The sequence below is a fragment of the Hydrogenophaga sp. ANAO-22 genome (assembly GCF_042466645.1).
Taxonomy (GTDB): Bacteria; Pseudomonadota; Gammaproteobacteria; order Burkholderiales; family Burkholderiaceae_C; genus Hydrogenophaga.
Genome location: NZ_CP159956.1, coordinates 2,624,248 through 2,844,225, shown reverse-complemented (window position 1 = coordinate 2,844,225; position 219,978 = coordinate 2,624,248). Strand labels below are relative to the sequence as shown.

General features: G+C 68.5%; 210 protein-coding genes, 3 pseudogenes and 1 riboswitch (2 of these 214 cut by a window edge). Of the genes and pseudogenes, 86 read left to right on the top strand and 127 right to left on the bottom strand.

The annotated features are described in order from the left end of the window. Positions 1–1,760, top strand: partial view of an ATP-binding protein gene (locus tag ABSY19_RS13690; RefSeq protein WP_382163520.1) — the 3' portion only. The gene continues 115 nt to the left of window position 1, outside the view; only the last 1,760 of its 1,875 coding nucleotides appear in the window; the start codon falls outside the window, past its left edge; the stop codon is at positions 1,758–1,760. 21 nt (positions 1,761–1,781) lie between these two features. On the opposite strand, the gene ABSY19_RS13685 is transcribed toward ABSY19_RS13690, so the two are convergent. Next, positions 1,782–3,206 carry an FAD-binding oxidoreductase gene (locus tag ABSY19_RS13685; RefSeq protein ID WP_382163518.1) on the bottom strand — a complete coding sequence of 475 codons (1,425 nt, stop codon included), beginning with the start codon at positions 3,204–3,206 and terminating at the stop codon, positions 1,782–1,784. An 85-nt stretch (positions 3,207–3,291) separates the two neighbouring features. Continuing rightward, positions 3,292–3,519, bottom strand: a complete 228-nt coding sequence (locus ABSY19_RS13680) for a hypothetical protein (RefSeq protein WP_382163517.1) — start codon at positions 3,517–3,519, stop codon at positions 3,292–3,294. 201 nt (positions 3,520–3,720) lie between these two features. Between ABSY19_RS13680 and ABSY19_RS13675 the strand changes: the two genes are divergently transcribed. Both ABSY19_RS13675 and ABSY19_RS13670 read left to right on the top strand, forming a co-directional pair. Further along, entirely contained in the window at positions 3,721–4,287 is a 567-nt protein-coding gene (locus tag ABSY19_RS13675; RefSeq protein WP_291119221.1) for a cob(I)yrinic acid a,c-diamide adenosyltransferase, read from the top strand. Then, positions 4,284–4,643 (top strand): hypothetical protein, encoded by a 360-nt coding sequence (locus tag ABSY19_RS13670; RefSeq protein WP_382163515.1) that lies wholly within the window; start codon positions 4,284–4,286, stop codon positions 4,641–4,643. The genes ABSY19_RS13675 and ABSY19_RS13670 overlap by 4 nt, the downstream gene beginning before the upstream one ends. 12 nt (positions 4,644–4,655) lie before the next feature. On the opposite strand, the gene ABSY19_RS13665 is transcribed toward ABSY19_RS13670, so the two are convergent. Beyond that, positions 4,656–5,078 carry a hotdog fold thioesterase gene (locus tag ABSY19_RS13665; protein ID WP_382163513.1) on the bottom strand — a complete coding sequence of 141 codons (423 nt, stop codon included), beginning with the start codon at positions 5,076–5,078 and terminating at the stop codon, positions 4,656–4,658. 125 nt (positions 5,079–5,203) lie between these two features. On the opposite strand from ABSY19_RS13665, the gene ABSY19_RS13660 reads away from it, so the two are divergent. Then, complete coding sequence (locus ABSY19_RS13660; RefSeq protein WP_382163512.1) at positions 5,204–6,601, top strand: hypothetical protein; 1,398 nt, start codon at positions 5,204–5,206, stop codon at positions 6,599–6,601. Here the strand turns inward: ABSY19_RS13660 and ABSY19_RS13655 are convergent. Next, positions 6,490–7,791 carry a solute carrier family 23 protein gene (locus ABSY19_RS13655; protein ID WP_382163510.1) on the bottom strand — a complete coding sequence of 434 codons (1,302 nt, stop codon included), beginning with the start codon at positions 7,789–7,791 and terminating at the stop codon, positions 6,490–6,492. The two genes, ABSY19_RS13660 and ABSY19_RS13655, sit on opposite strands and share 112 nt — an antisense overlap. A 211-nt stretch (positions 7,792–8,002) precedes the next feature. On the opposite strand from ABSY19_RS13655, the gene ABSY19_RS13650 reads away from it, so the two are divergent. After that, positions 8,003–8,692 (top strand): TerC family protein, encoded by a 690-nt coding sequence (locus tag ABSY19_RS13650; RefSeq protein WP_382163508.1) that lies wholly within the window; start codon positions 8,003–8,005, stop codon positions 8,690–8,692. Between the two features lie 34 nt (positions 8,693–8,726). Here the strand turns inward: ABSY19_RS13650 and fahA are convergent, their stop codons facing one another. From fahA to ABSY19_RS13610, 8 genes and pseudogenes are all read right to left on the bottom strand, one after another. Beyond that, entirely contained in the window at positions 8,727–10,049 is a 1,323-nt protein-coding gene (gene fahA / locus ABSY19_RS13645; RefSeq protein WP_382163796.1) for a fumarylacetoacetase, read from the bottom strand. A 2-nt stretch (positions 10,050–10,051) separates the two neighbouring features. Beyond that, a complete protein-coding gene (locus ABSY19_RS13640) occupies positions 10,052–10,861 on the bottom strand; it encodes a cyclase family protein (RefSeq protein ID WP_382163506.1) in 810 nt (269 codons plus the stop codon). Positions 10,862–10,890: 29 nt separating this feature from the next. Further along, positions 10,891–11,676 (bottom strand): ABC transporter permease, encoded by a 786-nt coding sequence (locus ABSY19_RS13635; protein ID WP_382163504.1) that lies wholly within the window; start codon positions 11,674–11,676, stop codon positions 10,891–10,893. A 61-nt stretch (positions 11,677–11,737) separates the two neighbouring features. Then, positions 11,738–12,487 carry an ABC transporter permease gene (locus tag ABSY19_RS13630; protein WP_382163502.1) on the bottom strand — a complete coding sequence of 250 codons (750 nt, stop codon included), beginning with the start codon at positions 12,485–12,487 and terminating at the stop codon, positions 11,738–11,740. Positions 12,488–12,490: 3 nt separating this feature from the next. Further along, a complete protein-coding gene (locus ABSY19_RS13625) occupies positions 12,491–13,258 on the bottom strand; it encodes an ABC transporter ATP-binding protein (RefSeq protein ID WP_382163500.1) in 768 nt (255 codons plus the stop codon). Positions 13,259–13,293: 35 nt separating this feature from the next. Beyond that, a complete protein-coding gene (locus tag ABSY19_RS13620) occupies positions 13,294–14,238 on the bottom strand; it encodes an ABC transporter substrate-binding protein (RefSeq protein ID WP_382163794.1) in 945 nt (314 codons plus the stop codon). 132 nt (positions 14,239–14,370) lie between these two features. After that, positions 14,371–14,952: pseudogene (locus ABSY19_RS13615) on the bottom strand (TetR family transcriptional regulator); the annotation flags it as partial. Between the two features lie 83 nt (positions 14,953–15,035). Next, the gene (locus ABSY19_RS13610; RefSeq protein WP_382163498.1) at positions 15,036–16,076 is read right to left on the bottom strand and encodes an SMP-30/gluconolactonase/LRE family protein; all 1,041 of its coding nucleotides are present in this window, start codon (positions 16,074–16,076) and stop codon (positions 15,036–15,038) included. Positions 16,077–16,206: 130 nt separating this feature from the next. Here ABSY19_RS13610 and ABSY19_RS13605 point away from each other — a divergent pair, with 130 nt between their 5' ends. Together ABSY19_RS13605 and ABSY19_RS13600 are read left to right on the top strand one after the other, a co-directional pair. Further along, entirely contained in the window at positions 16,207–17,865 is a 1,659-nt protein-coding gene (locus ABSY19_RS13605; protein WP_382163496.1) for an acetoacetate--CoA ligase, read from the top strand. Further along, positions 17,862–18,284, top strand: a complete 423-nt coding sequence (locus tag ABSY19_RS13600) for a hypothetical protein (protein ID WP_382163495.1) — start codon at positions 17,862–17,864, stop codon at positions 18,282–18,284. The genes ABSY19_RS13605 and ABSY19_RS13600 overlap by 4 nt, the downstream gene beginning before the upstream one ends. Before the next feature lie 307 nt (positions 18,285–18,591). On the opposite strand, the gene ABSY19_RS13595 is transcribed toward ABSY19_RS13600, so the two are convergent. Beyond that, positions 18,592–19,236: an NAD(P)-dependent oxidoreductase gene (locus ABSY19_RS13595; RefSeq protein WP_382163493.1), complete on the bottom strand. Its 645-nt coding sequence runs from the start codon at positions 19,234–19,236 to the stop codon at positions 18,592–18,594. Between the two features lie 101 nt (positions 19,237–19,337). Here ABSY19_RS13595 and ABSY19_RS13590 point away from each other — a divergent pair, with 101 nt between their 5' ends. Next, entirely contained in the window at positions 19,338–20,255 is a 918-nt protein-coding gene (locus ABSY19_RS13590; protein ID WP_382163491.1) for a LysR family transcriptional regulator, read from the top strand. 7 nt (positions 20,256–20,262) lie between these two features. On the opposite strand, the gene ABSY19_RS13585 is transcribed toward ABSY19_RS13590, so the two are convergent. The 5 genes from ABSY19_RS13585 to ABSY19_RS13565 all read right to left on the bottom strand — a co-directional run bounded on the left by ABSY19_RS13585 (position 20,263) and on the right by ABSY19_RS13565 (position 26,378). After that, complete coding sequence (locus tag ABSY19_RS13585; RefSeq protein ID WP_382163489.1) at positions 20,263–20,685, bottom strand: hypothetical protein; 423 nt, start codon at positions 20,683–20,685, stop codon at positions 20,263–20,265. Between the two features lie 135 nt (positions 20,686–20,820). Then, positions 20,821–24,327 carry a hypothetical protein gene (locus ABSY19_RS13580; protein WP_382163487.1) on the bottom strand — a complete coding sequence of 1,169 codons (3,507 nt, stop codon included), beginning with the start codon at positions 24,325–24,327 and terminating at the stop codon, positions 20,821–20,823. 132 nt (positions 24,328–24,459) lie between these two features. Beyond that, entirely contained in the window at positions 24,460–25,365 is a 906-nt protein-coding gene (locus tag ABSY19_RS13575; RefSeq protein ID WP_382163485.1) for a DMT family transporter, read from the bottom strand. 57 nt (positions 25,366–25,422) lie between these two features. Continuing rightward, complete coding sequence (locus tag ABSY19_RS13570) at positions 25,423–25,851, bottom strand: MarR family winged helix-turn-helix transcriptional regulator (protein WP_382163483.1); 429 nt, start codon at positions 25,849–25,851, stop codon at positions 25,423–25,425. A 5-nt stretch (positions 25,852–25,856) separates the two neighbouring features. Next, positions 25,857–26,378, bottom strand: a complete 522-nt coding sequence (locus tag ABSY19_RS13565) for a flavin reductase family protein (RefSeq protein WP_382163481.1) — start codon at positions 26,376–26,378, stop codon at positions 25,857–25,859. A gap of 86 nt (positions 26,379–26,464) precedes the next feature. On the opposite strand from ABSY19_RS13565, the gene ABSY19_RS13560 reads away from it, so the two are divergent. Genes ABSY19_RS13560 through ABSY19_RS13540 form a run of 5 tightly spaced genes read left to right on the top strand, consistent with a single transcriptional unit; the run spans position 26,465 to position 31,785 of the window. After that, positions 26,465–27,517, top strand: a complete 1,053-nt coding sequence (locus ABSY19_RS13560; protein ID WP_382163479.1) for a peptidase M29 — start codon at positions 26,465–26,467, stop codon at positions 27,515–27,517. Continuing rightward, positions 27,514–28,308 carry an alpha/beta fold hydrolase gene (locus ABSY19_RS13555; RefSeq protein WP_382163477.1) on the top strand — a complete coding sequence of 265 codons (795 nt, stop codon included), beginning with the start codon at positions 27,514–27,516 and terminating at the stop codon, positions 28,306–28,308. Before ABSY19_RS13560 ends, ABSY19_RS13555 begins: the two co-directional genes overlap by 4 nt. A gap of 21 nt (positions 28,309–28,329) precedes the next feature. Then, positions 28,330–29,571: a serine hydrolase domain-containing protein gene (locus tag ABSY19_RS13550; protein ID WP_382163475.1), complete on the top strand. Its 1,242-nt coding sequence runs from the start codon at positions 28,330–28,332 to the stop codon at positions 29,569–29,571. A 34-nt stretch (positions 29,572–29,605) separates the two neighbouring features. Further along, the gene (locus ABSY19_RS13545; RefSeq protein ID WP_382163474.1) at positions 29,606–30,862 is read left to right on the top strand and encodes an acyl-CoA dehydrogenase family protein; all 1,257 of its coding nucleotides are present in this window, start codon (positions 29,606–29,608) and stop codon (positions 30,860–30,862) included. A 41-nt stretch (positions 30,863–30,903) separates the two neighbouring features. Next, positions 30,904–31,785, top strand: a complete 882-nt coding sequence (locus ABSY19_RS13540) for a M14 family murein peptide amidase A (protein WP_382163472.1) — start codon at positions 30,904–30,906, stop codon at positions 31,783–31,785. Positions 31,786–31,789: 4 nt separating this feature from the next. Here the strand turns inward: ABSY19_RS13540 and ABSY19_RS13535 are convergent, their stop codons facing one another. Continuing rightward, complete coding sequence (locus ABSY19_RS13535; RefSeq protein ID WP_382163470.1) at positions 31,790–32,737, bottom strand: LysR family transcriptional regulator; 948 nt, start codon at positions 32,735–32,737, stop codon at positions 31,790–31,792. Positions 32,738–32,839: 102 nt separating this feature from the next. Here ABSY19_RS13535 and ABSY19_RS13530 point away from each other — a divergent pair, with 102 nt between their 5' ends. After that, complete coding sequence (locus ABSY19_RS13530) at positions 32,840–34,006, top strand: mandelate racemase/muconate lactonizing enzyme family protein (RefSeq protein ID WP_382163468.1); 1,167 nt, start codon at positions 32,840–32,842, stop codon at positions 34,004–34,006. Here the strand turns inward: ABSY19_RS13530 and ABSY19_RS13525 are convergent. From ABSY19_RS13525 to ABSY19_RS13515, 3 genes and pseudogenes are all read right to left on the bottom strand, one after another. Then, positions 33,975–34,337, bottom strand: a complete 363-nt coding sequence (locus ABSY19_RS13525; protein ID WP_382163466.1) for a hypothetical protein — start codon at positions 34,335–34,337, stop codon at positions 33,975–33,977. The two genes, ABSY19_RS13530 and ABSY19_RS13525, sit on opposite strands and share 32 nt — an antisense overlap. A 19-nt stretch (positions 34,338–34,356) precedes the next feature. Next, positions 34,357–35,693: pseudogene (locus tag ABSY19_RS13520) on the bottom strand (hemagglutinin). Positions 35,694–36,393: 700 nt separating this feature from the next. Beyond that, positions 36,394–37,746: a D-amino acid dehydrogenase gene (locus tag ABSY19_RS13515; protein ID WP_382163464.1), complete on the bottom strand. Its 1,353-nt coding sequence runs from the start codon at positions 37,744–37,746 to the stop codon at positions 36,394–36,396. 151 nt (positions 37,747–37,897) lie between these two features. On the opposite strand from ABSY19_RS13515, the gene ABSY19_RS13510 reads away from it, so the two are divergent. Further along, positions 37,898–38,827, top strand: a complete 930-nt coding sequence (locus ABSY19_RS13510) for a LysR family transcriptional regulator ArgP (RefSeq protein ID WP_382163462.1) — start codon at positions 37,898–37,900, stop codon at positions 38,825–38,827. Positions 38,828–38,926: 99 nt separating this feature from the next. Next, positions 38,927–39,574, top strand: coding sequence for a TetR/AcrR family transcriptional regulator (locus ABSY19_RS13505; protein ID WP_382163460.1), 648 nt, complete (start codon positions 38,927–38,929; stop codon positions 39,572–39,574). A gap of 68 nt (positions 39,575–39,642) precedes the next feature. On the opposite strand, the gene ABSY19_RS13500 is transcribed toward ABSY19_RS13505, so the two are convergent. The 3 genes from ABSY19_RS13500 to ABSY19_RS13490 form a co-directional block, all read right to left on the bottom strand. Continuing rightward, positions 39,643–40,065, bottom strand: a complete 423-nt coding sequence (locus tag ABSY19_RS13500; protein WP_291120438.1) for a universal stress protein — start codon at positions 40,063–40,065, stop codon at positions 39,643–39,645. A 69-nt stretch (positions 40,066–40,134) separates the two neighbouring features. Beyond that, the gene (locus tag ABSY19_RS13495; RefSeq protein WP_382163458.1) at positions 40,135–40,932 is read right to left on the bottom strand and encodes a metallophosphoesterase; all 798 of its coding nucleotides are present in this window, start codon (positions 40,930–40,932) and stop codon (positions 40,135–40,137) included. A gap of 23 nt (positions 40,933–40,955) precedes the next feature. Then, the gene (locus ABSY19_RS13490) at positions 40,956–41,903 is read right to left on the bottom strand and encodes a LysR family transcriptional regulator (protein ID WP_382163456.1); all 948 of its coding nucleotides are present in this window, start codon (positions 41,901–41,903) and stop codon (positions 40,956–40,958) included. A 165-nt stretch (positions 41,904–42,068) separates the two neighbouring features. On the opposite strand from ABSY19_RS13490, the gene ABSY19_RS13485 reads away from it, so the two are divergent. Continuing rightward, positions 42,069–42,644: a hypothetical protein gene (locus ABSY19_RS13485; RefSeq protein ID WP_382163454.1), complete on the top strand. Its 576-nt coding sequence runs from the start codon at positions 42,069–42,071 to the stop codon at positions 42,642–42,644. Positions 42,645–42,771: 127 nt separating this feature from the next. Here ABSY19_RS13485 and ABSY19_RS13480 read toward each other — a convergent pair whose 3' ends face one another. After that, on the bottom strand, positions 42,772–44,631 hold the full coding sequence (locus tag ABSY19_RS13480; protein ID WP_382163452.1) for a phosphoenolpyruvate carboxykinase (GTP): 1,860 nt from the start codon (positions 44,629–44,631) through the stop codon (positions 42,772–42,774). A gap of 369 nt (positions 44,632–45,000) precedes the next feature. Then, complete coding sequence (locus ABSY19_RS13475; RefSeq protein ID WP_382163450.1) at positions 45,001–45,144, bottom strand: hypothetical protein; 144 nt, start codon at positions 45,142–45,144, stop codon at positions 45,001–45,003. 171 nt (positions 45,145–45,315) lie between these two features. Here ABSY19_RS13475 and ABSY19_RS13470 point away from each other — a divergent pair, with 171 nt between their 5' ends. Continuing rightward, the gene (locus tag ABSY19_RS13470) at positions 45,316–45,903 is read left to right on the top strand and encodes a GNAT family N-acetyltransferase (protein ID WP_382163448.1); all 588 of its coding nucleotides are present in this window, start codon (positions 45,316–45,318) and stop codon (positions 45,901–45,903) included. Between the two features lie 19 nt (positions 45,904–45,922). Here ABSY19_RS13470 and ABSY19_RS13465 read toward each other — a convergent pair whose 3' ends face one another. The 3 genes from ABSY19_RS13465 to ABSY19_RS13455 all read right to left on the bottom strand — a co-directional run bounded on the left by ABSY19_RS13465 (position 45,923) and on the right by ABSY19_RS13455 (position 49,098). Continuing rightward, entirely contained in the window at positions 45,923–46,351 is a 429-nt protein-coding gene (locus tag ABSY19_RS13465) for a PaaI family thioesterase (RefSeq protein WP_382163446.1), read from the bottom strand. Between the two features lie 4 nt (positions 46,352–46,355). Continuing rightward, complete coding sequence (locus tag ABSY19_RS13460) at positions 46,356–47,816, bottom strand: mechanosensitive ion channel (protein WP_382163444.1); 1,461 nt, start codon at positions 47,814–47,816, stop codon at positions 46,356–46,358. Positions 47,817–47,898: 82 nt separating this feature from the next. Then, entirely contained in the window at positions 47,899–49,098 is a 1,200-nt protein-coding gene (locus ABSY19_RS13455) for a threonine ammonia-lyase (protein WP_382163442.1), read from the bottom strand. Positions 49,099–49,406: 308 nt separating this feature from the next. Between ABSY19_RS13455 and ABSY19_RS13450 the strand changes: the two genes are divergently transcribed. After that, the gene (locus ABSY19_RS13450; RefSeq protein ID WP_382163792.1) at positions 49,407–51,674 is read left to right on the top strand and encodes an ATP-binding protein; all 2,268 of its coding nucleotides are present in this window, start codon (positions 49,407–49,409) and stop codon (positions 51,672–51,674) included. 122 nt (positions 51,675–51,796) lie between these two features. Here ABSY19_RS13450 and ABSY19_RS13445 read toward each other — a convergent pair whose 3' ends face one another. The 3 genes from ABSY19_RS13445 to ABSY19_RS13435 form a co-directional block, all read right to left on the bottom strand. Next, complete coding sequence (locus ABSY19_RS13445; RefSeq protein WP_382163440.1) at positions 51,797–52,078, bottom strand: hypothetical protein; 282 nt, start codon at positions 52,076–52,078, stop codon at positions 51,797–51,799. Positions 52,079–52,327: 249 nt separating this feature from the next. After that, complete coding sequence (recQ, locus tag ABSY19_RS13440; protein WP_382163438.1) at positions 52,328–54,238, bottom strand: DNA helicase RecQ; 1,911 nt, start codon at positions 54,236–54,238, stop codon at positions 52,328–52,330. Positions 54,239–54,243: 5 nt separating this feature from the next. Then, the gene (locus ABSY19_RS13435) at positions 54,244–54,663 is read right to left on the bottom strand and encodes a rhodanese-like domain-containing protein (protein ID WP_382163436.1); all 420 of its coding nucleotides are present in this window, start codon (positions 54,661–54,663) and stop codon (positions 54,244–54,246) included. Positions 54,664–54,744: 81 nt separating this feature from the next. Here ABSY19_RS13435 and ABSY19_RS13430 point away from each other — a divergent pair, with 81 nt between their 5' ends. Further along, complete coding sequence (locus ABSY19_RS13430; RefSeq protein ID WP_382163434.1) at positions 54,745–55,791, top strand: homocysteine S-methyltransferase family protein; 1,047 nt, start codon at positions 54,745–54,747, stop codon at positions 55,789–55,791. Positions 55,792–56,007: 216 nt separating this feature from the next. Continuing rightward, positions 56,008–56,955 (top strand): TerC family protein, encoded by a 948-nt coding sequence (locus ABSY19_RS13425; RefSeq protein WP_382163432.1) that lies wholly within the window; start codon positions 56,008–56,010, stop codon positions 56,953–56,955. A 4-nt stretch (positions 56,956–56,959) separates the two neighbouring features. Here the strand turns inward: ABSY19_RS13425 and ABSY19_RS13420 are convergent, their stop codons facing one another. Beyond that, complete coding sequence (locus ABSY19_RS13420) at positions 56,960–57,556, bottom strand: cyclic nucleotide-binding domain-containing protein (protein WP_382163430.1); 597 nt, start codon at positions 57,554–57,556, stop codon at positions 56,960–56,962. 97 nt (positions 57,557–57,653) lie between these two features. On the opposite strand from ABSY19_RS13420, the gene ABSY19_RS13415 reads away from it, so the two are divergent. The 7 genes and pseudogenes from ABSY19_RS13415 (at position 57,654) to ABSY19_RS13385 (ending at position 63,883) form a co-directional block, all read left to right on the top strand. Then, positions 57,654–58,871, top strand: coding sequence for a PAS domain S-box protein (locus ABSY19_RS13415; protein WP_382163428.1), 1,218 nt, complete (start codon positions 57,654–57,656; stop codon positions 58,869–58,871). Then, a complete protein-coding gene (locus ABSY19_RS13410; RefSeq protein ID WP_382163426.1) occupies positions 58,868–59,551 on the top strand; it encodes a response regulator in 684 nt (227 codons plus the stop codon). The genes ABSY19_RS13415 and ABSY19_RS13410 overlap by 4 nt, the downstream gene beginning before the upstream one ends. Positions 59,552–59,696: 145 nt before the next feature. Then, positions 59,697–61,114: pseudogene (locus ABSY19_RS13405) on the top strand (CmpA/NrtA family ABC transporter substrate-binding protein). A 2-nt stretch (positions 61,115–61,116) separates the two neighbouring features. Continuing rightward, positions 61,117–61,980: a nitrate ABC transporter permease gene (ntrB, locus tag ABSY19_RS13400; RefSeq protein ID WP_382163424.1), complete on the top strand. Its 864-nt coding sequence runs from the start codon at positions 61,117–61,119 to the stop codon at positions 61,978–61,980. After that, on the top strand, positions 61,970–62,842 hold the full coding sequence (locus ABSY19_RS13395) for an ABC transporter ATP-binding protein (protein WP_382163422.1): 873 nt from the start codon (positions 61,970–61,972) through the stop codon (positions 62,840–62,842). Before ntrB ends, ABSY19_RS13395 begins: the two co-directional genes overlap by 11 nt. 130 nt (positions 62,843–62,972) lie before the next feature. After that, positions 62,973–63,416, top strand: a complete 444-nt coding sequence (cynS, locus tag ABSY19_RS13390) for a cyanase (protein ID WP_382163420.1) — start codon at positions 62,973–62,975, stop codon at positions 63,414–63,416. Then, entirely contained in the window at positions 63,416–63,883 is a 468-nt protein-coding gene (locus tag ABSY19_RS13385; RefSeq protein WP_382163418.1) for a DUF1348 family protein, read from the top strand. The genes cynS and ABSY19_RS13385 overlap by 1 nt, the downstream gene beginning before the upstream one ends. Before the next feature lie 9 nt (positions 63,884–63,892). On the opposite strand, the gene ABSY19_RS13380 is transcribed toward ABSY19_RS13385, so the two are convergent. Further along, positions 63,893–64,765: a LysR family transcriptional regulator gene (locus ABSY19_RS13380; protein ID WP_382163417.1), complete on the bottom strand. Its 873-nt coding sequence runs from the start codon at positions 64,763–64,765 to the stop codon at positions 63,893–63,895. Positions 64,766–64,868: 103 nt separating this feature from the next. Here ABSY19_RS13380 and bla point away from each other — a divergent pair, with 103 nt between their 5' ends. Continuing rightward, on the top strand, positions 64,869–65,735 hold the full coding sequence (bla, locus tag ABSY19_RS13375) for a class A beta-lactamase (RefSeq protein ID WP_382163415.1): 867 nt from the start codon (positions 64,869–64,871) through the stop codon (positions 65,733–65,735). Positions 65,736–65,788: 53 nt separating this feature from the next. Here bla and ABSY19_RS13370 read toward each other — a convergent pair whose 3' ends face one another. The 4 genes from ABSY19_RS13370 to ABSY19_RS13355 all read right to left on the bottom strand — a co-directional run bounded on the left by ABSY19_RS13370 (position 65,789) and on the right by ABSY19_RS13355 (position 67,904). Then, complete coding sequence (locus tag ABSY19_RS13370; RefSeq protein WP_382163413.1) at positions 65,789–66,001, bottom strand: AbrB/MazE/SpoVT family DNA-binding domain-containing protein; 213 nt, start codon at positions 65,999–66,001, stop codon at positions 65,789–65,791. Between the two features lie 30 nt (positions 66,002–66,031). After that, positions 66,032–66,439 carry a pirin family protein gene (locus ABSY19_RS13365; protein ID WP_382163412.1) on the bottom strand — a complete coding sequence of 136 codons (408 nt, stop codon included), beginning with the start codon at positions 66,437–66,439 and terminating at the stop codon, positions 66,032–66,034. Further along, on the bottom strand, positions 66,430–66,900 hold the full coding sequence (locus ABSY19_RS13360; RefSeq protein ID WP_382163410.1) for a pirin family protein: 471 nt from the start codon (positions 66,898–66,900) through the stop codon (positions 66,430–66,432). The genes ABSY19_RS13365 and ABSY19_RS13360 overlap by 10 nt, the downstream gene beginning before the upstream one ends. A gap of 128 nt (positions 66,901–67,028) precedes the next feature. Further along, entirely contained in the window at positions 67,029–67,904 is an 876-nt protein-coding gene (locus ABSY19_RS13355) for a pirin family protein (RefSeq protein ID WP_382163408.1), read from the bottom strand. Positions 67,905–67,991: 87 nt separating this feature from the next. Between ABSY19_RS13355 and ABSY19_RS13350 the strand changes: the two genes are divergently transcribed. After that, positions 67,992–68,897 (top strand): LysR family transcriptional regulator, encoded by a 906-nt coding sequence (locus ABSY19_RS13350; protein ID WP_382163407.1) that lies wholly within the window; start codon positions 67,992–67,994, stop codon positions 68,895–68,897. A gap of 24 nt (positions 68,898–68,921) precedes the next feature. Continuing rightward, positions 68,922–69,968 carry an RNA methyltransferase gene (locus tag ABSY19_RS13345; RefSeq protein WP_382163405.1) on the top strand — a complete coding sequence of 349 codons (1,047 nt, stop codon included), beginning with the start codon at positions 68,922–68,924 and terminating at the stop codon, positions 69,966–69,968. Between the two features lie 6 nt (positions 69,969–69,974). Here the strand turns inward: ABSY19_RS13345 and ABSY19_RS13340 are convergent, their stop codons facing one another. After that, positions 69,975–70,745 carry a hypothetical protein gene (locus tag ABSY19_RS13340; protein ID WP_382163404.1) on the bottom strand — a complete coding sequence of 257 codons (771 nt, stop codon included), beginning with the start codon at positions 70,743–70,745 and terminating at the stop codon, positions 69,975–69,977. A 102-nt stretch (positions 70,746–70,847) separates the two neighbouring features. Here ABSY19_RS13340 and ABSY19_RS13335 point away from each other — a divergent pair, with 102 nt between their 5' ends. After that, on the top strand, positions 70,848–71,249 hold the full coding sequence (locus ABSY19_RS13335) for a transcriptional regulator (protein ID WP_291115161.1): 402 nt from the start codon (positions 70,848–70,850) through the stop codon (positions 71,247–71,249). Positions 71,250–71,267: 18 nt separating this feature from the next. Here the strand turns inward: ABSY19_RS13335 and ABSY19_RS13330 are convergent, their stop codons facing one another. The 5 genes from ABSY19_RS13330 to ABSY19_RS13310 form a co-directional block, all read right to left on the bottom strand. Continuing rightward, positions 71,268–72,533, bottom strand: coding sequence for an FAD-dependent oxidoreductase (locus tag ABSY19_RS13330; RefSeq protein WP_382163402.1), 1,266 nt, complete (start codon positions 72,531–72,533; stop codon positions 71,268–71,270). Next, positions 72,530–73,681, bottom strand: a complete 1,152-nt coding sequence (locus tag ABSY19_RS13325; protein ID WP_382163400.1) for an acyl-CoA dehydrogenase family protein — start codon at positions 73,679–73,681, stop codon at positions 72,530–72,532. The genes ABSY19_RS13330 and ABSY19_RS13325 overlap by 4 nt, the downstream gene beginning before the upstream one ends. Before the next feature lie 45 nt (positions 73,682–73,726). Further along, positions 73,727–74,299 carry an OsmC family protein gene (locus ABSY19_RS13320; RefSeq protein ID WP_382163398.1) on the bottom strand — a complete coding sequence of 191 codons (573 nt, stop codon included), beginning with the start codon at positions 74,297–74,299 and terminating at the stop codon, positions 73,727–73,729. 37 nt (positions 74,300–74,336) lie between these two features. Beyond that, complete coding sequence (locus ABSY19_RS13315; RefSeq protein WP_382163396.1) at positions 74,337–75,227, bottom strand: sulfurtransferase; 891 nt, start codon at positions 75,225–75,227, stop codon at positions 74,337–74,339. 241 nt (positions 75,228–75,468) lie between these two features. Next, a complete protein-coding gene (locus ABSY19_RS13310) occupies positions 75,469–77,091 on the bottom strand; it encodes a sigma-54 interaction domain-containing protein (protein ID WP_382163394.1) in 1,623 nt (540 codons plus the stop codon). A 67-nt stretch (positions 77,092–77,158) separates the two neighbouring features. Beyond that, a riboswitch (S-adenosyl-L-homocysteine riboswitch) is annotated at positions 77,159–77,255 on the top strand. Positions 77,256–77,336: 81 nt separating this feature from the next. Between ABSY19_RS13310 and metH the strand changes: the two genes are divergently transcribed. From metH to ABSY19_RS13295, 3 genes are all read left to right on the top strand, one after another. Beyond that, positions 77,337–80,033 carry a methionine synthase gene (gene metH, locus ABSY19_RS13305; protein ID WP_382163790.1) on the top strand — a complete coding sequence of 899 codons (2,697 nt, stop codon included), beginning with the start codon at positions 77,337–77,339 and terminating at the stop codon, positions 80,031–80,033. A gap of 12 nt (positions 80,034–80,045) precedes the next feature. Then, positions 80,046–80,270, top strand: a complete 225-nt coding sequence (locus ABSY19_RS13300; protein WP_291120089.1) for a hypothetical protein — start codon at positions 80,046–80,048, stop codon at positions 80,268–80,270. A gap of 116 nt (positions 80,271–80,386) precedes the next feature. Further along, positions 80,387–80,785, top strand: a complete 399-nt coding sequence (locus ABSY19_RS13295) for a DoxX family protein (RefSeq protein ID WP_382163393.1) — start codon at positions 80,387–80,389, stop codon at positions 80,783–80,785. 23 nt (positions 80,786–80,808) lie between these two features. On the opposite strand, the gene ABSY19_RS13290 is transcribed toward ABSY19_RS13295, so the two are convergent. Next, positions 80,809–81,216, bottom strand: a complete 408-nt coding sequence (locus ABSY19_RS13290) for a hypothetical protein (protein ID WP_382163392.1) — start codon at positions 81,214–81,216, stop codon at positions 80,809–80,811. 195 nt (positions 81,217–81,411) lie between these two features. Here ABSY19_RS13290 and ABSY19_RS13285 point away from each other — a divergent pair, with 195 nt between their 5' ends. After that, complete coding sequence (locus ABSY19_RS13285; protein WP_382163390.1) at positions 81,412–81,615, top strand: helix-turn-helix domain-containing protein; 204 nt, start codon at positions 81,412–81,414, stop codon at positions 81,613–81,615. A gap of 17 nt (positions 81,616–81,632) precedes the next feature. Here the strand turns inward: ABSY19_RS13285 and ABSY19_RS13280 are convergent, their stop codons facing one another. Then, on the bottom strand, positions 81,633–83,072 hold the full coding sequence (locus ABSY19_RS13280) for an NAD-dependent succinate-semialdehyde dehydrogenase (RefSeq protein ID WP_382163388.1): 1,440 nt from the start codon (positions 83,070–83,072) through the stop codon (positions 81,633–81,635). Positions 83,073–83,231: 159 nt separating this feature from the next. On the opposite strand from ABSY19_RS13280, the gene ABSY19_RS13275 reads away from it, so the two are divergent. After that, a complete protein-coding gene (locus ABSY19_RS13275; RefSeq protein WP_382163386.1) occupies positions 83,232–84,143 on the top strand; it encodes a LysR family transcriptional regulator in 912 nt (303 codons plus the stop codon). A gap of 15 nt (positions 84,144–84,158) precedes the next feature. On the opposite strand, the gene ABSY19_RS13270 is transcribed toward ABSY19_RS13275, so the two are convergent. From ABSY19_RS13270 to pobA, 6 genes are all read right to left on the bottom strand, one after another. Next, the gene (locus ABSY19_RS13270) at positions 84,159–85,232 is read right to left on the bottom strand and encodes a porin (RefSeq protein ID WP_382163384.1); all 1,074 of its coding nucleotides are present in this window, start codon (positions 85,230–85,232) and stop codon (positions 84,159–84,161) included. A gap of 65 nt (positions 85,233–85,297) precedes the next feature. Further along, positions 85,298–88,513 (bottom strand): 4Fe-4S dicluster domain-containing protein, encoded by a 3,216-nt coding sequence (locus tag ABSY19_RS13265; RefSeq protein ID WP_382163382.1) that lies wholly within the window; start codon positions 88,511–88,513, stop codon positions 85,298–85,300. Positions 88,514–88,519: 6 nt separating this feature from the next. After that, entirely contained in the window at positions 88,520–89,530 is a 1,011-nt protein-coding gene (locus ABSY19_RS13260; RefSeq protein ID WP_382163381.1) for a Bug family tripartite tricarboxylate transporter substrate binding protein, read from the bottom strand. 50 nt (positions 89,531–89,580) lie between these two features. Next, a complete protein-coding gene (locus tag ABSY19_RS13255; protein WP_382163379.1) occupies positions 89,581–90,444 on the bottom strand; it encodes a class III extradiol dioxygenase subunit beta in 864 nt (287 codons plus the stop codon). Beyond that, the gene (gene ligA, locus ABSY19_RS13250) at positions 90,437–90,850 is read right to left on the bottom strand and encodes a protocatechuate 4,5-dioxygenase subunit alpha (RefSeq protein WP_382163377.1); all 414 of its coding nucleotides are present in this window, start codon (positions 90,848–90,850) and stop codon (positions 90,437–90,439) included. The genes ABSY19_RS13255 and ligA overlap by 8 nt, the downstream gene beginning before the upstream one ends. Then, positions 90,850–92,028, bottom strand: coding sequence for a 4-hydroxybenzoate 3-monooxygenase (pobA, locus tag ABSY19_RS13245; RefSeq protein WP_382163375.1), 1,179 nt, complete (start codon positions 92,026–92,028; stop codon positions 90,850–90,852). The genes ligA and pobA overlap by 1 nt, the downstream gene beginning before the upstream one ends. Positions 92,029–92,163: 135 nt before the next feature. Here pobA and ABSY19_RS13240 point away from each other — a divergent pair, with 135 nt between their 5' ends. From ABSY19_RS13240 to ABSY19_RS13230, 3 genes are all read left to right on the top strand, one after another. Further along, positions 92,164–92,466, top strand: coding sequence for a hypothetical protein (locus ABSY19_RS13240; protein ID WP_382163373.1), 303 nt, complete (start codon positions 92,164–92,166; stop codon positions 92,464–92,466). Positions 92,467–92,603: 137 nt separating this feature from the next. Continuing rightward, positions 92,604–93,608, top strand: coding sequence for a dihydrodipicolinate synthase family protein (locus ABSY19_RS13235; RefSeq protein ID WP_382163372.1), 1,005 nt, complete (start codon positions 92,604–92,606; stop codon positions 93,606–93,608). A gap of 16 nt (positions 93,609–93,624) precedes the next feature. Beyond that, positions 93,625–94,602, top strand: coding sequence for a Bug family tripartite tricarboxylate transporter substrate binding protein (locus tag ABSY19_RS13230; RefSeq protein ID WP_382163370.1), 978 nt, complete (start codon positions 93,625–93,627; stop codon positions 94,600–94,602). Here the strand turns inward: ABSY19_RS13230 and ABSY19_RS13225 are convergent. Then, positions 94,599–96,161: a YifB family Mg chelatase-like AAA ATPase gene (locus tag ABSY19_RS13225; protein ID WP_382163369.1), complete on the bottom strand. Its 1,563-nt coding sequence runs from the start codon at positions 96,159–96,161 to the stop codon at positions 94,599–94,601. The two genes, ABSY19_RS13230 and ABSY19_RS13225, sit on opposite strands and share 4 nt — an antisense overlap. 333 nt (positions 96,162–96,494) lie before the next feature. Between ABSY19_RS13225 and ABSY19_RS13220 the strand changes: the two genes are divergently transcribed. Together ABSY19_RS13220 and amt are read left to right on the top strand one after the other, a co-directional pair. Next, complete coding sequence (locus ABSY19_RS13220; protein ID WP_291124926.1) at positions 96,495–96,833, top strand: P-II family nitrogen regulator; 339 nt, start codon at positions 96,495–96,497, stop codon at positions 96,831–96,833. Between the two features lie 32 nt (positions 96,834–96,865). After that, positions 96,866–98,281 (top strand): ammonium transporter, encoded by a 1,416-nt coding sequence (gene amt / locus ABSY19_RS13215; protein ID WP_382163367.1) that lies wholly within the window; start codon positions 96,866–96,868, stop codon positions 98,279–98,281. 69 nt (positions 98,282–98,350) lie between these two features. Here the strand turns inward: amt and ABSY19_RS13210 are convergent, their stop codons facing one another. Beyond that, complete coding sequence (locus tag ABSY19_RS13210) at positions 98,351–98,992, bottom strand: TetR/AcrR family transcriptional regulator (protein ID WP_382163366.1); 642 nt, start codon at positions 98,990–98,992, stop codon at positions 98,351–98,353. A 58-nt stretch (positions 98,993–99,050) separates the two neighbouring features. Between ABSY19_RS13210 and ABSY19_RS13205 the strand changes: the two genes are divergently transcribed. Further along, the gene (locus ABSY19_RS13205; protein WP_382163364.1) at positions 99,051–99,572 is read left to right on the top strand and encodes a DinB family protein; all 522 of its coding nucleotides are present in this window, start codon (positions 99,051–99,053) and stop codon (positions 99,570–99,572) included. Here ABSY19_RS13205 and ABSY19_RS13200 read toward each other — a convergent pair. Further along, a complete protein-coding gene (locus tag ABSY19_RS13200; RefSeq protein ID WP_382163362.1) occupies positions 99,569–100,528 on the bottom strand; it encodes a Bug family tripartite tricarboxylate transporter substrate binding protein in 960 nt (319 codons plus the stop codon). The two genes, ABSY19_RS13205 and ABSY19_RS13200, sit on opposite strands and share 4 nt — an antisense overlap. Positions 100,529–100,563: 35 nt before the next feature. Then, positions 100,564–101,988 carry an FAD-dependent oxidoreductase gene (locus ABSY19_RS13195; RefSeq protein WP_382163360.1) on the bottom strand — a complete coding sequence of 475 codons (1,425 nt, stop codon included), beginning with the start codon at positions 101,986–101,988 and terminating at the stop codon, positions 100,564–100,566. 115 nt (positions 101,989–102,103) lie between these two features. Here ABSY19_RS13195 and ABSY19_RS13190 point away from each other — a divergent pair, with 115 nt between their 5' ends. The 4 genes from ABSY19_RS13190 to glcF all read left to right on the top strand — a co-directional run bounded on the left by ABSY19_RS13190 (position 102,104) and on the right by glcF (position 105,599). Then, positions 102,104–102,916: an IclR family transcriptional regulator gene (locus ABSY19_RS13190; RefSeq protein ID WP_382163358.1), complete on the top strand. Its 813-nt coding sequence runs from the start codon at positions 102,104–102,106 to the stop codon at positions 102,914–102,916. A 34-nt stretch (positions 102,917–102,950) separates the two neighbouring features. Then, the gene (locus ABSY19_RS13185; RefSeq protein ID WP_382163356.1) at positions 102,951–103,175 is read left to right on the top strand and encodes a hypothetical protein; all 225 of its coding nucleotides are present in this window, start codon (positions 102,951–102,953) and stop codon (positions 103,173–103,175) included. Positions 103,176–103,249: 74 nt separating this feature from the next. Further along, entirely contained in the window at positions 103,250–104,350 is a 1,101-nt protein-coding gene (gene glcE, locus ABSY19_RS13180; RefSeq protein ID WP_382163354.1) for a glycolate oxidase subunit GlcE, read from the top strand. A gap of 16 nt (positions 104,351–104,366) precedes the next feature. Continuing rightward, on the top strand, positions 104,367–105,599 hold the full coding sequence (gene glcF / locus ABSY19_RS13175; RefSeq protein ID WP_382163352.1) for a glycolate oxidase subunit GlcF: 1,233 nt from the start codon (positions 104,367–104,369) through the stop codon (positions 105,597–105,599). A 403-nt stretch (positions 105,600–106,002) separates the two neighbouring features. Here the strand turns inward: glcF and ABSY19_RS13170 are convergent, their stop codons facing one another. Next, positions 106,003–106,866, bottom strand: a complete 864-nt coding sequence (locus ABSY19_RS13170) for a LytTR family DNA-binding domain-containing protein (RefSeq protein ID WP_382163350.1) — start codon at positions 106,864–106,866, stop codon at positions 106,003–106,005. A 150-nt stretch (positions 106,867–107,016) separates the two neighbouring features. Between ABSY19_RS13170 and ABSY19_RS13165 the strand changes: the two genes are divergently transcribed. After that, positions 107,017–108,210: an acyltransferase gene (locus ABSY19_RS13165; RefSeq protein ID WP_382163349.1), complete on the top strand. Its 1,194-nt coding sequence runs from the start codon at positions 107,017–107,019 to the stop codon at positions 108,208–108,210. Here the strand turns inward: ABSY19_RS13165 and ABSY19_RS13160 are convergent. After that, positions 108,140–108,625: a glutathione peroxidase gene (locus ABSY19_RS13160; RefSeq protein WP_382163347.1), complete on the bottom strand. Its 486-nt coding sequence runs from the start codon at positions 108,623–108,625 to the stop codon at positions 108,140–108,142. The genes ABSY19_RS13165 and ABSY19_RS13160 overlap by 71 nt on opposite strands. A 171-nt stretch (positions 108,626–108,796) precedes the next feature. Here ABSY19_RS13160 and ABSY19_RS13155 point away from each other — a divergent pair, with 171 nt between their 5' ends. Next, positions 108,797–109,993 (top strand): hypothetical protein, encoded by a 1,197-nt coding sequence (locus ABSY19_RS13155; RefSeq protein ID WP_382163345.1) that lies wholly within the window; start codon positions 108,797–108,799, stop codon positions 109,991–109,993. Between the two features lie 109 nt (positions 109,994–110,102). Here the strand turns inward: ABSY19_RS13155 and lplT are convergent, their stop codons facing one another. Then, positions 110,103–111,374 (bottom strand): lysophospholipid transporter LplT, encoded by a 1,272-nt coding sequence (gene lplT / locus ABSY19_RS13150; RefSeq protein WP_382163344.1) that lies wholly within the window; start codon positions 111,372–111,374, stop codon positions 110,103–110,105. A 212-nt stretch (positions 111,375–111,586) separates the two neighbouring features. On the opposite strand from lplT, the gene alr reads away from it, so the two are divergent. Next, on the top strand, positions 111,587–112,702 hold the full coding sequence (gene alr, locus ABSY19_RS13145) for an alanine racemase (protein ID WP_382163342.1): 1,116 nt from the start codon (positions 111,587–111,589) through the stop codon (positions 112,700–112,702). 108 nt (positions 112,703–112,810) lie between these two features. Here the strand turns inward: alr and ABSY19_RS13140 are convergent, their stop codons facing one another. From ABSY19_RS13140 to ABSY19_RS13120, 5 genes are all read right to left on the bottom strand, one after another. Beyond that, the gene (locus ABSY19_RS13140; RefSeq protein WP_382163340.1) at positions 112,811–114,376 is read right to left on the bottom strand and encodes an ArnT family glycosyltransferase; all 1,566 of its coding nucleotides are present in this window, start codon (positions 114,374–114,376) and stop codon (positions 112,811–112,813) included. Then, positions 114,369–114,731: an SMR family transporter gene (locus ABSY19_RS13135; protein WP_382163338.1), complete on the bottom strand. Its 363-nt coding sequence runs from the start codon at positions 114,729–114,731 to the stop codon at positions 114,369–114,371. Before ABSY19_RS13135 ends, ABSY19_RS13140 begins: the two co-directional genes overlap by 8 nt. A gap of 19 nt (positions 114,732–114,750) precedes the next feature. Further along, positions 114,751–116,223, bottom strand: a complete 1,473-nt coding sequence (locus ABSY19_RS13130) for a UbiA family prenyltransferase (protein WP_382163336.1) — start codon at positions 116,221–116,223, stop codon at positions 114,751–114,753. A 132-nt stretch (positions 116,224–116,355) separates the two neighbouring features. Next, a complete protein-coding gene (locus ABSY19_RS13125) occupies positions 116,356–116,748 on the bottom strand; it encodes a hypothetical protein (protein WP_382163334.1) in 393 nt (130 codons plus the stop codon). Continuing rightward, positions 116,745–117,173, bottom strand: coding sequence for a TerB family tellurite resistance protein (locus tag ABSY19_RS13120; protein ID WP_382163332.1), 429 nt, complete (start codon positions 117,171–117,173; stop codon positions 116,745–116,747). Before ABSY19_RS13120 ends, ABSY19_RS13125 begins: the two co-directional genes overlap by 4 nt. A 101-nt stretch (positions 117,174–117,274) precedes the next feature. Here ABSY19_RS13120 and ABSY19_RS13115 point away from each other — a divergent pair, with 101 nt between their 5' ends. Beyond that, the gene (locus tag ABSY19_RS13115) at positions 117,275–118,162 is read left to right on the top strand and encodes a LysR family transcriptional regulator (protein ID WP_382163330.1); all 888 of its coding nucleotides are present in this window, start codon (positions 117,275–117,277) and stop codon (positions 118,160–118,162) included. On the opposite strand, the gene ABSY19_RS13110 is transcribed toward ABSY19_RS13115, so the two are convergent. From ABSY19_RS13110 to ABSY19_RS13100, 3 genes are read right to left on the bottom strand one after another with little or no spacing between them, the layout of a single operon-like run. Continuing rightward, positions 118,143–118,784, bottom strand: coding sequence for a Pr6Pr family membrane protein (locus ABSY19_RS13110; RefSeq protein ID WP_382163328.1), 642 nt, complete (start codon positions 118,782–118,784; stop codon positions 118,143–118,145). The genes ABSY19_RS13115 and ABSY19_RS13110 overlap by 20 nt on opposite strands. A 1-nt stretch (position 118,785) precedes the next feature. Then, positions 118,786–118,995 carry a hypothetical protein gene (locus tag ABSY19_RS13105; RefSeq protein ID WP_382163326.1) on the bottom strand — a complete coding sequence of 70 codons (210 nt, stop codon included), beginning with the start codon at positions 118,993–118,995 and terminating at the stop codon, positions 118,786–118,788. Between the two features lie 11 nt (positions 118,996–119,006). Next, positions 119,007–120,152, bottom strand: a complete 1,146-nt coding sequence (locus ABSY19_RS13100) for an AI-2E family transporter (RefSeq protein WP_382163788.1) — start codon at positions 120,150–120,152, stop codon at positions 119,007–119,009. Between the two features lie 152 nt (positions 120,153–120,304). Here ABSY19_RS13100 and ABSY19_RS13095 point away from each other — a divergent pair, with 152 nt between their 5' ends. Next, positions 120,305–120,952 carry a hypothetical protein gene (locus ABSY19_RS13095; RefSeq protein ID WP_382163324.1) on the top strand — a complete coding sequence of 216 codons (648 nt, stop codon included), beginning with the start codon at positions 120,305–120,307 and terminating at the stop codon, positions 120,950–120,952. 58 nt (positions 120,953–121,010) lie between these two features. Here ABSY19_RS13095 and ABSY19_RS13090 read toward each other — a convergent pair whose 3' ends face one another. Next, on the bottom strand, positions 121,011–121,751 hold the full coding sequence (locus tag ABSY19_RS13090; RefSeq protein ID WP_382163322.1) for a sulfite exporter TauE/SafE family protein: 741 nt from the start codon (positions 121,749–121,751) through the stop codon (positions 121,011–121,013). Between the two features lie 83 nt (positions 121,752–121,834). Between ABSY19_RS13090 and ABSY19_RS13085 the strand changes: the two genes are divergently transcribed. From ABSY19_RS13085 to ABSY19_RS13070, 4 genes are all read left to right on the top strand, one after another. After that, on the top strand, positions 121,835–122,752 hold the full coding sequence (locus ABSY19_RS13085) for a LysR family transcriptional regulator (RefSeq protein WP_382163321.1): 918 nt from the start codon (positions 121,835–121,837) through the stop codon (positions 122,750–122,752). 511 nt (positions 122,753–123,263) lie between these two features. Then, on the top strand, positions 123,264–131,675 hold the full coding sequence (locus ABSY19_RS13080) for an SdrD B-like domain-containing protein (protein WP_382163319.1): 8,412 nt from the start codon (positions 123,264–123,266) through the stop codon (positions 131,673–131,675). A 14-nt stretch (positions 131,676–131,689) separates the two neighbouring features. After that, positions 131,690–134,797 carry a hypothetical protein gene (locus tag ABSY19_RS13075; protein ID WP_382163317.1) on the top strand — a complete coding sequence of 1,036 codons (3,108 nt, stop codon included), beginning with the start codon at positions 131,690–131,692 and terminating at the stop codon, positions 134,795–134,797. Between the two features lie 20 nt (positions 134,798–134,817). Next, positions 134,818–135,882, top strand: coding sequence for an OmpA family protein (locus tag ABSY19_RS13070; protein ID WP_382163315.1), 1,065 nt, complete (start codon positions 134,818–134,820; stop codon positions 135,880–135,882). A gap of 55 nt (positions 135,883–135,937) precedes the next feature. Here the strand turns inward: ABSY19_RS13070 and ABSY19_RS13065 are convergent, their stop codons facing one another. From ABSY19_RS13065 to ABSY19_RS13045, 5 genes are read right to left on the bottom strand one after another with little or no spacing between them, the layout of a single operon-like run. Further along, positions 135,938–136,207 (bottom strand): hypothetical protein, encoded by a 270-nt coding sequence (locus tag ABSY19_RS13065; protein ID WP_382163313.1) that lies wholly within the window; start codon positions 136,205–136,207, stop codon positions 135,938–135,940. Beyond that, positions 136,204–136,752, bottom strand: a complete 549-nt coding sequence (locus ABSY19_RS13060) for a hypothetical protein (protein WP_382163311.1) — start codon at positions 136,750–136,752, stop codon at positions 136,204–136,206. Before ABSY19_RS13060 ends, ABSY19_RS13065 begins: the two co-directional genes overlap by 4 nt. A gap of 4 nt (positions 136,753–136,756) precedes the next feature. Beyond that, positions 136,757–137,416 (bottom strand): PAAR domain-containing protein, encoded by a 660-nt coding sequence (locus tag ABSY19_RS13055; RefSeq protein ID WP_382163309.1) that lies wholly within the window; start codon positions 137,414–137,416, stop codon positions 136,757–136,759. Positions 137,417–137,424: 8 nt separating this feature from the next. Further along, entirely contained in the window at positions 137,425–137,598 is a 174-nt protein-coding gene (locus ABSY19_RS13050) for a hypothetical protein (protein WP_382163307.1), read from the bottom strand. 19 nt (positions 137,599–137,617) lie between these two features. Further along, positions 137,618–138,568 (bottom strand): LysR family transcriptional regulator, encoded by a 951-nt coding sequence (locus ABSY19_RS13045; protein WP_382163306.1) that lies wholly within the window; start codon positions 138,566–138,568, stop codon positions 137,618–137,620. 112 nt (positions 138,569–138,680) lie between these two features. Between ABSY19_RS13045 and ABSY19_RS13040 the strand changes: the two genes are divergently transcribed. Both ABSY19_RS13040 and ABSY19_RS13035 read left to right on the top strand, forming a co-directional pair. Further along, positions 138,681–140,198, top strand: a complete 1,518-nt coding sequence (locus ABSY19_RS13040) for a CoA-acylating methylmalonate-semialdehyde dehydrogenase (protein WP_382163304.1) — start codon at positions 138,681–138,683, stop codon at positions 140,196–140,198. A 130-nt stretch (positions 140,199–140,328) separates the two neighbouring features. Further along, positions 140,329–141,987 carry a GMC family oxidoreductase gene (locus ABSY19_RS13035; RefSeq protein WP_382163303.1) on the top strand — a complete coding sequence of 553 codons (1,659 nt, stop codon included), beginning with the start codon at positions 140,329–140,331 and terminating at the stop codon, positions 141,985–141,987. Between the two features lie 90 nt (positions 141,988–142,077). On the opposite strand, the gene ABSY19_RS13030 is transcribed toward ABSY19_RS13035, so the two are convergent. Together ABSY19_RS13030 and ABSY19_RS13025 are read right to left on the bottom strand one after the other, a co-directional pair. Continuing rightward, positions 142,078–142,383: a hypothetical protein gene (locus tag ABSY19_RS13030; protein WP_382163301.1), complete on the bottom strand. Its 306-nt coding sequence runs from the start codon at positions 142,381–142,383 to the stop codon at positions 142,078–142,080. A 17-nt stretch (positions 142,384–142,400) separates the two neighbouring features. After that, positions 142,401–143,765 carry an ammonium transporter gene (locus ABSY19_RS13025; protein WP_382163299.1) on the bottom strand — a complete coding sequence of 455 codons (1,365 nt, stop codon included), beginning with the start codon at positions 143,763–143,765 and terminating at the stop codon, positions 142,401–142,403. 277 nt (positions 143,766–144,042) lie between these two features. Here ABSY19_RS13025 and ABSY19_RS13020 point away from each other — a divergent pair, with 277 nt between their 5' ends. After that, complete coding sequence (locus ABSY19_RS13020) at positions 144,043–144,804, top strand: sulfite exporter TauE/SafE family protein (RefSeq protein ID WP_382163297.1); 762 nt, start codon at positions 144,043–144,045, stop codon at positions 144,802–144,804. Between the two features lie 23 nt (positions 144,805–144,827). After that, entirely contained in the window at positions 144,828–145,322 is a 495-nt protein-coding gene (locus tag ABSY19_RS13015; RefSeq protein WP_382163295.1) for a TspO/MBR family protein, read from the top strand. 9 nt (positions 145,323–145,331) lie between these two features. Here ABSY19_RS13015 and mrdA read toward each other — a convergent pair whose 3' ends face one another. The 4 genes from mrdA to ABSY19_RS12995 all read right to left on the bottom strand — a co-directional run bounded on the left by mrdA (position 145,332) and on the right by ABSY19_RS12995 (position 150,003). Then, positions 145,332–147,293, bottom strand: a complete 1,962-nt coding sequence (gene mrdA / locus ABSY19_RS13010; protein ID WP_382163293.1) for a penicillin-binding protein 2 — start codon at positions 147,291–147,293, stop codon at positions 145,332–145,334. Positions 147,294–147,427: 134 nt separating this feature from the next. Further along, positions 147,428–147,958, bottom strand: coding sequence for a rod shape-determining protein MreD (mreD, locus tag ABSY19_RS13005; protein ID WP_291118056.1), 531 nt, complete (start codon positions 147,956–147,958; stop codon positions 147,428–147,430). Further along, positions 147,955–148,899 carry a rod shape-determining protein MreC gene (mreC, locus tag ABSY19_RS13000; protein ID WP_382163292.1) on the bottom strand — a complete coding sequence of 315 codons (945 nt, stop codon included), beginning with the start codon at positions 148,897–148,899 and terminating at the stop codon, positions 147,955–147,957. The genes mreD and mreC overlap by 4 nt, the downstream gene beginning before the upstream one ends. A 60-nt stretch (positions 148,900–148,959) precedes the next feature. Beyond that, a complete protein-coding gene (locus ABSY19_RS12995; protein ID WP_066269288.1) occupies positions 148,960–150,003 on the bottom strand; it encodes a rod shape-determining protein in 1,044 nt (347 codons plus the stop codon). 269 nt (positions 150,004–150,272) lie between these two features. On the opposite strand from ABSY19_RS12995, the gene gatC reads away from it, so the two are divergent. Genes gatC through gatB form a run of 3 tightly spaced genes read left to right on the top strand, consistent with a single transcriptional unit; the run spans position 150,273 to position 153,515 of the window. Continuing rightward, on the top strand, positions 150,273–150,572 hold the full coding sequence (gatC, locus tag ABSY19_RS12990) for an Asp-tRNA(Asn)/Glu-tRNA(Gln) amidotransferase subunit GatC (RefSeq protein ID WP_382163291.1): 300 nt from the start codon (positions 150,273–150,275) through the stop codon (positions 150,570–150,572). After that, positions 150,569–152,059, top strand: coding sequence for an Asp-tRNA(Asn)/Glu-tRNA(Gln) amidotransferase subunit GatA (gene gatA / locus ABSY19_RS12985; RefSeq protein ID WP_382163289.1), 1,491 nt, complete (start codon positions 150,569–150,571; stop codon positions 152,057–152,059). Before gatC ends, gatA begins: the two co-directional genes overlap by 4 nt. A gap of 1 nt (position 152,060) precedes the next feature. Next, positions 152,061–153,515, top strand: a complete 1,455-nt coding sequence (gene gatB / locus ABSY19_RS12980) for an Asp-tRNA(Asn)/Glu-tRNA(Gln) amidotransferase subunit GatB (RefSeq protein WP_382163287.1) — start codon at positions 152,061–152,063, stop codon at positions 153,513–153,515. Between the two features lie 3 nt (positions 153,516–153,518). Here gatB and ABSY19_RS12975 read toward each other — a convergent pair whose 3' ends face one another. Continuing rightward, positions 153,519–154,109: a DUF4124 domain-containing protein gene (locus ABSY19_RS12975; RefSeq protein WP_382163285.1), complete on the bottom strand. Its 591-nt coding sequence runs from the start codon at positions 154,107–154,109 to the stop codon at positions 153,519–153,521. A gap of 123 nt (positions 154,110–154,232) precedes the next feature. Then, positions 154,233–154,949, bottom strand: coding sequence for an orotate phosphoribosyltransferase (gene pyrE, locus ABSY19_RS12970; protein WP_382163284.1), 717 nt, complete (start codon positions 154,947–154,949; stop codon positions 154,233–154,235). A gap of 10 nt (positions 154,950–154,959) precedes the next feature. On the opposite strand from pyrE, the gene ABSY19_RS12965 reads away from it, so the two are divergent. Together ABSY19_RS12965 and ABSY19_RS12960 are read left to right on the top strand one after the other, a co-directional pair. Next, entirely contained in the window at positions 154,960–155,751 is a 792-nt protein-coding gene (locus ABSY19_RS12965) for an exodeoxyribonuclease III (protein WP_382163282.1), read from the top strand. A gap of 15 nt (positions 155,752–155,766) precedes the next feature. Beyond that, positions 155,767–156,402, top strand: a complete 636-nt coding sequence (locus tag ABSY19_RS12960; RefSeq protein ID WP_382163280.1) for a LysE family translocator — start codon at positions 155,767–155,769, stop codon at positions 156,400–156,402. Between the two features lie 21 nt (positions 156,403–156,423). Here ABSY19_RS12960 and ABSY19_RS12955 read toward each other — a convergent pair whose 3' ends face one another. Continuing rightward, a complete protein-coding gene (locus ABSY19_RS12955; RefSeq protein ID WP_382163278.1) occupies positions 156,424–156,909 on the bottom strand; it encodes a DM13 domain-containing protein in 486 nt (161 codons plus the stop codon). Positions 156,910–156,949: 40 nt separating this feature from the next. On the opposite strand from ABSY19_RS12955, the gene ABSY19_RS12950 reads away from it, so the two are divergent. Beyond that, positions 156,950–157,588: an MBL fold metallo-hydrolase gene (locus ABSY19_RS12950; RefSeq protein WP_382163276.1), complete on the top strand. Its 639-nt coding sequence runs from the start codon at positions 156,950–156,952 to the stop codon at positions 157,586–157,588. Between the two features lie 2 nt (positions 157,589–157,590). Here ABSY19_RS12950 and ABSY19_RS12945 read toward each other — a convergent pair whose 3' ends face one another. Then, a complete protein-coding gene (locus ABSY19_RS12945) occupies positions 157,591–158,457 on the bottom strand; it encodes a M48 family metallopeptidase (protein ID WP_382163274.1) in 867 nt (288 codons plus the stop codon). A gap of 62 nt (positions 158,458–158,519) precedes the next feature. Here ABSY19_RS12945 and ABSY19_RS12940 point away from each other — a divergent pair, with 62 nt between their 5' ends. Beyond that, on the top strand, positions 158,520–159,902 hold the full coding sequence (locus tag ABSY19_RS12940) for an AmpG family muropeptide MFS transporter (RefSeq protein ID WP_382163272.1): 1,383 nt from the start codon (positions 158,520–158,522) through the stop codon (positions 159,900–159,902). Positions 159,903–159,905: 3 nt separating this feature from the next. Here the strand turns inward: ABSY19_RS12940 and ABSY19_RS12935 are convergent, their stop codons facing one another. Further along, positions 159,906–161,435 (bottom strand): class I adenylate-forming enzyme family protein, encoded by a 1,530-nt coding sequence (locus ABSY19_RS12935; RefSeq protein ID WP_382163270.1) that lies wholly within the window; start codon positions 161,433–161,435, stop codon positions 159,906–159,908. Between the two features lie 87 nt (positions 161,436–161,522). Between ABSY19_RS12935 and ABSY19_RS12930 the strand changes: the two genes are divergently transcribed. Both ABSY19_RS12930 and ABSY19_RS12925 read left to right on the top strand, forming a co-directional pair. Next, complete coding sequence (locus tag ABSY19_RS12930; protein ID WP_382163268.1) at positions 161,523–162,242, top strand: response regulator transcription factor; 720 nt, start codon at positions 161,523–161,525, stop codon at positions 162,240–162,242. Next, complete coding sequence (locus ABSY19_RS12925) at positions 162,239–163,492, top strand: ATP-binding protein (protein ID WP_382163266.1); 1,254 nt, start codon at positions 162,239–162,241, stop codon at positions 163,490–163,492. Before ABSY19_RS12930 ends, ABSY19_RS12925 begins: the two co-directional genes overlap by 4 nt. Before the next feature lie 316 nt (positions 163,493–163,808). Here ABSY19_RS12925 and ABSY19_RS12920 read toward each other — a convergent pair whose 3' ends face one another. The 36 genes from ABSY19_RS12920 to radA all read right to left on the bottom strand — a co-directional run bounded on the left by ABSY19_RS12920 (position 163,809) and on the right by radA (position 200,419). Then, positions 163,809–165,722, bottom strand: coding sequence for a polysaccharide biosynthesis protein (locus ABSY19_RS12920; protein ID WP_382163263.1), 1,914 nt, complete (start codon positions 165,720–165,722; stop codon positions 163,809–163,811). Between the two features lie 52 nt (positions 165,723–165,774). Next, the gene (locus ABSY19_RS12915; protein ID WP_382163261.1) at positions 165,775–166,335 is read right to left on the bottom strand and encodes a sugar transferase; all 561 of its coding nucleotides are present in this window, start codon (positions 166,333–166,335) and stop codon (positions 165,775–165,777) included. After that, positions 166,332–167,282 carry a UDP-glucose 4-epimerase family protein gene (locus ABSY19_RS12910; protein WP_382163259.1) on the bottom strand — a complete coding sequence of 317 codons (951 nt, stop codon included), beginning with the start codon at positions 167,280–167,282 and terminating at the stop codon, positions 166,332–166,334. Before ABSY19_RS12910 ends, ABSY19_RS12915 begins: the two co-directional genes overlap by 4 nt. Beyond that, positions 167,279–168,505 (bottom strand): glycosyltransferase family 4 protein, encoded by a 1,227-nt coding sequence (locus ABSY19_RS12905; RefSeq protein WP_382163258.1) that lies wholly within the window; start codon positions 168,503–168,505, stop codon positions 167,279–167,281. The genes ABSY19_RS12910 and ABSY19_RS12905 overlap by 4 nt, the downstream gene beginning before the upstream one ends. A gap of 24 nt (positions 168,506–168,529) precedes the next feature. Further along, positions 168,530–169,660 carry a non-hydrolyzing UDP-N-acetylglucosamine 2-epimerase gene (gene wecB / locus ABSY19_RS12900; RefSeq protein ID WP_382163256.1) on the bottom strand — a complete coding sequence of 377 codons (1,131 nt, stop codon included), beginning with the start codon at positions 169,658–169,660 and terminating at the stop codon, positions 168,530–168,532. 10 nt (positions 169,661–169,670) lie between these two features. After that, positions 169,671–170,801 carry a capsular polysaccharide biosynthesis protein CapF gene (locus tag ABSY19_RS12895; RefSeq protein ID WP_382163254.1) on the bottom strand — a complete coding sequence of 377 codons (1,131 nt, stop codon included), beginning with the start codon at positions 170,799–170,801 and terminating at the stop codon, positions 169,671–169,673. A 7-nt stretch (positions 170,802–170,808) separates the two neighbouring features. Further along, complete coding sequence (locus tag ABSY19_RS12890; protein WP_382163786.1) at positions 170,809–171,852, bottom strand: polysaccharide biosynthesis protein; 1,044 nt, start codon at positions 171,850–171,852, stop codon at positions 170,809–170,811. Positions 171,853–171,885: 33 nt separating this feature from the next. After that, a complete protein-coding gene (locus ABSY19_RS12885; RefSeq protein ID WP_382163252.1) occupies positions 171,886–172,671 on the bottom strand; it encodes an AglZ/HisF2 family acetamidino modification protein in 786 nt (261 codons plus the stop codon). A 4-nt stretch (positions 172,672–172,675) separates the two neighbouring features. Continuing rightward, positions 172,676–173,290 carry an imidazole glycerol phosphate synthase subunit HisH gene (gene hisH / locus ABSY19_RS12880; RefSeq protein WP_382163250.1) on the bottom strand — a complete coding sequence of 205 codons (615 nt, stop codon included), beginning with the start codon at positions 173,288–173,290 and terminating at the stop codon, positions 172,676–172,678. Further along, positions 173,287–174,390 (bottom strand): N-acetyl sugar amidotransferase, encoded by a 1,104-nt coding sequence (locus ABSY19_RS12875; RefSeq protein ID WP_382163248.1) that lies wholly within the window; start codon positions 174,388–174,390, stop codon positions 173,287–173,289. Before ABSY19_RS12875 ends, hisH begins: the two co-directional genes overlap by 4 nt. A gap of 35 nt (positions 174,391–174,425) precedes the next feature. Further along, the gene (locus ABSY19_RS12870) at positions 174,426–175,799 is read right to left on the bottom strand and encodes a hypothetical protein (protein ID WP_382163246.1); all 1,374 of its coding nucleotides are present in this window, start codon (positions 175,797–175,799) and stop codon (positions 174,426–174,428) included. Then, entirely contained in the window at positions 175,796–176,950 is a 1,155-nt protein-coding gene (locus tag ABSY19_RS12865) for a glycosyltransferase family 4 protein (RefSeq protein WP_382163244.1), read from the bottom strand. The genes ABSY19_RS12870 and ABSY19_RS12865 overlap by 4 nt, the downstream gene beginning before the upstream one ends. Further along, positions 176,947–177,558: a CatB-related O-acetyltransferase gene (locus ABSY19_RS12860; RefSeq protein ID WP_382163242.1), complete on the bottom strand. Its 612-nt coding sequence runs from the start codon at positions 177,556–177,558 to the stop codon at positions 176,947–176,949. The genes ABSY19_RS12865 and ABSY19_RS12860 overlap by 4 nt, the downstream gene beginning before the upstream one ends. A gap of 27 nt (positions 177,559–177,585) precedes the next feature. Beyond that, the gene (locus ABSY19_RS12855; RefSeq protein WP_382163240.1) at positions 177,586–178,929 is read right to left on the bottom strand and encodes a lipopolysaccharide biosynthesis protein; all 1,344 of its coding nucleotides are present in this window, start codon (positions 178,927–178,929) and stop codon (positions 177,586–177,588) included. Continuing rightward, positions 178,926–180,017 (bottom strand): DegT/DnrJ/EryC1/StrS family aminotransferase, encoded by a 1,092-nt coding sequence (locus ABSY19_RS12850; protein ID WP_382163238.1) that lies wholly within the window; start codon positions 180,015–180,017, stop codon positions 178,926–178,928. The genes ABSY19_RS12855 and ABSY19_RS12850 overlap by 4 nt, the downstream gene beginning before the upstream one ends. 19 nt (positions 180,018–180,036) lie before the next feature. Beyond that, a complete protein-coding gene (locus tag ABSY19_RS12845; protein WP_382163236.1) occupies positions 180,037–180,615 on the bottom strand; it encodes an acyltransferase in 579 nt (192 codons plus the stop codon). Next, entirely contained in the window at positions 180,612–182,414 is a 1,803-nt protein-coding gene (locus ABSY19_RS12840; protein WP_382163234.1) for an acyltransferase family protein, read from the bottom strand. The genes ABSY19_RS12845 and ABSY19_RS12840 overlap by 4 nt, the downstream gene beginning before the upstream one ends. Positions 182,415–182,497: 83 nt before the next feature. Then, positions 182,498–183,436 carry a Gfo/Idh/MocA family protein gene (locus ABSY19_RS12835; RefSeq protein ID WP_382163232.1) on the bottom strand — a complete coding sequence of 313 codons (939 nt, stop codon included), beginning with the start codon at positions 183,434–183,436 and terminating at the stop codon, positions 182,498–182,500. Between the two features lie 12 nt (positions 183,437–183,448). Beyond that, the gene (locus ABSY19_RS12830) at positions 183,449–184,747 is read right to left on the bottom strand and encodes a nucleotide sugar dehydrogenase (RefSeq protein ID WP_382163230.1); all 1,299 of its coding nucleotides are present in this window, start codon (positions 184,745–184,747) and stop codon (positions 183,449–183,451) included. A 24-nt stretch (positions 184,748–184,771) separates the two neighbouring features. After that, entirely contained in the window at positions 184,772–185,311 is a 540-nt protein-coding gene (gene rfbC / locus ABSY19_RS12825) for a dTDP-4-dehydrorhamnose 3,5-epimerase (protein WP_382163228.1), read from the bottom strand. Next, positions 185,308–186,195, bottom strand: a complete 888-nt coding sequence (rfbA, locus tag ABSY19_RS12820) for a glucose-1-phosphate thymidylyltransferase RfbA (RefSeq protein WP_382163226.1) — start codon at positions 186,193–186,195, stop codon at positions 185,308–185,310. The genes rfbC and rfbA overlap by 4 nt, the downstream gene beginning before the upstream one ends. Beyond that, the gene (gene rfbD / locus ABSY19_RS12815; RefSeq protein ID WP_382163224.1) at positions 186,192–187,115 is read right to left on the bottom strand and encodes a dTDP-4-dehydrorhamnose reductase; all 924 of its coding nucleotides are present in this window, start codon (positions 187,113–187,115) and stop codon (positions 186,192–186,194) included. The genes rfbA and rfbD overlap by 4 nt, the downstream gene beginning before the upstream one ends. Before the next feature lie 27 nt (positions 187,116–187,142). Next, positions 187,143–188,024 carry a Wzz/FepE/Etk N-terminal domain-containing protein gene (locus ABSY19_RS12810; RefSeq protein ID WP_382163222.1) on the bottom strand — a complete coding sequence of 294 codons (882 nt, stop codon included), beginning with the start codon at positions 188,022–188,024 and terminating at the stop codon, positions 187,143–187,145. A 63-nt stretch (positions 188,025–188,087) separates the two neighbouring features. Further along, the gene (gene rfbB, locus ABSY19_RS12805) at positions 188,088–189,149 is read right to left on the bottom strand and encodes a dTDP-glucose 4,6-dehydratase (protein WP_382163220.1); all 1,062 of its coding nucleotides are present in this window, start codon (positions 189,147–189,149) and stop codon (positions 188,088–188,090) included. Positions 189,150–189,284: 135 nt separating this feature from the next. Next, entirely contained in the window at positions 189,285–189,620 is a 336-nt protein-coding gene (locus ABSY19_RS12800) for a hypothetical protein (protein WP_382163218.1), read from the bottom strand. Beyond that, entirely contained in the window at positions 189,607–190,002 is a 396-nt protein-coding gene (locus ABSY19_RS12795) for a hypothetical protein (RefSeq protein WP_382163216.1), read from the bottom strand. Before ABSY19_RS12795 ends, ABSY19_RS12800 begins: the two co-directional genes overlap by 14 nt. A gap of 2 nt (positions 190,003–190,004) precedes the next feature. After that, a complete protein-coding gene (locus ABSY19_RS12790; protein WP_382163214.1) occupies positions 190,005–190,742 on the bottom strand; it encodes a class I SAM-dependent methyltransferase in 738 nt (245 codons plus the stop codon). A gap of 1 nt (position 190,743) precedes the next feature. Continuing rightward, positions 190,744–191,664 carry a class I SAM-dependent methyltransferase gene (locus ABSY19_RS12785; protein ID WP_382163212.1) on the bottom strand — a complete coding sequence of 307 codons (921 nt, stop codon included), beginning with the start codon at positions 191,662–191,664 and terminating at the stop codon, positions 190,744–190,746. Next, on the bottom strand, positions 191,661–193,625 hold the full coding sequence (locus ABSY19_RS12780) for an NAD-dependent epimerase/dehydratase family protein (protein WP_382163210.1): 1,965 nt from the start codon (positions 193,623–193,625) through the stop codon (positions 191,661–191,663). Before ABSY19_RS12780 ends, ABSY19_RS12785 begins: the two co-directional genes overlap by 4 nt. Next, entirely contained in the window at positions 193,622–194,512 is an 891-nt protein-coding gene (locus tag ABSY19_RS12775) for a transketolase family protein (RefSeq protein ID WP_382163208.1), read from the bottom strand. The genes ABSY19_RS12780 and ABSY19_RS12775 overlap by 4 nt, the downstream gene beginning before the upstream one ends. Next, positions 194,509–195,297 carry a transketolase gene (locus tag ABSY19_RS12770; RefSeq protein ID WP_382163206.1) on the bottom strand — a complete coding sequence of 263 codons (789 nt, stop codon included), beginning with the start codon at positions 195,295–195,297 and terminating at the stop codon, positions 194,509–194,511. Before ABSY19_RS12770 ends, ABSY19_RS12775 begins: the two co-directional genes overlap by 4 nt. A 248-nt stretch (positions 195,298–195,545) precedes the next feature. Beyond that, the gene (locus ABSY19_RS12765; protein ID WP_382163205.1) at positions 195,546–197,222 is read right to left on the bottom strand and encodes a hypothetical protein; all 1,677 of its coding nucleotides are present in this window, start codon (positions 197,220–197,222) and stop codon (positions 195,546–195,548) included. A gap of 105 nt (positions 197,223–197,327) precedes the next feature. Beyond that, on the bottom strand, positions 197,328–197,534 hold the full coding sequence (locus ABSY19_RS12760; protein WP_382163203.1) for a zinc-finger domain-containing protein: 207 nt from the start codon (positions 197,532–197,534) through the stop codon (positions 197,328–197,330). Positions 197,535–197,544: 10 nt separating this feature from the next. Next, on the bottom strand, positions 197,545–198,495 hold the full coding sequence (locus ABSY19_RS12755; RefSeq protein ID WP_291116073.1) for a branched-chain amino acid transaminase: 951 nt from the start codon (positions 198,493–198,495) through the stop codon (positions 197,545–197,547). Between the two features lie 52 nt (positions 198,496–198,547). Beyond that, positions 198,548–198,982 carry a glycerate kinase gene (locus ABSY19_RS12750; protein WP_382163201.1) on the bottom strand — a complete coding sequence of 145 codons (435 nt, stop codon included), beginning with the start codon at positions 198,980–198,982 and terminating at the stop codon, positions 198,548–198,550. Between the two features lie 60 nt (positions 198,983–199,042). After that, the gene (gene radA / locus ABSY19_RS12745) at positions 199,043–200,419 is read right to left on the bottom strand and encodes a DNA repair protein RadA (RefSeq protein WP_382163199.1); all 1,377 of its coding nucleotides are present in this window, start codon (positions 200,417–200,419) and stop codon (positions 199,043–199,045) included. A gap of 29 nt (positions 200,420–200,448) precedes the next feature. On the opposite strand from radA, the gene ABSY19_RS12740 reads away from it, so the two are divergent. Continuing rightward, complete coding sequence (locus ABSY19_RS12740; protein ID WP_382163197.1) at positions 200,449–201,528, top strand: hypothetical protein; 1,080 nt, start codon at positions 200,449–200,451, stop codon at positions 201,526–201,528. On the opposite strand, the gene ABSY19_RS12735 is transcribed toward ABSY19_RS12740, so the two are convergent. Then, positions 201,503–202,564, bottom strand: coding sequence for an NAD(P)H-dependent flavin oxidoreductase (locus tag ABSY19_RS12735; RefSeq protein WP_382163195.1), 1,062 nt, complete (start codon positions 202,562–202,564; stop codon positions 201,503–201,505). The two genes, ABSY19_RS12740 and ABSY19_RS12735, sit on opposite strands and share 26 nt — an antisense overlap. 78 nt (positions 202,565–202,642) lie before the next feature. Between ABSY19_RS12735 and hpaR the strand changes: the two genes are divergently transcribed. The 10 genes from hpaR to ABSY19_RS12685 all read left to right on the top strand — a co-directional run bounded on the left by hpaR (position 202,643) and on the right by ABSY19_RS12685 (position 211,123). Beyond that, on the top strand, positions 202,643–203,134 hold the full coding sequence (gene hpaR, locus ABSY19_RS12730) for a homoprotocatechuate degradation operon regulator HpaR (protein WP_382163194.1): 492 nt from the start codon (positions 202,643–202,645) through the stop codon (positions 203,132–203,134). Further along, the gene (locus ABSY19_RS12725) at positions 203,131–203,781 is read left to right on the top strand and encodes a fumarylacetoacetate hydrolase family protein (RefSeq protein ID WP_382163192.1); all 651 of its coding nucleotides are present in this window, start codon (positions 203,131–203,133) and stop codon (positions 203,779–203,781) included. The genes hpaR and ABSY19_RS12725 overlap by 4 nt, the downstream gene beginning before the upstream one ends. Beyond that, complete coding sequence (locus ABSY19_RS12720) at positions 203,778–204,551, top strand: fumarylacetoacetate hydrolase family protein (protein WP_382163190.1); 774 nt, start codon at positions 203,778–203,780, stop codon at positions 204,549–204,551. The genes ABSY19_RS12725 and ABSY19_RS12720 overlap by 4 nt, the downstream gene beginning before the upstream one ends. Positions 204,552–204,559: 8 nt before the next feature. Beyond that, positions 204,560–206,035 (top strand): 5-carboxymethyl-2-hydroxymuconate semialdehyde dehydrogenase, encoded by a 1,476-nt coding sequence (hpaE, locus tag ABSY19_RS12715; protein ID WP_382163188.1) that lies wholly within the window; start codon positions 204,560–204,562, stop codon positions 206,033–206,035. A gap of 219 nt (positions 206,036–206,254) precedes the next feature. After that, positions 206,255–207,178 carry a 3,4-dihydroxyphenylacetate 2,3-dioxygenase gene (gene hpaD, locus ABSY19_RS12710; RefSeq protein WP_382163186.1) on the top strand — a complete coding sequence of 308 codons (924 nt, stop codon included), beginning with the start codon at positions 206,255–206,257 and terminating at the stop codon, positions 207,176–207,178. 11 nt (positions 207,179–207,189) lie between these two features. Beyond that, on the top strand, positions 207,190–207,636 hold the full coding sequence (locus ABSY19_RS12705) for a 5-carboxymethyl-2-hydroxymuconate isomerase (protein WP_382163184.1): 447 nt from the start codon (positions 207,190–207,192) through the stop codon (positions 207,634–207,636). A gap of 4 nt (positions 207,637–207,640) precedes the next feature. Beyond that, positions 207,641–208,468 (top strand): 2-oxo-hept-4-ene-1,7-dioate hydratase, encoded by an 828-nt coding sequence (gene hpaH / locus ABSY19_RS12700; RefSeq protein ID WP_382163182.1) that lies wholly within the window; start codon positions 207,641–207,643, stop codon positions 208,466–208,468. A gap of 17 nt (positions 208,469–208,485) precedes the next feature. Continuing rightward, on the top strand, positions 208,486–209,304 hold the full coding sequence (locus tag ABSY19_RS12695; protein ID WP_382163180.1) for an aldolase/citrate lyase family protein: 819 nt from the start codon (positions 208,486–208,488) through the stop codon (positions 209,302–209,304). Between the two features lie 12 nt (positions 209,305–209,316). Then, positions 209,317–210,111 (top strand): class II aldolase/adducin family protein, encoded by a 795-nt coding sequence (locus ABSY19_RS12690; RefSeq protein ID WP_382163178.1) that lies wholly within the window; start codon positions 209,317–209,319, stop codon positions 210,109–210,111. A 4-nt stretch (positions 210,112–210,115) separates the two neighbouring features. Next, positions 210,116–211,123 (top strand): 2-dehydropantoate 2-reductase, encoded by a 1,008-nt coding sequence (locus ABSY19_RS12685; RefSeq protein ID WP_382163176.1) that lies wholly within the window; start codon positions 210,116–210,118, stop codon positions 211,121–211,123. Here ABSY19_RS12685 and ABSY19_RS12680 read toward each other — a convergent pair. The 3 genes from ABSY19_RS12680 to ABSY19_RS12670 all read right to left on the bottom strand — a co-directional run bounded on the left by ABSY19_RS12680 (position 211,112) and on the right by ABSY19_RS12670 (position 213,095). Then, on the bottom strand, positions 211,112–211,732 hold the full coding sequence (locus ABSY19_RS12680) for a MarC family protein (protein ID WP_382163174.1): 621 nt from the start codon (positions 211,730–211,732) through the stop codon (positions 211,112–211,114). The two genes, ABSY19_RS12685 and ABSY19_RS12680, sit on opposite strands and share 12 nt — an antisense overlap. A 126-nt stretch (positions 211,733–211,858) precedes the next feature. Continuing rightward, entirely contained in the window at positions 211,859–212,344 is a 486-nt protein-coding gene (locus ABSY19_RS12675; protein ID WP_382163172.1) for a MaoC family dehydratase, read from the bottom strand. A gap of 1 nt (position 212,345) precedes the next feature. Beyond that, positions 212,346–213,095 carry an SDR family oxidoreductase gene (locus tag ABSY19_RS12670; RefSeq protein WP_382163784.1) on the bottom strand — a complete coding sequence of 250 codons (750 nt, stop codon included), beginning with the start codon at positions 213,093–213,095 and terminating at the stop codon, positions 212,346–212,348. A 96-nt stretch (positions 213,096–213,191) separates the two neighbouring features. Here ABSY19_RS12670 and ABSY19_RS12665 point away from each other — a divergent pair, with 96 nt between their 5' ends. The 4 genes from ABSY19_RS12665 to ABSY19_RS12650 are packed head-to-tail and all read left to right on the top strand — an operon-like array spanning position 213,192 to position 216,071. After that, positions 213,192–213,791, top strand: coding sequence for a 2-hydroxychromene-2-carboxylate isomerase (locus ABSY19_RS12665; protein WP_382163170.1), 600 nt, complete (start codon positions 213,192–213,194; stop codon positions 213,789–213,791). A 30-nt stretch (positions 213,792–213,821) separates the two neighbouring features. Next, positions 213,822–214,505, top strand: a complete 684-nt coding sequence (locus tag ABSY19_RS12660; protein WP_382163168.1) for a dienelactone hydrolase family protein — start codon at positions 213,822–213,824, stop codon at positions 214,503–214,505. Between the two features lie 4 nt (positions 214,506–214,509). Further along, positions 214,510–215,415, top strand: a complete 906-nt coding sequence (locus ABSY19_RS12655) for an amidohydrolase (RefSeq protein WP_382163166.1) — start codon at positions 214,510–214,512, stop codon at positions 215,413–215,415. Between the two features lie 5 nt (positions 215,416–215,420). Continuing rightward, a complete protein-coding gene (locus ABSY19_RS12650; protein ID WP_382163165.1) occupies positions 215,421–216,071 on the top strand; it encodes a glutathione S-transferase family protein in 651 nt (216 codons plus the stop codon). 3 nt (positions 216,072–216,074) lie between these two features. Here ABSY19_RS12650 and ABSY19_RS12645 read toward each other — a convergent pair whose 3' ends face one another. Continuing rightward, positions 216,075–217,184: a magnesium transporter CorA family protein gene (locus ABSY19_RS12645; RefSeq protein WP_382163163.1), complete on the bottom strand. Its 1,110-nt coding sequence runs from the start codon at positions 217,182–217,184 to the stop codon at positions 216,075–216,077. A gap of 20 nt (positions 217,185–217,204) precedes the next feature. After that, positions 217,205–218,206: a porphobilinogen synthase gene (gene hemB / locus ABSY19_RS12640; protein ID WP_382163161.1), complete on the bottom strand. Its 1,002-nt coding sequence runs from the start codon at positions 218,204–218,206 to the stop codon at positions 217,205–217,207. Positions 218,207–218,452: 246 nt separating this feature from the next. On the opposite strand from hemB, the gene ABSY19_RS12635 reads away from it, so the two are divergent. Together ABSY19_RS12635 and ABSY19_RS12630 are read left to right on the top strand one after the other, a co-directional pair. Continuing rightward, positions 218,453–219,577, top strand: a complete 1,125-nt coding sequence (locus ABSY19_RS12635; RefSeq protein ID WP_382163159.1) for a hypothetical protein — start codon at positions 218,453–218,455, stop codon at positions 219,575–219,577. Between the two features lie 267 nt (positions 219,578–219,844). Next, positions 219,845–219,978 carry the beginning of a CopD family protein gene (locus tag ABSY19_RS12630; RefSeq protein WP_382163157.1) on the top strand. 295 nt of this gene lie beyond the right edge of the window, so 134 of the gene's 429 nt are visible here — the first part of the coding sequence; the start codon lies at positions 219,845–219,847; the stop codon falls past the right edge of the window.

Genomic DNA, 219,978 nt, shown 5'->3' with positions numbered 1-219,978 from the left:
TGCAGGCCGTGGCCGACCCCCAGGGCGAATACGGTCCCGAGCAGATCGCTGCACGGGTCGCATCGGGTCAGGCGGCCCGCCTGCCGCACGCCAACCACGCCTTTGGCCAGGGCCTGCCTTACCCCTACTGGGCGCAGCTCACCCTGAACAACCCCGACGCCAAGCCCCGATCCTGGGTGCTTACCTACGAGCTGCCGACCCAGGATGAGGTGCGGCTGTGGCTGCAGGACGATCGCGGGCAGTGGGTGGAGCATGCGCAACTGGAGCGTCTTCGTCCCCTCGCCATCTCCTCCGGCCTGCTCTACCCAGCCTGGCGGCTTCACTTGCAGGGTCGGCAGGAGGTGCGCCTGGTGCTGCGGCTCGATGGCTACAACCTCATGCGCTTTCCTCTGTTTGCGATGCAGGACGACGCCTTCGTGCTGACGCAGGGAAAGCTGCACCTGGGCATCGGCATGATGCTGGCCGTGCCCCTGGTGGTGGTGCTGTACGTGCTGACGCTGATCCCGGTGGCGGCGGACCGCTCACTGCCTCTGTTCCTGGCCATGGCAGCCTGCGAGATGCTGGGAGCCACGTGGGTTTCCGGCGCGATGCACCATTTGCTGCCGTGGCTGGATCGCTGGCAGACCGGGTGGCTGGGCTGGGCCGGCTACGTCGGCCTGCTCGGACTGAGCGCCTTGCACGCCCGGGTGTTCCTGGACACGCGTGCCGAGGACCCCATGGCGGACCGTCTGCTGCGCCTGGGCGCCTGGCTCTGGCTGATGGTCGTGCCGCTGGTGGCGTGCCTCTGGCCCTCCACCTCCCGTCGGATGCTGGTGATGGGCGGCACTGTCTACGCCTTCGCCATGATGATCCTGGCCTTGCGCCACGCCATCCGGCGCGCGGAGATGCACCGCTTGCTGTTTCTGGCCGTGTGGGGGGTCTACGCGTTCTCGGGCCTGCTGTACGTGCTCTATCGGCTGATGGAACTGCCCATCCATGTCACCCTGATCTCCAACTTCGTGCAGGGCGCCCTGGTGGCGGCCTTGCTGGGTTGTGCGGTCAGTGCGCAGATTCTGCGCAGGCGCAACCTGCTGCGCGCCAGCGTCTCGCGGGCGCAAGACCGCAGCCTGCTTTACGCCGCCGCGCAGCACGACCTTCTGCAACCACTGCAGAGCGTGAACCTGTACGTGCAAGCTTTGCGGGATGCACCCCTGCGCAAACAGGAGGGGCTTCTGCAAGGCATTGACGAAGCCATGAGAACCGTCAACGACTTCATGGTCAGCATGCGCCAGATGAGCACGAACGAGCAACCCGTGCTGGACCTCAAGGTGGTCAGCCTGCACGCCGTGCTCGAACCCGTGGTGCAGGAGTTTCGCCAGTGGACGCGGGCACACCACATCACCCTGCGCTACCTGCCGGTGCACCGGCTTGTTCGCACCGACGTGTTGATGCTGCAGCGCATCGCCCGCAATCTGCTGTCCAACGCCTTGCGCTACACGGACGAAGGCGGCCGCATCCTCATCGGCTGCCGCCGCCGGCGGGGGCGCCTGTGGCTCATGGTGATCGACACCGGCATCGGCATGAGCGAGGCCGATGCGGCCCGGTGCTTCGAGGCATTCCAGCGCGGCGGCGAGCTGGAGCGCGTGCCCGAGGGCATGGGAATTGGCTTGTACAGCGTCAAGCGCATGGCGACCTTGCTGGGGCAGTCGACCAAGCTCGCTAGCGTGCGCGGCAAAGGAACTTCGGTGGGCGTGTCCGTGACGGAATGCGCCTCCATGTGAGAGGCATGCAGCTGGAGGACCTCAAAGCGCGAAGATCTTCCCCGGGTTCATGATGTTGTCCGGGTCGAGCGCGCGCTTGATGGTGCGCATCATGTCGACCGCGCCGGTGCCGGCTTCGGTCACCAGGAAGTCCATCTTGTGCAGGCCCACGCCGTGTTCGCCGGTGCAGGTGCCTTCCAGGCTCAGCGCGCGCGCCACCAGCTTGTGGTTGAGTTCCTCGGCCAGCGTGTGCTCTTCGGGCTTGTTGGGGTCGATCAGGTAGCCGAAGTGGAAGTTGCCGTCGCCCACGTGGCCGACGAGGAAGTAGGGCAGGCCGGCCGCGTCGGCCTCGCTCACCGAGTCCAGCAGGCAGTCGGCCAGGCGGCTGATGGGCACGCAGGTGTCGGTAGAGATCGCGCGGCACCCGGGCTTGCTCTGGATCGCGGCGAAGTAGGCGTTGTGCCGCGCCGTCCACAGGCGCGTGCGCTCCTCGGGCGTGTCGGCCCATTCGAAGGCGTTGCCACCGAACTCGCTGGCGATCTCCTGCACCGTCTCGGCCTGTTCCTTCACGCTCGCGGGCGAGCCGTGGAACTCCATCAGCAGCATGTTCTCTTCGCGCAGGCCGAGCTTGCTGTGCGTGTTGACCATGCGCACGGTGTTGTGGTCGATGAGTTCGCAGCGCGCGATCGGCACGCCGAGCTGGATCACCTGGATCACGGTGCGCACCGCGGCTTCGATGGTGGGGAAGGAGCAGGTCGCGGCCGAGATGGCTTCGGGCAGCGGGTAGAGCTTGAGCGTGATCTCGGTCATCACACCCAGCGTGCCTTCGCTGCCCACCATGAGGCGCGTGAGGTCGTAGCCGGCGCTGCTCTTTCTGGCGCGTGTGCCGGTGCGGATGACCTCGCCGCGCGCGGTGACGACTTCGAGTGCCAGCACGTTCTCGCGCATGGTGCCGTAGCGCACCGCGTTCGTGCCCGAGGCGCGCGTGGCCGACATGCCACCGATGGAGGCGTCGGCGCCCGGGTCGATCGGGAAGAACAGGCCTTCGCTTTTGACCGCCTCGTTGAGCGCCTTGCGCGTCACGCCGGGCTGCACGGTCACGGTCAGGTCTTCGGCGTTGATGGACAGCACGCTGTTCATGCGGCTCACGTCGATGCTGATGCCGCCCTGTACGGCCAGCAGGTGGCCTTCGAGCGAGGAGCCCACACCGAAGGGGATCACCGGCACGCGGTGCTGGGCGGCCAGCTTCACGGCATCGGCCACGTCCTGCGTGCTCTCGGCGAACACCACGGCGACCGGCGGCGGCACCTCGTACACCGACTCGTCGCGCCCGTGCTGTTCGCGCACCACCAGGGCGGTGGAACATTGCGCGCCGAATCGCGCCTGCAGGGCCGTGAGGAACTCGGCCGGGACGGCGCGCTGGTGGACTTCGGGGGTGAGGTGGCTCAGGGCGGTGGGGGCGTTCATGGGGCTTGTCTCCGGCAGCAGTGGGGTGTGCAGCCGGTCAGTTTAAGCCTTGGGGGCCGCCTTGTGCGGCCCGGGCGCCCCGCCCTCAGCGGCGGGCGGGCAAGAGGGCGGTGTGGGGGTTCAGGCGCACGGGACGCGGGGTGTCGGCCTGGCGCGAGGACGGGGTGAAGGCGGAGAGGGCGTGGCGCGTGGGCGGTGCGACCTGCACGCTGGAGAGACCGGCCAGCCCCAGGGCGCAGGCGGCCATCAGCTGCACGCTGCGTTTCTCGAAATCCGAGATGGAGAGCGGGGACTGGAGACGAAAGCGGGACATCGGTGTGACTCCTTTGAAACAGGGAACGAAGCCGCATTACGCCCGTATCACCGGCCCGGGCCAAGCGCTTTTGCCTGCCGTTGCGCTCTGCTAAACACCTTTGCCTCAGACACATTTCCCCTCATCCGGTTACGGGTTCCGGCCGGATGCCCGACCTCGGGGACAATCGCTGTCTCACCATCGGCCAACAAGAGGCATTTCATGGGCAACCGACTCACCCAGATCGCCACCCGCACCGGCGACGCCGGCACCACCGGGCTGGGCGACAACACCCGCGTTTCCAAGGACAGCCTGCGCGTGCACGCCATGGGCGACGTGGACGAGCTCAACTCGCACATCGGCGTGCTGCTGTGCGAGGAGATGCCCGAGGGCGTGCGCCAGCTGCTGGTGGAGATCCAGCACCAGTTGTTCAACCTGGGCGGTGAGCTTTCCATCCCGGGCTTCGAGCTGCTCAAGCCCGAGGCCGTGCTCGCGCTCGACGAGGCGCTGGCCACGCACAACGAGGCCCTGCCGCGCCTGCAGGAGTTCATCCTGCCCGCCGGCAACCGCGCGGCCAGCCAAGCCCACGTGTGCCGCACGGTGGCGCGCCGCGCCGAACGCGCCGTGGTCGCATTGGGTCAAGCCGAAGAGCTGAAGGAAACGCCGCGCCAGTACCTCAACCGCCTGAGCGACCTGATGTTCGTGCTCGCGCGCGTGCTCAACCGCATGAACGGCGGTGACGACGTCTATTGGAAGAGCGAGCGTCTGGCCAAGGCCGACGCACCATGAGGGTCGCCGTCGCCGCCTGGCTGGTGTTGGGCCTGGCCACCGGGGTGGTGGGGCCTGCCGCCGCGCAAGGCAAGGGCAAGAAGGCCGACACGGCGAGTGAGGTGACGCTGGTGTGCGAGGCGGCCTACCAGCCCGCGCGCACCACGTGGACGCGCAGCGTGCGCATCGGCTACGACAAGAAGCGCGTGCGCTCGGTGCACATCGACGGCGTGCCGGTCTACACCTTCACGGTGCGGGAGACCGTGATCCTCACCGCGGTCGACAACGAGCGCATCCAGATCGACACCGCCGCCCAGACCTGGACCAGCGACTTCCGGGGCCAGGCCACGGCGCAGGGGCGCTGCGAACGCGGCTGAGCCGCCGACCGGTCAGCGCGGCCCCAGCACCGCCATCGTGATGCGCGAGACGCAGGTGAGTTCGCCCGCCTCGTTCGTCAGGTCGATCTGCCAGACCTGCGTGGTGCGGCCGATGTGCACCGGCCGCGTGACGCCGGTCACCCAGCCGCTGGTGGCGCCCTTGAGGTGGTTGGCGTTGATGTCCAGGCCCACCGCGCGGTGGCCTTCGGGGCAGCTGTAGGCCGCACCGCACGAGCCCAGCGTCTCCGCCAGCACCACGCTCACGCCGCCGTGCAGCAGGCCATACGGTTGTTTGGTGCGGGTGTCCACCGGCACGCGGGCGCGGATGAAGTCGTCGCCGACCTCCAGGAACTCCACGCCGAGGTGTTGCACGGCGGTGTCCTTGTGGATGGCGGTGAGTTCGGCGACGGAGATGGGTTTTTTCCAGATGGGCAAGGTCGGGCTCCTGTGATGGTGGCGCCACTATAGGAGACGGCCGGTTTCCCGCGCCGAAGGCGGCGAATGCCTACAGACAGCGGCGGCGCGCGCCCGCACCATCCAGGTTGGAGCAACCCCCTTTCATGACACTCGCACGCCGCTGGGCCCTGGCCGCAGCCGCCCTGGTGGCGCTGTTGGTGTTCGCCTGCCTGGCCGTGTGGGCGTGGCTGCCCAGCGATGACGAGCTGGCGCGGCGGGTGGAGGCCGAATTCGAGGCCCGCCTGGGCCAGAAGCTCGTGGTGGGCGTGGTGCGCTGGCGCGTGCTCGGCGTGCCGGAAGTCGAGGTGCTGGACGCCCGCACCGAACAAGCCGAAGCCATCGAGGTGCGGCGCATCGCGATCCGCCCCCAGCTCATGCCCTTGTGGCGCAAGCAACTGGTCATCGACCGCCTGGAGGTGGATGGCGCCGTGGTGCCGCGCAAGGCGCTGGCCGCCTACCGGGGCAAGACCACGGACAGCCAGGCGGGCGCGCTGGTCCTGCGCTCGATCGTGTTCACCGACGTGACCTACATCTCCTACAGCGAGGTGCCGGTGGTGTACGAGGGCGAGATCGAGCTGGACGAGGACCGTCGGCCGGGCCGCCTGCAGATCCGCCGGCCGGACGCGAATCCATCGGTCTCGCTGGACGCCACGCGCGACGGCCGAGCCGAAGGCGGCGCGGACCTCTACCAACTGCGTGTGCAGGCGGGTGGCGGATCGGCGAACGGCCAGGCACGGCTGGCCACCTCGGCCGACGGCCGCATGTTGCTCCAAGGGGAACTCGCGCCACGGCGTGTGGACGTGGCTGCGCTGATGGACGCCTTTCACCGGCGCTCGTTCGTCGGTGGCCTTGCCTCGGGTCGGACGGAGCTGAGCGCCGAAGGCGACACGGCGGTCGAGCTGTTCCGCTCGCTGCGCACGCGCAGCGTGCTCGACGTGGAGCGCGCCCGCATGCTGCGCATCGACCTGGACAAGGCCATCAAGTCCCTGGGCGAGGACCGCGCCGGCCAGACGCCGCTGGACAGCCTCAGCGGCGTCATGGCCACGCGCAACACCGAACAGGGCATGCGGACGGAGTTCACCGAGGTGAAGGCGGTGGCAGGCAGCTACAGCGCCACGGGCAAGGCCACGTTGCACCGCCAGCAGATCGACGCGCAAGGGGAGCTGGCGATCGGCGGCGGCATCGTGAGCGTGCCCTTCGCCGCGAAGGGGCCCACGCGCGAGCCGGCGGTGGAGATTTCCTGGGGCGCCCTGGCCGGGGCGGCGGTCGGCACGGCGATCCTGCCGGGCATCGGCACCGCCATCGGATCCCGGATCGGTGGCGCGGTCAGCGGGCCGCCGAAGGTGGGGGCGGACAAGGCCGCCCCGAGCGCACGCGCCGGTGAAGAGGCTCAGGCCTTGGGCGTGGCCCGGCCGCGGTTGAGCAATGCGTACAGGATGATCGCGCCGAAGGTGGCCGTTCCGATGCCCCCCAGCGCGAAGCCGCCGAACTTCAGCGTGTAGTCGCCCGTGCCCAGGATCAGCGTGATCGCGGCCACCAGCAGGTTCTTGTTGTCGGAGAAATCGACCTTGTTGTCGACCCAGATCTTGGCGCCGGCGATGGCGATCAGGCCGAACACCACGATGGACACGCCGCCCATGACGGCCAGCGGAATGGCCTGGATCAGCGCGCCGAACTTGGGGCTGAAGCCCAGCAGCACGGCCATGAGGCCGGCCACCAGGAAGATCGCGGTGGAGTAGATCTTGGTCGCGGCCATCACGCCGATGTTCTCGGCGTAGGTCGTCACGCCGGTGCCGCCCGCGCTGCCGGCCACCATGGTGGCCACGCCGTCGCCGATGAAGGCGCGGCCCATGTACTGGTCCAGGTTGCGGCCGGTCATGGCGGTCACGGCCTTGATGTGGCCCAGGTTCTCCGCCACCAGGATGATGGCCACCGGCGCGATCAGCAGCATGGCGTTCATCTGGAACACCGGCGCGCTGAAGCTGGGCATGCCGAACCAGGCGGCGTTGGCGATGCCGGAAAGGTCCAGCGGCTTGCCCATGCCCAGCCCGTTGGTGAGCACGGCGTAGAGGATGCTGGCGATGATCAGGCCCATGAGGATCAGCAGGCGCTGGACCATGCCGCTGGTGAACACGGCCACCAGCGCCACGCAAACGAATGTGATGCCCTGCATCCAGGCATCGAAGCCGGTGGGCGCCATGTTCTTGATGGGGATGCCGGCCAGGTTCAGGCCGATCACCGCGACCACCGCGCCGGTGACCACCGGCGGCATGAAGCGCTCGATCCAGCCCGTGCCCACGGCCTGCACGATGGCGCCGATGAGGGTGTAGACCAGGCCGCAGGCGATGATGCCGCCCAGCGCCACGCCGATGTTGGCGTTGGGGCCCGGGCCCGCGTAGCCGCTGGCGGCGATCACCACGCCGATGAAGGCGAAGCTCGAACCCAGGTAGCTGGGCACCTTGCCGCCGGTGATGAGGAAGAAGATCAGCGTGCCGATGCCGCTCATGAGGATGGCGACGTTGGGGTCGAAGCCCATCAGGATGGGGGCGAGCACCGTGGCGCCGAACATGGCGATCAGGTGCTGCACGCCCATCACCGCCGTCTGTGGCCAGGGCAGGCGCTCATCGGGCGCGATCACGCCGCCTTGGTTGAGCGTGGAAGCCGATTTCTCCGTCCAATTGAACATGCCCATGGCACGGTCTCCTCGTTGTCGTGTTGTGAAAAAAGGCGCCCCTCGCGCCGCAGGCATTGTGCCCGCAAAGCCTCTGAGCCGCAGCAGACTTAACACGCTTAAGTTTCGGCCCCAAGGCGCGCAAAGTTTACGCAGAACCCCGCATGAGGGAGGCCGTTTTTCGCTCCTAAAGTGCGCCTTCACCCTTCAAACCCGAAACGCTGGAGACACCATGGAATTCCTCAGCACCGCCGACTTCTGGGTCGGTCTGGTGAAGATCATCTGGATCAACATCATCCTGTCGGGCGACAACGCCGTCGTCATCGCCCTGGCGGCGCGCTCGCTGCCGGCCGAGCAGCAACGCAAAGCCATCCTGTTCGGCTCGGGCGCGGCCGTGGTGCTGCGCATCGTGCTCACGGTGGTGGCGGCCAAGCTGCTGGAGCTGTCGTTCCTGCAGGTCATCGGCGGCGTGCTGCTGCTGTGGATCGGCTACCAGCTGCTCAGCGGCGACGAAGACGGTGAGGACGGGCACCACAAGGGCACGGGCACGATGATGGCCGCCATCCGCACCATCCTGATCGCCGACCTGGTGATGAGCCTGGACAACGTGATCGCCGTGGCCGCGACGGCGCAGGGCAACATGGTGCTGCTGGTCCTGGGCCTGGCGATCAGCATTCCGCTGGTGGTCTTCGGCTCCACGCTGATGATCAAGCTCATGGGGCGCTTCCCGGTCATCGTGACCCTGGGCGCCGCCCTGATCGGCTGGGTCGGCGGCGAAACCGTCGTCAACGACCACCTGATGCAGGGCTACACCATGGCCCACCCCTGGCTGCACTACGTCGCGGCGGCCACGGGTGCGCTGCTGGTGGTGGGGCTGGGCAAGTTCATGCAGGCCCGCGCCACGAGCAAGGCCGAGGCCTGAGCCGGGGCGCCAGCGCCCTGGCCCAGTCCGTCTCTCAACCGATCGCGGGCAGCACCTCGCCCCGGCTCTCGCCGAAGCCGATGCGCGCCGCGCCCGGCTTCTCGCACCAGCCGCGCAGGATCACCGTGTCGCCGTCTTCCAGGAAGCGGCGCTGCGTGCCGATGCCCGGCAGCGGCACGTCCTTCGTGCCGCCCACGCTGAGTTCCACGATGGCGCCGGCCTCGGCGTGCGTGGGGCCCGAGATGGTGCCGGTGCCCAGCAGGTCGCCGGGCTGCAGGTTGCAGCCGCCCACGCTGTGCTGCGCAACCATCTGCGCGATGGTCCAGTACTGGTGGCGAAAGCTCGTGGCCGAGAGGCGGTCGGGCGCGATGCCGCGATCGCGGTGCTCGCGCGACTCCAGCCGCACTTCGAGCTGCACGTCCACGCCGCCGCGCTCGCTGTTGGCCGCGCTGTCCAGGTAGGCCAGCGGCTGCGGCTCGTCGGCCGGGTGCGCGAAGGGCACGCGGTAGGGGGCGAGCGCTTCCAGCGTCACGATCCAGGGCGAGACCGTGGTGCAGAAGTTCTTGCCGAGGAAGGGGCCGAGCGGCGCCATTTCCCAGAACTGGTGGTCGCGCGCCGACCAGTCGTTGAGCAGGCACATGCCGAAGATGTGCTGCTCGGCCTCGGCCAGCGGAATCGGCTGGCCCATGGCGTTGCCCGGGCCGATGTAGAAGCCCATCTCCAGCTCGTAGTCGAGCCGGCGGCAGGGGCCGTAGACCGGCGCGGCGGCGCCCGGTGCCATGGCCTGGCCCATGGGGCGGCGAAACGCCGTGCCGCTGACCACCACGCTGGAGGCGCGGCCGTGGTACGCGATCGGCAGCCACTGGAAGTTGGGCGTGAGCGGGTCGTCCGGGCGCATCACGCGGCCCACGTTGCGCGCGTGGTGGATCGAGGTGTAGAAGTCGGTGTAGTCGCCGATGCGCGTGGGCACGCGCATCTCCACCTCGGCCTGCGGCACCAGGCTGGCGCGCAGCGCGTTCACGCCGGGGCCGTTGGCGCCGGTCTTGAGCAGGTCGAACAGCGCGTGGCGCAGCGCGCGCCAGGCGGTCGGGCCCAGGGCCAGGAAGTCGTTGAGCGCGTCGCCGGTGCAGGCGTTGACGGCCTGCGCGGCCGGGCCCGAGACCGCGTTGTCGCGCGCGATCGCGGCCAGGTCGATCACCTGGTCGCCGATCGCCACGCCACCGCGGAAGGCCTCGCTGGAACCCTTGCGGCGGAAGACGCCGAAGGGCAGGTTCTGGATCGGGAAATCGATGCCCGGGGCGTTGGCCGATTCGAGCCAGCTGCGGGTGTTCGCGTCGTGGGTGTGGTTGAGTTCCATGGTCATGCGGCGGTGGCTTGGAGGGCGTCGTCGAAGATGGCCACGGCACGGGTCCAACCCGCCGAGGCGCCTCGGATCTTGTGGGGGAAGCAGGAGATGAAGAACCCGTCGGCCGGCAAGGCCTCGAGGTTGTGCATCTTCTCGATGTGGCAGTAGCCGATGTCGCGCCCGGCCTTGTGGCCTTCCCAGATCAGCGAGGCGTCTTTCGTCTCGCCGTACTTCTGCGCGGTGTGCACGAAGGGCGCGTCCCAGCTCCAGGCGTCGGTGCCGGTCAGGCGCACGCCGCGTTCCAGCAAATACATGGTGGCTTCATAGCCCATGCCGCAGCCGGCCGAGACGAAGTCGTTGTGGCCGTAGCGCGAACCGGCGCGCGTATTCACCACCACGATCTCCAGCGGCTTGAGGGTGTGGTTGATGCGCTTCAACTCGGCTTCCACGTCGGCGGCCGTGACCACGTAGCCGTCGGCGAAGTGGCGGAAGTCCAGCTTCACGCCGGGCTGGAAGCACCATTCCAGCGGCACGTCGTGGATGGCGATCGCGGGCTTCTTCTCGCCCAGCGCCTTGTCCATGGTGGAGTGGAAGTGGTAGGGCGCATCGAGGTGCGTGCCGTTGTGCGTGGAGAGCTGCACCAGCTCCACCGCCCAGCCTTCACCGTCGGGCAGGTCTTCCTTCTTCAGCCCGGGGAAGAAGGGCTCGATCTGCTCGAAGGTGTTGTCGTGCGTGAAGTACTGGATCTTGGGGGCGAACGCGGGCGGGTCGCTCACCACGTCGTTCTCCAGGTAGATGGACAGGTCGATGAATTTGCGGGGCATGGTTGTTCTCCGAGGGAGCGAGGTGGGATTCAGGGGCGCTGCCAGCGCAGCAGCGAGCGTTCGGCCACGGCGAGCAGCACGTTGCTCGCAAAGCCCATGGCGCCGAGCAGCACGATGCCGGCGAAGAGTTCGCTGGCCTGGAACGAGCGCGCGGCCAGCAGGATGGCCTGGCCCAGGCCGGGTTGCGAGGCGATCATCTCGCCCACCACCGAGACGATGAGCGAGACCGTCATCGACAGCCGCATGCCGGCCAGGATGTCGGGCATGGCGTTGGGCAGGCCGATCTTGAGCACGAAGGCCAGGTGGCTGAGTTCCAGCGAGCGCGAGACCTCGCGCAACTGCTTGTGCACGTTGGCCAGGCCGTGCAGCGTGGCCAGCAGCACCGGCCACATGGCACCGAAGGCGACCACGGCCAGCACCATGCCGCCGGAGAGGCCGAACAGCGCGATGGCCAGCGGCATCACGGCCGAAGCCGGCAGCGGGCGGATGAACTCCAGGGTCGGGCCGATCCATTCGCTGGCGCGCTGCGAGCTGCCGATCAGCGCGCCCAGGGCGATGCCCAGCGCGCTGGCCAGCACCCAGCCGCTGAACATGCGGCTGAGCGTGGCCCAGGTGTAGGCCGCCAGGTCGCCGCCGGCCAGGCCTTGCACCAGGCTTTGCAGCGTGGCCTGCGGCGTGGGCAGGAAGGCGCGGTTGACCCAGCCACTGGTGCTGGCGGCCCACCACAGGGCGATGAAGGCGGCCAGCACGAGCACGGAGCCCGAGGCGCTGCCGAGCACGCTCAAGGTGCGGTTGGTTTTGTGTGCGGCGCTCATTCGAAATCCTTCGTGCTTCGCACTGCGGTGCGAGCTTGCTTGGGACGGCCCTGCGCGGCGCTCATGCGGTCTGCTCCCCCATGGCGCGCGCCACGCGGCGCTGCAGCGCGAGCGCGCCGACGTTGATGACGTAACCCACCACACCGATCCAGGCCAGCCAGGCCAGCATCAGCGCCGGGTCCAGGCTTTGCTGCGCGATCATCATCGCGTAGCCCATGCCGTGCGGGTTGGCCGCGATCTCCACCGTGACGGCGACCACCAGGGCGATCGCCACCCCCAGGCGCAGCGCGACGAACAGGCGCGGCACGATGGCTGGGCCGATGATCCAGGCGAAGCGCTGCCGCGGCGTGAGTTCCAGCGCGCGCGCCACCTCCAGCAGGCGGGGCTCGACCTGTTGCACCGCGGCCTGCGTGAGCACCAGCATGGGCCACAGGCAGGCGAAGGCGACCACGCTGAGTTCCATGCGCAGGCCGAAGCCGAACACCAGCATGGCCAGCGGGATCAGCGCCACCGACGGAATGGGGCGCGCGACTTCCACGCTCAGGAAACCGAGCTGCGCGGCGCGCCGCGACAGGCCCAACAAGGTGCCCAGCAGCAGGCCGCCGAGCGCGCCGATCAGCAGGCCGAGCGCGGCCGTGCCGAGCGTGAAGGCCGTGGCCTCCAGCAGCGAGCCGTCGGTGACCGCGCCGCCGAAGGCGCGCAGCGCGGCGCTGGGCGGGGCGATGGCATCGCTGCCCTGGCCCGTGGTGCGGGCCCAGATTTCCAGCGCGCCCAGCAGCAGGGCCGGGAACGCAAGGGACTTCAGCTTCATCGTTCAGTGCCCGAGGTAGTGGTAGAGCTCGCGGCGCAGGCGCAGGAACTCCGGGTGTTCCTTGGTGCTGAGCTGGTCGCGCGGCTGCGGCAGCGGCACGTCGATCAGCGCGGCCAGGCTGGGCAGTTCGGGCGTGGGGTTGCTGCGCAGGGCGATCACGCGATCGCCCAGGTACAGCGCTTCCTCCAGGTCGTGGGTGACGAACATCACCGTCAGACCCTCTTCACGCACCAGGCGGGCGAGCTCGTCCTGCAGGGTCTCGCGCGTCATGGCGTCGAGCGCGCCGAAGGGCTCGTCCATCAGCATCACGTCGGGCCGCTGGGCCAGGCAGCGCGCGATCTGCACGCGCTGCTGCATGCCGCCCGAGAGCTGCGCCGGGAACTTGTGCCCGTGCGCGGCCAGGCCCACGGTTTTCAGCACATGTTCGATGCGCGCGGGCCGTTCGGCCGCCGGCACGTTCGCCGCCTCCAGCGCCAGGCTCACGTTGGCCTGCACCGTGCGCCAGGGCAGCAGGGCGCGCCCGTAGTCCTGGAACACGAACGCCACCTCGCGGCTCGGGCCGGTGATGGGCGCGCCCTGGCGCCGCACGCTGCCCTGGCTGGGCGTGACGAAGCCGGCGGCGGCGCGCAGCAGCGTGGTCTTGCCGCAGCCCGAGGGGCCGATCACGCACACGAACTCGCCGCGCTTCACCGTCAGTTCGGTGGGTGAGAGGATTTGCCGGCCACCGAGTTCGATGGCGACGCGGTCGAAATGCAGAACGGTATCGGTCATGGTCGAAGCGGCGCTGGCGTGGGGCGTGGCGTGCCTCACTTGGCGATCAGGCGCGCCACGTCGGGCACCGTCTTGAGCATGCCCTGGTCCTTCATGAGGTCGACCCAGTAGCTGAGCTGCTTCTCGGTCACCACCGCCATGGGGGGCGAGATCTGCACCTTGGCGATCACCTCGGGCGGCAGCTTGATGTACTTGCCGATGGCCGCGCGCACGGCAGCGTCGTTCTTCGGCTGGTTCATGAAGGCCGCGGCCTCCTGCACGGCCTCGCGGAAGCCGCGCGCGGCCGCCGGGTTCTTGGCCACCCAGTCGCGGCGCGCGACGTGGATGATGGTGGGCTGGTTCTCGGGCAGGAAGGTCGAGTAGTACGAGGCCACGTAACCCACGCCGGAGTCGGTGATGCGGCTCATGAAGGGGTCGGCGCTCACCACGGCGTCCACCGAACCGCCGCGCAGCAGGTCGCCGTGCTGTGGGAACGAGGCTTCGACGAAGTTCACCTTGGTGTAGTCCACGCCCTGGCTCTTGAGCCAGGCGCGGAAGGTCACGTGCAGGAAGGCGCCCAGGCCGGGCACGCCGATCTTCTTGCCCACGCAGTCCTGGGCCTTGCGGATGCCGCTGCCGGCCTTGGCCACCAGGCCGAAACCGGTGATGGTCTTGGAGGTCACGCCGGCACCGGCGACCACCACGTGGTCCAGGCCGCCGTCCACCGACTGCAGGTACACGCTGGGCGTGGGGCCGCCGATCTGCAGCGAGTCGGCCTGCACCGCGGCCGGGATGGTGGAGTTGATCGGGATGAACTTGAGCTCCACGTCGAGCAGGCGCTTCTTGAAGTAGCCGTTCTCGGCCGCGACGAACACCGAGGCGAAGTCGGTCACGGCGGTGTAGCCGAACACGATCTTGGTGGGGCTCTGCGCGAAAGCCGGCAGGCTCACGGCGGCGGCGGGAACAGAGGCCAGGGCGGCCAGGGCGGTGCGACGTTTCATGGGGGTCTCCTGTGGTTGGTTTTGCTCGGGGGGCGGGGCGAAAGCGGGGGCGGGGGCACAGCGCGGCGCGCAGCCCCCCACGATGAAGCGCACCAGCCGCTCGGCGGCCGCCGGGTCGTTGGCGCGGTTGATGTTGAGCGAGAGGCGCTCCACGCGCACATCCACCAGGTGGTGCAGCAGGGCGCCGAGCGCGAACTGGTAGCCCCAGGCGGCCTCGGCGCGGCTGGCGCGCGGCAGGGCGTGGTGCAGCGCGTCGATGAAGCGGTGCGCCAGCGGGTCGAAGAACTCGCGCAGCACGCGATCGGACTCCTCGCCGTGGTAGGCCAGTTCGCGGCCGACCAGCTGGGCGTAGAACTGCCCCTCGGGGCTGGAGCGCATGCGGATCACCGGCGCCACGAAGGCCTCGACGATGCGCGGCAGGGTCTGCGGGTCGTCGGGGTCCTGGGAGGCGGCGTCCAGCGCGGCCAGTCGCTCCTCGATGGTGTGGCTCCAGTGCGCGAACACCGCGTGGAACAGGTCCTGCTTGGGGCCGTGGTAGTAGGCCACCAGCGCCAGCGGCACGCCGGCCTCTTCGGCGATCTGCCGGATCGTCACCGCGTGGTAGCCGCGCTGAGCGAACAGCTTCTCGGCCGCGAGCAGGATGGCTTGCTGGCGGTCGGGGCGGGGCGCGGCACTCTTCTGGCGGCGGGCAGGCTCAGGCTTGCGGGACGGCATGGCGGTATTGAACATGTGTTCAAAAATGTTGTACACCCGTACAAACCCTGGGCCGGGTCGTGCGGAAGGCGGGCGCTGGTGTGTTACCAGTGCACCATGGGCAGGCCGGGCACGGGCGAGGTGAAGAAAGGGATGGTGGTGCCCATGAGGCTGCCGATGTAGACCGTTCGCAGGTCGGGCCCGCCGAAGGTGACGCTGGCCATCCAGGGCGCCAGCGTGCCGCGCGCGCGCAGCATGTCCTCGGTGGTGAGCGTGCCGTCGTTCATGTGGTCCAGCAGCACCTTCGAGGCCTCGGGGTTGCCGTCGTCGAGCAGCAGGCGCCGCTCGCCCTGCGGCGTGAGCGCGATCAGCTGGTCCGTCATCACCAGCGTGCACCAGAGGTTGCCGAAGGCGTCGAACGCGATGCCGTCGGGGAAGCCGCCCAGGTGGGAGGGCCCGAACACCTCGCGGTCGGCCAGGGCGACGCCCTGGGCCGACTCCACCACGCGCATGCGGCTGATGTGCGGACCGGTGGTCTCGACGATGTAGAGCCATTCCTCGTTCGCGTCGAAACGGATCTCGTTGGTGAAGTGAAAGCCGTCGGCCACCACGCGCAGGCCGCGTTCGTCCACCACCGCGATGTAGCCGTCGCGCACGCGGCTGCTGGCCGCCACGGTCCAGGGGTTCACGCGCGTGGAGACGGTGAGCCAGATGCGGTTCTTCGAATCGCGCAGCACGAAGTTGACCTTGCCGATCGCCTGGCCGTCGATGGTGTCGTGCAGCGTGCGCGTCTGGCCGTCGCGCGCCATCACCTCCAGCCGGTCGGTGCCGAAGTTGGCGATCAGCACGTCGCCATTGGCCGCAAAGGCCAGGCCGTTGGGCAAGGTGCCCTGCGTGTACTTGGCCTCCACGTCGTGGAGCGAAGCCTGCGCGGCGCTGGCGAAGCGCTGGTCGGCGCGCTGGCCGATGAAGCGCTGCTGCCCGTCGGCGCCGATGCGCGTGACGCCGCCGCGCGCGTCGGCCGCCCACAGCGTGCCGTCGCGCTCGGCCAGGATGCACTCGGGCCGTTGCAGGTCCTGGCCGATGGTGCGGATGGCGGCGCGGTCGACCTGGAAGCCGTCCAGCGGGTTGTTTGTCGAAGGCATGGTGGGTTCCCCGATGAGGCGGGCCGCGGGCTGCGGCCGGCGAAGGGGGCATTGAACGGTTGGCGCCGATTCTTGTACAACCGTACAAACCCTAGTCGTGCCGGGTGCGGGCCCGGTCTAAGCTCGGCGCATGACCGCGCCCCACGTGCCCCAGATCCGCCTCTACCAGCAATGGCTCGCCGAGCACCGCGGCCTGCGTTTCGACGACTACGGCGCGCTCTGGCGCTGGTCCATCACCGACCTCGACGGCTTCTGGCAAAGCATCTGGGACTACTTCGAGCTGCAGTCGCCCACACCGCACACGGCCGTGCTGGCCAAGAACGTGATGCCCGGCGCGCCCTGGTTTCCCGGCGCGCGCATGAACTACGCGCAGCAGGTGTTCCGCCACGTGCGGCCGGCGCACGAGGCGGGTTTTGCCGCCGTGGTGAGCCGCAACGAAAAGGGCCGGCACGTGGAGCTGAGCTGGCCCGAGCTGCGGCGCCAGGTCGCCTCGCTCGCGCAGCACCTGCAGGCCCAGGGCGTGCAGCCGGGCGACCGCGTGGCGGCCTACCTGCCCAACATTCCCGAGGCCATGGTGGCTTTTCTCGCCACCGTGTCCATCGGCGGCGTGTGGAGCATCTGCGCGCCCGACATGGGCACCAACGCCGTGCTCGACCGCTTCCGCCAGATCGAGCCGGTGGTGCTGATCGCCTGCGACGGCGTGAGTTACGCCGGCCGCGACCACGACCGCCTGGCGGTGGTGGCCGAGCTGCGCGCGGCCCTGCCCACGGTGCGCCACGTGGTGCTGCACACCAACCTGGCCGAAGGCGAGGCGGCGCAGGCCGAGGCGCTGCAGGCCGCATCGCCCTGTGCCAGCTTCGCGGCCGCCACCGCGCGCGACGATGCCGCCACCGCCGCCTTCGAACCCTTGTGGCTGCCGTTCGATCACCCGCTGTGGATCGTCTATTCCAGCGGCACCACCGGCCTGCCCAAGCCCATCGTGCACGGCCATGGCGGCACGGTGATCGTGGGCATGGCGCTCAAGATCCTGCACAACGACGTGGGCTGCAGCTACCACCCCAACAGCTGGGGCGAACGTTTCCACTGGTACAGCTCCACCGGCTGGGTGATGTGGAACGCGCAGACCAGCGGCCTGCTCAACGGCACCACCTGCGTGATCTACGACGGCAACCCCGGCGGCAGCAAGGACAAGCCCGACTGGACCACGCTCTGGCGCTTCGCCGCCGAGCTGGGCGTGACCTTCTTCGGCGCGGGCGCGGCCTTCTTCGCCAACTGCATCAAGGCCGGCGTCGACCTGGCCGCGTGTGGCGACCTGTCCGCCGTGCGCGCGCTCGGCACCACCGGTTCGCCGCTCTCGGAAGACGCGCAGCGCTGGGGCACCGAGCAGTTCCGCCGCATCGCGAAGAGCGGGGCGCAGCAGGACATCTGGTGGTGCAACATTTCGGGCGGCACCGACTTCGCGGGCGCCTTCATCGGCGGCAACCGCGAGCTGCCGCAGACGCCCGGGCGCATGCAGTGCCGGCTGCTGGGCTGCGCGGTCGAAGCGTGGAACGAGCAGGGTCAGCCGGTGATCGACGAGGTGGGCGAGCTGGTGTGCGCGCAACCGATCCCGTCGATGCCGCTGTACTTCGTGGGCGACGTGGACCACCAGCGCCTGATCGGCAGTTATTTCGACACCTACCCGCCGGGCCAAGGCCGCAAGCCCGGGGGGGTGACCTCGGCCCCGAGGCCGGCGCGGTCTGGCGGCACGGCGACTGGCTGCGCATCGGCGCGGACGGCTCCTGCGTGATCTACGGCCGCTCGGACGCCACCATCAACCGCCATGGCCTGCGCATGGGCACGAGCGAGCTCTACAGCGCGGTCGAGGCCCTGCCCGAGGTGATGGACTCGATGGTGGTGGATCTCGAGTACCTGGGGCGCGAGAGTTACATGCCGCTGTTCGTGGTGTTGCGCGAAGGCACCGTGCTCGACGATGCGCTCAAGGCGCGCATCAACGACAGCATCAAGACCGCGCTGTCGCCGCGCTTCGTGCCCAACGGCGTGTTTCAGGTGGCCGAGATTCCGCGCACGCTCTCGGGCAAGAAGCAGGAACTGCCGATCAAGAAACTGCTGCTCGGCCAGCCGCTGGAGAAGGTCATCAACCGCGAGGCGATGGCCAACCCGGGTTGTCTGGACTGGTATGTGAAGTTTGCGGTTTCGCGGGCGTAGCTGCTCTGCCAGGTTTTCAGGCCTGCACCTCGTGGGCCCGCGAGTGCCGGGCGCTCTGCTCCGCGGGTGTCCCCCGGCGGCTGGTGCCGCCTCCTCCTTGACCCCGCTGCGCAGAGCGCCCGGCACTCGCGAGCCGCAGCGTGCTGAGGGTGGGCGGGGGTGTTCGACCGTCCGCGTGCCACAGAGGGGGAGGTCACCGGGTGTCCGGCGCAGCGGCGTAAAGGAGGAGGGGCGGCGAAGCCGCCCCGGGGGACAGCCGCGGAGCCGGGCACCCGGTGACCTCCCCCGTTCGTGCCGGCGTGAGCCCTCAGTTTGCCACCGTGAAGCGCTGGCGCGTGTGTTTGGGCGTCTCGATTTCGTCCACGATCGCCACCGCCAGATCAGCCACCGAGATGCCGGCAGGCGCTTCGCCCTGGCCGGGCAACAACTGGTCACCACCCGTGCGGTACTGGCCCGTGCGCTCACCCGGCGCCAGTGCGATGGGGGGAGAGATGAAGCTCCATTCCAGTTCCTTCTCACCCCGCAGGCGCGTGAGCAGGTCGCGCGCGGCCAGTGCACCCTGTTTCCATTCGGCCGGGAACTCGGGCGTGTCCACCAGCTGCAGGCCAGGCGCCACTTCCAGGCTGCCGGCACCGCCGACCGCCAGCACCCGCAGTACGCCGGCCTGCTTCGCACCGGCGAGGATGCCGTCGTAACCCAGGCCGAACAGGCGGTAGATCTCAGGCTCGCTCCAGCCCGGGTTGTAGGCGCTCACGATGGCATCGTGTCCGGCCACGGCCCGAGCCACCTGCGCGGCGTCGGTCACGTCGGTCTTCACCACCTGCAGCCGGGGCTGGGCGGCCAGCTTGTCGGGGTGGCGGGCGAGGGCGGTCACGCTGTGGCCGCGTGAAAGCAGTTCGGTGAGCACGGCGCTGCCGACGAAACCGGTGGCACCGATGAGGGCGATCTTCATGGCGAGACTCCTGAAAAGGTTGGGATGGATCTAGTGTCCTGGCTACACGAAAAACGCGGTAGGCGGCAAAATACGCTTTCTTCTTGTAGAAAATCTAATCAATGAGCAGCGAAACCACCGCCTGGACCGACAAGCTCAAACGCATGGCGCTGTTCGCGGAGATCGTGGACAGCGGCTCGCTGAGCGCCGCCGCTCGCCGCCTGGGCAGCACACCCTCGGCCGTGAGCCAGCAGCTGCGCCTGCTCGAAGAGGCCCTGGGCCTGGTGCTGCTGCACCGCTCCACCCGCCGCCTCACGCTCACCGAGGCCGGTGAGCGTTATTACCCCGCCTGCGCCGCCATGGTCGCCCAGGCCCGCAGCGCCGACCAGGCGCTGGAGCGCCTGCGCGACGAACCCGAGGGCGAGCTGCGCCTGGCCGCGCCGATCGGCTTCGGCGAGCTGCTGGCCAGCGCGCTCGAACCGCTGCGCCGCCACCCCCGCTTGCGGCTGCACTTGCTGCTGGACGACACGCCCATCGACCTCATCGGCGAGCGGGTGGACCTCGCGCTGCGCGTGGGCCGCTTCACCGATTCTTCCCTGGTCGCGCGCCGCCTGGGGGAACTCCAGCGCCAGCTCTGCGCCGCGCCGCGTTACCTGGCCGAGCGCGGCTGGCCGCGCCACCCAGGCGAACTCGCCGGGCACGACTGGCTGGGCCTGCCGCCGCGCGGCACGGCGGTGGACACGCTGAGCTTCCAGGGCCCGCAAGGCGAGCGCGAAGAGGTGCGCGTCGAAGCGCGCCTGCTGGCCTCGCAGGTGACTGCGCTGCAGGCCATGGCGCTGGCGGGATGGGGTCTGTACGTGGGCATGGCCGACGACGTGCGCCAAGCCCTGGCCGAAGGGCGGCTTGCGCCCGTGCTGCCGGACTGGCGGCTGGAGCCGGCGGCGGTGTTTGCGGTCACGCCCCGGCGCGGTGAACAACCGGCCAAGGTGCGCCATGCGCTGCAGGCCCTGCAGCAGCACTTCGCGGCCCGGCCGGGCTGAGCGCTTCTTACAGCGCGGCGAGCTTCGCCATGCCCCAGGCGACCACGCCCACCTGCACCAGGTTGAGCAGGATGCCCGCCATGTGCAGGCGCCGGAAACTCGGGATGGCGGAGGCGTCTCCGCCCGCGATCCGTTCCCGCAGCGCGTCCATGCGCGGGACGACCCAGCGGCGCACCGCGAAGACAAAGGCCGCCACACCGCCCATGGCCAGCCCCACCGCGACGCGGCCCACCGCCAGCTGGCCCAGGGCCCCGAGGCTGGCGGCGACCACCACCACCGAGTAGTAGTAGTTGAACAAGCCCCGGACGAAACGCGCGTCCTGCGGCGTGTCGTGTTTCAGGATGAGCAGTGGTGGCGATGCGAAGGTGAAGAACACCATGGGAAAGATCAGCGCGACCAGCGACAGCAGCACAACAGCCTTGGACAGCATGGGGTTCTCCTTGCCGCGGTGGTCTCGGCTGGGGCGCCGCGGGCCATGGGGGTCGCCTGATGCTCATCCGCCAAACTGACGAATGACTTACATCGCACGGCCACCCGTCCGCTGCGGTGCTTGCCGCCACTGGCCTCAGAGCGGTGCGTCGCTGGAAGGGGCCTTCGTGCTGTGGGTGAGGCCCATGTGGATCCCGCTGCCGGCATGGGACCACAGCCGCTTCGCCAGTTCTTTCGAGTGCTGTTGGGCCGCTCGGTCCTTCAGGGCCGACAGCGCCGTCAACAGGTCGAGGGGCCCTTTTTGGGCGGCCTCCTTCAGCCCATCCTGCCAGTCGCTCGGCAGCGGCACGCCACGGGACCTGAAGTGGACTTGAATCCACTGGCGGGCTTTTTCCGTGTCTCGGTGGATGGCCTGGCGCAGGGCGGCCACACCCATGCGGCTCAAGGCCTGAAGCGCCTTCACCAGGCCCTTGTACGAGCCTGCCGGGATCTCTGGATGGAGCGCCCGCATTTTCTGCAGTTCGGCGGCGCCCGCGATCTTTTGCGACCGCAGGAACTTGGCCGACCAGAAGGGATTGCCCGTGGCGTGACCCCTTTGCAGCTGGTCGAGCTCGGTCTGGATCGCCTGGATGTTCTTGGCGCGGGCGGTCTTGTTGGGCCACGCCAGCGCGGCGCGGTAGAAGTCGAGCCGGTTCGGGTCCAGCGGGTGGCCCAGCCTCGGTGTCGACGTCGCCACGCCGTGTTGTTGGGCGAGCTTCTCCAGGCGAAAGAACGCCTGCAGATGGGTGACGCAGCCGGATGCGTCGGGCGCGGCTTCCGCGCGCTCCCTGGCGGTGTGCAGCTGCGCCTCGAGGCAGGCCAGGGCGGTCTTGCGCTGGCGAGGGTCGCGGCTCTGGAGTGCCTTCTCCAGGGCCCCAGGGGCGCTGTACAGCGCGGCCTGGTGCGCGGGGTCCGCCGACGCCAGCGACAACTTCCCAAGCGCGGTGGAGGACAGGTTCAAAGGGGAGAGGGGGCTGCCCAGGCAACGCTCGAACAGGTACCGGATGAACGCGCCTTCATCGTTCAGGCGGTAGCCCTTAAAACCGAACACACCACCGCCTTCGCCGGCACCGATCGTCCAGGTGTGCAGTTTCTGCCTCGACAGTTGTCGGGCCATCGCCAGCGCGTGCTGGACGTCCGGGTCCTCCACGGAGCGGCCCGCCGTTTCGCAGCGCAGGCGGAGCTCGCGCAAGGCCGCGAGGCGGCACAGGTCCTGGGGAAAGCCGCCACCCGTGGGGTAGGCATGCAGTGAGGCCACCACCTTGGACAGGGTCTGGCCCCGCAGTTTTTCGGACACGGACAGGAATTGCTGCAGCACCCGCAGCACGGCATCCACGTTGCGTGCATCCATGTCGTGGAGGGAGGTGATGCCCAGCGCGGCATAGAACGCCTCGCCTTCTGAAGGCATGCCCTTGACGGTGGCCTCCACGAGCGCCTGCACCTGCGGCACGAGCTGCCGTTTGCCGGCCGCATCGCTGGCCTGGCAGATGGACCTGAACGACGCCAGCGTGTCGGTCTGCAAGGGCGCGGTCCGAGCGTGCCCTTGCAGGACGGTCAGAAAGCCGCCCGCGTCCCGCGGCGAGATGCCGTAGCCGTTCTGAAGGACCTGCTGGTACTTGACGTTGGCGAAGTCGTGGTCGTCGCGCAGGCAGGTTTCGATGTTGCGCCACTGGCCGCCGGCGATCCAGCCGGCGACGGTGGCGCGCGCCTGCACCTCCTGTTTCGCCTCGTGGCGGCGGGTCTGCAGCAGGTCCCAGGCGTCTTGCGGCGTGTTCATCACCTCGTGGGTGTGCACACACAGGCGGCGCAGGAACGGCTGGAAGCCCTCATCGTTCCAGTGCCGGTGGATGAGCCGCGGGGTCAGGGACGATTGGCGAAGGTCCCCCATGCCGATGCCCGGCGCGAGGTGCCGGGTCCAGCGCGGTTGGACCGGCTCGGCCGGGCGGGCGATGTCCCTCGGCACGTGGCCAAGGGCTTGCCACCGGTCCAGGGCCATCAGCTGGTCCCAGGCGGAAACGTCCGAACGCGCATGGAAGCGCCGCAGCGCCTCGGCCTCCGACGGGGAGCTGGCCTGCGAGCCCAGCTGCACGATGAGCCGGGTGAGCGGCTCGCGGTCGCCATGGGTGGCCGCGTCGATCACCGAGGGCGAGAGGCCCAGGGCGATCAGCATCTGCCGGGTGCGGTGTTGTGTGGTTGGCGCCAGAAGCCGATCGACCAGGCTGCGCGCGATGGCCTGGATCGGGCGACCCTGGTCAGGGTCGGCCAGGCCCGGCATCGCGCCGGTCTTGCGGTCGTGGTGGGCCGCCACCGCGCGGCAGGCCTTGTCGTGGCGTTTCTGCTCAGCGGCTCTGACCTTGGCGCGAATCCCGTACCACAGCATGTAGCCACCCGCGAGGAGGATGCCCACCAGGCCGGGGATGCCCATGGTGGCGGCGCCGAACAAGGCGCCGCCACCCAGCGCGGTCAGCGCTATGGCGGCCACGGCGCCCCCCAGGCTGGTGCCGCCGTAGATGCCGCGGATCCAGCCGTGCAGGTCCAGCAGGTTGGCGTCCAGCCGTTTCAACTCCCGCCATTGGTGGCGGTGCTCCATCAGCTCCAGCAACTCGGGGCAATCCGCGCCGTGGGCTTCGAAGACGTTCTTGTCGAACTGCTCGGCCAACAGCAGCGTCTTGCGCTCCCGGCGGGCATCCATGCCCTCGCAGACGGCCTGCAGGATGTGGAGGACGCCTGTCACCATGTTCATGGAGCCGGAGAGGTAGGGCAGGGCGACGGCGATGTCCTTGGCCGCGCCGGTCAGCGGCCCGCTGGTCGACAGGCCGCTGACCACGGCCGACGGGGCGGTCTTGAGCAGGGAGAGCGAGCCGAAACCGACGTCACGCACCCCGGCCAGCAGGCAGCGGGGGATGAGATGGCCCGGCTCCAGGCACTGCTTGAACGCCGCGGCGTGGGTGTCCGCCAGCGCCCGCAGTCTGGCCTGAGCTTCCTTGAGCAAGGCCAGGTCGTGCGGGTTCTGCGCGCCTGGAGCCCGTCGCAGGAGCTCCGCCTCCAGGCCTGCCAGGGCCTGGAGGCCGGACGCCGCGTTCAGGTAGACGCGGCACGCTTCCAGTTCCTGCTCGCGGCCCGCCAGCGCGCCGCGGATGCCGTCCCAGGTGATCTTGGTGTCGCCCGCCTGTCCCAGGCCGACGACCATCGCCGGCAGGTTGTGCAGCCCCGAATTCGGGTGCTCGGCGCCCGTCTGGAAATCGATGCCCGTCCCGAAGCCCGCGCCGACGGTGGCGTACAGCAGGACGCACCACACGGGGTAATAGTGTTGGGCGGAAACGAGGGGGTCGAGGTCGTCCTTCAGGGGGGTGAAAGCCACGCTCTGGAGGATGTCGGCCACCCGCTGCTGGACGTCGAGGGAGGGGCCCTCGGCCTGCAAGAAGGACGGCCGCAAGAGACCGAGGGGAATCTGGCTGGCCTCCCAGGCGGAGTCGGAGGGCGACGATCCGTCGGCCGGGGAGTGGGCGTCTTCGATGAGCGTCCTCTCATCGGAGTCCACCGTCTTGTCGCCGAAGGGCAGAGGGAATGAATAGACCGGCAAGCAGGCGCTGATGGTGCTCAAAATGTCCTCCCTGTTTCAGTTTCGCGGGTGAAAGAACTGAAACAGGGAAGTGATCCGAATCTCCCGGGGGGTTCGGTCCGGCCACCCCGGGATTTCCCAGGGGAGGCGCCCCGGGCCGCCGAAAGGCCTCGTTCAGCGCCGCCGGCTCACCAGCACGATGCCCAGCGCCACGCCCACCAGCGCCACCACCAGCTGCGGCGTGAGCGGCTCGTTGAGCAGCACCACGCCGAACACCAGCGCGAACACCGGGGTGAGAAAGGTGAAGGTCGACATCTGCGTGGCGGGGTAGTGCCGCAGCAGCCACATCCAGGTGAGGTAGCTCGCGAAGGCGCCGACCACGGTCTGGATGCCCAGCGAACCCCAGGCGCGCGCCGAGTAGTCGAGCGACCACACCTCGCCCAGCGCGAGCGAGATGAAAGGCGCGACCACCGCCGTCACCGCCACCTGGTAGAACAGGGTTTTCTCCGCGCTCGCGCCCGAGAGCTTCGTGGCGCGGATGGTGAGCGTGGTCAGGCCCCAGAGCGTGCCGGCGGCCAGCGCCATCGCGTCGCCCAGCCACGCGCCGGCCACCGGCGAGCCGTGCATGAAACCTTCGCTGAAAGCCAGCGCCACGGCGGCGAAGGCGATCACCAGGCCCACCCACTGGATGCGCCGCAGCCGCTCGCCTGGCACCACGCGCGGCAGCAGCAGCGCCACCACGAAGGGGCTGGTGTAGAGGAACACCGTGAGGCGCGAAGCGCTGGTGTGCAGCAGCCCGAGGTAGATGAAGGCGAACTCGCCGGCGAACAGCGAACCCGCGAGCAGGCCGGCCTTGAGCGTGCCGTCGCGCGCGAACAGCGGCACACCGCGCGCCTGGCACCAGGCCCAGATGAGCACGGCCGCGCCCCAGAAGCGCAGCGAGGCCTGCCACAGCGGCGGCACCTCGGCCACGGTGTCCTTGATCAGGATCTGCTGGAAACCCCAGAAGGCGCAGCACACCACGAGCAGGGTGATGGCGAGGGAGTCGAGGTGGGTCTTGCGGTCGGCCGGTGAAGTCATGCCGGCGATTGTCGGCGCGCGCCGATGTCCCGGCTGTCGCGTGGGCTTCGTGCGGGGTCAGCCGGGCTGCGCGAGCCGGCGCAACTGGTCCTTGAGCCGGCGCACCTCGGCCGCGCTGAGGGTGCCGAGCACCGCCGCCTCGTGCTCGCGCGCCTGCGCGATCAGCGGCGTCACCTTCTTCTGGCCGGCGGGGGTGATGTTCACCAGCGTGCGGCGCTGGTCGGCCGGGTCGTCGCGCAGCGCCACCCAGCCCTGAGCGGCCAGGCGCTGCACGAGCTTGGTCACGGTGGGTTGCTGGCTCAACACCTCGAACGCCAGCTGGCCCACCGGCATGGGTGGACGGCCGGTGAGCGTGGCCAGCACGCGCCATTCGATGCTGCTCAGGCCGGCCTCGCGCACCACGGCGTCGAAGTCCTTGAACAGCGCATGGTTGGCCTGCCCGAGCAGGTAGCCCAGGTAATCATCCGTGAAGCGCTCCGCCGTCATCGCCTTCAGAGCGGGTGCTCGGTGTAGAAGCGACCGCCGTGGAACAGCAGCGGCGAGGCCTCGGGCCGATGCCGGCAGCGCTCCACCTCGCCCACGAAGATCACGTGGTCGCCTTCGGCGTACTGGCTGCGGTTGAAGCACTCGAAGCTCGCGGCGGCGCCGTCGAGCAGCGGCGCGCCGCTGGCCCCGCTGGTGAAACCCACGCCGGCCCAGCGGTCGGTGTCGCGCGAGGCAAAGCGCTCGGCCAGCGACTGCTGGTCGGCCGCGAGCACGTTGATGGCGTAGTGCCGGCCATTGGAGAACGCGGCCATGGAGCCCGCCACGCGCGCCAGGCTCCAGAGCACCAGCGGCGGCGACAGCGAGACCGAGTTGAAGGAGTTGGCCGTCAGGCCCACGAGATCGCCGCTGTCGGTGCGCGCGGTCACGATGGTCACCCCGGTGGCGAACATGCCCAGCGAGGCGCGGAACTCGTGCGCCGAAAAGTCAGGGGGCCGGGCCTGGTGGCCGGCGGAGCGGGCTGGGGACATGGTTGGAATTTATATGAAAATTCATGAATAATGGCAATGCCGGCTGCAAGACCCTGACGCGGTCCGGCCCAAGACAAGGAAAGCCCATGCTGCAGGAGCGGACCGAACCCGCCTGGATCGATGCCTTCGAAACCGTGCTGCGCCGCTGCGCGGTGCAAACCGGCGATACGGTGGCCATTCTCGGCGAAAGCCAGAGCCGGCCCGTGCTGATGGAACTGGCGCGGCTCGCGGCGGCCCGCCTGGGGGCGCGCAGCTTCACGCTCACGCTGCCCTCGGTGTTCAGCACCGGCGAGCCGGTCTCGCGCTCCACCGGCGCCAGCCCAGCCCTGCAGCAACTCGCGCCGGTGATCGCCGCGCTGTCGGGTTGCACGCTGGTGGTGGACTGCACGGTCGAGGGCCTGATGCACGCGCCCGAGTTGCCCGCCATCCTGAAAGGCAATGGCTTCACCCAGCCGCGCGTCGTCTACGTGAGCAACGAACACCCCGAGGCGCTGGTGCGGCTGCTGCCCGACGACGCGACCGAGGCTCGCGTGAAGGACCACGTGAAACGGGTGCGCGGCGCCCAGGCCTTGCGCGTGAGCTCCGCCGCGGGCACCGACCTCACCATCTCGCTGCAGGGGGCGGTGGTGGGTGGCAACTGGGGCAGCACCACACGCGCCGGCACGCTCACGCACTGGCCCGGTGGCATGGTGCTGGCCTTTCCGGCGGCCGGCAGCGTCCACGGCACGCTGGTGCTGGCCGAGGGCGACGTGAACCTCACCTTCAAGCGCTACATCGAGCGCGCCATCACAATGACCATCGAGAACGACCACGTGACGCGCATCGACGGCAGCGGTGTGGACGCCGAGCTGCTGCGCAGCCACTACGCGGCCTGGAACGAGAAGGAGGCCTACGCGGTGAGCCATATCGGATACGGCCTCAACGAAGCCGCGCGTTGGGACAGCATGGCGCTTTACGACAAGCGCGATTTCAACGGCACCGAATTGCGCGCCTTCGCGGGCAACTTCCTCTACAGCACCGGCGCCAACGAAGTGGCCGGGCGCCACACGCGCGGTCACTTCGACTTCCCCCTGCGCGGCTGCACGGTGGCGCTGGATGGCAGCGTGGTGGTCGATGCCGGCCGGGTGGTGGCCGCATGATCCCGCGCTTCACGACCCTGGGCAGCGGACCCACCGTGCTGATGCTGCACGGCATCGGCGGCGGCCATGTCGCGTTCGCGCCGCAGGTGGAAACGCTGGCCGCCGCGGGTTACCGCGCGGTGGCCTGGGACATGCCGGGCTACGGCCACAGCGCGCCCATCGAGCCCTACACCTTCAAGGGCCTGGCGCAGAGCTGCATCGACCTGATCGACGCGCTGCAATGCGAGCACGTGGTGCTGCTGGGCCACAGCATGGGCGGCATGGTGGCGCAGGAGGTGGTGGCGCGCCGGCCCGAGCGCGTGAGCCGGCTGGTGCTCTGCGGCACCTCGGCCGCCTTCGGCAAGCGCACCGACGGCCGCAGCGCCGATGCCTGGGCGCAGCAGTTCATCGCGCAGCGCACCGCGCCGCTGGACGCGGGCCAGAGCATGGCCGAGGTGGCGCAGCGGCTGGTGCCGCAGATGGTCGGCCCGGGCTCCCTGCCCGAGGGCCTGCGCCTGGCCGAGCACTGCATGGCCGGCGTGCCCGCCGCCACCTACCGCCGCGCGCTGGACTGCCTGGTCACCTTCGACCGCCAGGCCGCGCTGGGCGACATTCGCGTGCCCACGCTGCTGATCGGCGGCGAGTTCGACCGCGTGGCCGCGCCCGCCGTGATGAAGCAGATGGCCGAGGCCATTCCCGACGCGCGCTATGCCGAACTCAAGGGCATCGGCCACCTGATGAACCTGGAGGCGCCCGACGACTTCGACGCGCTGCTGCTCGACTTCCTGGCGCAGACGCGCGTGCTGCACTGAGCGGCACATCCAAGGCGGTCCATGCGGCGAATCCACCTTGCTCTGGCCACCGCTCTGGTGCTGGCCGCGCTGGGGGCCGGGGCCGAGCCCGACGAGGCGCTGCTGGGCAAGGCCCAGGGGTATCCGGTGGGCAACGCCACCACCTGGGGCAACAACCCCTACCGCGTCGGTTCCTGGTCGGCGCTGGACCGCGTGCCGGGCGTGCACGTGGCCCGGGTGGCGCCGGCATCGCACGCGCGGCCGCTGCCCGCCATGGCCGCGCCGCCCGCCGTGCACTACCGCCACCGCGAGCACAGCTACTCGCTGGACGACTACCTGGAGCACCAGCGCGCCACCGGCCTGCTCATCCTCAAGGACGGGCAGATCGTGGCGGAGCGCTACCGCTACGGCCGCGAACCCGGCGCGCGCTTCCTGTCCTTCTCCATGGCCAAGAGCGTGACCTCGCTGCTGGTGGGCATCGCCCAGGCCAAGGGCCTCATCGCCTCGCTGGACGACCCGGCGGAGAAATACGCCCCCGCGCTGGCGGGCACGCCCTACGGCGCCACGCACCTGCGGCACCTGCTCACCATGACCTCGGGCCTGCAGTTCAGCGAGCGCTACGACGGCAACGACGACGTGACGCGCCTGGCCGTGGCCTTCATGCAGTCGCCCCGCGGAGCCATGGAGGTGTTGCAGACCATCACGCAGCGCAACGCGCCGCCCGGCGAGCATTTCGCCTACGCCAGCGGCGAAACCGAGGTGCTGGGCTACGTGTTGCGCGGCGCCACCGGCCAAGGCCTGGCCGCGCTGACCCAGGCCTGGCTGTGGCAGCCCATGGGTGCCGAGCACGAGGCGTTCTGGCGCACCGGCGGCGACGGACAGGAAGGCGCCTTCGCCTTCTTCAACGCCTCGCTGCGCGACTGGGGCCGCCTGGGCGTGCTGCTGGCCGACAACGGCCGCGTGGGTGAGCACCAGGTGGTGCCGCGCGACTACCTGATGGACGCCACCGACGAGTACCGGCAGAGCCACGCGCTGCGGCCCGGCCGCAGCATCCCCTATTACGGCTACGGCTACCAGTTCTGGCTGCTGCCCTTCAAGGAGCGCACCTTCCTCATGCGCGGCGTGCACGGGCAGCACCTGTTCGTGCAACCCGCCAGCGGACTGGTGATGGTCGTCACCTCGGCCTGGGAGCACCCCGGCGGTGGCGGGGACGACAACGCCCGGGCCGAAACCGACGCGCTCTGGCGCGGCGTGCTGGCCTCGCTCGGCGGGCGCATCGACTGATCCTTCTTCCCCCTCGTTTTCAAGGGACACACCCATGGACGCCTTCCCCTCCCTGAGCTTCACCCCCGCCGTGGGCGACCTGCCCTTCACCCCGCTGCAACGCGAGATGCTGCAGCGCGCCCACACGCTCGGCCGCGACCGCTTCGCCGCGCGCGCGCCGCAATGGGACCGCGAGGCGAGCTTCCCGTTCGCCAACTACGACGACCTGCGCGAGGCCGGCTTCCTCCGACTGTGCGTGCCCACCGCGCACGGCGGCCTGGGCGCCGACTACGCCACCTACATGATGGTGGCCGCCGAGATCGGCCGCTTCTGCGGCGCCACCGCGCTCACCTGGAACATGCACATCTGCAGCACCATGTGGACTGGTGTGCTGGCCGACGGCATCGCCATGACCGAGGCGCAGCGCGCCGAACACCTGGCGCGGCGCGAGCTGCACTTCCAGCGCATCGTGAACGAGGGCGCGGTGTATGCGCAGCCCTTCAGCGAAGGCAGCGCCGCCGCCGCCGGCCGCGCGCCCTTCGGCACCACCGCGAAGAAGGTCGAGGGCGGTTGGCTGGTCAACGGCCGCAAGATCTTCGCCAGTCTCTCGGGCGCGGCCGACTACTACGGCATCCTCTGCACCGAAGACAAGGGCGACGACCACCCCGACGCGCGCGACACGCTCTACATCAGCGTGCCCGCCACCAGCGCGGGTTTTTCCATCAGCGGCGAATGGGACCCGCTGGGCATGCGCGGCACCGTCAGCCGCAACCTCGCGTTCAAGGACGTGTTCGTGAGCGACGCCGAACAGCTCATGCCGCGCGGCATCTACTTCAAGGGCGCGCAGACCTGGCCCGCCATGTTCTTCACGCTCTCGCCCACCTACCTGGGCATCGCCACCGCGGCCTACGACTTCACGGTGAAGTACCTGCGCGGCGAGGTCGAGGGCGAGCCGCCGGTGAAGCGCCGCCAGTACCCCACCAAACAGATCGCGGTGGCGCAGATGCGCATCCAGCTCGAAAGCATGAAGAGCCTCTTCCAACGCGCCATCACCGAGGCCAAGCCCAACCCCACGAAGGACGAGAAGCTGCGCCTGTACGCCGCCCACTACAGCGTGATGGAAGGCGCCAACGACATCGCGCGCCTGGCCATCCGCACCTGCGGCGGCCAGAGCATGATGAAACACCTGCCGCTGGAGCGCCTGTACCGCGACAGCCGCTGCGGCGCGCTCATGCTGCCCTGGACCGCCGAACTCATCCTCGACCGCATGGGGCGCGAGACGCTGTACGAGGCCGGCGAGCGCGACGAATGAAACAGGAACGAATGGCGGGGCCGGGCTCCTAGAATGCCGGGATGTTCCAAGCCCGCCGGTTCCCTTCCGTTCTGCCGCTGTGCCTGGCGCTGCTGGGCCTGTTGACCACCCCCGCCCAGGCCGCGCCGGCCCACCCCTGCGAGGCCCTGGTCGCGCGCCTGCCCAATCTCAAGCGGGCGCTGTGCGACGCGGCCGAACTCAAGGCCACGCCCGGCCGCTCGGTGCAGGGCCGCACGATCTACGCGCGCGACGTGAGCGCGCCCGACGCGAAGCTGCGCGTGCTGGTGGTCGGCGCGATGCACGGCGACGAACTCTCGTCCGCCGCCGTGGCCCTGCACTGGATCCAGCATGCGGTGCAGATGCCGGCCAACGCGCACTGGCGCTTCATCCCCGCGCTCAACCCCGACGGCCTGCTGGCCCGCCCCGCGCGGCGCACCAACGCCAACGGCGTGGACCTCAACCGCAACTTCCCCACGCCCAACTGGCAACGCGAAGCCAAGGTGTACTGGGAGCAGCGCACCCGCAAGGACCCGCGCCGCTGGCCGGGCTCGAGCCCGCTGTCCGAGCCCGAATCGCGCTTCCTGCACGACGAGATGGCGCGCTTCCAGCCCCACCTCATCGTCAGCATCCACGCGCCCTATGGCGTGCTCGACTTCGATGGCCCGGGCGTGCCGCCGCCCAAGCTCGGGCGCCTGTACCTCGACCAGGTCGGCATCTTCCCCGGCAGCCTGGGCAACTACGGCGGCGTGCACCAGGGCATGCCGGTGGTCACGGTCGAACTGCCCAGCGCGCTGCGCACGCCGCTGGACGCCGAGATGCGCCAGATGTGGATGGACATGCAGCGCTGGATGGGCGAGCGCCTGCGCCCCGAGGACGCCGCCCCGATCGTGCTGCCGGTGAAGACCGCCCGCAAGACCGGCTGAAGGGTCAGGGCGCGGGGGTGGCCGCGTTGCCGCGCACCAGCGACCACAGCGCTTCGGCCGACTCGGTCATCTCCATCGGCTGGCGGTACAGGCGGATCTGCATCGCCAGCGCCCATTCCTCCCCACCGGCGACCACGAGCTGACCGCTCGCCACCTCGGCCGCCACCAGGCTGCGCGGCAGCCACGCAATGCCCCGGCCTTCCAGCGCCATCGCCTTGAGCACCACCGCGTGGTGCGCGGCGAACACCGTGTGGTGGGGCACCTCACCACCGAGCAGCGGGCGCAGGCAGGCCTGCAGCATGCGGCCCAGGCCCGACGAGGCGTGGTACGCGAGGATGGGCAGGGGCTCCTGCGCGGGCGTGGGTTCGCCCAGGCGGAAGGCGGGCGTGCCATCGGGCCGCGCGGCCGCGACGGGCAGCAGCGTCTCTTCACCGATGGGGTGCATGGGGTGGCCCGAAGCCTCCAGCCGGCCCGGCACCTCGGGGTGCCCATAACAGAGCAGGAACTGCACACTGCGCTGCAGCATCAGGTCTTCGCAGGCCTCCAGGTTGTTGGAATGCATCTGCACCGTGCGCGGGCCCAGCGTCTGCTCCACGCGCGAGAACCACGGAGGAAAGAACGCCAGCGACAACAGGTGCGTGGCCGCGAAACGCAGGCCGGCGGCGGCCTCGTCATGCGCCGCGCGCGCCAGGCTGCGCGCCGACTCCAGCCGGCCCAGCAGGTCTTCGAGCAGCGGTTTGAAACGCTGGCCGGCCGGCGTGAGCACGGCGGGGTGCGCGCTGCGGTCGAACAGCGGCACGCCCGCCCACTCTTCGAGCGACTTGATGTGGCGGCTGAACGCCGGCTGTGCGATGTGGCGCGCCTGCGCCGCGCGCGAGAAATTGCCGCTCTCGGCCAGCGCGAGGAAATCCTCCAGCCAGTCGAGGTCAAGGGGTCGGTTGCCGGGGCCCATGGGCGAAGAGATAGTTGTATGCGATTCGGGTATTGGACGCTGCGCGGCCCGCCGGGAATGATGCCACCCATTCCTTCCTTCTCCACCCCTATCAGCCGCACCATGAAAATCGTCGACATCGCCGAATCCACCCGCCCCATCAAGTCGGACATCCGCAACGCCTACATCGACTTCTCCAAGATGACCCTGAGCCTGGTGGCCGTGGTCACCGACGTGATCCGCGACGGCAAACCCGTGATCGGCTACGGCTTCAACTCCAACGGCCGCTACGGCCAGGGCGGCCTGATCCGCGACCGCTTCCGCCCGCGCGTGCTCGAAGCCGACCCGGCCAGCCTGCTCGACGCCACCGGCGACAACCTCGACCCGCACAAGGTCTGGGCGCAGATGATGATCAACGAAAAACCCGGCGGCCACGGCGAACGCTCGGTGGCCGTGGGCACCATCGACATGGCCGTGTGGGACGCCGTGGCCAAGATCGCCAACCAGCCGCTGTACCAGCTGCTCGCCGAGCGCCACGGCCGCGGCACACCCAACCCGCGCGTGTTCGTCTACGCCGCCGGCGGCTACTACCACCCCGGCAAGGGCCTCGATGGCCTGCGCAAGGAAATGGAAAGTTACCTGGAGCGTGGCTACTCGGTGGTGAAGATGAAGATCGGCGGTGCTTCGCTTGCCGACGACTGCGAGCGCATCGAATCCGTGCTCAAGATCCTCGGCCCCGGCCAGCAGCTCGCGGTGGACGCGAACGGCCGCTTCGACCTGAAGACCGCGATCGACTACGGCAAGGCGATGTCGCAGTACCCGCTGTTCTGGTACGAAGAAGCCGGCGACCCGCTGGACTTCGAACTGCAGGCCGAACTCGGCAAGGTATATGCCGGCCCCATGGCCACGGGCGAGAACCTGTTCTCCATGCACGATGCGCGCAACCTGATCCGCCACGGCGGCATGCGCCCGGACCGCGACTGGCTGCAGTTCGACTGCGCGCTCAGCTACGGCCTGGTGGAGTACCTGCGTACGCTGGAGATGCTCAAGCAACACGGCTGGTCACCCAGCCGCTGCATCCCCCACGGCGGCCACCAGATGTCGCTCGCCATCGCGGCCGGCCTGGGGCTGGGCGGCAACGAGAGCTACCCGGATCTGTTCCAGCCTTACGGTGGCTTCCCTGATGGGGTGAGGGTGGAGCAGGGTTACGTGACCCTGCCCCCGCTGCCGGGGATCGGCTTCGAGGGCAAGTCGGATCTTATTTCGGAGATGCGGGCGCTGGCTTCGTGAGGTGGGGTGTGAAGTCCAGCACCTTGAGTGAAGGACGTCGCGCTGTTGACGGCGTCGCTTCGTGGACCACTTGCCCTTTGACCTTCACGACCTGGTTTTGATGGTTTTCGGCCTCGGAACGGTGCAAGCCCAGAAGCTCCCACTGTTCCTTGTCGGAAACCACAACCACGGCTTGCACGAAGGGTTCGTTCCCTTTCAACACCAGCGTGCCTTCGATTTCGGTCGTGCCGGCGTTCGCCACACCGCCTTGACAGGCAACGGCCAGTGGCAAGCTGGCTGTGACCGCGAGAGAGGCCAGCCACCGGCGCATCGACGGGATGTTCTTCAGCATCGCTGGCGCTCCAGGGCTTTCAGTGAATGACCACGGAGAGGGATGCACCCGGAGGAACTCTCACCGAATCGATGTAGGTGCCGGTGACGCGTTGCCGCACGACAGGCAAGGTGGCAAGCGACTTGATCTGTGTGGGGGCTGACGAAGGCAGAACCCGCTGGCTCTTGAAGGCGAACGCATTGATGGCGGGAACACTGAAACCGCTTTCCGATCGCGCCGGGAATCCGTAGCCGGTCGGCGCACTGGCCGCTGGCAGCACGCCTGCCGCGCTCACGGTGAAGCGCCGGAACTGCTGCGCCAGCGAGGACGTGGGTGCCGCCACCTTGATCGCGGCGTCCAGCGCAAGGAGGGAGTTGGCCTGGGACTGCGTCAGCAGGTTTTTGAAGAATCCCACGCCCAGTTGCCGCACGAGGAACCCGCCGAACGATCCCGACACGGAGTAGCTGTCGCAACTGCCCGAATAGGGTGTCCACGTCGTCAACGGGCATTGGAAGGACGAATACCCCAGACCATTGCCGCCGAGGTACTGGGGCAGGCGCAGGTCCCGGATGGGGTTGAAGGTGGTCAATTGATTGGCCACCAGATCTTCCATGGCCACGGCGCTCATTTCATTCAGCCAGGTGTCAAAAGCATGGCTGAAACTCATTCCGATGCCACGTCGATAGAAGTTGCTCATGTGCATCAACTCATGGGCCAGGGTGAGGATGCCGCTTTGCAGACCCGTGCTGCCGTCGCGGTACAGGGTCTCGGTGTCCAGGTAGATCGAAAGAGACTCGTTGCTTGTAGTTATCGCACTCTTGAGGAAGTTGTTAATGGCGTAGAAATAACCGACGGTGCCATAGGCGTTGCCGTTGTTGTCAAGTTGAGCAAGACGATGTCCAGCGGGCGGTTGGTGTTGTCGATCAGTTCGCTGTAATTGTGTGCGCCCCACAACGGCCCTCCCACCGAAAGCAGGCTGTCGTACACGCCATTGGCCTGCGTGAGCTTGGTGGCCAAGGTGTCCAGGATGGCGTCGGTGATTTTGGGTGTGGCGTATTCCGAGGTTTCCACCCAGAAATTGACCTGTCGGCCGTCGGACGCCACCACTTGCTTGATCAAGGTGGTGGCTCGGTTGGTGGTATCGGTGTGCCTGAACGGCTGCGTGTCGCCCACGACGTGGACCGTTGAAGCTTGCGGGCCGCTGATCAGCGAGCGAGCGCGACCTTGTGCATCAAGGATCGCCTGATGCCACCCGGCGCGATTGAACTCCGCAATGCTTGCTTTCGTCGGATCTTCCAGTTGCGACGCAGATGCGGTGAACAGATCGCTGGCGGAGAAGTTGGGGATGGAGCCCGACGGGAGCGGCACGGCGGCCATGCTTTCGTTGGTCAGGATCAGCTGCACGTCCTGTCCGGCCAGGCCCGAGATCGAGATGGGAATGTCCTTGGCGGCGCTGCCCGAGTTGGTGGTCTGCCAGATGCCCGTCCCGCTGCCCGCGTACGTCGTGGCGCTGGTGGCGGCACAGGACTGACAGGCAGGCTCAACGGCGCTGATTGGGCTGCTCGGAGAAACCGGAGAAGAATTGCCGCCTCCACTCGGAGAGGCGCTGTCTCCACCACCACCGCCACAACCGGCGATGTGCAGTGAAATCAGGAGGGCAGACAGAAGTGCAATGCGTTGCTGAGATATGGATAGATTGACCATAAAAGTACGTGCGAATTCAAACTACTGTCTTGTGAACAGTGGTTGATTTTGAGAATGTGGAGTGTCCGTAGACGTTGACTTCAACCCCGATGCATGAGCGAGGTTGAGGCACGGCGATATGCAGCCATGCAATGCAGTGCGGTTGAATTAAATCAAGCGTTGATGTTTCCTCCCTCCCTGCGCAATCGCGAGTGACATCGACCCTTTTGGTCGGTCATGCACGCGTTTTGTGAAGTTGTTTGCGCGACGGCAAATTGCCTTCAGGCAGTTTGCCGGGAGTGAGTCGTCGCCAGTGCAGGCGGGGACGAAGAATCGCTATGAAGGAACAAGGCGTCCCTGCGAAGGAAGCAATGGCAAAAAGGCGGAAGCGGGCTCAGCCCCGCGAAGTCGCCTGCAACCGCCGCACGCCAGCCGGCGCGGTCGCCTTCGTGCGGGTTCCCATGCCCTGGAACCCGAAGTTCATCGCCGGTTGTTCACCGTGGATGAGTTCGGCAATCGCTTTGCCCGAGCCCGCGCCATGCGTCCAGCCCAGCGTGCCGTGGCCGGCGTTGATCCACAGCTTGCGCAGCTTGGTGCGGCCGATCAAGGGGATGTTCGTCGGCGTGGCGGGGCGCAGGCCGCACCAGAACTGCGGGTCACCGCCTTCGTCGGCTGTGCGGGTGTCGGCCACACCGGGGAACACTTGCTCGATGCGGCGCACCAGCATGTCGCAGCGCTTGCGCGCCAGCGGCGTGTCGAGCGAGAGATCGAAGCCGCCGAGTTCGATGGTGCCGGCCACACGCAGCTGGTTGCCCAGCCGCGAGACAGCGCATTTCATCTGGTCGTCGAGCAGGCTCACCGAGGGCGCGCGCTCGGGGTGCAACAAGGGCAGGGTGGCGCTGTAGCCTTTGCCGGGGTAGATCGGCACGTTCACACCCACCGAGGCGAGCAGCGGCGTGGAGTACGAGCCACAGGCCACGACGAAGGCGTCGGCCTTGAGCACGCTGGCCAGGCCGGTGATGCGGTCGCGCACGCGCACCTGGCGCACTTCGCGGCCGTCGCTTTCCAACTGCTCGATGTCGTGGCCGAACAGCAGCCGTGCGCCGCGCTGGCCGCACAGGGCCGCGAGTTGCTGCGTGAACACGCGCGCGTCGCCCGATTCGTCGCTCTGGGTGTAGGTGCCACCGACGATGCGATCGCCAAAGGCCTGGAGCGCTGGTTCGATGGCGAGCAACTCTTCGCGAGTGACCACGCGGCGCTGCACACCGAAGCGCTGCATCACCGCGGCCGCGTCGGCCGCGCCATCGAAGGATTTCTGGTCGGTGTAGTAGTGCGCGATGCCGCGTTCGAGGCGGTTGTATTCGATGCCGGTCTCGGCCACCACGTCCTTCAGGGCCGCATGGCTGTAGGCGCCCAGCGCCACCAGTTGCGCCACGTTGCGCACGAAGGCCTTGTCGTTGCACTGGGCCAGGAACTGCAGGCCCCAGCGCCATTGCGCCCAGTCGAGCTGCGGGCGGAACAGCAGCGGCGATTCGTCGGAGAACATCCACTTCAGGGTCTTCAGTGGCGCGTCCTTGTTGGCCCAGGGTTCGCAATAGCTCACCGAGATCTGCGCCGCGTTGGCGAAGCTGGTCTCCAGCGCGGCGTCCGGCTGCCGGTCGACCAGGGTGACCTCGTGGCCTCGCTGCAGCAGGTGCCACGCCGTGCTGACGCCGATGATGCCCGCGCCCAATACCGTGACTTGCATGATCCGCTCCACAAAAAGGGATGGTGAATGCGCCGCAGTATGGAAAATATCGGGTGCTTGGTGAAGTGAAATTAAACTAAAATCGCATTCATCAGAACGACTTATGTGCAGGCCACAAGCCGCGCACGCCGCTCTCTGCCGGAGGTTTCCCATGAGCACCTTTGATCCAGACGCCCTTGAATGCCTGGCCGCCATCATCGAAGAGGGCGGTTTCGAGCGCGCCGCGCAGCGCCTCTCGATCACGCAATCCGCCGTCTCGCAGCGCCTGCGCGCGCTGGAGGCGCAGGTCGGCACGGTGCTGATCGTGCGCAGCCGCCCGCTCAAACCCACGGGGGCAGGGCAGCTCATGCTCAAGCACGCCAAGATGATGCGGCTGCTGCGGGCCGATCTGGAGAAGGACCTCAAGGAGCTCGCGCCCAGTTCCACCGGCAACGGGCGCGACGACGAGCGCATCTCGGTGGCGATCAACGCCGACAGCATCGCCACCTGGGCCTTGCCCGCGCTCGACGCCCTGGCGCAGGGCGGCCTGCCGATCGAGATCATCACCGACGACCAGGAGTTCACCCACGAGTGGCTGCGCGAAGGCCAGGTGCTGGGCTGCGTGACCTCGCTGGGGCAGGCCTTGCGGGGCTGCAAGATGGAAGCCCTTGGCACCATGGACTATGTGGTGGTGGCGCAAGCCGCCTACGCCGCCGAGCATTTGCCCAAGGGCCTGAACGCGCACAACTTCCACAAGGTGCCCTTCGTGGCCTTCAACCGCAAGGACAACCTGCAGCACGGCTTCGTGTCCAAGGCCTTCGGTCTTTCGCGCGTGATGCTCAAGCAGTTGTTCGTGCCGTCCAGCGAAGGCCAGGTGCGCGCGGTGATGGCGGGCTGGGGCGTGAGTGTGTTGCCCGAACTGCGCGTGCGCGACCTGTTGGCCCGCGGCGAGCTGGTGAACCTCGCGCCGCGCCATCGGCTGGGCGTGGCCCTGCATTGGCATTGCTGGAACCTCAATTCCGACGTGCTCGATGCGCTGAGCACGGCCCTGCGCCGCGCCGCCGCCCACAACCTTCGAGGCGTCGAGGCGGTGGCGGCCTGAGGTCGGAAAACCCGTTCGGCCGAATGGTGACTCGCCGGTCATGATGTCGACGCATGCGTCGATCTGATGCAGAATCCGGGACCAGTTACAAGGGCTTCCATGGTCAGCGCCGTCGCCAAATCCCCCGTTCTTCCGGTTCCCAAGCGCAGTTTCCGCGCGCAGATGCACCTGGCGCGCGAGGACGCGATCATCACGGCGGTGAACCGCCTGCTGGCCGAAAAGGGCTTCGAGGCCATGACCCTGGACGAGGTGGCGATCGAGGTCGGCATCGCCAAGGCCAGTCTTTACAAGCATTTCTCCAGCAAGGAAGACCTCGCGGCGGCGGCCATGGTGCGGGTGATGGAGCGTGCCCTGGCGTTTCTTGACAAGCTGCAGGGCGAGTCCACCGGCGCGCGACCGATCGACCAGCTCAAGGCCGTGGCGCGCTGGACGATGGAAGTGCAGTTGGCCGGTGAAATGCCGTCGCTGCCGAGCGAGAACTCCAGCCTGCGCGCCGCGCTGACCACCAACAAGGCCTATGTGGATGGCCTCATGGAGGTGAGCGAGCGCCTGGGCGCCTGGATCACGGCGGCGCAGGCCGACGGCAGCCTGAACCCGGCCCTGCCGCCCATTGCCGTGCTCTACACCTTGTACGCACGTGCCTGCGACCCGGTGCTTGGTTTCCTCAAGGGCAGCGAGCAGTACGACAACGAGCAGATCATCCAGATGGTGCTGAGCACCTGTTTCGACGGGCTGCGGGCGCGCTGACGGCGCTGGCCGCACGACCATGAAAAAGGGCCGCGGATGCGGCCCTTTCTGCGTGAGCGCGGGGGATGTCAGCGCACCAGCAGCACCGGCACGCCACAGTGGGCCAGCACCTGCGTGGCGACCGAACCCATCACCAGGTTGCCCAGGGCGCTGTGGCCGTGCGAACCCATCACCAGCAGGTCGAACTTGCCGCCGTCGGCCGCCTTGGAAATCTGTTCGCCGGGCGAGCCGACCTTGTGGATCGCCTTGGCATCGATGCCATGGCGCTTGAGGAACTTGGCCACCGTGCCGGTGACCTTGGCGGATTCTTCCTCGTAGTACTCGTTGGCCGCCGCGGCGCCCACGGCCGCGCGTGCGCGGGGAGGCAGCGGGGCTTGCACGGTGATCATCGAGAAGCTGTTGTTCGAGCCGAACATCTCGCCGTGCGTGGCCAGGTAGGCCAGCATCTTCTTGGTGTAGGCGCTGCCATCGACAGCCAGCAGAATCTTCATAGGTTCTCTCCTTCTAGGTTGAATCAGTGCGCAGTGTATGTCCTTGGCGCATAAGGACCTTGCGCTGGCTCAAACCGCGGCAAGGCCCGGCCGCGCCGGCACGTCGATCAGCTGGTCCGGCAGAAAACCGTCCTGTTCGTTCTTCACCGCGTAGCCCAGCGGGTTGGCCACGATGCGGCAACGCCCGACCTGCACGTCCGTGGGGCAATGCAGGTGCCCGTGCAGCCAGAGGTCGGCCTGCGGCAGCCAGGCGTCCAGCCCGTTGCAGAAGCCGGCCGTGCCCGGGCTCAGGCCGTAGCGCGGGTCGGCGCTGTGCAGGGTGGGCGCGAAGTGGGTGACGACGACGGTGGGGCCGTCGAACGGTTCGGCCAGGGCGCCGCGCAGCCAGTGCTGACACTCCAGGGCGAGGGCGCGCATGGCTTCGGCGTCGAACAGTTGCCCGTCGCGCTGGCCGGCCATCTTGACGAGGTAGTGGTTGGCGGCGCGGTAGGCCTTCTCGCGCTCGCCGAGCACGTCGTAGTCGCTCCACAGCGTGGTGCCCACGAAGCGCACGCCCTGCATCACGCGCGTCTCGCGCTCCAGCCAGATCAGGCCCAGGCGCTCGCAGGTCTCGCGCAGGCGGTCGTGGGCGTCGTCCACATCGAGCGCGTCGTATTCGTGGTTGCCCGGCACGAACAGCACCGGCACCGGCCAGTCGGCAAAACGGCCCAGGCCCCAGTCGGCTTCGTTCATGGCGCTGCCGTCGCGGCGCAGCTGGTACGAGCCGACATCCCCGGCCAGCACCAGCAGGTCGGCGCCCGGTGCCGGCATGGGCACAAAGTCGGGGTTGGCTTCGAGGTGCAGGTCGCTGAGCAGCTGGAGTTTCATGCGCGCATTGTGGTCCAGGGCGCTCAAGCCTTGGGCTTGCGGGGGCGTTGCGGCGGTGGTGCGTTGGTGGGTGGGGCAGGGCGAAAACCGATGTTGGCGGCGCGCGCCACCGTCTCCCGCAGCCAGCGGTGCGCGGTGTTCTGCGTGGCTTGGCGGTGCCACAGCGAGTCCACGTGCACGGGGGGCACCTGCAGGGGCAGGTCGCACAGGGCCAGTTCGTGCTCCATCCCGGTGGCGCCGACGAAGTGGCGCGGCAGCACCGTGAGCAGGTCGGTCGTGGCCACCACCCGGCCGGCGGTGAAGAACTGGTTGACGGTGATCACGACGCGGCGCTGGCGCGAGACGGCCGCGAGCGCCTCGTCCACGAAACCGAAAGGGCGGCCCGAGAAGCTCACCAGCATGTGGCGCGCATCGCAATAGCTGTCCAGGCTCAGGGGCTGGCCGGCCAGCGGGTGCCCGCGCCGCATGACCACCACGTACTCGCCGTCGTACAGGCGCTGGTGGTGAAAGTGCGGGTCGTTTTCCTGCAGGTGCATGGCGCCCAGTTCGGCCAGCACGCCGGGAAAGTGCCCGATCGCCAGGTCCACCGTGCCCGACTCCAGCAGACCGCGCGGGTCGCGCGTGGTCAGCGGCAGCACGCGCAGGTTCACGCCGGGCGCCTCGCTTTCCAGCAGGTCCATCAGCCCGGGGATGAGCTTGGCGGCGGTGGCGTCGGCCATGGCGAGCACGAAGGCGTTGCGCGCGCTCGCCGGGTCGAAGGCGCCCGGGGCGAGCGACTCGCGCAGCATGTGCAGGGCATCGCGCACCGTGGGCCACAGGGCCAGCGCCACCGGCGTGGGCTCCACGCCGTAACCCGAGCGGCGCACCAGCTCGTCGCCCATCACCTCGCGCAGGCGGCGCAGCGCATTGCTCACCGCCGGCTGCGTCATGGCCAGGTTGTGGGCCGCGCGGGTGAGGCTGCGCTCGGTCATCACCTCGTCGAAGACGCGCAGAAGGTTCAGGTCGAGGGTGCGGAAATTCAGGCCATTTATCACCCGGGTGAATATAAGACATCACAAAGATAAAGTGGCTAAATACTAGTGCAAACCCTAATATTCGCTTGTCCAAAAGACATTTTTCTATTTCTGGAGTTCGCCATGAGCACATACGCATCCCTTCCTTCTGCCCCGCTGGGCCTGCGCCCGGCATCCACGCCCGCGCACAAGGGTGTCGACGGCATTCAGCGCCGCAACGACAGTGCGCGTGGTCTTTCCGTCATGCTGCTGGCCGCCGTCGTGGCCGCCATGGTCGTGGTCGCCGATCGCCTGATCAGCACCTGGGCCGACGGCCAGCTGTTCCTGGCCTGGGTCTTCCTGTGGGTCGTGGTCTTCGCCGGCATGGCCCTGTTCGCCGACACGGCCCGCTCGCTGGCCCGCCGCGCGGTGGTTTCGCTGGACGGCTGGTCGCAAGCCCTCGCCGAAGCGCGCGCCGAAACCCGTCTCTGGGAAATGGCCCGCATGGACCACCGTCTGATGAACGAGCTGATGGCCGCCCGCGCCCGCGCTGCGGACGAGAGCGAAGTCGAGGCCCCGGTGGCGCAGGCGACGTCCTTCACCGAAGCCTTGGAGCCACTGGGTCTGCCCGAAGCCACCCAGGCCGCTGAACCGCAGGTGGGCTACTGGGAACGCCTGGGCACCGCCCGCGCGCGCAACCGCCTGATGTACTACATCTGAGCGTTCCACGCGTCCACAAAAAAGCCACCGGGTCCGGTGGCTTTTTTTTGCCCTGGCCGGTGGGTCCGGGGCGCGCCGGTGGGCCGCAGATCGTGCGGACCACCGGTGTGATCGGGTGCGGCCTGTCTCAGGCCGCCAGGCGCTTCTCGATCTGCGCTTTGGTCTCCTCGAGTTCCCGGGGCAAGTGGTAGGCCAGCTGGGTGAACAACTCGGCGTGCAGCTCGAGTTCCTGGGCCCAGGCGGCGCGGTCGATGTGGGTCACGGTGCGGTACTGGTCGGCGGAGAAGTCCAGGCCGTTCCAGTGGATGTCTTCGAAGCGCGGGCTCACGCCGAAGGCGTGTTCGGTGCCGGCGCCGGCCTGGCCTTCGAGGCGGTCGATCATCCACTTGAGCACGCGCATGTTCTCGCCGAAGCCGGGCCAGACGAACTTGCCGGCCTCGTCCTTGCGGAACCAGTTCACGCAGTAGATCGCCGGCAGCTTGGCGCCCTGGCTGGCCAGCTTGCCGCCCACGTCGAGCCAGTGCTGGAAATAGTCGCTCATGTTGTAGCCCGTGAAGGGCAGCATGGCGAACGGGTCGCGGCGCACCACGCCTTGCGCGCCAAAGGCGGCGGCGGTGGTTTCCGAACCCATGGTGGCGGCCATGTAGACGCCTTCGGTCCAGTTGCGGGCCTCGGTCACCAGCGGCACGGTGGTCGAGCGGCGGCCGCCGAAGATGAAGGCGTCGATCGCCACGCCCTTGGGGTCGTCCCAGGCCGGGTCGAGTGCGGGGTTGTTGGTCGCGGCCACGGTGAAGCGCGCGTTCGGGTGGGCGGCCTTGGCGCCGGTTTCCTTGGCGATCTGGGGCGTCCAGTCCTTGCCTTGCCAGTCGATGGCGTGGGCCGGGGCTTCGCTCATGCCTTCCCACCACACGTCGCCGTCGTCGGTCAGCGCGACGTTGGTGAAGATCACGTCGCGGTCCAGGCTGGCCATGCAGTTCGGGTTGGTCGCCGTGTTGGTGCCCGGCGCCACGCCGAAGTAACCGGCTTCGGGGTTGATGGCGTACAGGCGGCCGTCCTTGCCGGGCTTGATCCAGGCGATGTCGTCGCCGATGGTCGTCACGCTCCAGCCCTCGAAGCCCTTGGGCGGGATCAGCATGGCGAAGTTGGTCTTGCCGCAGGCGCTGGGGAAGGCGGCGGCCACGTGGTACTTCTTGCCCTGGGGGTTGGTCACGCCCAGGATCAGCATGTGCTCGGCCAGCCAGCCCTGCTGGCGGCCCATGTTGGACGCGATGCGCAGCGCAAAGCACTTCTTGCCCAGCAGGGCGTTGCCGCCGTAGCCCGAGCCGTAGCTCCAGATCTCGCGCGTCTCGGGGTAGTGCACGATGTACTTGGTGGTCGGGTTGCAGGGCCAGGCGGTCTGATCGGTTTCGCCTTCGGCCAGCGGTGCGCCCACGGTGTGCACGCAGGGCACGAACTCGCCGTCGGCGCCGAGCACGTCGAACACGGCCTTGCCCATGCGGGTCATGAGCTTCATGTTGACCGCCACGTAGGCGCTGTCGGAGAGCTCGATGCCGATGTGGGCGATCGGGCTGCCCAGCGGGCCCATGCTGAACGGCACCACGTACATGGTGCGGCCGCGCATGCAGCCGTCAAACAGCGGCTGCAGGGTCGCGCGCATCTCGGCGGGCGCCTTCCAGTTGTTGGTCGGGCCGGCGTCTTCCTGCTTTTGCGAGCAGATGAAGGTGCGGTCTTCCACGCGCGCCACGTCCGACGGGTCGGAGCAGGCGAGGAAGCTGTTGGGGCGCTTGACCGGGTCGAGCCTCTTGAGCGTGCCGGCGTCGACCAGCTGCTGGCACAGGCGGGCGTACTCCTCCTCGCTGCCATCGCACCAGTAGATGCTGTCGGGCTTGCACAGGGCGGCCATGTCGGCCACCCAGGCGATCAGCCGGGCGTTCTTGACATAGGAGGGGGTGTTGAGGGCCAGGCCCTGCATCACGGGTGAGTTCATGGAGTCGCTCCAGAAGTTTGTAAACCGGCATGCCTCAGAGACACCGACAGCCGCGGGCGTCATGCAGATGACGGGGCGGCTGTCCAAGGGGTCCCTTTGGCGAAAAAGGGCGGTCGGCGCGTGGGGGGCTGCGGTGCGGATGGCGGGGCAGCAGGGGGAGATGAAACCCGGGTCGGTGGATCCGGGCTTGATCAGCGTGTCGGCCAATGCCCCGATTTTAAGAAAGCGACCGCTCCGTTACGAGGTGGTTACATGCTAAACCCGCATAACGTGATGCATTAAACGGTTGGGCCGGGTGTCGGGCCGGGCGCCCAAAAAGAAAGGCCGAAGGCCCCGGCGGGCGTTCGGCCTGGCGGAACCCGGGTGGGTTCAGGCCATGTAGATCGCGATGAAAGCGAGCAGGAACATCAGCACGCCACCGGCGACCGGCAGCACGACGGGCATGTAGGGGACGATGGATTCCACCATGTCCTGGGGCTGGTCGTGGGGGGTGTGCTGCTGGTGCTGGGCCATGTGACGCTCCGTCGAAGGTTCAAAACTCCCGGGATTTTACGGGATGCGGCCGGCCGCGGCCGCAAGGCGGCGCCATGCCCCCGAACCGTCTTGTCGCTTCACGGCACTTCAGGGGGTTTCGGCGCACGTCCTTCCTGTTGGGGACCTGCTCGTCTTTGAACGGGATCTTTCATGACCATTTCCATGCCCTTCCTCCGCACCGGCGGTTGCTCCAGCTGGGACGAGGTTGCAGACCACACGCCTCACCCGCTGGAATGGCATGCCGGCGCCGATCTCACGGTGTCGGTCGAGACCGAGCTGCGGGCGTTCTTCTTGTGCGCCGTTGACAGGGACTCGTGGAATCAGCGCTACGCGCTCCGCCACTCCGAGGAGGGCGTCGACAAGCTGCTGGGCTCCCTGCGGTCGAAGGGCTGTCACCTTCTTCTGGCGCGCGATGCCAAGGGCGTCTGCATCGGTGTGTTGGACCTCCATGTCCAGGACGACGAGGCGGAGGTCGGCTTGATCTTGGCTTCCCACCAGCAGCGCCGCGGTCATGGCACGCGCATGGCCCGGGAGGCCGAGGCCTTCGCCCGCTCGCAGGGCCTGCAGCGCCTGCTGGCTCTTCCCCAAGGCATGGGCGTGCCCGCTTTCCTGGCCAAGCTGGGTTTTTCGCCCTGGCCCCGAGAAGACGGCCGCCACGAACGGCTGGTGACGCCGGCGCCGTCAACCGGTGAAGAACTCGGCCTGACCGAGCGGGATCTGGGGTGCATCGTCTTCTGACGATTCGTCGCGGCTTTGTTCAGAGCAGGGCGTACGTCGTGCTCGCGCGGCACACGCTTTTGCCGTCGCTGGCCCCGGTGATGTCGATCTCGCCGAACACCAGGTTCTTGCCCGCGCGCACCACGCGCGCGGTGATGCGCGCGTCCTGACCGGAGAGCGGCTTGAGGAAGCTGGTGTTGAGCTGCACCGTGGTCATGGGCCGGCGGGTGCCGAGCTGGGTGACGATGGCCAGCACCATGGCGGTGTCGGCGCCCGCCATCATGGCCTGGCCGCACAGCATGCCGCCCACGCGCGAGAGCTGGTCGCTCTGCGGCAGGCGCAGGGTGACTTCACCGTCGGCGAAGGACTCGACCCGCAGGCCCATGGCCTGGATCCAGGGCGCGAACCAATCGGCCAGCAGGCCTTGAAGCAAGTCAACGGTGACGGGGGTCTCGGGGTTCTGCGTCATGCGCTCAGTCCTCGCGGCGGAATTTGGAGAGCCAGTGGTCCATCAGCTTGCCGGCGGCTTCGCGCCCACCCAGGCCGAAGGACAGCGCCACGGCCACGGCCACCGCGCCCAGCGTGAGGCCGAAGGCCAGGTTGACGATGTCGTCGGCGATGCCCATGGCGCGCAGGCCCATGGCGATCACCAGCGCCAGGATGGCGTAGCGCCCGATGCGCGCCAGGCCCTTGGTGCCGGGGCCGCTCGCGCGGTCGATGGCGTCGTAGGCCAGGTTGGCCAGCCAGAAGCCGATCACCAGGATGGCCGAGCCCAGCAGGATGTCGCCGCCGAAGCGGATGAAGCTGGCCACGATGTTGCTGACCTGCCCGAAACCGAGCTGCGCGGCCGCCTCCACGGTGGCGAACAGCATGGCGAAGAACAGCACCACCCGGCCCACGGCGGTGGAGGCGCTGGTCTTTTCGAACGCGTGGGCCATGTTCACGCGCGCGGGCAGGGTGTCGAAGCCCAGCGTGGCCAGCAAGGTGGCCAGCAGCTTGCTGGCAAACGAAGCCACCAGCCAAGTGACGACCAGGATCAGCGCGGCGGCGATCAGGTTGGGCACGGCCTGCAGCAAGGTGTTGAGCATGTCGGTGGCCGGGCGCGAGATGGCTTCGATCTTCAGCGCGTCGAGCGCGGCGATCAGGGACGGCAGGAACACCGCCACGAACACCAGCATGCCGATCACCCGCGAGAGCTGCACCGTGTCGGCCAGCCCGGCGCGGCTGCCGAGCTGGTCGACACCCGCCGTGCGGCTCAGGTGGGTGGTGAGGTTGCGCAGCACCGTGGCCACGATCCAGCCCACGCCGCCGATCACGAACGCGGCCACCGCGTTGGGCAGCATGTCCAGGGTCTTGGTGACCATGGCGCGCAGGGGGTCGAGCAGGCCGTCCATCTGCAGCGCGCCCAGGATGGCCGGCACGAACAGCAGGATCACCAGCCAGAACAGCGCGCCCGCCAGACTGTCGCTGATGGGCGCCATGTCGGCGTGTTCCGAGAGCTTTTCGTCGAGCGTGGTCTTGTCCAGCAGCTTCTGTGAGAGCGCGCGCACCACGCCGGCCACCAGCCAGGCCACCAGCGCGAGCAACAGGCCGCCCAGCAGGCGCGGCGCATATTCAAAGAGCTGGGTGGTGAAGACCGAGAACGGGCCGGAAACGATGGCGAGGTTCAGTGAGTTGAACACCGCCACCAGGGTGAGCAGGATCACGATCCAGAACAGCGCGAGAGCGACCGCGCCCTCGATGTCCACGCGCGTGTTGGTGAGTTTGCCGAAGCGGTGGTTGACGCCCACGAAGCCCAGGCTCTTGCGCGTCGCGGCGCGCACCAGCACCGCGATGAGCCAGCCCAGGATGAAGATGGCGAGCGCGCCGAGCAGTTGCGGGATGTGGGTGCCCAGCGTGCTTTGCAGCGAGTTCCACAGCGTGTTGGTGTCCATGCCCTACCTCCTGTCGCGTTGGCCGTTGATCGGCCGATGATGCCGGAGGCCTTGCCGCAGCGTCAACCGGTGGGCGCGCGGGTCAGAGCAGGGTGGTGTCGAAGCCCGCTTCGCGCAGGCGCTCGATGACCTGTTCGATGTGCTCGCGCCCACGCGTCTGCAGCACGAGTTCGATCGCCACGTTCTGCGCTGCCAGCAGCGTGAAGGCGCGCTGGTGGTGCACTTCGTCGATGTTGGCGCCGGCCTCGGCCACGGTGGCCGTGATGCGCGCCAGGTTGCCGGGCACGTCGCGCGCGTTGACCTGGATGCGCGCCAGGCGGCCCGCGCGGACCATGCCGCGCTCGATGATGGAGGCCAGCAGCATCGGGTCGATGTTGCCGCCGCTCAGCACCAGGCCCACGCGCTTGCCCGCGAAGCGCTGCGGGTGCTTGATGAGCGCGGCCAGGCCGGCGGCGCCCGCGCCTTCCACCAGCGTCTTCTCGATCTCCAGCAGCATCACGATGGCCTGCTCGATGTCGCCCTCGTCGACCAGCAGCAGGTCGTCCACCCGCTGGCGGACGATGGCCTCGGTGACCACGCCCGGCGTGCCCACCGCGATGCCCTCGGCGATCGTGCTCGTGCCCTGCGGCAGGTTCGTGCCCTTGATGGCGTTGACCATGGCGGCAAAGCGCTCGGTCTGCACGCCCACGATCTCGATGTCGGGCCGGATCGCCTTGGCCGCCGTGGCGATGCCGGCGATCAGGCCGCCGCCGCCGATGGCGATCACCAGCGTGTCCAGATCGGGCTGCTCGCGCAGCATTTCCAGCGCCACCGTGCCCTGGCCGGCGACGATCGCTTCGTCGTCGTACGGGTGCACGAACACCAGGCTCTGCTGCTGCGCCAGCTCACGGGCGTGCGCGCGAGCCGCATCCAGCGTGTCGCCGTGCAGCAGCACCTCGGCGCCGAAGCCGCGCGTGCGCTCCACCTTCACGCCCGGCGTGAAGCGCGGCATGACGATCACCGCGCGCACGCCCAGCCGGTGCGCGTGGTAGGCCACGCCCTGGGCGTGGTTGCCCGCGCTCATGGCCACCACGCCGCGCGAACGCTCCTCGGGCGTGAGCTGCGCCAGCTTGTTGCAGGCGCCTCGTTCCTTGAAAGAGGCGGTGTACTGCAGGTTCTCGAATTTCAGGAACACCTGACAGCCGGTGAGCTGGGAGATGGTGCGCGATTCGACGAAGGGCGTGTCCAGCACCTGGCCGGCGAGGCGACCGGCGGCGGTCTGGATGTCGTGTAGTTGCAGCATGGCGCGATTGTGTACCGGCCATGACGGTGTGGTGCGAGGGCAAAGCCCGACAAATTGCTCAAACCGTTCGTATCACTCTCTTCCATGATTCATCAAGCTGGGTTATGGTCCGCTGAAATGTCGGCTCCCCTGGCATGGCGTCACGGGAAGGCATTTCTGGAGGTGTCTGGATGACCAAGCGCTCGCTGCAGTCCGCTGCATCGGCGGCCCGCACCGTACTCGATGCACGCGAAGGCCGTGCCCCTCTCGCGGGCGAGGGGCGCGTTTTCGTGCCCCATGGCCTGCGCCAGGCGCCCGTGCTCGACCTCATGTGCTCGCATTTCGTGCTCACGCTGGCCGCGCGCCAGGGCCCGCGCTTCAACGTGCGGCGCGACCTCAACACCCTGCTCTCGCTCGCCGGCCGCCACCTGGTGTGGCCCCACACCGTGCTGCTGCGCCTGCGCGAGTTCCTGCAGCGCCGCTGCAAGGACAACGAACTCTGGAGCGGCCACGACGGCCTGACCACCAACGCCTTCATGGAGCGCTACGGCGTGTGGCGCGGTCCGTACGAAGAAGGTACGCTGTTCTTCTACCTGGACGAGTACGCCAAGGAGTCGCCCAAGGACCTGCTGTCGGTGCTGGCCGTCACCGGCGACTGGCTCAGCCACTCGCTCAAGAAACAGTCCACGCTGGTGGAGAAGAACATCGACGCGCTGGCCAGCCTGCTGCAGCTCAACCGCGCCGAGCGCGCGCTGCTGCTGTACGGCACGCTCGCGCGCTACCAGCGCGACCTGCGCTCCATCCTGGTCGAGTTCAAGGTCAACAACGCGCCCGAGGCCTACGCGGCCATCGCCGACGTGGCCGGCGTGAAGGCCAGCGAGGTGGGCGAGGCGCTGCGCGCGGGCTCGCGCCTGGAGCGCATCGGCATGGTGGAGAACCTGATCTCCGAACACAACATCACCGATCTGGCCGACCTCATGAAAGTGAGCGAGAAGCTGCCGCCGGTGCTGATGCGCGAGTACCGCACGCAAAGCGAGCTCATGGCCGTGTTCACCCGGCCGGCCGCGCGCTCGGCGCTGACCGCGAAAGACTTCGACTATGTGGGCGAAGACGTGCGCCTGCTCTGCGGCCTGCTGCGCGAGGCCGTGGCGCGCAAGGAGCCGGGTGTGAACGTGCTGATGTACGGTCCGCCCGGCACCGGCAAGACCGAACTCGCGCGCGTGGTGGCGCAGGCCGCCGGCCTGGAACTCTTCGAGGTGGAGTACGCCGACCGCGACGGCAACGCGCTCTCGGGCCGCGACCGCTACCGCTCGCTGCAGATCGCGCAGGTGTTCCTCAAGGGCACGGCGCACTCGGCGCTGCTGTTCGACGAGGTGGAAGACGTGTTCCCGCCAATCTCCAGCGAGGCGGCGCAGATCATGGCGCGCGCCGAACACGTGGCGGCCGCGCACACCGGCAGCGTCAGCGGCAAGGCCTGGGTCAACCAGATCCTGGAGACCAACGCCGTGCCCACGCTGTGGGTGACCAACCGCATCGAGCAGATCGATCCGGCCTTCCGCCGCCGCTTCGCCTACCACCTCGAACTCAAGAGCCCGCCGCCCGGCGCGCGCGAGCAGCTGGTGCGCAAGACGCTGGAAGGCGCGCCGGTGTCCGATGGCCTGGTGGCGCGACTGACCGAACGCAAGGGCCTCACGCCCGCGCAGATCCGCACCGCGCTGCGCTTCGCGCAGCTGGCGGGCCAGCCCGCGCCCAAGCGCGGCAGCAAGGCGCGGGCGGCCGAGGCGGCCGCGCCCGTGCTCGACGAACTGATCGAGCGCCAGCTCAAAAACGCCGACCTGGCTCTGGGCCGCAAGCCCGACCTGGTGCAGCGGCCCAGCGCCACGCAGTACAGCCTGGACATGCTCAACGTCGAATCGCGCTACGAACTGCCGCGCGTGATCGCCGCGCTCAAGGCGCGCGGCCATGGCTGCCTGTGTTTCCACGGCGCGCCCGGCACCGGCAAGACCGCGCTGGCCGAGCACATGGCCCAGCAGCTGGACCGCCCGCTGATGATCCGCCGCGCGAGCGACCTGGTGAGCAAGTTCGTGGGCGAGACCGAGCAGCAGATGGCGGCCATGTTCCGTGAGGCCGAGGCCGAGAAGGCGGTGCTGCTGCTCGACGAGGCCGACAGCTTCCTGCAGGACCGGCGCGGCGCGCAGCGCACCTACGAGGTGACCGAGGTCAACGAGATGCTGCAGGGCATGGAGCGCTTCGCCGGCATCTTCATCTGCACCACCAACCTGATGGACAGCATCGATCAGGCGGCACTGCGGCGCTTCACCTTCAAGATCCGCTTCAAGCCGCTCACGGCGAGGCAGCGCGAGACCATGTTCGTGGTGGAGGCCCTGGAGGGCGATGCCACGCGCCTGGACGCGGGCTTGGCCGCCCGGCTGGCCAAGCTGGAGCAGCTATGCCCGGGCGATTTCGCGGCTGTGAAGCGCCAGGTGGAGATCCTGGCCGAAGCGCTGGCCCCCGAGGAGTTCATGGCCCAGCTGGAGGCCGAGCACCGCATCAAGCCCGAGGTGCGCGAGGCCAGGGGCATCGGCTTCGTGCACTGATCGAACGAGGCAAAAGAAAAGGCCACCCGAAGGTGGCCTTTTCTTATCCAGTGGCAGCGCGGAACCGGCTTTGCCGGGTCGCTGCTGCCGCCCCTTGGGGGGTGACGCCGCAGGCGGGATGGTCAGTGCAACAAGGCCATCGGGCCGCTGGGCAGGTCGTCCGCCGAGTACTCGGGGTGGTTGGAGACGAAGAAGCGCAGCTTCTGGTCGAGCCGGGCGACGCGGCTGTTGGCCACGCTTTCGCAGTGGTGCTTGGAGATCAGGCTGAACAGCTTGCTGCGCAGGAACCAGAGATCCTTGGGCGTCTGGCAGGACATCAGCGCGGCGTGCACGCGCTGGCGCACCGGGTCCTTGATGTCGGCCATGGCTTCATGGAACTCGTCAACCAGAAAATCCAGTTCCAACACCTGGGTGTCGTGGTACTGCGGCTGTACCTGCCGGGATTTGCCAAACCATGGCAACCTGAAAAACATGACGCGCTCCGTTTCGTGGGTCTCAGGCCGAGGGGACAAGAAGTCCTCCGGCTACATCTGAAACATCGGCGCGGCAGGCGCAAGCTTGAGCGGCAGCGGGGCCCGACAGACGGTGCGCCGACAGGCGGTTGAGGGCCTAGAACCTAGGTAATCAAAGGTCGGAAAAGATCCCGGCTGTCATCAGACGAAAGCACTCACGACCCGAAGCACGTCCGAGCCGTAGGCTTCGCGTTTTTTCTGGCCGATGCCGGCAATGCCGTCCAGATCGGCCAGGGTTTCGGGTTTTCGGCCGGCGATCGCGCGCAGGGTCGCGTCGTGAAAGATCACGAAGGCTGGCAGGTTGTGCTCGCGCGCCACGCCCGCGCGCCAGGCCTTGAGGGCCTCCAGGCATTCGCGTTCGGACAGGCTGAGCGGCACGCCATCGTCCTTGGCGGTGGCGCGCGAAGCGCGTTGCCGGCCGCTGCGCGTCGAGCTGGTGGCCTTGTCCGCCAGCGACTTGAGCCACACCGGGCTCTGGCCCTTGAGGATGTCGCGCGCCGCGTCGGCCAGGTGCAGGGTGTTGTAGGGCGCGTCGTGCACCTGCACCGCCTCGCGCGCGATCAGCTGGCGCAGCAGCGCGCGCCACTGGGTTTCGGAGAGGTCGGCGCCGATGCCGAAGGTGGACAGCTTCTCGTGGCCGTACTGTTTGACCTTGTCGGTGGCCTTGCCGCGCAGGATGTCCATGATGTGGCCGGCACCGAAGGCGGTGCCGCTGGCCTGCTGCACGCGGTAGATGCACGAGAGCAGCTTGCGCGCCGATTCGGTGGCGTCGTGCAGCTCGGGCGGCGTGAGGCAGTTGTCGCAGTTGCCGCAAGGCTGGCTGGCTTCGCCGAAGTACGACAGCAGGCGCACGCGCCGGCAGTCGCTGGCTTCGGCCAGCGTGAGCAGCGCGTCGAGCTTGCCGCGCAGCACCTGCTTGAACTCGTCCGCCGCCGGGCTTTCGTCGATCATGCGGCGCTGGTTCACCACGTCCTGCAGGCCGTAGGCCATCCAGGCGTTGGCGGGCTCGCCGTCGCGGCCCGCGCGGCCGGTCTCCTGGTAGTAGCCCTCGATGTTCTTGGGCATGTCCAGGTGCGCGACGAAGCGCACGTCGGGCTTGTCGATGCCCATGCCGAAGGCGATCGTGGCCACCATGATCAGGCCCTCTTCGCGCAGGAAGCGGTCCTGGTGGCGCTGGCGCACGGCCGCGTCCAGGCCCGCGTGGTAGGGCAGCGCGTTGAAGCCGGCCTCGCACAGCATCGTGGCCACTTCCTCGACCCGGCGGCGCGACTGGCAGTAGACGATGCCGGCGTCGTGGCCGTCGGCACCGGTGTGCTCGTCGCGGATGAAGCGCTGCAGCTGGGTCGTGGCGTCCTTCTTCTCCACCAGCTGGTAGCGGATGTTGGGCCGGTCGAAGCTGCTGATGAAGGTGCGCGCTTCCTGCAGCTGCAGGCGCTCGACGATGTCGGCGCGCGTGAGGTCGTCGGCGGTGGCCGTCAGGGCCACGCGCGGCACGCCGGCGTAGCGCTCGTGCAGCACCACCAGGGCGCGGTACTCGGGGCGGAAGTCGTGGCCCCACTGGCTCACGCAATGCGCTTCGTCGATGGCGAACAGGCTGAGCTTGCTGCGCTCGTGCAGCGAGTCGAGCAGCGCCAGGAAACGCGGCGTGGTCAGGCGCTCGGGCGCCGCGTAGAGCAGGGTCAGCTCGCCGCGCAGCATCTGCTTCTCGACCTGCTGCGCGTCTTCCAGCGACAGGCTGGAGTTGAGAAAGGCCGCGGCCACGCCAGCCTCGATCAGCGCGCCCACCTGGTCGTGCATCAGCGCGATCAGCGGCGAGACCACCACGGTCAGGCCCTGGCCGGCGCGCTCGCGCACGATGGCCGGCACCTGGTAACACAGCGACTTGCCGCCGCCCGTGGGCATGAGCACCAGCGCGTCGCCACCGGCGCCCACGTGCGAGACGATGTCGGCCTGCGGGCCCCGGAAGGCGCCGTAGCCGAACACCTCGTGCAACACGCCGAGGCTGGTTTCCAGGATTTCGCTGCCGGGGGCGATGTCGATGGCTTCGGTCATCCGTTTTACATCTGCTCCCAGGGCAGGCCGTCGTGGCGCCAGCCGTTGAGGCTGGAGCGCTTGAAGTCGTCGTTGAGTTCGCCCTCGAAGCCGTGCAGCACGTGCGCCACGTCGCTGAAGCCGGCGGCCTCCAGGGCCTGGCCCGCGTCCAGCGTGCGTTTGCCGCTGCGGCAGATCAGCAGGATCGGCCGGTGCTTGCCGCCGGCCTCCTGTTCGACCGACGACGCAAAGCGCGCCGGGTCGGGCGTGAGGTCGGGGTATTCGTACCAGGGAATGTTCTCCACGCCGGGCGGGCGGCCCACGTAGAGCGACTCGATCTCCATGCGCACGTCGACAAACAGCGGGGGCTCTTCGCCACGGGCCGCGCGCTGCTCGCGTTCGGCCTGCAGCCAGGCCCAGGCCTGCTGGGGCGTGAGGTGTTTCATGGCGGGTATTGTCGGGGAATTCGCAGGGCCGCCCGGATGACCGCGGGCCCTGGGCCTGGGAGCCTACCTACAATCCAGGGCATGAACGCCCCTGCCTACACCCGCGCCCAGGCGCTGCCCGAGATCCTGAAGCACCGCATCGCCATCCTCGACGGCGCCATGGGCACCATGATCCAGCGCTTCAAGCTGGGTGAGGTCGAGTACCGGGGCGAGCGTTTCAAGGACTTCCACAAGGACGTCAAGGGCAACAACGAGCTGCTCAGCCTCACGCGCCCGGACGTGATCCGCGACATCCACGAGGGTTACCTCGCCGCCGGCGCCGACCTGATCGAGACCAACACCTTCGGCGCCACCACCATCGCGCAGGACGACTACGAGATGGGCCACCTCGCGCGCGAGATGAACCTGGCCTCGGCCCGCCTGGCCCGCGAGGCCTGCGACAAGTTCAGCACGCCCGACAAGCCGCGCTTCGTGGCCGGCGCCCTGGGCCCCACGCCCAAGACCGCGAGCATCAGCCCCGACGTGAACGACGCCGGCGCGCGCAACGTCACCTTCGAGCAGCTGCGCGCGGCCTACCTGGAGCAGATCGAGGCCCTGGTCGAAGGCGGGGCCGACGTGCTGCTGGTCGAGACCATCTTCGACACGCTCAACGCCAAGGCCGCGCTGTTCGCGGTGGACGAGTTCTTCGAACAGTCGGGCCAGCGCCTGCCGCTGATCATCAGCGGCACCGTGACCGACGCCTCCGGCCGCATCCTCAGCGGCCAGACCGTGACCGCCTTCTGGGCCAGCGTGCGCCACCTGCAGCCGCTGGCCGTGGGCCTGAACTGCGCGCTGGGCGCGGCGCTGATGCGCCCCTACATCCAGGAACTGGCCAAGGCCGCGGGCGACACCTTCATCAGCTGCTACCCCAACGCCGGCCTGCCCAACCCCATGAGCGACACCGGCTTCGACGAGACGCCGGGCGACACCAGCCGCCTGCTGCGCGAGTTCGCGGCCGAAGGTCTGGTCAACATCGTGGGCGGCTGCTGCGGCACCACGCCGCAGCACATCGAGGCGATCCGCCTGAGCGTGGAGCCCATGGCGCCGCGCAGCGTGCGGCGCGACTTCTTCTACAAGGAAGCGGCCTGAAGCCCCACGGCGGCGCGGGGTTGGAAGGACCTCGTGCATAATCGCCGTTCCCTTCAAGGGGAGTAGTCAGTCCACCACCCGGCGTCCAGCCGGGCCTCGGTGGGCGGGGTTTCCGTCATTACGTGGCCTGCGGGCCACCGGGAATCCAGAGCCGCGCCACGCGCGGTGGTGACAAGACCTTGGGGTGTTTGTTCAACACCAACCTGAGGTTTTTCAATGGAAAGCATTGCCCCGCTGTGGCTGTGGGTCGTCTTCGTCGTGTTCGTCGTGGCGGCTCTGTTCGTGGATTTCGTCGTGCTCAAGAAGCAGGGCTCGCACGCCGTGGGCGTGAAGGAGGCGCTGAACTGGTCGTTCGCCTGGGTGGCGCTCAGCCTGCTCTTCAACGGCCTGTTCTGGTGGGCCGTGAAAGACAGCACCGGTTCGAGCGCGATCGCGACCGAGAAGTCGCTCGAATTCCTCACCGGCTACCTGATCGAGAAGAGCCTGGCGGTCGACAACATCTTCGTCTTCCTGCTGATCTTCAGCTACTTCGCCGTGCCGGCGGCGTTCCAGAAACGCGTGCTCATGATCGGCATCCTGGGCGCGATCGTGCTGCGCACCGTGATGATCCTGGTGGGCGGCTGGCTGCTGGCGCAGTTCCACTGGATCCTCTACGTGTTCGGCGCCTTCCTGGTGCTCACGGGCGTGAAGATGTGGTGGGCCGCCGGCCAGGAGCCCAGCCTGGACGAGAACCCCGCGCTGAAGCTGCTGCGCCGCGTGCTGCCCGTGAGCAAGGGTTTTGACGGCGAGAAGTTCTTCACCGTGGAGAACGGCAAGCGCATCGCCACGCCGCTGCTCATGGTGATCTGCCTGGTCGGCTTCACCGACGTGATCTTCGCGGTCGACTCCATCCCGGCCATCTTCGCGGTCACGCGCGACCCGTTCATCGTGCTGACCAGCAACGTGTTCGCCATCCTGGGCCTGCGCGCCATGTTCTTCCTGCTGCAGGCCGCGGCGAGCCGCTTTCACCTGCTCAACTACGGGCTGGCGCTGATCCTGGTCTTCATCGGCACCAAGATGCTGCTGATCGACATCTACAAGATCCCGGTCGCGGTGGCGCTGGGCGTGGTGCTGTCCATCCTGGCCGTCACCATGCTCTGGAGCGCGCGCACCGCGAAGGCCTGACGCGTCAGTCCAGGTCGGGCACCAGCCGGTCGATCTCCTGCTGCATGGAGAACACCAGCTGGCTGTAGAGCTGCAGCTTGCTGTCGGCCTCGCGCAGGCGCCGGCTCAGGCGCAGCGCCACGGCGCTGAGCAGCTTGGCGGCGGTGGCGGGCTCTTCGGCGATCAGCGCCTCCAGCGCATCGCGCGTGAGCACCGCGCAGCGCACCTCGGTGCTGGCGGTGCAGGTGGCCGAGCGCGCCGCGCCGTCCATCAGCGACATCTCGCCCATCAGGTGGCCGGGGCCGAGCACGTTGACGGTCTGGGCGTCGACGCGGCTCACGTTGAGCGCCTCGACCGTGACCTCGCCTTCCACCACCAGCGCCATGAAGCCGTCGTCACCGCTGCCCCCGCTGTCGCCCTGGCGGATGATGGCCTCGCCCTCGGCGCAGCGCCGCACCTCCATGTAGGCCACCACCGTGAGCGCCTCGCGCTCGCTGAGCTGGATCAGCGCGTTGGCCGAGCGCAGCAGCTCCGCCGCGCGCCGGGCCGTGCCCGAAGCGCTCGCGCGGGCGCGGCGCTCGTTGGCGGGGCGCGCGCCGAACAGGGTGTTGAACAAGGCCATGGCGGGTGACGGGTGGGCGGGGTGGGCAAACCAAGCGATTGTCGTGCCTTCTGGCGCCATGCACCGCTTTGGCACATCGATTGCTTGGGTAAGGCCCATGCACCTGGACGCCAACCACCTCGTCAGCCGGCCCGAAGCGCCCGCCACCACCGGCGCCTGGCGCGACCCGCTCGCGCTGCTGCTGGCCTCCACCGGGGAGGGGGTGTTCGGCGTGGACCTCGACGGCCTGTGCGTGTTCATCAACCACGCCGGGGCCCGCATGATCGGCTTCGAGCCGGCCGAGCTGCTGGGCTCCAACATGCACGACCTCACCCACCACTCGCACGCCGATGGTGCGCACTACCCGGTGGAGGACTGCCCGATCTTCAACGCCTTCCGCCAGGGCCTGCCCTGCCGCATCGACAGCGAGGTGTTCTGGCGCCGCGACGGCAGCAGCTTCCCGGTGGAGTACTCCAGCCACCCCATCGTGGACGGCGGCGAGGTGCGCGGCGCGGTCGTCACCTTCGTCGACATCACCGAGCGCAAGCGCGCCGCCGACGCCCTGCGGCGCGCCAAGGACCAGCTGGAAGAGCGAGTGGGTGAGCGCACGCTCGCGCTGGCTACCGCATTGAAACAGGTGCGTGAACTGGCCGCCCGCTCGGAAACCGTGCGCGAGGACGAGCGCACCCGCATCGCGCGCGAGGTGCACGACGAGCTCGGCAGCCTGCTGGTGGCGCTCAAGATGGACGTGAACTGGATGGACAAGCGCCTGTCCGAGCAGGAGCAGCGCAGCGCCGACGCCGCGCACGACATGCGCGAGCGCATGCGCTGCAAGTGCCAGAACATGAGCCGGCTGATCGAGACCGCGGTGGACAACGTCGGCCGCATCATCACCGACCTGCGCCCCAGCATCCTGGACCACCAGGGCCTGTGGGCCGCGCTGGAGTGGCAGGCGCAGGAATTCGTGCAGTCGGCCGAGCTGGCGCTGGACTGGCACCTGGCCGTGGCCGAGGCCCCCGAGCCGCCCGAACCCCTGGCCATGGCGGTGTTCCGCATCTTCCAGGAGATGCTCAGCAACGTCGGGCGCCACGCGCACGCCGACCGCCTGGGTGTCCACATCGTCGTGCGGGGGACTGCCTTGCAGCTGACCGTGCAAGACAATGGCGTGGGTGCGCCGCCGCAGGCCTTCGAGGCCGCGAATGCCTATGGCGTGATGGGCATGCGCGAGCGGGCGCGCCATTTCGGTGGCGATATTCAAATAGAGAGCGCACTAGGCCAGGGCACCCGCATGTGCCTGACGGTGACACTGCTCCCGGAGACACAGGCACAGACATGAACACCTCTTTCGACCTGCTGGCCGAGACCATCCGCGTGCTGATCGGCGACGACCACCGCATCGTGCGCGAAGGGCTCAAGCAGATCCTGGCCGATGCGCCCGACGTGCAGGTGGTGGCCGAGGCCCAGACCGGGCCGGACGTGCTGGCGCAGGTGCGCGAGCTCGGCGGCAGCCTGGGGCTGGACCTGGTGCTGCTCGACATCGCCATGCCCGGGCTCGACGGGCTGGACGTGCTGCAGGCCATCAAGCGCGAGCACCCGCGCCTGCCGGTGCTCATGCTCAGCACCTACCCCGAGAAGCAGTACGCGGTGCGCTGCATCCGCCTGGGTGCCTGCGGCTACCTGAACAAGAGCGCCGACCCCGACGACATGCTTGCCGCCGTGCGCAAGGCCGCCGGCGGCGCGGTGTTCGTGAGCCAGGCCACGGCCGAGGCGCTGGCCGCCGCCGTGGGCAGCGCGGGCGCGCAGGGCGGGCCCGAGGCACTCTCGCACCGCGAGTACCAGGTCTACCGCCTGCTCACCCAGGGCCGCACCGTGAGCGAAATTGGTGCACAGCTCGGCCTGGCGCCCAACACCGTGAGCACTTACCGTGCGCGCGTGCTCGAGAAGACCGGCGCGAAGAACGACGTGGAACTCGCGCTCTACGCCGAACGCCACGCGCGCGCGCCCAAAAGCGCCTGAGATCGCCTGAAAGGCCGCGTTTTGTAGGGCTGGCCCTACACCGCGTCGGTCGGCGCGGCACGACTTGCGCCACGCAGCGCGCGGCACCCGGCTTCTGGCCCGGTGCTTGCAAAGAGCCCCTCGTCTTCAACACACGAGGTGCGCCATGTCCGACTTCTTCGATCCCTACAACGCCGATCGTCCGCTCATGATGAAGTGCAGCTGCGGGCGCGAGCACACCGTGGCCGACCACCACGCCGAGGTGGCCGCCGACAGCGCCGCCATCGAGCTGCGCCGGCGCAGCGAGACCGCCGAGTTCGAGGCCTACAGCAACGAGTTCATCGAGGCCACCCTGGTCAAGGCGCTGTTCCCGCAGGACGAGGTGCGCCGCCGCTTCCTGCGCGCGGTGGGCAAGGGCACGGCCATGGCCGCCATCGCCAGCGTGCTGCCGGTGACCAGCCTGCAAGCCCTGGCGCAGGAGGCCGGCACCAAGAAAGGCACGCTGGAGAAGACCAACCTCAAGGTCGGCTTCATCCCCATCACCTGCGCCACGCCGCTGATCATGGCCCACCCGCTGGGCTTCTACAGCAAGCAGGGCCTCAACGTCGAAGTCACCAAGACGGCGGGCTGGGCCCTGGTGCGCGACAAGATGATCAACAAGGAGTACGACGCCTCGCACTTCCTCTCGCCCATGCCGCTGGCCATCTCGCTCGGCCTGGGCAGCAACGCCACGCCCATGAACGTGGCCACGGTGCAGAACATCAACGGCCAGGCCATCACGCTCGCGCTCAAGCACAAGGACAACCGCGATCCGAAGAACTGGAAGGGCTTCAAGTTCGGCATCCCGTTCGACTACTCGATGCACAACTTCCTGCTGCGCTACTACCTGGCCGAAAACGGTCTGAACCCGGACACCGACGTGCAATTGCGCGTGATCCCGCCGGCCGAGATGGTGGCCAACCTGCGCGCGGGCAACATCGACGGCTTCCTCGGCCCCGACCCTTCAACCAGCGCGCGGTGTTCGACGAGGTCGGCTTCATCCATGTGCTGACCAAGGACCTCTGGAACGGCCACCCCTGCTGCGCCTTCGGCACCAGCACCGAGTTCATCCAGAAGAACCCCAACACCTTCGCCGCGCTCTACCGCGCGGTGCTCACCTCGGCCGCCATGGCGCGCGACCCGAAGAACCGCGAACTCATCGCCAAGGTGATCGCGCCCAGCCAGTACCTCAACCAGCCCGAGGCCGTGCTCACGCAGGTGCTTACCGGCCGCTTCGCCGACGGCCTGGGCAAGATCCAGACCGTGCCCGACCGCGCCGACTTCGACCCCATGCCCTGGCAGAGCATGGCGGTGTGGATGCTCACGCAGATGCAGCGCTGGGGCTACATCAAGGGCGAGGTGAACTACCAGCAGATCGCCGAGAAGGTATTCCTCATCACCGACGCGCGCAAGCACATGAAGGAACTCGGCCAGCCCTTCGCGGCCGGCCCGGGTTATGCCAAGCACACCATCATGGGCAAGGTGTTCGACCCGGCCAAACCCGCCGAGTACCTGAAGAGCTTCGCGATCCAGAAGGCGGCCTGAATATGAAAGTCGCCAGTCTCAACCTGCGCGCCGCGCTGGTCTCCCTGCTGCTGTTCGCCGTTTTCATCGGCGCCTGGCAGCTCTCCACCAGCGGGCCCAGCATCGGCGGTTCCTCGGCCGGCATGACGGCCGAGGAAATCGAATACGCCAAGATGATGGGCAAGGACCCCGGCGCGGCCAAGAGCACCGGCTTCCCGCCGCCGATCGAGGTGGCGAAGGCGAGCTGGGCCCAACTGGCCGACCCGTTCTACGACAAGGGCCCGAACGACAAGGGCATCGGCATCCAGCTCGCGCACTCGCTGGCGCGCGTGGGCCTGGGCTTCGTGCTGGCCATGGCCGTGGCCATCCCGCTGGGCTTTCTCATCGGCATGTCGCCGCTGATGCGCAAGGCCTTCGACCCCTTCGTGCAGGTGCTCAAACCCATCAGCCCGCTGGCCTGGATGCCGCTGGCGCTCTACACGCTCAAGGACTCGGACGTCAGCGGCATCTTCGTCATCTTCATCTGCTCGGTCTGGCCCATGCTGATCAACACCGCCTTCGGTGTGGCCTCGGTCAAGCGCGAGTGGCTCAACGTGGCCAGCACGCTGGAGGTCAACCCGATCCGCAAGGCCTTCCAGGTGATCCTGCCGGCGGCCGCGCCCACCATCCTCACCGGCATGCGCATCAGCATGGGCATCGCCTGGCTGGTCATCGTGGCCGCCGAGATGCTGGTCGGCGGCACCGGCGTGGGCTACTTCGTGTGGAACGAGTGGAACAACCTCTCGCTCACCAACGTGATCTTCGCCGTGCTGCTCATCGGCGTGGTCGGCATGCTGCTCGACCTGATGTTCGCCCAGCTCCAGAAGGCGGTGACCTATGTGGAGTGAGTCCAGCGTGCGCGAAGGCGCGGTGGCCGCCCAGCCCGCCGCACCGGCCCCAACGAAAGCCCCCAAGATGACCGGTTTCCTCCAGGTTGAAAACCTCGCCAAGGCCTACCAGGCCGACAAGCCGGTGTTCGCCGATGTCTCCTTCGCCATCGACAAGGGCGAGTTCGTCTGCATCATCGGCCACAGCGGCTGCGGCAAGACCACCATCCTCAACGTGCTCGCGGGCCTGGACACCGCGAGCTCGGGCCACTGCTTCATGGACGGCCGCGAGATCGCCGGCCCCAGCCTGGAGCGCGGCGTGGTGTTCCAGAGCCACGCGCTCATGCCCTGGCTCACGGTGCGGCAGAACATCGCGTTCGCGGTGAAGTCGCGCTGGCCTGATATGCCGCGCGCCGACCTCAACGCCCACGTCGAAAAGTTCGTCGCGCTCGTGGGCCTGAGCCCGGCCATCGACAAGAAGCCCAGCCAGCTCTCGGGCGGCATGAAGCAGCGCGTGGGCATCGCGCGCGCCTTCGCCATCCAGCCCAAGATGCTGCTGCTCGACGAGCCCTTCGGCGCGCTGGACGCGCTCACGCGCGGCACCATCCAGGACGAGCTCATGGGCATCGTGCGCGAAACGCGGCAGACCGTCTTCATGATCACGCACGACGTGGACGAGGCCATCCTGCTGGCCGACCGCATCCTGCTCATGAGCAACGGCAGCGAAGGCGCCAACGGCTACGTGCCCGGCGGCATGGCCGAGGTGGTGGTCAACCCGCTGCCGCGCAGCCGCACGCGCGCGCAGCTGCACCACCTCGACGGTTACTACGACCTGCGCAACCACATCGTGGACTTCTTGGTCTCGCGTGCGCGAGCCCATTGAACCCCCCGCGTCGCCTTCGGCGCCTCCCCCCTCAGAGAGGGGGGCGACACCTGGGGCCGGCGGAGCCGGACCCGCGGTGTCCCTGGATTGAACCCTTTCACTCAACCGTTTCATCAACAAGAGGCAACCCATGAACCGACTCGACGTCACCGAAAAGATCATTTCCACCAAGGTGTCCAAAGGCATCAGCTGGGCCGACGTGGCCAAGAAGGTGGGCCAGTCCAAGGAATGGACCACGGCGCTGTGCCTGGGCCAGATGACCGCCTCGCCCGCCCAGGCCAAGGTGGTGGGCAAGATCTTCGGGCTCTCGATGGAAGAGCAGAAGTGGCTGCAGGTCGTGCCCTACAAGGGCTCGCTGCCCACGCCCGTGCCGACCGATCCGCTGATCTACCGCTGGTACGAGATCGTCAGTGTCTATGGCACCACCATCAAGGAGCTGATCCACGAAGAGTTCGGCGACGGCATCATGAGCGCGATCGACTTCAGCATGGACATCGAGCGCCAGGCCGATCCGAAAGGCGACCGCGTCAACGTCGTCCTCTCGGGCAAGTTCCTGCCCTACAAGCAGTACTGATGGAGCCGCGCCCACCGCTGCCGCCGTTCACGCGCGAGTCGGCCACCGAGAAGGTGCGCCTGGCCGAGGACGCGTGGAATTCGCGCGACCCCGACCGCGTCGTGAAGGTCTACACCGAGGACACGCGCTGGCGCAACCGCGCCGAGTTCCCGGTGGGCCGCGACGCGGTGCACGCCTTCCTGACGCGCAAGTGGGCGAAGGAGCTGGACTACCGGCTCATCAAGGAGCTGTGGGCCTTCGAGGCGAACCGCATCGCGGTGCGCTTCGTCTACGAATGGCGCGACGACTCGGGCCACTGGTTCCGCTCGCACGGCAACGAGAACTGGCAGTTCACCGCCGAAGGCTACATGGAGCAGCGCCACGCCAGCATCAACGACCGGCCGATCCACGAGAGCGAGCGGCTGTTCCACTGGCCGCTCGGCCGACGGCCCGACGACCACCCGGGGCTGAGCGCGCTCGGGCTGTGAGCGCGGCCCTCAGGCCGCGGGTGTTCCGGGGGCCTGCAGCTCCAGCCAGTCCTGGAACGCTTTCATGGCCGCGCTCTTGCGCCGCGTCTTCAGGCGCGTGAGCCAGTAGCCGCCCACGTCCACCTCGGCCTCGAACAGGCGCACCAGCCGCCCGCTCTGCAGGTCGCGGCTGAACAGCGACACCGGCAGCAGGGCCACGCCCGCGCCCTGGGCGGCGGCATCGGCCAGCACCAGCGAAGAGTCGAACATCGGCCCGGTGAGCAGGGGCGCGCGCCCGCCCACCGCCTCGAACCACTGCGCCCACTCGTCCGAGCGATAGGAGCGCAGCAGCGTCTCGCGCCCCAGGTCGGCCACCGCGCGGATGCGGTGCGCCAGGGCCGGCGCGCCCACCGGTGCCAGCGGCGCGGCCAGCAGGTGCCGCGTCTGCAGGCCGGGCCACTGGCCGTCGCCGTAGCGGATCGCGCAGTCCAGGCCCTCGGCCGCGAGGTCGATGCGGTTGTTGTGCGTGAACAGCCGCAGCTCCACGAAGGGGTGGCGCGTCTGGAAGTCGCGCAGGCGCGGCAGCAGCCAGCCCACCGCGAAGGTGCCCACCGCACCCACCGACAGCACCTCGCGCTTGTGCGCGCCCTTGAAGCTCTCCAGCGTGGCCGAGACGCGCGCGAACGCGTCCACCAGCGTGGGCAGCAGGGCCAGGCCCTCGTCGGTCAGCGCCAGGCCGCGCGGCACGCGCCGGAACAGCGGCTTGCCCAGGCGCTGCTCCAGGTTTTTCACATGCTGGCTCACGGCGGTCTGCGTGAGGTTGAGTTCCTGCGCGGCGCGCGTGAAACTCAGGTGGCGCGCCGACACCTCGAAGGCGCGCAGGGCGTTGAGTGGCAGGTCCATCGCTTTAATCCCCAAGTTTTTCCGTGGTGTGGCCTCGATTATTCCCGTTTGAACGGGATGGCCGTCCTGCCTACGATGCAGGCCTGATTCAAGAGGAACCACCATGACCGACCGACGCACCTTCTGCCTGGCCTCCGGCGCCACCCTGCTGGGCCTGATCCACGGAAATACTTGGGCCGACACCGGCGCGCTGCAGGACGCCCTGCGCGACATCGAGGCCACCGCCCGGGGCCGCCTGGGCGTGCACCTCATCGACACCGCCACCGGGCGCGAACACGGCTGGCGCGCGGACGAGCGCTTTCTGATGCTCAGTTCGTTCAAGCTGCTGGCCAGCGCGCTGGTGCTGGACCGGGCGGACCGGGGCGAGGAATCGCTGGAGCGGCGCATCCGTTACCGCCGGCAGGACCTCGTGTCGTGGTCACCCGTGACCGAACGCCACGTGGGTGGCGAGGGCCTGAGCCTGGCGCAGCTGTGCGAAGCCACCATCACCACCAGCGACAACACCGCCGCCAACCTCATCCTGGCCAGCTACGGCGGTCCGGGCGCGCTCACCGCCTACGCGCGCCGCCTCGGCGACCGCGTGACCCGGCTGGACCGCACCGAGCCCGAGCTGAATCGCCGCGCCGCGAGTGGAGAGCCCTGGGACACCACCACGCCGCGCGCCATGGCGCACACGCTGCGCGCGCTGCTGGTGGGCGACGCGCTGGCGCCGGCCTCGCGCGCGCGGCTGCTGCAATGGCTGCTGGCCAACACCACCGGCGGCAAGCGCCTGCGGGCCGGGCTGCCGGCGGGCTGGCGCATCGGTGAGAAGACCGGCACCGCCGGCGACGACGCCAACGACATCGGCATCGCCTTCCCGCCGCAGCGCGCGCCGGTGATCGTGACCGCCTACCTCGCCGAGAGCGCCACCGACGGCGCGACGCGGGAGGCGGCGCTGGCGAGTGTGGGGCGGTTGCTGGCGCGGCTGTGACGGCGCCTCATTGATTCATGCTGAGTTGTTGCCAACCCGCAGTACTCCCGCCATCAGTACCGGTCCTTGCGATCGCGGTAGCCTTCGGTGTCAGCGCCCCCGGCGATGTCAGCGAGCTCCTGAAGCTTCGGCGCGGGCATGACCATCAGGCCTTTGCCCTTGGGGATAAGCACCAATTCCTGACCAGCTTCCCAGCGCAACTGTTCGAGAACGGCCCTGGGGATGGAGATCTGGATCTCTCTGGAAAGAGGGTTGAAGACAGGCATGTAGGGGCTCGGCTACATCACTTGACCTGGCTACCCCGGCAGCGGGATCCATTCCTGGTTGTCCTCCGGCGGCAGCGGGATGCGACCCGCCGCCCAGTCGGCTTTGGCCTGCTCGATGCGCTCCTTGCGCGAGGACACGAAGTTCCAGAAGATGTGGCGCTCGCCCAGGGGCTCACCACCGAAGATCATCAGCGTGCTCTTGGTGTGCGCGGTGATCACGGCGTCGGTGTCGTCGCCGAACACCAGCAGCTGGCCCGTCACGTAGGTCTGGCCGCCGTATTCCACTTCACCACGCGCCACATAGGCCGCCTGTTCGCGGTGGCCGCCCGGCAGGGCCAGGCGCGCACCCGGTTGCCACTCGGTGTGCAGGTAGAACAGCGGCGAGTGCGTGCGCACCGGGCTCTTCATGCCGTAGGCCTCGCCCGCGATCAGGCGCATCCACACCCCCCTTCGTCGCGCACCGGCAGGCCGGCGGCGGGGTAGTGGGTGAAGGCCGGTTCCGTCTCCTCATCGGCCTCGGGCAGCGCCACCCACAGCTGCATGAGCTCGAGCCCGCCACCGGCGAAGGAGTCCGGGTGCTTGAAGCGCTCGGAGTGCGAGATGCCGCGCCCGGCCGTCATCCAGTTCACGTCGCCCGGGTTGATGAGCTGGTGCACGCCCAGGCTGTCCTGGTGCGAGACCTGGCCGCTGAGCAGGTAGCTCACGGTGGACAGGCCGATGTGCGGGTGCGGCCGCACATCGGCCGCGCGCGTGTCCTCGGCCGCCAGCGTCACCGGCCCGGCGTGGTCCACGAAGATCCACGGGCCGACCATGCGGCGCTTCGCGTAGGGCAGCACGCGCCGCACTTTCAGGCCGTGGCCCAGGTCGGCCTCGCGGGCGGTGATCACCATCTCAAGCATGTTGTTCTCCAAAACACCCCCGCGGCGCTTCGCGCCACCCCCTCAAGGGGGCGACACCAGCCGTCCTGCGAAGCCGGCCCGGCGGTGTCTCTGGGATGAGGTTGCTTCATTCAGCGTTTGCGTCGTTCTCAGGCCGTGACACCCGCAATCCGCCCCATTTTTCCAGACTGGAAGTCGGCGAAGGCCTGGTGGATCTCGGCCTCGCTGTTCATCACGAACGGACCATACCCCACGATGGGCTCGTCGATCGGTTCGCCGGCCAGCCAGAGCACGGTGGCGTCTTCCAGCACCTCGAAGCTCACGTCCTGCCCGTCGCGCGAATGCACGGCCATCTGCGCGGCGCTCACTTCCTTGCCGTCGGCCAGGCGCAGCCGGCCGCGCAGCACGAAGGGCGCGGTGGTGTGGCCTTCGGCGGCCGGCAGCGTCACGGTGTGGCCGGCTTTCAGCCGCAGGTCCCAGACCTGCATGGGCGTGAAGGTGCGGGCCGGGCCTTGCGTGCCCAGCAGTTCGCCCGCGATCACGCGCGCCGTGCCGGCCCCATCGGGCAGGTCGATCTGCGGAATCTGATCGCGCGTGATGCCCTGGTAACCCGGCGCGGCCATCTTGTCGCGCGCGGGCAGGTTCACCCAGAGCTGCACCATCTCGAACGGGCCGCCCTGTTTCGCGAAGTGCTCGCCGTGGTACTCCTCGTGCACGATGCCCGAGGCGGCCGTCATCCACTGCACCTCGCCGGGGCCGATGGTGCCGCCGCCGCCGCTGGAGTCGCTGTGCGAGACCTCGCCGTCGTAGACGATGGTCACGGTCTCGAAGCCGCGGTGCGGGTGCTGGCCCACGCCCCGGCGCTTCGTGGTGGGCTCGAATTTCGTGGGGCCGCCGTAGTCCAGCAGCAGGAAGGGCGAGAAGCGCTCCGCCGCGCCGTTGTACGAAAAGATGCTGCGCACCGGAAAGCCGTCGCCGACCCAGTGGCCGCCGGCGCTGCGTTGGATGAAAGAAACGGTTTTCATGGGGGTGTTCTCCTGTATGAAGGAGCACTGTACCGGGCTGGCGTTCCCTTGATAAGCCGGTAAGATCGCAAATCATTTTTCAATGAGATGAACAATCAGCACCCCGACCTGAACGACACCCTGGTGTTCGTGCGCGTGGCCCAGGCCGGCGGTTTCAGCGCCGCCGCGCGGCTCATGGGCATGCCCACGTCCACGCTGAGCGTGCGCGTGTCGCGGCTGGAACAGCGCCTGGGCGTCACGCTGCTGCAGCGCACCACGCGCCGGCTGCGCCTGACCGAGGCCGGCCAGGCCTACCTGCGCCAGGCCTCGCGTGGGCTGGACGAGATCCTGCAGGCCGAGGCCCAGCTCGACGCCGGCAAACACGAGGCCCAGGGCCTGCTGCGCATCACGCTGCCGATCGACATGGGCGACGAGCAGCTGCTGGGCATCCTGAGCGGCTACCGCGCGCGCCACCCCGGGGTGGCGGTGGAGCTGGTGTTTTCCGACGCCCGACTCGACCTGGTGGAGCAGGGTCTGGACCTGGCGCTGCGCGCGGGCGAGCTGGCCGATTCGAGTCTGGTGGCGCGCCGGATCGGTGAAGCGCGCTGGGCGCCCTTTGCGCACCCGGACTACCTGGCGCGCGCGCCCGCGCTGCGCACACCGAAAGACCTCGCGCAGCACGCTGCCCTGTGTTTCAGCCCGCTCGGGCGCGACAGCTGGACGCTTTCACGCGGCAAGGCCCGGGTGCAGGTGCCGCTGCGCAGCGCCTTCGCCGCCAACGACATGCGGCTGATCCGCCGCCTCGCGCTCGACGCCCAGGGCGTGGCCTTGCTGCCCGACTACGTGTGCCGGCGCGAGGTCGATCACGGCCAGCTGGTGCCGCTGCTGCCGGGCTGGCACGCGCGCACCGACCCCATTCACCTTGTCTACCCGAGCCAGCGCTTCGTGCCGGCCAAGCTGCGCCACTTCATCGACGAGGTCGGGCCCCAGCTCGCGGCCCTGTTCGAGCGCTGAGCCCGGCGCTAAGCTACTCGTCCCATGCGCATCGAAGACCTCCGCCAACGCCTGCGCGCGCTCGGCGCCAACCCCCGCCACGAGCAGCGCGTGCTGCGCCTGTGGTCGCAGGCCCTGCCGCAGGACGCGGGCCGGCGCCAGGTCGGGCATTTCCTGCCCGCCACGCTGGTGGCGGCCTTGCCGGCGCTGGCCGAGGAGCTCTCGGGCCTGGCGGTGCTGCGCTCCGAACACCCGGGCGAGGACGGTTCGGCGCGCCTGCTGGTGGCGCTGGCCGACGGCCAGACCGTGGAGAGCGTGCTGCTGCCGCGCGACGGCCTGTGCGTGTCGACCCAGGTGGGTTGCGCGGTGGGCTGCGTGTTCTGCATGACGGGCCAGGGCGGCCTGGTGCGCCAGGTCGGCAGCGCCGAGATCGTGGCGCAGGTGGCGCTGGCGCGCACGCGCCGCGTGGTGAAGAAGGTGGTGTTCATGGGCATGGGCGAGCCCGCGCACAACCTGGACAACGTGCTCGAAGCCATCGACCTGCTGGGCACCGTGGGCAACATCGGCCACAAGAACCTGGTGTTCTCCACCGTGGGCGACCCGCGCGTGTTCGAGGCCTTGCCGCAGGGCCGGGTGAAGCCCGCGCTGGCGCTCTCGCTGCACACCACCAAGGCCGATCTGCGCGAGCAGCTGCTGCCGCGCGCGCCTCGCCTTGCGCCCGAGGCACTGGTGGACGCGGGCGAGCGCTACGCGCGCGCCACCGGCTACCCCATTCAATACCAGTGGACGCTGCTCGAAGGCATCAACGACGGCGACGACGAGATCGAGGGCATCGTGCGGCTGTTGCACGGCAAGTACGCCATCCTCAACATGATCCCGTACAACACGGTGGACGACCTGCCGTACCGGCGCCCGAGCTGGGCCCAGGCGGCCGAGATCGCGCGCCGCCTGCACCGGCGCGGCATCCTCACCAAGCTGCGGCAGTCGGCCGGGCAGGATGTGGAAGGCGGCTGCGGCCAGCTGCGCGCGCGGGCAGAAAAACCCGCGCGCCGCACGATCCCGCTGCGCGCGCAAGGCACCCCCAGCGCCTGAGAGCGGTCAGGGCTGTCCGGGGCCGTGCCCCGGCGGCGGCGTGAACACCACCTGCACGCCAAAACCGCGCCGCGCGGTGGCGAAGCGGCGCACGTGGTGGCGCCAGGCCAGGCCGTGCCGATCCTCTTCGCTGTGCTCCAGGTAGGGCGGTCGGGTGTCGTCGTCGAACAGCATGGCATGGGGCAGGCGCGCCAGGCATTCCAGCGCTTCCAGGCGGCCGTCGGTGAGGGCGATCACCCCGCCGCCATCGAACTGGTGAAAGAGCGGGGCGCCGTGGCACGCGCTGGCGCGCACGAAGGCGTGGACCTCCTCGTGGCGGGCGGTGGGGATGAGCAACGGGCTCAGCCGCACCAGATCGCTCGTGCCGAAGTCGCGCTGGCCGCGGCCGCCCGGCCGGGGCCGGCCGAAGAACACCTGGCGCAGCCGTTCGCGGGCGGGGTCGTGCGCGGCCACGGCGATGAAGTGGTGCGTGAAACGCGCGTCGTCGGTGCCTGCCGCCAGCGCGTCGTTGCGGTTCAGCAGCTGCCAGACCAGCAGTGCCAGCAGCACCTCGATCTGCTGCTCTCCCTGGGTCAATGCCAGGCGGTGCACGGGCCGCTCCAGCCGCAGCGAGTGCGGGTCCATCGCTTCGTGCGCCATGAGGGTGTCCTGGATCGCCCGGCGCTGCCGGTCATGAAAGGCCTGCCCGCCGCGCAGGCAGATCGCTTCCTGGCCAAACCACCAGCGCAGCAGGGCCGTGGTGGTGGGGGTGAGGCGGGGTGCCACAGCCTGGGTCATCTTTGTCCTCCTTGAGACAATGTGAACAAATCAATCAAGATATGAGTTCAAGACTCAAATGGATATTAATCGCGCGCACGGCCGAAAACTAGCGTTCGGTGCATGAATCAGAAGCTCGAATTCGCTCAACGGCTGCGCGAAGCCATGCTGGCGGTGGGTCTGCAGCCCCGGCCCGGCGTCCTGCACAACCTGTTCAATGCCCGCTATTGGGGGACCTCGGTCTCCTTTCAGGCGGTGTCGTGCTGGCTCAAGGGCCAAGCCATCCCCGCGCAGGACAAGCTGCAGCTGCTGGCCGAGATCCTGAAGGTGGAGCCCGAGGTGTTGCGCTACGGCCCGGATGTGCGCCGCCGCGTGCAGGAGAAGCGCAAGCGCTGGGACGAGGCCCTGAGCTTCGAGGAGCGCGAGATGTTCGACGCCTACCTCAACCTGCCGGTGGGGCAGCGCAAGGTGGTGCGCGAGGTGATCCTCGCCTTCGCGCTGGCGCACGAGAAGACCCAGGGCTGAGCGCCCGCGCCGCTCAACTCAGTGCAGCGTGAGCGGGTGCGAGGTGGTCTTGACCCGCACCACCGCCGCGCGCGGTGCGTATGGCGCGGGGGCCGCGCCGCAGAGCTTGGCCGCGATGGCCCGGGCCTGGCGCGCGATCGGTTCGATGAAGCGGCTCGGCTGCCCGTTCACCGCGATGCAGTCGCCCAGGGCGTGGATGCGGTCGTCGCTGGTGCGCAGCGTGGCGGCGTCCACCGCGATGCCCTGGTCCCACGCGAGCCCGGCGCTGCGCGCCAGCCGGGTCGGCGTCTGCAGGCCGGCGGCGGCAATCACCTGGTCGGCCGCGAAGCGCTGGCCGCAGGCGGTGGTGAGCCGGTAGCGGCCGGCCACCGGCTCCAGCCGCGCCACCTGCACGCCCCCCACGAAACGGATGGCCAGGTCTTTCCAGGCATCGAGCAGCGGCGCGCCAGCCTGCTCGGCGGGCCAGCGCGCCAGCGGTGCGGCCTGCACGTCCAGCAGGGTGATGCGGTGGCCGCCGAGCGCGAGGTCGTTGGCGAGTTCGCTGCCGATCAGGCCGGCGCCGACGATGGCCACGTCCTTCGTTGAATTCCCCAGCGCGGCGCGCAGCCGCTGGTAGGCGTCGAGGTGGTTGATGCGCCAGCACAGCGCGGCGGGCAGGGCCGGCGGCAGCGCGGCCTGGGCGCCATGCGCCAGCACGAGGTGGTCGTAGCGGAGCACGCCGCGCGTGGTGCGCAGCGTGCGCGTGTCGGGGCAGATGCGCACGGCCTGGGTGTGGGCGAGCAGGCGCAGGTTCAGGCGCGCGGCCGCCGCGGGGCCGCTTTCCTTGGCGAGGGTGTCGGGCGCGAGCCCGCGCGCCAGCGAGACGGACAGCAGCGGCTTGTCGTACAGGTCGCCCGCGCACTGGCTCACCAGGGTGATCGGCCGCTTCGCGTCGAGCGCGCGCAGCGCCTCGGCCATCTGCCAGCCGGCGCGGCCCGCGCCCACGATCACCACGCCGGCCGCGCCACCGCGCGCGGCCACCGGCGCGCTGCGGGGCAGGGCGGCGCGCAAGGTTTCCAGAGAGGGCGGCGTGTAAGGCCGGAAGTCGGCCTTGGTCACGCCGCACAGCGGGCAGGCCCAGTCGTCGGGGATGTCGGCGTAGCGCGTGCCGGGTGGCAGGCCGCCGTCGGGGTCGCCGTCGGCTTCGTTGTAGAGGTAGCCGCAGGCGTCGCAGAGGTAGGTCTGGTAGGGCGCGAGCGCCTGCACGGCCGCCGCGACCGGGGACAAGGAGGGGGCGGTGTTCATGACGGCATCACCTCGGCGGACAGGCGCGCGATTTCCTTGCGCAGGTGCTTGATGGCGGGCGTGACGATGGCCACGAAGTGCGATTCGCGCACGCGGCGCTGCACGTCCGAGCTCATGAGGTAGCCGCGCGCGCCCTGGTGCAGCAGGGCCGACTGCGCGGCGCGCAGGCTCAGCTCGGCGCCGTGGGCGCGCGCGTCGAGCACGTCGATGAAGAAGTCCACGCTGTCGTTGAACGGCGTGTCGGCGAGTGCCATCACGCGCGCCGTCAGCGCGTCCAGCTCGGCCTGCAAGGCGTCGGGCCGGTCTTCGAGAAACTGGTTCACGTGGCCCAGCTGCGCCTCCACCGCCCACATGCTGTCGATCGCGCCCTGCGCCACGCCCACCGCCATGCCGCACTGGAGCAGCACGAAGGCCGCGCGGATGCGCGCGATGAAGGGTTTGGCCGGTTCGGCCATGCGCTCGTTCGCGCCGATGAACACGTCCTTCAGGCGCAGCGCGTAGGTGCCGGTGCCTTCCATGGCCGAGAAGCTCGGGCATTCGCGCAGCTCCACGCCGGGCGCGTCGCAGCGCAGCAGGAACATCAGCTCGCGGCCCAGTGGCTCGCCCTGCGCGTCCACCACCGCCGCGAGGGCGCCGCAGGCGTGGCCCGGGCCGAGGTTGCTGACCCAGGGCAGGGTGCCGCTGACCAGGTGGCCCCCCTCGACCGGCGTGGCCTTGAGCAGCAGGCTCTCGATCTGCGCGTAACTTTTCATGGGATTGGACATGGCGGTGCCGCCCAGGGCCTCGCCGCTGGCCAGCGCCCGCAGCGCCGCGCCGCCCAGCGCCGGGTTGCCGCTGGCCTGCATGTACAGGCCGCAGACCAGCTGGCACCACACCATGAAGCCGGTGGCACCGCAGACGCGCGAGACCTCGGCCATGGCGCGGATCGCCAGGCCGTAGTCGGCGCGCCCGGCCGGTGCGTCCAGGTGGGCCCCCAGCGCGCCGAGCGCGCCCAGCTGCTGCAGCACCTCGCGCGGGTAGTGGCCTTCGCGGTCGATGGCTTCCACCACCGCGGCCAGCGGGCCTTGCGCCACGGTGCGCACCGCGGCCAGCAGCGCGTCGGCCGTTGTTTCGTGGGTCAGTTCGCGGGGCAGGTCGTTCGGGTTCATGCGCGGTCCAGGAGGTTGAAGGGGCAGGCAGGCAGGCGGCGGCGCTCAGGCCAGGTCGACCGTCATCGGGACCGGGTTGCGCAGGGTGTTGGCCACGGGCGAGTAGAAGTTGGCGTGCCGCACGATCTCGTCGAGCACCTCGCGCGGGGCGTCGCCCTCCACCAGCACCTTCACGCGGATCGCCTGGAAGCCCATCTCGGGCGGCGTTTTCTCCAGCGCGCCACCGGCGCCCCAGGCGGCGGGGTTGCCGATGTCGCCCTCGAGGAAGACCTCGAGCTTGCTGAGCTTCACGCCCTTCCAGGTCGCCACCGCCGTGATGCCCACGGCCAGGCAGCCGCCCAGGCCCGAGAGCACGATCTCGCCCGGGGCGGGGGCGGTGTCCTGACCGAACAGGTGCAGCGGCTCGTCCACCACCACCGGCGCGTGCTGGCCCACGGTGGAGAGCGAGCGGTACTGGCCCTCCATCACGGTGTGGACCTTGTTGGTGCCGCGGCTGGCCGGGTTGGCCTTGCCCTTGGCGGCGAAGGCGGCGAGGCCGGCGCCGTCGATCGGGCGCAGCCACGCCTTCACGGTGGTGCTGGCGGGGGCGGTGGGTTCAAGGGTGTCGGTGGCGGACATGGGGTCTCCAGGGTTGAAAAAACGGGAAGGGTTGAGATCAGGCGGCGAGCGCCAGGCTGGGCTTCTTGCTCGACTTCGCCAACGGCAGGCCGGTCTCGATCGGCAGGCTCTCGTCGCGCGACCACTCGTTCCACGAGCCGAAGTACATGCGCACGTCGCTGAAGCCGGCCTGTTTGAGGGCGAGGAAGGTGTTGGACGCGCGCGCGCCCTTGAAGCAGTAGAGGTAGACGGTGTCGTCGGGCGCGATGCCGGCGGTGGCGCACTCGGCCTTCACCTCGTCGGGCGTCTTGAACACCGGGCCCTGGGCGGACGGTTTCATGAAGCGGTACCACTCGACCCACTTGGCGCCGGGCAGGCGGCCCTTGCGCGGCGCGAAGTCCTTGCCGTAGGGCGAGGAGCTGTCGCCGATCCACTCGTCCACGTCGCGCACGTCGAGCAGCACGGTGTCGGTGCCCAGCGCGGCCTGCACGTCGGCCTGGGTCAGCATCACATCGCTGCCGGCGAGTTCGGGGAAGGTGGCGGGCGTGGGAGCGGCTGCCTCGGTGGAGACGGGCAGGCCGGCGGCCTTCCAGGCGCTGAAGCCGCCGTTGAGCACCTTGATCTTCGGGTAGCCCAGCCAGGTCAGCAGGTAGTAGCCCCGGCAGGACTGGCCGTAGCCGCTGTTCATCGCGTCCTCGTAGAACACGGCGGTCTCTTCGCCCGAGAGGCCGGCGCCGCCCAGTGCGGCAGCAAACGTGGCCTTGAGGGCTTGGAGGCCTTCGGGCGTGGAGGTGGCGAGGTAAGTGAAGACCTCGCGCAGGTTCACCGCACCGGGGATGTGGCCGGCGGCGTAGGTCTCGGCGTCGCGGGTGTCGATGACCACCACGGGTTCGGACGACTGCAGGGCCTGCAACTGGGCGGGGGCGATCAGGATGGCGTCGATGCTCATGGAAACCTCACGAAAAAAGCGGCCGGCGGGATTGCCTGCGGTGCCTTTTCGCAACCCGCGTGCCAGCCTCGTGAAGTTGCCTGGAATGGCTTTCAAGTCATTGTTTTCATTGAGTTTGATGCTCTTGAAAATAGAGCGATGCCATCCGTGACCAGATCCTTGTCGCTTCAATGTGTCGACACAATGTCGACGCATTGGGAGGTGCAAACCAGAGACACCGGGGAGCCGGCTTCGCCGGGTCTCAGGTGTCGTCCCCCCTTCGGGGGGAAGGCGCCGAAGGCGACGCAGGAGGGAGCTTCTTCATCCTGTAGGCGAACTGGCGCAGGGTGAGGCCCAGGCTTTGCGCCGCGCGCGATTGGTTGCCCTGGTGCCGGGCCAGCGCCTCGCGCAGGGCCTGGGCGCTGTGCGACTGCGCGCTCTGGTAGTCGCGCACCAGCGGTTCGGTCTCCCCGGTGGGGGCCGCCGCGTTCTGGGCCTGGGCCTGGGCCTGGGGCATGAAGCGCTCCAGCGTGGCGGCCGTCACCAGGGTGTGGTCGGCCAGCAGCACCAGGCGCTCGATCAGGTTGCCCAGCTCGCGGATGTTGCCCGGCCAGTCGTGCGCCTCCAGCCGCGCCAGCGCGTCGGGCGCGAGGTTCACGTTGCGCTGGTGCGCCTGGTTGGCGCGGTTCACGAAGTGCAGGGCCAGCGCGCGCACGTCCTCGCCACGCTCCCGCAGGCTGGGCAGGCGGATCGGGATCACGTTGAGCCGGTAATACAGGTCCTGCCGGAAGCGCCCGGCCTGCACCTCGCGCGCGAGTTCGCGGTTGGTGGCCGCCACCAGGCGCACGTTCACCTTGAGTTCGCGCGTGCCGCCCAGGCGCACCAGCGTGCCTTCCTGCAGCGTGCGCAGCAGCTTGGACTGCATGGCCAGCGGCAGCTCGCCGATCTCGTCCAGGAAGATGGTGCCGCCGTGGGCCTGCTCGAACCAGCCCGCGCGCGCGGTGTTCGCGCCGGTGAAGGCGCCGCGCTCGTAACCGAACAGCTCGGACTCGAACAGCGTTTCGGGAATCGCCGAGCAGTTGACCTTGATGAAGGGCTGGTCGTGCCGGCCGCTGGCCAGGTGCACCGCGCGCGCGAACAGCTCCTTGCCGGTGCCCGACTCGCCCAGCAGCAGCACCGTGGCCTGCGACTGCGACACGCGCTCGAGCTCGCCCAGCGCCTGCAGCAGCGCGGGCGAGCGGCCGATCAGGCCGTAGCGGGCGCTGGCGCTGTCCAGCGCGCGGGCCAGGGCCGCGTTGCGCGCCAGCAGCTGGCGCGTCTGCTCGGCCACCAGCTGTTCCAGCCGCAGCAGCTGCCCGGCCAGCGTGGCCAGGATGCGCAACACGGCCAGGTCGTCGTTCAGGTGGCGCTGGCGGCTGCGGATGCGGTGGCAGGCCAGCACGCCGATGGTGGCGCCGTTGACCTCGATCGGCAACGCGATGAAGGCCACGGTCTGCGGCGGCAGGCGCTCGCGCGGCACCGTGCGGAACAGGAACAGCGGTTCGGCGTCCACGTCCTGCACGATCGCGGGCAGGCCGGTGGCCAGCACGCGCCCGGTGATGCCCTCGCCCCAGCGGAACACGCCGCGCTGCACCTCCTCGGCCGTGAGGCCGTAGGCGTGGCGCACCGAGGCCGTGCGCTCTTCGCCCGGCGCGGGCTCGCCGGCCAGCACCATGCGGCCCCGGTTCAGGCCCAGCAGTTCGCTCATCAGGTGCAGCATCTCGCGCAGCACGAAGGCCGGCGCCAGGCTGCGGCCCACCAGCTTCATCACCTCGCGCATGAGCAGCAGCTCCTGGGCGTGCCAGTCGGTGAGGGGGCTGTCGGGGTCGCTGGGGCTGGAAGGCATGGGCGCGGGGCAAGCAAACATCGCACCAATGGCGGGCGAGGCCCTCCCTGGCGAGCTAAAATCGCCGCTTCTCAAGGAGCGTTGCAGCGCCGGCGGGCTTTTCAGCCCCCACCGTGCGTCAGGCTTGAGTGGGCGCGAACAGGCCCAAACGGCGCTCACCGGTCTGTTTTTCGCAAACTGCCTTGGTGAGCCTCATGTCCTCCGAATCCGCTTCCCCGTCGTCGTCGTCCACCCCCGTGCCGCCCATGCTGCTCTCCGGCCTGGAGCCGCTGCGCATCGAGCCGGGCAGCCTGTTCGTCAACGTGGGCGAGCGCACCAACGTCACCGGCTCCAAGGCCTTCGCCCGCATGATCCTCGAAGGCCGCTTCGAAGACGCGCTGGCCGTGGCGCGCCAGCAGGTGGAGAACGGCGCCCAGATCATCGACGTCAACATGGACGAGGCCATGCTCGACAGCAAGGCCGCGATGGTGCGTTTCCTGAACCTCATTGCCGGCGAGCCCGACATCGCGCGCGTGCCGGTGATGGTGGACTCCTCCAAGTGGGAGGTGATCGAGGCTGGCCTGCGCTGCGTGCAGGGCAAGGGCGTCGTCAACTCCATCTCCATGAAGGAAGGCCTGGACGAGTTCAAGCGCCAGGCGCGCCTGGTCAAGCGCTACGGCGCGGCCGCCGTGGTCATGGCCTTCGACGAAAAGGGCCAGGCCGACACCTACGAACGCAAGGTCGAGATCTGCGAACGCGCCTACCGCGTGCTGGTCGATGAGGTGGGCTTCCCGCCCGAAGACATCATCTTCGACCCCAACATCTTCGCCATCGCCACCGGCATCGAGGAACACAACAACTACGCGGTGGACTTCATCAACGCCACGCGCTGGATCAAGCAGCACCTGCCGGGCGCCAAGGTCAGCGGCGGCGTGTCCAACGTGTCGTTCAGCTTCCGCGGCAACGACCCGGTGCGCGAGGCCATCCACACCGTGTTCCTGTACCACGCGATCCAGGCCGGCATGGACATGGGCATCGTCAACGCCGGCATGGTGGGCGTGTACGACGAGCTCGAGCCCGATCTGCGCGAGCGCGTGGAAGACGTGGTGCTCAACCGCCGGCCCGATGCGGGCGAACGCCTGGTGGAAGTGGCCGAGAGCGCCAAGGGCTCGGCCAAGGACGACAGCAAGAAGAACGAATGGCGCGCCCTGCCGATCCGCGAGCGGCTGAGCCACGCGCTGGTGCGCGGCATCAACGACTTCATCACCGAAGACACCGAAGAGATGTGGCGCGAGATCGAGGCCGGCGGTGGCCGCCCGCTCAACGTGATCGAAGGCCCGCTGATGGACGGCATGAACGTGGTCGGCGACCTGTTCGGCCAGGGCAAGATGTTCCTGCCGCAGGTGGTCAAGAGCGCGCGCGTGATGAAACAGGCCGTGGCGCACCTGCTGCCTTACATCGAGGCCGAGAAGCTGGCGCTGCAGGCCGCCGGCGGCGACGTGAAGCCCAAGGGCAAGATCGTGATCGCCACCGTCAAGGGCGACGTGCACGACATCGGCAAGAACATCGTCACCGTCGTGCTCCAGTGCAACAACTACGAGGTCGTGAACATGGGCGTGATGGTGCCCTGCCACGAGATCCTGGCCATGGCCAAGGCCGAGGGCGCCGACATCGTGGGCCTCTCGGGCCTGATCACGCCCAGCCTGGAAGAGATGCAGTACGTGGCCGGCGAGATGCAGAAGGACGAACACTTCCGCGGCCGGGGCATCCCGCTGCTGATCGGTGGCGCCACCACCAGCCGCGTGCACACCGCGGTGAAGATCGCGCCGCACTACGACGGGCCGGTGGTCTACGTGCCCGACGCCTCGCGCAGCGTGAGCGTGGCGCAGGGCCTGCTGTCCGACCAGGCCGCGGCCTACATCGCCGAGGTCAATGCCGACTACGAGCGCGTGCGCACCCAGCATGCCAACAAGAAACAGGTGCCGCTGTGGCCGCTGGAGCGCGCGCGCCTGAACAAGACGCCGATCGACTGGAAGGCCTACACGCCGCAGAAGCCCAAGTTCATCGGCAAGCGCGTGTTCAAGAACTTCGACCTGCACGAGATCGCCAAGTACATCGACTGGGCCCCGTTCTTCCAGACCTGGGACCTCGCCGGCCCCTTCCCCGAGATCCTGAAGGACGAGGTGGTGGGCGAAGAAGCGCGGCGCGTGTTCAGCGACGGCAAGCGCATGCTGCAGCGCCTCATTGAAGGCCGCTGGCTCAGCGCCAGCGCGGTGGTGGGCCTGTATCCGGCCAACAGCGTGCACGACGACGACATTCAGCTCTACACCGACGAGAGCCGCCGCGAAGTCGCGTTGACCTGGCACGGCCTGCGCCAACAGGCCGAGAAGCACGAGATCGACGGCGTGATGCGCCCCAGCCGCTGCCTGGCCGATTTCGTCGCGCCCCAGGGCGAGGCCAACGACTACGTGGGCATGTTCGCCGTGACCGCCGGCCTGGGGGTGGAGAAGAAGGAAAAGCAGTTCCTCGACGACCTCGACGACTACTCCGCCATCATGCTCAAGGCCCTGGCCGACCGCATGGCCGAGGCGCTGGCCGAGTGCATGCACCACCGCGTGCGAACCGACCTCTGGGGCTACGCGGCCGACGAGGCGCTGAGCAACGAAGAGCTGATCAAGGAAAAGTACCAGGGCATCCGGCCGGCGCCGGGGTATCCGGCCTGCCCGGACCACTCCGTCAAGCGCGCGATGTTCGAGGTGCTGCAGTGCGAGGACATCGGCATGGGCCTGACCGAAAGCCTGGCCATGACCCCGGCGGCCAGCGTGAGCGGCTTCTACCTCGCCCACCCGCAGAGCACCTACTTCAACGTCGGCAAGATCGGCGACGACCAGGTGGACGACCTGGCCGAGCGCAGCGCGGTGGCGCGCAACGAGCTGCAGCGCTGGCTCGCGCCGAACCTGTGAGGACGGAGAACGATGACGTCGAAGAACCCACGGCCCAACGACGATCTGCTTTGGAAAGGCGTGTTGCTCGCCGCCATTGGCCTGATCGTGCTGATCGCACCCCACCGCCTCCAGTCGCCGGCGCTGCGGGACATCGTCGCGGGCTCGGCGGGCCTGGGCTGGCTGGCGCTGGTGTTGGGCGCCGGGTGCCTGGCGGTGTGGGGATGGCGCGGGTACAGGCACTGGAAGCGCCAGTAGGTCACCGACCCTGTCACGGGGCGCCATGGCGGCGCGCCGGGAACCTCTTCATGCGGCGGCGGCTCTGCCTTCCGTACATCCCCTTTTTGATGTTGGCTTCTTAAAACCTTTTCACCATGAACCTGCTCAACAACCTCTTCAACCACCCCCGGCTCGGCGTCATCCTGTTGCGCTGGACGCTCGCGCTCCTGATGGTGCTGCACGGCTGGGCCAAGATCACCGGCGGCGTGGGCGGCATCGAAGGCATGCTGGTCGCCAAGGGCCTGCCCGGCTTCCTCGCCTATGGCGTGTACCTGGGCGAGTTCGTGGCGCCGCTGTTCCTGCTCGCGGGCGTGTGGGTGGTGCCGGCGGCCCTGGTCATCGCGATCAACATGGCCTTCGCCGTGGGCCTGGCGCACATGGGCCACTGGTTCGATCTCACCAGCACCGGCGGCTGGCGCCTGGAACTGCAGGCCTTCTTCTTCGTGACCGCGCTGGTGGTGGCCTTCACGCACCGCATCGGCCCGAACAAGTGAGGTTGGCGGGGCGCCAAGCCCCATCACAGGTCTGACGAGATCCGCTGCTGTGCGTTGAACTGCAGGATCAGTTCCTGGGCAGTTTGCAGCAGCGCTTCCTCTTCCAGGGAGAGGGCGCACAGCGAGCCCTCATCGCTCGCCGCCAGCAGCATCCTGGTCAATGCCACGGCGCAGAGAATGCGCATTGCCTGAGGCGATTCCTTGCGCATGAACGCCATGACCAGCACAGTGGTCGTCAGGGCCCAGCCCTGGAGGCGCCCATCGGACAATCCCGGCAGGTCGTTGAATGCGAGTTCAACGACCTGCCGGGCCAGGGTCGCTGGGCGACCCAGAGAGACACCCATGTTGCGGCACAGTTCAAACTGCGTTTGAATGGCCGCTTCGGCCTTGCGCCTTCGGAACACTTCCGGCGCTCCTGAAAAAAAGCCCATACACATCTCCTTGCGGCTGCACGCGAGTTCTTCTGGAATTCGCGTGCAGCGACTGACATTGCGGTATGCGCATCATAATGTGACTTAAAGGAGGCTGACTCAAACACGTCACAGCCAGAGACTTGGGCGATGTCTCGTTCATCGGCCAGCGCTCCCCCAACCCTCATTTCAGCCCGAGAGGCCCTGGCCCTGAACATGATCCGGCTGCGCGCCGAGCGGGGCTGGTCCCAGGAAGACCTGGCCCATGAGGCCGGGTTGCACCGCACGTTCATCGGCCACGTGGAACGGCAGGCGCGCAACATTTCACTGGACAACGTGGAGCGCATTGCCCACGTGTTCGGCCTGCAGGCGCATCAGTTGCTGGCGCCGGTGGCCAGGCCCAGGAACCCGGGTTCCTAGGCCTTCGCATCGAGCGATCAGACGTTCATGATCGCCACGGCGCGCGAGTTCAGGTAGGCCTCCATGGCCTCCGGACCGCCTTCGGAGCCGTAGCCCGAATCCTTGATGCCGCCGAACGGCATTTCCGCCGAGGGCATCGCGGGCATGTTGACCCACAGCATGCCCACCTCGACCCGGCGCGCGAGCAGGTCGGCGTTTTTCAGCGAGCGCGTGAAGGCGTAGCCGGCCAGGCCGTAGGGCAGGCGGTTGGCTTCGGCGATGGCTTCGTCCAGGGTGTTGAAGCTGCGCACGGCGGCCATGGGGCCGAAGGGCTCGTCGTTGAACACGCGGGCTTCGAGCGGCACGTCGGTGAGGATGGTGGGCCGCCAGAAGTTGCCTTCGTCGCCGATGCGTTCACCACCGGTGGCCAGCGTGGCGCCGCGTTCCACGGCGTCCTTGGTGAACTCGGCCATGGCCGTGACGCGGCGCGGGTTGGCCAGCGGGCCCATCTGCGTGCCCTCGGCCGTGCCGTCGCCCACCGCGAGGCCGGCCGCGTGCTTGACCAGCGCGGCCGAGAACTCCTTGGCGATGCTCTCGTGCACCAGGAAACGCGTGGGCGAGATGCAGACCTGGCCCGCGTTGCGGAACTTGGCGCCGCCCGCAGTCTTCACGGCCAGGGCCACGTCGGCGTCTTCCGCCACGATCACCGGCGCGTGCCCGCCCAGCTCCATGGTCACGCGCTTCATGTGCTGGCCGGCCATGGCCGCGAGTTGTTTGCCCACCGGCGTGGAGCCGGTGAAGGTGATCTTGCGGATGACCGGGTGCGCGATCAGGTAGCTGGAGATCTCGGCCGGCGTGCCGTAGACCAGGCCGAGCACGCCCGCGGGCAGGCCGGCGTCGGCAAAGGCGCGCACCAGCTCGGCCGGTGCGGCCGGGGTTTCTTCGGGCGCCTTGATGATCATGGAGCAGCCCGTGGCCAGCGCCGCCGCGAGCTTGCGCACGACCTGGTTGATGGGGAAGTTCCAGGGCGTGAAGGCGGCCACCGGGCCCACCGGGTCCTTGAGCACCATCTGGCGCAGGGCCAGGTTGCCGCGCGAGGGCACGATGCGGCCGTAGACGCGCAGGCCTTCGTCGGCGAACCATTCGAGGATGTCGGCGGAGGCCATGGCCTCGCCCTTGGCCTCGGCCAGCGGCTTGCCCTGCTCCTGCGTGAGCAGGCGGGCGATGGCGCCGGCGCGCTCGCGCATCAGGCCGGCGGCCGCGCGCATCACCTTGGCGCGCTCGATGGCCGGCGTGTCGCGCCAGGTCTCGAAGCCCTTTTGCGCGGCCGCCAGGGCCAGGTCCAGATCGGCCTGGCGCGCGTGCGCCACGCGCCCGATTTCCTTGCCGGTCGCCGGGTTGAACACGGCCAGCGTCTCGCCCGCTTGGGCATCGCGCCATTGGCCTTGAATGAAGAGTTGGGTGTTGGGGTACGTCAAGGAAGTCTCCTGAAGCGGTGAAGGCGGGGAGGGGGAAAGGCGGAACCTTAACAGCAGTCGAATGGCCGCGCGGGCGCGGTGGCATGCGGGAAATCTCGAGCGCCGCCGCGCGCGCTTGTCCCCGATAATTTCAACGCCGCTTCCTGCGGCGATCACGACATGACACTTCAGCAGCTGCGAACTTTCCTGGCCATTGTCGAGTTTGGCAGCTTTCGCAGAGCCGCGCGAGAGCTCGATGTGTCCCAGGCGGGCTTGACCACCAGCATCCAGGCGCTTGAAAACGAGCTGAAGCTGAGGCTGATCGTGCGATCGACCCATGGGATCACCTTGACGGCGGAAGGCCGGCAGATCTACGAGCGCGCGCAGATCGTCGATCGCGAGTCGCGCCAGATCCTCAGCGACGCCGATCGCCTGCGTGGCAAGAGCGGCGGTCACCTCAGCATTGGCCTGGGCCCCACGCCGACCGCGACCCTGTTGCACCACGTGGTGCCGGACTTCCACAAGCGTTTTCCCGACGTGCGGCTGAACCTGACCAGCGGGGTGTACGAGCACCTGGAGTCCGCCTTGCAACAGGGCAAAGTGGAACTCGCGATCACGGCGGTGCCTGGCGAAGGCGTGTCACCGAACCTGACGAGCGTGGAGCTGTTCCGCAGCGATCTGGCCGTGATCGCCCGGGAAGACCACCCGCTGGCGGGCGCCGATTCCATCCGCGAGCTGCTCGAGACCGAATGGGTGCTGCTGGGCTCGCCGGGCGGCCCGGGTGGCACGGTGACGCAGTACCACATCGAGCACGGATTGCCGGCGCCCCTCATCGCGGCCACGTGCGAGTCCTTGACCCAGCTGGCGGCCCTGGTGCGCGGCACCGACTGGATGGCCGTCATCCCGGCCGTGATGATCGACCGCGGTCTCATGGGCGACGGACTCGCGACCCTCGAGCTGCAGGAGGCGGTGCCGCGCTATGTCAACAGCGTGGTCTACCGCCGCGAGCCCCCGCTCTCGCCAGCGGCCCAGGCCTTCGTCGCCATGTGCCGCTCGTGCGCGCGCGCGCTGGCCCTGGGCGTCAGGCCCTGAGCCTTTCCGCCCGGGTCAGAAGACGTGGCGCATGCCGATCTGGACCCCTCGGACGTCCGCGCCCGCGGCCGGGCTACCGCCCGCGTCGGCGCGGCTGGGCCACAGGCCGAACGCGGCCGCGCCGTCGTTGCGCTGGTGGGCGATGCTCACGTACACCGAGGTGCGCCGGGACAGGGGTTGCAGGTACTGCACCGCCCACAGGCGCGCGTCCGAGCCGGCGGCGTCGTCGACGTTGCGCACCTGGTAGGTGGCGTTGATTTCGCCCGGCCCCACCGGCACCTTGACGCCGACGGAGCCGCCGCGCATGCCGAACGAGCCATCGACATCGGACTTGATCAGGTAGCCGTACAGCTTCGCCACCCGGAAGTCGTAGCTCGCGCCCAGGCTGACCGTGTCGGTGGAGACCGAGGCCCGCCCGGGCTGGCCCGCCGAGGCGCCGGTGGTGTTCAGGCGGTCGTAGACGGCGCCGACGTACAGCGCACCCTGGGCGTATTCCAGGGCATAGCTGGCGGGATGGCCAAACGGTGAGGCGCCCTCGTTGGTCGCCACCATCACGCGGCCCACGAAGCCGCCGACGGTGGGCGAGGTGTACTGGATCGCGTTGTTGTATTGAACCGGATAGCCCAGGTTGCCCGCCGCACCCCCGCGCTGGAACAGCGTCTGCATGGCACCCATGCTCGAGCGCTGGAACGGGTCGATGCGCAGCGACATCGCGATGCTGGGCGTGAACTGGCTGCCCAGGGCCAGGCTGCCCAGCGTGGCGTGGCGCAGGCCCACCACGGTTTCGCGGTTGAAGGCCTGCGTGGGGCTGGACAAGGTGCCGGTGTCGGCGTTGAAGCCCTGCTCCAGCTTGAAGAAGGCCTGATGCCCGCCCCCCAGGTCTTCCGTGCCGCGCACGCCCCAGCGCGAGGTGTCGCTGGAGAGCAGCGTGTGGCTGCGGGGGGCCGCCAAGGCCGTGCCGGACATGCGCACGGCGTTGACGGACGCGTCCAGGCGCCCATACAGCTGGACCGATGACGTGCCGCCCGGGGCCTGGGCGAACGCGAGGGGCGGCACGAGCAGGCACGCGCCGATCACACCATTCTTCATGTTGTCTCCTTCTGTGGGAAGCGCTCGGGGCGAGCGCGGATGGCAGCGCCTCGCGGCGCCGCCGGTTACAGATCCAGCACGACCTCCGCATCCGCCTCGGCGGCGCGGGAGCAGCACAGCACCATCCTGGTTTTCCGTTGTTCCTTGCTCAGCACGAAGTCGCGGTGGTCCACCTCGCCTTCGATGTAGGGAACGGCGCACACACCGCACAGGCCGTCGCTGCACTTGACGTCCACCTGCAGCCCGCAGGCGGCGAGCGCCTGCACCGCCGATTGCTCGGCGGTCACGGGAATGGTCCTGGCGGAGCGCGCCAGGCGCAGCACGAAGGGGTGGCGCTCGCGCGCGGGGGCCTCGGGGACCGAGAAGTACTCCCGGTGCAGGCTTTCCTCGGGCCAGCCGAATCCGCTGGCGGTGTCGAACACCGCGTCCATGAAGGCCGAGGGGCCGCAGGTGTACAGGTGGCTGTCCGGCACCGGATCGCGCAGGACGTCCGCGATGTCGAGCCGGCGTTCGTCGCTGAAGTGGAAGTGCACCCGGCTGGCCCAGGGCATGGCCTCGAGTTCCGGAATGAACGCGGCCTGGGCCCGTGTCCTGGACTTGTAGTAGAGGTCGAAGTCGGCGCCCATCGCGTGCAGCTCGTGCGCCATCGCGATCAGCGGGGTGACGCCGATGCCGCCGGCCATGAGCACGTGCCGCCGGGCCGACGGCACGATGGGGAAGTGGTTGCGCGGCCGCGAGATCACCACCGGCGTGTCCTGCCGCAGCATCTGGTGGATCTTGAGAGAGCCCCCCCGGCCCTGGTCCTCGCGCAGGATGCCCAGCAGGTAGTGCCCGCGCTCGGCGGGGTTGCCCGCCAGGCTGAACTGCCGGATGTACTCCGGCGTGACGGTGACGTCGACATGGGCGCCGGCCGCCCAGGCGGGCAGGGGCTGGCCGTCTTTCGACACGATCTCGAACAGGTCGATCTTGCCGTCGGCCGAGCTCTGCCAGCGGCGGCCGATGCGCGCGACGATCACGGGCGGCGCCTCGACCAGCGGGCGCAGGGGCGGAACGACGTTGTCGGTGTCGCCGTCCTTGATGCGCTGCTGGTGTTGCTGGGGGCTGAGCAGCTGCCGGTACGCCTCGATGCCGGCCTCGCGGTCCAGGGGACTGGGCATCGGCAGGGGCAGGGGGGCCAGCGGCGCGGGGTAGGCCGCCAGCGTCTGGTCTTCGTGCTTCAACCGGATGTGCTTGTTCAGGCCGCGCGTGTTGACCTCCTGGGCCTGCACGATCCGGCCGGTGCCATCGTTCGTGATGTCCCACCACCACTTTTTCCTGGCGTTGATGCCACCCCGTCCGAGGGCATCGTCCAGCCGCGCGAGCCATTGGGCCGCGACCGGCATGTGGATGGCCGCCCAGCGGAAGGGCTTCTCCTGCACCAGCCCGGGCAGGTTCCAGGGGCAGGCCTTCATGCAGCGGCCGCACATGGCGCCGCCCAGGTTGGTCATCCGGTAGCGCGTGCATTTCTCGACGTCGGCTTTCCAGATCTCGTAGCCGTTGAACATCACCTTCGGACCCGCCGAGATCGCGCCCGATGGGCACTCGCGCGCGCACTTGTTGCAGGAGTCGCAGAAGTTCTGCAGGCCGAAGTCGATGGGTTTGTCGGGCTGGACCGGAAAGTCCGTGGTCATGACGCCGGTCTTGCTGCGTGGGCCCAGGAACGGGTTGAGGATCGTCTCGCCGATCCGGCTGACCTCGCCCAGGCCGGCCAGCAGCACCAGCGGGGTCTGGATGACGTCGCTGTCGGCCGCCGAATGCGCCGTGGCGCTGAAGCCGAGGTTGCGCAGGTGGTCGCCGAGGACCCCGCACACCAGGCCCGCGCGCATGTAGGTGCGCATCGATTGGGCGCTGGAGATCCAGTCGTCGCCCGAGGCGCCTTCCATGGTTTCGTAGCCCTGGTCGATCATCACGGTGGCCGCGAAGGGGTGGGCCACCGGCATTTCGGTGCCGTCCTGCCGGTGCGAGTACCAGACCCACGCCGGCGCGCGGGAAATGCCGGCCAGGTCCGCGCCGAGGAAGTGCAGCGTCGCCTTCACCAGGTCCGCGTTGTGCGCCGGATCGCTGTAGGGGGCCTGCTCGGCCGCCGGCTCGCCCCGCTGCAGCACCGAGTACACGTTCAGCGCCAGGCGCAGCGCGGCGGCCAGGGGCGCCTTGGCGACCGAATAACCGTCCTTGGACATGTCCTGCGTGGTCTTGCCGAGGTCGCCGAACGCGGCCCGCAGGAAGAACTCGCTGCTCTTGGGCACGCGCGGGATGCGGGCTTCGTCGATGTAGGTGGTGGTCTCGTCGACCCGCTTGAGCGTCTCGACCGGGTAGCGGCTGTCCCGGTAGTGGCGGCCCTGGAAGTCGATCGCATTGGAGGCGTTCTTCGGGCTCGCCGAGCCGATCCACCAGCTCGGGCCCTGGGCGTGGAAGCGTTCGGCGAGCGAGGGTGGCGCCAGGGCCTGGTCGGGCTCGAGCGCCAGGTTGGTGGTGACCACGGCCAGGCCGAAACGGTCGCCGATGAAGGGGTTGACGACGGTGTCGCCTTCCCGCCGCGCCAGCCCGCTGGACACCGCCAGGCGCAGGAGGTTCACGTTGGTCGTGGTGGCGGTGTGGCTGCGCGCTTCGTAGCCGAGGATGCGCAGGTAGTTGGCCAGGACCGCCGCCGTCTCGGCCGCGCGCAGCGCGGCGCGCCAGGCCTGCATGCCGACGATCCAGTCCGAACCGGGCTCGTCCTTCGAGGGGTCGCGGGGGTGTTCCACCATCAGGACCAGCGCGTGCGTGTGCTGCTCGATGCCCGACTCGCACAAGGCCATCGAACGCTTCATCTGGCGCAGCACGGCGTTGGGGTTGAAGCGCAGCCGCAGCTTGGTTTCCGACTGCTCGTAGGTCGCGGTGCGGAAGTCCGGGTGTTCCACCGGTTGCGCCAGCAGATCACCCGCGTCCAGACGGCACACGCCCGCGATCGAGGTGTCCAGAAAGTAGGCGGCGGACTTGAGGTGTTCGGCCCGCTCGCGGGGGCTCGAGGGGATCTCCGCCTCGGTCGGGTTGCGGTCGCCTTCGCGCACCTGGTCGAGCGCGCACATGAAGCGGCTGATGGAGGACGCAAGCGTGGAACGGGGCCCGGGTTCGCGCGGCGGGCGCAGCACGCCGGTCTCGCGAATGTGGTCCAGGTCGGGCGCGGCGGCCCGGCGGCTCAGCCGCTCGCTGGGGTAGGCGCCCAGGTGCACGGGCCGTTCGTCATGGGAGAAGAGGCGCATGGCGGTTTACTCTTTGATGCCGCGGGCTTTGACGATGGCGCCGTAGCGCTCGCTGTCGCGCCGGATCTGCGCCCCGAAGTCCGCGGGGGTCATGGGCGTGGCTTCCGCGCCCAGGGCGCGGATCTGTTGCGCCACCGCTGCCGAGGCCAGCAGCTTGTTGATCTCGGCGTTCATCCGGGCCACGATCGCCGCGGAGGTGCCGGCGGGGGCGTAGACGCCGTGCGTGGTGCCCGCGTCGAAGCCCGCCAGGCCCTGCTCCTGGATGGTGGGCGTGGCCGGGAACAGCGGTGAGCGTTTGGTGGTGCCGACCGCCAGCAGGTGAAGCCGGCCCGCGCGGATGTGTTCGAGCGCGATGCCGGGGTCGAAGGCGAACTGCACGACACCGCCCAGCAGGTCCTGCAGCGCGGGCGACGAGCCCCGGTAGGGCACGTGCTCGGCCCGGATGCCGGCCTGCTCCTTGAGCATCTCGGCCGCCACGTGCGGCGCGCTGCCGTTGCCCGGGGTCGCGTAGGACAGCTTGCCGGGGTGGGCCTTGGCGTAGGCCAGGAAGCCCTGGAAGTCGTTGAAGCCCAGGCGCGCATCCGACACCAGGAACAGTTCGATCCGGGCCGCCGCGGCCACCGGCATCAGGTCCTTGTCTGGCTGGATCGGCAGGCGTGGCAGGGTGTGCACGGAAATCGACATCGCGCTGCCGGAGGTGACCAGGAAGGTGTAGCCGTCGTTGGGCGCGCGCGCGACGGCCTCGGCGGCGATCATGCCGGTCACGCCCGATTTGTTCTCCACCACCACGGGTTGGCGCAGCGCCTCCGTCAGCCCCGGCACCAGGGCCCGCGCGATCACGTCCGGGGAACTGCCGGGCGGAAAGCCGACGATCAGGCGGATCGGTTTGCTTGGCCAGTCGGCGGGCGTGTTGGCGCTGGCGACATGGGCGCCCGGGAGCAGCGCGGCGCAGACCGCCAGGCGGCCGATCCAGGTCGAGAGTCGAGAGCGGTGTGGCCGTGGGGATGTCGTTGTCATGTTGTCTCCTGGTGGGGTGAGGGGGCGCGATCCGATGCGTTGCCGGATCGTCAGGTGGTGGTGTGAAGCGGGGGGGCCACGTCCTCGAGCACGAGCAGCCCGTAGGCCGTGTTCGACGCCGGGACGTGATAGAAGCGGTGCACCACGTCGACCTCGGCTTGCAGGGCCCCGCGCATGACGAGCCACATCACGCACTCCAGCCCTTCCGAGCCGGCTTCGCGCAGGAGTTCGAGGTGGTCCTTTTGAGCGACCTGCTCGGGCGCGGCGACAAAATCGTCGAGCCAGGCGTTGTCGAATTCGGCGTTGATCAGGCCGGCCCGTTCGCCCTGCAGCTGGTGCGAGAGGCCGCCGGTGCCGATCACGGCCACGCGCACGTCGGCGGGGTAGGCCTCGATGGCTTTGCGGATCGCCTGGCCCAGCTTCAGGCAGCGCCGGCCCGTGGGGGGCGGGTACTGGATGACGTTCACGCACAGCGGGATCACCTGGCAGGGCCAGGACGTCGGCTGGCCGAACAGCACGGAGAGCGGCACCGTCAGGCCGTGGTCCACCGTCATCTCGGAAACCACCGTGATGTCGAACTCGTCCAGGATCAGCGACTCGGCCAGGTGCCAGGACAGTTCGGGCGCACCCTGGACCACCGGCACCGGACGGGGGCCGTAGCCCTCGTCGTGCGGCTGGTAGCGCTCGGCCACCCCCAGCGCGAACGTGGGCGTGAGCGCCAGGGAAAAGCAGGACGCGTGGTCGTTGTAGACGACGATGCAGACGTCCGGCTTCGTGCGCGCGATCCAGTCCCTGGCCGCCTGCATACCGTCGAACACCGGCTTCCAGTACGGCTCCTGCGTCTTGCCGCCATCGACCGCGGCGCCGATCGCCGGCACGTGCGAGGTGCCCACGCCACCAATCACCTTAGCCATGGGCCGCCTCCCGGTTCTGTTGCCGGCTGCGAAGGCCCGCGACCGCGCGGCCGCCGCCCACCATCATTCGCCGGAAGTCCTCGACCGTCGTCGGCGTGGCCGACATGGCGGCCCCGACGTGCTGCATGCTCAGGCCGTCGAAGATGGCCAGCTTGAAGGTGTAGTAGATGTTGCCGCCCAGGCGCAGCAGGGCCAGCCAGTCGCGCTGGAGCACGGCCTCGCGCTGGGCCTCTGTCATCGGGTAGCGGGCCAGGCAGCCCTGCGGGTCGGCGCGGAAGGCGTCGCGGTGGTCCGCGATGTCCAGCGATTTGCAGAACATGTTGAGCCCGTAGCCCATGCGCTGATGGGTGCCGTCGAACACGTAGGTGCCCGGGATGTCGTGGTAGTCGCGTGTCTGGGGTGTCATCAGGTGTGTTCCAAAGGGAGGCCGGCGTACTGTTCGGCAAGGGCCACTTGCGCGCTGGGAGAGGACTTCAGGAAGTCCAGCTCGTACTCCTGCGCGCGCTGGTCGAAGGCGGTCGAGGAGGGGAAGCGGTGCAGCAGGTTGGTCAGGTACCAGGAGGTGCGCACGGAGTGCCACACGCGCCGCAGCGCCGTCTCGCTGTAGCTGGCCAGCAGGTCCGGGCTGCCGGTGCGGTAGCGGTGATCGAGCGCGCGGCTCAGGTAGTGCACGTCCGAGAAGGCGAGGTTGAGGCCCTTGGCGCCCGTGGGCGGCACGATGTGCGCCGCGTCGCCGGCGAGGAAGAGCCGGCCGTAACTCATGGGTTCGGCCACGTAGCTGCGCAGCGGCGCGATGGACTTTTCGATCGAAGGCCCCTCCACGATCGAGGCGGCCATGCCGGCCGGAAAACGCGCCTTGAGTTCGGACCAGAAGCGCGCGTCCGGCCAGTCCTCGATGTTGGTGTCCAGCGGCACCTGGATGTAGTAGCGGCTCAGCGTCGGGCTGCGCATGGACGCGAGCGCGAAACCGCGCGGGTGGTTGGCGTACACGATGTCCGGCAACGGGGGTTGCGGCGTGAGGATGCCCAGCCAGCCGAACGGGTAGATCTTCTCGAACTCCTTCAGCACGTCGGCCGGGATCGCGCGGCGGGACACGCCATGGAAGCCATCGCAGCCGGCGATGTAGTCGCACTCGATGGTGACGCGGCGGCCATCGAGCTCCAGGCTGACGCTGGGCGCATCGGTGTCGACACCGTGCAGCGCGACCTCGCCGGCGTTGAAGATCACGCGGGCGTTGCGCCGGTCGGCCGCCGCGAACAGGTCTTCCTGGATGCTGGTCTGGCCGTAGGCGACGAAGCGCTTGCCCACATGCTTGTGCACGTCGATGAAGAACTCGCTGCGGCCGGCCCACACGATCTTCATGCCGTCGTGCGCATGGCCTTCCTGGTCCATGCGCGCCGAGAGGCCGTACTGGCGCAGCATGTCCACGGTGGTCTGCTCCAGCACGCCGGCGCGGATGCGCGCCTGGACGTAGTCGCGGCTCTGGCGTTCCACGACGACGCTGTCGATGCCGTGGTGGTGAAGGATTTCCGAAAGCAGCATGCCCGCCGGGCCTGCCCCGACGATGGCGACTTGGGTTTTCATGGTGATGTGCAAAAAGGCGCTGGTTGAGTGGGGCGGATCGTAGGAAGACCCCCCGCCCGCAACAAGTCAGCGCGGTGCTATAGCGATCGCTTCGAGCGATCACCTGAAAGGCGCACGCGGAACCACAATGCCGGCATGAGCAGAAGCAGAGCGGCCGTGCGGGCCATGAAGCAACAGGCCGCGTGCGCCGGGGCGAATCCACAGCGCGCGCAGGAGGCCCTGATGGCGCTGCTGGAGCGCAGCATCCGCTTTCGCCATCGGAGGCTGGCGGTGCTGCGTCTGTGCGATGCCATGGAGTCCGGTGCGCCGGTGCCCGAGGCGCAGTGGCGCTACTGCCTCGAGGCCATGCCGTGGGACGACCTCGCGTTGCGGGCGCGGCTGGAACGGGCCGCCCGCCGCCGGACGGCCGACCCCTCCTGGATTGTTCAATCTTCCTGATGAGTTGTTCAAAATCTTCCGCTTGATGCAGGGACGGGCTGGGGCTGTAATTCCCGCTCGGAACCGTTCTTGGCATGGGTCGGGCAAGAGATCTCGTGCGTGGACACCGCCATTTCAATGCCCTCAGGAGACCTCACATGCCCATGTCCGACGACGACCGGAAAAAACTGTCCCACCGCCTCTACACCGCCATGGTCCTTCCGTTGAAGGACGACGAGATCGACGAGCCCGGGCTGCGCCGGCTGGTGCGCTACTACGCGGACCACCGCTTCGCCCAGGTCGGCGGCCTGATCGCGAACCCCGAAGCGGGCGAGGTCTCGTACCTGAGCCGCGAGGAGAAGCGCCGCGTGCTGGAGATCGTGATGGAGGAAGCCGGCGGCCGGCTGCCGGTGCTGGCCGGCACCTTCGGCTGGACGACCAAGGACGCCGTGCAGGCGGCGCAGGACGCCAAGGAATTCGGCGTGGACGGCATCTTCGTCATCCCGCCCGCCGGTTCCATGGACGTGTCGGTGGCCTGGGACGCGGCCCGCTACCCCGAGGTGTGGCTGGACCAGATCCGCCTGCAGCAGGAGGCGGTGGACCTGCCCATCTTCGCGCACCCGATCTCCAACGCCACACCGCAGTGGGGGCTGGGCCTGCCGCTGGAGGCCACGCTGGCGATCTGCCGCGCCGTGCCCAATGTGATGGGCTGGAAGATGACCTATTCGCCCCAGGGCGCCCGGGTGATCGCCCGCGCGCTGCGCGAGCACCTGCCCAACGTGGCGGTCCTGCCGTCCAGCGCCCACCTCTTCCACGACTACCTGGCCTCCGGTTGGCAGTTCGACGGCGCCATCAGCGGCTCCTTCAACTACGCGATGGAGCCCATGCTGGCGCACATCGAGGCCTTCGAGCGGCTCGATCTGAAGGCCGCGCGCGAGATCTGGAACGGCGGCATGGCGCAGCTGCACGAATACGTGTATTCGGAGCCGGGCCGATTGCACGTGCGCTACAAGATCGCCACCTGGTTGCGCGGCCTGATCGATTCGCCCCTGATGCGCGCGCCCATGCCGCGCCCCCGCCCGGAAGAGATTCGCACGCTGGCCCGGCTGATGTCCGCCTGCGGCCTGGACGTGGTGCGCAGCGAAGCCGAACAATCCATCTGACCCGAGGGCCCTCACCATGAACCCCAACCGTCGCACCGTGTTGATCTCCGCGGCCGGCATGGCCGCCGCGCTGGCCATGCCCGCGCACGCGCAGGCGCCTTTCCCGAATAGGCCCATCCGCCTGGTCGTGCCTTTCCCGCCGGGGGGCTCGACCGACGTCGCGGCCCGCACGATCGCCGAGCGCATGGCGCAGGACCTGGGGCAACCCGTCATCGTCGACAACCGCCCCGGCGCCGGCACCACCATCGGGGCGGCCAACGTCGCGGCCGCCGCGCCCGATGGCCACACGCTCTACATCACCGGCACCATCAGCCACGCGTCGGCCGCCGCGCTGTACAACAAGCTGAGCTACGACCCGGTGAAGTCGTTCACGGCGGTGGGCTTCGTCACCGAGTCGCCCTTCATCCTGGCCGTCAACAGCGCGGCGCGCGAACACACGGTGCAGGAGCTGATCCAGGCCGCCCGCGCCCAGCCCGGGGAGATCACGTACGCCTCCAGCGGCAACGGCGCGGCGCCCCACCTCTCGGCCGAGCTGCTGGCCCGTTCGGCCGGCGTCAAATTCCTGCACGTGCCCTACAAGGGCGTGGGCCCGGCCCTCACCGCCTTGCTGTCCAACGAAGTGCGCTTCACCGTGGCCGACGCCGGCGCCGTGCCGCACATCGCCGGTGGCCGCCTGCGCGCGCTGTCGGTGCTCAGCGCCAACCCCTCCCCCATGCTGCCCGGTGTGCCCGGGCTGGCCTCGTCGGGCATCAAGGACGTGGACATCTCCAGCAACCTCGGCCTGCTTGCGCCGGCCGGCACGCCCACCGACGTGCTGGACAAGCTCCACGCCAGCCTGAACCGCTCGCTCGCCCAGGAGGGCATCAAGGCCAAGCTGGCCGGCCTGGGGCAGCTGGTCGCCCCGCGTTCGCGCGATGAGTTCATGCGCACGCTGGTGAACGACGTGCAGCGCTACGCCAGCGTGGTGAAGGAAGCGGGCATCCGGATCGACTAACCGCCGGCGCCGGACTGGCGCAGCACGCGCCGGTACTGCACCGCCTCCGCCACGTGCGCGGTGACCACCGCGTCCGCGCCCGAGAGGTCGGCGATGGTGCGCGCCACGCGCAGGGCGCGGTGCGTGCTGCGCGCGCTCCAGCCCAGGCGCGCGGCGGCGGTGTGCAGGAACTTCAGCGCGGCCGGTTCGGCGTTCACGTGCGCGTCCAGCGCCTGCCCGGCCAGTGTCTGGTTGGTGCTGCCCTGGCGGGCCTGGGCGCGCTGGCGCGCGAGGTGCACGCGCTCGCGCACGGCGGCGCTGGGCTCGCCGGCCGCGCCGTGCAGCAGGTCGTCCGGCGGCAGCGCGGGCACCTCCACATGCAGGTCGATGCGGTCGAGCAGCGGGCCGCTGAGCTTGCCCTGGTAACGCGCGATCTGGTCGGGCGTGTCGCGGCAGGCGCGCGTGGGGTGGCCCAGAAAACCGCAGGGGCAGGGGTTCATCGCGCCGATGAGCTGGAAGCGTGCCGGGAACTCGCTCTGCATGGCCGCGCGCGAGATGCGGATGTGGCCGTTCTCCAGCGGCTCGCGCAGGGCCTCCAGCGCCGAGCGTGGAAATTCCGGCAACTCGTCGAGGAACAGCACGCCCTGGTGCGCCATGGAGATCTCGCCCGGCCGAGGCGGCGAGCCGCCCCCCACCAGGGCCACGGCGCTGGCGCTGTGGTGGGGCGCGCAGGTCGGGCGCTGGCCCCAGCGCTCCAGGCTGAAGCGCCCGGCCAGCGAGGCCACGGCGGCGGACTCCAGCGCCTCCAGCGTGCCCATGGGCGGCAGCAGGCCGGCGAAACGCTGGGCCAGCATGGACTTGCCCGAGCCCGGCGGGCCGACCAGCAACAGGCTGTGGCCGCCGGCCGCCGCGATCTCCAGCGCGCGCTTGGCGGCCACCTGGCCCTTGACGTCGATCAGGTCGGGGTAACGGGGCAGGGCGGCGCGCGCGGTGGGCGCCAGGCGGGCCCAGCCGGCCTCATCGGGTGGCGGCGGTGGCGCCGTGTCGGACTCGCGCTCGGGCAGGAAGCGCGCGACCACATCGAGCAGGTGGCGCGCGCGGTAGACCTGCGCCTGCGGCACCAGCGCCGCTTCCTCGGCGCTGCCCGGCGGCAGCACCAGGCGGGTCGGGCGCGCGGTGTCCTGCCGGTGCACGGCCAGGCTCATGGCCAGCGCGCCGCGCACCGGCCGCAGTTCACCACCGAGCGAGAGCTCGCCCGCGAACTCCCAGCCGGCCAGCCGCGCCGCGTCGATCTGCCCGCTGGCGGCGAGGATGCCCAGGGCGATCGGCAGGTCGAAGCGGCCGGAGTCCTTGGGCAGGTCGGCCGGCGCCAGGTTCACGGTGATGCGCTTGTTCGACGGGAACTCCAGCCCCGCGTTGGCGATGGCCGAGCGCACGCGCTCGCGCGCTTCCTTCACGCCGGTGTCGGCCAGGCCGACCAGCGTGAAACTGGGCAGGCCGTTGGCGAGGTGGACCTCGACGCAGACCGGGCGCGCTTCCAGGCCGAGCAGCGCGCGGCTGTGCACCAATGACAGACTCATGTGTGGTTTCTCCCTGTTTCGGTGCGCGCCCAGGCCACCCGCTGGGGCAAAAGGCGCCCCCTGGGCCGCACCCAATTGGTGCGCACAGCTTTGGTGTGGCCGTGGGCGATCGGGGCGGCGGTGGCGCCTGAAAAATCCGGGCGCGCGGCCCAACTGTAGGTGGCCGCCAGGACCCGAACCCGGGGGGGTACGCGGGCGGGGGTCGTTGGCACGGTCCATGCTTGGGGGTGTAAGCGATTGAATCCGGGCCGTGGAGTTCCATGGTCCCTCCGCAAACCGCGGTGTCGGCCCTCCGGTCTGAGCACCCTTCCGTTCTAGAAGAGGAATCACAGCATGAAAATGGTTTCAGCCATCATCAAGCCGTTCAAGCTGGACGAAGTGCGCGAAGCACTTTCCGGCATGGGCGTGCAAGGCATCACCGTCACCGAAGTCAAGGGCTTCGGCCGCCAGAAGGGCCACACCGAGCTGTACCGCGGCGCGGAGTACGTGGTCGACTTTCTGCCCAAGGTCAAGATCGAGGCCGCCGTGTCCGACGAGCTCGTCGAGCGCGTGATCGAAGCCATCGAAGGTGCCGCGCGCACCGGCAAGATCGGCGACGGCAAGATTTTCGTCACTTCCCTGGAACAGGTGGTGCGCATCCGGACCGGCGAGACCGGCAAGGAAGCGCTCTGATCGCCGCCCCCTGAACAAGAAAGATCACGGACATGAAAAAACTCATCGCAACCCTGTTCCTGGGCATGGGCCTGGCCTTCGGTGGCCTGAACGCCATGGCGCAGACCGCCGCGCCCGCGGAGGCCCCTGCGGCCGCCGCCCCTGCCGAAGCCGCGCCGGCCGCGGCCCCCGCTGCGGCTGAAGCAGCCCCCGCTGCCGCCGCCGAAGCCGCGCCGGCCGCCGCCGCGCCCGCGCTGGACACCGGCGACACCGCCTGGATGCTGACCTCCACCATGCTGGTCATCCTGATGACCATCCCGGGCCTGGCCCTGTTCTACGGCGGTCTGGCCCGTTCGAAGAACATGCTGTCGGTGCTGATGCACGTGTTCGTCATCTTCTCGCTGATCACCATCCTCTGGTGCGTCTACGGCTACAGCCTGACCTTCGTGGGCGAAGGCAAGTTCGTGGGCGGCTTCGACAAGGTCTTCCTCAAGGGCATCACGGCCGACACGCTCTCGGGCCTGCTGCCGACGATCCCCGAGTTCGTCTTCGTGGCCTTCCAGTCGACCTTCGCGGCCATCACCTGCGCGCTGATCGTGGGCTCGTTCGCCGAGCGCATCAAGTTCTCGGCCGTGCTGCTGTTCTCCGTGATCTGGTTCACCTTCAGCTACATCCCGATGGCCCACATGGTCTGGGGCGGTGGTCTGCTGGGCGCCGACGGCGCGCTGGACTTCGCTGGCGGCACCGTGGTGCACATCAACGCCGGTATCGCCGGTCTGGTGGGTGCCTACGTGGTGGGCAAGCGCATCGGCTACGGCAAGGAAGCGCTCACCCCGCACAGCCTGACGCTGACCATGGTCGGTGCCTCGCTGCTGTGGGTCGGCTGGTTCGGCTTCAACGCCGGCTCGGCGGGTGCCGCCAACGGCGTGGCCGGTCTGGCCTTCATCAACACCATCCTCGCCACCGGCGCGGCCACGCTGTCCTGGATCGCGGGTGAAGCGCTGCACAAGGGCAAGGGCTCCATGCTGGGTGCCGCATCGGGTGCCGTCGCCGGTCTGGTGGCGGTCACGCCGGCCGCTGGCTTCATCGGCCCGATGGGCTCCATCGCCCTGGGCCTGATCGCCGGTCTGGTCTGCCTGTGGGGCGTGGGTGGCCTCAAGAAGATGCTGGGTGCCGACGACGCGTTCGACGTGTTCGGCGTGCACGGTGTCGGCGGCATCGTCGGCGCCATCCTGACGGCGGTGTTCGCCGCCTCCAGCCTGGGCGGCGTCAAGGCCGACGACTACGCCATCGGCGCCCAGCTGTGGGTGCAGATCAAGAGCGTGCTTGTGACCATCGTCTGGTCGGGCGTGGTCTCGTTCGTGGCCTACAAGATCGTGGACATGATGGTCGGCCTGCGCGTCAGCGAAGAAGCCGAGCGCGAAGGCCTGGACATCACCTCGCACGGCGAGACGGCCTACAACCGCTGAGTTCTCCTGGGATCGATCTCCCCCTGGTGGGAGGTCCAGCCCGCGAGCCGACAGGCCCGCGGGCTTTTTTCATGCCGGGGCTCGGCGGCGGGCGACGTCCCTCAGGTACAGCAGCAGCAGGCGCACCAGTTCCGAGCGGACCGCCGTCGACGCCAGCTCGCCGCGGCGGATGGCGTTGTGGATGACACCATCCAGCGCGTCGGACACGAGGGTGCCCGCGAGCGCGTCCGCGGCCGCCGCGGTCGCCTGGCCGCGGTAGTGGGCGACGGCGCTGGCGTGGCAGCCCAGGTAGGTTTTCTCGAAGGCGCTGTGCGGGTCGCGCAGGCCTTCGGCGGCCAGGACCTCGTCGAGCAGGACCTGGTGCAGGCCAGGGTTCCCGGCGTGCACCGCGATCATGTCGTCGACGAGTGCTTCGACGTACCGCCTCAGGCTTTTCCCGGTAGTCGGCTTTTGCACCGCCGACAGGCAATCGTCCAGGTGCTGGCGGCGGATCGCGTCGATCAGCGCGTGCTTGTCGGGAAAGTACTGGTAGAGCGATCCGATGCTCACGCCGGCGGCCTCCGCGACCGCGTTGGTCGTGAACCCCGCCCAGCCGCGCTGGCCCAGAATGCGAGCCCCCGCCTGGACGATCGCGTCCACCGTCGTGCGCGAGCGGGCCTGGCGAGGTTGTTTGCGCATGGGCGCGGACACGGCGGGAATGCGAGTAGACATGCGGCCTCCCAGGTCAGAGGATGTGAGCCATTGACTCACATTCTGAAGGAGATGGACCATGAGCTCTCTGGCATCGCTGCAAAGCCTGTTCCGCTACCAGGCCTGGGCGCACGGCGAACTCGTCGACGCCCTCCAAGGGCTCGATGCCGGGGGCCACGCCCCGGCGCGGCACGACGCGCTGCGGCTGCTCAACCACGTCCTGACCGTCAACCGGATCTTCATGGCCCACCTGACCCACCAGCCGCACGGCTTCACGGCGGACCACGCGCCGGACACGCCGACGCTCGAGGCCCTGAAGCATGACCTGCACAGCTCGGACCGCTGGTACCTGGACCACCTGCGCGGCCTGAGCCCCGAGGCGCTGGCCGAGCCCTGGCCTTTCGCCTTCACCGATGGAGACCGAGGGTGCATGACGCGCGAGGAAATGCTGCTGCACGTGATCGTGCATGGCAGCTACCACCGGGGCGAGGTGGGGCGCCTGCTTCGTCAGGCCGGCGCGCCACTGCCCTGGGACACCTTCGCGGTCCACCTGCATGGCCGCGAGCCTCAGCGGCGGGCCGCACCGGCGGGGGTTCTCTAGTCGAGCCGGATGCCGGCCTGCCGGACCACCTTGCCCCACTTGTCGTACTCGCTGCGCACGAAGCGCGACAGCTCCTCGGGCGTGCTGCCGGCGGGCTCGGCGCCCAGCGCGCTCAGGCGCTGCAGCAGGGCCGGGTCTTTCAGCGCGCTCACCACCTCGGCCTGCAGCCGCTGCACGATGGCCGGCGGCGTGCCGGCCGGCGCGAACAGGCCGTACCAGGCGCTGACCTCGTAGCCGGGCACGCCGGACTCGGCGATGGTGGGCACCTCGGGGAAGGCGGACGAACGCCGCGCGTTGGCCACCGCGATCGGGCGCAGCTTGCCGGCGCGGATGTGCGGCTCCACCGTGGCCAGGTCGAAGGTCATGTTCACCTGACCGGCCACCACGTCGGTGACGCCCTGCACCACGCCCTTGTAGGGCACGTGCACGATGTCCACGTTCGCCATCGTCTTGAGCAGCTCGCCCGCGAGGTGCTGCGAGGCCCCCGCGCCGCCGGAGGCGTAGGTCAGCTTGCCGGGGTTGGCGCGCGCATAGGCCAGCAGCGAGCGCATGTCGGTGGCCGGCACGGCCGGGTTGGTCACCAGCATCAGCGTGCCGCTGGCCACCAGGCTGATGGGCGTGAAGTCCTTGAGCGTGTCGTAGGGCATGCGCGAGAACAGGTGGGCGTTCACCGCGTTGGTGCCGATCGAGCCCATCAGCAGCGTCAGGCCGTCGGGCTTGCTTTTGGCCACGGTGTCGGCGCCGATGTTGCCGCTGGCCCCGGGCTTGTTCTCCACCACGAAGGGCTGGCCCAGGCGCGAGCTGGCGTGCTGCGCGATCGCGCGCGCCAGGATGTCGGTCAGGCCGCCGGCCTGGAACGGCACCACGATGCGCACGGGAGCGCTGGGGTAGTCGCTCGCGCCGTGCGCGGTGAGGCCGCAGGCGGCCAGCAGCAGGGCGGTGATGGTTTTTTTCATGGTGTGTCTCCTCATTGTGGTGGGGGAAATCGGGATCAGTGCGTGCCGTCCAGGATGGCGCCGTCGGCCTGCAGGCGCGAGCGCAGCGCCTGCACGGGCAGGGTGGCGAAGTCGGCAACACCGGCGCCGCTGTCGAGCAGCAGGGCCGCGGCGGTGCCCGCGGCCTGGCCCATGGCCAGGCAGGGGCCCATCACGCGCGCCGAGCCGTTGGCGCCGCGGTCCGAGGAAAAGATGCGCCCGGCCGCCACCACGTTGCGCACGCCCTGCGGCAGCAGGCAGCCCCAGGGGATGTCGTAGGAACCCCCATCGCGCACCGGAATGCGGATCTGCCCGGTGCCCGACTGGTGGATGTCCACGTGGTGCGAGCCCTTGGCGATGCCGTCGCCGCGCTTGCGCGCGCTCAGCACGTCGTCTTCCGACAGGCTGTCGTGGCCGACGATGCGGCGCGTCTCGCGCACGCCCACGCGGGTGGCGATGCCGCTGAAACCGGCCTGCTCGAAGCCCGGCACATGGCGCTGCATGAACGTGCTGCATTGCCAGACCTGGTCGGACAGCGTGGCCAGCGTGGCGCTGAGGGCCTGCGTGCGCGTGCCGTCGATGCCGCCCACGCGCGTGCTGTTGAGGCAGACCTCGCCGCGCTGGCGCGAGGTGGGCTGGACCATGATGAGCGCCGTGGGGTAGAGCTCGCCGCGCTCGATCGCGCCCGCCACCAGCGGGCCATCGCCCTTGAGGAACACCGTGGGCTCGCCCTGGGCCTGCGCGGCCCGGGCCAGGGCCTGGTCGGTGCGGCCCTGGCGGATCGCCTCGCTCTCGCCCAGCGCGAAGTGCTCGGGGTGCGCGTGCAGGAACTCGAGCAGCGGCGCGGTGCGCACGCCGGCCATGCGGAACATCATGGAGACCGGCTGCATCTCGCCCTGGCTGCCGCCGTGCAGCGCCTGGCCGCCCGCGGCGCGCACGATGTCGGCGTCGCCCGAGCAGTCGATGAACAGCGGCGCGCGGATCTCGGTCAGGCCCTCCTTGTTGCGCACCTGCAGCGCGTGCACCGTGTCGCCGTCGCGCACCACGCCGGTGGCGGTGGTGTGCAGCAGCAGCTGCACCCCGGCGCGCGCCAGGCAGCGCGCCACCGCGAGCTTCATCACCTCCGGGTCCAGGCACACGTACCAGATCAGCCGCCAGTCGTTGAGCGGCCCGATGTAGCCGCCCAGGCGCTCGCACTCGGCCAGCAGTTCGCGGCCCGTGCCGCCCAGGATCCATTCGCCGCGCGCGTTGAGCGCGCCGTCGATCGCCATGCCGCTGACCAGCTCGCCGCCGGGCAGGGCGCCGGCCTCCACCAGCGTGACGCGCGCGCCGCCGCGCGCCGCGGCCAGGGCCGCCGTCACGCCCGCCGCGCCGGCGCCCAGCACCACCACATCGCTGTCCATCGCCTGGCGCGTGGCCGCGAAATCCTCGAATGTCTGCATCGTGTCCCACTTTCCGTTGGTGTGCCGATCCCGTGATCGGCCGTGGGGAAATTATTCCGAGCGCGGTCGATGGCAGGGGCATGGGGGCGCCCGGTTTTTCCGTATAGTGGACAAAATGTCTTCCACCGTTTCTTCGCCCGATGGGGCCCGCAGCCTGCACCGCGCCATCGGCCTGCTGCGCCTGCTGTCCATGCGCACCGCCACCGGCTGGCGGCTGAGCGACCTCGCGCAGGAGGCCGGGCTGGAGCATTCGACCGTGCACCGCATGCTGGCCTGCCTGCTCGACGAGGGGCTGGCCGTGCGGGTGCCGGGCACGCGGCGCTACTCGCTGGGGCCGCTGGCCCACGAGTTCGGCGTGGCCGCCGCGCCGCACTTCGCGATCGAACGCCTGGCCGCGCCCGGGCTCGCGCGGCTGGCCGCCGAAACGCGCGACATCGTGTTCCTGAACGTGCGCAGCGGCGCCGAGTCGGTGTGCGTGGCGCGCTTCGAGGGCCGCAAGGCACTCAAGGCCTACACCGTGGACGTGGGCACGCGCCGCCCATTGAGCCTCTCGGCCGGTGGGGTCGCCATGCTGATCGCGCTGCCCCGCGCCGAGCAGGCGCGGCTGGAAGCGCTGAACCTGCAGGCCATCGTGCGCCGGGGCGAAGCGCGCCAGACAGCGGTGCGGCGCATGGTGCAGCGCTCGCGCCGGCTCGGTTATGGCTTCAACCAGGAGGACATCATCCCGGGCATCGCCGCCCTGGGCGTGGCGATCCGCAGCCCGTCGGGGGCGCCGGTGGCCTCGCTGAGCCTGGCCGCGACCGGGGCCGACCTGGCGGCCCGCCAGCCGCGCCTGCTGACCTTGCTGCGTGCCGAGGCCGAGCGCATCGCCGCGCAGCTGGCGCCGCTGCGATACCCCCCTGATATCGCCTGCCGGCCGCGCCTATGATGCGCGCCCGACACCCACATTCAGGAGGAGTCCCATGTTCCGTGCACCACCGCGCCTTGTCGCCCTCGTTCTGTTCGCCAGCCTGGGCCTGAGCAGCCTGCCGGGGCAGGCCGCCAGCGGCGGTCAGCGAAAAGCGCCGTCCAAGGTCACGTTCCACAAGGCGCCGTCGGAAGAAGCGCCGGCCGCGCGCGACAAGCGCCTCAAGCGCGAGTGCCAGGGCCGGCCCAACGCCGGCATGTGCATGGGCTACACCCGGTAGAGCACGCCGCGATTGCATCGCGGCGTGCAGAAAATTCAAAGCCGGAAAGAGGTCGGGCGACTACCATCGTCGCCATGTCTTTCCCGCCCCACGAGACCCCCGGCGAACTGATCGACCGGGTCCGCGCCGCCGCGGCCGCGCACGCACCCCTGCACATCGCCGGAGGCCGCACCAAGGCCTTCTACGGCGAGGCCGTCGCGGGCGACACCCTGTCCACCACCGGCTGGTCGGGCATCGTCAGCTACGAGCCGACCGAGCTGGTGGTCACGGTGCGCGCGGGCACGCCACTGGCCGAACTGGAGGCGGTGCTGGCCGAGCGCGGCCAGTGTTTCCCGTTCGAGCCACCGCACTTCGGCCCTGGCGGCACCGTGGGCGGCATGGTCGCCGCGGGCCTGGCCGGCCCGGCGCGCGCCAGCGCCGGCGCGGTGCGCGACTACGTGCTCGGCGCGCGCTTCATCAACGGGCGCGGCGAGCTGCTCACCTTCGGTGGCCAGGTCATGAAGAACGTGGCCGGCTACGACGTGAGCCGCGTGCTCGCCGGCTCCCTGGGCACGCTGGGCGTGATCACCGAGGTCAGCCTCAAGGTGCTGCCGGTGGCGCCGGCCGAGGCCACGCTCGTGTTTGCACTCGGCCAGCACGAGGCGCTGGAGCAAGTGCACCGCTGGGGCGGCCAGCCGCTGCCGGTCAACGCCAGCCGCTGGGCCGCGGACCGCCTCACCGTGCGCCTGCGCGGTGCCGTCGCGGCGGTGGAGGCCGCCTGCGAGCGCCTGGCGCGCGAGGCCGGCGGCACCCGCCTGGACCCCGCGCAGGCCGGCCGCGACTGGGCTGACGCCCGCGACCAGCGCCTGCCGTTCTTCGAGGCACCGGCGGCCGACCTGGGCCTGTGGCGCCTGTCGGTACCGCAGACCGCGCCGGTGCTGGACCTGCCCTGGGCCCCGCTGATCGAATGGCAGGGCGCGCAGCGCTGGCTGTGGGCGCCCGCAGGCGCGGCCGGCCAGATCCGCGCGGCCACCGCGGCCGTGAACGGCCACGCCACGCTGTTCCGCGCGGGGGCCGACGGCGCGCCCGGCGTGCCGCGCTTCCACCCGGCGGCCATCGCCATCCAGACCATCACGCAACGCCTGCGCGCCGAGTTCGACCCGGCGGGCATCTTCACCCCGGGCCGCATGGGCTGACCGGAACCGAGCGACCATGCAAACCCAGCTCTCTCCCGAATACCAGCAGCGCGCCGACGGCCGCGCGGCCGAGGCCATCCTGCGCAAGTGCGTGCACTGCGGCTTCTGCACCGCCACCTGCCCCACCTACCAGCTGCTCGGCGACGAACTCGACGGCCCACGCGGGCGCATCTACCTGATGAAGCAGGTGCTCGAAGGCGCCGAGCCCACGCGCAAGACCCAGCTGCACCTGGACCGCTGCCTCACCTGCCGCAACTGCGAAAGCACCTGCCCGAGTGGGGTGGACTACGGCCACCTGGTCGACATCGGCCGCCAGATCGTGGACGAAAAAGTGCCGCGCCCGATGGGTGAAAAGGCCGTGCGCTGGCTGCTCAAGGAGGGGCTGACCTCGCCGCTGTTCGCGCCGGCCATGAAGCTCGGCCAGATGGTGCGACCGCTGTTGCCGGGCCTGCTCAAGGACAAGGTGCCCGCGCCGCGCGCGGCCGGCGCCTTGCCCACGCGCACGCACGCGCGCCGCGTGCTCTTGCTCGCGGGCTGCGTGCAGCCGGCGATGATGCCCAGCATCCACGCCGCCACGGTGCGCGTGCTCGATGCGGCCGGCATCCAGGGGGTGCTCGCACCCGAGGCCGGGTGCTGTGGCGCGGTGAAGTTCCACCTGAACGACCAGGACGGCGGGCGCACCCAGATGCGCGCCAACATCGACGCGTGGTGGCCGCTGATCGAAAGCGGCGTCGAGGCCATCGTGATGAACGCCTCGGGCTGTGGTGTGACGGTGAAGGCGTACGGGCACATCCTTCAGGACGACCCGGCCTATGCGGCCAAGGCCGCGCGCGTGAGCGAACTCACGCGCGACCTGAGCGAGCTGCTGCCCGCGCTGGTGCCGGTGCTGCGGCCCTTGTTGAAGCAGGCGCCGGACGCGGCGCGCGTGGTGGCCTTCCACCCGCCCTGCACGCTGCAGCACGGCCAGCAGCTCAAGGGCGGTGTGGAGCAGCACCTGGGCGCCTTGGGTTTCACGGTGCAGGTGGCGAACAACGAGGCGCACCTGTGCTGCGGTTCGGCCGGCACCTACTCGGTGCTCAACCCCGAGATCGCGCACACCCTGCGAGATCGCAAGCTCGGCCACCTGGATGAGCTGCGGCCGGCGGTGATCGCCAGCGCCAACATCGGCTGCATCACGCACCTGCAGAGCGGCACGGCCACGCCGGTGCGGCATTGGGTCGAGGTGCTAGACGAGGCTTTGGGCTTCTGAGTTTTCGCTCCACCGGGGTTGGCACGGTCGGGTGGTCCGGGCAGGCTGGCGCCGGCCGCTCGCGGGCGTCTGCCCGGGTCCACCACCACCCTTTCGTCAACACCGCGTGGGCGCGCAAGCTTTTGAGGCAACCGCGAATGGGGCCAGCGCCCTCCTGCCCGGACCACCCGCCCCACGACGAAGGCTGGCGTGCCAAACTGGGTGTGCCCACGCTTCTTGCAGGGCAGTGGCGGCGTCCGAATGCGCAGGCCCCCATTCGCGGTTGCCACAGAGGGTGCGCGCCAACCGTGGTGTTGATGAAGTGACGTTTGCGCGCCCGGGCAGACGCCCGCGAGCAGGGCCGGAGCAGTCGGATCCCGCCACTGTCCTGACGCGAGGTCTCCCGCGAACCTCCCCAAGGCCTTCAGCGGCGGCCGATCGCATCCCGATGGCGGCGGCTGCAAGGCACCGTGGAGCCATCGCGCATGGTCAAGCGCGCATCGCCGCTGTCCAGCGGCTCGATCTCGGCGACATGGTCGAGGTTCACCGCGTGGCTGCGGTGCACGCGCACGAAACGCTCCGGGTCCAGCTGCTGCAGGAACTCGGTGAACGTCGAGCGCAGCAGGTAGTCGTGCCCGTTGACGTGCAACCCCACGTAATTGCCCTGGGCCTGCACCCACTCGATGTCCGACGCGGCCACCAGGAACTCGCGGCGCAGCTTGCGCACCAGAAAACGCGCCGGACGCGGCGCGGGCAAGGGCGCCGCGTCGGCGCCGCCAGGGGCCGGCTCGGGGGCATCGAGCAGCTTCGCCTCGCCGGTGAGCCGCAGCATCAGAAAGCGGTAGCTCATCAGCGCCGCGACGATCAGGGCGTAGCTGCGCACGTCCTTCAGGTACTCGTAAGCCAGCTGCAGCGGCCAATCGCCGAAGCCATAGCGCGCGCCCACGAGCGCGTAGGCGGCCTGGCGCAGCAACACCATGCCCGCCACATGCAGGACGCAGAACACCAGGCTGGCCACCAGATGCAGCGGCAGGGCGGTGCGCAGCGTCTCCCAGCGCAGCGGCACGCGGCGCTCGAACACCACGATCGCCGGGATCAGCAGGCCGGTGGCCAGGGCGCTGGAGACCTCCCACACCACCGGCTGCCACGCGGCGACCCGCGGCAGGTCCACCCAGGCCACCAGGGTGTTGAAGGCCGCCTGCAGCGCCAGCACCCCCACCCAGAACGCCACTTCGACCCGGCGGCGGATCGCCGGGTAGCGCGCAAACCAGTCGGGTGCATAGGCCATGGCCGCCAGTCTAGGCCCGAGGGGCCGCCCCGCCCATCCCTGCGGTGCGCTACCCGTCACAGCCGGCCCACGGGTCGTCCCAAAGCGCTGCGTGGGAGCGCGCGCCGGGCCAAGAATCGGCGCCTTTCCCGTCCGACCGAGGGGCCCTTCATGAACCGCCGACACGACATCGATGCCCTGCGCGCCCTGGCCTTCGGCCTGGTCATCCTGTACCACGTGGCCATGTACTACGTCGCCGACTGGCATTGGCACCTGAAGAGCCCGCATGCCGCCGAATGGCTGCAGTGGCCGATGCGCGCGCTCAACCTCTGGCGCATGGACCTGGTGTTCCTGATCTCCGGCGTGGCCTTCGGGTTCCTGCGGCAGGGCCACGCGCCGCTGCGGCTGATCGGGCGGCGCAGCCTGCGCCTGGGGGTGCCGCTGGCGTTCGGCATGGCCGTGGTCGTGCCCTACCAAGCCTACGTGCAGGCGCTGGGCAATGGCAGCATCGGGCCAGGCTTCCTGGCCTTTCTGGCCCGCTACTACACCGGCGGCCCCTGGCCGCGCGGCGCCTTCGACGGCTGGGAGGCCGGCGTCACCTGGAACCACCTCTGGTACCTCGCCTACCTGTGGGTGTACACGGGGGTGCTGGCGCTGCTCACGCCGCTGCTGGACTCGGCCGCGGGCCAGCGCCTGCGCCAGGCGTTCACCCGGCTGCGCGGCCTGGCGCTGCTGCTGTTGCCTATGGGGCCGCTGGCCCTGTACTCGCTGACCCTCTGGCCGCGCTTTCCACCCACCCACGACCTGATCCACGACGCCTGGCTGCACGCGGTGTACTTCACGCTGTTCGTGTACGGGTACTGGATCGGGGTGGACGCGGGGCTCTGGGCCGCGCTGCGCCGCCTGCGCTGGATCGCCCTGGCGCTGGCCCTGGGCTGGTTCGCGCTGCACCTGGGCCTGCGCACCGTGGCGGTGGGCGGGGCGCCCGGCTGGCGCCTGGCGGCGCGGCTCGCGGCCGACGCCTACCTGTGGACCACCCTGGTGGCGGTGCTGGGCTGGGCCCACCACCGGCTCAACCGGCCCTGGCCCTGGCTGGGGTGGGCCAACGAATCGGTGTACCCCTGGTACGTGCTGCACCAGACGCTGATCCTGGCGCTGGCCGTGCTGCTGGCGCCGTTGGCGCTCGGGCCGGTGGCGGAGCCGGCCGTGCTGCTGCTGGGCACGGTGCTGGGCTGCTGGGTGCTCACCGATGGCCTGGTGCGCCGCTCGGCGTGGCTGCGCCCGCTGTTCGGCCTCAGCCCGCGAGCGCGGCCTCGATGTCCTTCGCCAGCTTCTCCGGCGCGTCCTGCGGCGCGTAGCGCTTGAGCACGCGGCCGTCCTTGCCCACGAGGAACTTGGTGAAGTTCCACTTGATGGCCTTGCTGCCCAGCAGGCCCGGGGCCTCGGCCGTGAGCCACTGGTAGAGCGGGTGCGCGTTCGCGCCGTTGACGTCGATCTTGCCCATCATGGGAAAACTCACGCCGTAGTTGAGCTGGCAGAAGCTGGCGATCTCGTCGTTGCTGCCCGGGTCCTGGCCGCCGAACTGGTTGCTCGGAAAACCCAGCACCACCAGGCCGCGCGCGCCGTACGCCTGGTGCAGCTTCTCCAGCCCGCCGAACTGGGGCGTGAAACCGCAGGCGCTCGCGGTGTTGACGATCAGCAAAGGCTTGCCCTCGAACTGCCGCAAAGGCACGGGCTTGCCGTCGATGGACTGGGCCTCGAAGTCGTAGATGCTGCTCATGCGGGCTCCTGGGGACGGGGGTGGGTGCAGTGTGACGGATTGTGCGCCGCAGCGGGGATGTACGACGAAAGGTGCATTCGCGGGCGCTGGCGTAACGCTTCCCCCTTCCCCCGGCCTGGGCGGTGCGGGCATACTGACCCGCAACATCCAATAACGAATCTGGGGCTGGAGATGGTGGCTGCATACACGGTGGCGCTGGTGGGGTTCTCCCAGACCGAGTCGTCCACATTCGAATCGTTCTTCCGCCTAGCCTCGCGCCGGCCGCCGGGCTACCTGGTGCAGGACGAGGTCATGGACGCGCAGATCCTGATCGTCAACGCCGACAACGTGCAGGCCGTGGTGCTGGTGCGCGACGCCGAGCTGCCCGGCCGGGTGATGCTGGTGGGCAGCTCCGACGGCGGCACCGGCTGGCCCCTGCAGCGCAAGCCCGTCAAGCTGGTGGCCATGCTGGCCGCGCTGGACGAGATCGTGGGCGCCACCCGGCCCCCGCCCGCGCGGCGCCGCGCGCCCGATGCCGCGAACGGCGGCGAGCCCTTCCAGCCGTCCCAGTTCCAGGGCCTGGACGCCAGCATGCAGCTGGCCAGCGGGCGCGCGATGCCCACCCCCCAGCACCCGCCCCAGGTCGCGCCCGGCGCGGGGGCCGACCGGGGTTTTGCCCTGACCCAGCCCTATGGGGCCTTGCTGCCGCTGCCCGCCGTGGCGCCGGCCGCGCGCGTCGGCCGGCGCCGCTCGCCCGACACCGAGTTTCCGCCCACGCGGCCGCTGGTGCGCGGCGAGGTGGTTGCGGCTGCTCCCGCGCGCGGCAGCGCCGTGCCAGCGCCCGCGCCGGCCGCACGCCCTGGCGTGATGCGCATGACCGACTTCGGCAGCCTCGAAGACCTGCCCGCGCCGGCCGCGCCCCGCACCCGCTCACCCAAGTCCCGCCTCAGCGCCGACAAGGCCGCGCCCGCGCCCGACGTGCCGCGCGGCGACATGCTGCTGGTCGCCGAGAGCCTGGTGGAAGGGCGCATCCTGCTCAAGCGCTTCAAGAAGTACGGCCTGACGGTGGACTGGTCGCGCGAAGGCGCGCAGGCGCTGGTGATGCTCAAGGCCCATGCCTACCGCGTGGTGGCGATCGACCGCCTCAAGGGTGAGCCCGACGCCAACCACATCTGCCGCGCCGCCAAGCAGACCAAGGGCCCCAAGGGCGCACCGGTGGTGATCATGTTCGCGCCCACCGCGGGCAGCATGGACCGCATGAAAGCCGGTCTGGCCGGCAGCGACGCCTACCTCTCACGCTCCGTGGGCGAGGCCGAGCTCTACAAGGTGCTGGCCCAGCACCGCCTGGTGAGCCTCAACGGCTTCGCGCCCACCAACGTCGGGTTTTAGGAAGCACCCCGCCGCGCTTCGCGCGACCCCCTCCAGGGGGCAACACCAGCGGCCCGGCAAAGCCGGTTCCGCGGTGTTTCTGGACGGGCGTCACTTCGCGCGTTGCGCCTCAACCGTGCAGGTCGTCGCGGCGGGCGATTTCCAGCAGGCGTTCCAGCTCGTGCGGGTGCGTGCGCTGGTTGTGGCGGTGCCACAGCGCGATCAGCGCCATGCAGCCGGCCACCAGCACGCCGAAGGCCGTGATGGCCGCGAACGCCGACCAGCCCATGCCGGTGGAGAAGCTGTAAAGCGCGCCCAGGCTCAGGATGCAGGCCTGCTCGTTGAAGTTCTGCACCGCGATCGAGCGGCCCGCGCCCATCAGGTTGTGGCCCCGGTGCTGCAGCAGCGCGTTCATCGGCACCACCAGGAAACCGCCCAGGCCGCCCAGCAGCACCAGGAAGGGCGCGGCCACCCAGACGTTGTCGATGAAGTTCATCAGGATCACCAGCACCCCCATGGCGATGCCCAACGGCATCACGCGCGTGGCCTGGTCCAGCCGCATGCGCATCGACGCGACCACCGCGCCCACGGCGGTACCCAGCGCCACCACGCCCACCAGCGACGAGGCCTGGGTGGTGCCATAGCCCAGCGCGGCGCCGGCCCAGGCCAGCACGATGTAGCGCAGGTTGCCCGAGACGCCCCAGAACAGCGTGGTGGTGGCCAGCGAGATCTGGCCCAGGCGGTCGCGCCACAGGCGGCTGTTGCAGCGCCAGAAATCGGGCAGCAGGGCCAGCGGGTTCTTCGGCATGGGCCGCGGCGTCACGCCGGTGAGCGGAATGCGCGTGTTGAACCAGGCCGCCAGCGCGTACACCACCACGAGCGCGGCCACCGCCGCTTCGGCCGCATGGTGGATGCCCGGCAGGTCGAGGGCCAGCAGCCGGGCCGAGATCCAGGGGCTCACCAGCTGGCCGCCGAGCAGCACGCCCAGGATGATGGAGGCGATCGTGAGGCCCTCGATCCAGCCGTTGGCCTTGACCAGCTGCGAGGGCGGCAGCAGCTCGGTGAGGATGCCGTACTTGGCCGGCGAGTAGGCCGCCGCGCCCAGGCCCACCAGGGTGTAGGCCAGCAGCGGGTGCACGCCCGCGAGCATCAGCAGACAGCCCGCGACCTTGATGGCGTTGCTGATGAACATGACCTGGCCCTTGGGCCTGGCGTCCGCGAAGGCGCCGACGAAGGGCGCGAGCACCACGTAGAACAGGGCGAAGAGCGGCACCAGGGCGGCGCTCTGCCACTCGGGTGCGCCGCGCGTGCGGAGCAGTTCGATCGCGGCCACGAACAGCGCGTTGTCCGCCAGCGAACTGAAGAACTGCGCCGTCATGATGGTGTAGAAGCCGCGCTTCATGGAGATGATTTTGTGTGCCGGGGCGCTTCAGCCAGGGGGAGCTGAGCCGATGCACCGGCCTTTTTTGTGCGACAGTTGACGGGTCTCCAGACGATGCCGGGTTATAGCACGCCACCCTGAAAATACCGGGGCGGGTTCCACCGGGTTTTCACCCGGCAGTCCAACCCGCGACTTCCCGCACGCTCCCTCGACGAAGACCGCACCCTGCCGCCATGCCCCGTCCCATCCTTGCCACCGTCCATGCCGACGCCCTGCAGCACAACCTGGCGCGCGCGCGCCACTTCGCGCCCGATGCGCGCGTGTGGGCCGTGGTCAAGGCCAATGCCTACGGCCATGGCATCGAGCGCTGCTTCGACGCGCTGCGCAGCGCCGACGGTTTTGCCCTGCTGGACCTGGCCGAGGCCGAGCGCCTGCGCGCGCTCGACTGGCGTGGCCCCATCCATTTGCTCGAAGGCGTGTTCGAGCCGCGCGACCTCGAGCTGTGCTCGCGCCTGCACCTGTGGCACACGGTGCACTGCACCGAGCAGATCGACTGGCTGGCCGCGCACAAGACGCAGGTGCCGCACCGCATTTTTCTCAAGCTCAACAGCGGCATGAACCGCCTGGGGTTCACGCCCGCGGCCTTCCGCAGCGCCTGGGCGCGGCTCAACGCGCTGCCGCAGGTGGACGAGATCTCGCTCATGACGCACTTCAGCGACGCCGACGGCGCGCGCGGCATCGCGCACCAGGTGGCCGCGTTCGAGGCCGCCACCGCCGACCTGCCCGGCGAGCGCACGCTGTGCAACAGCGCGGCCATCCTGCGCCACGCGAAGCTGGCGCTGCGCGGGGCGCAAAGCCTGTCGGCCGACTGGGTGCGAGAGGGCATCGCGCTGTACGGCAGCGCGCCCGATTTCCCCGAAAAGCGGGTGAGCGATTGGGACCTGCAACCGGCCATGACGCTGTCCAGCCGGGTGATCGGCACGCAGACGCTGCAGGCCGGCGATACCGTGGGCTACGGCTCGACGTTCACGGCCGAGGGGCCGATGCGCATCGGGGTGGTGGCTTGTGGTTATGCGGATGGTTATCCGCGGCACGCGCCCACGGGCACGCCGGTGCTGGTGGATGGGGTGCGCACACGGCTGATCGGGCGGGTGAGCATGGACATGATCACGGTGGATCTTTCTTCCGTTCCGTCCGCGGGGATCGGGGCGGAGGTGGTGTTGTGGGGGCGGGCCTCGTCGTCTTCCGGCGAGGTGCTGCCGATCGATGAGGTGGCTTCTTCCGCGGGCACCATCAGCTATGAGTTGATGTGTGCGGTGGCGCCTCGGGTTCCCTTTTCCTCTACTTGATGTGACGCTTTTTCTTTCGTGGCGAGCCGGGTCTCGGCCCGGCCACGCGGCACAGGCGGGATCGGATTCGGGATCGGGGGCGGGCTCCCCCTCATTCGTTCTGTTGCTTCAGCGACCCGGCGAGCAGTGCTTGAACCCGTAGCGCTCGCAGAAGGGGCTGCCGAGGATGGGCAGCCATGTCGGGATGTCGTGGAATTCGCGCGCGACTTCGGCGAGCACGGTGTCGTGGAAGGGCTGGTATTTGAAGCCTTGGCCATCGACGGCGTAGAAGGCGACGCCGTCCACCTCGAAACGTTTGGTGCTCACGCGCTCGAAGTAGGGTTCGAAGTCCGCCAGCTGGGGTTCGTCGTAGAGGAACACGCGGATGGGCTGGCCGTCGTAGCGGCGGAAGTCGATGATCTGGTCGTCCTGCCGCGCATGGTGTTTGCCCACGCCGAAGACAGGCACGTATTGCTTGTGGTGGAAGGCGAGCATGGCCGCCGGGTTGTAGGTGCGGCCCATGAGGGTGGCGCCCGCCGGCAGGTCTTTCTCCAGCGCGGCGACCACGGCGGCGGTTTCGCGCAGGAAGACCGCGCGGTCGTAGATCTTGAAGGGCTGCCACCAGGCGAGCGGCGCCCAGGCGATGGCGGCGACCACGAGCAGGTGCGGCACCGAGAGCGCCACGGTCCAGGTCAGGCAACGGCGCAGCGCGCGCGGATCCAGCCGCAGGCCGGCCCAGACCACGAACAGCGGCACGAAGCCCAGCACCCAGTGCAGGCCGATGGTGCGGCGCGTGCTCAGCAGCGCGAACAGGATCAGCGGGAACAGCCACAGCACGGCCAGCGTGCGGCTCGTGGTGGGCGAGACGCCGGAGGCCGCACCGCGCGCGGTCAGCGCGCGCCAGAGCAGCCAGGGCGTGAGCAGGTAGAGCGCCATCGCGAGGTACACGCCGAAGGTCTCGAACGACCAGGCCGAGCCCTCGTTGCGGTTGAACACGTTGAACATCACGTTGCTCCAGCCGTGCGTGGCGTTGAAGGCGATGTTGAGCGCGATCGAGGGCAGGGCGAGCACGAAGATGAGGAACGGGGCCCACCAGCGTTCGCGCCGCCAGCCGAAGCAGTGCGCCGCGTAGGCGAAGCCCAGCAGCGCCGCGAAGTACTTGGAGAGGAAGGCCAGGCCGAGGAAGGCGCCGGCCAGCGCGTACCAGGGCACGCTGGCGCGCTGCGCGCTGGTGTCGGCGCGCAGGTAGCACCAGGCCGAGAGCACCATGAAGAAGATCAGCGGCGTGTCGGTGGTCACCAGCACGAACATCCACGACCAGGGCATCGCCAGGTAGACCGCGCCCGCCAGCCAGGCGCTGGCCTCGCGGTCTTCGGGCAGGAAGCGGCGCAGCAGGTCCACCACGCCGAGCGCGATGAGGCTGGTGAGCAGCAGCGTGAAGCTGCGCAGCGCCAGCGGGTGGTCGCTGATCTGGCGCAGCGCCGCGATCAGCCAGCCCACCATGGGCGGGTGGTCGGAGTAGCCCCAGGACAGGAACACGCCCCACTGGTAGAAGAAGGCCTCGTCGCCGGTGATGGGGAAGCCGGCGGCGATGACCAGCTTGAGCAGCAGCGTGGCAGCGAACGCGACCCAGAAAATCTGGCGCGAGGTGTGGGCGGAAAACTCGGAAGCGTGCATGGTCAGGGGGTCAGGCATCCAGGGCGAGCAGGCTCACGCCCACCACGATCAGCGTGCAGCCGGCCACGCGCAGCCACGAGAAGGGTTCGCCGAGCCAGAGCACGCCCAGCGCGAGCGTGACCACGAAGCCCAGGCTCACCAGCGGGTAGGCCACGCTCACGTCCAGCCGCGAGAGCACCCACAGCCAGAGCACGGCGCTGGCGCCATAGAGCATCAGGCCGACCCACACCAGCGGGCTGCTGAGCGCCTGCAGGTAGGTGCCGCCGACGTCGGCGGCGGCGCTGGGCGCGCCCATGCCGCGCTTCATGGCGATTTGCGCGGCCGAAGACAGCAGCACGCAGAACAGGGCCAGGCCCAGGGCGATGGATTTCATGGGAGGGGGTGTCCTGGGTTCAGAAACCGACGGTGGCCACGAAGCCGATGCCGCCCATCACGAGCAGCGTGGCCCAGCTGAACGGGTCTTTCAGCGCGAACTGCAGCGGGTCCTCGCCGTGCAGCTCGCGCCGCCCGGTCTTGAGCCAGATGCGCATGACCCACAGCAGCAGCACGGGCGCGGCGGCCCACAGCCAGTCGGCGTGGGCGTAGAGCTTCTGGCTGTTCTGGCTGTCGATGTAGAGCGTGAGCACCAGCACCGCCATGAAGCCGCTGGACATGCCCATGGCGCGCAGCGAGGCCAGGTCGCGCGGCTGGTAACCCCGGCCGGGCGCGAGCGTGCTGCGGTCGTCCGCCAGCTCTTCGAGCTCGGCGCAGCGCTTGACCAGCGCCAGACTCAGGAACAGGAAGATCGAGATCGCCAGCAGCCAGTTGGACAGGTCCACCCCCGAGGCCACCGCGCCCGCGCCGATGCGCAGCGTGTACAGGCCCGAGAGCACCAGCACGTCGATCAGCGCCAGCCGCTTGAGGTACATCGAGTAGGCGAGCGTGGTCACGGTGTAGGCCAGCAGCATCACGGCAAAGCCGATCGAGACCGCGAAGGCCAGCACGAAGGCCAGCACCAGCATGGCCGCGCCCAGCCCCACGGCGGTGGTGATGCCGATGGCCCCCGAGGCCAGCGGGCGGTTGCGCTTGATGCGGTGCGCGCGGTCGTTGGGCAGGTCCAGCAGGTCGTTGACCAGGTAGGTGGCCGAGGCGCACAGGCCGAAGGCGATGAAGGCGAGGAAGACCGCGCCCCAGAGCGCCGGGTCCAGCGAGTGCGCCGCCAGCAGCGGGATGAACAGCAGGCCGTTCTTGGACCATTGCTTGAGCCGGATCGCGCGCAGCACGGTCTTGAGGCTCAGCGGCTCGCGTTCGAACACCCGCGCCTGCGGGTGCGTGCGCTGCAGCGAGGCGACCACGCCGCTCGGGGCGTTCACCGCCACCGCCTCGGCGCTGCCGGCCCACACGTCGAGGTCGTCGCGGCTGTTGCCGGCGTAGGCCCAGCTGCCGTGCCCCTGGGCGCGGGCGTGGGCGTCGATCGCCGTGCGCTTGTTGCCGCGGCTGAGGTTGATGCCGTCGGCCTGCGCGTTGGTGCCCAGGCTGTCGTCGAACACGGCCAGGTGCGAGGCCACGTCCTGCACGATGCGCGCGTCGGCCGCGCTGGCGAGCACCAGGGGCCGGCCGCGCGCGTGTTCGTCGCGCAGGTACTGAACGAAGGGCTCGTTGTAGGGCAGGCGCGCGGGGTCGGGCCGCACCGCGCTGGCCAGCCGCTGCTTGAAGCCGGCCTTGCCCAGCGGGAGCCAGGTGAGCATGCGCAGCAGGTTCAGCGGGTTGGCGCGCACGAACAGCATGGCCGATTCGTGCAAGGTGTCGCTGCGCGTGAGCGTGCCGTCCAGGTCCACATAGAGCGGGCAGGCATCGGTCGGCGCGGGGGTGGTGTTGGGCGTCAAGGTGTGCGTCCAGGGAAGTGTGGGCCGATTTTAGGGGTCGGTCCTCACTTCCCTCGTGACGCGCCGGCCCGTTTCTCCCCGGTCCGTGCATTGCGCACGCTGCTGTGGTTTCGGCGCGCCGCGCCCGGGGGCTCAGCCCCTGGCGGGTCGCGGCGGCAGCTTCAGGCGGCCGGCCAGCCAGTGCAGCGCGATCGCCGGCACCAGCAGGCACAACAGGCCCAGCGCCCAGGCGATCCACACCAGGGGCGTGACCCAGGCCATCAGGCCGCTGCCCGAGGGCAGAACCTGGCCCAGCCACTGCACCAGGCCCAGCCACGCGCCCTGCATGGTTTTCACCCAGGCCGGATCGACCCACAGGGCCAGCCAGTCGGGCACCGGCCATTGGCCCGCGGCGGTGGCCAGGTCGGTCGCCTGGCCCGTGCCCACCAGGGTCAGCAGCCATTCGGTGATCTGCACCGAGGCCGCGGCCAGGCCGGTCCAGCACAGGGCCAGCAGGCCGAACACCCCCCAGATGAGCGGCTTCATGACAGGGCTCCCACCGACCAGGCGACCCGGCGGGCCGCCGGTGGCTGCCGCCAGGCCCGGGTGAAGGTGTCCAGCAGGGCGGCTTCGCCATCGGCCTCGTGGCCGTCGGCCTGCACGATGGCTTGGCACAGGTCCACCACTAGCGTGCGCAGGGCGGGGTCGCGCACCTCGTCCAGCAGCTGCTGGCGCAGGGCGTCGTCCATGTCGGCCGAGCCGCTCCAGCGGCCCTGGGCGGCGGCCAGCAGGTCTTCGCAGAAGTGGTCGAGCACGGTCTTGAGGGCTCTGGCGCTCAGGCCCAGCCGGCGCGAGGCGCGGATGCGGTCGAGCGCGCGGATTTCGGTCAACGAGTAGTTGCCGTCGGCCACCAGGGCCATGGCCAGCAGGCGCGCGGCCGCCTGCGGGCTGTTGGTGGGATAGGTGCGCATGGGCGTCGATGTCCTTGGAGGGGGAAAACCTCGACGATACGCAGTTTTGAACTTCGCAAAAAGCAGCAAATCAGAGAACCAATATCCTAAAAATACGAAGCATGGACCCGGAACTCAACTACAAGCACCTGTATTACTTTTGGGTCACGGCCAAGGAGGGCGGCATGTCGCACGCGGCGGCCCGCCTGGGCATGGCGGTGCAGACCGTGAGCGCGCAGGTGCGCCAGCTGGAGCAGTCGCTCGGCCACGCGCTGTTCAAGCCGGCCGGGCGCGGCCTGGCGCTCACCGAGGCCGGGCAGACCGCGCTGGCGCTGGCCGAGCAGATCTTCTCGCTCGGCGAACAGCTGCGCGGCGCGGTGAGCGATGCCGCCAGCCAGCAGCGGGTGCGCCTGGTGGTGGGCATCTCCGACGGCCTGCCCAAACTGGCGGTGCGCGAGCTGCTCGCGCCGGTGCTGACCGAAGCGAACCTGCGCCTGCTCTGCCACGAGGACAGCTTCGACGACCTGCTGGCCGCGCTCGCGCTGCACCGGCTCGACGTGGTGCTGTCCGACCGGCCCGCGCCGGCCAACCCCAACCTCAAGCTGTACAGCCACGCGCTGGGCGCCTCGCCCCTGGGCTGGTACGCGCCCCCGGCCCTGCTGGCCCAGGCGCAGAGCGACTTTCCGCGCGGCCTGTCGCAGGTGCCGGTGCTGCTGCCCACGGCGCAGTCCTCGGTGCGCCTGCGCATCGACCAGTGGTTCGAGCGCCAGCGGGTGGCGCCGCGCGTGGTGGGCGAGTTCGAGGACAGTGCCCTGTTGGCCACCTTCGGCGCCTCGGGCATGGGCGTGCTGCCGGCCGCCGAGCGCATGCGCGAGCAGCTCGCGCAGGCCTATGGCCTGGCCTGGGTCGCGCCCTGCGACGGGGTGCAGGAGCACTTCTATGCGATCGGCACCGCGCGCAAGGTGCAGCACCCGCTGGTGCAGCGCCTGCTCAGCGCGGCGATCGCCTGAGCCGACCGCGGCCGACCGCCACGAAGGCCAGACCCACCAGCAGGAACACCACCAGCAGGCCCAGCGCGTTCAGCAGGGTGCGTGGGTAGCCCAGCGTGGCCACGTCGATGAACGGGTAGGGGTAGGTGCCGAGCCAGAGGCCGCGCAGCAGGGCGTAGCCCAGGTAGGCCAGCGGCCAGGCGGCCCAGGCCAGCGGCGCGCGCCAGGCCATGCGCGCGGGCGGCACCGCCAGCCACCAGTGCAGCACGCCCAGCAGCGGCACGGCGTAGTGCAGGGTGATGTCGGCCAGCTTCTGCAGGCCCTGCGGATCCCACACGTGGCGCAGCAGCAGGTGGTAGGTGAGGCCCACCAGCGCGATGTTCACGGCCACCGCCGTGGCGACCCCGGGCCGCCGGAACCAGCGCCCGGCGGCGCTGCCCGACCGCCAAAGCGCCAGGCTCAGGCTCACGGCCACCAGCAGGTTGGTGAGCACCGTGAAATAACCGAGGTAGACCACCAGCCCGCCCAGGGGCGTGCCACCTTGCGCGACGACCAGCCGCAGCGAGAGCAGCAGCTGCAGGCCCAGGCCGAACCAGGCGAGCACGGCCACCAGAAGGGTCAGGCGCGGGTGGCGCCAGGGCATGTCAGCGCGCGGCCGGGGCCGTGTTGGCGGCGCAGACGAAGACGCATCCCGGCGGTGTGCGGCCGACGAAGCGGCCGTCGGGGCACTGCAGCACATCCTGCGTGCACATGATGGGTGAGCGCTCGCTCGCGGGCGGTGTGGGCGTGGTGCTGGAGCAGGCGGCCAGCCACGGCAGCAGCGTGGCGATGCAGAGCGCGAGTTTTTTGTTCATGGGCTGCATGGTCAGCGCGGTTCGCTGCCGGTGTCAATGGGCGGGGTGGGCGGCGCGATGGCGGGTGGGGCGGCGGGCTCCGTGGTGTCGATGCCGAAGGCGGCCGCGCGCGCGCGCACCCGGGTCGCGGTCTGGATGTCCCAGACCGCCACGAACATCGCGGCGATCACCGGACCGATCACGAAACCGTTGATGCCCATGACCGCGATGCCGCCCACCGTGCTGATCAGCACCAGGTAGTCCGGCATGCCGGTGTCCTTGCCGACCAGCAGCGGGCGCAGCACGTTGTCGACCAGGCCGATCACCAGCACGCCGTACAGCGCCAGGCCCACGGCCTGCCAGACCTCGCCGGTGGCGAACAGCCAGATCGCCACCGGGCCCCAGACCAGGCCCGCGCCCACCGCCGGCAGCAGCGAAAGCACCGCCATCAGCACCGCCCACAGCAGCGCGGCGTTCACGCCCAGCACCCAGAACGCCAGGCCGCCCAGCGCGCCCTGCACCAGCGCGACCACGAGGTTGCCTTTCACGGTGGCGCGCAGCACGGTGCCGAACTGCTCCAGCAGCTCCTGCTTGTCGTCGGGCGGCAGGGGGATCGCCAGGCGGATCGAGCGCACGAGGGAGCCGCCGTCGCGCACCAGGAAGAAGGCCAGGTAGAGCGCGATGAACAGGCCGATCACCAGGCCCAGCATGTCCTGCCCCAGGTTGAAGGTCTGCGTGGCGATGAACTGGCTGCCCTGCGTGAGCGCCTGCGTGAGCTTGCGCTGGATCAGGTCGAAATTGCCCAGGCCGAAGCGCGCGAGCAGGTCGGTGAGCCAGTCGGGCAGGGCATTGAACACGCCGCGCAGCCACAGCGCGGGCTTGATCTCGCCCGACTCGATGCGGGCGTAGAGCTGGCTGGCCTCGCGCGTCAGCGAGGCGGCCACCAGCACCGTGGGCAGCACCACGATCACCACGGCGGCCAGCATGGTGGTCAGCGCCGCGAGGTTGCGGCGCTGGCCCATGCGCGGCAGCAGCCAGCGGTTCAGCGGGGCGAACAGCAGCGCGATGATCGCGCCCCAGAGGATGGTGCCGTAGAACGGCAGCAGGATCCAGATGAAGGCGACCGTCACCGCCCCCAGCAGCACGCGCAGCATGAGCGAACCGGAGACCGGGGCCATGCTCGGCGCGCTGGGGCGGGCTTCGGCGGGAGGCGGGGGCGCGGGGCTGTCGTCGGTGGTCATGGGAACAAGGGAAAGTGGACGGCATTCGCAGTATGAGGCCGCCCGGCTACCATCGCCCGACCTTGTTGTCATGCGCCCGGAGGGCCCGAATGAACGAATCCGCATCGGCCTGGGCGCGCGCGCTGGCGGCCCGCTTCGACGGCACCGTGCTGCGCGTCGAGCCGGCCCAGGCCATCGAGGCATCCTCCGCGCCTGCGGCTGCCATGCGGCAGGCCGCCGAGACCGCCCTGGCGGCCTGGTGTTTTTCGGGGACGCGCTTCGCCGTGGCCACGCTGGTGCAGGGGCCGGTGGCCGAGCGGGCCGGGCTGGTCGAGGCCTTCTCGCGCCGGCTCGACGGCAGCGACCAGCTCGCGGCGGCCGGTGGCGCGCTCGCGGGCCTGTGGCTGCGCCTGCGCGTCAAGGGCCAGGACGCGATGTGGTGGCGAGCGCGCCAGCCCTCGGACCCCTGGGACGCCGGTTACCTGACCGGCGAACCGTCGGCCTGGCGGGCGTTCCGGCCGCGCCGCGCCACGCTGGTGGTGGCCGAACCGGGGCTGGATGGTGCCGCGTTGGCCGAGGCCGTGCAGATCCTGGCCTCGAACAGCAGCCGTTTTCATCAGCCGGTGCGGCTGCTGGTGCTGGGCCGCAGCATCGACGCCCGGGCCTGGTCCAGCACGCCGAGCAGTTCCGTGGCCATCACCGAGATCACCTGGCTTTCCGGGGCCGCGAGCGCCTCCACCGCCAGCGCCAGCCGGTAGGCCCGCTCCAGGGCCTCGGCCAGGGCCAGCGCGTCGGGGTCGGGCGGCATGGCGGCCCCTAGAGCGCTCGCGCGAGCATCAGCGCACCCAGGGCGATGAACACGCTGTAGAGCGCGCGCTGGAACACCGGCAGCGGCAGGCGCCGGCGCAGCACCGAGCCGAGCCAGAGCCCGGTGCAGGCCGCCCCCAGCGCGATGGCGTGGCCCGCCAGCGGCACCGCCGCGCCGCTGAGCACGGCCAGCGGCCCGAGCCGCACCGCCAGGGCCAGCGTGGCCACCAGGAAACTCAGGCCCAGGGCCTGGATCATCACGTCCTTGTCCAGCCGCAGCGACTGCAGGTACGGCACCATGGGCATCACGAACACCCCGGTGGCGGCGGTGAGCAGACCCGAGAGCGCGCCCGCCACACCGCCCAGCGGGCGCGCGAAGCGGCCTGGATCGGGCAGGGCCGCCCTGGCCAGGCCCCACAGGCCGTAGGCCACCAGCACCGTGCCCAGGGTGAGGCGCGCGCCCGCGCCGGCGCTGCCCAGATCGGGCAGCGGGCTGAACACCGTGGCCGCCGCCAGCATCAGCCACATGGGCCACAGGCGGCGCGCCAGGGCACGGGCGTGCGGCCCGACGCATTGGGCGATGTTCGTCAACAGCGAAGGCAGCAGCATCAGCGTGGCCGCGGTGGCGGCGGGCATGAACAGGCCGAGCAGCGCGACGGAGAAGGTCGGCAGGCCCATGCCGGAAATGCCCTTGACCGCGCCAGCGGCCAGAAAAACGATGGCGATCAGCCCGAGCAGCAAGAGGTCCATGGGGCGGCATGGTGGGGTCCGGGGCTCGGTCTGTCCATCGCGCATCGCCAGAGGTATCCTTCGCCGATTCCGGAGGATCGCCCATGACCGCCCCCCGCGCCGCGCCCACCTACCGCGTCGACCCGTTCGACCTGCGCCTGTTCGCCGCCGTCGTGGAGCACGGCTCCATCACCGCCGGGGCGCGCCACATCCACCTCTCGCTGGCCGCGGCGAGCACGCGGCTGCAGCAGCTGGAGCACGCGCTCGGCGCCACCCTGCTGCGGCGCTCCAAACAAGGCGTGCGCACCACCGACGCCGGCCGCACCCTGCTGTTGCACGCGGCGCGCCTGCAGCGCGGCATGGAAGCGCTGCACGCCGACATGGCGGCCCATGCCCACGGCGTGCGCAGCACGGTGCGCGTGATCTGCAACACCGCCGCCATGACCGAGCACCTGCCGGGGCTGCTCGGCCGCTTCCTGGTCGAGCACCCGGACATCGACGTCGACCTGCGCGAACTCAGCAGCCTCGACGCGCTGCTCGGCATGCGCCAGGAGCAGGCCGACATCGGCATCGTGTCCGACCACGTGGGCACCGAAGGCCTGGCCACCCGGGTCTTCCGCGAAGACCGGCTGGTGGCGGTGCTGCCCCGGCAGGGCGCGCGCGCCACGCGCCGGCCGCTGCCTTTCGTGGACTTGCTGGACCGCCCCTTCGTCGGGCTGCCGGTGGAGAGCGGCCTGAGCCGCCTGCTGCACGACCAGGCCTTGCAGCATGGCCGGGGCCTGCACCACCGGGTGCGGGTGCGCGGGCTGGACGCGGTGATGCAGCTGGTGGGCGAGGGCGTGGGCGTGGCGGTGGTGCCGCAGGCCACGGCGCTGCGCCTGGCGAACGAGCGCGTGGTGGTGCGCCCGCTCGGCGATGCCTGGGCCACGCGGCGCCTGCTGCTCTGCACGGCGGGCGATGCGCCGCCCGGCGCGGGGGCGGCGGCCCTGCACGCCTTCCTCGCCCGGCACAGCGAGGCCTAGGGCCGGCCGCCGCGCCGAGGCCCACGCCAGTGGGTGGCCGCGCCGAGGCGCCGTGAGGGTCTCTCGGCGCTTTTTTCATGGCGACACGCCGTGCAACCCCTCCCAACCGTTCGTCGGATTGATTTTTAACAATCTTTTAACTAATTGTTGGCTAATATAAGTGAGTGAGTGCTCGCGGCTGCTATCGAATATAGAGCTGAAAAATTGTCCAAAATTTGAATGGTATTTCAAAAAATAGAATAAAAACAACAATCTATTAACGATTGAATTCATGCCAGGGCATGTTTTTTCCTACAGCACTTTTTCAAACTCATGACTTTTAACGCACTAATTAAGTCGTGAATTTGTAACAAGCTGCATGCCCCGATACAGTGCGCACCTGTAACCAAATGCATTGAAGTGCCCGGGCCCCGGTCCGTGTGCCGCCGTGCGATGGCGTTTCAGGTCCACCGGGCCGGGCGCCCCAAGGGACACGCGACGGTCGTTCGCGTGCCACTCAGAGGGAAAAAACATGCTTCGATTTTTTGCACGTGGCCAGGCCACGGGTGAGGGCACGCCTGCGCGTTCGCCAGCCTTCCTGCGCGCGCTCGGCCTGTGGGCGGCGGCCACGGTGTTCTCGGTGGGCGCGGCCCAGGCCACCCTGGTGGTGAGCCAGGCGGTGAGCGCCAGCACGATCGCGGTGGGCGACCGCACGCGACTGACCATCACCATCAGCAACAGCGACACGCAGGAAGACAACGCCGCGCTGACCAACACCCTGCCGCCGCAGCTGCGGTTCTATCCCGCCGGCCACCCGGGCTACGTGGCCCCCACGAGCACCTGCGTCGGCGCGTCGATCAACCTCGGCGCGGGCCCCGGCGGCGTCCACCGGCTCCAGGTCAGCGGCTTCACCATCCCGCCCCACGTCGGCGGCGTGGACGGCAGCTGCACGATCTCGGTGGACCTCACCTCCTACGACGGCGGAGACATCTGGGACAACGTCATCAACCCCGGCGACCTCTCGCCCGCGGCGGTCTCGGCGGCGACGCAAAGCGTGTCGGTCACCGAACTCAGGAGCCCCACGGTGTCCAAGAACCTGGGCGGCGCCACGCTCACCCAGGGCCTCTCGCGCACCGCGACCATCACGCTGAGCAATCCCAACAGCGCGTACAACATCCCGCTGACCAGCTTCACCGACAACCTGCCTTCCAACCTGCAGGTCACCGGCGTGGTCTCCAACACCTGCGGCAGCACGGCGGGTTTCACGGCCAGCAGCGTCACCCTCACCGGCGGCGCGATTCCCGCCGGTTCGCCCGGCACCTGCCAGCTGCAATTCACCGTGCGCGGCGTGCTGCCGGCCGCCACCGCCTCGCAGGCCGGCACCAACAGCCTGCCCGCCGGCGCCGTGGGCAACACGCGTGGCCTGACCTCGCCCGCGGACACCACCAACATCACCGTCAACAGCCCGATCACGGTGGCCAAGGGCTTCTCGGTCACGCCGCTGACGGCGGGCGCCGACTCGCTGATGACCGTGCGCATCGGCAACAACAGCGCCGCCGCGCTCACCGGCGTCGGCCTGAGCGACACCACCGTGGGCGCGCGCTGGCCGGCCGCGCTGACCAACTCGGGCGCCATCGGCGCGGCCCAGCTCAGCGGCTGCGGCGCGGGCGCGAGCCTGGTCGCCGGGCCCGGGGGCCAGGGCTTCGTGCTCGCGGGCGCCGAGATCGCCGCCGGCGGCGAATGCCGCGTCCAGTTCAACGTCACCTCGACCACCACCGGCACCCACACCAACGCGCTGCCCAGCGGCGCGGTGAGCAACACCCAGGGCTTCACCTCGCCCGCGAGCTCGGCGCCGATCGAGGTGCGCGACAACGCGCTCACGGTCGCCAAGGCGATCACCCCGACCACCGTGGCGCCCGGCGACGTGGCGCTCTTCTCGGTGGCGGTCACCTCGTTCAGCCTCACGCCGCAGACCAGCGTGAACTTCACCGACACCCTGCCGGCGGGCATGGTCTACGTGGACGCCACCGCCGGCGGCATCACGCCCGTCATCAGTGGCGGCTGCAGCTTCGCCGCCGGCGTGCCCATGCCCACGCCGCTGGCCACCGCGCCGGGCTTCAGCTTCAACTTCCCCGGCGCCGCACCGGGCGGCACCACCTGCGTGGTGAGCTTCACCGCGCGCGTGCCGGCCAACGCCGTGCCGGGCGCCACGCTCACCAACGGCAGCTTCAGCGCCGGCAACGGCACGGTCACGGGCAGCTCGGGCGCGGTGAGCCTCACGGCGGTCAACCCGCTGGTGGTCACCAAGACCTTCGACGGCGTGACCGCGCGCCAGCGTTTCCAGGGCGCGCCCTCGGTGGCGCAGATCGAGCTGACGAACAACAACTTTTCGGCGCTCGCCGGCCTCGCCTTCAGCGACAGCCTGCCCGCCGGTCTGCGCGTGGCCGACCCGGCCAACGCCACCACCACCTGCGGCGGCAGCGTCAGCGCCAACCCGGGCGACACGTCCTTCTCGCTCAGCGGCGGCAGCCTGCCGGCGCGCGCGGGCACCAGCCCCTTCTCGCCCGGCCAGTGCAGCGTGCGCGTGAACGTGGTCGGCGGCACGATCGGCGTGCACACCAACAGCATCCCGGCCTACAACGGCAGCAACGCGGCCGCCACCGTCAGCGCCACCGGCACGGTGGCGAACGTGCCCGGCACCACGGTGCGCAACCTCAACGCCACCTCCGCCACGCTGGAGTACCTGCCCGCGCTGACCGTGGCCAAGACCTTCCTGACCAACCCGGTGCAGGTGGGTGGCACCAGCCGCGTGCGCATCACGCTGGGCAACACCGGCAACGGCCAGCTCACCGGCGTGCGCGCCACCGACCCGCTGGCCGGCACCGGCCTCACGCTCGCCACCCCGGCCAAGGCCAGCACGACCTGCGCCGGTCCCGTGGTGCTCAACGCGCCCGACGGCGGCAGCACCGCCTCGATCAGCGGCGCCACCATCGCGGGCGGCACCAGCTGCGACTTCCTGTTCGACGTGCTGAGCACCAGCGCCACGCCCTCGGTCAACACGCTCGCGCCCGGCGCCGTCTCGGCCGACGGCGGCGTGGCCAGCACCGGCACCACCACGGCCACGCTCAACAAGGTCACCAGCCGCGTGAACCTGACCAAGAGCTTCGCGCCCACCTCCATCGCCGGGCCCGGCAGCGTCTCGCGCCTGACCATCGTCATCGACAACACCACCGCCACCGCGCTGACCGAGCTCGCGGTGGCCGACAACATGCCCGTCGGCATGGTGGTCGGCGTGGTGCCCAACGCCAGCACCACCTGCCCGGGTGGCCAGGTGGCGGCAGAGACCGGCACCCGCCTGGTGCGCCTGAGCGGCGGGACGCTCGCCGGCAACGCCAACTGCACGGTCTCGGTGGACGTCACCTCCAGCGTCGTCGGCACGCTCAACAACACCCTGCCGGCCGGCGCGGTCACCAACACCCAGGGCGTGACCAACGCCAGCCCCTTCACCGCCAACCTCGGCGCGCTCGCGGGCATGGGCGTGGAGAAACACTTCGAGCCCTCCGCCGTGGCGGCCGGACAGCCCGCGCGCCTGGTGATCCAGGTGCGCAACTCGCTGCCGCAGGCGCTCACCAACATCTCCACCACCGACCACCTGCCCGCCGGCATGGTCGTGGCCAGCCCGGCCAATGTCAGCACCACCTGCGCGGGCGCGGTGATCACCGCCGTCGGTGACAAGGTCTCGTTCCGGGGCGCGCAGCTGCCCGTCGGCCCCAGCGTTTGCGAGGTGCGCGTCAACGTGGTCGTGCCGGTCGCGGGCGCCTACGTCAACACCATGCCGGGCGGCACCGTGATCGCCAACGACGGCGCGGTGACCAACCCGCAGCCCGGCCCCAGCGCCACGCTGCACGTGCTGCAGCCACCCACCATCGCCAAGGCGTTCGCGCAGGGCACCGTCGCGCCCGGCGTGGCCAACCGCCTCACGGTGACCATCAGCAACCCCAACGCCGCCCAGGCCCTGACCGGTGTCGTGCTGCGCGATCCGCTGCCCACCGGCCTGTTCGTGGCCCAGGTGCCCAACGCCTCGACCACCTGCGCGGGGGGCACGGTGAGCGCCGTCGCCTCGGCCGACAGCGCCCAGATCGCCGGCGCCACCGTGCCGGCCGGGGGCTCGTGCAGCTTCGCCTTCGACACCGTCTCCAACGTGCCGGGCCTGTACACCAACACCATCCCCGCCGGGGCGATCACCAGCAACGAGGGGGTCAGCAACCCCGACCCGGCGAGCGCGCCGGTGCGCGTGCTGGAGCCGCCCATGGTGGTGAAGGCCTTCGTGCCGCCGAGCATCTCGCCCAACGGCGTGTCCCGCCTGACCATCACGCTGGGCAACGCCAACCCGGCGGCCCAGACGCTGGCGCAGGCGCTGGACGACACGCTGCCGGCTGGCGTGCTGGTCGCACCCACGCCCGCCATCGGCGGCACCTGCAGCACCGGCTCGGTCACGGCCGCGGCCGGCACGGCGCTGGTGCGCTACGCCAGCGGCGCGAGCATCCCGCCCGGCGGCTGCACGATCTCGGTGAACGTCACGGCCAGCGTGGCCGGCACCTACCCCAACCGCATCCTGGCCGGCGCGCTGCGCACCGACGCGGGCAGCAACCCCACGCCGGCCGAGGCCCCGCTGGTGGTCAGCCCGCTGGGTTCGATCTCCGGCCGCGTCTACCTCGATGCCAACAACGACGGCGTCTTCACCGCCGGTGAAGCGCCGCTGGCCGGCCAGGCCGTGAGCCTGCTGCGCGCCAGCGACGGCCAGGTGCTGCAGAAGACCACCACCGACGCGGGCGGCTTCTACGTCTTCAGCGGCCTGGTGGATTCCGCCACCCTGGGCTCGGCCTACACCGTGCGCTACCTGCGCTCGGGCAGCGACTCGGTGGGCGGCAGCGCGCTCGCGCCGTCGAGCGCGCTCAACGCCTCGAGCCGCAGCTACCAGGCCCGCGTGAGCGCCGCGACCGCGGCCGAAGCCAGCCTGGTGGGCGGCACCGGCCAGGTGGCCACGCCCAGCGTGGACGGCACGAACGCGGTCTCGCTGCGCAGCGGCATCCGGCTCGACGCGGCCGGCGGCAACGTGGCCAGCTCGGTGGGCAACCACTTCGGTGAACTGCGCGCCTCCGAGATCGCTGGCCAGGTCTACCGCGACGACAACCACAACGGCGTGCCCAACGGCACCGAGCCCGGCCTGCCGGGCGTGCAGATCACGCTGGTGGGCGTGGACGACCGGGGCAACCCGGTCTCGCTGACCACCACCACCGATGCCAGCGGCCGCTACCGCTTCACCGACCTGCGGCCCAGCTGCAGCCCGCTGGCGGCCCCGACCTGCCCGGGCTACGTGGTCACGCAGGGCGCGCAGCCCGCCGGCACGGTCAACGGCATTCCCACGGCCGGCACGGTCAACGACCTGGGCTCGGGCGGCGCCACCGGCACCGCCGGCACGGCCTCGAACAACGCGCCCGCCATCAGCCACGGCGCACCGGCCTACAGCATCCCGGCCGGCACCAGCCGCATCGCCGGCATCGTGCTGCCGCCCAACGCGCGCTCGGCCGGCAACAACTTCGGCGAGATCGGCAACGACCGCAGCATCAGCGGCCGCATCTTCACCGACGGCAACGGCGACGGCGCCTTCAACGGCAGCGATGCCGGCGTGGGCAGCGGCGCGGGCGGCGCGAACAACGTGCCGCAGACGCTGATGCTCACCGGCAACGACCTCAACGGCAACCCGGTGTCGATCACCACCACCACCGACGCCAGCGGCCAATACAACTTCACCGGCGTGCCGCCGGGCACCAGCTACACGGTCACCTGCACCACCTGCGCGCCCCCGGCCGGCTTCCTCAACAGCACCGCGCCGCTGGCCTGGCCGGGCAGCACCGGCGGCACGGCCGGCGGCACCCAGGCCGTCCCCGCGATCACCGGCATCGACCTCAGCGGCGTGAAGACCGCCTCGGTGGACAACCACTTCACCAAGACCCTGCCGGGCAGCCAGATTTCGGGCGTCGTCTACTTCGACCCCGACAACAGCGGCGGCGTGTTCACGCCCGACGACCAGCCGGTGCCGGGCCGCACCCTGGAGCTGCGCGACCAGGCGAGCAACGCGCTGATCGCCACCACCACCACCGACGCCAGCGGCGCCTACAGCTTCAGCGGCCTGCCGGTGGGCAACTACCGCGTGCTCATGCCGGCGCTGCCGACGGGCACCACCCACGGCATCACCAGCGCCGGCACGCTGGCGGGCGCGCCCAACGGCACGCCCAGCGCACCGGGCGCCGCGCCCGCGTCCATCGCCAACATCGCCGTGGCCGCGAACCAGAGCACGGCGCACCACAACTTCCCGCTGGTCGCCAACATCCAGATCGCCGGCCGCGTCTACGAAGACCGCGACTTCGACGGCCAGTTCGGTGGCACCGACGTGGGCCTGCCCGGCGGCACCCTGGGCCTGGTCGGCACCGACGCGTTCGGCAACGCCATCACGCGCTACACCACCACCAACGCCAGCGGCCAGTACAGCTTCACCGGCCTGGCGCCGGGCAACTACACCGTGCGCCAGACCCAGCCGCTGGGCTACACCAGCGTGGCCAACTCGCCCGGCCCCGTGACCGGTGGCAGCGCCGGCACCGTGGGTCCGCTCGGTGGCGCCGTGGAGACCATCGCGCTGCGCTTCGTCGCCACGCCCGGCGCGGCGCTGCAGGTGAACTTCGGTGAAACGCAGGGCGAGGGCGTGCGCGGCTACAAGTCCGCCCGCATCGTCTCGCCGGCCGCCGCCCTGGGCGTCTCGCCCGGTGCCGAGGTGGTCTGGCAGGTGATCTACCAGAACGACAGCGCCTACCCGGTCACGGTGGACGTGCGCGACACGCTGCCCGACTTCATGACCCGCGCCGGCGCGCCCGCCATCACCCATGGCGGCGGCAACGGCGGCGTGTTCACGCCCAACGCCGGCTTCACCGGCACCGCGGGCGGTGACCTGCTGGGCTCGGCGAACCTGCCCGCGGGCGCCTGGGTGTCGGTCGACATTCCGGTGATCGTCACGGCCGGCGCCACCACCACGCGCTTCAACCAGGCCACGGCCGGCCCCACCGGCATCCGCACCGACGCGGTGGACAACGGCACGCCCACCGGCGGGCCGGGCCAGCCGCCCTCGGGCGTGATCCCACCGGGCAGCGTGCCGCAGACGCCGTACCAGACCCCGGGCCTGGACGCCACCGGCGTGCCGCTGTCCTCGCTGCCCGCCGCGCTCTCGGGCTTCGTCTGGCGCGACAACAACGGCGACCGCCGCCGCGACGGCAATGACACGCCCATCCCCGACTGGGCGGTGGAAGTGGTCGGCAGCGACGGCCAGGCCGTGGCCTGCCGCCTGGTGCCGTCCAACAGCGCGCAGGGCTGCGTGAGCATGCCCGACGGCCGCAGCCTGTTCCGCACCGGGGCCGACGGTGCCTACGGCGTGATCGGCCTGGTGCCCGGCGACTACAAGGTGTACTTCCGCGACCCGGCCAACAACGTCATCTACGGCACGCCGCAGAACAGCGGCGCCGACACGAACTCGCGCCTGGCCCGCGAGCGCGACCACCTGGCCGTCTCGCTGCAGCCGGGCGCCAACCTGCAGCAGCAGGACCTGCCGCTCGACCCCTCGGGCGTGGTCTACGACGCCAACACCCGCGCGCCGGTCGACGCCTCGCTGGTGCGCTTCTGCGGCCCGGCCGGCTTCAACCCGGCCACCATGCTGGTGGGTGGCGCGAGCTACGTGGCCGTGGGCAACTGCGCGCAGATGACCACCGGGCCGCTGGGCTTCTACCAGTTCCTGCTGGCCCCGGGCGCGCCCACCGGCGAGTACACGCTGAGCGCCTCGGCGCCCAACTACGCGCCCACGCCGATCGCCTCGATCCCGCCGGCCCCTGGCGTGTTCACGCCCTCGGGCGCCTCGCCCTACCTGGTGCAGGCCCAGGCCGGCCCGCCGCCGATCGGCCAGCCCACCACCTACTACCTGCGCCTGAACCTGGCGCCGGGCATGCCCGACCTGATCCACAACCACATCCCGCTGGAGCCCTTCAACGGCGCCGGCCTGTTCCTGCAGAAGCAGGTGCTGCGCGACGTGGTCGAGATCGGTGACTCGGTGCAGTACACGCTGCGCGTGCAGAGCCCCAACGGCGCGGCGAGCAACGTGGTCATCACCGACAGCCTGCCGGCCGGCCTGCGCCTGATCCCGGGCACGGTGGCGCAGGACGGCGTGGTCGTGGCCGACCCGGCCGGCTCGCCCGGCCCGGTGCTGAACTTCGCGCTGGGCAACTTCGCCGCCAACACGCCGGTCACCGTGACCTACCGCGTGCGCGTCGGTGTCGGCGCCCAGCAGGGCGACGGCATCAACCGCGCCCAGGCCGCGGGTGTGGTGGGGGGCGTGCCCGTCACCTCCAACCGCGCGCAGGCCCGCATCCGCATCACCGGCGGCGTGTTCTTCCAGGAAGCCTGCGTGATGGGCAAGGTGTTCATGGACTGCAACCGCAACCGCATCCAGGACGCCGAGGAAGTCGGCATCCCCGGCGTGCGCCTGTACCTGCAGGACGGCACGCACCTGGTCTCCGACAGCGAAGGCAAGTACAGCATCTGCGGCCTGCCCGCGCGCACCTCGGTGCTGCGCGTGGACCCGACCACGCTGCCCGCCGGCAGCCAGCTCGTGACCAGCAGCAACCGCAACGCGCTGGACGCCGGCAGCCTGTTCCTCGACCTCAAGTTCGGCGAGCTGCACCGCGCCGACTTCATCGAAGGCAGCTGCTCGCCCGCCGTGCTCGAGCAGGTGGAAAACCGCCGTCGCCTCGGCCAGATCGTCGCCCCGCTGGTCGACCCACCGACACCCACCCCGCGCGTCTTCCGCTCCGGCCCGCCGGCCCGCGTGGGAGGTGCGAAATGAAAGCCCGTCTTCCCATGCGATCCGCTCTGACCTCGGCCGTGCTGCTCCTGCCCCTGGGCCTGGCGCTCGCGCAGACCACCGCGCCCCTGGCCCCGCGTTTCACGCCCCTGGCCCCGGGCAGCGACCCGGCCCGCGGCCCGGGTGAGACCGCGCTGCCCGCGCCCACCACCGCGCTGCCGCTGGCCGCGAACTGGCGCGCCACCAGCCTGGCCGACCACGGCCAGCTGGTGCTCGAGGCCGCGCAGGACCAGGTCGCCGCCGACGGCCGCTCGGTCGTGCTGCTCACCCTGCGCCTGTTCGACCGCGACGGCCAGAAAGTCACCACGCCCACCGACGTGACCGTGGCCACCACCCGGGGGCGCGTGCGCCTGCCCGATGCCGCCGTGGACGAACCGCCGCGCCAGAACCTGCGCCTCACGGTGCGCGGGGGCGAGGCCGTGGTCGAACTCGTCGCGTCCTATGAGCCGGGCGATGCCAAGCTGCAGGTGCAGTCCGGCAACGTGGTGGTGCACGGGCGCGTGGGCATGGTGACCGAGCGCCGGCCCATGATCGCCGTCGGCGTCATCGAAGGCACGCTCGACCTCAGCCGCCTCAAGGCCTCGCAGGTCAGCCCGGCGCGCGAGAACGACGGCTTCGAGCTCGAGATCCAGCGCCACGCCAACGGCTTCGACAACGGCAAGGGCTCGCTCGGCGCGCGCACCGCGTTCTTCCTCAAGGGCGTGGTGAAAGGCGAGACCCTGCTCACCCTGGCCTATGACTCCGAGAAGGAAAGCCGGGGCCGGCTGTTCCGCGACATCCAGCCCGACCAGTACTACCCGATCTACGGCGACTCCTCGCTGCGCGGCTTCGACGCGCAGTCGCGCCAGCGCCTGTACGTGCGGGTCGACCAGGGCCGCTCCTTCGTGCTGTTCGGCGACTTCAACACCGGCACCGGCGGGCCCGCGCGCGAGCTCAGCCGCCTCAACCGCTCGGTCTCCGGCCTGCAGCTGCACCACGAGGGCGAGACCTTCGAGGCCAACGCCTGGGTGGTGCGCGACAACGTCGCGCAGGTGGTGGACGAACAGCCCGCGCGCGGCGTCTCCGGTCCCTACCGGCTCTCCAGCAGCGAGGGCATCTCGGGTTCCGAGAAGGTCGAGATCCTCACGCGCGACCGCAACCAGCCCTCCATCATCCTGCGCGCCGAGCCCATGGTGCGCTTCGTGGACTACGAGTTCGAGCCCTTCGCCGGCAGCGTGGTGTTCCGCGCGCCCGTGCCCTCGGTGGACGCGAACATGAACCCGATGTCGGTGCGCATCACCTACGAGGTGGAGCAGGGCGGGCCCAAGTACTGGCTCGGTGGCGTGGACGGCTCGTGGCGCATCACGCCCGCGCTCGAAATCGGCGCCAGCCACGTGGAATCGCAGGACCCGTCCGACCCCTACACGCTCAGCGGCGTGAACGCCACGCTGCGCCTGGGCGAGCAGAGCTGGGCGCTGGTGGAGCTGGCGCGCTCCGACCGCGAGGCCCTGGGCGAGCGGGGCAAGGGCGACGGCGCGCGCGTGGAAGTGCGCCACCAGGGCGAGCGGCTCGACGCGCGCCTGTGGGCCGGCGAGACCGACCGCGAGTTCTCCAACCTCTCGTCCTCGTACAACGGCGGGCGCGCCGAGGCCGGCGCGGTGGCGAGCTACCAGATCAACGAGGACTGGTCGCTGCGCGTGGACGCCATGCGCTCCGAAGACAAGGCGGTGGAAGCGGTGCGCGAGACGGCCTACGCCGGCGTGCAGTACCGCCTCACGCCCAAGTGGACCGTGGGCGTGGGCCTGCGCCATGGCCGCGACGAAGGCGGCGTGCCCAACGCGGCCTCCGCCTGGGGCGTGAACATCCCGCAGACCTCGGGCTTCACGCCGTTCCAGATCAACGCGCCGCTGTTCTCCGCCGCGCCGGGCCAGACGCGCAGCTTCACCGCGCTCTCGCTGAGCGCGCAAGGCCAGCTGAGCGACCGCCTCACCGTGCTCGGCGAGCTCGAGCAGGACGTGGAGAACGCGCGCGGCCAGCGCATCACGCTCGGCGCCGACTACCGGCTGAGCGAGCAGTTCCGCGCCTACGGCCGCGCCGAGGTGTCCAAGGGCCTGGGCGGCGTCAACGGCCTGGCCACCGACGGGCGCGAGACCGCGCTCGTGGCGGGCCTCTCCAGCGAGACCTTCCGCGACGGCGAAGTCTTCAACGAGTACCGCCTGCGCGACGCGATCTCGGGCGAGGACGCGGTCAACGCCATCGGCCTGCGCCAGACCTTCCGCGTGGCCGAGGGCGTGCGCTACAGCGCCAGCGTCGAACACCAGAAGGCGATCGCGGGCGATGCCTCGTCCGCCACCGCGCTCACCGGTGGCATCGACCTAGCCTACGACCCGACCTGGCGCGCCACCGGCCGCCTGGAGTGGCGCCGCGACCGCAACCACGACGCCTGGCTCTCCACCCTGGGCACCACGGTGAAGATCGACCGCGACTGGTCTTTGCTCGCGCGCAACACGCTCTCGCTGCAGAACGCGCGCCACGCGGGCGCCTACGACCAGTGGCAGGACCGCTTCCAGATCGGCGCGGCCTACCGCCAGACCGACCTCAACCGCGTCAACGCGCTCGGCCTGTACGAGCTGCGCGCCGAGAACGACGAGAACCCCGGCGTGGACTACCGCCGCACCTCGCACGCGGTCTCGCTGCACGCCGACTACCACCCCAGCCGACCCTGGTGGCTCACCGGGCGCCTGGCCGGCAAGCGCGTGTCCGAGCGTTTCCTCGGCGGCATGCGCTCGAACTACACCGCCTGGCTGGTCGGTGGCCGCATCACCTGGGACCTGTCCGAGCGCTGGGACGTGGGCCTGCAGCACCACCTGATGTGGAGCCCGCAGGGCAACACACGCCAGGACTCCTTCGGCGTCGAAGCGGGTTACCTCGTCAAGGCCAACCTCTGGCTGTCCTTCGGCGTGAACCTGCGCGGCTTCCGCGACGACGAGCTGACCGGCGCGGCCTACACCCGCAAGGGCGTGTACCTGCGGCTGCGCTTCAAGTTCGACGAGACCCTGTTCCGGGGCAGCGATCCCGCCACCAACCGCGCCCTGAGCCCGCTGGCTTCGGCCGCCCGTCCCTGATCTGTTGAGAGGCCCTTGCCATGACTTCCAAATCCTTTCTTCTGTCCCTGCTGGCGCTGGCGGCCCTGAGCGGCTGCGCCGTGACCGACCCGCGCGCCACCGACCGCGCGCCCGGCGCCGTGCCGCCCTTCGCCGAAGCCACGCGCTTCACCGACGAGGCGCAGCGCGCCGACCACCGCACCCTGCAATCGGTGCAGGACCGCCTGGCCGCGCTGCAGAAAGACGGCCGCGTGCCCCAGACCAGCTACCCCTGGGCCAAGGCGCAGTGCTGGCTCGACATGGCGCGCCAGAACTACCACGAGAACGACCGCGGCCCGGTGATCGGTGAGGCGCTGGCCGAATCCGTCAAGCTGGTGGAGGCGCTGGAGAAGGGCACCACGCCGGCGGTCACCAACCCCCTGATCGGCGGCGCCGTGCGCCTGCGCGAAGACCTGTGGGCGCGCGCCGAACGCGGACGCACCGGCGCGGGTGCGGCCTGCGTGGCGGCCCAGGCCGCGTGCCTGGACGTGCAGCTGGTGTGGATGGGCCACGAGTACGCCGAAGGCGGCTGGCGCCATGCCAACCCCTACATCGGCATGGCCGAAACCATGGCCGCGCGCCTGGAGACCGAGCAGGCGGCCTGCGCCGGCCCGGCCGTGGCCGCCGCGCCCGCGCCGGTGGTGGTCGAGCGGATCATCGAACGCCTGGTGCTGGCCACCGACGCGGTGTTCGAGTTCGACCGCTCGGGCCTGAACGACATCGGCGCGGCCGGCCGCGCCCGCCTGGACGTGCTGGCCGATCGCGCCAAGGGCCTGCAAGGCATCGAACGCATCGTGCTGATCGGCCACACCGACCGCCTGGGCAGCGACGCGCACAACCAGCCGCTCTCGCTGCAGCGCGCTACCGCCGTGCGCGACCACCTCGTGGCGCGTGGGCTCGATGCCGCGCTGTTCACGGTGGAAGGCAAGGGCAGCGCCGAGCCGGTGAAGACCTGCAGCGACGGCCTGGCGCGCAGCGCGCTCATCGCCTGCCTGCGCGACAACCGGCGCGTGGAGGTGGAGATCCGCGGGCGGGTGCCGCCGGTGTCGGCTGTGCCTCGACGCTGATTCACATCCACGGGCTTCTGAATATGTCTGCGGATATGAGGGCGCAGTGGTTTGCTCAGTCCATCTTCCTGAAGGGGTATCCCCCTTCGTAGGCGATCCATCCCGTGCCCTGGTTGCACGCGATTTCCCTGTACATGAAAGACTTCACCACCCGCTCCCCGCCCAGCTCACAGATGGCCCCTTTTTCGACGATGAACTTCAACTCATCGGCTTCATCTGCCTCCTTGAAAACCCTGACATCTTCAAGCGCTTCCCACTTTCCCTCGGGTTTTTTGCAGCTTGGCAGAAGGGTCATGCAGAGAAGGGTGAGGAGAATGGCTTTCATCTCTTCGGATAGTCGATGATCCTGACGACCCGCTTCGACTTCTTGATGGTGGTCAGCAACTCTTTGGGAGCCACACCAGCTGTCGACGCGGGGGCAAAGAAAAATCTGGGGTCGTGAGCCAGTATGCCAATGCTTTCGAGAACATCGGCGACATTGGTCGAACAGCTGTTTGATATCAGGTTGTAACCTTGGCCCAGGTTCTTCCTTCGCTCAAATTCACGGCGCATCTTTTCGCGCTCTGCCGGCGAAACGCGCAACACCACGCCAATCGAGTCGCGATACGAATTTCTGACGATGTAAACATCTTTGGGCCGCCGGTCATACCCATCGTGTGACATGCCGTAAACCATGCCATCGATCTCCATGGCAACGTGGCCCCATTGCGAACCCCGGCTGACGATCCGACCGTCGCTGACGATGATCTCCACAGTCGTTGAATCGGTTGCGATTGGCTTGATGGAGGTATCACCGTGTGGCGTGCTTTTGACCCTTGCAATCAAACGCAGGACTTCTCCGTCCGGGCTCTGAATGACTTCTTCAGGCATTCGATCACCCCGCGATGTAAAAATTCATCTCCCTGGCTTGTTCGCCGGTGAGATGAAGTTGGGTGCGTCCGGCTTCGTCTGTCGTGTGGAATTCGATGGGACCGTTTCCCTTTCGCACGCCGTAGTAGGTATTGCTCATGGCATTGCCCAGGGCATCTCTGAGTACGTAGAGATCATCAAATCCGGTTTTGTTGTTCAGATGCAATGCCTCTTGCATCAGGCTGATCGGGGCACTTTCTGCAATCAGCACCGCACCGCAGGTGGTTGAGTGCCCCTCGGTTGACATGGGCAGAGCCGCATTCGTGTCTGTGCATTGGTCCAGTCCTTCTGCAACCACAAAGAAGTGGGGCTTGCATTTCGGGCAATAGACCTTGTCGCCCTTGCGGACAACAGGAATGTTGTGCCATGAGTTGGTCGCGCTCCCAGAAATGACGACTCCTCCGTGGCTGGTTTTGTCGCCCAGCACACATTGGGATTTGCCGTGCAGATTCATTCTTTGAGCCATATAGTCCCATTTCTTGGATGATTCGGAAGAAATGCAGTATAAAAGTTTTAAATTACGACATGTCCAAACATCCATGTCACTGTCTTGTGTGGCCGCGTGAAGGAGGATTGGCATCGCGTTTTCCCCTGCCGCAAGGCTTTCGCTGATCCAGTGCCGCATTGGCCGACTCAAGGCATCTTCTTGCGGATGGCCGCCTGCAGGGTCTGCAGTTCCAGCAAGACCTCGCGCACCACTTGGCTGCCCCAGGCGTCCTGCATCTGGCGCTCGTTGCGCACCATCACCAGCCGGCTCGGGCAGCTCGGGCCTTTGAGCCGGCGCAGCACCACCTGGCGCGGTGCCATCAGCGCGCACGAGGCCGGCTCAAGCCCGCGCGTCGAAGCCTTCGGCCAAGGCCCCGCGCAGCCACGCCACGAAGGCCGACACCGCGCGCGGCACGTGGCTGGCGTAGGGCCGGATCGCGTAGATCTGCGGGCTGAAGCTGCCCACCGAGGCCCAGTCCTCCAGCACCTCCACCAGCTGGCCCGAGCGCAGCGCCGCCTGCGCGCTGAAGTCCGGCACCAGTGCGATGCCCAGGCCCGCGATGGCGGCGTCGCGCAGGGCCTCGCTGTTGTTGGCGCAGAACGGGCCCGACACCGGCACCGTGATCCGCTGGCGCGGGGCCTTGCGCCGGCCTTCGGGCGGCAGAAAATGCCAGGCCGGCGTGTCCTGCGCGCGCGGGTAGTGCAGGCAGGCGTGTTGCGCGAGGTCGGGCGGCGCGGCCGGGTGCCCGTGGCGCCGCAGGTAGTCGCGGCTGGCCACCAGCACCGAGCGCGTGGCGCACAGCGGCCAGGCCACGTGCGTGTCCGGCGGCGCGGCGGTGTGGCGGATCGCGAGGTCGAAGCCCTCGGTGGCCAGCGAACTCAGGCGGTCCGACAGGTCCAGCTCCAGCCGCACCTTGGGGTGCTCGCGCGCGAAGGCCGCGATGCGGGGCACCAGCTGCTGGCGCGCGAACGCCACCGGCGCCGTGACCCGCACCAGGCCGGCCGGCTCATCGGCCAGGTCGCGCACGCTGGAAAAACTCTGCGCGATGCGCTCGAACGGGTCGCGCAGGCCGTCCACCAGGCGCTGGCCGGCCTCGGTCAGGCGCACGCTGCGCGTGGTGCGCTGCACCAGGGGAAGGCCGGCGGCGCGCTCCAGCTCGCTGATGCGCTGGCTCATGGCGGCCTTGCTCACGCCCAGGCGCTGCGCCGAGGCGGTGTAGCTGCCCTGCTGCGCCAGCACCGTGAGCCAGTGCAGGTGCATCCAGAGGTCTTCCACTTTTTTGTCATTCATGGCCCTATTGTTCACCATGGCAAACAATCAATTCAGGTCCGGCCACTAGGCGAGGGGTTTTCCGCTGCCTAAACTGGGCCTCATTCCTTCGACACCCTCCCGCGAGACCGCCATGGCCACCACCCCCCATTCCATCGACCACTTCATCCACGGCGCCGTGAACGCCGGCAGCTCGCCGCGCCGCCAGGACGTGTACAACCCCGCCACCGGCGCGGTGAGTGGCAAGGTCGCGCTGGCGAACGCGGCCGACGTGGGCGCGGCCGTGGCCGCCGCGCAGGCCGCGTTTCCCGCCTGGGCCGACACGCCGCCGATCCGCCGCGCGCGCGTGATGTTCAAGTTCCTCGAACTGGTGAACCTGCACAAGGACGACCTGGCCCGCCTGATCACCGCCGAGCACGGCAAGGTGTTCACCGACGCGCAGGGCGAGGTCTCGCGCGGCATCGACATCATCGAGTTCGCCTGCGGCATCCCGCAGCTGCTCAAGGGCGACTTCACCGACCAGGTGTCGACCGGCATGGACAACTGGACCCTGCGCCAGCCGCTGGGCGTGGTCGCCGGCATCACGCCGTTCAACTTCCCGGTGATGGTGCCCATGTGGATGTTCCCGGTGGCGATCGCCGCGGGCAACACCTTCATCCTCAAGCCCAGCCCGATCGACCCCTCGGCCTCGCTGTTCATGGCCGAGCTGCTCAAGCAGGCCGGCCTGCCCGATGGCGTGTTCAACGTGGTGCAGGGCGACAAGGAGGCGGTGGACGCGCTGCTGGTGCACCCGGACGTGAAGGCCATCAGCTTCGTCGGCTCCACGCCGATCGCCAACTACATCTACGAGACCGGCGCGCACCACGGCAAGCGCGTGCAGGCCCTGGGCGGCGCGAAGAACCACATGGTGGTGATGCCCGACGCCGACCTGGACCAGGCGGTGGACGCGCTGATCGGCTCGGCCTATGGCTCGGCCGGCGAGCGCTGCATGGCCATCAGCGTGGCGGTGCTGGTGGGCGACGTGGCCGAGCGCATCATGCCCAAGCTGGTCGAGCGCACCCAGGCGCTCAAGGTGCTCAACGGCACCAACCTCGCGGCCGAGATGGGGCCCATCGTCACGGCGGCCGCGCACACGCGCATCGCGGGCTACATCGAGGCCGGCGCGAAAGAGGGCGCCACCCTGCGGGTGGACGGCCGGGGCTTCCAGGGCGGCGACGCGGGCGAGGGCTGCGACCACGGCTTCTGGATGGGCGGCACGCTGTTCGACCACGTGACCACCGACATGAAGATCTACAAGGAAGAGATCTTCGGCCCGGTGCTCAGCTGCGTGCGCGTGCCCGACTTCGCCAACGCCGTGCAGATCATCAACGACCACGAGTTCGGCAACGGGGTGAGCTGCTTCACGCGCGATGGCCACGTGGCGCGCGAGTTCGCGCGGCGCATCCAGGTCGGCATGGTCGGCATCAACGTGCCGATCCCGGTGCCCATGGCCTGGCACGGCTTCGGCGGCTGGAAGAAGAGCCTGTTCGGCGACATGCACGCCTACGGCGAGGAGGGCGTGCGCTTCTACACCAAGCAGAAGTCCATCATGCAGCGCTGGCCTGAAAGTATCGGGAAAGGTGCCGAGTTCATCATGCCCACGGCAAAGTAGGAATCCCCCTGCGCGCCTTCGGCGCTTCCCCCCGGTGGGGGGACGCTGTCTTGGGCCGGCGGAGCCGGACCCTTGACAGCCCTGGTATCTTCGCCGGCGACATCACAACGACAACAACATTGGGACAAGCATGAGTGAGACGACCTTCGACTACATCGTGATCGGCGGCGGCACCGCCGGTTGCCTGATGGCCAACCGGCTGTCCGCCGACCGGAGCAAGCGCGTGCTGCTGATCGAGGCCGGCCGCAAGGACGACTACCACTGGATCCACATTCCCGTGGGTTACCTGTACTGCATCGGCAACCCGCGCACCGACTGGCTCTACCAGACCGAGGCCGAGGCCGGGCTCAACGGCCGTGCGCTGCGCTACCCGCGCGGCAAGACGCTGGGCGGCAGCTCCAGCATCAACGGCATGATCTACATGCGCGGCCAGTCGCGCGACTACGACCAGTGGGCCGCGCTCACCGGCGACGACGCCTGGCGCTGGGAGAACGCGCTGCCCGATTTCAAGCGCCACGAGAACCACTACCTGGGCGACGAGCAGAACGCCGCCCAGCGCGACCCGAACTTCCGCGCGTACCACGGCCACGGCGGCGAATGGCGGGTGGAGAAGCAGCGCCTGCGCTGGGACGTGCTCGACGCGTTCGCCGAAGCCGCGCAGCAGGCCGGCATCCCGCACAGCATCGACTTCAACCGCGGCGACAACGAAGGCGTGGGCTATTTCCAGGTGAACCAGAAGGAGGGCCTGCGCTGGAACACCGCGCGCGCCTTCCTGCGCCCGACCTGTTATGGCCGACCCAACTTCGAGCTGTGGAACAGCGCGCAGGTCACGCGCCTGGTGACGCAGCGCGGCGCCGACGGCGAGCTGCGCTGCACCGGGGTGGAGGTGTGGGACGGCGTGGCGCACGTGACCGCCGAGGCCACCGGCGAGGTGGTGCTCTGCGCCGGCGCCATCGGCTCGCCGCAGATCCTGCAGCTCTCGGGCATCGGCCCGGCCGCGCTGCTGCGCCAGCACGGCATCGACGTGGTGGTGGACCTGCCCGGCGTGGGCGCCAACCTGCAGGACCACCTGCAGATCCGCTCGGTCTACACCGTCAACGGCGCGCCCACGCTCAACGTGCTGTCCTCCTCGTGGATGGGCAAGGCGCGCATCGGGCTGGAATACCTGTTCAAGCGCAGCGGGCCGATGAGCATGGCGCCGTCGCAGCTGGGCGCCTTCACGCGCAGCGACCCGGCCCAGCCCTACGCCAACCTCGAATACCACGTGCAACCGCTCTCGCTCGATGCCTTCGGCGAGCCGCTGCACAGCTTCCCGGCGTTCACCGCCAGCGTGTGCAACCTCAACCCCACGAGCCGGGGCACGGTCAACATCCGCAGCGCGAATTTCGAGGACGCGCCACTGATCGCGCCGAACTACCTGAGCACGGCCGAAGACCGGCAGGTCGCGGCCGACAGCCTGCGCGTGACGCGCAGGATCGTCGCGCAGCCGGCGCTGGCCAAGTACCAGCCCGAGGAGTTCAAGCCCGGCCTGCAGTACCAGACCGACGAGGAGCTCGCGCGCCTGGCCGGCGACATCGCCACCACCATCTTCCACCCGGTGGGCACCACCAAAATGGGCCGCGCCGACGACCCCATGGCCGTCGTCGACAGCCACCTGCGCGTGCGCGGCGTGGCCGGGCTGCGCGTGGTGGACGCGGGCGTGATGCCCACCATCACCAGCGGCAACACCAACAGCCCCACGCTCATGATCGCGGAGAAGGCCGCGACCTGGATCGTGGCAGGAGAGTGACCCCCCTGCGCCGCTGACGCGGCTTCCCCCTGAGAGGGAGGACGACCCCTGGGGCCGGCGGAGCCGGACCCTCGGTGTCTCTGGATGCGACTACCTCAACCGGCCGACGTACTGGTTTCCGTCACCTTTGCCGCGCAGCGCCTCGGTGGCGACGTCGAGCAGGGTCTTGCGCGGCGGCACGCCCATGGCGGGAATGGCGGCCTCCAGCTTCTCGGCCCAGGGCAGCAGCTCCTCGTGCCCGTCGCTCGCGGCTTTTTCGCGCGCATGGCGCACGATCTCGCGCGCGTAGTCGGCGTTGGTCGCCATCCACTCCGTGTCCGTCACCCGGCCGGTCTTGCGCCGCAGCAGCACGTGCAGGTGGGCGGCGATGGCGAAGGGGTCGGGCGCGGTGCTCATGGGGGTGGTGCCGCTGTTCAGTGGCCGAGCTGTTCGTTGTGCAGGGACACATCCAGCCCGGCGCGCTCCACGCCCTCGCGCACGCGCAAGGTGGTGAAGCGCGAGGTGATCCACAGCACGACCGCCGTCATCACCAGGCTGTAGGCCAGCACCGCCACGCAGGCGATCAGCTGCGCCAGCAGGCTGGCCTGCACGCCTGAAATGGCCGGGTCGGCCAGCACGCCGGTGAGCAGCGCGCCCACCAGGCCGCCCACGCCGTGCACGCCGAACACATCGAGCGAGTCGTCCGCGCGCAGCTGGCGCTTGAGCGCGGTCGCGCCCCAGTAGCAGGCCACGCCGGCCACCAGGCCGATGAGGAGCGCGCCGCGCGGCGTGACGAAACCGGCCGCCGGCGTGATGGCCACCAGCCCGGCGACCACGCCCGAACACAGGCCCAGCAGCGAGGCGCGCTTGCGCGCCAGCCACTCGGCGGCCATCCAGGCGAGCGCGCCCGAGGCGGCCGCCACGTGCGTGACCAGCAGGGCCAGGCCCGCGCGGCCGTCGGCGGCCAGGGCCGAGCCGGCGTTGAAACCGAACCAGCCCACCCACAGCAGGCCGGTGCCGGCCATGGTCAGGCCCAGGTTGAACGGCACGAAGGGCTCCTGCCCGTAGCCCGAGCGTGGGCCCAGGGCGTAAGCGCAGACCAGGGCGGCCGCGCCGGCGTTGATGTGCACCACCGCGCCACCGGCGAAATCCAGCGCACCCAGCTGCGCGAGCCAGCCGCCCGGTTCCCACACCCAGTGCGCGACCGGCGCGTACACCAGCAGCAGCCACAGGCCGGCGAACAGCAGCAGCGCGCCGAAATGCATGCGCTCGACCAGCGCGCCCACCACCAGCGCGCAGGTGATGATGGCGAAGGTGAGCTGGAACATCGCGAACACCGATTCCGGCACGTGCTGCGCGATGTGGCTCACCGCCACCTGGCCGGTGGTCCCCAGGTAGTCCATGCCCGAGAAGCCCATGCGGCCGAGACCGCCGATGAAGCCGCCCAGCGCGCCGCCGGGGGTGAAGGCCAGCGAATAGGCCAGCGCGAACCACAGCACGCTGACCACGGCGGCGATGCCGACCACGCTCGCCATGGTGTTGATCACGTTCAGGCGGCGCACCATGCCGCCATAAAACAGGGCGATGCCCGGCAGCGTCATGAGCAGCACCAGCGCGGTGCTGACCATGAGCCAGGCCGTGTCGGCCCCCTGGATGGCGCTGGCCGCGACCAGGCTTGGCGCATCGAGCGTGACTTTTGTCACGGCTTCTGTGGTTTCGCCTTGCGAGGCGGCCAAAAGTGGCCAGAGCAAGGTGGGCAGGAGCAGGCCCCGCCGAACGAAATAGCGGTATTGGTGCATGAATGGCTCTCTTCCAACGACGAACAGACCGTTGCATTTCCTGTGCCAAACCGCCAAAAAGCAAGGGAAAGCCCGGATGCACAGCCCTGGTGCGGGCCGCTACAGTGCATGCACTCGCCAACAGCGCCCAGCGCTGGTGACCGCGGGGGACCGAGGAGACAACCCAGTCCAATTCGAACAACGGTTTCAGCGTCCTCCAGAGATGCCAGATTCCTCGAGCCGACCCCACAAGGGTCGGCTTTTTTTTTGCCCGGGGCTGCCCGGCGACAATCCTGGGATGGAACTGCTTCTGGTCTCGCTGGCGTCGCTGTTCGCCGGTTTTGTCGATTCGATCGTGGGCGGCGGCGGCCTCATCCTGGTGCCGGCGCTGTTCGCGATGTTTCCCACCACCCATCCGGCCACGCTGTTCGGTGTGAACAAGGGCGCCTCGGTCTGGGGCACGGCGGCGGCCACGCTGCAGTACGCGCGCCGGGTCGAGATGCCCTGGCACGCGCTGCTGCCGGCGGCGGCGGTGGGTTTTGTCGGCTCCATGGCGGGGGCCTGGACGGTCACCGTGATCTCGCCCGATTTCCTGCGCCGCGCCCTGCCGCTGGTGTTGCTGCTGGTGCTGGGCTACACCCTGGCGCGCAAAGAGCTGGGTCGGCACCACACGCCGCGCTTCAGCGGCCGCCAGGAAATGCTGGCCGCCAGCCTGCTCGGTGCCGTCATCGGCTTCTATGACGGCTTCTTCGGCCCTGGAACGGGCAGCTTCTTCGTCTTTCTGTTCGTGCGCTGGCTGGGTTACGACTTCCTGCACGCCAGCGCCAGCGCCAAGCTGCTCAACACCGCCACGAACCTGGCCGCGCTGGCGCTGTTCGCCTGGAAGGGCCATGTGTGGTGGCATTTCGTGCTCGCCATGGCCATCGCCAACGTGGTCGGCAGCCTGTTGGGCACGCGGCTTGCCCTGAAACACGGCAGCGGCTTCGTGCGCGTCGTGTTCATCTTCGTGGTGAGCGCGCTGATCCTCAAGACCACGTACGACGCCTGGATCCGAAGCTGACACCCACTTCCAAGGAGGCCCGCATGCCGTCTCGCTCCATCCGTGCACAGACACTGGGTTTTATGGGCTGGCTGGCGCTGGTGCTGCTGGCCGGGGGGTTGGGTGCCCTGGCGTCGGTGGAGGCCGCGTCGTTCTATGCGCAGCTGGACCGGCCCGGCTGGGCGCCACCGGCGGGCGTGTTCGGACCGGTGTGGTCGCTGCTGTATGGGCTGATGGCGGCGGCCGCGTGGCTGGTCTGGCGCGAGCCGGCCCAGCCGTCGCGGGCACCGGCTTTGGTCGTCTTCGTGTTGCAACTGGCGGTCAACGCGCTGTGGTCGTGGCTGTTCTTTGCCTGGCACCGGGGGGCCTGGGCGTTGGCCGATGTGCTGCTGTTGCTGGTGCTGATCGCCACGGCGATCGCGCTGTTCCGGCGCGTGCGCCCGCTGGCCGCGTGGCTGCTGTGGCCCTACCTGGCCTGGGTGGCTTTCGCGAGCGCGCTCACCTGGGCGGTGTGGCGGGCCAACCCGGGCGTGCTGTAGCGCGGGCCCTCAGGGCGCGACCGGGGCGTCGGGCGGCCAGGGCAGGCTGCTGGCCTTGAGCGGCGTGCCGATGGGGGCGCTGGCCTGGCCCACGCGCACGGCGGCCAGGTCCTGCGGGTTGGGGTACTGGTCCATCAGCAGGTAGTCGAACACGCGGCGCGCGATCGGGGCGGCGTGTGCCGCGCCGAAGCCGGCGTTCTCCACGATCACCGCCAGCGCCACGCGCGGCTGGTCCACCGGCGCGAAGGCCAGGTACAGCGAGTGGTCGCGCTGGTGCTCCTCCAGCCGGCGCGCGTCGTAGCGCTCCTTCTGCCCGATGGTCACGGCCTGCGCCGTGCCGGTCTTGCCGCCGCTGGCGTAGCCCGCGCCGGCGAACACGCGGGTGGAGGTGCCTTCGGTGGTCACGGCCTGCATGGCGTTGAGCACGATGCGCACGTTTTCAGGCTTGAAGCCGAGGTTTTCGGGCGGCGGGCCGGGCAGCGGCACGCGCTCGCGCGTGATCACGTTCTCGGTCGCCATGGTCAGGTGCGGCTTGTACTTGATGCCGCCGTTGGCCAGCGTCGCCATGGCGTGCGCGATCTGCAGCATGGTGAAGTTGTTGTAGCCCTGGCCGATGCCCAGCGAGATGGTCTCGCCCGCGTACCAGCGCTGCTGCTCGGGCCGCTTGTAGGTGTTGCGCTTCCAGGCCTGGCTGGGCAGCACGCCGCGCACCTCGCCCTTGAGGTCGATGCCGGTGATCTGGCCGAAGCCCAGCGGCTTCATGAAGTCGTGCATGGTGTCCACGCCCATGTCGTTGGCCAGCGAATAGAAATACGTGTTGCTGGACTTGACGATGGCGCGGTGCATGTCGACCGCGCCCAGGCCGTCGCCGTGGCTGCGGAAGCGGTGGCCGCCGAACATCCAGTAGCCGGGGTCGTTCATCACCAGGCTCGCGCTGCGCGAGCCGGTTTCGAGCGCGGCCAGCGCCATGAAGGGCTTGTAGGTGGAGCCGGGCGGGTAGGTGCCGCGCAGGGCCCGGTTCAGCAAAGGCTTGTCCATCGACTCGTTGAGCGCGCGCCAGTTCTCCACGTCGATGCCCTCGACGAACAGGTTGGGGTCGAAGGTGGGCTTGCTCACGAAGGCCAGCACCTCGCCCGAGCGCGGGTCGATCGCCACCAGCGCGCCGCGCCGCTCGCCGAACATGTCCTCCACCAGCTTCTGCAGCTGGATGTCGATCGACAGCACCACGGCGTTGCCCGGCGTGGCCGGCGTGTTGGCCAGCGAGCGCACGGCGCGCCCGCCTGCCGAGGTCTCCACGCGCTGGAAGCCGGTGATGCCGTGCAGCTCGCGCTCGTAGCTCTGCTCCGCGCCGAGCTTGCCGATGTACTCGGTGCCGCGGTAGTTGGCCTGGTCCTCTTCCGGCCAGTCGGCGATGAGCTCGGTCTCGCGCTGGTTGATGCGCCCGATGTAGCCGATCACGTGGCTCGCCACCTCGCCGTTGGGGTACTGGCGCAGCAAGCGCGCGCGCACGTCCACGCCGGGGAAGCGGTAGCGCTGTGCCGTGAAGCGCGCGACCTCCACGTCGGTCAGGCGGGTGCGCAGCGGCAGCGAGTCGAAGCGGTGCGACTCCTCCAGCAGCTTGCGAAAGCGGCGCTGGTCGCGCGGCGTGACCTCCACCAGCTCGCTCAGGCCGGCGATGGTGGCGTCCATGTCCTCCACGCGCGAGGGCGTGATCTCCAGCGTATAGGCCGAGTAGTTGGTGGCCAGGATGCGGCCCTTGCGGTCCAGGATCTGTCCGCGGTTGGGCACCACCGGCAGCACGGCCGTGCGGTTGCTCTCGGCCTGCGCCGCCAGGTCCTCGTGGCGGATCACCTGCAGGTAGACCATGCGAGAGGCGATCAGCCCGAACGCGAACACCACCGCGAGGCCGATCAGCAGCGCCCGGGTGCGGAACTGCGCCAGATCGGCTTCGACGTTGCGGATTTCCGTCATGACCGTGTTTTATCCGAGATGGCGAAGACCGCGTGAGTTTGCCGACCCGCGGCCAGTGCCAGTGCGGAACCGGCTTTGCCGGGCCGCAGCTGGCGCCCCTTGGGGGGTGACGCCGAAGGCGGCGCGGGGGGTGCTCATAGAGGCCTGTTGTCGTCGGGGTTGGGCGCGCGGCGCTGCGGCGCCAGCAGCAGCACGCTCACCACCGGCCAGAGCGCGGCCTCGATCACCGGGGCCAGCAGGTAGAACACGCCGGGGAAGCTGCCGCCGGCGGCCATGCGCACCAGCAGTTCGAGCACGTGCGCGGCCACGAACAGCGGCAGCACCTGCACCGACTGGTTGGGCACGCTGAACCAGAGCAGGCGCCGGTGCATGGAAATGCCGAGGAAGCCGAGCGCGGTGTAGGCCAGCGCGTGCTGCCCGAGCAGGGCGCCCTGGTGCACGTCCATGGCCAGGCCAAAGGCAAAGGCCACGCCCACGCCGATGCGCAGCGGCTGGTGCACGCTCCAGAACACCAGCACCACGGCCAGCAGGTCGGGCACCCAGGCGGCGCGGCCGAACAGGCCCATGTTCATCAGCATGTTGAACACCAGCGCGGCCAGCAGGCTGAACCAGATGAAGCCGGGGTTGGCGGGCAGCAGCAGCTGCTGGCCGGGACGCATGATCATGGCGCGGTGCTCCGGACACCCGGGCGGTTCGCGCGCGCCGGGCGGGGGGTGTCGGCGGCTTCGGCCAGCGGCGAGGGCGGAACCGAGGCCGCGATGGAGCCCAGCACCAGCACGTGCAGCGTGCCCTGCACGCGGGCCAGAGGCTCGCACTGGATGCGCGCGAAGGACGACTCGGCCTGGCGCTCGACCAGGGTCACGCGCGCCACCGGCAGGCCGGCGGGGTAGACGCCGTCCACGCCGCTGGTGGAGAGCAGGTCGCCTTCGGCGATGTCGGCGCTGGCCAGGGTGTAGCGCAGCTCCAGGCCGTCGCCGCTGGTGGACGGCTGGCCGTAGGCCACGCTGCGCACGCCGGTGCGCGTGTTGAGCACGGGAATGGCCTGGTCGCGATCGATCAGCAGCGTGACCTCGGCCACCAGCGGGTAGACCCGCGTGACCTGGCCCAGCACGCCGCTTTCATCGACCACCGGGGAACCGGCCTCGATGCCGTGCGTCTGGCCGCGGTCGATCACGATCTTGCGCGAGTAGGGGTCGGCCGCGTCGTACAGCACCTGGGCGCCGATGGCCTGGGTGCCGATGCGCTCGCGCATGGCCAGCAGTTCACGCAGGCGCTGGTTTTCCAGGGTGATCTGCTCCAGCTGCAGGCTGCGCTCGGCCTGCGCCGCCAGGCGCTGCAGCGCCTCGCCTTCGCTCTTCTGCGCGGCGTGCAGCGAGGTGAAGTAACCGCCCGCCATGGAGGCCAGCTGCACCGGCTGCAGCACCGCCCATTGCACGGGGTAGAGCACCACGGCCATGGCGGTGCGGATCGGCTCGGTGAGCCGAAAGCGCAGGTCGGCCACCATCAGGAACAGCGCCAGGGCGCTGAACACCACCAGCTTGGACAGGGCCGACGGACCCTGCTTGAAGAACGGGGGCGGGGTGCGGTCCAGGGTGCCCAGTGGCATGGCGCTCGGAGGGGTCTGGTCGGTGGTGGGGAGGCGCGGCCGCCGGGCGGCGGCCGGGGTTTATTCGCTGGTGAAGATCGTGCCCAGGCGCTCCATGCGCTCCAGGGCCATGCCGCAACCGCGCACCACGCAGGTGAGCGGCTCTTCGGCCACCAGCACCGGCAGGCCGGTTTCTTCGGCCAGCAGGCGGTCGAGGTCGCGCAGCAGCGCGCCGCCGCCGGTGAGCATCATGCCGCGCTCGGCGATGTCAGCGCCCAGCTCGGGCGGCGTGTGCTCCAGCGCCATCTTCACGGCCGTGACGATGTTGTTGAGCGGGTCGGTCAGGGCTTCGAGGATCTCGTTGCTGGAGATGGTGAAGCTGCGCGGCACGCCCTCGGAAAGGTTGCGGCCCTTGACTTCCATTTCCTTGACTTCGCTGCCGGGGAAGGCTGAGCCGATCTGCTTCTTGATCGCTTCGGCCGTGGGCTCGCCGATCAGCATGCCGTAGTTGCGGCGGATGTAGGCAATGATGGCGTCGTCGAAGCGGTCACCGCCCACGCGCACGCTGCCCTTGTAGACCATGCCGCCCAGGCTGATGACGCCCACCTCGGTGGTGCCGCCGCCGATGTCGACCACCATGGAGCCGGAGGCGTCCGACACCGGCAGGCCGGCGCCGATGGCCGCGGCCATGGGTTCCTCGATCAGGTAGACCTCGGACGCGCCCGCGCCCAGGGCCGATTCGCGGATGGCGCGGCGCTCGACCTGGGTGGAACCGCAGGGCACGCAGATGATGATGCGGGGGCTCGGCTTGAACATCGAGCGCGGATGCACCATCTTGATGAACTGCTTGAGCATCTGCTCGGTGACGGTGAAGTCGGCGATCACACCGTCCTTCATGGGGCGGATGGCCTCGATGTTGCCGGGCACCTTGCCCAGCATGGCCTTGGCCTCGTGGCCGACCGCCTGGATGGTCTTTTTGCCCTGGGGGCCGCCTTCGTGGCGGATGGACACGACGGAGGGCTCGTCGAGCACGATGCCCTTGTTGCGAACGTAGATGAGGGTGTTGGCGGTGCCGAGGTCGATGGCCAGGTCGGTCGAAAATTGCCGACGGAAAGCTTCAAACATGGTGCATGGGTCCTGTGGGGCACGGGCGCGGCTGTGCGCGCTCGTCGCCGGGTATGGGGCCGGGTCGTTGGCCGGGCATCGGTGCTAAGTGGTTGATTCCAAGGCGAAAACCGCAACGGCACGGGCGCTGCCGTTAAACCTTGGATAATACCGTATCCCCTGTGTACAACTGCGCGCAAACAGGGTGCATTTTGTCCAGTTACAAGCCGTTTCAGGGCGGAAAACCCGCAGACGGTGCGTCTCTTCCCCATCCGGAACCCTCTTTTGCCATGTCCCTGACCCCGTCCGACATCGGGCGCATCGCCAACCTCGCGCGCCTGGAGCTCTCCGGCGCGCAGAGCGAGATCATGCGCACCCAGCTCAATGGCTTCTTCGACATCGTCGAGCAGATGAACGCGGTGGACACCACCGGCGTGGAGCCCCTGGCCCATCCCACGGCGGTGATCGACCACGTCTCGCTGCGCCTGCGCCCGGACGTGGCGAGCGAGCCCAACGACCGCGAAGCCAACCAGAAGAGCGCCCCGGCGGTCGAGCGCGGCCTGTTCCTCGTGCCCAAGGTGATCGAATGAACGATCTGCACACCCTGGGCGTGAGCGAGCTGACCGCCGCCATTGCCGACAAGAAAACCAGCAGCGTCGAGGCCGCCCAGCACCTGCTGGCGCGCGCGAAGCAGCACAGCGCGCTCGGCGCCTACCTTTCCTTCAATGAAGAGGCCACGCTGGCCCAGGCGCGCGCGGCCGACGCGCGCATCGCCGCCGGCGAACGCACGCCGCTGCTGGGCGTGCCGCTGGCGCACAAGGACATCTTCGTCACCAAGGACTTCGCCACCACCGCCGGCTCGAAGATGTTGGCGGGCTACCAGAGTCCGTTCGACGCGACCGTGGTGCAGCGCCTCGCCGCGCAGGGCGCGGTGACGCTGGGCAAGCTCAACTGCGACGAGTTCGCCATGGGCGGCAGCAACGAGAACTCGGCCTTTGGCGCGGTGCACAACCCCTGGGACACCACGCGCGTGCCGGGCGGCTCCTCGGGCGGCTCCGCCGTGGCCGTGGCCGCGCGCCTGGCGCCCGCCGTCACCGGCACCGACACCGGCGGCTCGATCCGCCAGCCGGCCAGCTTCTGCGGCATCACCGGCATCAAGCCCACCTACGGCCGCTGCTCGCGCTACGGCATGGTGGCCTTCGCCTCCAGCCTGGACCAGGCCGGCCCGATGGCGCGCAGCGCCGCCGACTGCGCGGTGCTGCTCAGCGCCATGGCCGGCCCCGACATCGACCGCGATTCCACCAGCCTGGACCACCCGGCCGAGGACTACACCGCGCTGCTCGGCCAGCCGCGCGAAGGCGCCACCGCCGCTCAGCCGCTCAAGGGCCTGCGCATCGGTCTGCCCAAGGAATTCTTCGGCGAAGGCTGCGCGCCCGACGTGCTCGCCACCGTGCGCGCCGCGCTGGCGGAGTATGAAAAGCTCGGCGCCACGCTGGTCGAGGTCTCGCTGCCGCGCACCGAGCTCTCCATCCCGGTCTACTACATCATTGCGCCGGCCGAGGCCAGCTCCAACCTCAGCCGTTTCGACGGTGTGAAGTTCGGCCACCGCGCCGCGCAGTACGGGGACCTGACCGACATGTACAAGAAGTCGCGCAGCGAAGGCTTCGGGCCCGAGGTGCAGCGCCGCATCATGATCGGCACCTACGTGCTCAGCCACGGCTACTACGACGCCTACTACCTGCAGGCGCAGAAGATCCGCCGCCTGATCGCGCAGGACTTCCAGGCCGCGTTCGCGCAGTGCGACCTGATCGCCGGCCCGGTGGCGCCCACCGTGGCCTGGAAGCTCGGCGAAAAGAGCAACGACCCGGTGGCCAACTACCTGGCCGACATCTACACGCTCTCCACCAGCCTCGCCGGCCTGCCCGGCATGAGCGTGCCCGCCGGCTTCGGCGCGGGCGGCCTGCCGGTGGGCCTGCAGCTTGTGGGCAACCATTTCCAGGAAGGCCCGCTGCTGCAGGCCGCGCACGCCTTCCAGCTGGCCACCGACTGGCACACCCGCGTTCCGCAAGGCTACTGACATGAGTTCCAGCAAATCCCTTCTGGTCGGCGGCTACGAGGTGGTGATCGGTTTCGAGACCCACGCCCAGCTCGCCACGCAATCCAAGATCTTCAGCCGCGCGCCCACGGCCTTCGGCGCCGAGCCCAACACGCAGGCCTGCGCGGTGGACCTGGCCCTGCCCGGCACGCTGCCGGTCATGAACCGCGCGGCCGTCGAACTCGCGATCCGCCTCGGGCTCGCGCTCGGTTCGCACATCGCCGAGCAGAGCGTGTTCGCGCGCAAGAACTACTTCTACCCCGACCTGCCCAAGGGCTACCAGATCAGCCAGTTCGAAATCCCGGTGGTGCAGGGCGGCGAGGTCTCGTTCTTCCTCGGTGACGAGAAGAAGACCGTGCGCCTGGTGCGCGCGCACCTGGAAGAAGACGCGGGCAAGAGCCTGCACGAGGACTTCATCGGCCAGAGCGGCATCGACCTCAACCGCGCCGGCACGCCGCTGCTGGAGATCGTGACCGAACCCGACATCCGCTCCAGCGCCGAGGCCGTGGCCTACGCGAAGGAGCTGCACAAGATCGTCACCTGGATCGGCATCTGCGACGGCAACATGCAGGAAGGCTCGTTCCGCTGCGACGCCAACGTCTCGGTGCGCAAGCCCGGCGCGCCGCTGGGCACGCGCCGCGAGATCAAGAACCTGAACAGCTTCAAGTTCATGCAGCAGGCCATCGACTACGAGGTGCGCTGGCAGATCGAGCAGATCGAGGACGGCCACGCGATCCAGCAGGCCACGGTGCTGTTCGATCCCGACACCGGCGAGACGCGCGCCATGCGCACCAAGGAAGACGCGGCCGATTACCGCTACTTCCCCGACCCGGACCTGCCGCCGCTGGTGATCGCGCGCGACTGGGTGGACCAGGTGAAGGCCGCCATGCCCGAGCTGCCGCGCGCGATGGCCGAACGCCTGGTGCGCGACTACGGCCTGCCCGAGTACGACGCCACCACGCTCACGCAAAGCCCGGCGATGGCCGCCTACTTCGAGACGGCGGCCCAGGCCAGCGGCCAGGCCAAGCTGGTCAGCAACTGGATCATGGGCGAGGTCTCGCGCCGGCTCAACGCCGAGGAACGCGACATCGCCGGCGTGCCGGTGAGCGCGGCGCAACTGGCGGCCGTGATCGGGCGCATCGCCGACGGCACGGTGTCGAACAACGCCGCCAAGCAGGTCTTCGACGCCCTGTGGACCGGCGAGGGCCGCGAGGTCGACGCCGTCATCGAGGCCAAGGGCCTCAAGCAGATGAACGACAGCGGCGCGCTGGAGAAGATCATCGACGAGGTGATGGCCGCCAACGCCGAGATGGTCGAGCAGTTCCGCGCCGGCAAGGACAAGGCCTTCAACGCCCTGGTCGGCCAGGCCATGAAAGCGAGCAAGGGCAAGGCCAACCCGCAACAGGTCAACGACCTGCTGCGCCAGAAACTCGGTTGAGGGTCAGCGCCCGGCGGATGCCGGGCTGCCGACGCCGGTGCGGTTGCCGCCCGCGGCCGTCCAGAGCTGGCGCAGCTTGGCCAGCTCTTCGTCGAAGCGGGCGTTGATGCGCTGTTTTTCCTGGACCTGCTCGTCCAGGAAGCGCTTCTGCACCACCATCTGCTTCTCGTTGTCTTCGATCTTGCGCTTGAGCCAGTTGGGCGCCTTGCTGACGTCGTTCTGGTAGAACTCCAGCTCGACGTTGATGTCCTTGCGTTGCGCCACCAGCGCCAGCTCGCGCTTGTTCACCGCGCCGATGACCTCGTCGATCTGCGCCAGGGCGTCGGCCCGCTCCTTGTCGTGCACCCCCTGATTGGGGTAGCGGATCATCAGGGCGCGTTCGCGGCGCTTTTCTTCCTGCAGGCGGCTGCGCTGTTCCTCTTCCTGTTTGCGCTGGGCGTCGAGCCTGGCGCGCTCGTCGGCGGTGTAGCTCGGCGGCAGCGTCTTGCGCACGGTGCCGCTGTTGCCCAGCTGCTGCTGCTCACGGTCCAGGCATTCGACGATGGGGCGGTCTCGAACGATGGTGTTGCCCTTGGCATCCTTGCAGGTGTACATGCCCGCCTGCGCGTGTGCCGTGTCCCACAGGCCCCCGCCGAGCAACAGCGCGCCACCGGCCAGCCACAGGCGGCGGGAGAGAACGGAGAACAGGGGTGGTGCAGGGTCATCGTGGAAGAAGGGTCAGGACACGCCGTAGCGTTGCCGGTAAGCCAGCACCCGTTCGCGGTGCGAATCGAACTCGCCGCCAGAGCGGGCGGTCAAATAGTGCAGCAAATCGGCCAGCCTCGCAATCGTGCAGACCTGCATGCCCAGCTCGCGCTGGACATATTGCACGGCGCTGTGGTCCACGTCGCGCACCTGGCCGTCGGCGCCGACCTCGGTGGCCTTCTCCTGGCGGTCCAGTGCGATCGCGATGGCGTGCGGCGTGGCGCCGGCGGCGCGGATCAGCGCGATGGATTCGCGCGCCGCCGTGCCGGCGGACATCACGTCGTCGACGATCAGCACGCGGCCCTTGAGCGGCGCGCCGACCAGGGTGCCGCCTTCGCCATGGTCCTTGGCTTCCTTGCGGTTGTAGGCGAAGGGCACATTGCGGCCCAGCCGCGCGAGCTCGATGGACACCGCCGCGCCCAGCGGAATGCCCTTGTAGGCCGGGCCGAAGATCATGTCGAACTCGATGCCGCTGGCGACCAGGGCTTTTGCATAGAATTGTGCGAGCCGGCCCAGCTTGGCGCCGTCGTCGAACAGACCGGCGTTGAAGAAATACGGGCTCATGCGCCCGGCCTTGGTCTTGAATTCACCAAAGCGCAACACGCCGGCATCGACGCAAAACTGCACGAATTCCTGCGCGAGCGCAGCATCGGGCGCGCCGGCCTTCGCCGCGCCTGTATCCAACACCATGGAGACATCCTTGTTCAAACTGACCAGCCTCAACCTCAACGGCATCCGTTCCGCCACCACCAAGGGGCTGGAGAAATGGCTCGCCGCGCACCGGCCCGATTGTATTTGTGTGCAGGAGGTCAAGGCCCAGGCCGCCGATGTGAGCGGCCGCTTTGAAGAAATCGCCGGCCTCAAGGGGCACTTCCACTACGCCCAGAAAAAAGGTTACTCGGGCACGGCGGTGTACACCCGCCACGAGCCGAGCGACGTGATCATCGGCTACGGCTCCACCGAGTTCGACGCCGAGGGCCGCTTCACCGAGCTGCGCTTCGACACGCCCCAGCGCAAGCTCTCCATCCTGAGCGTCTATTTCCCCAGCGGCTCCTCGGGCCCCGAGCGGCAGGAAGCCAAGTACCGCTTTCTCGATGGCTTCTACCCCCACCTGCAGGCGCTCAAGGGCGGGCGCGAGTTCATCCTGTGCGGCGACGTGAACATCGCCCACCAGCAGAAGGACCTGAAGAACTGGCGCAGCAACCAGAAGAACAGCGGCTTCCTGCCCGAGGAGCGCGCCTGGATGACCAAGCTGCTCGACGAGGCCGGGCTGGTGGACGTCTACCGCCGGCTGCAGCCCGACACCACCGACACCTGCTACACATGGTGGAGCAACCGGGGCCAGGCCTACGCGAACAACGTGGGGTGGCGGCTGGACTACCACCTCGCCACGCCGGCCATGGCAGCGCTCGCGCGCAGCGAGTCCATCTACAAGGGCGAGAAGTTTTCCGACCACGCGCCGCTGACGATCGAATACGACTTCCAACACTGAGCGAAGGAGCGGCCCATGTTCCCGACGGAGATCCTGCTGGCCTACGTGGCCGCCTGCACCCTGGTGGTGGTGTCGCCCGGGCCCGACAACATCCTGGCCATCGGCCGGGGCCTGAGCCAGGGCCCACTGGCCGCCGCGCTCTCGGCCTTCGGCGCGGGACTGGGCATCCTGTTCCACACGCTCGCGGCCACCTTCGGCCTGTCGCTCGTCATCCAGGGCTCGCCCGAGGCGTTCTGGGCCGTGAAGGTGGTGGGCGCGCTGTACCTGCTGTGGCTGGGCTACAAGGCGCTGGTCGCCGGTGACCTGATCTCGTTCCAGCCCTCGGCGCGCGTGCCGCTGCGCAAGGTGCTGCTCACGGGCGTGTTGTCCAACGTGCTCAACCCCAAACCCGGCCTGTTCGTGCTGGCCTTCCTGCCGCAGTTCGTGAGCGCGGGGCGCGGCCCGGTGGTGGTGCAGATGCTGGTCTACGGCGCGATCTTCGCGCTGATGACGGCGGTGATCTTCGCGCTCATGGGCGGCTTCGCGTCCCGCCTGGCGGGCTGGCTGCAGGCGCGGCCGCGCATGGTGCGCGGCGTGAATGTGGGCGCGGGCCTGACCTTCATCGCCGCCGGCCTGTCAGTGCTGTCGCTCAAGCAGCGCAGCGCGTTGTAGGCGCGGTTGGTCGGCCAGGTTTCAGCGGTACTGAGCCGCCGAGATGAACTCGCTGAAGGTCTCGCACCAGACCACCACCGTGTTGTAGGCGGTCAGGTCCACGCCGGGCGGCAGCGTGACGATGAAGTTGTCGAAGGTCTTCACATCGCCCACGCGCAAGGCCTGGGCCTTGACGCGCAGGAACTGAGCCTCGTCCTGCACGAAAGCCGGTGCGAGGTACAGCTTGTAGTCGGGTCCCGGCGCGAGCCGGCCCATGAGCGCCACCGCCGCCGGCCCCACCGATACCGTGCCCTCGCCCCAGTGAAGGGCATCGCTGCCTGCGAGATCGCGCCGGAACTGGCCGCTGAACGGTGCCTGTGCGGCGAGCGCACCGACTTCCGAGGCCACTGGCGCGGGCGGCGCGATGAGGATGGGCAGGACGTAGACGCCGCCAGCAAAGCCCATGAGCGCCACCATGGTGTGGGTCGCCAGCAGGAGCAGCGCCTTCTTCATGGTGCCGTTGTACATCAGATCAGGCGACCTAGAATCGATTTTTTTCCCGATCGCCATGCTCCGCTACCACACCGTCCCCGTCACAGCCTTCGCGCAGAACTGCTCCCTCGTCTGGTGCGACGACACCATGGACGCGGCGGTCATCGATCCCGGCGGTGACCTGGAGCGCCTGTTGGCCGAGGTGCAGCGGCTGGGCCTGAAGCTCAAGGCCATCTGGCAGACCCATGCGCACATCGACCACGCGGGTGGCACGGCCGAACTCGCGCGCCGCCTGAACCTGCCCATCATCGGTCCGCACCCGGGCGACCAGTTCTGGATCTCGGGCCTGCCACAGCAAGGCGCGATGTTCGGCTTTCCGCCGGCCGAGGCCTTCACGCCCACGCGCTGGCTGGACGATGGCGACACGGTGCAGATTGGCCGCTGCACGCTGAACGTGCGGCACTGCCCGGGCCACACACCGGGCCACGTGGTGTTCCACTCGCCGGAGGCCAAGCGCGCCTTCGTGGGCGATGTGCTGTTCGCCGGCAGCATCGGCCGCACCGATTTCCCGCAGGGCAATCACCAGCAGCTGATCGACAGCATCACCGAACGCCTCTGGCCCATGGGAGACGACACGGTGTTCATTCCCGGCCATGGGCCGGAGAGCACCTTCGGCCGGGAGCGCCAGAGCAACCCGTACGTGCGCGGGACCTGAGCTCAGCCCTTGCGGGCCTGTTCGTAGAGGCCCTGCACCTTGGGCACGTTGGCTTCCAGTTCGCGGATGCGATCGGGGCCGCTGGGGTGGGTCGAGAGGAAGCTCGCGCCCGAGCCCCCGCCGTTGGCGGCCATCTTCTGCCACAGGCTCACGCTGGCCCGGGGCTGGAAGCCCGAGCGGGCCGCGAGTTCCAGACCGACCAGGTCGGCCTCGGTTTCATCCTCCCGGCTGAACTTCAGCGTGAGCAGCTGCGTGCCCAGGTTGGCCGCCACATCGCCCAGCTGGCCCAGGCCCAGCAGCTGCGCCGCGATGGACAGGCCGATGCCGGTGGCGTTGCTCTTGGCCACGCGCGAGCGGGCGTGTTCGCGCAGCGCATGGGCCATTTCGTGGCCCATGATCATCGCGGTCTCGTCGTCGGTGAGGCTGAGCTTTTCCAGGATGCCGGTGTAGAACGCGATCTTGCCGCCCGGCATGCAGAAGGCGTTGATCTGCGTGCTCTGGATCAGGTTGACTTCCCACTTCCACTGCGTGGCGCGCTTGTTCCATTGCGCCGAGTGGGGAATGATGCGGCGCGCGATGGTGCGCAGGCGCTGCACCTGCGGGTGGGCGTCGGGCATCAGCAGCTTCTTGGCGTTGGCCTCGGCCATCATCTGGCCGTACTGCTGGCCGGCGGCGTTTTCCAGCTCATCGGCCGGCACCAGCTTGCGCAGCGTGGAGCCCTCGCCCACGTTCACCTGCGCGACGGCCGGCAAGGCCGACGCCGCCGCGGCGGCGGTGCCCGCCAACACGAAGGCGCGGCGCGCCGACCACACGTGTTCGGGCCGCGGGGTTTCGGGGGCGGGTGTCTTGAGGTCGCAGAGCAGGCACATGCGTGAATAATAGACAAAGCCGGGCGTTTGTGCCTGCCCCTTTTTTCCTTTCGTCCACATCCATGTCCGTGCCCCCCACCTTGCCGCAGGCCGCCCCCACGGACGCTGACACCACCGCCCGACCCACCTGGGGCGAGACCTTGCGGGTGTACCTGGAGCCGGCCAGCCTGCGCATGTTCGCGCTCGGGTTCTCCGCCGGCCTGCCGCTGCTGCTGGTGCTGGGCACGCTGAGCTTTCGCTTGCGCGAGGCCGGCCTGGACCGCACCACGATCGGCTACCTGAGCTGGGTCGGCCTGGCCTACGGCTTCAAATGGTGCTGGGCGCCTTTGGTGGACCGCCTGCCCATTCCGCTGCTCACGCGCTGGCTCGGCCGGCGGCGCAGCTGGTTGCTGCTGTCTCAGGCATTGATCATGGCCTCGCTGGTGGGCATGGCGCTGGCCGATCCGCGCACCGAGCTCCAGCTGGTCGTGTGGTGCGCCCTGGCCGTGGCGTTTGCCTCGGCCACGCAGGACATCGCGCTGGACGCCTTCCGCATCGAATCGGCCGACGTGCGCCACCAGGGCGCGCTGGCCGCCACCTATCAGACCGGTTACCGGCTGGCCATGATCTGGGCCGGGGCGGGCGTGCTGTGGATCGCCGCCCGCGCGGAAATCGCCCCCGCCGCCGGGGCCACCGCGCCCGGCGCGCTCTACCAGCAGGCGGCCTGGACCACTGCCTACCTGGTGATGGCCGCGAGCATGCTCGTGGGGGTGCTCACGGTGCTGTTCTCGCGCGAACCCGCGCGCGTGGCCTTGCCGCCCGCGAAGAACGCCGCCGACTGGCTGCGCGGCGCGCTGGTCGAGCCCTTTGCCGACTTTCTGCGGCGCTACGGCAAGCAGGCGCTGCTGATCCTGGCGCTGATCGGTGTCTACCGCATCAGCGACGTGGTGATGGGCATCATGGCCAACCCCTTCTATGTGGACATGGGCTACACCAAGGACGAGGTGGCGGCCGTGACCAAGGTGTTCGGCGTCATCATGACGCTGGTCGGCGCCTTCATCGGCGGTGCTCTCTCGCTGCGCCTGGGCGTGATGCGGGTGCTCATGCTGGGCGCCGTGCTCTCGGCCGCGAGCAACCTGCTGTTCGCCTGGCTGGCGGGGCACGGGCACGACGTGACGGCGCTGATTCTGGTGATCTCGGCTGACAACCTCAGTGCCGGCGTGGCCTCGGCCGCGTTCATCGCCTACCTCTCGGGCCTGACCAACGTGCGCTACTCGGCCACGCAGTACGCGCTGTTCAGTTCGATGATGCTGCTCGCGCCCAAGTGGCTGGCGGGTTATTCGGGTGCCTTCGTCGACGCCTACGACTACCCGACCTTCTTCATCGCCACGGCCTGCCTGGGTGTGCCGGTGCTGCTGCTGATCTGGCTGGCGACGCGCCTGGCGCCGGTCGAGCCCAAGGCCTGAGGCTCAAGCTTCCAGCAGGGCCTTGACGGCCGGCTTCTGCACCTTGCCCAGCGCGGTCTTGGGCAAGGCCGCCACGCGGTGCCATCGGCGCGGCCACTTGTAGCGCGCCAGCCGGCCGTCCAGAAAGCCCTGCAGCGCGGCCGCCCAATCTTCGGCCGCGCCGTCGCGCAGCACCACCACGGCCACCACGGCCTCGCCCCAGCGCGGGTCGCGCTGGCCGACCACGGCGCATTCGGCCACCCAGGGGTGCTGCACCAGCAGGTTCTCGATCTCGGCGGGGTAGATGTTCTCGCCGCCCGAGATCAGCATGTCCTTGGCGCGGCCGACCACGGTGAAGCTGCCGTCGGCCGCCTGTTGCGCGAGGTCGCCGCTGTGGAAGAAACCTTCGGCGTCGCAGGCCGGCTGCTCGGGCCAGTAGCGTTGCACCACATTGGGCCCACGCAGCCACAGCTCGCCGACATCGCCGGCGCCCACCGGCTGGCCGGTGGGGTCGCGCAGCGTCACCTGCACGCCGGGCGCGGGCCAGCCGCAGGCGCCCAGGTGGCTGGCCGCATGGGCGGGCGGCAGGGCGATGGAGAACGGGCCGGTCTCGGTGCTGCCGTACACATTGCACACCGGCACGCCGCGCGCGTGGCAGGCTTCGATGAGCGGGGCGGGCAGCAGGCTGGAGCCGGCCCAGATGGCGCGCAGGCTGCCCAGGTGGGTGCCGGACCAGTCGGCGTGGCTGGTGAGCGCCTGCAGCGTGGCGGGCACCTGCAGCGTGAGGGTGGGACGATCGTCGTGCAGGCAGCGCAGGGTGGTGCCGGCGTCGAATCGGCTGTGCAGCAGCACCTGCGCACCCACCGAGAGCGCCGGCAGGGTCTGGATGCACAGGCCACCGACATGGAACAGCGGCAGCACGGTGAGCACCGTGTCGTGTTCGCTCAGGCCCTGCACCTGCGCGGCGATCGCCATGTTGGCCAGCAGGTTGCCCTGGGTGTGCACCGCACCCTTGGGCGCGCCCGTGGTGCCCGAGGTGTAGACCAGCAGCGCCGGGTGGTCGGCGCTGCCCAGCTCGCCTGCGCCGTCGGCCACGGGATCGACCGGCAGGCCGTCCAGGTGGAGCGTGGTGGGGTGGGCGAGCGATCGGGCCGCGTCGGCCAGCGCCGTGTCGTGCACCAGCAGGGTGGGGCGGCAATCCTGCAGCAGCGCGGCCCACTCGGCGGGCGAGAGGCGGTGGTTCAGCGGCACCAGCAGCGCGCCCAGGCGCGCCAGCGCGAAAAGCAGGGCGATCTGCGCCGGGTGGTTCAAACCCAGCCAGACCACGCGGTCGCCCTCGCGCACGCCGTGCGCGCGCGCGAGCCCCTGCGCCAGCGCGTCCGCGTGCCGGGCCAGCTCGGCAAACGACAGCTGGCCCCAGCGCGGGTCGGGGCCGGCCTGGCCCGGCTCGCGCCAGCGCAGCGCCGTCGCCTGCGGTCTTGCCTGGGCCTGCTGGCGCAGCAGAGCGGCCAGCGAACCGGCAGACAGGGTGGGGGGCGGGGTGGGCGGTGCCATTTACATGACTTTACGTGACCCGAAAGCCCGCTTCACACAGCGCTGACACGATGATGGGCTCCGGCGCCCGCCGCTACACTGAAAACCATGAACGCTCCCCTGCTGATGATTGAAGACGACGGCCGCCTCGCGCAGATGGTGGTGGAGTACCTGGGCCAGTCGGGTTTCGAGGTGACCCATGCCAGCGATGGCGAAGCCGGCCTGGAGCAGTTGCAGCTCATTCAGCCGCAGCTGGTGATCCTGGACCTGATGATGCCCGGCATCGATGGGCTGGAGGTCTGCCGGCGCATCCGTTCGATGCCGGGTGAAGCCGCGCGCGTGCCGGTGCTCATGCTCACGGCCAAGGGCGACCCCATGGACCGCATCATCGGCCTGGAGCTCGGCGCCGACGACTACCTGCCCAAACCCTTCGAACCGCGCGAGCTGCTCGCGCGCGTGCGCGCCGTGCTGCGCCGCCGCGGCGAGCCCACCGGCAGCGCGGCCGTGTCGCGCTCCACGCCGGTGCTGCGTTTCGGTTCGCTCGACATCGACCGCGATGCCCGCACCGTGCAGGTGGCCGGCCAGCCCTGCGAGCTGACCTCCTACCAGTTCGATCTTCTGGTGGCCATGGCCGAACGCGCGGGCCGGGTGCTCACGCGCGACCAGATCATGGAAGCGGTGCGCGGCCGCGAGCTCGAAGCCTTCGACCGTTCGATCGACGTGCACATCGGGCGCATCCGCAACGCCATCGAGGCCGACAGCAAGGACCCCAAGCGCATCCTCACGGTGCGCGGCGTGGGCTACGTGTTCGCGAAGCAGCAGGAATGAGTTCGCTCTTCGGCTCCCGGCTGTACGTCCGCATCTGGCTTGCGGTGGTCGCCGCGGTCACGGTGCTGACGTTGGTCACGGGTTGGCTGTGGCAGCAGGCGCTGGACGAAGACCGCGCCGAGCGTGAGGCGCGGGTGACCCGCACGATCATCGTGCGCGATGGCGCGCGCGAAATCGTGGGGCAGGCGCCTGCGCGGGCGGTCAGCATTCCCGGCGAGGGCTGGGAATTCGAGGTGGTGATGAAGGATGGGCAGACCCTGTACGTGCTGCTGCCGCGCCCGCCCCGCCCGTCCGGGGGCAACAACCCGGGGCGCCGCGCGCCCGAGTGGTTCCAGACACCGACCGGGTTTGCCTGGCTGCTCGGCCTGGTGGCTTTCGCCGTGGCCCTGGGCGCCTACCCCATCGTGCGGCGCCTGACCAAGCGCCTCGAAGCGCTGCAGAAGGGCGTGGAGCGCTGGGGCGACGGTGACCTCTCCACCCGGTTGCCCATGCAGGGGCAGGACGAGGTCGCGTTTCTGGCCACCCGTTTCAACGCCGCGGCCGAACGGGTGCAGACACTGCTGCAATCGCACAAGGCCTTGCTGGCCAATGCCTCGCACGAACTGCGTTCGCCATTGGCCCGCATCCGCATGGGCTTGGAGCTGCTCGACAAGGACAACGCAAGGGCGCCGCAGCGCGCCGAGATCGCCCGCAGCATCGAAGAACTCGACCAGCTGATCGACGAGATCCTGCTGGCGAGCCGGCTGGACCTGATCGACGCGCGCGACGCGAGCGCGCTCGGTCCCACGGAGGAGGTCGACCTGGTGGGCCTGGCGGCCGAAGAATGCGCGCGCACCGGTGCCGACCTGGAGATCGCCGCCGGTGCCACGCCCGTGCTGGTGCACGGCCAGGCCCGTCTGCTGCGCAGGGTGTTGCGCAATCTGCTGGAAAACGCGCGCCGCTATGGCCATGTCGGCGCGTCGGCCGATTCGCAGGTGCGCCTGAGCATCTTTGCGCCCACGTCCGCCCCGGGGCAGGGCGCGCCGCGCGTGACACTCTGGGTGGAGGATCGGGGCCCCGGGGTGCCCGCCGATCAGCGCGCGCGCATCTTCGAGCCCTTTTACCGCCTGCCTGGCGCCAGCGAACGCGAAGGCGGGGTGGGCCTGGGCCTGTCGCTGGTGAAGACGATCATCGAGCGCCACGGGGGCCGCGTGCGCTGCGAGGACCGTCCCGGCGGCGGCGCGCGCTTCGTGGTGGACCTGCCGGTCTGACGGATGGCGAGGCAGGCCAGCTGCCGCTGGTCTGCTGAGCAGGTGGAGATTTCGCGCGCCCGGATGTCCGTCACGAGGCCGTTCTTGGATTCCGAGGGGATTTTCGGGTTTTATTCACCAAGAAAACAGCCCGGTTCCCACAAATGGGGGATGGCCGAAAACAGTGCCGCAGCGCACAATTCGCATCGATGCTGTCACAACATCAGAACAACGGATTCGGCAAACACCACACGTCATGAAAAACGTTTGAATCTGGTCTCCCAACGACGTCCCTTCAAGGACTTTCAAAAGCCACCCTGCGGTGGCTTTTTTTTGTTCAGGCGCGGGTGGATTCCAGACTGCTCCCGGGAGAGGAGTGCAGCCAGTCGACGACCTCACCGGTGGGTTGGTAGCCCTGCACGCAAGCCTGCAACAGGGCCCGCAAGGTGGTCACGTCGTTCGACTCCATGGCCTCTTCCAGCGACTTCAGCAAGGCCTGCAGCTCGCTCCAGGGCAGCATGTCTTCCTGTGCCTTCATGATGCGAGCGTGTTGCGTGGGTTGAGGGTTGTCGCCGATCAGCAGCTCCTCGTACAGCTTCTCGCCCGGTCGCAGCCCGGTGATCTGGATCTCGATGTCGCCAGTGGGGTTCTGCTCGCTCTTCACCTGCAGGCCCGAGAGTTCGACCATGCGCCGGGCCAGATCGATGATGCGCACGGGCTCGCCCATGTCCAGCACGAACACGTCGCCGCCATGCGCCATGGCGCCGGCCTGGATCACCAGCTGAGCGGCTTCGGGAATGGTCATGAAGTAGCGCGTGATGTCCGGGTGGGTCAGCGTGATCGGCCCACCGTTCTTGATCTGCTCGCGGAACAAGGGCACCACCGAACCGCTGGAGCCCAGCACGTTGCCGAAGCGCACCATGGCGAACGTGGTGGCGCCACCGGGCTCGGCGGCCATCGCCTGCAACACCATTTCGGCCAGGCGCTTGCTCGCGCCCATGACGTTGGTGGGGCGCACCGCCTTGTCGGTGCTGATCAGCACGAAGTTGGCGGCGCCGGCGGCCTGCGCGGCGCGCGCGCACACCCAGGTGCCCCAGACGTTGTTGCGCAGGCCTTGCACCGGGTTGTGCTCCACCAGGGGCACGTGTTTGTAGGCCGCGGCGTGGTACACCGTATCGGGTCGCCAGGCCTGCATGATCTGCGCAATGCGGGCTTCGTCCTGCACCGAGGCCAGCAAAGGCACGAGCTGCACGCCTGGCGCGGAGGCCTCGTTGTCGAACAGCGCCTCCAGTTCGCGGTGGATCTGGTAGAGGGCAAACTCGCTGTTCTCCACCAGCAGCAGGATGTGCGGCCCGCAGGCGGCGATCTGCCGGCACAGCTCGCTTCCGATGCTGCCGCCCGCACCCGTGACCGCCACCACCTTGTCCTGGATCAGGCTGTGGAGCAGCGCGGTGTTGGGCGTGACCGGATCGCGGCCCAGCAGGTCTTCGATGTCGAGTTCACGCACGTCGCTCATCGTCACCCGGCCCGCCGCGAGGTCGGACATGCCGGGCAGGGTTCGCACGTGCACGGGCAGGTGGCGCAGGGTGTCGAGGATGTCCAGACGGCGCTGGCGCGTGATCGAGGGCAGCGCGAGCAGCACGTCCGTCACGCCCAGGTTGGGGATCAGCCGCACCAGCTCGGCCGGGTCGTGCACCGTGCGGCCATCGAGGCTGTTGCCCTGCAACTGGTCGTCGTCGTCGATGAAGCCGAGCAGGCGCTGTTCGCTGCCGCGCGAGAGCGCTGCCGCGAGCTGCCGTCCCGCCACGCCAGCGCCGTAGATCAGGATGCCCGGCAGATGCTCGCGCTGCAGCATGGTGCGGTACAGGCCGCCCAGCCAGTAGCGAACCACCAGGCGGCTGAATCCGATGGTGACGAGCAGCAGCAGGGGCTGGATCACGCCCACGGTGCGGGGCACGCCTGGAATGCCGATCACGGTGAACACCGTGGCATAGAACAAGCTGTATAGCACCATGGCCTGCGCCAGGCTGACCATGGCGTTCCAGCCCGCGTAGCGGAAGATGGCGCGGTACAGGCCGAAGCGGATGAACAGGGGCAGGGCGATCAGCACCGCCCCCATGATGGCCAGCACATGCGCGGGGGTCAGCTGCACCCAGTGCTCCAGCCGCAGGCAAAGCGCGAGCCAGACGGTCAGCGCACACAGCGCAATGTCCACCAGCACTGCGGACAGGCGCTTGGCGGCCCGTGGCATGTGCAGAAGCGTGGCGGCGGCTTGGCTTCGATGGTCCCTGTTTTTCATTTTTTTAGTGGGCCACACCATCCCGGCGCAGCACTTTGACAAACGTCAGCCAGAGTATCTGCAGGTCGAATCCCAGGCTCTGGCGCCGCAGGTATTCTGCATCCAGCGCCACTTTCTGGGGAATCGGCAACTCGTCGCGGCCATTCACCTGGGCCCAGCCTGTCAAGCCAGGGACCAGCTCGTGCACACCCTGCTGCGTGCGCAGGGCGATCAGGTCGTCCTGGTTGAACAGCGCGGGGCGAGGGCCCACGAAGCTCATATCGCCTCTGAGAATGCTCCAGAGTTGGGGCAGCTCGTCCAGGCTGCTCTTGCGCAGGAACGGGCCGATGGGCGTGAGGTACTTGGCCGGATCGGTCAGCAGGTGGGTCGCCACCGCAGGCGTGTCGGTGCGCATGCTGCGGAACTTGGGCATGCGGAAGATGCGGTTGTGGCGGCCGACGCGGTTGGACCAGTAAAGAGCGGGCCCGGGGGACGTGAGCCGGACCGCCAGGGCAACGAGCGCCACGGGCACGAGCAGAACGAGGCCCGCTGCGAGGGCGAGTGAGAGGTCGAACAGGCGTTTCATGAGGGCACCTTGGGGGCGGCCCGCCGCAGGCCTTCTTCCACCGTGATCGGTGGTGACCAACCCAGTGTGGCCTGGGTGTGGTCGATGTTCACCTGCAGGTTGCCGAGCACGCGCTGGGCCATGTCCCGCTTGCCCAGTACCGTGGCGCCCAGGTGCAGCAGAAACACCGGGACCGGCAGCAGGCGCGCCGGACGCCCGATGGCCTGGCCCATGCGCTGTATCAACGCAGTGGTGGAGAGGTCTTCGCCGTCGCTCACCAGAAAGGTCTGGTGGGCCGCGGCCGGATGATCCACGCAGGTGAGCAGCAGGTCGATCAGGTTGTCCAGCGCCACCAGGCTGCGGCGGTTGTGCCGGACCGCACCCAGCGGCAGAGGCAGGCCGCGCTGAACGGCGCGCAGAAGGCTGCCGAAGTTGGCTTTCACGCCCGGGCCATACACCAGGGGCGGGCGGACGATGGTCACTTCCAGCCCGGTCTGTTCGGCGACGCGACGCAGCCCCTGTTCGGCTTCGGCCTTCGAGACGCCATAGGGGTCCTGGGGTGCGGGCACGTCGCTGGCGAGAAAGGGCCGCTGCGCCTGCGTGCCCTCGCCGTTGACCTTGATGGAGCTGACGAACACGAAGCGCCGCACGCCGGCCGCTGCTGCCTGTCGCGCGAGGTTGAGCGTGCCGTCCACGTTGACGCGGCGGAATTCACTCAGGGGGTCGGTGGCCGATTCGTTCATCACATGCACACGCGCCGCGGTGTGGATGACGCTGTCGCAACCTTGCAGGGCGTCGGCCCACGGGGTTTGGCCGTCGATGGACGGCACGGTGACCGACGGCACATTCGTGGCCGCGGTGCCAGCGGTGCGCACGGCAGCGCGCACCGCCCGGCCGGTGGACCGGGCCTGGCGGCACAAGGCGGTGCCCACAAAACCACTGGCGCCGGTGATCAGCAGCGTGCTCATGACGGTGTCCTGACCTGGATCTGCACGGCTTCCTCCAGCAGTTGCTCCAACCGGTTCATCAGCGCATCGCGGTCGAATTCGTTCTTCGCGTAGACGCGGCCGTTGCGGCCCATGGCCCGACGCTCGTCAGGGGTCATCGCGGCCATGGCCAGCGCGGCATCGGCCAGGCCGGCCGCATCGCCAGCGTTGCACACGAGGCCCGCTTGTGCCGAGCGGATCACGTGGGCGCCCTCGCCGTCGAGCATGCCCAGCAGCGGAATGCCGGATTGCAGGTAGCTCTGTACCTTGCCGGGAATGGTCAGACTGAACACGGGGTCTTTCTTCAGCGAAACGAGCAGAGCGTCGGCGTGGGCATAGAACGAGGGCATGCGTTCGACCGGGTACCGGCCGAGCAACAGCACGCGCTCTTCCAGCCCCCGGCGGCGCACCTCTTCCTGAAGCCAGTCCGACTTGCGGCCGTCGCCGATGATGAGCCAGCGCACACGGGGATTGTCCTTGAGCCGCGTCGCGGCCTCCACCACGGCGGGCAGGTCCTGCGCTTCGCCGATGTTCCCGGCGAACAGCACGCTGAACGCCCCCGGCAGGGGTGGCACTTCGGGGGCGGGGGCGACCAGATCCTGGGCGAACACCGGCTCCGACCAGCTGGGAAAGTAGCGGATCTTGCCGGGGTCGGCGCAGTACTGGGCAATGCTTGCCTGGAAGCCGCGGGACTGGCCCAGCACCAGCGTGCAGCGGTTGTAGATGAAGCTCACCAGGCGCCCCACCGCACCCAGCAGGCGCGGCGAGCGCACCACACCGATGGCGGCCAGCGTCTCGGGCCAGAGGTCGAGCACCCAGAACACCACTGGGGCGCGTTTGAGACGGCCCATCAGAATGGCCGGCAGGCCCACTGTGATGGGGGAGGGCTCGAACACGAACACGGTGTCGAAAGCTTCGCCGCGCAGCCGCCAGGGCCCGGCCAGACTGGCGCCCACCACGTAACTGAGGTAATTCAGCGCCAGCCGCAGCGAGCCCTGCGCCCGCGCCAGCATGGGCGCTCGGACGATGCGCGCCCCGTGGTACGTGTCAAACTGCGCAGGATTGTCACGAAAGGCAGGGAAGACCTGGCCGGCGGGGTAGTTCGGCTTGCCGGTCAGCACCGTGACGGCGTGTCCGCGCTTCGTCCATTCCTGGACGAGATCGTTGACGCGGAAGTTCTCTGGCCAAAAGTATTGGCTGACCACCAAGATTCGCAAGGCAGGCCCGGATCAGGTTTTTTTCCAGACCACGCGGTTGACGTAGTCCGTGTAGCTGTGAACGATGCGCACCACCTTGTCCGACACATTGGGCATGCTGTAGTCGGCCACCTGGCGCAGCAGGCGTTGTTCGCCGCGTGGCTGCGAGGCCAGGATCGCCAGGCCTTGCAGCACCCGTTCAGTGTCGAGGCCGACCATCATCACGGCGGCCTCTTCCATGCCTTCCGGCCGCTCATGCGCCTCGCGCAGGTTGAGCGCGGGAAAGTTCAGGATCGAGGATTCCTCGTTGATCGTGCCGCTGTCGGACAGCACGGCCCGCGCCTGGATCTGCAGCTGGTTGTAGTCGGTGAACCCCAGCGGCTTGAGCAGCCGCACCAGCGGGTGGAAGGCCACCGCCTGGCTGTCCACCCGCTTCTGGGTGCGAGGGTGGGTGGAGACGATCACCGGCAGGCCGTGCTGTTCGGCCACCTGGTTCAACACGTCCACCAGCTTGAGGAACTGCGCGTCCGAGTCGATGTTCTCCTCACGGTGCGCGCTGACGACGAAGAAGCGGTTTTTCTCCAGGCCCAGCGTGGCAAGCACCTCGGACGCATCGATGCGTTGGCGGTAGTGCGCAAGCACCTCGGCCATCGGGCTACCTGTCTTGATCACCATGTCAGGCGGCAGGCCTTCACGCAGCAGGTACTCGCGGGCGATGCTGCTGTAGGTGAGGTTGATGTCCGCCGTGTGGTCCACGATGCGGCGGTTGATCTCCTCGGGCACGCGCATGTCGAAGCAGCGATTTCCCGCCTCCATGTGGAAGATCGGTATCTTGCGTCGCTTGGCCGGGATGACCGACAGGCAGCTGTTCGTGTCGCCCAGCACCAGCAGGGCCTCGGGCTTTTCCTGCAGCAGTACCCCGTCCATGGCGGCGATGATTTTGCCGATGGTTTCGGCCGCGCTGCCACCCGCCGCGTTGAGGAAGTGGTCGGGCTTGCGGATGCTCAGATCGTCGAAAAAGATCTGGTTGAGCTCGTAGTCGTAGTTCTGTCCCGTGTGCACGAGCACGTGTTCGCAATGCTCGTCCAGGCGGGCCATCACGCGCGAGAGCCGGATGATCTCGGGCCGCGTGCCCACGACCGTCATGACCTTCAGTTTTTTCAAGAATGCTCCTTCAGACGGGGCAGGCATAGGTGTCGGGCCGCTCGCGGTCAAAGACCTCGTTCGCCCACAGCATGACCACCATCTCCTGCGCGCCGGTGTTGGTGATGTCATGCGTCCAGCCGGGCACGGTCTCCACCACCTGCGGCTGTTCGGCGTGCGTGTGCAGTTCGTGCGTTTCGCCGGTCAGCATGTGGCGGAAGCGAAAGCAGGCCTGGCCCTGGATCACCAGGAACTTCTCGGTCTTGGTGTGGTGGTAGTGCCCGCCGCGGGTGATGCCCGCGTGCGCGGTGAAGAACGAGAACTGGCCGCAGTCCGGCGTCTTGAGCATCTCCACGAAGACGCCGCGCGCATCGCCATGGCGGGTCAACGCGTACGCGAAGTCGTCGGGTGGCAGGTAGCTCACGTAGGTGGCGTACAGCGCGCGCGTGAGGCCGGTGCCCACGCGGTCGATCACCAGCGTCTCGCGGCTGGCGCGAAAGCCCTGGATCTGCCGGGCGATGTCGCCCACGGTGGTGCTGTATTGCGGTGTGAGGGTGGCGAAACCCCGGGCATCGAACGAGGCCTCGGCGCCGTCCATCAGTTGCATGAAACGGGCGATGACGTCGTCCACATACACCAGCGTGAGAAGCGCGGCGGGATCGTTCACCTGGATCGGCAGGCCGCGCGTGGTGTTGTGGCAGAAGGTGGCGACGGCCGAGTTGTAGTTGGGCTTGCACCACTTGCCGAACACGTTGGGCAGCCGGAACACATGCACCGGCATGCCATGGCGCTGCTGCAGGTCGAACAGCGCCAGTTCCGCTTCGCGCTTGCTGCGGCCATAGGGGTTGTCGTTCGCCGCCTGCGTGGACGAGGTCTGGATGACCAGCGGCAGCCGCGCACCCCGTCGCGCCTGCGCCTCCAGGGCGGCGCACAGCGCGCGCGTCAGGTCGGCGTTGCCGGTGGTGAATTCCTGGGGATCCTGAGGGCGGTTGACCCCCGCGAGGTGAAACACGGCGTGCACGCCCTCCAGCAGGTCGGGCAGCGCCTCCAGCGGGTTCTCGCGCGTGAAGGACACGACCTCCACGTCGCGGCGCTCGGCCAGGTGCAGGGTCAGGTTCTTGCCGATGAAGCCTTGTGCACCGGTGATGAGGACTTTCTTCATGCCCGTCTCATTCCTCGGCCACCGCGGCTTCGCCGCGAACGATGCGCTGCATGAAGTCCAGTTTGAGCAGCAGTGCCTTCATGCCCGTCACGTCGAGCTGTTCGGTGTTGTGCGAGTGGTATTCGTCATCGTGCAGGGCCTGTGTGAGCTTTTCCTCGCCCTCGTCGACGTACTTGGCGTAGTTCAGGTCACGGCCGTCCGGGGCGACGCGGTAGTAGCGTCCCAGGTCCTGCGCGGATGCCATTTCCTCGCGGCTGAGCAAGGCCTCGTAGAGCTTCTCGCCGTGGCGGCTGCCCATCACGCGCACCGGGTGGTCCGGCTGGCCGAGCAGCTCCAGCAACGCGCGCGTGAGCACATCGACGGTGGCGGCGGGTGCCTTCTGCACGAAGATGTCGCCATTGTTGCCGTGCTCGAAGGCGTACATCACCAGGTCCACCGCGTCCGCCAGCGTCATCATGAAGCGCGTCATGGCCGGGTCGGTCACGGTGATCGGTGCGCCGTTGCGCACCTGGTCCACGAACAAGGGAATCACCGAGCCGCGCGACGCCATCACGTTGCCATAGCGCGTGCCGCAGATCACCGTGCTGGTCCCCTCCAGGTTGCGGCTGGCGGCAACCATGACCTTCTCCATCATTGCCTTGCTGATGCCCATGGCATTGATGGGATACACCGCCTTGTCGGTGCTGAGGCAGATCACCCGCTGCACGCCAGCGGCCACCGCTGCACCCAGCACGTTTTCCGTGCCCATCACGTTGGTGAGCACCGCCTGCATGGGGTGGAATTCGCAGGACGGCACCTGCTTGAGCGCGGCGGCGTGGAACACGAAGTCCACGCCGCGCATGGCTTGGTCGATACCGTTGCGCTCGCGCACGTCGCCGATGTAGAAGCGCAGCTTGGGGTGGGCGTAGCGCTTGCGCTGGTCGTCCTGCTTCTTCTCGTCGCGGCTGAAGATGCGGATCTCGCCGATGTCCGAATCGAGAAACCGCTTGAGCACCGCATTGCCGAACGAGCCGGTGCCGCCGGTGATCAGGAGGGTCTTGTCCTTGAACATGCTGTTCGTGGTGGTGGTCGTCATGGTTCTGCGTTATTTCGGCAGTGCCGCCGCGAACAGGGCGTCCTTCTGCTGAGGGGTGGGGTAGTTGATCAGCACCGCGCGGTACTGGCCTTTGAAAACGAACAGGCTGCCGGCCGCCGCGCCGACCACGCCGCAGCGCTCAATGAGCGCACCCACGTGGTCCAGCGAGCCTGCGCCGCCCAGCACGGTGAGCGGCACGCTCAGGGCGCTGCGCAGGCGTTGCGCCAGGTCCAGGTCGTAGCCATTCATGGTGCCATCGCGCTCCACCGAGTTGAACACAATCTCACCGGCGCCAGCGGCTTCCAGTTGTCGGGCGAGTGCAACGGCATCCTGTGGATGGGCCCGGGTGGCGTTGTGCGTGCAGACCTCGTGGCCACTGGCGAACAGGCCGGACTTCTTGCGCACGTCGATCACCGCCACCACGCTCTGGCGGCCGATGGCCGCGGCCATTTCGCCGAGCAGGGCCGGGCGTGCGATCGCTGCCGCGCTGACGGACACCTTCTCGACGCCCAGGTCGATGATGCGGGCCGCCTGCTGCGCCGTGGTAATGCCACCGCCGTAGCACAGCGGCATGCGGCATTCGGCGGCCAGCTTCGCGATCAGCGCATAGTTGGGCTCGGCGCCTTTCACGCTGGCGTCGATGTCCAGCACCACGAGTTCATCCGCCTCTTTTTCGTTGAAGATTTTCACGGCGTTGATCGGGTCGCCGACGTACTTCGGCGTCTTGAAACCAACGGTCTTGACTAGACCGCCGTTGTGCACCAGCAGGCACGGAATGATTCGGGGGCGCAACATGGGGTCAGGTCGTGGCGAAGTTCTTCAGCAACTGGGCGCCGAAGTGGTGGCTTTTTTCGGGGTGGCATTGCACGCCATGGATGTGGCCGGCCGACACCACGCAGTCGAAGTCCAGCCCGTACGTGGCCGACGCGGCCACAAGCGACCGGTCCTCGCAGTCGAAGTAGTACGAGTGCAGGAAGTAGAAGCGCGGTGTCGGTTCGAAGTCGGTGAACAGGCGACTGTCGGGGCGCACCTGCAGGTCGTTCCAGCCCATGTGCGGCTGCGGCAGCTGGGCGGACGCGGGCGTCTGCGAGAAGGCTCGCACGCGGCCCGGAATCCAGTTCAACCCGGGCAGTTCGCCCTCGTCGGAGCCGCCGGCCAGCATCTGCATGCCCACGCACACCCCCAGCACGGGCACCTTTTCGCCCTGTACGCGGGCTTCCAGCGGCTCGCGCAGGCCCGACTGGTTGAGCAGCGTCATGGCGTGATCGAACGAGCCTACACCGGGCAGGATCAGGCGTGTCGCGTCGGCCAGTTCGGCGGGCACTTTGGCCCGCTCGGCAGGCAGGCCCAGGCGCTTGAACATGTTCAGGAAGGCCTGGATGTTGCCCACGCCGTAGTCGACGATGCGGATCATCGGAAGTGCCTCTTTTCCAGGCCGAGCGTGCGCAGCACCGTGGTGCCCAGGCCGATCATCCAGCGCTTGTTGCGGTAGTCGCGGTAGGTCTTTTTGGGCGCATCGAAGATCTGTTGGAGTTCGTCGACGGTGAGGTCCAGCTTGTGGGCCACGTACTCGAATTCCTGCTTGAGGAAGTGCTCATCCATCTCGGGCGAGGCGATGCGCTCCAGTGCCGCCTCGCGGGTCATCTGGCCCGTCATGATGAGGCTCGAGAAGTGCGCGCGTCGCTTGTGGAAACCGAACCGCCGGGGCAACCAGTAGTCCTCATAGAAGCGGGTGAAGCGCGACTCGTGGTGCTTGTGCTGGAAGCGCTGCCAGCCAAAGCGCCGGTTCAGTTCGTCCTCGGCATCTTTCTTGACGTAGGGCACCAGGTTGAGCGGGTGGTGCACCTTCATGCCCAGGATCTTCTGGTAGTACAGCTTGTAGACCAGGATGTCGGTGAGTGGGAAGCTCTCCAACGGCCGCTGGCCGAACTGGCGGTGGATGTCGTTGAACAACCACGTGTCGATGCCCAGATAACCGCCCCACTCTTCGGGTTCGCGACAGCACTCGGTGGAAAAGTTCGACCCCGTGATGATGTGCTTGACCTTGTACTGGCGGGCAAACTTGTACAGGCCGGAGAAGAACGCACCGTCCTGCGGCAGGTCCTGGTCGGGAATGCCAGAGCGCAGGAAGGCAGCCTGCAGGTCTTTCATCTCTTCCCAGTTGACGACCTCGGTGAAGAGTTCCAGGCCGAGGCCGTCGACCAGCTTCTCGATATTGCCCACCGCTTGGTCGGTGTTCCAGCCCGCGTCGACATGGAACAGCAACGGGCGTAGGCCCATCTTCTCTTTGGCGACGTAGGTGGCGTAGGAGCTGTCAAGGCCGCCGGAGAGGCCGATGATGCAGTCGAAGTCCTTGCCCTTGCCGTCCGCCTTGATGCGTTCGGCGAGTGCGGCCAAGGCCTGAGCGCCCCCTGGCCCGGTGTCCCAGTTGGGCAGGATGGCTTCTTCGAAGTTTCTGCAGTATTCGCATACGCCGGTTGCATCGAAATGGATGTGCGGGTCGCTGGTATCCATGATGCAGCGAGTGCAGACAACCCGACGTTGGAGATTCATGATTTGTGGTGAAGCTGATGACGGCTGGTCGTGTGGTAGTAGGAGGACGCGGCAAAATAGACCAGCCAAAACAGGCCTCCAAAAGACAATAACGTACTGAAAATGGATCCGTTGGCCAGAACGAATGCCACCGGAATATAGACCAAGCAGGCGAACTGCCCGCCAGTTCTGCTCGTCGTTCGATCCACTAGACTCAACCAGATGCCGAGCACCACGCAAATCGCCAAGATTCCCACGGGCCCAGCTGCTGCGAGGCCGTCGTACACGAACAGGTTGGCATTGGAGTTACTCTCTTTTTCCAAAACCCGCTCTGCGACTATGCGCCCGAGTTGAGGCCATTTCGGATCCGACTCAAAGGCCAAGGGTGTCTGGACGAGCCAGTCAAAGCCTTTGACATTGCTCCAAAGGGTAAGCGTCTTTTCGGAGAATACCTCTTCATATTGCCACAGCATCGCACCCGGAATGGAGAACGTGCGAAAAACAAAATACAGCGAGATCAATTCGAAAACAGGGCTTTGATCAATCATCTGCACCGACACATGGATCAACAGCGCCAAAGAAACCATGACGATCGACATGAGGGCGGTGTGTCCAGCCCTCATGCGCATTACTTTGTACGCGACCACCATGACAAGCGGCAAGAGAAAAATCGTACGTTCCGCAGTGATCGTGTACATGGTCAGGAAGCCGAGCGCGCCCGCTGTAATCCAGATGAGCCGCCGCTTGACCAGGCCGACGGCCAACAGCGCGGGCGAGAAAACATACGCCAGATACGTTTGCCCGTAGGCCTCCAATGCGTTGCGGCTGCGGCCAGCCTCGCGCTGGCCGTACACGTTGTCGAGCGTGGCGAAGGTCATGACGTCCTTAAAGGAAATCACAATGAATGCCCAAAGCGCGAGAAATGCGACCGACAGAAACAGCAGTTGAGCCGAGGAAGGCGAGCCACGTTGTGCAAGTATTAAGCGGGGGCGTGCCTTCTGCAGCAATACATTGATCAGCAAGAAGCCCGCCGTGAGGGCTCCAAGGCTGGGGCCGAATTTGGTGACCGACTGAGAATGCACTGCCAAAGTAATTGTCATCGTTGGAAGGAAGACAATCAAATATAAGATGAACATCACGAGGCTCGATGGCCTCGCTAAAGAACGGGGAAGCGTCAATGCGACTGCACTGGTGGATATGAGTAGCAGCAACCAGGCGTCAATTTTCAATGGAAAATAGGGAAATCCCCACATCTCCTGGATGGGTTGCAAGTAGGTTGCATGCGCTGAATGGAGCGCTAATACAAACAGCCAGGAACTGATCACCAAGGACATCTGGGCAAGCGCCTTGCTTGATGCGTTGGGGCGTGGCATCAAAAAAGGTGGTGTCATGGCCGAGGTGCCGTCAGGCGTTTCGCCATGACTCGGTAGTCCAATAACCGTGCAGCGACTTCGCCCGAGCGTGTGGACATCAATGCCAATTCGCCGGGCTTCTCAGCGATCTTTTCAAACACTCCTTCGATGCTTGTTTGGGGATTGAGCAGCCAGCCGTTTCCGTGGACGAAGGGGTGGTGACTCGGCACATCATCAAGCACCACCGCGCACCGCGCACAAAGGCTTGTCTGCATGGTTGCGGATTGAGAGCCCGGTTGTACGTACACATCGGCCGCACACAGCAATTCGTGAAGCTGATCCGCAGTTTGCCACCCCACGAATTTCACTCTAGAGTCATTTATCATCCGTCGGTCCACGTCGGCTGCGAGGTCCTCGTGGATATGCCCAGCAATGATGAAGCGAAAGCGCTCATCCGGGGTCTTGGAAAATGCCTGCAGCGTTTCGATTAGCTTCTTGGCGCGATCGATTTTTCCAGACTGCACAAACAGGATTTCTTTGATATCTATGCCGTGGCGGGCGCGGCCCGAGATGCGCAAGGCGTTATATTCTTCGTCTGTCAATATGCGACCGCCAAGCGGAAAGAACTCGATTTGATTTGGCGGGATTTGATAGAAATTCTGGACAAAATCCATGGTCTCCGTGGAGATGCACAACACCTTTTCGAGCGAGTTCTTCACTCGATGAAGAATCGGCTTGTAATACCAGCGGTGCAAAAGGTGTTTCGAGATGATAGACCGCGCGCTGTTGTTAAAGTCCTCGTGGCTATCCGCAAAAATGCGGGCGCGCAGATGTCTGGCCTTGTAACGCTTGAGCGCAAGCAGCTCCCAGCCGCACAGCCCGTGAAAGAGGATCACATCAGGTGCCTCGCGTTCCAGCAGCCCGGCCACATCGGGGTGCATGCGCAACTTCTTCATCACAGCAAGAGGCAGGCCGCGGCGATACGGCAGTCGTATGACCCGTGCACCATCGCTGCCCATGTATTCACCTGGCGAGCAATAGTTCAGCTGTCGCTGTTCGTCGAACACTTCGGTCGACGCGATGACCACCACGTCGTGTCCGTCCTTCACGTGCTGCTTCACCAGCTCGTTTTCCTGGTAGGAGTACCCGTCGATGTAGAAACAGGAAAGGCAAAGATGGGCGATCTTCAAAGCAGCCCCTCCTGCTTGAGCAAGATCTGGGGGTCGTTGAAGCTCATGCCCATCCGACGCAACTCGGCATCCGGCAGATTCCACCATTCCAACCGAAGCAGAGCACCGGCAACTTGATCGTCGAATCGCATCCTGATGCGCCTGGCAGGATTGCCTGCGACCACCTCGTAGGGCGCCACATCCTTTGTGACTACGCTACCCATGCCGACGACCGCGCCATGGCCAATGACGATGCCGGCCTTGATGAGCGCGCCTTCTCCGATCCAGACGTCGTTGCCAATGACGGTTCGCAGGCGCGGCAGGTATTCGTGTCGTGCGAATTTAGTCTTGATGCTGTCCTTGTGCGACAGGAATGCAGGACTGGTGGACACGAACGCCATCGGATGCGCGACGCCCCCGATGGAGACGCGATTCGAAATGGACGTGAATGACCCGACATCGCAATGAACGATGGAGCAGTCATAACCGCAGAAGGAATGCCTGCCCATGGTGGAGTCAACCATCAGGCTGCCCGATTCAAGCTTCGACGTGGGATGCACGCTGGATGCTTTGATGGCTTTGCCCCTCAGCTTCTTCAGCAGTTTGGCAAAAACGTAAGAGACACTCATGGGGTTGCCTTGAATCTGGCTGCGGCACTATGCGGATTGAATCATGCGCAGCACAAGAACGGCTACGACAGCGGCCAGGATGTACAAGCCCAGCAAAGGCATATTGTCGCGGATGATTCTGCTGACGGACCGGGCGTCAACCCGGGTGAAACGAAGAACTAGAAACAGGTATGCCGAGTAAACGACAAGCCCGCTCAGCGCATAGGTTTCCGACATCCACCGGGCCGCAAAGTGCGCGACAGCCCACACCGAAAGCACCCGGATGCCCAGGTTCGCCACTTGCAGGAAGAAGGCGGCACGCTGGTGACCGGTGATATGCAGCGCCATGGACACCGGCGTAGCCAGAAATTGAACGATGAACCAAGGCGTCATCCATGCGACCAGCGCCCCAGCGCGCGTCCACTCGGTCCCGAAAATCAATCCGAATGCCATCGGAGCCGTGATGCCGACGGCGAGTAAAGGTCCCACGCCGGTCTTCACCATGCCATGCAACAGTTTGGCTGTGAACGTGTGCAACTGTCCCTGCTGGTGTTCGTGGGCCGCGTGCGAAAGATAGACTTGGCCTACAGCGCCTCCGATCAATGCCATTGGGGCTTGCATGACATATGTCGCCAGCATGAGATGACCGGCCTCTGCCGGCGCCGCCAGTGAGGCAATCAGAATGACAGGTAGTTGTATGGCAGCGCTGTTGCACAAGGCTTCCCAAGTGGAGTACTTGGGAAAGCGAGCGTGCGACTGCCACGTGCCCTTGAGGCTTTGCAACGTTGTCCCTTGGACCATGGCGCGATACTGGGTGCCGCTGAACAGCTTGAGGCTTAACACGATGCACGCCACACCCGTGTTCAGCATATGCCCGATGAGCAGTCCTGCGGGACTGTGCGTCCAGACGCCCGAACCTACCTGGACTGCCGAACTCGCTGCGGATTGAATCACCCGGCTTCGGGCGATCAAGGAAAACGCCTTCTGCCGCACGAACCACATCTGTAGTGCGCTGTAGACGCTTGCCAGCAACACGGCAATGGGCAGCAACCACAAGTAGGGCTGCAATGCAGGCAGTTTGAGCTGAGTGACGATCCAGTGCGGAGCGAGCAGAACGAAAGCCAGCAGACCAAGCGAAACCAGAAGTGCCGACAGCAGTGACATCGTCAGCAGATCCATGGCCTCGCGATCGTCCTGTGGCAACGGGATTGCAATGTCGAATCGCAGACAGGCCGCCACCGAGAGAATGGCTGCCAGGCTGGAGAACACGGCCAGCAAGCTGAAATCCGCTGGTGAGTACAAGCGAGAAAGAAGGGGCAACGCGGCCGCCGTGATGCCGTGGCCCAGTGCTGTGCCTCCGACCAGTACGGCAACTGAGCGTAGAAAGCTCATGCGGGCTGTCGCACCTGCAAGGCGCTGGCCACCATCGCCTGGTCGCTCTCCGGCAGGTAGGGCCCCATTGGCAGGCTGATGACCTCTTCCGCCAACCGGTCGCCGACGGGCAGCCGGGCGCTTTCGTCGGCCACTGCAGGTTGGCGGTTGAGGGGAATAGGGTAGTGAACGGCGGTGGGAATCCCTTGGGTCTTCAGGTGTTTCTGCACGGCCTCGCGCTGCGCGACGCGCACCGTGTATTGCGCCCATGCCGAGACATTGTGCGGCTCAACCTCTGGAATTTGCACTTCCGCGACCGGCGCCAGCAAGCTCCTGTAGCGCTGGGCCACCACCTGCCGTTGCGCCAGCTCAGCGTCCAGTATCGCGAGCTTGGGCAGCAGGACTGCCGCCTGGATGGTGTCCAGACGGCTGTTCACGCCCACGCGGATGTGGTGGTAGCGGCGATCCTGTCCATGTCGGGAAATCTGCCGCATCACCAGCGCCAGCGCATCGTCGTTGGTGAAGATGGCTCCGCCGTCACCGTAGCAGCCCAGCGGCTTACTGGGAAAGAAGCTGGCGCAGGCGATGGTGGTCAGGTTGCAACTCTTGCGGCCCTTGTGGGTCGCGCCGAAGCTCTGGGCCGCGTCCTCGATCACGGGGATGCCGTGCCGGCTGGCGATGGCATTGATCGCGTCGTAGTCGGCGCACTGGCCGTATAGGCTGACGGGGATGATGGCCTTGGTGCGGGGGGTGATGGCCGCTTCCAGGCAGGCGGGGTCCAGGTTGGCGGTGCGCGCGTCCACGTCCACGTATACCGGCTTGGCGCCGAGCAAGGCCACGGTTTCGGCGGTGGCGATGTAGGTGAATCCGGGTGTGATGACCTCGTCGCCCGGGCCGATGCCCAGCGCCATCTGCGCGATCTGCAGGGCGTCGGTGCCATTGGCCACAGTGATGCAGTGGCGCGCGCCGGTGTAGGCGGCCAGCCTGTCTTCGAGCTCGCCGACTTCGGGGCCCAGGATGAACTGGCCGTGATCGAGCACGCGCTGTATGCCAGCGTCGATCTCCGACTTGAGTCGGCGGTATTGTTCCTTGAGGTCGATGAATTCCATGGAGCGGCTCCGGGGTGTTTCAGGAAAGGGGTTGGCAGACGCTGTCGTTGAGCTGGTAGCGCTGACCCGTGTGCGGACAGGTGGCCGTCGCGTTGCCGGTCAGCGGCAGGTCGAGCTGCTCACCGTACTGGCTGCACCAGCCGATCTGGCGGGCCGGCACGCCCACGACCAGCGCATAGGCGGGAACGTCCTTGTTCACCACCGCGCCCGCACCCACGAGGGCGAACTCACCCACGGTGACGCCGCAGACGATGGTGCAGTTGGCGCCCAGGGTCGCGCCCCGGCGCACGAGCGTGTCGCGGTACTCATTCTTGCGCTCGATCAGTGCCCGCGGGTTGTAGACGTTGGTGAACACCATGCTGGGGCCGCAGAACACGCCGTCCTCGAGTGTCACGTTGTCGTATACGCTCACGTTGTTCTGGATTTTGCAGCGGTCCCCGATGACCACCTGGTTGCCGACGAAGACGTTCTGCCCCAGGGACACGCCCGCGCCGATGCGCGCGCCCGCGCACACGTGCACGAAATGCCAGACGCGCGAGCCTTCGCCGATCTGCGCGCCCGCGTCGACGATGGCGGACGGGTGGATGGATGTGGTCATGGAGAAGAGGGCCTCCCGGATGGAAAAAGCAGTTTGGCCAGCGGTTGGCCTGCGGCCTGAGCGTAGCGCAGCGAGCCGATCTCGTTGAGGTGGTGCCTGTCCATGTAGATCAGCTCGTGGTCGAAGAACGGCGGGGAGGCAAACGGCGGTGACGCGCTGAAGTCGGCAAAGGTGACGTGGGGGAAATCGCGCACCGCCGCTTCGATCACCGCGTTCGCGTCGCGCGCTTCGGCGGTCACCGAATTGTCCGTGGGGATGCCCAGCGAGTCCATGCGCAGGGTGCGCACGGGGTTGCGGCGCAACATGGGCAACTGCCCAAGCACGATCACGCGCTGCATCTGGCCCTGGGTGTCCTGCAGAAACCGGTTCAGCGCGGGCAGAAAAGCGGGGTTCGCCATCTGCTGGGACCACTTGCCCGCCAGGATGACTGTGCGCTGGCGGGGCAGCCGCTCTGCCACGGCGTGCTGCATGTCGCGGCACGGTCCGATGGCCCAGCGGGCCAGCCGCAGATCTTCGAAGCCCGGAAAGGGCACGCAACTGCTGGCCGAGAGCACAGTGGCGCGCACCCCGTGGGCCTGGCCGAAGGCGTCCATGAACAAGTTGAGCTGCGCCGCGTGGCTGTCGCCAAACAGCATCACCTCGGGGGCGCCGTCGGCGCCGCCCCGCTGGCACGGGCCAGTGACCTGGCCGTGGCAGATCGAGTCTGGCGGTGCGTACCGCAACGCCGCCTTCTCTGGTGAGGGGGCAACGCCGGCGTTGAGCGGTCGGGCCGCGAGGAGCGATGCGACCATCATCGCGGCGACGGTGGCAATCCTGGTGGAGCGCCTCAAGCCCGCCTGTGGCGTCTGCAAGGGGCGTTCGATGAACCGCCACGACCACCAGGCCAGCACCGAGAACGACAGCACCGCCGCGGCCAGCAGTGGCCAGGGGAGGTCCGAGTCCTGCCAGACATACCGTGCCAGCGCCAGAATGGGCCAGTGCCAGAGGTACAGCGAATACGACAGCGCGCCGACCAGGACCAGCCAGCGGTGGGACAGCCAGCGCCCGGTGACAGTGTCATCTTGCGCGGCCATCAGCAGCAGCGCGCCCGCGCAAGGCCAGATCGCCGAGAGCGGACTGAAGTGTTTTCCGTCGAGCAGCATGAAGGCGCTGAGCATCAACGCCAGGCCGAGCAGGCCGACGGGCAGGCGCCAGCGCGCGGGGGCAATGTCCTGGGGCTTCTGAACGGCGGCGAGCCAAGCGCCCATCAGGAACTCGGGGGCGCGCGCGGTCATCGCGTAGTACAGCGGCTGCAGGTCGCCCCCACTTCGCGTCAAGCGCCATTGCGCGATCGCGAAACCCGCGACGCACACGGCGCCCAGCATCGTCGACAGCCAACGCCTCGGCGTCAACCGCAGGATCAGGGGCAGCAGCAGGTAGAACTGCATCTCCACCGCGAGCGACCAGGTGTGCAGCAGCGACCACTCGTGGGCGGCCGGCGCGAAATAGTCGCCGGCCTTCGCGAAGTGTTGGTTGCTGGTGAACAGCAGTGCGCGGCGCAGGCTGGCCTCGAACAGCCGGAAGTCCTCGGCCACCAGAAACACGGCGGCCAGCAGCGCGACGACCAGCAGCATGGCCGCGTAGGCAGGCACTATGCGGCGCAACCGGTTGGCGTAGAAGCCAAGCCAGGAGAAACTGTCTCCCCGCTGCAGGATGACGCGCGACACCACGAAGCCCGACACCACGAAGAACACGTCCACACCTAGGAACCCGCCCGGCAACCAGTCGGCCTGCATGTGGAAGACGATCACGGCCAGCACGGCCAATGCCCGCAAACCCTGAATGTCCAGTCTGATGGATGTCCCTGTGTTCATGTCCTGATGGGCGGCCCTTCGCTGCGAGATCAGTTGACGAAAGGGTGGACTTCGCCGGGCGTGCCGCGCGTGGGCACAGCGGTGCGGATCACATTGACCGTTTCAATGCAGTGCCGGGCATCCGCAAGGCCATACCCCCGCCCGGCGAGGATTTCGCGGTAGCTCGTGGTGTGCAGCTCGGTGAAGCCTTCGGAGAATTCGAGCTTCTCGCCGCTGATGTCGATGTTGCGGAACGTGGTCTTCTTGCCCTTGACGTCCTCGGGCAGATCGTTGGCATCGATCGAGAGGAACCAGCGCACCCGCGCGCGCTCGTATTCCAGATAGCCAGCGGCACGGGCCTCGCCCACGTGGTGCACCACGTTGCGCTGCAGCTTGCCGAAAATGAAGTGCAGCATGTCGAAGAAGTGCACACCGATGTTGGTGGCGACGCCGAAGGCCTTGCGAGGGTCGCCCTTCCAGCTTTCTGCATACCAGCGCCCGCGCGAGGTGATGTAGGTGAGTTCGACGTCGAACTTGGTGTCCGCCGGTGCGGCCGCCACCTTGGCCTTGAGCTGCTGGATGGCGTCGTGGTGACGCAGCTGCAGGATGTTGAATACGCGGCGCCCCGTCTCGCGCTCGACCAGCGCCAGTTCGTCCAGCAGCTCCGGCGTGGGTACCAGCGGTTTTTCGCAGATCACGTCACAGCCCAGGCGCAGCCCGGCTGCGATGTGGGCGTGGTGGCGGTAGTTGGGCGAGCAGACCGCGACATAGTCCAGGGCCGTGTCGGTGTTGCGCTTGAGCTGGTGCGCATGTTCCAGGAAGCGCTCGAACTCGGTGAAGAACTCGCTGTGCGGCGAGATGCTGTCGATGATGCCCACCGAATCGTTGATGTCGTAGGCCGCCGCGAGGTTGTGGCCGAGGTCCTTAATGGCGCGCATGTGCCGCGGCGCAATGTAGCCGGCGGCACCGATGAGAGCGAAGTTCTTCATTGTGGGGGCGTTTCAGAGGCGGAAAACATGGAAACCCTGCTCGGCGAGGGCGTGGCGGTCGTAGAGGCTCTTGAGGTCGCCAATCACGGGCTGGTGCTGCTGCGTGCACAGTGCTCGCAGCGCTTGCGGGGTCTGCTGGCGGTACTCCTGGTGGCCCACGGCCACGATCAGGCTGTCCAGGGGGCGGGCCGGGTCGAACTCGCCCAGCTGGATGCCGTATTCATGCTGCACCTCCTCGGCGTTGGCCCAGGGGTCGGTCACCACCACGGTCACGTTCCAGCCCTGCAGTTCGCGCACCAGATCGGCCACCTTGCTGTTGCGGATGTCGGGGCAGTTCTCCTTGAACGTGATGCCCATCACGCCGACCGTGCTGCGAGCGACGTCGATGCCGTTCTTGAGCATGCGGCGCACGATGCTGCGCGCCGCATAACGGGCCATGTTGTCGTTGATGCGCCGGCCCGCGAGGATCACCTGCGGGTGGTAGCCCAGCTCTTCGGCTTTGTGCGTGAGGTAGTAGGGGTCCACGCCGATGCAGTGGCCGCCGACCATGCCGGGGCGGAAGGGCAGGAAGTTCCACTTGCTGCCGGCAGCCTCCAGCACCTCGAGCGTGTCGATGCCGATGCGCTCGAAGATGACCGACAGCTCGTTGACGAAAGCGATGTTGAGGTCGCGCTGGCTGTTCTCGATGACCTTGGCCGCTTCGGCGACCTTCAGGCTGCTGGCCTTCCAGGTGCCCGCCTTGATGATGGCGGAGTACAGCGTGTCCACGGCCTCGGCCACCTCGGGCGTGCTGCCACTCACGATCTTGCGGATCGTGGTGAGTGTGTTGACCTTGTCGCCGGGGTTGATCCGTTCCGGGCTGTAGCCGCAGAAGAAGTCCTGGTTGAATGTCAGCCCGCTGCAGCGCTCCAGCTCCGGGACGCAGACCTCTTCGGTTGCGCCTGGATACACGGTGGATTCGTAGATCACGACATCGCCGCGCTTGAGCGCCTTGCCCACCGTTGCGCTGGCCTTCACCAGCGGGGTCATGTCGGGCCGATTCGCCCGGTCCACGGGGGTAGGCACGGTCACGATGTACACCCCGGCGTCCTGCAGGTCGGTGGCATCGCAGCTGTATCGAAGGTGCTGCGCGGCCTGCAGGTCTTGGTCACTGCATTCGCGCGTGTGGTCGTGGCCCTTTTTCAGCTCGTCGATGCGGCGAGCGTCGATGTCGAAGCCGAGCACGGCCCGGTGCTTGCCGAACTCTACGGCCAGCGGCAGGCCCACATAGCCCAGGCCGATGACTGCGATGGTTTTCTGATCCAGATTCATGTGATGACGTTGTTGGGCGGGAAATCAGAGCTCGGCATCGCGCAATGGCTTGGCCAGCTGGTCCTTGCCAGAGAGCAGGGGGAGGCCGTCGAGCGGCCACTCGATGCCGATGTCCGGGTCGTTCCATGCGATGGCCCGCTCGTGTTGCGGTGCGTAGTAGTCCGTGGTCTTGTACAGAAAGTCAGCGCTCTCGCTGAGCACCAGGAAGCCGTGCGCCAGGCCCGGCGGAACCCACATCTGCCGGTGGTTGTCTTCGCTGACCTCGGCGCCGGCCCATTGGCCGAAGGTGGGCGAGCCCCGGCGGATGTCCACCGCCACATCGAACACCGAGCCGCGCACCACGCGCACGAGCTTGCCCTGCGGCTGCTGCAGCTGGTAGTGGAGCCCGCGCAGCACCCCGCGGGTGCTGCGGCTGTGGTTGTCCTGCACGAAGGTCACGTCCAGGCCGGTGGCCGCCTGAAAGGCGGTCTGGTTGAAGCTTTCGAGGAAGAAGCCGCGCGCGTCCCCAAAGATCCGGGGCTCGAGCACGAGCACGTCCGGAATGCGAGTGGGTGTCGCTTTCATCGCATCACCGAGTCGTTGAGCACGCGCAGCAGGTACTGGCCGTAGCCGGTCTTGCTGAGCGAGCGTGCCAGGGACTCCAGGGCGGAATCGTCGATCCAGCCCTGGCGCCATGCGATTTCTTCAGGACACGCGATCTTCAGGCCCTGACGGTTTTCCAGCGTGGCGATGAACTGGCCGGCGTCGAGCAGGCTGTCGTGGGTGCCGGTATCGAGCCAGGCATAGCCGCGCTTCATGATTTGCACGTTGAGTTGGCCCTGGTCGAGGTAGGCTTGGTTGACGGCGGTGATCTCCAGTTCGCCGCGCGCACTGGGCTTAACCGCCTTGGCGATGTCCACCACTTGGTTGTCGTAGAAGTACAGGCCGGTCACCGCATAGTTGCTTTGGGGCTTGGCCGGCTTTTCCTCGATGCTGATGGTCTTGCCCTGCCGGTTGAAGCTCACCACGCCAAAGCGCTCCGGATCGGTCACATGATAGGCGAACACGGTGGCACCGGTGGTCTGTCGGTCCGCCTCGGCCAGGAGGCTGGCGAAGTCGTGGCCGTAGTAGATGTTGTCGCCCAGCACCAGTGCGCTGGGTGAGCCCGCCAGAAACGTTTCGCCAATGAGGAAGGCCTGCGCAAGCCCATCGGGACTGGGTTGCACCGCGTAATGCAGGTTCATGCCCCAGGCACTGCCGTCGCCCAACAGCTGCGAGAAGCGTGGCGTGTCCTGGGGGGTGCTGATGATCAGCACCTCACGGATGCCCGAGAGCATCAGCGTGGTCAGCGGGTAATAGATCATCGGCTTGTCGTACACCGGCAGCAATTGCTTGCTGACGGCGAGCGTGGCCGGATGCAGGCGGGTGCCGGAGCCGCCTGCCAGGATGATGCCCTTGCGCTGTGTCATGGTTGGGCTGTGGTGGTGAGGGATTCGGCGAGCATGCGGCGGACACCCTGCTGCCACTGCGGCAGTTCCAAGCCAAAGGTTTGCCGCAGGTGGGTGGTGTCCAGGCGTGAGTTGAGCGGACGGCGCGCGGGCGTTGGGTAGCCCGTGGTGGGGATCGGCGTCACGTCGCGCACTTTCAGGGCGAGGTCGGGTCGGAGCTCGCGGGCGGTGTCGAAAACGAACCGCGCGTAGGCGAACCAGCTGGTTTCTCCCTGGGCCGCCAGATGGTAGGTGCCGCCCGCACCCGGGTGAGCGAACGCTTGGCGGATGGCATGCGCCGTCACGTCGGCGATCAAGTCTGCGCCGGTGGGTGCGCCGATCTGATCGTTGATCACGGTCAGCCGGTCCTGTTCTTGCGCCAGACGGAGCATGGTCTTCGCGAAGTTGCCGCCTCGCGCGGCGTAGATCCAGCTGGTGCGGAAAATGAGGTGCCGACCCCCGGCGACCGCGCGCACGCGCTGCTCCCCCTCGAGCTTGCTCTGGCCATAGACGCTCAGGGGTGCCGGCATGGCCGCTTCCGTCCAGGGCGCCTCACCGCTGCCATCGAACACGTAGTCGGTGGAGAAGTGAACCATCAGCGCGCCCGCCTCGGCGGCCGCTTGCGCGAGCACGCCCGGGGCCGCGCCATTGACGGTGTGCGCCAGCGCGGTCTCCTGTTCTGCCTTGTCCACCGCCGTGTAGGCGGCCGCGTTCACCACGGCGGCGGGCCGCAGCCGCCGCACGGTCTCGCGCAGTCCATCGAGGTCGGTCAGGTTGCCGCAGCCCCGCTCGGCCAAAGCGTCGTTCCGGTGCAGCGCGATCACGTCGCCCAGGGGGGCGAGGCTGCGCTGCAGCTCCCAGCCCAGCTGGCCTGACGATCCCAGGAGAAGTATGGGCTTCATGCGAATGGGGTAGGAACGGGAACGCGCTCAGCCGAGGCGATACCGTCGCTTGAGTGCAGCGAGCCGGTCTGCGTGACGCTCGATCGAGCGAGACGCGCGCCAGCTCTGCTGCATCAGGACGAACACCAGCACCAGCAGCCCGATGGCCACGCTCGAGACAGCAGCGATCAGCGCCTTTTTCGGGGCGCTGGGCCGTTTGGGGAGCGTGGGCGGCTGGACCAGGTCTTCATTGGAGAGGCCCAGCATCTTTTTCTCGACGGCGTGCATGGCCGTCTGTATGCGGACCAGGTTGGACGAAATGCTGGCAACCGATTCCGCGAGCGCACCGGTGTTCGTGCCGGCGGTGGGGGTTTCAAGCAGCTGTTGCGCCGTCTTGCTGGCCGCAGTGAGTTCCGTGATCTGCTGCTCCAGCATCGTCTTCTCGGCGCTCAGGCGCTGGAGTTCCACATCCCGGGGCTTGGAGTCGGCATACAGCATGTTCAGGATCTCCTGGGTCATGCGGTTGGCCGCTTGCGGCGAATGCCTGGACACCTTCAGGGTTACCAGCTGCGTGCCGCGCACGACGGATGTCGACGTGTCGTGCAGCAGATCCTGGCGGGCGTCTTCGGCCTCCTCCTCGCTGAGCTGGTCGAGATAGCCCAGGTTCTTCAGGGCCCCGTCCAGCACGTGGGCGGCGGTCATGTTCGCGGCGATTGAGCCATCTGCCTTGATGATGGCCGTGCTTTCATATTGCTCCGGGAGCAGGTGCGCGAGGCCGTAGACGATGGCGCCACCCAGCAGGGGCCACAGGATCAGCCACTTCAGGTTCTCGGCCAGCGTGAGCAGGACGTCCAGCACATCGATGGAGTCGTCGTCGCTGCCTCCCTCGATTTGAGCAGCCTGGGGCGGGGTGACGCGTTCGGGGGACATGGGGTCGAGAGGGGATCGTGGTGGCATTCAGGATTTCTGGTTTCTGTGGGCAGTTGAAAGGCTTCAGGCCGCTTCGTAGTGCGAGGTGATCCATTGCCGATAGGCGCCGCTCTGCACATGGGCCACCCAGTCGCCGTGCTCAAGGTACCACTGCACGGTCTTGCGGATGCCGGTCTCGAAGGTTTCGGCAGGCTTCCAGCCGAGCTCGGCTTCCAGCTTGCGGGCATCGATGGCATAGCGCCTGTCGTGACCCGGGCGGTCTTTGACATGGGTGATCTGGGTGGTATACGAAGCACCGTCGGCGCGCGGGCGCAGGTCGTCGAGCAGGGCGCAGATCGTGTGCACGATCTCGATATTGGGCTTCTCGTTCCAGCCCCCCACATTGTAGGTCTCACCCACCCGACCGGCTTCGAGCACGCGTCGGATCGCGCTGCAGTGGTCCTTCACATACAGCCAGTCGCGCACCTGCATGCCGTCACCGTACACCGGCAGGGGTTTGCCCGCGAGCGCGTTGACGATCATGAGCGGAATGAGCTTCTCGGGGAAATGGAATGGCCCGTAGTTGTTGCTGCAGTTTGTGGTCAGCACCGGCAGACCATGGGTGTGGTGCCACGCGCGCACCAGGTGGTCACTGGCCGCCTTGCTGGCGGAATAGGGGCTGTTCGGCTCGTAGGCATGGGTTTCGTTGAACGCCGGGGCGCCGGGTGCCAGGCTGCCATACACCTCGTCGGTGCTCACGTGCAGGAAGCGGAAGTCGGCCTTGTGGGATGCGGGCAGAGCCGACCAGTGGGTGCGCACCGCCTCCAGAAGACGGAAGGTGCCCAGGATGTTGGTCTGGATGAAATCCTCTGCGCCGTGGATGGACCGGTCCACGTGGCTTTCGGCCGCGAAATGGACCACCGCACGGGGCCGGTATTCGGTCATGAGCCGGCTGACCAGCGCGCTGTCGCCGATGTCCCCCTGCACGAAGCGGTGCCGGGCGTCCCCCTGCAGGCTGGACAGGGTCTCGGGGTTGCCCGCGTAGGTGAGCTTGTCAAGGTTGATGACCGGCTCGTCGTGGAGCGCCAGCCAGTCGAGCACGAAGTTGGCGCCGATGAAGCCGGCACCACCAGTAACCAGAATCATAAGTCTTCCTTGAGGTGGGAGTCGCTGGGCACCCGCTCTCGGCACCTCGGCCAGCATTATCTTCCATTGCATGGCCACCAGTTTTCGGAAAAACCTGCCCTGATACGCAAAGTGACACAAAAAGAACAGGCGCTTTCAAACGCCAACAGAAAGCGTCCACATGATCCCGCTCATGATTAGAAAACTCCCCCACCAGAATCGCCGGGTCAATCGTTCCTTGAGCACAACTGCGCTGCCCAAGGGAACCAGCACATAGGCGAGGGCGGCGAATGGCATCAATTGCGACAGTGCCATGGTGCGCAACACCAGCACGGCCAGCAATACCGAGAGCAGTTGCAACACGATGCCCATCGACAAAAGGCGAAAACCCGTCGCGGAAACGCCGTTTGATGACGCACGTTTCATCAATATCTGAGCAGTGCTGCTGCTGAAAACAGCCGCGATGCACATGGCGAATTCACCGAGGGTCATTTGATTCGGCGCCGCCGGTGGACAGAAAAATTCCCGCAACCAGCAATGCAATTCCAAAAAAATAGCGCTGGCTCAATACTTCATTGAATAGAAATGCGCTGGCCACGGGCGTGAGAACGTAGATGGACGCTGTCCACGGATAGGCGGCGGAGAGTGGCAAGGTTCGCAGGCTGCCAAGCCAGCACAGCATGCTCATCCCCGATGAGAACAGGCCCCACCACATGGCCACATTGAGCACGAAGCCCTGCACCAGGCCCGGGTGCCTGTGGGCATGGAGGCCGGCGCTCTTGAAGAGCAGCTGCGCACCCGTCATCCAGACAATCATCCCCGCCAGCAGCAGCCAGGCGGTGCGGCGTTTTCTGGGGGACAGGTCGTTCTGCAACTTCAGCGCTGCGCCACGATCAGGCTTTGCCCGCAGGCGATCTGGCGGACCAGTGGCAGTCTCTCGACCCAGCCGCCCATGCTGTTCAAGGGCCGTGCCATCCAGTCTGGGCAGAACATCGGCACCAGATTGATCACCGAGCTCTGCCGCACTTCGAAGCCCGCCGACGTCAACCAGCCTTCGATCGTCATCGGCAGAAACGAGCGCTCTTCATGCTCGATGTGGTAGCGCGAAAACTTCTCGAGGACCTTGAGGACAGGGTTGAAGCCATTGGGCTCGAGCACGATGATGGTGCCCTTGAAGCCCGACAGGGCGGCGATAGCACGTGCCGGGTCCGGCAGATGGTGCAGCACGCCCCGGAGCACGATGACGTCGAAACGATCGCCATCCAGCAGGTCGCCCAGTTCGTAGATGTTGCCGGTGGCAAAGCGGATGCGGTCGGCCACGCCCGCCGCCTCGGCGCGCCGTGATGCGGCCTCGATGGCCGCCGCCGCAGGGTCGACGCCCAGCACGGATTGCACATTTAAATCCGCGAACATAACGGTGTACGCACCGTCGCCACAACCCAGATCGAGCACGCGTTTGCCGCTGAATGGATAGGCCGCGGAGATGCCTTCGGTGATGCGCCCATTGGCAAGCTTCGAAGACAATTGCTCCGCCGTGTACGCATAGGAGCCGGTGGCTTTCACGTCGGCATCGAAACGATTGACGTTTTCTTTGGTATTGGGTGTGTTTGTCATGTTAATTGTGCAGTTTGATGCCAAAGGCCAGCATGTTTCCAACGCTCAAGGCTAGTGTGCGATCTGCCAATCCCATTTTTTCCAGCAGGCGCAGGATGGCCTTCTTGATGGGCGTGGGCAATGGGGTCAGGCGGAGCCAGTAGCGCAGAGGGTAGGTATTTCGAATGGGCTGAATTCTTATCGATGCGAAGCCCGCCCTTTCAAACAGGCTCAACAGGGAGCGGGGACTGAACAGTTGCAGGTGTTCGATGTCGATGATGGGCGATCGCAGGCCGAGCAAACGATTCAACGGCGCGCGCCAGTCGTGCACCACCACGGCGAAAGCCCCGCCATCCTCGAGCAGGCGATACGCGGTGTCAGCGAGCGACCGGGGGTCGGCAACGTGTTCCAGTGTCATGAAGGAACAGATGAGGCTGGGCTGCTCGCCCGCCAGCATCTCCGGAGAGAACATTCCCTCGCGCAACATCGCCTGGATATCCGGCGGCGCTGCCTCGATCGCCGCCCGCGAGGGCTCGATCCCGATCACGGGAGAAAAGCCCTGCGCCATCAGCCAAGGCAGCAGGGGGCCGCTTCCGGCGCCCACATCCACCGCCGCATGGCGCCCCTTCAGCTCGACGAGATGCGGGGTCAAGGCGGCAGCGTAGCTTCTGGCGGCGGCCAGCGCCTCGGGGTTCGAATCGAAATCCGCCTCCGCGTACGCCTCTTCGAGGAACGCCGGGGCTGGCGGCGCGGGCGCATATACCAGATCGCATGAGGTGCATCGCACGAGCCTCAGGCACATGAACTCCGGCGGCTTGCGCGAGGCGTACGTCAGCCCGCTGATCTGTTCGGCGTTGATGCGCTCATCCGCGAAGTGGTCCGACGCCCGTCCTCCGCACACAGGGCAGGGGCGATCTGCGCCAGTCGAGGGCAGGCTGCTCATGCATTCCTCTTGGGATCTGCGGGCAGCAGCTCGCCCCGCACCACGAGGTTGCGGCGAATGAACGCCGGGCGCGCCTTGGCCTCTTCGAAAATCTTGCCGATGTACTCCCCAAGCAGGCCAATGCCCAGGATCGTGAACGAGCCGAAGAACATCACAAGCAGTGAAATGAAGGTGATCCCCTGCGGAACGGACTCGGGTGCGGTGATGCGGATGAAGATGGCAATCAGGGCGAGCAGCACCGTGGCCACGCACGCCATTCCGCCCAGGGCGGTGAGCAGATGCAGCGGCATTCGGGAGAAGGAGAAAATCCCCTTCTTCGCCCAGCCGATGTTCTTGATCCAGTTGTTGGTGCTCACGCCAAACATGCGCTCCGGGCGCACATAGTCGACGCCGACCTGCGTGAACCCCACGTACGCGCGCAGCCCTCGCAGGAAGGCATCGCGTTCCTGGCATTGGAGCAGCCAGTAGACGACCTTGCGGTCGATGAGCGAAAAATCCCCGGCGTTCTTGGGCACGGGCACTTCGCTCATGGCAGAGAAGACTCGGTAGAAACCGCGGTAGCAGGCCTCGACCCAGTACGGCATCTCCCGTTTGACCCGTCGCCCGTAGACGACCTCGGCGCCCGCGCGCCACTTTTCCACAAACGCCTCGATCAACTCGGGGGGGTCCTGCAGGTCACCGTCCAGCAGGACGCAAGCCTCCTTGCTGGCCAGTTCCATGCCGCTCTTGAATGCCGCCTGCGATCCGAAGTTGCGCGAATGGGAGATGCCGATCACCCGTGGGTCGGTGGCGCTGATCTTGCGGATCACCTCTTCCGAATCGTCGGGAGAGCAGTCGTTGACGAAGATGATCTCGTAGTCGATCCCGAGCTTGACGAACGTGGCCGCAAGCCGCGCATGCATGATCGGGATGGCCTGTGCGTCCTTGTAGCAGGCAACGATCGCCGAGACGGCGTTCTGCGACGAACGTCCCGGCGCCTTTTTGCTGAGCTTGAAGAAGTCCACCTGGGGCCGTTGGTCCTTCCACCATGCCTGTGTGCGCCTCAGGCCGTCGGCCAGCGTCACACGGGGCTCCCAGCCCAGAAGACGCCGCGCCTTCGTGGGATTCGCGTACCAGCGGTCGGTATCCCAGGCCCTGCCCGCGGACGGGGTGAATTGGGGAACGGCGCTGAGCTGGAAGAGGTCCCGCACCAGCGTGGACAATTCCTTGAGCGAGGTCTGGACGCCCGTGCCGATGTTCAGCGACTCGCCCGCGAGCGCGGGCCCCATCTTGAGCGCGGTGTCCGCGAACGCCTCCACCACGTCGTCGATGTAGATGAAGTCTCGCGTCACCTCGGGCTTGGCGAAAGGAGGCAGTTCACCCCGCAACGTGTGGTCGCACACGGTGGGAATCAGGCGCGAGCTGTCTTCGTAAGGCCCGTAGACCGAGTACAGCCGGAGATTGACCACAGGAACGCCGCGAACCTTGCCGAAGTAGGAAATGGCGGCATTGGCCGCGACCTTGCTCACGGCGTAGTGGCTGTTGGGCAGCGGCGGCGCCTCTTCATCGGGCCCGGCCGAATTCAGTCCGTACTCTGACGAGCTTCCCGCGTGGACGTAGGCGTTCAGGCCCAGCGGCTCGACCTCTTCCAGCAGACGAATGAAGCTCGTGTAGTTCGTGGAGTGAATGCGTTCGTGGTCCTTCTCGAAGGAGTAGGCCCCGAACGAGGAGCAATCGAACACCGTCTTGGGCCTGAACCTGTTGAAGAGCGAGCTGGTGCTGACGGGATCCTGCAGATTGAGGAAGGCGGTGTTGGCGGACGGAACGCCTTCCAGGCGCCAGAGGTTGCCGGAGAACACCGTGCCCACCACATCGCTGCGCACGGCCAGCAGCTGGCGCAAGAGATTGGCGCCAATGAACCCGCTGGAACCGATCACCAAGATGGGGCCGACAAGGCTCTTGAGTTTGTCTTCTGTATTCATGCCGGTGCCGCGATCATCTGACGGACGGAGGCTACATCCAGCCCACATTGCGCCCGGTGGAAACCCTGGGAGCCGAAGCGTCCCGTTGGGTACCCGAGGGCGGGGCGATGAACGAACGCCTGGCAACCGATACCGCGTTTCGCGATGCTGAATGACAGGTGCATGCCCAAACCGCCGTGTGCCACATGCTCTTCGATGACATACAGTGGGCCGTTCGCCACCTGCTGGTGGAAGGCGTCGGGAATGGCGGCCTCGTCGAATTCGCAGACGGCCCACACAGCCGGCCGCTGCTCTTCGGGAACATCCTGCAGGGCCTGCCATGCCACGCCCGCAAGGGGTCCGAGGGCCGCGAGCGCGCCCCGGCGCCCCGGCAGGATCTGCCGCCACGCGCTGTAGGCCGGTGCCACGGTGCCCGAGGGCCGGGCGTCGTAGCCAAGGCGCAGGTAGGTGGGCTGCGTGAAGCGACCCATGAGAGTGCGCAGATCGTCATCGAATGCCGGCACGATCACCCGGACCCCGAGAGCCCCCATCGCGCTGCAATCTTCGAGCGCGTGGTGGGTGGGACCCATGTGACCGTATGCATACCCTCCCCCGTTGCCAACCAGGCAGACGGGAAGGGCACCGAGGCAGATATCGTTGCGAATCTGTTCAAAGGGCCGGGCATAGCAGAAGGGCGCGATGCTGTAGACGATGACGCGCAGGTTCTCCCGCGCCAGGCCGGCGGCGACGCCCACCATGTTCTGCTCGGCCACGCCCGCGTTGACGAACCGGCTGCCAAACGCCTGCTGCACCTCTTCAAGCGCCATGAAACCCAGGTCGCCGGTGAGAAAAAAGCAATCGTCGGTGTTGTGGTTCTCCAGCACCGCTGCGGCAAATGCCTTCCTCATGATGCGTTTCCTTTTCCCATGAGCGTGTCTCGAGCCGCGAGGTACTGTTCCGATGTCAGCGGGAGGTAGTGGGATTCCAGGCGGTCTTCGAAGTGGAGGCCCTTGCCCTTGACGGTATCCAGTATCAGGACCACAGGCACACCTGGCCCGGGGGAGTGGAGTGCCTCGGCGATGGCGGCCGGATCGTGGCCGTCCACGTTGCGCACGTGGGCGCCGAATGCTGCGACGCGCGGGCCGAGGTCTTCGCAGGAAATGACGTCTCTGGTGCGACCAAAGCCCTGCAGCCCGTTCTGGTCAATCAGGATGGCCAGATTGTCCAATCGCTGATGGACGGCGAAGGTGAGTGCTTCCCAGCAGCTGCCTTCCTGCCACTCGCCGTCCGAGCACAGGCAAAACACGCGCTGCGATGTGCGACGGTGGCGCGCCGCGAGCGCCAGCCCGGCCGACAGCGACGGCCCGTGGCCCAGGGAGCCGGTGGAAAACAGGAGGCCAGGGATGCCGCCGCCGCTGGGGTGGCCGGGCAGCACCGAGTCGTCCAGGGTGAAGGTGGACAACGCCTCGTCAGACAACTGTCCGAGGCTCCATAAGGTCGCGTACAGGGCGCCGGCGGAATGTCCCTTGGAGATGACGAACCGGTCGTCTGCCTGCATCACCAGGTGATGAAGCGCCATCAGTGCGTCGATGCTCGAGAAGTTGCCACCAATATGGCCCGCGTTTGCCTCGTGATGCATCTTCAGCAGACGCAACTTGGTGTCAATCAGAAGGTTGTCGAAGGAATTTTTCATTCAGCGCCCTGGGGCCTGTGGATGGACGATACGAGGCTGCACAAAGGTGTGAGGAAACCGTGCGCGTGGATTAGGTCACCGCGAGACCGGCCGCTCGCGCCGGTCGCTGCAGGCCTTGAACACGCGGGGAGGGTCGAGCGGCTTGTACAACTTCTGCTCCCGGGCATCAGCATACCCCCCCGCTCCTGGCGCGGTGTGCCACGTCGATATAAGTTCGAATTGTTCCGAAAAGCTGGCGCCGTAGCTCGTCACCACCGCGGTGGGCAGGCTTCGTGGCCCGGACTCCTCGACAAGAAGCCATGCGCGAGACAGCAACTCACACGACACCAGCGCAAGCGCGGCTTCGGCCAGCTTCTGGCTTCCCGGATACCCCCCACCGTCCAGGCTTGGCCGATGCTCTTGGCCTGCATCGCATAAAGAACCCCGGGGGACTGACCCGTCAGATCGATCACCGGCGTTCCTGGAGCAATGCCCGCATTTCTTGCGGCTGATTTGACCACGTTTACATAGTCGGCAAAACCGGCGGACAACACGAGCGAAGCGTTGTCTTCGCCCGCCACGGCCACAACGGTGTCGTTCAGCCGGAGTGGCTGTGGTTGCCGGTACGGGTTGTTGAGCCCGGTCTGCATCAAGAGCGCAGCCAGCATCTGCGTGGCAAACACCAGGGGCAGCGCGAAACCCCATCCGCTTCGGGCCTGCGCAAGCGGGCCGAGCAGGACGATGCCCCCGAGCAGCCAGAACATGCACACGAAGCCCGCACCCCACCAGTAGTTGCCATTGGTGCCGAAGGCGTATACATGGGGCATGACGAGGAACAGGAGGGCCAGCGACAGGTGGTAGGGACGCAGGTACTCTGGGAGCCGTTCGCGCATGGCAATCAGCAGAAGGGCGACGGATGCGAGAACGATGGACCAGATGACCATGCCCTGGAACTCGCCAAAACCGGCAGAGCGCGTGATCACGCCACCTGCGATGGCCATCGTGATCGCGAAAAAGACGCCGGATGACAGCAGCGCCACGCCCTTCCACAGCGGTTTCTGCAGCAGCGCACACCAAGCCCCGACGAAGGCGAGCGTGGTGGTCAGCAGGATGGCCGGCTTTTCGTTCCCGCCAAGGTAGAAGGTGTCCAGACGGAAACTCTTCGCGGGTGTGTGGCCCGCGCCCAGGTGCGCGTAGAACGCCAACCCAGTCTGTAGCCGGCGGACGAACCCTTGGATCGAGCCGTCGATGACCCAGGCGGACGTGAAGAGCAGCCCCCCGGCCACGGCCACGGCCAGGCAGAGAAGGCGGAAGGAGAACTTCTTCGACAGCAGGAGGAAGATCAGCGCGCTGACCGCCAATGCCAGCGCCGTGCTGGGCTTAGACATGAATGAAAGCCACCCGCCCACACCGATCAGCACCCATCCCAGGACACTCCTGGGCGTGGGGCGCGAGTCGGCCAGGACCATGCCGATGGATGCGATCAGGAGCGACTTGAACGTCAGCGCGTTGTAGCTCGGCGTGGTGAGCCAGAGGGACAGGACCACCAGCGACGTGACAGAAAAGCCGGCGCTGACGATGAGCACGGTGGAGAGGCTGCGCGTCTTTCCTGCGGTGGCATCGTGCAGGACCAGCCCCGTCAGACACCAGGACAGCATGAAGACCGCGCCCATATTGAACTGGCGCAGCGCCAAGATGTCGCCACCCAGCGCGCGATACAGCGGGTGATAGATGAAGCCGAACTGAGTCATGGACCAGTCGAACAGGAAAGGATTGGATATCCAGACGAGATAGAAGCTCTCGTCCGTGAAGTCGAAACCGTATCGGGCTTGGTGCAGCATCCAGACTAGGAACACGCCGGTTGCCACGGCGGAAAGCGCCAGCAGCACCCGTTCCGATGCCGACGTGACCGCCAGCGGTTGTTGGCTCGCACGAGCGTCTCGCATGTTAAGTGCCCGCCAAATGTCGCGCCATGCCTGTCACGCCCTGAAAGTGCAAACGACAGGCACGGCTGGTCTGCCAATGCGCGGGCTTCGGAAGCCGTCGCGGGCTCAATGGCCGTGTGAAACGGTCTCGCCCGCCCTCAGGCGGTACACCGTGCCGCAATACGGGCATTTCGCCTCGCCCGTGACAGCCACGTCCAGGTAGACCTTGGGATGGCTGTTCCAGAGCTTCATGTCGGCCAGCGGGCTGGGGCAGAACACGCCGCCATGGGCGTTGAGGTCGGAGGCCTTGAGTTCGACGGCTGCTTTGCTCATGGCGTGTTCCTCAGACCTTGGCCAGCCAGTGGGCGTACTTGGGGTTGCGGCCGTTGACGATGTCGAAGAACGCGCTCTGGATCTTCTCGGTGATGGGACCGCGGCTGCCCACGTAGTCGCCCTTGCCCAGCTCGATGCGGTCGAGTTCGCGAATCGGGGTGACTTCGGCCGCCGTGCCGGTGAAGAAGGCCTCGTCGGCGATGTAGACCTCGTCGCGCGTGATGCGCTTCTGCACGATCTCCAGGCCCAGGTCCTTGGCGATGTGGAACACGGTGTTGCGGGTGATGCCGTTGAGCGCGCCGGCCGAGAGGTCGGGCGTGTAGATCACGCCGTTTTTCACCACGAAGATGTTTTCGCCCGCGCCTTCGCTCACGAAGCCGCTGGAGTCCAGCAGCAGGGCCTCGTCGTAGCCCTCGTCGGTGGCCTCCATGTTGGCCAGGATGGAGTTGCTGTAGTTGCTCACCGCCTTGGCCTGCGTCATGGTGATGTTGACGTGGTGGCGGGTGTAGCTGCTGGTCTTCACGCGGATGCCGCGCTTGAGGCCTTCGTCGCCCAGGTAGGCGCCCCAGGCCCAGGCCGCGACCATCAGGTGGATGGTGTTGCCCTTGGGCGACACGCCCAGCTTCTTGTCGCCGATCCAGGTCAGCGGGCGCAGGTAGCAGCTCTCGAGCTTGTTCTCGCGCACCACGGCCTTCTGGGCCTCGTTCACCTCGTCCTGCGTGAACGGGATCTTCATGCGCAGGATCTTGGCGCTGTTGAACAGGCGCTCGGTGTGTTCCTCGAGCCGGAAGATCGCGGTGCCGCCCTGGGTGTTGTAGGCGCGCACGCCCTCGAAAGCGCCACAGCCGTAGTGCAGGGTGTGGGTCAGCACGTGGATCTTGGCGTCGCGCCAGTCCACCATCTGGCCGTCCATCCAGATCTTGCCGTCGCGGTCGGACATCGAGGGAACGATGGGGCTCATGTGGGGGTCCTTGGGTTGTTCGTGGGGCAGTCCGGCTGCCAAACCCATGATTTTACGGTGTCGGGCTGCCACCCTCCGGTGCCGCCGGGGCCTCATCCGTGGCGGGTCGGTGCAGCTTCCAGCCCTGCAGCTTGCCGTTGAGGAATTCCGCCGTCACGGTCGAGTCGCCGTTGTCGCGCCAGCGGTAGACCTCGGGTTGCACACTTTCTTCGGACAACCGCTCGCCCAGCGAGCGGGTCATGGCCATCACGTGCATCAGGGTGACGCCGGGCTTGAGCTTGGCGTTGAGCATCACGGCGCTGTCCACGTAGCCGATGGGGCGGTCGGACGCGCGCTTGAGCACGGTCATGAGGCGGGTGAAGTGCAGCAGCAGCCACATGGTCAGGCCGCCGCCGACAGCGGCCACCCCGGGCCAGCCGTAGGTGCGGTGGGACAGGTACAGCAGGCCCAGGCCGGCCGCGAGGTAAAGCAGTTTCTGGAATCGCATAAAAGGGATTGTCGTTGCTGGCCGGGGCGGGCCGTTTGCGGCAAGCACGGATGGCCCGGCTCAGGCCAGGCTGCGCGCCAGTTCCATGGCTTCCTCGATCCGGTCCACGCCGTGCACCGTGAGGCCCTCGAAGGCCTTGTCGTTCTTGCGCGGCAGGTTGGCCTTGGGCACCACGGCCACGCTGAAACCCAGCTTGGCGGCTTCCTTGAGTCGGTCCTGGCCGCGTGGCGCGGGGCGCACCTCGCCCGCCAGGCCCACCTCGCCGAAGGCCAGGAAGCCCTTGGGCAGCGGTTTGCCGCGCAGGCTGGAGGTGATGGACAGCATCACCGCCAGGTCGGCCGCCGGTTCGCTGATGCGCACGCCGCCCACCGCGTTGACGAACACGTCCTGGTCCATGCAGGCCACACCCGCGTGGCGGTGCAGCACCGCCAGCAGCATGGCCAGGCGGTCGCGGTCCAGGCCGACCGACAGGCGCCGGGGGCTGGGGCCGCCGCTGTCCACCAGCGCCTGGATCTCCACCAGCATGGGCCGCGTGCCCTCCAGCGTCACCATCACGCAGCTGCCGGGCACCGGCTCGGAATGCTGCGAGAGAAAGATCGCGCTCGGGTTGCTCACACCCTTGAGGCCTTTTTCCGTCATCGCGAACACGCCGATCTCGTTCACCGCACCGAAGCGGTTCTTGATCGCGCGGATCAGGCGGAAGCTGCTGTGGGTGTCGCCTTCGAAATACAGCACCGTGTCCACCATGTGCTCGAGCACGCGCGGGCCGGCCAGGGCGCCTTCCTTGGTCACGTGGCCGACCAGCACGATGGCCGTGCCGCTGGCCTTGGCCGCGCGCGTGAGGTGGGCCGCGCACTCGCGCACCTGCGCCACCGAGCCCGGGGCCGAGGTGAGCTGCTCGGAGTACACGGTCTGGATCGAGTCGATCACCGCGATGGCGGGCCGTGTCGCGTCCAGCGTGGCCAGGATCTTCTCGAGCTGGATCTCCGCCAGCACGCTGACCTGCGAGCCGTCCAGCCCGAGCCGGCGCGAACGCAGGGCCACCTGGGCGCCGCTTTCCTCGCCGGTCACGTAGAGCGTCTTCAGGCCGGCGCGCTGCAGCGAGTCCAGCGCCTGCAGCAGCAGCGTGGACTTGCCGATGCCCGGGTCGCCGCCGATCAGCACCACGCCACCTTCCACGATGCCGCCGCCCAGCACGCGGTCCAGCTCGTCGTGGCCGGTGGGCGTGCGCTGCACGTCGGTGGCCTCGATGTCGGCCAGGGTGGTGACCTCGGCCGTCTTCGCCAGCGAGGCGAAGCGGTTCTTGGCCGGGGCGGTCGATTCCGCGACCGATTCGACCAGGGTGTTCCAGGCGTTGCAATGCGGGCATTTGCCCAGCCACTTGGGGCTGGTGCCGCCGCATTCGTTGCAGATGTATTGGGTTTTGTCTTTGGCCATGGTGCCGGGCAAATATAGTCGACACCCTCATGTCCTCACCTGTTCCCGCCGCCGCCCTGCAAGTGCTGCCGCCTGGCGCGCAAGCGCTGTCGGCCGCCGCGCGCGCCTACAACCTGCAGCTCACCCGCGTCGACAAACTCAAGCGCCAGCTGGCCGAGATGGACGCGCTCGCGCAGCAGCACCGCCAGGAACGCCACCGCGCGGTCGACCCACTGCGCCGGCAGCTGGCCCAGGACCAGCGCGCGCTGGCCCTGGCGCTGGACGGTCACCTGCAAGGCAAGCTGCTGAGCCGCGTGCAGGCCGACACCGCGCGCGCGCTGCTGTGCCGCCTGGTGCGCCCCCTGGCCGAAGCGGGGGACGCCGCGATGCGCGAACTGCACGACCGCCACGGCCCACGCACCCTGGCGCAACTCCAACAGGACTCGGCGGATGCGCTGCGCCAGCGCCTGGAGGCGGTGCTCGGCGAACCACTGGACGACGAGGGCCAGAACCTCAGCGCCGAACAACTGCTGCGCGCCGGCATGGAGCGCCTGCGGCGTTCGCAGGCGGATGCGCAGCAGCAACGCCGCGAGGCCGCGCAAGCCCGGCGCGAACGCAAGAAGCCTGGCGCCGCGGCGCGCCAGACCGGGCAGCACGATGCCGACACTTTGCTGCGCCGCCTGTTCCGCCAGCTCGCCAGCGCCCTGCACCCCGACCGCGAGACCGACCCGCAGGCGCGGCTGCGCAAGACGGCCCTGATGAGCGAAGCCAACGCCGCCTATGAAAAACGCGACCTGGTCGCGCTGCTGCAGATCCAGGCCCGCGCCGAACTCGCCGACCCCGCTGCCGGGCAGCAGCTGTCCGACGAGCGCCTGGCCTCGCTCACCCTCTTGCTCAAGGCCCAGGTAGCGGCGCTGGAGCGTGAGCGCGCCGCGCGGCAGAGCGCGCTGGCCGACGAGTTCGATCTGCCAGAGGGCGTGTCAACCAACGCCAACACCTTGTTGCAGAGCCGGATCGATGAGACGCGCGCGCTGGAAGGCGCCTTGGCTCAGCTGGCGCGCGACCTCGAGCAGGCGGGCGATCCCTCGCGGCTCAAGCGCTGGCTCAACGCGCAGCGCGATCTGGCGTGAACCCCTGAATCAGTTCCTGCACGAGCTCCGCCGCGGGCACATCCCGGCAGCCACTTGCGTTCTGACCCGACCACAGCGGTGAGAAGTCGCCGCTGCCCTTGGCCTCCCAATGCGCGCGCAGCGGCGCCATGGCCGCCGTGGCCAGCGGGAACGCCGGCGCGACCGGGTTCATGGGGCCGAGCTCACGCATCACGCGGTTGACGATGCCGCGCGCCGGGCGACCGGTGAACAGGTGGGTGAGGGCGGTGTGGTGCGCCGCCTCGCTCTGCAGCGCCGCGCGGTGCAGAGCGCTGGTGGTGGCTTCGGGGCAGCACAGAAAAGCCGTGCCCACCTGCGCGCCCGAGGCGCCCAGCGCCATGGCCGCGGCCACGCCCGCCGCATCGGCAATGCCGCCGGCCGCGATCACCGGCACGCCCACGGCCGCCACGATCTGCGGCAGCAGCGCGAAAGTGCCGGCCTGCGTCGTGAGGTCGTCCGTGAGGAACATGCCCCGGTGGCCGCCGGCCTCGACGCCCTGGGCAATGATGGCGTCCACGCCGAAGGCCTCCAGCCAGCGCGCCTCTTCCACCGTGGTGGCCGAGGACAGCACCACGCTGCCCCAGCCCTTCACGCGGTCCAGCAGGTCCAGGTCGGGCAGGCCGAAATGGAAGCTCACCACCTTGGGCCGGAAGCGTTCGAGGATGTCGGCTGCCGCGCGGTTGAATGGCACGCGGCCCGGCCCGGTCGGCACGGCATCGATGTCCAGCCCCGCTTCGCGGTAGTAGGTGCCCAGCCAGGCGCGCCACGCCGCTTCGCGCGCTTCGTCGGCCTCGGGCGGCGCGTGGCAGAAGAAGTTGACGTTGAATGGCCGCTGGGTGCCGGCGGCCAGTGCCGTCAGCTCGCGGTCCATCGCCTCGGGCGAAAGCATGGCGCAGGGCAGGGAGCCCAGCGCGCCCGCGTTACTCGCCGTCACCGCCAGGGCCGCGCCCTGCACGCCCGCCATCGGCGCCTGGATCAAGGGGTATTCCGTACCGAGCAGGGCAGTGAGTGCGTTCATGCGCGCATTCTCACCGCGCCGCCGTTCCGGGTAAACCCTTGATTTGTTTCCAGAATAATCATTTAATATATTAAATAAATGGACGACGCCACCCCTTTCATCCACCGCAACCTGCCGCGCCTGTTGCTCGAAGCGCGCGAGGCCGTGATGCTGCACACCCGGCCCAGCCTGCGCGAGTACGGCCTGTCCGACCAGCAGTGGCGCGTGCTGCGCGTGCTGGGCGAACACGCGCAGCTGCCTGGCGGGGTGGAGACCGGGCGCGTGGCGCGCGAGGCCTTTCTGCTCGGCCCCAGCCTCACCGGCGTGCTGACCCGCATGGAGCGCGACGGTCTGATCGCGCGCAGCCGCTGCCCGCAGGACGCGCGGCGCACCGTGGTGCGCGCCACGCCGGCGGGGCTCAAGCTGGTGAAGGGCCTCTCCAGCACCATCGAGGCGCACTACGCCTGGATGGAGCAGCGCCTGGGCAAGGCCCGGCTGGCGCAGCTCTACGCCCTGCTCGACGAGGTGATCGCGCTCGAACAACCCCTGAACACCGAAGAGGCCGATGGCCTGGAGGACGACGCCGCATGAACCCGATTCCCTGGATGCCGGCCGGCACGGTCTACGGCACCCTGCTCAACTTCCAGCGCGAACACGCGCTGTGGGCGCCGCGCATGCACGAGGCGCCCTACAAGGCACCGCCCAAGGCGCCGGTGCTCTACATCAAGACCGCCAACACCTTCACGCCCCACAGCCAGGCCATCGCGCTGCCCGCCGGTGCGGCGGTGCAGGTGGCGGCCTCGCTCGGCCTGGTGGTGGGCGAGGACGGCGTGCTCGGCGCGGTGTTGTTCAACGACGTGGCCATCGCGCACGAGAGCTACTACCGCCCGCCGGTCAAGGCGCGCTGCGTCGACGGCTTCCTCGGCGTGGGCGCCGAGTGCGTGCCCATCGCACAGCTCGGAGGCGTGGCCGGGCTGGTCGATCTGCAGATCGAACTGCACATCAACGGCGTGCACCGCCAGACCACGGTCCTGGCCGAACTGCTGCGCGACGCCGCCACCTTGCTGGCCGATGTGAGCGAGTTCATGACCTTGCGGCCGGGCGACGTGCTGATGCTGGGCACCGACTGCCTGGCCGACGGCACGCGCCCGCTGGTGCACCCCGGCGACACGGTGGAGATCACCGCCCCGGGCTTCGCGCCCACCTTGCACAGCTTCACACAGGAGGTGGCCGCATGAAGCGCGCCCGCATCGCCTGGGCCGGCGCGGTCCACGACGCCATCGAGTCCGACGGCCAGCTCGAACTGCTCACACCGGCCCTGAAAGGCCGCCGCGTGGCCTTTGACGACGTGGTCTGGCTGCCACCGTTGCAGCCCCTGCCGCCGCAGCGCCCGCGCACCGTGCTCGCGCTCGGCCTGAACTACGCCGACCACGCGAAGGAACTGGCCTTCAAGGCGCCCGAGGAACCGCTGGCCTTCGTCAAGGGCGAGGCCTCGCTCACCGGCCACCGCGGCTTCACGCGGCGCCCGCCCGGCGTGGATTTCATGCACTACGAGTGCGAGCTCGCGGTGGTGATCGGGCGCACCGCCAAGCGCGTGAAGAAGGCCGACGCCCTGGACTTCGTGGGCGGCTACACGGTGGCGAACGACTACGTCATCCGCGACGTGCTGGAGAACTGGTACCGGCCCAACCTGCGCGCCAAGAACCGCGACACCTGCACGCCCATCGGCCCCTGGCTGGTGGACGCGGCCGACGTGCCCGATCCGATGAACCTCGCGCTGCGCACCACCGTCAACGGCGAGGTGACGCAGCAGGGCAGCACGCGCGACATGATCTTCGACGTGCCGACGCTGATCGAGTACTTCAGCGCCTTCATGACGCTGCAACCCGGCGACCTGATCCTCACCGGCACGCCCGACGGCGTGGTCGACTGCCGGCCCGGCGACGTGATCGTCACGTCCATCGAAGGCATCGGCGACCTCGTCAACACCATCACCCAACACCCCTGAGCCGCAGCATGACGACGACGATCCAGCACCTCATCAACGGCAAGGCCGTGGCCAGCGCCGCGAGCTTCGAGACCCTCAACCCCGCCACGCAGGACGTGCTGGCCGAGGTCAGCGCGGGCGGCGCGGCGGAAATCAACGCCGCCGTGCAGGCCGCGAAGGACGCGTTCCCGAAATGGGCCGGCCTGCCGGCCACCGAGCGCGCGAAGCTCATGCGCAAGCTGGGCGAGCTGATCGCGGCGAACGTGCCCGAGATCGCGCAGACCGAAACCAACGACTGTGGCCAGGTGATCGCGCAGACCGGCAAGCAGCTGGTGCCGCGCTCGGCCGACAACTTCCACTACTTCGCCGAGATGTGCGCGCGGGTGGATGGCCACACCTACCCCACGCCCACGCACCTGAACTACACGCTGTTCCACCCGGTGGGCGTGTGCGCGCTCATCAGCCCGTGGAACGTGCCCTTCATGACCTCGACCTGGAAGGTCGCGCCCTGCCTGGCGTTCGGCAACACGGCGGTGCTGAAGATGAGCGAGCTGTCGCCCCTGACGGCCGCGCGCCTGGGCGAGCTGGCGCTGGAGGCCGGCATTCCGGCGGGTGTGCTCAACGTGGTGCACGGTTACGGCAAGGACGCGGGCGAGCCGCTGTGCGCGCACCCGGATGTGCGCGCGATCTCCTTCACCGGCTCCACGGCCACGGGCAACCGCATCGTGCAGAGCGCGGGCTTGAAGAAGTTCAGCATGGAGCTGGGTGGCAAGAGCCCGTTCGTGATCTTCGACGACGCGGACCTGGACCGCGCGCTGGACGCGGCGGTGTTCATGATCTTCAGCAACAACGGCGAGCGCTGCACGGCGGGCAGCCGCATCCTGGTGCAGCAGAGCATTTACGCCGACTTCGTGGCGAAGTTCGTGGAGCGCGCCAAGCGCATCACGGTGGGCGATCCGCTGGACGAGAAGACCATCGTCGGCCCGATGATCAGCCAGGCGCATCTGGCCAAGGTGCGCAGCTACATCGAGCTGGGCCCGAAGGAGGGTGCCACGATGTTGTGCGGCGGCTTGGACCGGCCGTCGTACGCGCCGGAGCTGTCCTCGCGCGTGGCCAAGGGCAACTACGTGTGGCCGACGGTGTTCGCGGACGTGGACAACCGCATGCGCATCGCGCAGGAGGAAATCTTCGGCCCGGTGGCCTGCCTGATCCCGTTCCGCGACGAGGCGCATGCGATCGAGCTGGCGAACGACATCCAGTACGGTCTTTCGAGCTATGTGTGGACGGAGAACCTGGGGCGTGCGCACCGGGTGGCGGCGGCCGTGGAGGCGGGCATGTGTTTCGTCAATTCGCAGAACGTGCGGGATCTGCGCCAGCCGTTTGGCGGCACCAAGGCGAGCGGCACGGGGCGTGAGGGGGGTACCTGGAGTTATGAGGTGTTCCTGGAGCCCAAGAACGTCGCTGTGTCCCTCGGGTCTCATCACATTCCCCACTGGGGCGTCTGAAATGCTTTCGCGTCAACGGGTGGGCAAGATCGGATGGGCAGGGCGCTCTGCTCCGCGGGTGTCCCCCGACGGCTGGTGCCGTCTCCTCCTTTACCCCGCTGCGCAGAACGCCCTGCCCATCCGATCTGAAGCGGTTTGGGCGGGGGACACCCGCGGAGCCGGGCAGCCGCCGCGGCCAACCCACGGAGCGAACTACACCATCACCAAGGGAAAGGCCACATGGGCAAACTAGCACTCGTCGCAAAGATCACCCACGTCCCGTCGATGTACCTGAGCGAACTCGACGGCCCGAGAAAGGGCACGAGGCAGGACGCCATCGACGGCCACGTGGAAATCAGCCGCCGCTGCCGCGAACTCGGTGTCGACACCATCGTCGTCTTCGACACCCACTGGCTCGTCAACGCCAGCTACCACCTCAACTGCGCCCCCCGCTTCCAGGGCACCTACACCAGCAACGAGCTGCCCCACTTCATCAGCAACATGCCGTTCGAGATCCCGGGCAACCCCGAACTCGGCCAGCTGCTCGCCAAGGTGTGCAACCAACACGGCGTCGAAACCCTGGCCCACGACGCCACCACCCTCGGCCCCGAATACGGCACCCTCGTGCCCATGCGCTACATGAACGCCGACCAGCACTTCAAGGCCGTCTCGGTCTCGGCGCTGTGCCAGTCGCACTACCTCAACGACAGCGCGCGCCTCGGCTGGGCCATGCGCAAGGCCGTCGAAGACCACTACGACGGCACCGTCGCCTTCTTCGCCAGCGGCTCCCTCAGCCACCGCTTCGCGCAGAACGGCCTCGCGCCCGACTTCGCCTTCAAGATCTGGACCCCCTTCCTCGAAACGCTCGACCGCCGCGTCGTCGAGATGTGGGAGCAGGGCGAGTGGAAAGCCTTCTGCGAGATGCTGCCCGAGTACGCCGCCAAGGGCCACGGCGAAGGCTTCATGCACGACACCGCCATGATGCTCGGCGCCCTCGGCTGGAGCGACTACGACGGCCAGGCCGAGGTCATCACCCCGTACTTCGGCGCCTCCGGCACCGGCCAGATCAACGCCGTCTTCCCCGTCACGCCGCAGACCGGCGCGGCCATCCCCGCCGCACAGGCCTCGTCGGCCAAGGGCTACCAGGCCGTCTCCCGACTCTGAGAACGCCACCCATGCCGCACCTCGTCATCCTCTACACCCCCAACCTCGACAAGCCCGCCAGCGAAGGCGGCACCGACATGGGCGCGCTCTGCCGCGAGCTGTGCGACGCCATGCTCGCGGTGCGCGACGAGGCCGACAAGCAGGTCTTCCCCACCGGTGGCACGCGCGTGCTGGCCTACCCGGCGGCGCACAGCGCCATCTCGGACGGCGGCGCGGCCGGCATCGCCGCCGGCCTGGGGGGCGACTACGCCTTCGTCTACATGAACGTGCGCATGGCCCAGGGCCGCAGCGCCGTCACCCACCAGCGCGTGGGCGAGGCGCTGCAGGCCGTGGTGAAGGCGCACTTCGCCGTGCAGCTCGCCACGCGCGCCATCGGCATCACCGTGCAGGTGGACGAGGGCCACGAGGTGTTCGACGCCAAGACCAGTTCCCTGCACCCGCTGTTCAACCGGAGCTGACCCCATGCTCGACGACACCCTCATCCAGCGGCTCGCGGCCGAGCTCGACGCTTCGGAACGCAGCCGCGTGCCGCTGGAGCACTTCTCCAAACGCTTCCCGGGCATGACGGTCGACGACGGCTACCGCGTCGGCCGGGCCTGGGTGGGCCTGCAGGTGGCCGCTGGCAAGCAGGTGATCGGCCACAAGATCGGCCTCACCAGCCGCGCCATGCAGATCTCCAGCCAGATCGACGAGCCCGACTACGGCACCCTGCTCGACAGCATGCGCTTCACCGCCTCGGCGGGCGAGGTGCTGCAGATCCCGACGTCGCGCTTCATCGCGCCGCGCGTGGAGGTGGAGCTCGCCTTCGTGCTCAAGTCGCCCCTGCAGGGCAAGGACGTGACGGTGGAAGACGTGCTCGCGGCCACCGAGTACGTGACGCCCGCCATCGAGATCATCGATGCGCGCATCGAGCAGTTCGACCGCCACACCAAGGTGATGCGCAAGGTGTTCGACACCATCAGCGACAACGCGGCCAACGCCGGCATCGTGATCGGCGAGGGCGACCTGCGTTACCGCGCCGACCCCTTCACCCTCGACCTGCCCTGGTGCGGCGCCATCCTGCGGCAGAACGGCGTGGTGGAAGAAACCGGGCTGGCCGCGGGCGTGCAGGGCCACCCGGCGGTTGGCATCGCGTGGCTCGCGCACAAGCTCGCGCCCTGGGGCGAATCGCTTCAGCCCGGTCAGATCGTGCTGGCCGGCTCGTTCACGCGGCCGGTCGCGGCCCGCCAGGGCGACCTGTTCGAGGCCGACTACGGCCCGCTCGGCAGCCTTCGTTTCCAGTTCGTCTGAATTTCTCTCCCCACCCCATGCAAACCCCCGTCAACCCCTTCAAACAGGCGCTCGCCGAGCGCCGCGCGCAAATCGGCTTCTGGCTCGGCCTGGCCAACCCCTACAGCGCGGAAATCTGCGCCGGTGCCGGCTTCGACTGGCTGCTGATCGACGGCGAGCATTCGCCCAACGGCCTGCAGGACTTGCTGTCGCAGGCCCAGGCCATCGCCGCCTACCCGGGCTCGCACGCCATCGCGCGCGTGCCCGTGGGCGATGCGGCGATCATCAAGCAGTACCTCGACGTCGGCCTGCAGACCCTGCTGGTGCCCATGGTGGACACGCCCGAGCAGGCGGCCCAGCTGGTGCGCGCCTGCCGCTACCCGCAGAACGACGGCCAGGGCGGCGTTCGCGGCATGGCCGGCGCCCGGGCCTCGCGCTGGGGCCGTTACCCGAACTACGCGAAGGAGGCCAACGCCCAGGTCTGCCTGCTGGTGCAGGCGGAGACGCGCGAGGCCCTGCAGCAGCTCGACGCCATCGCGGCCACGCCCGGGGTGGACGGCGTCTTCATCGGCCCGGCCGACCTCTCCGCCTCGCTCGGCTACGTGGGCGACCCGGGCCACCCCGAGGTGCAGGCCGCGATCGAGGACGCCATCGCGCGCATCCTGCGCGCCGGCAAGGCACCCGGCATCCTGACCACCGACGAGGCCCAGGCGCGCCACTACCTCGCCCTGGGCGCGGTGTTCGTGGCCGTGGGGCTGGACACCCAGATCCTCGCGCGCCAGACCAGCGCCCTGGCCGCGCGTTTCAAGACCGATGCGCCCGCCGTGCCTGCCCAGGCCAAGGGCAGTGTGTACTAGGAGATCGCCGCCATGAACGCCGCCCTGCCCACCACCACCGCCACACCCGCCGGCATGCACCCGGACGAATGGGCCGCGCGCGTCGAGCTCGCCGCCTCCTACCGCGTCTTCGCCATGCTGGGCTGGACCGAGATGATCTACAACCACATCACGTTGCGCCTGCCCGCCAGCGTCTGCGGTGACGACAAACAGTTCCTCATCAATCCGTTCGGCCTGCACTACTCGGAGGTCACGGCGCGCAACCTGGTGAAGATCAACCTGCAGGGCGAGGTGCTCGACGGCTCGCCGCACCCGGTCAACCCGGCCGGCTTCACGGTGCATGCCGCCATCCACGACGGCCTGCCCGGTGCGCACTGCGTGATGCACACCCACACCACGGCTGGCGTGGCCGTGGCCTGCCTGAAGGACGGCCTGCAGCAGACCAACTTCTACACCGCGCAGTTGCACGGCATGGTGGCGTACCACACCTTCGAAGGCATCACCATCCACGCCGACGAAGCGCCGCGCCTGCTCAAAAGCATTGGCGACCGCCCGGCCGTGATCCTGCGCAACCACGGCTTGCTGGCCTGGGGCGCCACCCTGCCGCAGACCTTCGCCATCCTCTGGACGCTGCAGCGCGCCTGCGAAATCCAGATGGCCACGTTCTCGATGGGCGGTGCGCAGGCGGCCCTGCCGGTGCCCGAGGCCATTGCCGAAAAATGCACGCGCGACGCGCTGCAGTTCAGCCCCCACCACGGCGCCGGCCGTGACGTGTTCGACGCGCTGGTCCGGCAGGTGAACCGCCTGGACCGCAGCTACCTGGAGTGAGCCCTTGACCTCTTCCCCTGACTTTCAGCGCGTGGCCATCGTCGGCGCGGGCGCCATCGGCGGCTGGCTCGGCGTGCGGCTCTCGCACACCGGTTGCATCGTGAGCGCGCTGGCGCGCGGCGAGACGCTCGCGGCCCTGCAGCGCGATGGCCTGCAGCTGCACCAGGACGGCCAGCTGCAGGGCGCGCCGGTGCAGGCCGCCGCCAGCGCCGTGACCCTGGGCGTGCAGGACCTCGTGATCGTGGCCGTGAAGGCCCCTTCGCTGCCCGACCTCGCGCGCGGCATCGCGCCGCTGATCGGCCGCCACACCGTGGTGCTCACCGCCATGAACGGCGTGCCCTGGTGGTTCTTCAACGGCTTTGGCGGCGAGCGCGCCGGCACGCGCCTGAAAACGGTGGACCCCGAGGGGGAGATCGAGCGTTGCATCCCGGCGCGCCACGTCATCGGCGGCGTGGTGCACGCGAGCTGCTCGGTGGACGCGCCCGGCGTGATCCGTCACCACTTCGGCAACGGCCTCATCCTCGGCGAACCATCGGGCGAGTCCAGCGAGCGGGTGGCGGCCCTGGCCGAGCTGCTGCGGCGCGCCGGGCTCAACGCCACGGTGTCGCCGCAGATCCAGAAAGACGTCTGGTACAAGCTCTGGGGCAACATGACGGTGAACCCCGTGAGCGCGCTCACCGGCGCCACCACCGACCGCATCCTGGGTGACCCACTGGTGCGCGACTTCATCAGCCGCGTCATGCTCGAGGCCAAGGACATCGGGGCGCGCATCGGCATCCCGATCGACCAGCAGCCCGAAGACCGCCACGCGGTCACGCTCAAGCTCGGCGCGTTCAAGACCTCGATGCTGCAGGACGTGCAGGCGCACAAGCCGGTGGAACTCGACGCCCTGGTGACCGTGGTGCGCGAACTCGGCCAGCTCACCGGCGTGCCCACGCCGTTCACCGACGCGCTGCTGGGCCTCTCGCGCCTGCAGGCGCAGACGCTGGGGCTGTATCCGTCAGCCCAGTAGGGCCGGAAACAGCTTCACCAGGCCGGTCGCCATCACCTCGACCGACAGCGCGGCCAGGATCAGGCCCATCAGCCGCGTCATCACGTTGATGCCGGTCTGGCCCAGGAAGCGCGCGATCGGCTCGGCCAAGGTGAAGCAGATGGCCGTGGCCAGGGCGATCACCACACCGTAACCCACCAGCGCGGCGTGCTGGAAGAAGGTCTTGGCCTGGTCGGCGTAGATCACCACGGTGGACATGGTGGCCGGCCCGGTGAGCAGCGGGATCGTCAGCGGCACCACCGCGATGGAGGTGCGCGCCGAGGTGTCGCTCAGTTCCTGGTCGGTGGCCTTGGCCTCCGCCGGCCGCGCGTTGAGCATGGACAGCGCCGAGGTCAGCAGGAGCATGCCGCCGCCGACCTGGAAGCTCGCCAGCGAGATGCTGAAGAACTCCAGGATCTGCAGGCCGATGACGGCGCAGGTGGCGATCACCGCGAAGGCGCTGAAGGCCGAGATCATCACCGTGCGCTGTCGCTGCTGGCGCGAGAAGCCCTGCGTGTAATGGATGAAGAAGGGCACGATCGCCAGCGGGTTGACGATCGCCAGCAGGGTGATGAGCGGCTTGAAATCCATGAGCTGGATTGTGGCCCACCCCCGCCGCGCTGTGCGCGGCCCGCTCAAGGGAGCGCACGCTCGGACCGGCGGAGCCGGATCCTTGCGAGCGCTGGATCAGGTGCCTCGCACCGGAAAGGGCGAGGCCTACGCCTTGCCCGGCTCGCGGCGCCGGAACATGCCGTAGCCCTCCATGTAGAGGACCTTGTCGCCGTGCTGGTTGAACATCTCCCAGGTGGTGCGCACCAGGCCCACGTCCAGGCGCTTGCTCATGGGGCGTTTTTCCTGGATCGTGTGCTGCAACCGCAGCGTGTCGCCCGGGAACACCGGCTTGAGCCACTTCACGCTCTCCAGGCCGGGCGAGCCCAGGCTGGAGCTTTCGTTGAGGAAGTTGGTCACCATCAGCCGCATCGCCATGGCGCAGGTGTGCCAGCCGCTGGCGCTGAGCGCGCCGAACACCGAGGCCTTGGCGGCCTCGGCGTCGAGGTGGAAGGGCTGCGGGTCGAACTGGCGCGCGAAGGCCACCGTCTCCTCTTCGGTCGGCGTGATGGTGCCCAGGTCGCGCGTCTCGCCGACCTGCAGGTCTTCCCACCAGTACTTGATGTGCGATGTGTTCGTGTGTGTCGTGGTCATGTCAGCGTCCTCCGGAGACGTCCATCAGGGTCATGGTGGTGTAGCTCGCCGCGTCGGACAGCAGCCAGACGATGGCCTGCGCCACCTCGTCGGCCCGGCCACCGCGCTGCATGGGCACCTGGTGCTTGAGGTCGCGCACCCGGTCGGGCAGGCCGCCCGAGGCGTGGATCTCGGTCTCGATCAGGCCCGGCCGCACCGCGTTCACGCGCACGCCCTCGCCGCCGACTTCCCGCGCCAGGCCGATGGTGAAGGCGTCGATCGCGCCCTTGGCCGCCGCGTAGTCCACGTACTGGCCGGCCGAGCCCAGGCGCGAGGCCGCGCTGGAGAGGTTCACGATAGAGCCGCCTTCGCCGCCGTGTTTCGTGCTCATGCGGCGCACCGCCTCGCGCGCGCACAGCATCGAGCCGATCACGTTGATGTCGAACATGCGGCGCCAGCGCGCCACGCTCATCTCGTCCACGCGGGCCGTCACGTCGACCACGCCCGCGTTGTTCACCAGGCCGTGCAGGCGGCCGAGCTTGGCGTCGATCTTCGCGAACATTGAGAGCACCTGCTCTTCGTCCGCCACATCGGCCTGCACGCTCATGGCCGTGCCGCCCTCGGCGCGGATCGCGCGCACCACCTCGTCGGCCGCGAGCGAGTTCGCGGTGTAGTTCACCGCCACCGCCCAGCCCTGCCGCGCGGCCAGCCGGGCGGTGGCCGCGCCGATGCCGCGCCCGCCCCCGGTGACCAGCAGCGCCCGGCCTGTCATCTCAGCCATAACCCGTCTCCTGCAGAATGTGGTGGCATCGCGTACAACACGGGCTCGCCACCGAGCTTGCCATTACAACAGTGACAGGAGACCGACATGCGTCGCACAGTCGACTATTACTTCGTCCCGCAAAGTCCCTGGGCCTACCTGGGCCACGCGCGTTTTGCGGCCTTGCTGCGCGAGACCGGCACGCCCGTGCGCGTGCGGCCCATGGACCTGGGCAAGATCTTCCCGCTGTCCGGCGGGCTGCCCCTGCAGAAGCGCGCGCCGCAGCGCCAGGCCTACCGCCTGCTCGAGTTGCGCCGCTTCAGCGAGGCGCTGGACATCCCGCTCCACCCCGAGCCCCGCTTCTTTCCCGTGGCGGGCGATCCCGCCGCGCGGCTGATCACTGCCGTGGCCCAGCACGACGGCGACGAGGCCGCGATGCGCCTGACCGGCGCGGTGCTGGCCGCCGTCTGGGCGCAGCAGCGCGACATTGCCGACGACGCCACGCTGGCGGCCCTGCTGGCCGAGACCGGTCTGGATGCCGCGCGGCTGGCGCAGTCCCGGCAGCCCGAGGTGCAGGCGCGCTACGACGGGCACACGCAGGCCGCCATCGACCTCAGCGTGTTCGGCGCGCCCAGCTACGTCATCGACGGTGAACTGTTCTGGGGCCAGGACCGCCTCGACTTCGTGGCGCGCCGGCTGCGCGCCTGACTTTTTCAACCCGACAACAGGAGAAACACCATGGGTCAGACGATCGAACTCACCTCCGCCGACGGCTTCAAATGCCCGGCCTACGTGGCCCGGCCCAGCGGCAAGGCCAAGGGCGGCCTGGTGCTGCTGCAGGAAATCTTCGGCTTGAACTCGCACATCCGATCGGTGGCCGACGGCTACGCGGCCGATGGGTACTTCGTGGTCGCGCCGCACACCTTCCACCGCGCCAAGCCCGGTGTGGAACTCGGCTACACCGAGGCCGACATGAAGGCCGGCATGGAGCTCAAGGCCGCCGTGGAAGGCCTGCCGGCGCCGGGCGTGATGCCCGACATCCAGGCCGCGATCCAGCACGCGGCGCAGGCCGGCAAGGTCGGCATCCTCGGCTACTGCTGGGGCGGCCTGCTCACCTGGCGTTCGGCCAGCGCGCTGCAGGGACTGTCCGCCGCCGCGCCGTACTACGGTGGCGGCATGACGGTGGGTGCGGAGCTCGAGCGCCGGCCCACGGTGCCGGTGATGGTGCATTTCGGCGCGCAGGACCATTGGATTCCGCTCGACACGGTGGAGGCCTTCAAGAAGGCCCAGCCCGGCGTGACGGTGCACGTGTACGACGCCAACCATGGCTTCAACTGCGACCAGCGTGGCTCGTACAACGAGGCAGCGGCCAAGCTGGCGCGCGAGCGCACGCTGGCTTTCTTCGCGCAACACCTGGGCTGAAACCGTGTGGCGCGCCGCGGCATCGCTGGGGCTGCTGATCGGGGCCTGCGCGGGCGCGGCGGCCGCCGACTACAGCGGCCCACTGTTTGACGCGCACCTGCACTACAACAACGAAGCCTGCACGCACGACACACCGGCCCCGGGCTGCCCGCACCCCATGGCCGATGTGCTCGACCGCATGCAGCGCAACGGGGTGCGTGCCATCGTCGCCAACTCGCGGCCCAACGACGGCACCAAGGCGCTGGCCAGTGCGCGTGAGCAGACGCGCAAGGCCGGTGTCGCGGTCGTGCCCTTCGTGCGCCTGTACCGCGATCGCGCCGACTACAACAACTGGTTCCGCGACCCCACCATCGTCGAGATGGTCAACACCGAACTCCAGCGCGGCACGCCCGCCGGGCCCTACCGCGGCCTGGGCGAATTCCACCTGTACGACAGCGCCAACGCCAATGGTCCGGTGGCCAAACAGCTCATGGCCCTGGCCGAAGAGAAGGACCTTGCCATCCTCGCGCACGTGGACGATGCGGCGATCGACCTGCTGATGGCCAACACGCCTTCCAAGGGACGCAGGTCGCTGTTGATCTGGGCCCACACCGGCATCGGTGGCACGCCGGTGGCGCGCGTGGACGAACTCTTCGCGCGTTACCCGCGCCTGGTGGGCGAGCTGTCGTACCGCCCCGGTCTGACCTGCGCCGACGGCCAGCTCTGCCCCGAATGGCGTGCGCTGCTGCTCAAGTACCCGGACCGTTTCCTGATCGGCTCGGACACCTGGATCAACCAGCGCTGGTTGTACTACGACGAGCTCATGAAGGGCTACCGCACCTGGCTGGGCGGCCTGCCGGCCGACGTCGCGCGGCGCATCGCCTGGGACAACGGCGCGAAGCTCTTTGGCGTGCCCCCACCCGCCCCTTGAATCCCATGATCCAACTGCACTTCGCCCCCAGCAGCGCCGCCATGGTGCCGCACATCCTGCTCGAAGAAATCGGTGTGCCCTACGAGCGCGTGCTGGTCGACAAACAGAACGGTGGGCACAAGACGCCGGCCTACCTCGCGCTCAACCCGAACGGCCTGATCCCGGTGCTGGTCGACGGTGATCTGGTGCTGTATGAAACGGCCGCGATCTGCCTGCACCTGAGCGACACGCACCCCAAAGCCGCGTTGATGCCACCCATGGACACGCGCGACCGTGCCCATGCCTACAAGTGGCTCATGTGGTTGACCAACACGCTGCAGGCCACGCTCATCGTCTACTTCTACCCCGAGCGCTGGGCCGACACCGGGCACACCGAGGTCGCCGCGGAAGTGCAGCGCAACGCCCAGGCCCGCGTGGGGCCGCTGCTCAACCAGCCGGATGCCGAAATCGAACGCCGTGGCGGCCCGTGGTTCATGGGCGAGCAGTTCACGCTGCTCGATGCCTACGTATTCACGCTGTGCCGCTGGACGCGCAACTTCCCCGGCGCGCCGGCGCGGGACCGCCAGCACCTGGGTCCGTACCTGCAGCGCATGCTGGCAAGGCCGTCGGTGCAGCGGGTGCTGGCCAACGAAGGCCTGGTCGAACCCTACGTGTAGAGCTCAGCGCGCGGTGCGCGCCAGGTAGCGCTTGCGCCAGAACACCACGCCCAGCACCGCCGCCGTGAAGGCCATGGAACCGATGGCCCACCAGAAGCCGGTCTGCTGGTGCAGCAGCGGGATGAACTGGAAGTTCATGCCGAAGATGCCCGCGATCAGGTTCAGCGGCAGGAAGATGGCGGTCAGCGCGGTGAGCGTGCGCATGATGTCGTTGGTGCGGTTGCTCTGCGCCGAGAAGTGCATCTGCACCGCGGTTTCCGCGTTCTGCTCCAGCCGGCGCACGTGGTGCACCACGCGCTCGATGTGCTCGAGCACATCGCGCGAACGCACCTTGAGCAGCTCCAGCCCGCGTTGCCCGCCGATCGCGTCGGTCGGCTCCCAGGTGGCGAGGTTCTCGTTCCAGTCCTGGATGGCGGAACGCTGGTCCTCGCAGATCTCGTCGAGCTGGTGCAGCGAGATGCGCGCGTCCAGCAGCGAGCCCCAGTTGCTGAAGCGCGCCTTGGGCATCAGCAGTTCGGTCTGCCAGTGGTCGAGCTGGCGCGTGAGCTCGCGGCGCAGCGCGAGGTAGCCGTCGACCATCTGGTTGACGATGCGCAGCATCAGGTCGGCCGGGCTGGGCGGCAGGTGCACGCCGGCCGCGCGCGAAGCGGCGGTGGCGGCCGAGAGCAGCCGCGTGGCGTACTGTTCCAGCGCCTGGCAGCCGACGGGGTGCACCGTGAGCAGCACGCGGTCGAACACCGCGAAGCCGACCGGGCTGGTGTCGATGCGCCGCAGCACGGGCGGGCCGCCGCGTTTGACGGACTGGGTGAGCACCTCGCCGGGGTGGGCGAGGTCGGTCTCGCTGTGGCCGGCCGCCAGCCGGCGGAACACCAGGATGTCGTACTGCGAGGTGTAGTCGTAGTGCGAGGGCAGCTGGTTGTTGAGCAGGTCGGCGATGTGCAGGTCCACCAGGGTCATGCCGCACAGCACCTGCAGGGTGGACTGCACCGCGCCCTGTTCCAGCTCGAACTCGCGCCGCCCGCAGGCGATCCAGATGTAGCCTTTCTCCGGCAACACCATGGGCAGGGCGCCGGATTCGTTCACCGAGCCGGGCAGGACGTGGAAGATGCGCATGGTGGGGTGGGTGCCTGGTGTCAGCCGCGCAGCAGGCGCGCCGCGTCGCGCGCGAAGTAGGTGAGCACGCCGTCGGCGCCCGCGCGCTTGAAGGCCAGCAGGCTTTCCATCATCACCGCGTCGTGGTCCAGCCAGCCGTTGAGGGCGGCGGCCTTGAGCATGGCGTACTCGCCGCTGACCTGGTAGGCGAAGGTCGGCACGCCGAACTCGTCCTTGACCCGGCGCACGATGTCCAGGTAGGGCATGCCGGGTTTGACCATCACCATGTCGGCGCCTTCGGTCAGGTCCAGCGCGACCTCGCGCAGGGCTTCGTTGGAGTTGCCCGGGTCCATCTGGTAGACCTTCTTGTCGGCCTTGCCCAGGTTGGTGGCCGAGCCGACCGCGTCGCGAAACGGGCCATAGAAGGCGCTGGCGTACTTGGCGCTGTAGGCCATGATGCGCGTGTGCACCAGGCCGTTGCCTTCGAGAGCGGTGCGGATGGCGCCGATGCGCCCGTCCATCATGTCGCTGGGGGCAACCATGTCCACGCCCGCCTGCGCCTGCGTCAGGGCCTGTTTCACCAGGATCTCCACCGTGGGGTCGTTCAGGATGTAGTTGTGCTCGTCGAGCACGCCGTCCTGTCCGTGGCTGGTGTAGGGGTCCAGCGCCACATCGGTCATCACACCGAGCTGCGGGAAGCGCTTCTTCAGCTCGCGCACCACGCGCGGCACCAGCCCGTCCGGATTCAGGGCCTCCTGGCCGTCCGGCGTCTTGAGCGACTGGTCGATCACCGGGAACAGCGCCATGGCGGGGATGCCCAGCGCCACGCAGTCCTCGGCCACCGGCAACAGCAGGTCCAGGCTCAGGCGCTCCACGCCCGGCATCGAGGCCACGGCTTCGCGCCGGTTCTGGCCATCCAGCACGAACACCGGGTAGATCAGGTCGGCCGGGCTGAGGCGGTGCTCACGCACCAGGTCGCGGGAAAAGGCATCCCGGCGCAGGCGACGGGGGCGGCTGTGAGGGTAGGGGGCGGGGGCGTGCATGCACGTATTGTGGCAAACGCCCCTTTTCGCCGTGTGAAGGTCGCCGCGACGCGGCTTGCCCGGCTGAACTGGGAAAGTTGACAGGGGGCTGGGCGCCCGAAAATGCGCCGCAGGTGTGGTGAACTCCACGGTAAGAAGAAAATACTGGTCTCCGAGTGGCCACCATCCGGCGCGTCAGCCGCTATTCTTCAGTCAACACATCTTGTTACTGATCCGCGGGAGACCCTGCGCACCACCAGTCCGCCCATGTTGACCACCAAAAAGCCCTCTTCGCACAGCTTTGCCAACACCAAGCCCAGCGCCAGTGAGCCCGAGTCGTGGTCGCTGGACGAGCATTGGCCGACCCTGTTGTCCGGCTTGGCCGATCAGGTCACGGAAGGGGTGAGCGCACTGCAGAACACCATCGATCTCCTGCTGAGCAAGGGCACCATCAGCCGGCAGGAGCACCGGGCGCTGAGCATCCCGGCCGAGCGCATCAAGCAGTCCGGCGTCAGCGCGCAGCAGATCCACCGCTTCTATGGCGGGCGCATCCGGCAATCGCATGAAAAGGTGGGCATGGCCGACCTGGTGGAAGGCGTGCTGCAGGAGCGCAAGAAGGAATTTGCCGTGCTGGGCATCGAGATGCGGCGCAAGCTCAAGCCGGTCGAGGTGCTGGTGGACCCGACCGTGGCCCACACCTTCGTCAACGCCGTGCTCGACTGGGGGCTGCCGTTCGGCAGTCGCATGGACGTTCGCATGGACACCAATGCCTGGCCGCGGCACGCCCGGTTGCAGTTGCGCGTCTCCAACGACGGCGCACCCCCGTCGAGCCACGCGTCGACGGACAGCCTGAGCTGGCTGCTGGTGCGCCAGATCGCGCTCGCGGCCGGCGGCATCGAAATCGAACGCCAGGTCACCGACGATGGCGTGAACTTCACCGCCCTGTTCAGCCGCACGGTGCAGGCGGTGGACGGCATCTCGGCCGTGGACCTCTCGGACGACCATTCCTCGATGTTCAAATCGCTGTCCGGCGTGTATGTGCTGACCATCTCGCCCACGTTGCAGATCCGCGCCGATGTGCGCGACGCCTTGCGCGAGATCGGCATCGGTTCGGACAGCGTGGTCGACTTCCGGCAGGCGCGCGAGGCGATCCTCTCCCGCATGCCCAACCTCATCGTCGTGGATGCCGGGATCAAGGAAGAAGGCTTCGATCAGTTCCGCCGCGAACTGCTGCGCGAAGTGTTGGAGTTCCCCTTCGTCGAGATCTCGCCGGACGACAGCTCGTTCGACATGTCGGGCTTTGGCGAGTTCTCCATGGCCAAGGTGGGGCGGGGTAACATCCGCGAAGCCCTGGGCACGGCGGTGATGTTTGAACTCGCCAAAATGATGTGACCTGTTCCGCCTACAACAAAAAATCGAACAGAACAATGTCAGAACTGACAGGTCCTCTTGGTTTCCGCCCCTTCTTGGTGTAATATTTCTGTCGAGCTTGCCGAAAGGTCGGCTCCCCGCTTTTCCTCCCTGAGCGGGTGCCTTAGTGTGTGACAGCAAAAAGGCTTCCTGACCCGGCCCGAAAGGCCGGGTTTTTTTTGCCCTGTCAATTCTGGCGATTTGCCCGCCTCGGCCCGTTCCCTGAAGCCCCGGGGCTACACTGCCCGGATGCTCTGGGTCAAGTCCTTCCACATCGTTTTCGTGGCCAGCTGGTTTGCCGGCTTGTTCTACCTTCCGCGCATCTTCGTGAACCTGGCGATGGTGCCTCCCGAGAGCGTCGCGGAGCGTGAGCGCCTGCTTCT

What these genes read in the sequence shown, in the direction of transcription:
- ABSY19_RS13685 (WP_382163518.1), bottom strand. Translation starts at nt 3,206, where the DNA reads ATGAACGCCCCCACCGCCCTGAGCCACCTCACCCCCGAAGTCCACCAG.
- ABSY19_RS13680 (WP_382163517.1), bottom strand. Translation starts at nt 3,519, where the DNA reads ATGTCCCGCTTTCGTCTCCAGTCCCCGCTCTCCATCTCGGATTTCGAG.
- ABSY19_RS13675 (WP_291119221.1), top strand. Translation starts at nt 3,721, where the DNA reads ATGGGCAACCGACTCACCCAGATCGCCACCCGCACCGGCGACGCCGGC.
- ABSY19_RS13670 (WP_382163515.1), top strand. Translation starts at nt 4,284, where the DNA reads ATGAGGGTCGCCGTCGCCGCCTGGCTGGTGTTGGGCCTGGCCACCGGG.
- ABSY19_RS13660 (WP_382163512.1), top strand. Translation starts at nt 5,204, where the DNA reads ATGACACTCGCACGCCGCTGGGCCCTGGCCGCAGCCGCCCTGGTGGCG.
- ABSY19_RS13655 (WP_382163510.1), bottom strand. Translation starts at nt 7,791, where the DNA reads ATGGGCATGTTCAATTGGACGGAGAAATCGGCTTCCACGCTCAACCAA.
- ABSY19_RS13650 (WP_382163508.1), top strand. Translation starts at nt 8,003, where the DNA reads ATGGAATTCCTCAGCACCGCCGACTTCTGGGTCGGTCTGGTGAAGATC.
- fahA (WP_382163796.1), bottom strand. Translation starts at nt 10,049, where the DNA reads ATGGAACTCAACCACACCCACGACGCGAACACCCGCAGCTGGCTCGAA.
- ABSY19_RS13640 (WP_382163506.1), bottom strand. Translation starts at nt 10,861, where the DNA reads ATGCCCCGCAAATTCATCGACCTGTCCATCTACCTGGAGAACGACGTG.
- ABSY19_RS13635 (WP_382163504.1), bottom strand. Translation starts at nt 11,676, where the DNA reads ATGAGCGCCGCACACAAAACCAACCGCACCTTGAGCGTGCTCGGCAGC.
- ABSY19_RS13630 (WP_382163502.1), bottom strand. Translation starts at nt 12,487, where the DNA reads ATGAAGCTGAAGTCCCTTGCGTTCCCGGCCCTGCTGCTGGGCGCGCTG.
- ABSY19_RS13625 (WP_382163500.1), bottom strand. Translation starts at nt 13,258, where the DNA reads ATGACCGATACCGTTCTGCATTTCGACCGCGTCGCCATCGAACTCGGT.
- ABSY19_RS13620 (WP_382163794.1), bottom strand. Translation starts at nt 14,238, where the DNA reads ATGAAACGTCGCACCGCCCTGGCCGCCCTGGCCTCTGTTCCCGCCGCC.
- ABSY19_RS13610 (WP_382163498.1), bottom strand. Translation starts at nt 16,076, where the DNA reads ATGCCTTCGACAAACAACCCGCTGGACGGCTTCCAGGTCGACCGCGCC.
- ABSY19_RS13605 (WP_382163496.1), top strand. Translation starts at nt 16,207, where the DNA reads ATGACCGCGCCCCACGTGCCCCAGATCCGCCTCTACCAGCAATGGCTC.
- ABSY19_RS13595 (WP_382163493.1), bottom strand. Translation starts at nt 19,236, where the DNA reads ATGAAGATCGCCCTCATCGGTGCCACCGGTTTCGTCGGCAGCGCCGTG.
- ABSY19_RS13590 (WP_382163491.1), top strand. Translation starts at nt 19,338, where the DNA reads ATGAGCAGCGAAACCACCGCCTGGACCGACAAGCTCAAACGCATGGCG.
- ABSY19_RS13585 (WP_382163489.1), bottom strand. Translation starts at nt 20,685, where the DNA reads ATGCTGTCCAAGGCTGTTGTGCTGCTGTCGCTGGTCGCGCTGATCTTT.
- ABSY19_RS13575 (WP_382163485.1), bottom strand. Translation starts at nt 25,365, where the DNA reads ATGACTTCACCGGCCGACCGCAAGACCCACCTCGACTCCCTCGCCATC.
- ABSY19_RS13570 (WP_382163483.1), bottom strand. Translation starts at nt 25,851, where the DNA reads ATGACGGCGGAGCGCTTCACGGATGATTACCTGGGCTACCTGCTCGGG.
- ABSY19_RS13565 (WP_382163481.1), bottom strand. Translation starts at nt 26,378, where the DNA reads ATGTCCCCAGCCCGCTCCGCCGGCCACCAGGCCCGGCCCCCTGACTTT.
- ABSY19_RS13560 (WP_382163479.1), top strand. Translation starts at nt 26,465, where the DNA reads ATGCTGCAGGAGCGGACCGAACCCGCCTGGATCGATGCCTTCGAAACC.
- ABSY19_RS13555 (WP_382163477.1), top strand. Translation starts at nt 27,514, where the DNA reads ATGATCCCGCGCTTCACGACCCTGGGCAGCGGACCCACCGTGCTGATG.
- ABSY19_RS13550 (WP_382163475.1), top strand. Translation starts at nt 28,330, where the DNA reads ATGCGGCGAATCCACCTTGCTCTGGCCACCGCTCTGGTGCTGGCCGCG.
- ABSY19_RS13545 (WP_382163474.1), top strand. Translation starts at nt 29,606, where the DNA reads ATGGACGCCTTCCCCTCCCTGAGCTTCACCCCCGCCGTGGGCGACCTG.
- ABSY19_RS13540 (WP_382163472.1), top strand. Translation starts at nt 30,904, where the DNA reads ATGTTCCAAGCCCGCCGGTTCCCTTCCGTTCTGCCGCTGTGCCTGGCG.
- ABSY19_RS13535 (WP_382163470.1), bottom strand. Translation starts at nt 32,737, where the DNA reads ATGGGCCCCGGCAACCGACCCCTTGACCTCGACTGGCTGGAGGATTTC.
- ABSY19_RS13530 (WP_382163468.1), top strand. Translation starts at nt 32,840, where the DNA reads ATGAAAATCGTCGACATCGCCGAATCCACCCGCCCCATCAAGTCGGAC.
- ABSY19_RS13525 (WP_382163466.1), bottom strand. Translation starts at nt 34,337, where the DNA reads ATGCTGAAGAACATCCCGTCGATGCGCCGGTGGCTGGCCTCTCTCGCG.
- ABSY19_RS13515 (WP_382163464.1), bottom strand. Translation starts at nt 37,746, where the DNA reads ATGCAAGTCACGGTATTGGGCGCGGGCATCATCGGCGTCAGCACGGCG.
- ABSY19_RS13510 (WP_382163462.1), top strand. Translation starts at nt 37,898, where the DNA reads ATGAGCACCTTTGATCCAGACGCCCTTGAATGCCTGGCCGCCATCATC.
- ABSY19_RS13505 (WP_382163460.1), top strand. Translation starts at nt 38,927, where the DNA reads ATGGTCAGCGCCGTCGCCAAATCCCCCGTTCTTCCGGTTCCCAAGCGC.
- ABSY19_RS13500 (WP_291120438.1), bottom strand. Translation starts at nt 40,065, where the DNA reads ATGAAGATTCTGCTGGCTGTCGATGGCAGCGCCTACACCAAGAAGATG.
- ABSY19_RS13495 (WP_382163458.1), bottom strand. Translation starts at nt 40,932, where the DNA reads ATGAAACTCCAGCTGCTCAGCGACCTGCACCTCGAAGCCAACCCCGAC.
- ABSY19_RS13490 (WP_382163456.1), bottom strand. Translation starts at nt 41,903, where the DNA reads ATGACCGAGCGCAGCCTCACCCGCGCGGCCCACAACCTGGCCATGACG.
- ABSY19_RS13485 (WP_382163454.1), top strand. Translation starts at nt 42,069, where the DNA reads ATGAGCACATACGCATCCCTTCCTTCTGCCCCGCTGGGCCTGCGCCCG.
- ABSY19_RS13480 (WP_382163452.1), bottom strand. Translation starts at nt 44,631, where the DNA reads ATGAACTCACCCGTGATGCAGGGCCTGGCCCTCAACACCCCCTCCTAT.
- ABSY19_RS13475 (WP_382163450.1), bottom strand. Translation starts at nt 45,144, where the DNA reads ATGGCCCAGCACCAGCAGCACACCCCCCACGACCAGCCCCAGGACATG.
- ABSY19_RS13470 (WP_382163448.1), top strand. Translation starts at nt 45,316, where the DNA reads ATGACCATTTCCATGCCCTTCCTCCGCACCGGCGGTTGCTCCAGCTGG.
- ABSY19_RS13465 (WP_382163446.1), bottom strand. Translation starts at nt 46,351, where the DNA reads ATGACGCAGAACCCCGAGACCCCCGTCACCGTTGACTTGCTTCAAGGC.
- ABSY19_RS13460 (WP_382163444.1), bottom strand. Translation starts at nt 47,816, where the DNA reads ATGGACACCAACACGCTGTGGAACTCGCTGCAAAGCACGCTGGGCACC.
- ABSY19_RS13455 (WP_382163442.1), bottom strand. Translation starts at nt 49,098, where the DNA reads ATGCTGCAACTACACGACATCCAGACCGCCGCCGGTCGCCTCGCCGGC.
- ABSY19_RS13450 (WP_382163792.1), top strand. Translation starts at nt 49,407, where the DNA reads ATGTGCTCGCATTTCGTGCTCACGCTGGCCGCGCGCCAGGGCCCGCGC.
- recQ (WP_382163438.1), bottom strand. Translation starts at nt 54,238, where the DNA reads ATGACCGAAGCCATCGACATCGCCCCCGGCAGCGAAATCCTGGAAACC.
- ABSY19_RS13435 (WP_382163436.1), bottom strand. Translation starts at nt 54,663, where the DNA reads ATGAAACACCTCACGCCCCAGCAGGCCTGGGCCTGGCTGCAGGCCGAA.
- ABSY19_RS13430 (WP_382163434.1), top strand. Translation starts at nt 54,745, where the DNA reads ATGAACGCCCCTGCCTACACCCGCGCCCAGGCGCTGCCCGAGATCCTG.
- ABSY19_RS13425 (WP_382163432.1), top strand. Translation starts at nt 56,008, where the DNA reads ATGGAAAGCATTGCCCCGCTGTGGCTGTGGGTCGTCTTCGTCGTGTTC.
- ABSY19_RS13420 (WP_382163430.1), bottom strand. Translation starts at nt 57,556, where the DNA reads ATGGCCTTGTTCAACACCCTGTTCGGCGCGCGCCCCGCCAACGAGCGC.
- ABSY19_RS13415 (WP_382163428.1), top strand. Translation starts at nt 57,654, where the DNA reads ATGCACCTGGACGCCAACCACCTCGTCAGCCGGCCCGAAGCGCCCGCC.
- ABSY19_RS13410 (WP_382163426.1), top strand. Translation starts at nt 58,868, where the DNA reads ATGAACACCTCTTTCGACCTGCTGGCCGAGACCATCCGCGTGCTGATC.
- ntrB (WP_382163424.1), top strand. Translation starts at nt 61,117, where the DNA reads ATGAAAGTCGCCAGTCTCAACCTGCGCGCCGCGCTGGTCTCCCTGCTG.
- ABSY19_RS13395 (WP_382163422.1), top strand. Translation starts at nt 61,970, where the DNA reads ATGTGGAGTGAGTCCAGCGTGCGCGAAGGCGCGGTGGCCGCCCAGCCC.
- cynS (WP_382163420.1), top strand. Translation starts at nt 62,973, where the DNA reads ATGAACCGACTCGACGTCACCGAAAAGATCATTTCCACCAAGGTGTCC.
- ABSY19_RS13385 (WP_382163418.1), top strand. Translation starts at nt 63,416, where the DNA reads ATGGAGCCGCGCCCACCGCTGCCGCCGTTCACGCGCGAGTCGGCCACC.
- ABSY19_RS13380 (WP_382163417.1), bottom strand. Translation starts at nt 64,765, where the DNA reads ATGGACCTGCCACTCAACGCCCTGCGCGCCTTCGAGGTGTCGGCGCGC.
- bla (WP_382163415.1), top strand. Translation starts at nt 64,869, where the DNA reads ATGACCGACCGACGCACCTTCTGCCTGGCCTCCGGCGCCACCCTGCTG.
- ABSY19_RS13370 (WP_382163413.1), bottom strand. Translation starts at nt 66,001, where the DNA reads ATGCCTGTCTTCAACCCTCTTTCCAGAGAGATCCAGATCTCCATCCCC.
- ABSY19_RS13365 (WP_382163412.1), bottom strand. Translation starts at nt 66,439, where the DNA reads ATGCGCCTGATCGCGGGCGAGGCCTACGGCATGAAGAGCCCGGTGCGC.
- ABSY19_RS13360 (WP_382163410.1), bottom strand. Translation starts at nt 66,900, where the DNA reads ATGCTTGAGATGGTGATCACCGCCCGCGAGGCCGACCTGGGCCACGGC.
- ABSY19_RS13355 (WP_382163408.1), bottom strand. Translation starts at nt 67,904, where the DNA reads ATGAAAACCGTTTCTTTCATCCAACGCAGCGCCGGCGGCCACTGGGTC.
- ABSY19_RS13350 (WP_382163407.1), top strand. Translation starts at nt 67,992, where the DNA reads ATGAACAATCAGCACCCCGACCTGAACGACACCCTGGTGTTCGTGCGC.
- ABSY19_RS13345 (WP_382163405.1), top strand. Translation starts at nt 68,922, where the DNA reads ATGCGCATCGAAGACCTCCGCCAACGCCTGCGCGCGCTCGGCGCCAAC.
- ABSY19_RS13340 (WP_382163404.1), bottom strand. Translation starts at nt 70,745, where the DNA reads ATGACCCAGGCTGTGGCACCCCGCCTCACCCCCACCACCACGGCCCTG.
- ABSY19_RS13335 (WP_291115161.1), top strand. Translation starts at nt 70,848, where the DNA reads ATGAATCAGAAGCTCGAATTCGCTCAACGGCTGCGCGAAGCCATGCTG.
- ABSY19_RS13330 (WP_382163402.1), bottom strand. Translation starts at nt 72,533, where the DNA reads ATGAACACCGCCCCCTCCTTGTCCCCGGTCGCGGCGGCCGTGCAGGCG.
- ABSY19_RS13325 (WP_382163400.1), bottom strand. Translation starts at nt 73,681, where the DNA reads ATGAACCCGAACGACCTGCCCCGCGAACTGACCCACGAAACAACGGCC.
- ABSY19_RS13320 (WP_382163398.1), bottom strand. Translation starts at nt 74,299, where the DNA reads ATGTCCGCCACCGACACCCTTGAACCCACCGCCCCCGCCAGCACCACC.
- ABSY19_RS13315 (WP_382163396.1), bottom strand. Translation starts at nt 75,227, where the DNA reads ATGAGCATCGACGCCATCCTGATCGCCCCCGCCCAGTTGCAGGCCCTG.
- ABSY19_RS13310 (WP_382163394.1), bottom strand. Translation starts at nt 77,091, where the DNA reads ATGCCTTCCAGCCCCAGCGACCCCGACAGCCCCCTCACCGACTGGCAC.
- metH (WP_382163790.1), top strand. Translation starts at nt 77,337, where the DNA reads ATGCTGCTCTCCGGCCTGGAGCCGCTGCGCATCGAGCCGGGCAGCCTG.
- ABSY19_RS13300 (WP_291120089.1), top strand. Translation starts at nt 80,046, where the DNA reads ATGACGTCGAAGAACCCACGGCCCAACGACGATCTGCTTTGGAAAGGC.
- ABSY19_RS13295 (WP_382163393.1), top strand. Translation starts at nt 80,387, where the DNA reads ATGAACCTGCTCAACAACCTCTTCAACCACCCCCGGCTCGGCGTCATC.
- ABSY19_RS13290 (WP_382163392.1), bottom strand. Translation starts at nt 81,216, where the DNA reads ATGGGCTTTTTTTCAGGAGCGCCGGAAGTGTTCCGAAGGCGCAAGGCC.
- ABSY19_RS13285 (WP_382163390.1), top strand. Translation starts at nt 81,412, where the DNA reads ATGATCCGGCTGCGCGCCGAGCGGGGCTGGTCCCAGGAAGACCTGGCC.
- ABSY19_RS13275 (WP_382163386.1), top strand. Translation starts at nt 83,232, where the DNA reads ATGACACTTCAGCAGCTGCGAACTTTCCTGGCCATTGTCGAGTTTGGC.
- ABSY19_RS13270 (WP_382163384.1), bottom strand. Translation starts at nt 85,232, where the DNA reads ATGAAGAATGGTGTGATCGGCGCGTGCCTGCTCGTGCCGCCCCTCGCG.
- ABSY19_RS13265 (WP_382163382.1), bottom strand. Translation starts at nt 88,513, where the DNA reads ATGCGCCTCTTCTCCCATGACGAACGGCCCGTGCACCTGGGCGCCTAC.
- ABSY19_RS13260 (WP_382163381.1), bottom strand. Translation starts at nt 89,530, where the DNA reads ATGACAACGACATCCCCACGGCCACACCGCTCTCGACTCTCGACCTGG.
- ABSY19_RS13255 (WP_382163379.1), bottom strand. Translation starts at nt 90,444, where the DNA reads ATGGCTAAGGTGATTGGTGGCGTGGGCACCTCGCACGTGCCGGCGATC.
- ligA (WP_382163377.1), bottom strand. Translation starts at nt 90,850, where the DNA reads ATGACACCCCAGACACGCGACTACCACGACATCCCGGGCACCTACGTG.
- pobA (WP_382163375.1), bottom strand. Translation starts at nt 92,028, where the DNA reads ATGAAAACCCAAGTCGCCATCGTCGGGGCAGGCCCGGCGGGCATGCTG.
- ABSY19_RS13240 (WP_382163373.1), top strand. Translation starts at nt 92,164, where the DNA reads ATGAGCAGAAGCAGAGCGGCCGTGCGGGCCATGAAGCAACAGGCCGCG.
- ABSY19_RS13235 (WP_382163372.1), top strand. Translation starts at nt 92,604, where the DNA reads ATGCCCATGTCCGACGACGACCGGAAAAAACTGTCCCACCGCCTCTAC.
- ABSY19_RS13230 (WP_382163370.1), top strand. Translation starts at nt 93,625, where the DNA reads ATGAACCCCAACCGTCGCACCGTGTTGATCTCCGCGGCCGGCATGGCC.
- ABSY19_RS13225 (WP_382163369.1), bottom strand. Translation starts at nt 96,161, where the DNA reads ATGAGTCTGTCATTGGTGCACAGCCGCGCGCTGCTCGGCCTGGAAGCG.
- ABSY19_RS13220 (WP_291124926.1), top strand. Translation starts at nt 96,495, where the DNA reads ATGAAAATGGTTTCAGCCATCATCAAGCCGTTCAAGCTGGACGAAGTG.
- amt (WP_382163367.1), top strand. Translation starts at nt 96,866, where the DNA reads ATGAAAAAACTCATCGCAACCCTGTTCCTGGGCATGGGCCTGGCCTTC.
- ABSY19_RS13210 (WP_382163366.1), bottom strand. Translation starts at nt 98,992, where the DNA reads ATGTCTACTCGCATTCCCGCCGTGTCCGCGCCCATGCGCAAACAACCT.
- ABSY19_RS13205 (WP_382163364.1), top strand. Translation starts at nt 99,051, where the DNA reads ATGAGCTCTCTGGCATCGCTGCAAAGCCTGTTCCGCTACCAGGCCTGG.
- ABSY19_RS13200 (WP_382163362.1), bottom strand. Translation starts at nt 100,528, where the DNA reads ATGAAAAAAACCATCACCGCCCTGCTGCTGGCCGCCTGCGGCCTCACC.
- ABSY19_RS13195 (WP_382163360.1), bottom strand. Translation starts at nt 101,988, where the DNA reads ATGCAGACATTCGAGGATTTCGCGGCCACGCGCCAGGCGATGGACAGC.
- ABSY19_RS13190 (WP_382163358.1), top strand. Translation starts at nt 102,104, where the DNA reads ATGTCTTCCACCGTTTCTTCGCCCGATGGGGCCCGCAGCCTGCACCGC.
- ABSY19_RS13185 (WP_382163356.1), top strand. Translation starts at nt 102,951, where the DNA reads ATGTTCCGTGCACCACCGCGCCTTGTCGCCCTCGTTCTGTTCGCCAGC.
- glcE (WP_382163354.1), top strand. Translation starts at nt 103,250, where the DNA reads ATGTCTTTCCCGCCCCACGAGACCCCCGGCGAACTGATCGACCGGGTC.
- glcF (WP_382163352.1), top strand. Translation starts at nt 104,367, where the DNA reads ATGCAAACCCAGCTCTCTCCCGAATACCAGCAGCGCGCCGACGGCCGC.
- ABSY19_RS13170 (WP_382163350.1), bottom strand. Translation starts at nt 106,866, where the DNA reads ATGGCCTATGCACCCGACTGGTTTGCGCGCTACCCGGCGATCCGCCGC.
- ABSY19_RS13165 (WP_382163349.1), top strand. Translation starts at nt 107,017, where the DNA reads ATGAACCGCCGACACGACATCGATGCCCTGCGCGCCCTGGCCTTCGGC.
- ABSY19_RS13160 (WP_382163347.1), bottom strand. Translation starts at nt 108,625, where the DNA reads ATGAGCAGCATCTACGACTTCGAGGCCCAGTCCATCGACGGCAAGCCC.
- ABSY19_RS13155 (WP_382163345.1), top strand. Translation starts at nt 108,797, where the DNA reads ATGGTGGCTGCATACACGGTGGCGCTGGTGGGGTTCTCCCAGACCGAG.
- lplT (WP_382163344.1), bottom strand. Translation starts at nt 111,374, where the DNA reads ATGAAGCGCGGCTTCTACACCATCATGACGGCGCAGTTCTTCAGTTCG.
- alr (WP_382163342.1), top strand. Translation starts at nt 111,587, where the DNA reads ATGCCCCGTCCCATCCTTGCCACCGTCCATGCCGACGCCCTGCAGCAC.
- ABSY19_RS13140 (WP_382163340.1), bottom strand. Translation starts at nt 114,376, where the DNA reads ATGCCTGACCCCCTGACCATGCACGCTTCCGAGTTTTCCGCCCACACC.
- ABSY19_RS13135 (WP_382163338.1), bottom strand. Translation starts at nt 114,731, where the DNA reads ATGAAATCCATCGCCCTGGGCCTGGCCCTGTTCTGCGTGCTGCTGTCT.
- ABSY19_RS13125 (WP_382163334.1), bottom strand. Translation starts at nt 116,748, where the DNA reads ATGAAGCCGCTCATCTGGGGGGTGTTCGGCCTGCTGGCCCTGTGCTGG.
- ABSY19_RS13120 (WP_382163332.1), bottom strand. Translation starts at nt 117,173, where the DNA reads ATGCGCACCTATCCCACCAACAGCCCGCAGGCGGCCGCGCGCCTGCTG.
- ABSY19_RS13115 (WP_382163330.1), top strand. Translation starts at nt 117,275, where the DNA reads ATGGACCCGGAACTCAACTACAAGCACCTGTATTACTTTTGGGTCACG.
- ABSY19_RS13110 (WP_382163328.1), bottom strand. Translation starts at nt 118,784, where the DNA reads ATGCCCTGGCGCCACCCGCGCCTGACCCTTCTGGTGGCCGTGCTCGCC.
- ABSY19_RS13105 (WP_382163326.1), bottom strand. Translation starts at nt 118,995, where the DNA reads ATGAACAAAAAACTCGCGCTCTGCATCGCCACGCTGCTGCCGTGGCTG.
- ABSY19_RS13100 (WP_382163788.1), bottom strand. Translation starts at nt 120,152, where the DNA reads ATGGCCCCGGTCTCCGGTTCGCTCATGCTGCGCGTGCTGCTGGGGGCG.
- ABSY19_RS13095 (WP_382163324.1), top strand. Translation starts at nt 120,305, where the DNA reads ATGAACGAATCCGCATCGGCCTGGGCGCGCGCGCTGGCGGCCCGCTTC.
- ABSY19_RS13090 (WP_382163322.1), bottom strand. Translation starts at nt 121,751, where the DNA reads ATGGACCTCTTGCTGCTCGGGCTGATCGCCATCGTTTTTCTGGCCGCT.
- ABSY19_RS13085 (WP_382163321.1), top strand. Translation starts at nt 121,835, where the DNA reads ATGACCGCCCCCCGCGCCGCGCCCACCTACCGCGTCGACCCGTTCGAC.
- ABSY19_RS13080 (WP_382163319.1), top strand. Translation starts at nt 123,264, where the DNA reads ATGCTTCGATTTTTTGCACGTGGCCAGGCCACGGGTGAGGGCACGCCT.
- ABSY19_RS13075 (WP_382163317.1), top strand. Translation starts at nt 131,690, where the DNA reads ATGCGATCCGCTCTGACCTCGGCCGTGCTGCTCCTGCCCCTGGGCCTG.
- ABSY19_RS13070 (WP_382163315.1), top strand. Translation starts at nt 134,818, where the DNA reads ATGACTTCCAAATCCTTTCTTCTGTCCCTGCTGGCGCTGGCGGCCCTG.
- ABSY19_RS13065 (WP_382163313.1), bottom strand. Translation starts at nt 136,207, where the DNA reads ATGAAAGCCATTCTCCTCACCCTTCTCTGCATGACCCTTCTGCCAAGC.
- ABSY19_RS13060 (WP_382163311.1), bottom strand. Translation starts at nt 136,752, where the DNA reads ATGCCTGAAGAAGTCATTCAGAGCCCGGACGGAGAAGTCCTGCGTTTG.
- ABSY19_RS13055 (WP_382163309.1), bottom strand. Translation starts at nt 137,416, where the DNA reads ATGCGGCACTGGATCAGCGAAAGCCTTGCGGCAGGGGAAAACGCGATG.
- ABSY19_RS13050 (WP_382163307.1), bottom strand. Translation starts at nt 137,598, where the DNA reads ATGGCACCGCGCCAGGTGGTGCTGCGCCGGCTCAAAGGCCCGAGCTGC.
- ABSY19_RS13045 (WP_382163306.1), bottom strand. Translation starts at nt 138,568, where the DNA reads ATGAATGACAAAAAAGTGGAAGACCTCTGGATGCACCTGCACTGGCTC.
- ABSY19_RS13040 (WP_382163304.1), top strand. Translation starts at nt 138,681, where the DNA reads ATGGCCACCACCCCCCATTCCATCGACCACTTCATCCACGGCGCCGTG.
- ABSY19_RS13035 (WP_382163303.1), top strand. Translation starts at nt 140,329, where the DNA reads ATGAGTGAGACGACCTTCGACTACATCGTGATCGGCGGCGGCACCGCC.
- ABSY19_RS13030 (WP_382163301.1), bottom strand. Translation starts at nt 142,383, where the DNA reads ATGAGCACCGCGCCCGACCCCTTCGCCATCGCCGCCCACCTGCACGTG.
- ABSY19_RS13025 (WP_382163299.1), bottom strand. Translation starts at nt 143,765, where the DNA reads ATGCACCAATACCGCTATTTCGTTCGGCGGGGCCTGCTCCTGCCCACC.
- ABSY19_RS13020 (WP_382163297.1), top strand. Translation starts at nt 144,043, where the DNA reads ATGGAACTGCTTCTGGTCTCGCTGGCGTCGCTGTTCGCCGGTTTTGTC.
- ABSY19_RS13015 (WP_382163295.1), top strand. Translation starts at nt 144,828, where the DNA reads ATGCCGTCTCGCTCCATCCGTGCACAGACACTGGGTTTTATGGGCTGG.
- mrdA (WP_382163293.1), bottom strand. Translation starts at nt 147,293, where the DNA reads ATGACGGAAATCCGCAACGTCGAAGCCGATCTGGCGCAGTTCCGCACC.
- mreD (WP_291118056.1), bottom strand. Translation starts at nt 147,958, where the DNA reads ATGATCATGCGTCCCGGCCAGCAGCTGCTGCTGCCCGCCAACCCCGGC.
- mreC (WP_382163292.1), bottom strand. Translation starts at nt 148,899, where the DNA reads ATGCCACTGGGCACCCTGGACCGCACCCCGCCCCCGTTCTTCAAGCAG.
- ABSY19_RS12995 (WP_066269288.1), bottom strand. Translation starts at nt 150,003, where the DNA reads ATGTTTGAAGCTTTCCGTCGGCAATTTTCGACCGACCTGGCCATCGAC.
- gatC (WP_382163291.1), top strand. Translation starts at nt 150,273, where the DNA reads ATGTCCCTGACCCCGTCCGACATCGGGCGCATCGCCAACCTCGCGCGC.
- gatA (WP_382163289.1), top strand. Translation starts at nt 150,569, where the DNA reads ATGAACGATCTGCACACCCTGGGCGTGAGCGAGCTGACCGCCGCCATT.
- gatB (WP_382163287.1), top strand. Translation starts at nt 152,061, where the DNA reads ATGAGTTCCAGCAAATCCCTTCTGGTCGGCGGCTACGAGGTGGTGATC.
- ABSY19_RS12975 (WP_382163285.1), bottom strand. Translation starts at nt 154,109, where the DNA reads ATGTACACCTGCAAGGATGCCAAGGGCAACACCATCGTTCGAGACCGC.
- pyrE (WP_382163284.1), bottom strand. Translation starts at nt 154,949, where the DNA reads ATGGTGTTGGATACAGGCGCGGCGAAGGCCGGCGCGCCCGATGCTGCG.
- ABSY19_RS12960 (WP_382163280.1), top strand. Translation starts at nt 155,767, where the DNA reads ATGTTCCCGACGGAGATCCTGCTGGCCTACGTGGCCGCCTGCACCCTG.
- ABSY19_RS12955 (WP_382163278.1), bottom strand. Translation starts at nt 156,909, where the DNA reads ATGTACAACGGCACCATGAAGAAGGCGCTGCTCCTGCTGGCGACCCAC.
- ABSY19_RS12950 (WP_382163276.1), top strand. Translation starts at nt 156,950, where the DNA reads ATGCTCCGCTACCACACCGTCCCCGTCACAGCCTTCGCGCAGAACTGC.
- ABSY19_RS12945 (WP_382163274.1), bottom strand. Translation starts at nt 158,457, where the DNA reads ATGTGCCTGCTCTGCGACCTCAAGACACCCGCCCCCGAAACCCCGCGG.
- ABSY19_RS12940 (WP_382163272.1), top strand. Translation starts at nt 158,520, where the DNA reads ATGTCCGTGCCCCCCACCTTGCCGCAGGCCGCCCCCACGGACGCTGAC.
- ABSY19_RS12935 (WP_382163270.1), bottom strand. Translation starts at nt 161,435, where the DNA reads ATGGCACCGCCCACCCCGCCCCCCACCCTGTCTGCCGGTTCGCTGGCC.
- ABSY19_RS12930 (WP_382163268.1), top strand. Translation starts at nt 161,523, where the DNA reads ATGAACGCTCCCCTGCTGATGATTGAAGACGACGGCCGCCTCGCGCAG.
- ABSY19_RS12925 (WP_382163266.1), top strand. Translation starts at nt 162,239, where the DNA reads ATGAGTTCGCTCTTCGGCTCCCGGCTGTACGTCCGCATCTGGCTTGCG.
- ABSY19_RS12920 (WP_382163263.1), bottom strand. Translation starts at nt 165,722, where the DNA reads ATGCCACGGGCCGCCAAGCGCCTGTCCGCAGTGCTGGTGGACATTGCG.
- ABSY19_RS12915 (WP_382163261.1), bottom strand. Translation starts at nt 166,335, where the DNA reads ATGAAACGCCTGTTCGACCTCTCACTCGCCCTCGCAGCGGGCCTCGTT.
- ABSY19_RS12910 (WP_382163259.1), bottom strand. Translation starts at nt 167,282, where the DNA reads ATGAGCACGCTGCTGATCACCGGCGCCAGTGGTTTTGTGGGCACCGCC.
- ABSY19_RS12895 (WP_382163254.1), bottom strand. Translation starts at nt 170,801, where the DNA reads ATGAAGAAAGTCCTCATCACCGGTGCACAAGGCTTCATCGGCAAGAAC.
- ABSY19_RS12890 (WP_382163786.1), bottom strand. Translation starts at nt 171,852, where the DNA reads ATGTTCAAGGACAAGACCCTCCTGATCACCGGCGGCACCGGCTCGTTC.
- ABSY19_RS12885 (WP_382163252.1), bottom strand. Translation starts at nt 172,671, where the DNA reads ATGTTGCGCCCCCGAATCATTCCGTGCCTGCTGGTGCACAACGGCGGT.
- hisH (WP_382163250.1), bottom strand. Translation starts at nt 173,290, where the DNA reads ATGATCCGCATCGTCGACTACGGCGTGGGCAACATCCAGGCCTTCCTG.
- ABSY19_RS12875 (WP_382163248.1), bottom strand. Translation starts at nt 174,390, where the DNA reads ATGGATACCAGCGACCCGCACATCCATTTCGATGCAACCGGCGTATGC.
- ABSY19_RS12870 (WP_382163246.1), bottom strand. Translation starts at nt 175,799, where the DNA reads ATGACACCACCTTTTTTGATGCCACGCCCCAACGCATCAAGCAAGGCG.
- ABSY19_RS12860 (WP_382163242.1), bottom strand. Translation starts at nt 177,558, where the DNA reads ATGAGTGTCTCTTACGTTTTTGCCAAACTGCTGAAGAAGCTGAGGGGC.
- ABSY19_RS12855 (WP_382163240.1), bottom strand. Translation starts at nt 178,929, where the DNA reads ATGAGCTTTCTACGCTCAGTTGCCGTACTGGTCGGAGGCACAGCACTG.
- ABSY19_RS12850 (WP_382163238.1), bottom strand. Translation starts at nt 180,017, where the DNA reads ATGGAATTCATCGACCTCAAGGAACAATACCGCCGACTCAAGTCGGAG.
- ABSY19_RS12845 (WP_382163236.1), bottom strand. Translation starts at nt 180,615, where the DNA reads ATGACCACATCCATCCACCCGTCCGCCATCGTCGACGCGGGCGCGCAG.
- ABSY19_RS12835 (WP_382163232.1), bottom strand. Translation starts at nt 183,436, where the DNA reads ATGAAGAACTTCGCTCTCATCGGTGCCGCCGGCTACATTGCGCCGCGG.
- ABSY19_RS12830 (WP_382163230.1), bottom strand. Translation starts at nt 184,747, where the DNA reads ATGAATCTGGATCAGAAAACCATCGCAGTCATCGGCCTGGGCTATGTG.
- rfbC (WP_382163228.1), bottom strand. Translation starts at nt 185,311, where the DNA reads ATGAAAGCGACACCCACTCGCATTCCGGACGTGCTCGTGCTCGAGCCC.
- rfbA (WP_382163226.1), bottom strand. Translation starts at nt 186,195, where the DNA reads ATGACACAGCGCAAGGGCATCATCCTGGCAGGCGGCTCCGGCACCCGC.
- rfbD (WP_382163224.1), bottom strand. Translation starts at nt 187,115, where the DNA reads ATGAAGCCCATACTTCTCCTGGGATCGTCAGGCCAGCTGGGCTGGGAG.
- ABSY19_RS12810 (WP_382163222.1), bottom strand. Translation starts at nt 188,024, where the DNA reads ATGTCCCCCGAACGCGTCACCCCGCCCCAGGCTGCTCAAATCGAGGGA.
- rfbB (WP_382163220.1), bottom strand. Translation starts at nt 189,149, where the DNA reads ATGATTCTGGTTACTGGTGGTGCCGGCTTCATCGGCGCCAACTTCGTG.
- ABSY19_RS12800 (WP_382163218.1), bottom strand. Translation starts at nt 189,620, where the DNA reads ATGACCCTCGGTGAATTCGCCATGTGCATCGCGGCTGTTTTCAGCAGC.
- ABSY19_RS12790 (WP_382163214.1), bottom strand. Translation starts at nt 190,742, where the DNA reads ATGACAAACACACCCAATACCAAAGAAAACGTCAATCGTTTCGATGCC.
- ABSY19_RS12785 (WP_382163212.1), bottom strand. Translation starts at nt 191,664, where the DNA reads ATGAGCAGCCTGCCCTCGACTGGCGCAGATCGCCCCTGCCCTGTGTGC.
- ABSY19_RS12780 (WP_382163210.1), bottom strand. Translation starts at nt 193,625, where the DNA reads ATGAATACAGAAGACAAACTCAAGAGCCTTGTCGGCCCCATCTTGGTG.
- ABSY19_RS12775 (WP_382163208.1), bottom strand. Translation starts at nt 194,512, where the DNA reads ATGAGGAAGGCATTTGCCGCAGCGGTGCTGGAGAACCACAACACCGAC.
- ABSY19_RS12770 (WP_382163206.1), bottom strand. Translation starts at nt 195,297, where the DNA reads ATGAAAAATTCCTTCGACAACCTTCTGATTGACACCAAGTTGCGTCTG.
- ABSY19_RS12765 (WP_382163205.1), bottom strand. Translation starts at nt 197,222, where the DNA reads ATGCGAGACGCTCGTGCGAGCCAACAACCGCTGGCGGTCACGTCGGCA.
- ABSY19_RS12760 (WP_382163203.1), bottom strand. Translation starts at nt 197,534, where the DNA reads ATGAGCAAAGCAGCCGTCGAACTCAAGGCCTCCGACCTCAACGCCCAT.
- ABSY19_RS12755 (WP_291116073.1), bottom strand. Translation starts at nt 198,495, where the DNA reads ATGAGCCCCATCGTTCCCTCGATGTCCGACCGCGACGGCAAGATCTGG.
- ABSY19_RS12750 (WP_382163201.1), bottom strand. Translation starts at nt 198,982, where the DNA reads ATGCGATTCCAGAAACTGCTTTACCTCGCGGCCGGCCTGGGCCTGCTG.
- radA (WP_382163199.1), bottom strand. Translation starts at nt 200,419, where the DNA reads ATGGCCAAAGACAAAACCCAATACATCTGCAACGAATGCGGCGGCACC.
- ABSY19_RS12740 (WP_382163197.1), top strand. Translation starts at nt 200,449, where the DNA reads ATGTCCTCACCTGTTCCCGCCGCCGCCCTGCAAGTGCTGCCGCCTGGC.
- ABSY19_RS12735 (WP_382163195.1), bottom strand. Translation starts at nt 202,564, where the DNA reads ATGAACGCACTCACTGCCCTGCTCGGTACGGAATACCCCTTGATCCAG.
- hpaR (WP_382163194.1), top strand. Translation starts at nt 202,643, where the DNA reads ATGGACGACGCCACCCCTTTCATCCACCGCAACCTGCCGCGCCTGTTG.
- ABSY19_RS12725 (WP_382163192.1), top strand. Translation starts at nt 203,131, where the DNA reads ATGAACCCGATTCCCTGGATGCCGGCCGGCACGGTCTACGGCACCCTG.
- ABSY19_RS12720 (WP_382163190.1), top strand. Translation starts at nt 203,778, where the DNA reads ATGAAGCGCGCCCGCATCGCCTGGGCCGGCGCGGTCCACGACGCCATC.
- hpaE (WP_382163188.1), top strand. Translation starts at nt 204,560, where the DNA reads ATGACGACGACGATCCAGCACCTCATCAACGGCAAGGCCGTGGCCAGC.
- hpaD (WP_382163186.1), top strand. Translation starts at nt 206,255, where the DNA reads ATGGGCAAACTAGCACTCGTCGCAAAGATCACCCACGTCCCGTCGATG.
- ABSY19_RS12705 (WP_382163184.1), top strand. Translation starts at nt 207,190, where the DNA reads ATGCCGCACCTCGTCATCCTCTACACCCCCAACCTCGACAAGCCCGCC.
- hpaH (WP_382163182.1), top strand. Translation starts at nt 207,641, where the DNA reads ATGCTCGACGACACCCTCATCCAGCGGCTCGCGGCCGAGCTCGACGCT.
- ABSY19_RS12695 (WP_382163180.1), top strand. Translation starts at nt 208,486, where the DNA reads ATGCAAACCCCCGTCAACCCCTTCAAACAGGCGCTCGCCGAGCGCCGC.
- ABSY19_RS12690 (WP_382163178.1), top strand. Translation starts at nt 209,317, where the DNA reads ATGAACGCCGCCCTGCCCACCACCACCGCCACACCCGCCGGCATGCAC.
- ABSY19_RS12680 (WP_382163174.1), bottom strand. Translation starts at nt 211,732, where the DNA reads ATGGATTTCAAGCCGCTCATCACCCTGCTGGCGATCGTCAACCCGCTG.
- ABSY19_RS12675 (WP_382163172.1), bottom strand. Translation starts at nt 212,344, where the DNA reads ATGACCACGACACACACGAACACATCGCACATCAAGTACTGGTGGGAA.
- ABSY19_RS12670 (WP_382163784.1), bottom strand. Translation starts at nt 213,095, where the DNA reads ATGACAGGCCGGGCGCTGCTGGTCACCGGGGGCGGGCGCGGCATCGGC.
- ABSY19_RS12665 (WP_382163170.1), top strand. Translation starts at nt 213,192, where the DNA reads ATGCGTCGCACAGTCGACTATTACTTCGTCCCGCAAAGTCCCTGGGCC.
- ABSY19_RS12660 (WP_382163168.1), top strand. Translation starts at nt 213,822, where the DNA reads ATGGGTCAGACGATCGAACTCACCTCCGCCGACGGCTTCAAATGCCCG.
- ABSY19_RS12650 (WP_382163165.1), top strand. Translation starts at nt 215,421, where the DNA reads ATGATCCAACTGCACTTCGCCCCCAGCAGCGCCGCCATGGTGCCGCAC.
- ABSY19_RS12645 (WP_382163163.1), bottom strand. Translation starts at nt 217,184, where the DNA reads ATGCGCATCTTCCACGTCCTGCCCGGCTCGGTGAACGAATCCGGCGCC.
- hemB (WP_382163161.1), bottom strand. Translation starts at nt 218,206, where the DNA reads ATGCACGCCCCCGCCCCCTACCCTCACAGCCGCCCCCGTCGCCTGCGC.
- ABSY19_RS12635 (WP_382163159.1), top strand. Translation starts at nt 218,453, where the DNA reads ATGTTGACCACCAAAAAGCCCTCTTCGCACAGCTTTGCCAACACCAAG.